Source organism: Sorangium sp. So ce204, assembly GCF_051526795.1.
Taxonomy (GTDB): Bacteria; Myxococcota_A; Polyangia; order Polyangiales; family Polyangiaceae; genus Sorangium; species Sorangium cellulosum_B.
Genome location: NZ_CP150317.1, coordinates 8,774,739 through 9,005,424, shown reverse-complemented (window position 1 = coordinate 9,005,424; position 230,686 = coordinate 8,774,739). Strand labels below are relative to the sequence as shown.

At 71.0% G+C, this 230,686-nt stretch carries 168 protein-coding genes, 2 tRNA genes, 3 pseudogenes and 2 CRISPR repeat arrays (2 of these 175 only partly in view); of the genes and pseudogenes, 88 read left to right on the top strand and 85 right to left on the bottom strand.

Annotated elements, in window-relative coordinates:
- From WMF22_RS33595 to WMF22_RS33585, 3 genes are all read right to left on the bottom strand, one after another.
- On the bottom strand, positions 1-62 hold the beginning of the coding sequence (locus WMF22_RS33595) for a cystathionine gamma-synthase (RefSeq protein WP_437294037.1). It extends 1,129 nt beyond the left edge of the window; 62 of the gene's 1,191 nt are visible here — the first part of the coding sequence; the start codon lies at positions 60-62; the stop codon falls past the left edge of the window.
- A 62-nt stretch (positions 63-124) separates the two neighbouring features.
- The gene (locus tag WMF22_RS33590) at positions 125-1,009 is read right to left on the bottom strand and encodes a protein kinase domain-containing protein (protein ID WP_437294036.1); all 885 of its coding nucleotides are present in this window, start codon (positions 1,007-1,009) and stop codon (positions 125-127) included.
- Between the two features lie 19 nt (positions 1,010-1,028).
- A complete protein-coding gene (locus WMF22_RS33585; RefSeq protein WP_438032434.1) occupies positions 1,029-1,940 on the bottom strand; it encodes a hypothetical protein in 912 nt (303 codons plus the stop codon).
- A gap of 165 nt (positions 1,941-2,105) precedes the next feature.
- Between WMF22_RS33585 and WMF22_RS33580 the strand changes: the two genes are divergently transcribed.
- The gene (locus WMF22_RS33580; RefSeq protein ID WP_437294034.1) at positions 2,106-2,771 is read left to right on the top strand and encodes a hypothetical protein; all 666 of its coding nucleotides are present in this window, start codon (positions 2,106-2,108) and stop codon (positions 2,769-2,771) included.
- Positions 2,772-2,788: 17 nt separating this feature from the next.
- Here the strand turns inward: WMF22_RS33580 and WMF22_RS33575 are convergent, their stop codons facing one another.
- Positions 2,789-3,223, bottom strand: coding sequence for a YqaA family protein (locus tag WMF22_RS33575; RefSeq protein ID WP_438032433.1), 435 nt, complete (start codon positions 3,221-3,223; stop codon positions 2,789-2,791).
- Between the two features lie 155 nt (positions 3,224-3,378).
- A complete protein-coding gene (locus WMF22_RS33570) occupies positions 3,379-3,882 on the bottom strand; it encodes a response regulator (RefSeq protein ID WP_437294032.1) in 504 nt (167 codons plus the stop codon).
- Between the two features lie 381 nt (positions 3,883-4,263).
- Here WMF22_RS33570 and WMF22_RS33565 point away from each other — a divergent pair, with 381 nt between their 5' ends.
- Positions 4,264-4,545, top strand: a complete 282-nt coding sequence (locus WMF22_RS33565; RefSeq protein WP_437294031.1) for a hypothetical protein — start codon at positions 4,264-4,266, stop codon at positions 4,543-4,545.
- A gap of 87 nt (positions 4,546-4,632) precedes the next feature.
- Here WMF22_RS33565 and WMF22_RS33560 read toward each other — a convergent pair whose 3' ends face one another.
- Complete coding sequence (locus tag WMF22_RS33560; RefSeq protein WP_438032432.1) at positions 4,633-6,018, bottom strand: hypothetical protein; 1,386 nt, start codon at positions 6,016-6,018, stop codon at positions 4,633-4,635.
- Positions 6,019-6,341: 323 nt separating this feature from the next.
- Here WMF22_RS33560 and WMF22_RS33555 point away from each other — a divergent pair, with 323 nt between their 5' ends.
- Positions 6,342-6,623 (top strand): hypothetical protein, encoded by a 282-nt coding sequence (locus WMF22_RS33555; protein WP_437294029.1) that lies wholly within the window; start codon positions 6,342-6,344, stop codon positions 6,621-6,623.
- Between the two features lie 99 nt (positions 6,624-6,722).
- On the opposite strand, the gene WMF22_RS33550 is transcribed toward WMF22_RS33555, so the two are convergent.
- Positions 6,723-6,798 (bottom strand) — tRNA-His (locus tag WMF22_RS33550).
- Positions 6,799-7,028: 230 nt separating this feature from the next.
- On the bottom strand, positions 7,029-8,129 hold the full coding sequence (locus tag WMF22_RS33545) for a histone deacetylase family protein (RefSeq protein ID WP_437294028.1): 1,101 nt from the start codon (positions 8,127-8,129) through the stop codon (positions 7,029-7,031).
- Between the two features lie 81 nt (positions 8,130-8,210).
- On the opposite strand from WMF22_RS33545, the gene WMF22_RS33540 reads away from it, so the two are divergent.
- Entirely contained in the window at positions 8,211-9,659 is a 1,449-nt protein-coding gene (locus WMF22_RS33540) for an MXAN_5187 C-terminal domain-containing protein (RefSeq protein WP_438032431.1), read from the top strand.
- Positions 9,660-9,737: 78 nt separating this feature from the next.
- Here the strand turns inward: WMF22_RS33540 and WMF22_RS33535 are convergent, their stop codons facing one another.
- Positions 9,738-10,838 carry a hypothetical protein gene (locus tag WMF22_RS33535; RefSeq protein WP_437294026.1) on the bottom strand — a complete coding sequence of 367 codons (1,101 nt, stop codon included), beginning with the start codon at positions 10,836-10,838 and terminating at the stop codon, positions 9,738-9,740.
- A 118-nt stretch (positions 10,839-10,956) separates the two neighbouring features.
- Here WMF22_RS33535 and WMF22_RS33530 point away from each other — a divergent pair, with 118 nt between their 5' ends.
- The 4 genes from WMF22_RS33530 to WMF22_RS33515 all read left to right on the top strand — a co-directional run bounded on the left by WMF22_RS33530 (position 10,957) and on the right by WMF22_RS33515 (position 16,790).
- A complete protein-coding gene (locus WMF22_RS33530; protein ID WP_438032430.1) occupies positions 10,957-11,961 on the top strand; it encodes a hypothetical protein in 1,005 nt (334 codons plus the stop codon).
- Positions 11,962-12,082: 121 nt separating this feature from the next.
- Positions 12,083-14,413 carry a transglycosylase SLT domain-containing protein gene (locus tag WMF22_RS33525; protein ID WP_437294024.1) on the top strand — a complete coding sequence of 777 codons (2,331 nt, stop codon included), beginning with the start codon at positions 12,083-12,085 and terminating at the stop codon, positions 14,411-14,413.
- A 122-nt stretch (positions 14,414-14,535) separates the two neighbouring features.
- Positions 14,536-15,858, top strand: coding sequence for a hypothetical protein (locus tag WMF22_RS33520; protein WP_438032429.1), 1,323 nt, complete (start codon positions 14,536-14,538; stop codon positions 15,856-15,858).
- A gap of 227 nt (positions 15,859-16,085) precedes the next feature.
- Positions 16,086-16,790 carry a DUF4230 domain-containing protein gene (locus WMF22_RS33515; protein WP_438032428.1) on the top strand — a complete coding sequence of 235 codons (705 nt, stop codon included), beginning with the start codon at positions 16,086-16,088 and terminating at the stop codon, positions 16,788-16,790.
- Positions 16,791-16,966: 176 nt separating this feature from the next.
- Here WMF22_RS33515 and WMF22_RS33510 read toward each other — a convergent pair whose 3' ends face one another.
- The 13 genes from WMF22_RS33510 to WMF22_RS33450 form a co-directional block, all read right to left on the bottom strand.
- Positions 16,967-17,650 (bottom strand): DUF7002 family protein, encoded by a 684-nt coding sequence (locus WMF22_RS33510; RefSeq protein ID WP_438032427.1) that lies wholly within the window; start codon positions 17,648-17,650, stop codon positions 16,967-16,969.
- Positions 17,650-19,254 (bottom strand): adenylosuccinate synthetase, encoded by a 1,605-nt coding sequence (locus WMF22_RS33505; RefSeq protein ID WP_438032426.1) that lies wholly within the window; start codon positions 19,252-19,254, stop codon positions 17,650-17,652. The genes WMF22_RS33510 and WMF22_RS33505 overlap by 1 nt, the downstream gene beginning before the upstream one ends.
- 98 nt (positions 19,255-19,352) lie before the next feature.
- Positions 19,353-20,342, bottom strand: coding sequence for a trypsin-like peptidase domain-containing protein (locus WMF22_RS33500; protein ID WP_438032425.1), 990 nt, complete (start codon positions 20,340-20,342; stop codon positions 19,353-19,355).
- A 66-nt stretch (positions 20,343-20,408) separates the two neighbouring features.
- On the bottom strand, positions 20,409-24,029 hold the full coding sequence (locus WMF22_RS33495) for an AAA family ATPase (protein WP_438032424.1): 3,621 nt from the start codon (positions 24,027-24,029) through the stop codon (positions 20,409-20,411).
- A 76-nt stretch (positions 24,030-24,105) separates the two neighbouring features.
- A complete protein-coding gene (locus WMF22_RS33490) occupies positions 24,106-27,363 on the bottom strand; it encodes a helicase HerA-like domain-containing protein (protein ID WP_438032423.1) in 3,258 nt (1,085 codons plus the stop codon).
- A 74-nt stretch (positions 27,364-27,437) separates the two neighbouring features.
- Positions 27,438-28,400, bottom strand: coding sequence for a hypothetical protein (locus WMF22_RS33485; RefSeq protein ID WP_438032422.1), 963 nt, complete (start codon positions 28,398-28,400; stop codon positions 27,438-27,440).
- Positions 28,397-29,170, bottom strand: a complete 774-nt coding sequence (locus WMF22_RS33480) for a TfuA-like protein (protein WP_438032421.1) — start codon at positions 29,168-29,170, stop codon at positions 28,397-28,399. The genes WMF22_RS33485 and WMF22_RS33480 overlap by 4 nt, the downstream gene beginning before the upstream one ends.
- On the bottom strand, positions 29,167-30,441 hold the full coding sequence (locus tag WMF22_RS33475; protein WP_438032420.1) for a YcaO-like family protein: 1,275 nt from the start codon (positions 30,439-30,441) through the stop codon (positions 29,167-29,169). The genes WMF22_RS33480 and WMF22_RS33475 overlap by 4 nt, the downstream gene beginning before the upstream one ends.
- A 19-nt stretch (positions 30,442-30,460) precedes the next feature.
- A complete protein-coding gene (locus WMF22_RS33470) occupies positions 30,461-31,111 on the bottom strand; it encodes a hypothetical protein (RefSeq protein ID WP_438032419.1) in 651 nt (216 codons plus the stop codon).
- A 126-nt stretch (positions 31,112-31,237) separates the two neighbouring features.
- On the bottom strand, positions 31,238-34,726 hold the full coding sequence (locus tag WMF22_RS33465; RefSeq protein ID WP_438032418.1) for a serine/threonine-protein kinase: 3,489 nt from the start codon (positions 34,724-34,726) through the stop codon (positions 31,238-31,240).
- A 296-nt stretch (positions 34,727-35,022) separates the two neighbouring features.
- A complete protein-coding gene (locus WMF22_RS33460; protein ID WP_438032417.1) occupies positions 35,023-36,828 on the bottom strand; it encodes a sigma 54-interacting transcriptional regulator in 1,806 nt (601 codons plus the stop codon).
- 643 nt (positions 36,829-37,471) lie between these two features.
- A complete protein-coding gene (locus WMF22_RS33455) occupies positions 37,472-37,648 on the bottom strand; it encodes a hypothetical protein (protein ID WP_437903470.1) in 177 nt (58 codons plus the stop codon).
- A gap of 574 nt (positions 37,649-38,222) precedes the next feature.
- Positions 38,223-39,320, bottom strand: a complete 1,098-nt coding sequence (locus WMF22_RS33450; RefSeq protein ID WP_438032416.1) for a transposase — start codon at positions 39,318-39,320, stop codon at positions 38,223-38,225.
- 1,016 nt (positions 39,321-40,336) lie between these two features.
- On the opposite strand from WMF22_RS33450, the pseudogene WMF22_RS33445 reads away from it, so the two are divergent.
- Positions 40,337-40,513, top strand: a pseudogene (locus tag WMF22_RS33445) (IS1 family transposase); the annotation flags it as partial.
- 89 nt (positions 40,514-40,602) lie between these two features.
- Here WMF22_RS33445 and WMF22_RS33440 read toward each other — a convergent pair.
- From WMF22_RS33440 to WMF22_RS33425, 4 genes are all read right to left on the bottom strand, one after another.
- Complete coding sequence (locus WMF22_RS33440; protein ID WP_438032415.1) at positions 40,603-41,412, bottom strand: hypothetical protein; 810 nt, start codon at positions 41,410-41,412, stop codon at positions 40,603-40,605.
- A 470-nt stretch (positions 41,413-41,882) separates the two neighbouring features.
- Entirely contained in the window at positions 41,883-42,167 is a 285-nt protein-coding gene (locus WMF22_RS33435; protein ID WP_438032414.1) for a hypothetical protein, read from the bottom strand.
- On the bottom strand, positions 42,164-42,658 hold the full coding sequence (locus tag WMF22_RS33430; RefSeq protein ID WP_438032413.1) for an RNA polymerase sigma factor: 495 nt from the start codon (positions 42,656-42,658) through the stop codon (positions 42,164-42,166). The genes WMF22_RS33435 and WMF22_RS33430 overlap by 4 nt, the downstream gene beginning before the upstream one ends.
- Positions 42,659-42,720: 62 nt before the next feature.
- Entirely contained in the window at positions 42,721-42,876 is a 156-nt protein-coding gene (locus WMF22_RS33425; protein WP_438032412.1) for a hypothetical protein, read from the bottom strand.
- A gap of 739 nt (positions 42,877-43,615) precedes the next feature.
- Here WMF22_RS33425 and WMF22_RS33420 point away from each other — a divergent pair.
- Positions 43,616-44,575, top strand: coding sequence for an ATPase (locus tag WMF22_RS33420; protein WP_438032411.1), 960 nt, complete (start codon positions 43,616-43,618; stop codon positions 44,573-44,575).
- Positions 44,576-44,584: 9 nt separating this feature from the next.
- On the opposite strand, the gene WMF22_RS33415 is transcribed toward WMF22_RS33420, so the two are convergent.
- Together WMF22_RS33415 and WMF22_RS33410 are read right to left on the bottom strand one after the other, a co-directional pair.
- Entirely contained in the window at positions 44,585-45,160 is a 576-nt protein-coding gene (locus WMF22_RS33415; protein ID WP_437294009.1) for a sigma-70 family RNA polymerase sigma factor, read from the bottom strand.
- Between the two features lie 120 nt (positions 45,161-45,280).
- The gene (locus tag WMF22_RS33410) at positions 45,281-46,390 is read right to left on the bottom strand and encodes an RNA polymerase sigma factor (protein WP_438032410.1); all 1,110 of its coding nucleotides are present in this window, start codon (positions 46,388-46,390) and stop codon (positions 45,281-45,283) included.
- 115 nt (positions 46,391-46,505) lie between these two features.
- Between WMF22_RS33410 and istA (WMF22_RS33405) the strand changes: the two genes are divergently transcribed.
- From istA (WMF22_RS33405) to WMF22_RS33385, 5 genes are all read left to right on the top strand, one after another.
- On the top strand, positions 46,506-48,092 hold the full coding sequence (gene istA, locus WMF22_RS33405) for an IS21 family transposase (protein ID WP_438032050.1): 1,587 nt from the start codon (positions 46,506-46,508) through the stop codon (positions 48,090-48,092).
- Positions 48,092-48,913, top strand: coding sequence for an ATP-binding protein (locus WMF22_RS33400; RefSeq protein WP_437296943.1), 822 nt, complete (start codon positions 48,092-48,094; stop codon positions 48,911-48,913). Before istA (WMF22_RS33405) ends, WMF22_RS33400 begins: the two co-directional genes overlap by 1 nt.
- A 602-nt stretch (positions 48,914-49,515) precedes the next feature.
- Positions 49,516-50,673 carry a hypothetical protein gene (locus WMF22_RS33395; protein WP_438032409.1) on the top strand — a complete coding sequence of 386 codons (1,158 nt, stop codon included), beginning with the start codon at positions 49,516-49,518 and terminating at the stop codon, positions 50,671-50,673.
- 20 nt (positions 50,674-50,693) lie between these two features.
- Positions 50,694-52,340 (top strand): hypothetical protein, encoded by a 1,647-nt coding sequence (locus WMF22_RS33390; protein WP_438037306.1) that lies wholly within the window; start codon positions 50,694-50,696, stop codon positions 52,338-52,340.
- A 37-nt stretch (positions 52,341-52,377) separates the two neighbouring features.
- Positions 52,378-53,934, top strand: coding sequence for a hypothetical protein (locus WMF22_RS33385; protein WP_438032408.1), 1,557 nt, complete (start codon positions 52,378-52,380; stop codon positions 53,932-53,934).
- 524 nt (positions 53,935-54,458) lie between these two features.
- Here the strand turns inward: WMF22_RS33385 and WMF22_RS33380 are convergent.
- Positions 54,459-54,605 (bottom strand): hypothetical protein, encoded by a 147-nt coding sequence (locus WMF22_RS33380; protein WP_437294005.1) that lies wholly within the window; start codon positions 54,603-54,605, stop codon positions 54,459-54,461.
- Positions 54,606-55,512: 907 nt separating this feature from the next.
- On the opposite strand from WMF22_RS33380, the gene WMF22_RS33375 reads away from it, so the two are divergent.
- Positions 55,513-56,565: a hypothetical protein gene (locus WMF22_RS33375; protein WP_438032407.1), complete on the top strand. Its 1,053-nt coding sequence runs from the start codon at positions 55,513-55,515 to the stop codon at positions 56,563-56,565.
- Between the two features lie 779 nt (positions 56,566-57,344).
- Positions 57,345-58,853 (top strand): hypothetical protein, encoded by a 1,509-nt coding sequence (locus tag WMF22_RS33370; protein ID WP_437294004.1) that lies wholly within the window; start codon positions 57,345-57,347, stop codon positions 58,851-58,853.
- 12 nt (positions 58,854-58,865) lie between these two features.
- Here the strand turns inward: WMF22_RS33370 and WMF22_RS33365 are convergent, their stop codons facing one another.
- Positions 58,866-59,957, bottom strand: a complete 1,092-nt coding sequence (locus tag WMF22_RS33365) for a peroxiredoxin-like family protein (protein ID WP_438032406.1) — start codon at positions 59,955-59,957, stop codon at positions 58,866-58,868.
- 88 nt (positions 59,958-60,045) lie between these two features.
- Between WMF22_RS33365 and WMF22_RS33360 the strand changes: the two genes are divergently transcribed.
- On the top strand, positions 60,046-60,948 hold the full coding sequence (locus WMF22_RS33360; protein WP_438032405.1) for a LysR substrate-binding domain-containing protein: 903 nt from the start codon (positions 60,046-60,048) through the stop codon (positions 60,946-60,948).
- A gap of 359 nt (positions 60,949-61,307) precedes the next feature.
- Here WMF22_RS33360 and WMF22_RS33355 read toward each other — a convergent pair whose 3' ends face one another.
- Complete coding sequence (locus tag WMF22_RS33355; protein ID WP_438032404.1) at positions 61,308-64,310, bottom strand: DUF3616 domain-containing protein; 3,003 nt, start codon at positions 64,308-64,310, stop codon at positions 61,308-61,310.
- 179 nt (positions 64,311-64,489) lie between these two features.
- A complete protein-coding gene (locus tag WMF22_RS33350) occupies positions 64,490-65,251 on the bottom strand; it encodes a hypothetical protein (protein ID WP_438032403.1) in 762 nt (253 codons plus the stop codon).
- A 480-nt stretch (positions 65,252-65,731) separates the two neighbouring features.
- Between WMF22_RS33350 and WMF22_RS33345 the strand changes: the two genes are divergently transcribed.
- The 3 genes from WMF22_RS33345 to WMF22_RS33335 all read left to right on the top strand — a co-directional run bounded on the left by WMF22_RS33345 (position 65,732) and on the right by WMF22_RS33335 (position 67,150).
- Complete coding sequence (locus tag WMF22_RS33345; protein ID WP_438032402.1) at positions 65,732-65,911, top strand: hypothetical protein; 180 nt, start codon at positions 65,732-65,734, stop codon at positions 65,909-65,911.
- A 518-nt stretch (positions 65,912-66,429) separates the two neighbouring features.
- Positions 66,430-66,512, top strand: a tRNA-Leu gene (locus WMF22_RS33340).
- A 437-nt stretch (positions 66,513-66,949) separates the two neighbouring features.
- Positions 66,950-67,150, top strand: coding sequence for a hypothetical protein (locus WMF22_RS33335; RefSeq protein ID WP_044966207.1), 201 nt, complete (start codon positions 66,950-66,952; stop codon positions 67,148-67,150).
- Positions 67,151-67,224: 74 nt separating this feature from the next.
- Here WMF22_RS33335 and WMF22_RS33330 read toward each other — a convergent pair whose 3' ends face one another.
- Positions 67,225-67,572 (bottom strand): hypothetical protein, encoded by a 348-nt coding sequence (locus WMF22_RS33330; protein ID WP_231864341.1) that lies wholly within the window; start codon positions 67,570-67,572, stop codon positions 67,225-67,227.
- A gap of 107 nt (positions 67,573-67,679) precedes the next feature.
- The gene (gene hutH, locus WMF22_RS33325; protein ID WP_438032401.1) at positions 67,680-69,224 is read right to left on the bottom strand and encodes a histidine ammonia-lyase; all 1,545 of its coding nucleotides are present in this window, start codon (positions 69,222-69,224) and stop codon (positions 67,680-67,682) included.
- Positions 69,225-69,461: 237 nt separating this feature from the next.
- Here hutH and WMF22_RS33320 point away from each other — a divergent pair, with 237 nt between their 5' ends.
- Complete coding sequence (locus WMF22_RS33320) at positions 69,462-71,243, top strand: hypothetical protein (protein WP_438032400.1); 1,782 nt, start codon at positions 69,462-69,464, stop codon at positions 71,241-71,243.
- A gap of 142 nt (positions 71,244-71,385) precedes the next feature.
- A complete protein-coding gene (locus tag WMF22_RS33315; RefSeq protein WP_438032399.1) occupies positions 71,386-72,375 on the top strand; it encodes a D-cysteine desulfhydrase family protein in 990 nt (329 codons plus the stop codon).
- A gap of 15 nt (positions 72,376-72,390) precedes the next feature.
- On the opposite strand, the gene WMF22_RS33310 is transcribed toward WMF22_RS33315, so the two are convergent.
- Positions 72,391-73,167: an NTP transferase domain-containing protein gene (locus WMF22_RS33310; protein WP_437293980.1), complete on the bottom strand. Its 777-nt coding sequence runs from the start codon at positions 73,165-73,167 to the stop codon at positions 72,391-72,393.
- A 170-nt stretch (positions 73,168-73,337) separates the two neighbouring features.
- On the opposite strand from WMF22_RS33310, the gene WMF22_RS33305 reads away from it, so the two are divergent.
- On the top strand, positions 73,338-74,111 hold the full coding sequence (locus tag WMF22_RS33305; protein WP_437293979.1) for an acyl-CoA desaturase: 774 nt from the start codon (positions 73,338-73,340) through the stop codon (positions 74,109-74,111).
- A gap of 93 nt (positions 74,112-74,204) precedes the next feature.
- Here WMF22_RS33305 and WMF22_RS33300 read toward each other — a convergent pair whose 3' ends face one another.
- On the bottom strand, positions 74,205-75,299 hold the full coding sequence (locus tag WMF22_RS33300; protein ID WP_437293978.1) for a hypothetical protein: 1,095 nt from the start codon (positions 75,297-75,299) through the stop codon (positions 74,205-74,207).
- Between the two features lie 128 nt (positions 75,300-75,427).
- Between WMF22_RS33300 and WMF22_RS33295 the strand changes: the two genes are divergently transcribed.
- A complete protein-coding gene (locus tag WMF22_RS33295) occupies positions 75,428-76,345 on the top strand; it encodes a TIGR01777 family oxidoreductase (protein WP_438032398.1) in 918 nt (305 codons plus the stop codon).
- A gap of 591 nt (positions 76,346-76,936) precedes the next feature.
- Here the strand turns inward: WMF22_RS33295 and WMF22_RS33290 are convergent.
- Positions 76,937-78,793, bottom strand: a complete 1,857-nt coding sequence (locus WMF22_RS33290) for a HEAT repeat domain-containing protein (protein ID WP_438032397.1) — start codon at positions 78,791-78,793, stop codon at positions 76,937-76,939.
- Positions 78,794-78,983: 190 nt separating this feature from the next.
- Here WMF22_RS33290 and WMF22_RS33285 point away from each other — a divergent pair, with 190 nt between their 5' ends.
- The 10 genes from WMF22_RS33285 to WMF22_RS33240 all read left to right on the top strand — a co-directional run bounded on the left by WMF22_RS33285 (position 78,984) and on the right by WMF22_RS33240 (position 95,964).
- Positions 78,984-80,234 carry a glycosyl hydrolase family 18 protein gene (locus WMF22_RS33285; RefSeq protein WP_438032396.1) on the top strand — a complete coding sequence of 417 codons (1,251 nt, stop codon included), beginning with the start codon at positions 78,984-78,986 and terminating at the stop codon, positions 80,232-80,234.
- 108 nt (positions 80,235-80,342) lie between these two features.
- Positions 80,343-80,930 (top strand): thioredoxin family protein, encoded by a 588-nt coding sequence (locus tag WMF22_RS33280; protein ID WP_437293974.1) that lies wholly within the window; start codon positions 80,343-80,345, stop codon positions 80,928-80,930.
- 435 nt (positions 80,931-81,365) lie between these two features.
- Positions 81,366-82,238, top strand: a complete 873-nt coding sequence (locus WMF22_RS33275; protein WP_438032395.1) for an STAS domain-containing protein — start codon at positions 81,366-81,368, stop codon at positions 82,236-82,238.
- Between the two features lie 30 nt (positions 82,239-82,268).
- Positions 82,269-83,027, top strand: coding sequence for an SAM-dependent methyltransferase (locus WMF22_RS33270; RefSeq protein ID WP_438032394.1), 759 nt, complete (start codon positions 82,269-82,271; stop codon positions 83,025-83,027).
- Between the two features lie 213 nt (positions 83,028-83,240).
- Positions 83,241-83,426 carry a hypothetical protein gene (locus WMF22_RS33265; RefSeq protein ID WP_438032393.1) on the top strand — a complete coding sequence of 62 codons (186 nt, stop codon included), beginning with the start codon at positions 83,241-83,243 and terminating at the stop codon, positions 83,424-83,426.
- An 81-nt stretch (positions 83,427-83,507) separates the two neighbouring features.
- Positions 83,508-83,783, top strand: coding sequence for a hypothetical protein (locus WMF22_RS33260; RefSeq protein WP_438032392.1), 276 nt, complete (start codon positions 83,508-83,510; stop codon positions 83,781-83,783).
- Positions 83,780-84,226: a type II toxin-antitoxin system RelE family toxin gene (locus tag WMF22_RS33255; protein ID WP_438032391.1), complete on the top strand. Its 447-nt coding sequence runs from the start codon at positions 83,780-83,782 to the stop codon at positions 84,224-84,226. The genes WMF22_RS33260 and WMF22_RS33255 overlap by 4 nt, the downstream gene beginning before the upstream one ends.
- A 695-nt stretch (positions 84,227-84,921) precedes the next feature.
- Positions 84,922-85,322: a CRISPR direct-repeat array (repeat unit 36 nt; unit sequence GCTTCAATGGGGCCGCCGCCTTTCAGCGGCGGAGAG).
- A gap of 182 nt (positions 85,323-85,504) precedes the next feature.
- Positions 85,505-90,901: direct repeats of the CRISPR family, unit length 36 nt; unit sequence GCTTCAATGGGGCCGCCGCCTTTCAGCGGCGGAGAG.
- Positions 90,902-92,105: 1,204 nt separating this feature from the next.
- A complete protein-coding gene (locus tag WMF22_RS33250; protein ID WP_438032390.1) occupies positions 92,106-93,545 on the top strand; it encodes an RNA polymerase sigma factor in 1,440 nt (479 codons plus the stop codon).
- A gap of 83 nt (positions 93,546-93,628) precedes the next feature.
- Positions 93,629-94,711 carry a hypothetical protein gene (locus WMF22_RS33245; protein WP_438032389.1) on the top strand — a complete coding sequence of 361 codons (1,083 nt, stop codon included), beginning with the start codon at positions 93,629-93,631 and terminating at the stop codon, positions 94,709-94,711.
- 179 nt (positions 94,712-94,890) lie between these two features.
- Positions 94,891-95,964: a hypothetical protein gene (locus WMF22_RS33240; protein WP_438037305.1), complete on the top strand. Its 1,074-nt coding sequence runs from the start codon at positions 94,891-94,893 to the stop codon at positions 95,962-95,964.
- A gap of 263 nt (positions 95,965-96,227) precedes the next feature.
- Here WMF22_RS33240 and WMF22_RS33235 read toward each other — a convergent pair whose 3' ends face one another.
- Both WMF22_RS33235 and WMF22_RS33230 read right to left on the bottom strand, forming a co-directional pair.
- Entirely contained in the window at positions 96,228-97,061 is an 834-nt protein-coding gene (locus WMF22_RS33235; RefSeq protein ID WP_438032388.1) for a hypothetical protein, read from the bottom strand.
- A 267-nt stretch (positions 97,062-97,328) separates the two neighbouring features.
- Positions 97,329-98,753, bottom strand: a complete 1,425-nt coding sequence (locus WMF22_RS33230) for a porin (RefSeq protein ID WP_438032387.1) — start codon at positions 98,751-98,753, stop codon at positions 97,329-97,331.
- A 494-nt stretch (positions 98,754-99,247) separates the two neighbouring features.
- Between WMF22_RS33230 and WMF22_RS33225 the strand changes: the two genes are divergently transcribed.
- The 6 genes from WMF22_RS33225 (at position 99,248) to WMF22_RS33200 (ending at position 107,196) form a co-directional block, all read left to right on the top strand.
- Positions 99,248-101,449 carry an SUMF1/EgtB/PvdO family nonheme iron enzyme gene (locus WMF22_RS33225; RefSeq protein WP_438032386.1) on the top strand — a complete coding sequence of 734 codons (2,202 nt, stop codon included), beginning with the start codon at positions 99,248-99,250 and terminating at the stop codon, positions 101,447-101,449.
- Between the two features lie 2 nt (positions 101,450-101,451).
- Positions 101,452-102,942, top strand: coding sequence for a hypothetical protein (locus WMF22_RS33220; protein ID WP_438032385.1), 1,491 nt, complete (start codon positions 101,452-101,454; stop codon positions 102,940-102,942).
- Positions 102,943-103,020: 78 nt separating this feature from the next.
- Positions 103,021-103,554 carry a hypothetical protein gene (locus WMF22_RS33215; protein WP_438032384.1) on the top strand — a complete coding sequence of 178 codons (534 nt, stop codon included), beginning with the start codon at positions 103,021-103,023 and terminating at the stop codon, positions 103,552-103,554.
- Positions 103,551-103,943, top strand: a complete 393-nt coding sequence (locus tag WMF22_RS33210) for a hypothetical protein (protein WP_438032383.1) — start codon at positions 103,551-103,553, stop codon at positions 103,941-103,943. Before WMF22_RS33215 ends, WMF22_RS33210 begins: the two co-directional genes overlap by 4 nt.
- A complete protein-coding gene (locus WMF22_RS33205) occupies positions 103,940-106,258 on the top strand; it encodes a P-loop ATPase, Sll1717 family (RefSeq protein ID WP_438032382.1) in 2,319 nt (772 codons plus the stop codon). Before WMF22_RS33210 ends, WMF22_RS33205 begins: the two co-directional genes overlap by 4 nt.
- Before the next feature lie 614 nt (positions 106,259-106,872).
- Positions 106,873-107,196, top strand: coding sequence for a hypothetical protein (locus WMF22_RS33200; RefSeq protein ID WP_438032381.1), 324 nt, complete (start codon positions 106,873-106,875; stop codon positions 107,194-107,196).
- A 10-nt stretch (positions 107,197-107,206) separates the two neighbouring features.
- On the opposite strand, the gene WMF22_RS33195 is transcribed toward WMF22_RS33200, so the two are convergent.
- Complete coding sequence (locus WMF22_RS33195; protein WP_438032198.1) at positions 107,207-107,353, bottom strand: hypothetical protein; 147 nt, start codon at positions 107,351-107,353, stop codon at positions 107,207-107,209.
- A 515-nt stretch (positions 107,354-107,868) separates the two neighbouring features.
- Here WMF22_RS33195 and istA (WMF22_RS33190) point away from each other — a divergent pair.
- The gene (istA, locus tag WMF22_RS33190) at positions 107,869-109,356 is read left to right on the top strand and encodes an IS21 family transposase (protein ID WP_438032199.1); all 1,488 of its coding nucleotides are present in this window, start codon (positions 107,869-107,871) and stop codon (positions 109,354-109,356) included.
- A complete protein-coding gene (locus tag WMF22_RS33185) occupies positions 109,353-110,114 on the top strand; it encodes an ATP-binding protein (protein WP_438032200.1) in 762 nt (253 codons plus the stop codon). The genes istA (WMF22_RS33190) and WMF22_RS33185 overlap by 4 nt, the downstream gene beginning before the upstream one ends.
- A gap of 44 nt (positions 110,115-110,158) precedes the next feature.
- On the opposite strand, the gene WMF22_RS33180 is transcribed toward WMF22_RS33185, so the two are convergent.
- The 4 genes from WMF22_RS33180 to WMF22_RS33165 form a co-directional block, all read right to left on the bottom strand.
- A complete protein-coding gene (locus tag WMF22_RS33180) occupies positions 110,159-110,467 on the bottom strand; it encodes a type II toxin-antitoxin system VapC family toxin (protein ID WP_438032380.1) in 309 nt (102 codons plus the stop codon).
- 117 nt (positions 110,468-110,584) lie between these two features.
- Entirely contained in the window at positions 110,585-111,535 is a 951-nt protein-coding gene (locus tag WMF22_RS33175; protein WP_438032379.1) for an epimerase, read from the bottom strand.
- A 137-nt stretch (positions 111,536-111,672) separates the two neighbouring features.
- Entirely contained in the window at positions 111,673-112,176 is a 504-nt protein-coding gene (locus tag WMF22_RS33170; protein ID WP_438032378.1) for an SRPBCC family protein, read from the bottom strand.
- A complete protein-coding gene (locus WMF22_RS33165; protein WP_438037304.1) occupies positions 112,173-112,550 on the bottom strand; it encodes an ArsR/SmtB family transcription factor in 378 nt (125 codons plus the stop codon). Before WMF22_RS33165 ends, WMF22_RS33170 begins: the two co-directional genes overlap by 4 nt.
- Positions 112,551-112,809: 259 nt before the next feature.
- Between WMF22_RS33165 and WMF22_RS33160 the strand changes: the two genes are divergently transcribed.
- Together WMF22_RS33160 and rsmG are read left to right on the top strand one after the other, a co-directional pair.
- Positions 112,810-113,268 carry a VOC family protein gene (locus WMF22_RS33160; protein ID WP_438032377.1) on the top strand — a complete coding sequence of 153 codons (459 nt, stop codon included), beginning with the start codon at positions 112,810-112,812 and terminating at the stop codon, positions 113,266-113,268.
- A 98-nt stretch (positions 113,269-113,366) separates the two neighbouring features.
- Complete coding sequence (gene rsmG, locus WMF22_RS33155) at positions 113,367-114,086, top strand: 16S rRNA (guanine(527)-N(7))-methyltransferase RsmG (RefSeq protein ID WP_437293960.1); 720 nt, start codon at positions 113,367-113,369, stop codon at positions 114,084-114,086.
- A 27-nt stretch (positions 114,087-114,113) separates the two neighbouring features.
- On the opposite strand, the gene WMF22_RS33150 is transcribed toward rsmG, so the two are convergent.
- The 7 genes from WMF22_RS33150 to WMF22_RS33120 form a co-directional block, all read right to left on the bottom strand.
- Positions 114,114-115,406, bottom strand: coding sequence for a lactonase family protein (locus tag WMF22_RS33150; protein WP_438032376.1), 1,293 nt, complete (start codon positions 115,404-115,406; stop codon positions 114,114-114,116).
- 156 nt (positions 115,407-115,562) lie between these two features.
- Positions 115,563-116,243 carry an NrsF family protein gene (locus WMF22_RS33145; protein ID WP_438032375.1) on the bottom strand — a complete coding sequence of 227 codons (681 nt, stop codon included), beginning with the start codon at positions 116,241-116,243 and terminating at the stop codon, positions 115,563-115,565.
- Positions 116,233-116,874, bottom strand: coding sequence for an RNA polymerase sigma factor (locus WMF22_RS33140; RefSeq protein ID WP_231864338.1), 642 nt, complete (start codon positions 116,872-116,874; stop codon positions 116,233-116,235). Before WMF22_RS33140 ends, WMF22_RS33145 begins: the two co-directional genes overlap by 11 nt.
- A gap of 38 nt (positions 116,875-116,912) precedes the next feature.
- Positions 116,913-117,887, bottom strand: a complete 975-nt coding sequence (locus WMF22_RS33135; RefSeq protein ID WP_438032374.1) for an HvfC/BufC N-terminal domain-containing protein — start codon at positions 117,885-117,887, stop codon at positions 116,913-116,915.
- Positions 117,884-118,774, bottom strand: coding sequence for a DUF692 domain-containing protein (locus WMF22_RS33130; protein WP_438032373.1), 891 nt, complete (start codon positions 118,772-118,774; stop codon positions 117,884-117,886). Before WMF22_RS33130 ends, WMF22_RS33135 begins: the two co-directional genes overlap by 4 nt.
- Positions 118,775-118,805: 31 nt before the next feature.
- Positions 118,806-119,219: a hypothetical protein gene (locus WMF22_RS33125; RefSeq protein WP_438032372.1), complete on the bottom strand. Its 414-nt coding sequence runs from the start codon at positions 119,217-119,219 to the stop codon at positions 118,806-118,808.
- 176 nt (positions 119,220-119,395) lie between these two features.
- Positions 119,396-120,235, bottom strand: a complete 840-nt coding sequence (locus WMF22_RS33120; protein WP_438032371.1) for a hypothetical protein — start codon at positions 120,233-120,235, stop codon at positions 119,396-119,398.
- Positions 120,236-120,547: 312 nt separating this feature from the next.
- On the opposite strand from WMF22_RS33120, the gene WMF22_RS33115 reads away from it, so the two are divergent.
- The 7 genes from WMF22_RS33115 (at position 120,548) to WMF22_RS33085 (ending at position 131,665) form a co-directional block, all read left to right on the top strand.
- Positions 120,548-121,183, top strand: coding sequence for a hypothetical protein (locus WMF22_RS33115; protein WP_438032370.1), 636 nt, complete (start codon positions 120,548-120,550; stop codon positions 121,181-121,183).
- A gap of 164 nt (positions 121,184-121,347) precedes the next feature.
- Positions 121,348-121,716: a hypothetical protein gene (locus WMF22_RS33110; protein WP_438032369.1), complete on the top strand. Its 369-nt coding sequence runs from the start codon at positions 121,348-121,350 to the stop codon at positions 121,714-121,716.
- A 252-nt stretch (positions 121,717-121,968) separates the two neighbouring features.
- The gene (locus tag WMF22_RS33105; protein WP_438032368.1) at positions 121,969-123,552 is read left to right on the top strand and encodes a serine/threonine-protein kinase; all 1,584 of its coding nucleotides are present in this window, start codon (positions 121,969-121,971) and stop codon (positions 123,550-123,552) included.
- Positions 123,553-123,585: 33 nt separating this feature from the next.
- Positions 123,586-124,605, top strand: a complete 1,020-nt coding sequence (locus tag WMF22_RS33100; protein WP_438032367.1) for a PEGA domain-containing protein — start codon at positions 123,586-123,588, stop codon at positions 124,603-124,605.
- Positions 124,602-126,467 carry a hypothetical protein gene (locus WMF22_RS33095; protein WP_438032366.1) on the top strand — a complete coding sequence of 622 codons (1,866 nt, stop codon included), beginning with the start codon at positions 124,602-124,604 and terminating at the stop codon, positions 126,465-126,467. The genes WMF22_RS33100 and WMF22_RS33095 overlap by 4 nt, the downstream gene beginning before the upstream one ends.
- Positions 126,468-126,536: 69 nt before the next feature.
- Positions 126,537-129,053, top strand: coding sequence for a Kelch repeat-containing protein (locus tag WMF22_RS33090; RefSeq protein ID WP_438032365.1), 2,517 nt, complete (start codon positions 126,537-126,539; stop codon positions 129,051-129,053).
- Between the two features lie 35 nt (positions 129,054-129,088).
- Positions 129,089-131,665, top strand: a complete 2,577-nt coding sequence (locus WMF22_RS33085; protein ID WP_438032364.1) for a kelch repeat-containing protein — start codon at positions 129,089-129,091, stop codon at positions 131,663-131,665.
- Between the two features lie 8 nt (positions 131,666-131,673).
- Here the strand turns inward: WMF22_RS33085 and WMF22_RS33080 are convergent, their stop codons facing one another.
- From WMF22_RS33080 to abc-f, 3 genes are all read right to left on the bottom strand, one after another.
- The gene (locus tag WMF22_RS33080; protein WP_438032363.1) at positions 131,674-131,931 is read right to left on the bottom strand and encodes a hypothetical protein; all 258 of its coding nucleotides are present in this window, start codon (positions 131,929-131,931) and stop codon (positions 131,674-131,676) included.
- A 98-nt stretch (positions 131,932-132,029) separates the two neighbouring features.
- Positions 132,030-134,597 (bottom strand): ATP-binding protein, encoded by a 2,568-nt coding sequence (locus tag WMF22_RS33075; RefSeq protein WP_438032362.1) that lies wholly within the window; start codon positions 134,595-134,597, stop codon positions 132,030-132,032.
- A 122-nt stretch (positions 134,598-134,719) separates the two neighbouring features.
- A complete protein-coding gene (abc-f, locus tag WMF22_RS33070; RefSeq protein WP_012238670.1) occupies positions 134,720-136,342 on the bottom strand; it encodes a ribosomal protection-like ABC-F family protein in 1,623 nt (540 codons plus the stop codon).
- A 282-nt stretch (positions 136,343-136,624) separates the two neighbouring features.
- Between abc-f and WMF22_RS33065 the strand changes: the two genes are divergently transcribed.
- The gene (locus WMF22_RS33065; RefSeq protein WP_044966189.1) at positions 136,625-136,981 is read left to right on the top strand and encodes a Spx/MgsR family RNA polymerase-binding regulatory protein; all 357 of its coding nucleotides are present in this window, start codon (positions 136,625-136,627) and stop codon (positions 136,979-136,981) included.
- A 3-nt stretch (positions 136,982-136,984) separates the two neighbouring features.
- Here the strand turns inward: WMF22_RS33065 and WMF22_RS33060 are convergent, their stop codons facing one another.
- The 4 genes from WMF22_RS33060 to WMF22_RS33045 all read right to left on the bottom strand — a co-directional run bounded on the left by WMF22_RS33060 (position 136,985) and on the right by WMF22_RS33045 (position 142,897).
- Positions 136,985-137,704, bottom strand: coding sequence for a hypothetical protein (locus tag WMF22_RS33060; RefSeq protein ID WP_437293946.1), 720 nt, complete (start codon positions 137,702-137,704; stop codon positions 136,985-136,987).
- A 46-nt stretch (positions 137,705-137,750) separates the two neighbouring features.
- Positions 137,751-138,869 (bottom strand): hypothetical protein, encoded by a 1,119-nt coding sequence (locus tag WMF22_RS33055; RefSeq protein WP_438032361.1) that lies wholly within the window; start codon positions 138,867-138,869, stop codon positions 137,751-137,753.
- A 57-nt stretch (positions 138,870-138,926) separates the two neighbouring features.
- Positions 138,927-140,471, bottom strand: a complete 1,545-nt coding sequence (locus tag WMF22_RS33050; RefSeq protein WP_438032360.1) for a serine/threonine protein kinase — start codon at positions 140,469-140,471, stop codon at positions 138,927-138,929.
- A gap of 362 nt (positions 140,472-140,833) precedes the next feature.
- Positions 140,834-142,897, bottom strand: a complete 2,064-nt coding sequence (locus tag WMF22_RS33045) for a hypothetical protein (protein ID WP_438032359.1) — start codon at positions 142,895-142,897, stop codon at positions 140,834-140,836.
- A gap of 218 nt (positions 142,898-143,115) precedes the next feature.
- Here WMF22_RS33045 and gndA point away from each other — a divergent pair, with 218 nt between their 5' ends.
- The gene (gene gndA / locus WMF22_RS33040; RefSeq protein WP_012238664.1) at positions 143,116-144,648 is read left to right on the top strand and encodes an NADP-dependent phosphogluconate dehydrogenase; all 1,533 of its coding nucleotides are present in this window, start codon (positions 143,116-143,118) and stop codon (positions 144,646-144,648) included.
- A gap of 27 nt (positions 144,649-144,675) precedes the next feature.
- Here the strand turns inward: gndA and WMF22_RS33035 are convergent, their stop codons facing one another.
- The 3 genes from WMF22_RS33035 to WMF22_RS33025 all read right to left on the bottom strand — a co-directional run bounded on the left by WMF22_RS33035 (position 144,676) and on the right by WMF22_RS33025 (position 147,864).
- Complete coding sequence (locus tag WMF22_RS33035) at positions 144,676-145,164, bottom strand: hypothetical protein (protein WP_438032358.1); 489 nt, start codon at positions 145,162-145,164, stop codon at positions 144,676-144,678.
- Positions 145,165-145,436: 272 nt separating this feature from the next.
- Positions 145,437-146,579, bottom strand: coding sequence for a hypothetical protein (locus WMF22_RS33030; RefSeq protein ID WP_437293941.1), 1,143 nt, complete (start codon positions 146,577-146,579; stop codon positions 145,437-145,439).
- Positions 146,580-146,715: 136 nt separating this feature from the next.
- Positions 146,716-147,864, bottom strand: a complete 1,149-nt coding sequence (locus WMF22_RS33025; RefSeq protein WP_437293940.1) for a hypothetical protein — start codon at positions 147,862-147,864, stop codon at positions 146,716-146,718.
- Between the two features lie 126 nt (positions 147,865-147,990).
- Here WMF22_RS33025 and WMF22_RS33020 point away from each other — a divergent pair, with 126 nt between their 5' ends.
- The gene (locus WMF22_RS33020) at positions 147,991-148,653 is read left to right on the top strand and encodes a hypothetical protein (protein ID WP_437293939.1); all 663 of its coding nucleotides are present in this window, start codon (positions 147,991-147,993) and stop codon (positions 148,651-148,653) included.
- A 224-nt stretch (positions 148,654-148,877) separates the two neighbouring features.
- On the opposite strand, the gene WMF22_RS33015 is transcribed toward WMF22_RS33020, so the two are convergent.
- On the bottom strand, positions 148,878-149,492 hold the full coding sequence (locus WMF22_RS33015) for a hypothetical protein (RefSeq protein ID WP_438032357.1): 615 nt from the start codon (positions 149,490-149,492) through the stop codon (positions 148,878-148,880).
- A 100-nt stretch (positions 149,493-149,592) separates the two neighbouring features.
- Positions 149,593-152,094: a M1 family aminopeptidase gene (locus WMF22_RS33010; RefSeq protein WP_437293937.1), complete on the bottom strand. Its 2,502-nt coding sequence runs from the start codon at positions 152,092-152,094 to the stop codon at positions 149,593-149,595.
- Positions 152,095-152,617: 523 nt separating this feature from the next.
- Between WMF22_RS33010 and WMF22_RS33005 the strand changes: the two genes are divergently transcribed.
- Together WMF22_RS33005 and WMF22_RS33000 are read left to right on the top strand one after the other, a co-directional pair.
- A complete protein-coding gene (locus tag WMF22_RS33005; protein WP_438032356.1) occupies positions 152,618-153,880 on the top strand; it encodes a hypothetical protein in 1,263 nt (420 codons plus the stop codon).
- Between the two features lie 20 nt (positions 153,881-153,900).
- Positions 153,901-155,367 (top strand): OmpA family protein, encoded by a 1,467-nt coding sequence (locus tag WMF22_RS33000; RefSeq protein ID WP_438032355.1) that lies wholly within the window; start codon positions 153,901-153,903, stop codon positions 155,365-155,367.
- Positions 155,368-155,477: 110 nt separating this feature from the next.
- Here the strand turns inward: WMF22_RS33000 and WMF22_RS32995 are convergent, their stop codons facing one another.
- From WMF22_RS32995 to WMF22_RS32975, 5 genes are all read right to left on the bottom strand, one after another.
- Positions 155,478-156,515 carry a hypothetical protein gene (locus WMF22_RS32995; RefSeq protein WP_438032354.1) on the bottom strand — a complete coding sequence of 346 codons (1,038 nt, stop codon included), beginning with the start codon at positions 156,513-156,515 and terminating at the stop codon, positions 155,478-155,480.
- Positions 156,493-158,013, bottom strand: a complete 1,521-nt coding sequence (locus tag WMF22_RS32990; RefSeq protein ID WP_438032353.1) for a protein kinase domain-containing protein — start codon at positions 158,011-158,013, stop codon at positions 156,493-156,495. The genes WMF22_RS32995 and WMF22_RS32990 overlap by 23 nt, the downstream gene beginning before the upstream one ends.
- A 111-nt stretch (positions 158,014-158,124) precedes the next feature.
- The gene (locus WMF22_RS32985) at positions 158,125-159,156 is read right to left on the bottom strand and encodes a TOMM precursor leader peptide-binding protein (protein ID WP_438032352.1); all 1,032 of its coding nucleotides are present in this window, start codon (positions 159,154-159,156) and stop codon (positions 158,125-158,127) included.
- Between the two features lie 31 nt (positions 159,157-159,187).
- Entirely contained in the window at positions 159,188-159,961 is a 774-nt protein-coding gene (locus WMF22_RS32980; RefSeq protein ID WP_437293930.1) for a SagB/ThcOx family dehydrogenase, read from the bottom strand.
- Positions 159,962-159,972: 11 nt separating this feature from the next.
- On the bottom strand, positions 159,973-162,117 hold the full coding sequence (locus tag WMF22_RS32975) for a TOMM precursor leader peptide-binding protein (protein WP_438032351.1): 2,145 nt from the start codon (positions 162,115-162,117) through the stop codon (positions 159,973-159,975).
- Between the two features lie 1,072 nt (positions 162,118-163,189).
- On the opposite strand from WMF22_RS32975, the gene WMF22_RS32970 reads away from it, so the two are divergent.
- Complete coding sequence (locus WMF22_RS32970) at positions 163,190-165,067, top strand: amidohydrolase family protein (RefSeq protein ID WP_438032350.1); 1,878 nt, start codon at positions 163,190-163,192, stop codon at positions 165,065-165,067.
- 54 nt (positions 165,068-165,121) lie between these two features.
- Here WMF22_RS32970 and WMF22_RS32965 read toward each other — a convergent pair whose 3' ends face one another.
- On the bottom strand, positions 165,122-166,210 hold the full coding sequence (locus WMF22_RS32965; protein ID WP_437293927.1) for a serine/threonine-protein kinase: 1,089 nt from the start codon (positions 166,208-166,210) through the stop codon (positions 165,122-165,124).
- Between the two features lie 880 nt (positions 166,211-167,090).
- Here WMF22_RS32965 and WMF22_RS32960 point away from each other — a divergent pair.
- The 3 genes from WMF22_RS32960 (at position 167,091) to WMF22_RS32950 (ending at position 170,503) form a co-directional block, all read left to right on the top strand.
- The gene (locus WMF22_RS32960) at positions 167,091-168,380 is read left to right on the top strand and encodes a hypothetical protein (RefSeq protein WP_438032349.1); all 1,290 of its coding nucleotides are present in this window, start codon (positions 167,091-167,093) and stop codon (positions 168,378-168,380) included.
- 173 nt (positions 168,381-168,553) lie between these two features.
- A complete protein-coding gene (locus WMF22_RS32955; protein ID WP_438032348.1) occupies positions 168,554-169,207 on the top strand; it encodes an MBL fold metallo-hydrolase in 654 nt (217 codons plus the stop codon).
- A 177-nt stretch (positions 169,208-169,384) separates the two neighbouring features.
- Entirely contained in the window at positions 169,385-170,503 is a 1,119-nt protein-coding gene (locus tag WMF22_RS32950; RefSeq protein ID WP_437293924.1) for a branched-chain amino acid aminotransferase, read from the top strand.
- Positions 170,504-170,695: 192 nt separating this feature from the next.
- Here the strand turns inward: WMF22_RS32950 and WMF22_RS32945 are convergent, their stop codons facing one another.
- From WMF22_RS32945 to WMF22_RS32915, 7 genes are all read right to left on the bottom strand, one after another.
- Positions 170,696-172,090 carry a sigma-54-dependent transcriptional regulator gene (locus WMF22_RS32945; RefSeq protein ID WP_437293923.1) on the bottom strand — a complete coding sequence of 465 codons (1,395 nt, stop codon included), beginning with the start codon at positions 172,088-172,090 and terminating at the stop codon, positions 170,696-170,698.
- Between the two features lie 173 nt (positions 172,091-172,263).
- A complete protein-coding gene (locus tag WMF22_RS32940; protein WP_437293922.1) occupies positions 172,264-172,695 on the bottom strand; it encodes a response regulator in 432 nt (143 codons plus the stop codon).
- Positions 172,696-172,768: 73 nt separating this feature from the next.
- On the bottom strand, positions 172,769-174,370 hold the full coding sequence (locus tag WMF22_RS32935; protein ID WP_437293921.1) for a protoglobin domain-containing protein: 1,602 nt from the start codon (positions 174,368-174,370) through the stop codon (positions 172,769-172,771).
- 14 nt (positions 174,371-174,384) lie between these two features.
- Positions 174,385-174,921 carry an adenylyl-sulfate kinase gene (locus WMF22_RS32930; protein WP_437293920.1) on the bottom strand — a complete coding sequence of 179 codons (537 nt, stop codon included), beginning with the start codon at positions 174,919-174,921 and terminating at the stop codon, positions 174,385-174,387.
- Positions 174,918-176,033 carry an aminoglycoside phosphotransferase family protein gene (locus WMF22_RS32925; protein WP_437293919.1) on the bottom strand — a complete coding sequence of 372 codons (1,116 nt, stop codon included), beginning with the start codon at positions 176,031-176,033 and terminating at the stop codon, positions 174,918-174,920. The genes WMF22_RS32930 and WMF22_RS32925 overlap by 4 nt, the downstream gene beginning before the upstream one ends.
- Before the next feature lie 305 nt (positions 176,034-176,338).
- Positions 176,339-177,430 carry a D-xylose ABC transporter substrate-binding protein gene (xylF, locus tag WMF22_RS32920; RefSeq protein WP_437293918.1) on the bottom strand — a complete coding sequence of 364 codons (1,092 nt, stop codon included), beginning with the start codon at positions 177,428-177,430 and terminating at the stop codon, positions 176,339-176,341.
- Positions 177,431-177,507: 77 nt separating this feature from the next.
- Positions 177,508-179,172, bottom strand: coding sequence for a glycoside hydrolase 5 family protein (locus tag WMF22_RS32915; protein ID WP_437293917.1), 1,665 nt, complete (start codon positions 179,170-179,172; stop codon positions 177,508-177,510).
- A gap of 364 nt (positions 179,173-179,536) precedes the next feature.
- Here WMF22_RS32915 and WMF22_RS32910 point away from each other — a divergent pair, with 364 nt between their 5' ends.
- Positions 179,537-180,649 (top strand): sterol desaturase family protein, encoded by a 1,113-nt coding sequence (locus tag WMF22_RS32910; RefSeq protein ID WP_438032347.1) that lies wholly within the window; start codon positions 179,537-179,539, stop codon positions 180,647-180,649.
- 37 nt (positions 180,650-180,686) lie between these two features.
- On the opposite strand, the gene WMF22_RS32905 is transcribed toward WMF22_RS32910, so the two are convergent.
- Entirely contained in the window at positions 180,687-184,640 is a 3,954-nt protein-coding gene (locus WMF22_RS32905; RefSeq protein WP_438032346.1) for a protein kinase domain-containing protein, read from the bottom strand.
- A gap of 1,508 nt (positions 184,641-186,148) precedes the next feature.
- Here WMF22_RS32905 and WMF22_RS32900 point away from each other — a divergent pair.
- The 5 genes from WMF22_RS32900 (at position 186,149) to WMF22_RS32880 (ending at position 192,231) form a co-directional block, all read left to right on the top strand.
- The gene (locus WMF22_RS32900; RefSeq protein WP_438037303.1) at positions 186,149-187,627 is read left to right on the top strand and encodes an amidase; all 1,479 of its coding nucleotides are present in this window, start codon (positions 186,149-186,151) and stop codon (positions 187,625-187,627) included.
- A 210-nt stretch (positions 187,628-187,837) separates the two neighbouring features.
- Positions 187,838-188,533, top strand: a complete 696-nt coding sequence (locus tag WMF22_RS32895; protein WP_438032345.1) for a hypothetical protein — start codon at positions 187,838-187,840, stop codon at positions 188,531-188,533.
- Between the two features lie 280 nt (positions 188,534-188,813).
- Complete coding sequence (locus WMF22_RS32890; protein WP_438032344.1) at positions 188,814-189,935, top strand: ADP-ribosylglycohydrolase family protein; 1,122 nt, start codon at positions 188,814-188,816, stop codon at positions 189,933-189,935.
- A gap of 129 nt (positions 189,936-190,064) precedes the next feature.
- On the top strand, positions 190,065-191,480 hold the full coding sequence (locus WMF22_RS32885; RefSeq protein ID WP_438032343.1) for an AAA family ATPase: 1,416 nt from the start codon (positions 190,065-190,067) through the stop codon (positions 191,478-191,480).
- 10 nt (positions 191,481-191,490) lie between these two features.
- Positions 191,491-192,231 carry an HNH endonuclease gene (locus WMF22_RS32880; protein ID WP_438032342.1) on the top strand — a complete coding sequence of 247 codons (741 nt, stop codon included), beginning with the start codon at positions 191,491-191,493 and terminating at the stop codon, positions 192,229-192,231.
- Here WMF22_RS32880 and WMF22_RS32875 read toward each other — a convergent pair.
- Complete coding sequence (locus tag WMF22_RS32875) at positions 192,149-194,569, bottom strand: NACHT domain-containing protein (protein WP_438032341.1); 2,421 nt, start codon at positions 194,567-194,569, stop codon at positions 192,149-192,151. The two genes, WMF22_RS32880 and WMF22_RS32875, sit on opposite strands and share 83 nt — an antisense overlap.
- A 131-nt stretch (positions 194,570-194,700) precedes the next feature.
- On the opposite strand from WMF22_RS32875, the gene WMF22_RS32870 reads away from it, so the two are divergent.
- Both WMF22_RS32870 and WMF22_RS32865 read left to right on the top strand, forming a co-directional pair.
- Positions 194,701-195,669: a helix-turn-helix domain-containing protein gene (locus WMF22_RS32870; RefSeq protein WP_438032340.1), complete on the top strand. Its 969-nt coding sequence runs from the start codon at positions 194,701-194,703 to the stop codon at positions 195,667-195,669.
- A 99-nt stretch (positions 195,670-195,768) separates the two neighbouring features.
- Positions 195,769-196,263 carry a VOC family protein gene (locus WMF22_RS32865; RefSeq protein ID WP_438032339.1) on the top strand — a complete coding sequence of 165 codons (495 nt, stop codon included), beginning with the start codon at positions 195,769-195,771 and terminating at the stop codon, positions 196,261-196,263.
- Positions 196,264-196,325: 62 nt separating this feature from the next.
- On the opposite strand, the gene WMF22_RS32860 is transcribed toward WMF22_RS32865, so the two are convergent.
- Positions 196,326-196,934: a response regulator gene (locus WMF22_RS32860; RefSeq protein WP_438037302.1), complete on the bottom strand. Its 609-nt coding sequence runs from the start codon at positions 196,932-196,934 to the stop codon at positions 196,326-196,328.
- Positions 196,935-197,985: 1,051 nt separating this feature from the next.
- Here WMF22_RS32860 and WMF22_RS32855 point away from each other — a divergent pair.
- Together WMF22_RS32855 and WMF22_RS32850 are read left to right on the top strand one after the other, a co-directional pair.
- On the top strand, positions 197,986-199,548 hold the full coding sequence (locus tag WMF22_RS32855; protein ID WP_438032338.1) for a sigma 54-interacting transcriptional regulator: 1,563 nt from the start codon (positions 197,986-197,988) through the stop codon (positions 199,546-199,548).
- A 289-nt stretch (positions 199,549-199,837) separates the two neighbouring features.
- Entirely contained in the window at positions 199,838-200,782 is a 945-nt protein-coding gene (locus WMF22_RS32850) for a hypothetical protein (protein ID WP_438032337.1), read from the top strand.
- A 63-nt stretch (positions 200,783-200,845) separates the two neighbouring features.
- Here WMF22_RS32850 and WMF22_RS32845 read toward each other — a convergent pair whose 3' ends face one another.
- Entirely contained in the window at positions 200,846-205,240 is a 4,395-nt protein-coding gene (locus WMF22_RS32845; RefSeq protein ID WP_438032336.1) for an nSTAND1 domain-containing NTPase, read from the bottom strand.
- Between the two features lie 376 nt (positions 205,241-205,616).
- Positions 205,617-206,432: a hypothetical protein gene (locus WMF22_RS32840; protein ID WP_438032335.1), complete on the bottom strand. Its 816-nt coding sequence runs from the start codon at positions 206,430-206,432 to the stop codon at positions 205,617-205,619.
- A 578-nt stretch (positions 206,433-207,010) separates the two neighbouring features.
- Between WMF22_RS32840 and WMF22_RS32835 the strand changes: the two genes are divergently transcribed.
- From WMF22_RS32835 to WMF22_RS32795, 9 genes and pseudogenes are all read left to right on the top strand, one after another.
- Positions 207,011-208,471, top strand: a complete 1,461-nt coding sequence (locus WMF22_RS32835) for a hypothetical protein (RefSeq protein WP_438032334.1) — start codon at positions 207,011-207,013, stop codon at positions 208,469-208,471.
- Positions 208,468-210,675: a hypothetical protein gene (locus tag WMF22_RS32830; protein ID WP_438032333.1), complete on the top strand. Its 2,208-nt coding sequence runs from the start codon at positions 208,468-208,470 to the stop codon at positions 210,673-210,675. The genes WMF22_RS32835 and WMF22_RS32830 overlap by 4 nt, the downstream gene beginning before the upstream one ends.
- A 110-nt stretch (positions 210,676-210,785) precedes the next feature.
- Entirely contained in the window at positions 210,786-211,730 is a 945-nt protein-coding gene (locus WMF22_RS32825) for a hypothetical protein (RefSeq protein WP_438032332.1), read from the top strand.
- A 30-nt stretch (positions 211,731-211,760) separates the two neighbouring features.
- The gene (locus WMF22_RS32820) at positions 211,761-212,831 is read left to right on the top strand and encodes a hypothetical protein (protein ID WP_438032331.1); all 1,071 of its coding nucleotides are present in this window, start codon (positions 211,761-211,763) and stop codon (positions 212,829-212,831) included.
- A gap of 263 nt (positions 212,832-213,094) precedes the next feature.
- Positions 213,095-214,387 (top strand): hypothetical protein, encoded by a 1,293-nt coding sequence (locus WMF22_RS32815; RefSeq protein WP_438032330.1) that lies wholly within the window; start codon positions 213,095-213,097, stop codon positions 214,385-214,387.
- A 239-nt stretch (positions 214,388-214,626) separates the two neighbouring features.
- Positions 214,627-215,442, top strand: a complete 816-nt coding sequence (locus WMF22_RS32810; protein WP_438032329.1) for a hypothetical protein — start codon at positions 214,627-214,629, stop codon at positions 215,440-215,442.
- A 31-nt stretch (positions 215,443-215,473) separates the two neighbouring features.
- The gene (locus WMF22_RS32805) at positions 215,474-216,544 is read left to right on the top strand and encodes a hypothetical protein (RefSeq protein ID WP_438032328.1); all 1,071 of its coding nucleotides are present in this window, start codon (positions 215,474-215,476) and stop codon (positions 216,542-216,544) included.
- An 8-nt stretch (positions 216,545-216,552) separates the two neighbouring features.
- Positions 216,553-216,990 (top strand): annotated as a pseudogene (locus WMF22_RS32800) (hypothetical protein); the annotation flags it as partial.
- A gap of 162 nt (positions 216,991-217,152) precedes the next feature.
- A complete protein-coding gene (locus tag WMF22_RS32795) occupies positions 217,153-218,187 on the top strand; it encodes a hypothetical protein (protein ID WP_438032327.1) in 1,035 nt (344 codons plus the stop codon).
- Positions 218,188-218,315: 128 nt separating this feature from the next.
- On the opposite strand, the gene WMF22_RS32790 is transcribed toward WMF22_RS32795, so the two are convergent.
- Positions 218,316-219,584: a hypothetical protein gene (locus WMF22_RS32790; protein ID WP_438032326.1), complete on the bottom strand. Its 1,269-nt coding sequence runs from the start codon at positions 219,582-219,584 to the stop codon at positions 218,316-218,318.
- A 439-nt stretch (positions 219,585-220,023) separates the two neighbouring features.
- Between WMF22_RS32790 and WMF22_RS32785 the strand changes: the two genes are divergently transcribed.
- Together WMF22_RS32785 and WMF22_RS32780 are read left to right on the top strand one after the other, a co-directional pair.
- Positions 220,024-221,451, top strand: a complete 1,428-nt coding sequence (locus WMF22_RS32785; RefSeq protein WP_438032325.1) for a sigma-70 family RNA polymerase sigma factor — start codon at positions 220,024-220,026, stop codon at positions 221,449-221,451.
- Positions 221,452-221,868: 417 nt separating this feature from the next.
- Positions 221,869-222,426 carry an RNA polymerase sigma factor gene (locus WMF22_RS32780; protein ID WP_438032324.1) on the top strand — a complete coding sequence of 186 codons (558 nt, stop codon included), beginning with the start codon at positions 221,869-221,871 and terminating at the stop codon, positions 222,424-222,426.
- 50 nt (positions 222,427-222,476) lie between these two features.
- Here WMF22_RS32780 and WMF22_RS32775 read toward each other — a convergent pair whose 3' ends face one another.
- Both WMF22_RS32775 and WMF22_RS32770 read right to left on the bottom strand, forming a co-directional pair.
- Positions 222,477-222,674: a hypothetical protein gene (locus WMF22_RS32775; RefSeq protein ID WP_438032323.1), complete on the bottom strand. Its 198-nt coding sequence runs from the start codon at positions 222,672-222,674 to the stop codon at positions 222,477-222,479.
- Positions 222,658-223,245, bottom strand: a pseudogene (locus WMF22_RS32770) (AAA family ATPase); the annotation flags it as partial. The pseudogene WMF22_RS32770 and the gene WMF22_RS32775, both read right to left, overlap by 17 nt.
- A gap of 375 nt (positions 223,246-223,620) precedes the next feature.
- Here WMF22_RS32770 and WMF22_RS32765 point away from each other — a divergent pair.
- The 3 genes from WMF22_RS32765 (at position 223,621) to WMF22_RS32755 (ending at position 225,678) form a co-directional block, all read left to right on the top strand.
- Positions 223,621-224,544, top strand: a complete 924-nt coding sequence (locus WMF22_RS32765; RefSeq protein ID WP_438032322.1) for an undecaprenyl-diphosphate phosphatase — start codon at positions 223,621-223,623, stop codon at positions 224,542-224,544.
- Positions 224,545-224,961: 417 nt separating this feature from the next.
- Positions 224,962-225,384 carry an RNA recognition motif domain-containing protein gene (locus WMF22_RS32760; protein ID WP_437543126.1) on the top strand — a complete coding sequence of 141 codons (423 nt, stop codon included), beginning with the start codon at positions 224,962-224,964 and terminating at the stop codon, positions 225,382-225,384.
- 108 nt (positions 225,385-225,492) lie between these two features.
- Positions 225,493-225,678, top strand: a complete 186-nt coding sequence (locus WMF22_RS32755) for a hypothetical protein (protein WP_437293905.1) — start codon at positions 225,493-225,495, stop codon at positions 225,676-225,678.
- An 82-nt stretch (positions 225,679-225,760) separates the two neighbouring features.
- Here WMF22_RS32755 and WMF22_RS32750 read toward each other — a convergent pair whose 3' ends face one another.
- Complete coding sequence (locus WMF22_RS32750) at positions 225,761-225,949, bottom strand: hypothetical protein (protein ID WP_438032321.1); 189 nt, start codon at positions 225,947-225,949, stop codon at positions 225,761-225,763.
- A 12-nt stretch (positions 225,950-225,961) separates the two neighbouring features.
- Here WMF22_RS32750 and WMF22_RS32745 point away from each other — a divergent pair, with 12 nt between their 5' ends.
- The 3 genes from WMF22_RS32745 to WMF22_RS32735 form a co-directional block, all read left to right on the top strand.
- Entirely contained in the window at positions 225,962-226,156 is a 195-nt protein-coding gene (locus tag WMF22_RS32745; RefSeq protein WP_438032320.1) for a hypothetical protein, read from the top strand.
- Positions 226,157-226,510: 354 nt separating this feature from the next.
- On the top strand, positions 226,511-227,620 hold the full coding sequence (locus WMF22_RS32740) for a DUF72 domain-containing protein (RefSeq protein ID WP_438032319.1): 1,110 nt from the start codon (positions 226,511-226,513) through the stop codon (positions 227,618-227,620).
- Between the two features lie 11 nt (positions 227,621-227,631).
- A protein-coding gene (locus tag WMF22_RS32735; RefSeq protein ID WP_438032318.1) for a hypothetical protein crosses the window boundary here: on the top strand, positions 227,632-230,686 show its 5' portion. It continues 176 nt past the right edge of the window; 3,055 of the gene's 3,231 nt are visible here — the first part of the coding sequence; it begins with the start codon at positions 227,632-227,634; the stop codon falls past the right edge of the window.

Sequence of the window (230,686 nt, the reverse complement as noted above, 5' to 3'; positions counted from 1 at the left end):
TGTCCGGCGTGGATCGCGAGCGTGTCGAGGCCGAGCTTGTCGTGACCTAGGTGGGGCTTCATGCGGGCGAGACTTATCTCATGGGCCGCTTGCGTCCACGGTTTTGGCGCGCAGGAGGGCCGGGTCAGCGCGCTGACCCGGCGCCGCCCTCGGCCCGCGCAGCGGCCGCGTCGAACGCGTCGAGCAGCGCCCGCGCCGTCCCGACGCGGCGCTCCGGATCGCGATCGAGCGCGCGAGCGAGCGCTCGGCGCTGCCCCGGCGAGAGCGCGTCCGTGACGGAGAGCGGGTCGAGGCAGAGGCCGGATTCGCTGATCTCGACGAGCGCCGCGGCCTGCTCTCGCGCGCGCGTCAGGCTCGCGCCGGTCGCGAAGGAGACGAGGGTCGCCGCCATGGAGTAGACGTCGCCGCGCTGGGTCGGCGGGGATTCGCCGCGGGCGATCTCGGGGGCGACGAAGGGAACCGTGCCCCGGTCGGCTGTCTCGAGGTCCGGATCCATGCCGCGGAACCGCGCGGCGCCGAGGTCGACGAGGCCGATGTCGCCGAGCGGGCCCAGCAGCACGTGATCAGGGCCGAGATCGCCGTGAACGAAGCGGACCGGGCCTCCGGCGTCCTCGATCTCCTGGAGCTCGGCGAGCGTCTCGATCGCGCTCCTGACGACGTGGGTGATGAGCGACGCGGGCGGCGGCCGGCCGAGGCCGCGCCATCCGTCGAGCACGTCGCGGAGGGAGGTGCCCTCGCGCCGGCTCTCGAGGAGGAATGGGCCGTGGCGATCGGCGCCGACGCGCGCGAGCGCGGGCAGGGCGGGGTGGCGAACGAAGGAGAGGACCTTTGCCTCGCGGACCATGGCGGCCCGCCCCGCGTGCTCGTGGAGGACGCCGGGGACGAGGCGCTTGCACACCAGCGTGGGGCCGGGCTGCGAGCCTCCGAGCCGCACCAGCGCGACGTCGAACGTGGCGCCGGCGCCGAGGTGCTCGATCAGCCGGGTGCCGTCGGGAGCGGGGTAGGGCATGCCGGCCGCCTGTGGCCTCTCACGCGTCCGCGCGCTGCGCGGCGCAGAGCTCGTCGCACGCGCGAAGCCACGCCTGCGCCTCCTCCGCGCCGGCGCCGCCGCGCAGGGCGAGCGGCCACCGCGCGTCGCGCCAGCGCGCCGCAAACTCGGCCCAGCGCGCCGGCGCCTCCCGGCGCCCGGCCAGGGCGGCGCCCCTGTCATCGATGCTCTGGAACGGAAACACCGGCTTGCCGAGCCCGAACCGCGCCTGCACCCAGTGGACCACGCCGATGCGGAGCCCGTACCGGCAGCGGCGGCGCTCCTCGTCGACGCCCACCACCGGCGAGCTCCAGTCGAGGTGAATGTCGTCGAGCTCCGGCGGCCGCGGTTCGTGCTTGCCGACGCAGAGGTGGACCGCCTCGTGCTCCGGCCGGTGCACCTCGCGCCAGCTGTCCGCGTCGAGCGGCTCGCCGCCCCTGAAGAGCTCCGTCATGCTCGCCGCGAGCGAGCCGAGCAGCGCGCCGCGCTGGTGCTCGATCCCGCCGAGGATCGTGTCGCGCGCCACGCGGCGGCCGCCCGCTCCCGCGAAGTGGCGGTCGAGGCGCTCGCGCATGGCCGCCGGCTCCACGTAGACCGCTTTGAATCCGGCGCTCCCGCCGCACCAGACGTTGCGCAGATACCTGATCTGCATCCACAGGCCGAGCGTCGGGTCGATGCCGCGGATACGCTCGAAGATGCGCACAACGACGTTGACGCACGTCGGGCCGAGCCGGGTGAGCGCCTCGCCGAGGTCGCGCGGCTCGGGGGCGCCCCAGAACGCGTTGTCCAGGTTGAGCTCCGCCCCGGGGCAGCGCGCGAGCCGGTCGGCGAGGCTCCTCTCCAGCGCCTCGCGCAGCGGGCCCGGGAGCCCATCCAGGTGCGGGCCGGCCCCGGCGTCGAGTGAACCGGTCATGCGGACATCCTATCACGCCTGCCCGCGCGGCTCCGAGCGCGGCCACGGCCGCCTGTGGGATGACGGCGCACCTGCACGGGAGGAGGGCGGCGGCCAACTTTTCTCCGCATCCTGCGGCACATCACTGCGTTCAGCGCGAACGTGATAGAAGTCGTGGGCACCGGCATGGATCCCAAGATCTTGGAGATGCTCTTCATCGCCGTCAGCAACGGCGTCGCCCTCTTCATCGGCGCTTACCTGGCGCGGAGATCGGCGGATCTCAGCGCGGAGCGGCGGGCCGAGCACGAGGAGAGAGCGGAGCTCCAGAGACAGCGGCGAGAAGCGCTCTTGGAGCGACTGGCGCTCCAGCGGCGCGCGCTCGACGACTACGCGCGGATGATCGTCCGGTGGTCGTCGGTGCCCCCGTCCGGAGCGCCGCGGACGAAGGAGGAGGACCTCGCGGCGGACCAGGAGTCCATCGCGATGTACGCGCAGATGGCCAACGCGTACGGGAGTCGCCAGTTCGCCGAGCAGGCCGCCGCGACGCTGCACGCCGTGCGCGCCGGCCGGGGCAACGTCCAGGTGTTCCCGTTCGCCGTGCAGATCGCCTCCGCCTGCTACCAGGAGATGATCCGGGCGATCTCCGAGCTCGAGAAGGAGATCGGCCTGCCGGCGCCGCGGTCGCCCGCGCGGCCGTTCCTCCCGGACGAGGAGCTCGCGAAGGAGGCGACTCGGCTGTTCTCCAGGAACGTCGTGGAGCAGCGCTCCGGGATCGATCTCGGCATGGTCGACCAGATCCTGGAGCGCGTCAGGGTGAACCCGTCGCCCGAGGAGACGGACAGCCCCAGGTAGCGCTCACGCCGCCGGCTTCACTGGCTCCATCCCGCCCGGATGAGCGCGTAGAAGAGGAGGAGCCGGGGCACCCGGAACAGCACCATGGTCAGGAAGTAGCGCAGCGGGATCCGGTACAGCCCGGACAGGTAGCAGAGCATCGAGAAGGGGATCGGCGAGATGCTCCCGATCGCGATCGCCCAGTAGCCGTAACGCTCGAAGAGCCGGTCTATCCTGGGTCGCGTCCGCTCGATGCGCGCCGCGAAGAGGCGGATCTGCGCGAGGCGGCCGGCGAGGCGGTAACCCGTGCAGCCGCCGACGAGCGAGGCGGTCGAGATGGCGATCAGGGGCGCGACCTGCGAGCCACCCGAGGTGATCGCGGTCAGCATGTAGAACTGCGGCGGGATCGGGAACGAGAACGCGTCGGCGAGGAAGGTGCCGACGAACATCCCGGCGAGGCCGAAGCGGTCCACGAACCCGCGGCCGAGCGCGTCGAGCTGCTCGCGGGCGAGGTGCGCCGCGAGCGCGATCCCCGCGAAGAGCGCGGACAGGCTGAGCGCCAGCTGGGCGAGCGTGCGCCACAGATCTCGCCGGTCGCCGCGCGGGCGCGGCTCGCCCTGCCGAGGCGTCAGACCGCCTCCAGCCGGCGGCGCTGCAGCCGCTCGATGATCCGCCTGCTGCGGAGGGTGCTTTGAAATATCCGCGTCGCCTTCTCGAGGGCGTCGAGGAGCTTTTGCTCCGCGCCGTGCTTGTCGACATAGGCGAAGGGCCGGTGCGCGTTGATGACCTCGAACGAGTCCTTCTCGTCGTGATGCGCCGAATAGAAGATCACGGGCACTTCCGGCTGCACCTTGCGGATCTGGTCGCAGACCCAGAATCCCTCCAGCCCTGACATCCGCACATCGACGATCACCGCGCACGTGTCCTCGGTGAAGGCGGCGACCCCGTCCACGGCCGAGGAGCACACGACGAGGCGATATCGCTTCGAGAGGAGGGCGCCGAGCGGCTGCCAGATGCTCCTGTCCCCGTCGACCAGGAGCACGAGAGGGAGCCGCGTGGACTCGGGCTTCTCGCGATCCGGTCGCTCGGCTGGATCGGCCTCGAGCAGGGTGTCGGATTCCTTGGAGGGCATTCGTCGTCGATCGTGGAGGGCGCGTCAGGGCGCGCGATGACGCAATGTACCACGCCCGGCGCATCGAGCCAGCGCGGGGGTGCGGCAGCGGGAACGGGGATGACGAGATGACGTCGGCGCGGGGCCGAGGTCTTCGCGTCATCTCCGTCATCTCGTCATCCCCGTTCCCGCTGCCGCCGCGCGGTGGGCGGCGGCCAGGGATTCGTCTATGCTCTGCGCGGAGGCGTGGCCTCGTGGTGAGGCGCGCTGGCCTTCTGCAAAGCGCTGCTACCGTGCCGGGTCGCGCGCTCGCCTTCTTCTCGTGCGCTGGCGCGGGCTGCCGGTCGGCAGCGGGTCGCTCGCCGGGGAGAGTCTCCGTTCCACAACCGAGGTGAGCTGCCCATGAAGAACGCAGAACTCCGATCGATCCCGCTCGTCATCGCCGCCGTCCTCGGCCTCTTCGCCGCGGTGGCCGCGGGGTGCAAAGACGAAGAGATCCTGAACGCATGCAGCGAGCTCTGCAAGCACCGCATCCTCTGCGCGGAGGAGAACGACGCTCCGCCGCCGAGCAAGACCAGCTGCGAGACCGCGTGCCTCGGCCTCGAGGGGAATGACCTCGTGGAGCGAACCGAGGAGTGCGTGAGCGAGGCGTCCTGTGATTACGTCGCGTGCGCGGACCCTTGAGCGCGGCGCCTTCCCTTCCCGCGCGCGGGAAGGGAAGGCGAGGGCGCCTCGCCTCCCGGACGGAGGGCGCGATGAGGCGCGGCGCGATCAGGGCGCCGCGTCGCACTCGGGCGCGTCGCGGAGCGGGCCCGAGGCGCGCGGTCCGTCGAAGCGCAGGAGCTCGAGATCGACGAGATCGAGGCGCTTGAGCGTCAGATCCAGCGGGCCGACCGACACGCCCGCCACCGCCTCTGCGTAGGCCCGCACGCCGCCGTCGACCCGCGCGTCGTACGCGCAGTAGGGCGGCGCGGTCTCCGCCGTGACGCGCGCGTACGCCTGGACTCCGACGTTCGGGCCGACGATGCCGTACAGGCGCGCCCGGAGCTCCGCGCCGGCGCTCACCTTGCCGGACGCCGTGATCGGGCCGGGCGCGCCGATGAAGGCCGAGCCCGAGGCCGAGCCGGAGGGCTCCCAGATCGTGCTCCACGTGCCGTTCCTGTAGTCGACCCCGGCCTCGATCTCGGCGGTCGCCTGCGCCACGGCCTCCACCTCGGCGGCCGTGAAGGACAGCCCCAGATCCGCCTTCGCCCTCGGCACGACGTCCGTCGTGACGACGACGGGGACGGGGCCCACCCAGAAGGTCAGCGCCGGCAGCGGCAGGCTCGGGACGCCCCCGGCGAGCTCCAGGAGATCGACCGAGCAGCTCCCCGTGACCGTTCCGGTGCCCTGGAGCCTGGCGCTCACGTCGAGCTGGCCCGACGCGACGAGGCGGAGCTGCTTCAGCTCCGGCACCGGGTTGAGCTTGCCCCTCGGGCCGATGTGGACCTCGAGGTCGAGCGCCGGCGAGAGCTCGGCCGTGACGTCGAGCGCCGCCGTCCCGTGCGCGGTGACCCCGCACGACGCCGGGAGCGAGGCCGAGGAGAGATCGAGGAGCTTCATGGAGGCGCCGGACGAGATCTTCAGGGCCTCCGCCGCGCTCGCGATCTGCTCGCCGTCCTCCACGCCGAGATCGCGGGCGCGCGCGACGTGATCGTCGATGGCGCGCGCGTACTCGCGCGCGTCGTAGTGGACGTGGAAATGGCCCTCGGTGATGAACTCCGTCAGAGGAGCGGGCGTCGTCGCGAGCGCCACCCGCGTCGCGTCGATCGTGCGTACGCTCACGACGCGGGCGAGGTAGCCGCCTCCCTGCGTGCCGCCGAGCACGTCGCCCGCGGCGAAGGGCGTCATGCTGCCGTCATGGGTGATGACGAGCTCGTGGTCCCCGAGCGCCGCGGCGACGAACCCCGGCTCCTTCTCGGGCACACGAGCGCGCTCGGAGAGCGTGAGCGGGCGGACGACATCGACGGCGCCGGGGGCCGGCAACTCGGCAGGATCCGCGGCATCGCTCGAAGGATCCGCGGCGCACGCCGCGAGCTGAGGCGCGCTGATCGCGATGAACACGGCGGAGATGAGGCGCGCCGCCGACGCGCGGCTCCCGGGGAGAGTGGTCTTCATGCGCGCGGACGCTACGCGGGGATTGTGGCGAGTTGGTTACAAGAATGAGACTTGCTGTCTCCGGGAGAATGGGTAACGGCCCACCGCGGTGGATGGATATCCATGAATCGATGGCTCCGAGGCGCGAAGGGCGCTTGTCGAAGCGAGCGATTCGCGACGCCGCGCGAGCTCGTCCATGATGGGGTGTCCGAGCGCGCTCGTCCCTGCTCCTCACCGCCTTGCCTCGCCGCGCGCCCCCGGGCAGGCTTCGCCCTGGGCCAGCCCGCCGGGAAGCAGCGTCGCGCGACGTACGCCGACCTCGACGCCGTCCCGCGCCGAACAAGGTGGCGGAGCTCATCGGGGGCGTGCTCCACGTCATGCCCCGGCCGTCGCCGCGGCACGCGAACGCCGAGGGAGCCCTGCAAGGTGAGCTGTTCGGCCCATTCCACCGCGGTCGCGGCGGCCCGGGCGGGTGGTGGATCCTCCCCGAGCCCGAGCTGCACTTCCCCGACCCGGACGCGCCGGGCGAGATCGACGCGGCGGTCGTCCACCGCGACGCCGCGCGTGTCCGGGTCGCGCCCTTCGACGCCATCGAAATCGAGCTCGCCGTGCTCTGGGCAAGGTAGCCGGCAGCCCTCGCCAGCGGACCCAAGCCCCCCCCGGCTTCGTCCACCCGTCCAGCCCTCGGGTCGCCGCTTTCGCCAACGATTTCGGGCTGTTCTACCTGGGGTGAGTAACGGGAATCGAACCCGCGACAACTGGAGCCACAATCCAGTGCTCTACCAACTGAGCTATACCCACCGTTCTTCGCGGCCCGTTGGGCTGCGAAGGCCTGGCAGAATACTCAGCTCCGCGCAGAGTGCAATCACGGAAACGCACAGCGTGTCGCTCTTCGATGATCCCCGCCCCGGCTTCCCGCCCTGACCCCCCTCTAAGGAGGCGCCGGCCTCCTCCAGGCAGAGGACCCGGCGGCCCCGTTCACGCCTCGGCCCCCGTTGGTTTCCCGGCGCGCGCGCCGCCGGTCGCCTCGCTCAGAGCGTCGTCCACCGGCGCAGCGCGGCCCGGCGCGCCCGGTCCAGGTCCGCGCGGTGGCGGGTCGAGATCGGCGCGCGCTGCGCGGGCGGCGCCGGCGGCACCGACCCTCCAGCCGGGTCGTCCGCTGCCTCGCAGCCGGACGCCGCGAGCAGCGCCGCCGTGAGCGAGCTCTCGAGCGCGGTCAGGTCGTAGCCGCCCTCCAGGAAGATGGCGAGCCGCCCCCCCGCCTTCGCGGTCGCCATCGCCGCGAGCCGGCGGCCCATCGCCGCGTACGCGGCGCGCGACAGCTTCATCGCCGCCATCGGATCGCGCTCGTGCGCGTCGAACCCCGCCGAGACAAGGATCAGCTCGGGCGCATACTCGTCGAGCACCGGAAGGAGGAGCTCGTCGAACGCGGCCTCGTAGACCGCGTCCGTCGCGCCGTCGGACAGCGGCACGTTCACCGTGTAGCCGGCGCCGTCGCCTCCGCCGAGCTCGCTGGCGGCGCCGGTGCCGGGGTAGAACGGCCACTGGTGCAGCGAGCAGAACAGCACCCGCGGATCGTCCCAGAAGATGTCCTGCGTGCCGTTGCCGTGGTGCACGTCGAAGTCGACCACCGCGACCCGCGAGAGCCCGCTGCTCAGCGCCGCCCGCGCCGCCACGGCGACGTTGTTCAGGAGACAGAAGCCCATGCCGGCGTCGCGCGTGGCGTGGTGGCCGGGCGGACGGAGCAGCGCGACCCCGAGCCGGCCAGGGCCGGCGAGCACCGCGTCGACGAGCGCCACCGCGGCGCCCGCGCCGCGCCGCGCCGCCTCGACCGAGCGCGGGACCACGTACGTGTCGGGGTCGAGCGCCGCATAGTGGCCGCTGAGCCGGCCGAGCGACTCCAGGTACCGCGGGGCGTGCACCCGGGCGAGCTCTTCGTCGGTGGCGTCGCGCGACGCCACGTGCTCGAGCGCGAGGCCGGCCGCGGCGCAGCGCTCGATGGCGCGGCGGGCGGCTTCGAGGCGCTCCGGGCGCTCCGGGTGCGCGCCTCGCGAGCGATGTTGCTCGAACAGCGCGTCGTCGACGACGTAGAGGCGCGGGGCTTCGGAGTGCGGCTGATTCAAGTGCACCATGAGCTGGGTGGAGAGTTGTAGCAGCGCCGCAGCGGATGGTAGCTTGCCCTGAGCCCCGGAAAGAAGGAGTGGAGACGCAGGATGCGCGGAAAGATCATCGCAGTCTTCGCCGTGATTGTCCTCATGGTCGGAGGGCTTTTTTACGCCCTCACGCGCGCCTCCCTCGCGGAGATCGGGCGCCCCGGCGAGGCGCCGCGCGCGCTCGCGGCCGCCATGGCGCAGCTCCAGGTGGACGGGCTCGTGCTGGAGCGGTGGCTCGACTCCCACGCGAGCGACCCGAAGCTGCGCGAGCCGTTCAACGCAGGCACCGCCCCGGCCCGCGCCGAGGCGGCCACCAGCGCCGCCAACGCCATCCGGGAGGCGGTCGTCGCCTCGCCCGAGCTGGCCAGGACCCCGCCCTCCCTCGTGGTCCTGGTGGACACCAAGGGCGTGGTGCTCGGACGGAACGCCTCCGCGCTCATGCGCGGAGACGACCTCGGCGCCGTCTACCCGTCGCTCAAGCTCGCCATCGAGCAGGGGGTGACCGGCTCGGACGTGTGGGTCAGCCGGGCGCGCAACGAGCAGCTGCTCGCGTCCTACGCGCCCATCCGCAGCGACGCCGGGCAGATCATCGGCGCCGTCGCGGTGGGCACCGCGCTGAACGACGAGCGGCTGACCAACGCGAGCGAGCGCACGAGCGGGCGCGTCCTCGTCGTCGCGATGCAGTCGGGCGACGGGCTCGACGTGGTGGCGAAGTCGCGCGACGCCTCCCCGCAGCTGGTCGCGGCGCTCACGGCGTCGCCGGCGAAGGACGGCGCGTTGAAGGCGCTGCGCTCCGGTCAGACGGTCGACATCGGCGGGCTGTCCGGCGAGTACAGCGCCGTCGGGCACGCGCTCGACGGCTACGGCGACGGGCGGCGCGCGGTGCTGCTCAGCATCGCGCAGCTCCGGACGCCGGGGCTCGCGAGCGCGCTGCTCTGGCCGCTCCTCGGCGTCACCGCGCTCGGGCTCGTGCTCGTCGTGATCGCCGCGTATTTCCTGGACGCGTACATCTCGCAGCCGGTCTCCGAGATCGAGGACGGCCTGCTCGCGATCATGAACGGCCGGACCGACCTCCGGTTCCAGATCGAGCACGCCGAGCTCGGCGGGCTCGTGTTCCGCCTGAACTCGCTCCTGAACCAGCTGCTCGGGGTGCAGGAGGACGAGACCGACGCCGAGGGGCGCCCGTCGCGCGCGCCGACGTCGGCGTCCTTCCGGGACGCCCTCGAGGTCGACGAGCGGATGGCCGCGCTGTCCGCGGGCGAGATCCCGGCCGACGCCAAGGCGCTCCTCGAGGAGCCGGAGGACGCCTACTACGCGCGCATCTTCGCCGAGTACATCGCCGCGAAGAAGTCGCTCGGCGATCCGGTGGACCACATCACCCGCGACGCGTTCGTCGCCCGCCTCAAGGCGAGCGAGCAGGAGCTCGGGCGGAAGCACGGCAAGCCCATGCGCTACAAGATCGAGGTCCGCGGCAAGGAGGTCGTGCTCCTCGCCGTGCCGCTCGTCTGACGCGCGCGGCGCGAGAGCGCGCGAGCGGAGGGAGGCGCGGCGCCGCCCGCCGCTCGGCGGCACGCCGCGCCGCGTGTTTCAGTGCAGCACGGCGTCCGGGCCCTCGTGCAGCTCGACGCGCCCCGACGAGGGCTCGCGGCGAAGCGCGATCACGTCGGAGAGCTCGCAGCCCAGCGCGATCGCCGGCGAGGAGGTCGTGACGATCCACTGCACGTTGGGCAGCGCGGCGCGCAGGCGCGCGGCGAGCGATCGCTGGCGGTGCGCCGGCTGCTGCGCCTCGATGTCGTCGATCAGCACGACGCCCTCGGCGAGGCGCGGATCGCCGCCCGGGTGCGCGGACGCGAGCGCGCGGAGCGCGAGCGCGCCGAACGCGATGGTGTGCCGCGCGCTCCGCCCGAGATCGTCGAAGTCGACGCGCTGGCCGTCCGCGCGCTCGAAGATCGGCTCGAGCCGGAGCGGGTCGACGCCGGCGTACGTCACGCCGTGGCCGTCGAGCAGCGCCTCGAGCACCTCCTTGAGCGCGCGATCGAGCGCGCCGAGCCGCTCTGCCTGGGCGCCCGGCTGGCCGTCCGGCTGCGCGTCGGAGAGCGCCTCCGGCCGGCTCTTCCGGCCGTCGCGCGCGAGCGCCGCCGCGATCGGGACGAACGAGAGCACCTGCTTCGTCTCGCGGGTGAGGTCGGTGCGCGTCGCGTCGTCGAAGCTCGCGGCCGCGCGCACGTCGTAGCGGAGGATGCTGCGCTCGGGCGTCGTCAGCACGATCGCGCTGCGGGAGAACCAGCGCGCCCCCGAGAGCGCGACCAGGACGAAGCCCCCCTCGGCCGCGCGCCGCTCGAACAGCGACTGCTCCCTCCGCCGCAAGATCGCCGCGTCCTCGGGCTCGTCGAGGCGCGCGTTCGGGCTCGTGACCCGCAGCGGGTGCGCGCGCGCCGGGTCGTCCGTGCCGAGCATCCAGTCGGCGACGACGAGCGGCTGCGAGCCGTCGTCTCCGCGCGGCCTCGGCTGCGCGACCGCGTACCCGGGCCGGGTCGACGCGATCGCCGACAGGATCGAGGTCTTGCCCACGCCGTCGCCGCCGAAGAGGACCACGAGCCGGCGCGGCGCGCCGGCGGCGTCCTCGAGCGAGAGCGAGAGGTCCTCGAACGGGCCGAGATGGACGAGGCGGACGCGGGAGAGCAGCACGGCCCGCGAAGCTACCACCGCGCAGCGCGCGTGGAACGCCGCGATCGGCGTGGTGCGCGCGGGCGCTCCGGCGCACCCGGTGGCGCGTGGTGGCGCGTGGTGGCGCGGCGGCCTAGATTTGTCGTCCGGGGTCGTCACCGTGCTGCGCAAGCTGCCTCCGCCGGATTTCCGCTACGTGTGGCTCCACCCGGAGCCCGGCTCGACCAGCGCGCTCGCCGCGGCCGGGACCGCGGGGCTCGCGGGCGCCTCCGCGGCCGTCTGGAGCGCCGGGAGCCACGCGCTCTCGCTGGGGCTCATCGCGGTGGGGAGCGCGCTCGGCTTGCTCGCGCTGGTCCGGGCCGATCACCGCCCCCCGATCCAGCGCGGCGCCCGCGAGGTGACGATGGCCATCGTGCCCTGGGGGATCGTCGTCGACCCGGACACGGAGCCGCGGGTGCTGCGGTGGCCCGCCGTCAAGCAGGTGAGCGTGGACGTGTCGCACACGATGCGCGGAGGGACGCCGGCCATCGTGTCGAGCCTCGTGACGGTGCACACCGAGCGCGAGGTGCTGGCGGGCCGCGCCGCGGGCGCGGTGGACCTGGAGCGGCTCCTCGCCAACCTCGAGGGGTATGCGCAGGAGGCGTCGCGGCCCGTCGCCGCCGACGTCGAGGGGCAGACGGCGCTCGGCGACGGCGTGACCGAGCCGATCGCCGCGGCGCTGCTGCAAGCGGCGGACGGCATCTGCGCGACGAGCCGCGGCGACGCGCAGCTCGCGCTGCCGGTGGGCGGCTACCGCACGGCGGCGGCGCGCGCGGCGGCGCCCGAGACGATCGCGGCGCTGCGCTCGGCGCTGTCGTGGAGCTACGACTGCCCCGCCGATCCGCGGCCGCTGGCGGCGATCCTCGCGGGCGCGTTCGGGGCGGTGGAGCTCGTACCCGAGCTCCTGCGGCTCGCGAGCTCGCCGCACCCGGTGGTCGCCGCGTTCGGCAAGGCCGGCGCGCTCCGTCTGGGTGCGCCGCCGAACCGCGCTGGGTCGCTCGACGAGGTCGCGGCCTTCCTGTTCGAGGAGGACGTGGAGATCGGGAAGCGGTGGATCGCGTCGGGCCCGACACTTTGTTTGCGACCTTGGGCCCAGGCTTGCTAGCTAAAGGGGTCGGCAGCGCGTGCGCTGCGGTTCGAGCGGCCTGCGCGCGGAGGCCGTCGTTCCGCGGGGCTCCGTCCTCAGGGCGCGCTGCCGGCGGGTCGTCCAACGCGCCGGGTCGGCTATGAAACGGGCTCCGTCGCCACCGAAGCCGTCTTCAGAGGGAGCGCGCCGCCGGCTGGCCGTCGCGTGGGTCCTCGGCCTCTCGCTCGCCGCGTGCGCGGAGCACCACGCGGCCGGGCCGCCCCCGTCGCAGAGCACCGCGCGCGCCGCGCCGGCCGCGGCGCCGCCCGCGGGTCTCGCCCTCGTGCCGCCCGCGGGTCTCGCCCTCGCGCTGCCCGCGCCGCCCATGGTGGACGGCGCCTGGGTCGAGTCGGTGCGGCTCGAGCGCTGGGCCGAGGCGGCGGAGCGGCTCGACGCCCTGCCCATGGAGCAGCGCGCGCTGCCGCCGATGAAGTACGCGCGGGCGCGCGTCGCGTTCGAGCTCGGGGATCACGGCAAGGCGGTGGAGCTGCTGCATGGCCTGGAGCAGGGGCTGCCGCTCCTCTCCCGCGAGGTGGCGCGCTACCGGGCGGAGGCGGCGTTCGTGGTGGGGCCGTTCCTCGAGGCGGCGGCGTACTTCGAGCGCTCGGGCAGCGCGACCGGCCTCGCGCGCGCCGCGCTCGCCACCATGAAGGGCGGCGATCTCAAGCAGGCGCGCGCGCTCGCCGATCGGGCCGTGGCCGCGGCGCAGCGCGCGCGCAGGTCGCGCGACGAGGCCGCGGCGCGGATGGCGCGGGCGCGCGTCCAGCTCGGCGTGCGCGACGCCGCCGAGCGCCCGGGGGAGAAGGCGGCCGCGGCGGCGCTCGCGCAGGCCGACCTCCGGTGGATCGTGAAGAGCGCGCCGTCGTCGCCCGACGGGCGCGAGGCCGCGGCGCTCCTCGCCGCCTTGCCGGGGCAGCTCTCGAAGGAGGAGCGGCTCCAGAAGGTCGACGCCATGGTCGCCGGGGGCAGCGCGGCGGAGGCGATCGCCGAGCTCGACAAGATGTCGGGCGTGCCGGCGTCGGAGCTCCACCACCGCAGGGCCACGGCGCTCTACCGGGCGCGCGACTACGAGGCCGCGGCCGCGGCGTTCCTCAAGGTCGCCGCCGCGCCGTCGGCGCGCCAGGCCGAGCAGCTGCACCTCGCGGCGCGCTCGCTCTCGCGGCTCCGGCGCGAGGCGGAGGCGATCGAGCGGCACCTCGCCGTCGCGCGCAGGTTCCGGAAGACCCGCTGGGGGGAGCTCTCGAGCCTGCTCGCCGCGCGGCTCCTCATGCAGGTCGGGCGCTACGCGGAGGCCGTCGCGCAGTACGGCCGGTTCCTCGAGGCCTATCCGCGGAGCGATCGGCGCGGCGACGCGGCCTACGAGCGGGCGCTCGCGACGCTGTCGACGGGCGGCGCCGCGCGCGCGCGGCGGCCGCTGGAGCAGCTCGCGCGCGACGCGAGGCCGGCCGACGCGGCGCGGCTGCGCGAGCTCGCCGGGCTCGCGGCGCTGCGCGGCGGCGACCGTGACGGCGCGGTGCGGCTCTGGACGCAGGTGATGCGGGAGCAGCCGCTCTCGTGGGGCGCGCTGCTCTCGCGCTCGCGCCTCGCGGCGGTGGGCGCGCCCATGCCGCCGCTGCTCACCCCGGCGTCGCTCGGGGACGCCCGGGCGGTGGAGGTGAAGCTGCCGCCGGCCGCGGCGCTGCTCGCGTCGATGGGGCTCGACGGCGACGCGGAGAGCTACCTCGCCGAGAACGAGCGCGAGGTGACCGCGGCCTATGCGGGGCAGGAGAGCGAGGCGCTCTGCCGGATGTACGGCATGCTCTCGCCCGCGAAGCGCCGCTACCGCGTCGGCACGCAGGCGGTCTCCGCCGCGGCGCTCCAGCGCGCGCCCTCGCAGGCCGATCGCTGGACGTGGGAGTGCGTGTATCCGGAGCCGTACGCCGGCGAGGTGCGCGCGCTCGAGGCCCAGCACGGGCTGCCGAGGGGCCTCGTTCACGCGCTGATGCGCCAGGAGAGCGCGTTCGATCCTGTCGTGGTGAGCCCCGCGAGCGCGGTCGGGCTGATGCAGCTCATGCCGTCGACGGCCCAGAAGGCCGCGAGCGAGCTCTCGCTCGGCTTCGACCTCGGGCAGCTCAAGAGCGCGCCGCTCAACCTGCGCCTCGGCGGCTTCTACATCGGCAAGCTGCTCCGGACGTTCGAGGGCAGCCTGCCGCTCGCGACGGCGGCGTACAACGCCGGTCCGAAGGCCGTGTCGCACTGGCTCGGTGGGGGCATCGACCGGGACACCGACGTGTGGGTGGCGCGGATCCCCTACGAGGAGACGCGCACCTATGTGGGCCGCGTCCTCTCGAACCTGGCGCGGTATCAGTGGCTGGCCGGCGGGGATGCGGCCGTGGAGATGCTCCCGCTCACGCTCCCCGCGGACGCGCGCGCCCCGGCGGACGCGTACTGAGCGCGGTCGCCGGGGACGGCAGCGCAGGGGTTCCTCCTGCGCTGAAATTGCGCTGTGCGCTTGAACTCGCAGGCGGGTGCCTTCACCGTGGTGGGGTGGCAGGGACCGCTGGAAGCGACGGCGTGTTCAAGCGGTGTGGGGTCCTCATCCAGCCCTACGCCGACGCGCGATTCATCGGCCGGCTGCTCTCGTCGGCGCTCGCGTGGCTGCTCGTCGTCTTCTCGGTCGCGTCGCTCGTGGAGCCGATCGCGGGCCCGATCGTGGCGGCCGTCATGGTGCCTTTCGCGCTGCTCGGGTCGTTGCTCGCGCTGCTCTGCCTGGCGTGCCTGCTCTACACGCCGATCGCCTGGCTCTGGGCGGCGGTGGGCTCGTCCGGCGCGGCGGTCGTCCGGGTGAGCAACGCGCTGTGGATCGAGCGCCCTGGCGATCGGCGCGCGTTCCCGCTCCTCTCGCTCACGCGCGCGCGGCTCTCGAGCTCCGGCGGCGAGGTCGCCTTGAAGACCGACGACGGCGATGTCATCCGGGTGCGCGTCGACGATCCGGGCGACGCGGAGCGGCTGCTCGGCGTGATCGCCGCCGGGCGGGCGCGGGGCACGTGGAGCGCGCGGCTCTACGACGACGCGCCGTCGCTGCCGCGGCGCCGCCTGTTCGTCGGGGTCGCGGCGCTCATGTCGCTGCTCTGCTGGTCGGTGCTCGATTTCGACGTGGCGCTCTCGCTCGGCGTCGTCACGGGCGCCTCGGCGTGGGTGCTGGCGGCGCTGCTCAGGGAGAGCTCTGCGCGCCGCGTGCTGGTGGCGGGCAGCGACGGGCTCTCGCTCCGGGACGACGCCGGCGAGCGCTTCATCTCCTTCGGCAGCATCGAGCGGGTCGAGGAGACGGCGCTCGGGGTGGAGCTCGCGCTCGCCGGGGGCGAGGAGCTCTCGCTCACCCTCGTGCCGCCGCAGCTGCTGCGCGATCCCAGCGAGACGGGGCTCAGCATGGTGCTCGCCGAGCGGCGCCGCGAGCACCTGCTCGCGCTGCTGCGGGAGCGGAGCGGGCGAGGCGCCCACGACGCGGGGCGCGCGGTGGCGCTGCTCGGGCGCCGCGGCCTGCCTGCGCCCGCCTGGCGGGCGGCGCTGCGCCGCCTCGTGGGCGAGGCCGGCGCCGACTACCGGACGGCGAAGCTCACGCGGGAGCAGGCGTTCACGGTGCTCGAGGACGGCGGCGCGCCGGCCGAGCTCCGCATCGGGGCCGCGCTCGCGCTCGCGGGCTCGCGCGACGGCCAGACCGAGGAGCGGCTGCGGATCGCGGCCGAGGGCTGCGCGAACCGGGACGTGCGGCTCGCCCTGGAGCACGCGGCCGAGGGCGACGTCGACGACTGGATGCTCGAGCAGGCGCTCTCGTCCTCGGAGGCGGAGCAGGCGGCGGCGCCGCCGCGGTCTGCGTCTGCGGCGCGGGCGGCGTGAGGCGGGTCGCGGCGGCATAGCCGCTGGCGCGCTGTGCGGGCGGGCGGAAGGGCGGGCGGGCAGGGGGCTGGCAGGCGGGCAGGGGGGCTGGTCGATTCTTCTCGCCCTCGGGCCTTCCAGTTCTGGGTACTCTCCGTGGAGGACGCGCGGCTCCTCGGGTCGGCGTCCAGCCGAGCCGCCGCGGGCGCCTGCTGCGCGCCCGTGGTCCTCCAAGGTAGACCCCCCCGATGGAAGGCCCGCTCCAGGACCCCTACGCTTCGGCCGCAGTTCACGCGCCGCGCCCCCGCGCGCAGGCGGGCCGCGCCGCGCGGATCGCGCTGCTCGTCGTGGCGCTCTTCGCGTCGGTCGGCTTCGGCGCGCTCGTGGTGGCGCCGCGCCTCGGCGGTCCCGCGCCCGCGCCCTCGAGCGTCGTGGTCGCGCGGCCGTCTCCTGCGCTCCTCGTCGCGATCCGCGACCTGTCGCGGCTCGAGACCACGGAGGTGCACGTCGAGAAGGTCGTGGATCTGGCCGACCGGCAGAATCGCCTGTTCGGTCTGGTGCAGGCCACCGACGCCCTTCTGCTCGTCGCGGTCGGCCACGTCACGATCGGCGTCGATCTCGCGCGGATCGGCGAGGGCGACATCGCGATGGATCCGGAGACCGGGGTCGCGCGGCTCACGCTGCCCGCGCCCGAGGTCTTCTCGACCCGGCTCGACGAGGACGAGACGTACGTCTACACGCGGTCGACGAGCCTGCTCGCGCGGCGCAACGAGCAGCTGGAGGGGCGGGCCCGGAAGGAGGCGACGGCGGCGATCGAGAAGGCCGCGCTCGAGGGGAACGTGATGGCGCGCGCGAAGGCGCAGGCCGAGCGGCAGATCACGGCGCTCGCGACGCAGCTCGGCGCGAAGCGGGTGGAGATCCGCTGGCGCGAGGTCGGCGGCGGAGGGGGCTGACGCGGGCGGGCGCATGGCTTGCGCCGTCACGCCGCGGGAGAGCCGTGCGCCCGGGCCTTCCAGCCCCGATAACGGCCAGTGTGCGCCATAACCTCGACGTGCGCATCTGTTTGCAACGCGCCCGCGGTGCCTCCATGCGCCGAGTCGTTCCACTTGCTCCTCGCCACGCGCGCTCGTCATCGGCTACTCTTCGCTGCTGCCATCCACAGCACCGACGCGGGACGTCCGCCGCCAGTCTCCTCGACGCTCAAGATGAGGTCACGGATGTCCGGGACCGAGTATTCTACGGTGAGCTCGACCACGGCTTCGAGGCGGCGAGCCTTTCTAGACTCGAAGGGATACTGCGAGAGCGGAAGGAAGGTGTCGCGTCCACGAGGGTGAGGATAGGGCCTGGTGTTCCCGCTGTTCATAGGCGAGAGCCGCACGCGGTGCCCGTGACGTTCGAGAAGCCGCGCGGTATCGATCGTGAGCACTGTTTGTCGTCTATCACGATACTCTACGGCTTCGAGCAGGCGCTTGAGCCTCTTCTCGGTCAGCCAGAAAAAGACCATTGCATTCAAAATCCGGTACCACTCGGCCGGTGAAAGGCTGCCCCCGAGGGCGCGCCTGAGCATCTTGTCGCTCATGGGCTTCTGGTCACGTATGACCGCCGCCCCGTGGACCGGGTGCGTGATCGTGAGCGATCCAGGTCGGTGAGCGGACTCGATGGCGTCTCGCTTCGGTCCATGGACCTCAAAGAGATCTAGGAGCGCGCTTGTGCTCAGCAGCCCGTGGCGCATGATTCCAGGCCAGCTTCCGGCCTCAGCCATGTGATAGAGGCGAGGGTAGTGCATCGCAAGGGTTTCGCCGGTTACTCCCATCACCACCTCCTCCGGTCGACGATGCTGCGCAAGTGGAACCTGGTTGTGATGAGGGATACGGGAGCTGACGTCACGCGCTCAACCTCGTCGATGAAGCGGATGGTCTCCGGTGTGAGTTGCTCGAAGCGGCGGGCGTTCTTGTTCGCGATATGAATGTAATCGACGAAAGTAAGCGCGACGTCGGTCGGTCCGTTAAGGCTCGCGGCGCTCCGCAGGAGGGCCCAGTCGAACTCGCCCACGCGCCGGTTGCGCTTCGTCGTCGAGGTCTTCTCTGCCTTTCGCAACTCCTCTGCGTCGATGCCGGAGCGCCTCGCGATCTCGTCCCAGTCAAGCTCGCCTGCCAGCGTTCCGGATGTCCCGCCGCTCGGATTCTGTACCCGGATGGGATAGGTTCGGCAGACCATGATCGTCTTGCGTACCCGGCTCGGAGCGATGCCAGCCTCGGCGAGGCAGCCGCTCACCGTCGTATCACGTGAGGTGACGAATGGGTACTGGCCGTGGTGCAGGCTCAGGCCCGTGCCCTGGGTTCCTTCAAGCAGTATCCGACTAGCCGAAGAGAATGCGTCGTCCAGGATCTCCCGCGTCGGCCGGATGTAAGGTGCAAGCTCCGGCATGTCGAGAGCACGACGGACCGGTGGGGCAGCCGCCGTCCGCAGGATCTTGCGCGATGTTGCCGCTCCCACGCCTCGTCCGGTCGAGCCGATCGAGCCCGTGAGCTTCTCTGCCTCGAACGTCATGTCGGCCGCCTCGATGACCATGGCCTGAGGATCGATGAAGAGCCGGCCCTGTGGCACCCGGCAGTCCGCAATCTCCTTGCGCAGCGTATCCACGTCGAGTGTGGCGCCGGGACCGAGCACGAGCTTCGCCTCGGAGCGCCGGGTGCCCGAGGGGAGGAGGTGGAAGGTATACGGCTCCGGCTCCTCGTACACTGTGTGCCCCGCGTTCGGCCCGCCGACACGAACGAGGAGATCGTACTCGGGCGCGAGATACGACGCGATGTGCCCCTTGCCCTCGCTGCCGTACTGACCGCCCACGATCACGTCGACGACCTGCTCGACGCCCCGGCCGTAGAGCCCGAGGTGGCTCGCGACCCGGACGAAGACGTCCTCAGGAGAGCTCCGCGCGGTGTCGATCACGACATCGGCGATATCTTTGAGCTTCTCGATCCCGCTCTCTGTCGCGTTGGCGCGCACCTTGGCGTATGATGAGAACTCTTGCACCGCACGGTTTCGGTCCCGGTACCGCTGCGCGAGAACGCCGTCGGAGGCCGTGAGGTGCACGTGCGTTGTACGGAGGCCGAACGCCCTCCGGATTGCGTCAACTTGAGCCTCGATGCGTACTGCATCGACGACCACCGTCTCGTCGTCCCCGAGCTGCGAAACCGACCTCGTCAGCGCCCCGGCGACCCACAGCCCGCCAGTCTCGCGATCCAGCCGCTCTCCGGCCTCCTGGAGCGCCCCCCGCTCCGCCGCCGTCCCCGCCATCGCGTGGATTAGGTCGCGGGTCTTGAGTCGCTTAAACCGGTACCGGTTCACTAGCGCATCGCTGAGCGTCGTCTTGCCGGACGCTACAGGCCCCGAGAGAAGGATGACTCGATTCACCATCGTGCACCTCCGAAAGACGGAACGCTTGCGAGATTTGTTGGATATCGTCCCTTGACGACCCCCTCTGGCCTGGATCGACAGGTGATGAGCTCCGTGCCTCAACGGCACCTGCGGCGCACATCCACCACCCGATCGACATGGATCCCTTCGTTGCGGAAAAAGCGATCCTTGGTTCCTGGCTCGAGGAGCCATCCGCCGCTGTGATGCAGCGCGACGAGCTCCCAGTGCTTGTTGAAGACGGGCGAGCCCGATGAGCCAGGCAACGTGTCGGTCAGGTACTGCACGCGGCCCTCGCCCACGTAAACAACCAGGTTGTGGAAGAACGAGAGCTGCTTCTGATCGCCGCCGGGGTGCTGGATGATGTTGACCCGTTCGCCGAGTTCGACCCGGGACCGCTGGAGCGCGATCGTCCCCCAGCGCGCGGAGGGCCCGCCCGCGACCTTGACGATCGTGCAGTCGTCGTCGCTGGAGGTAACGAAGAAGGCGTCGGGGTCGAAGCGCAACTCCTCCGGTTCCGCGTCGCGGCCCTCGACCGTCTTCTGGTAGTTGAACTGAACGGTTGCAGCGGCAGCGGCGTCTCGGTCACCGAGGACGTGGTGATTGGTGACCAGGAGGTCACCGGGGATGAGAAAGCCCGTTCCGAGCGAGCCGTCGGAGACCTGAATTCGCGCGACCGCCTGAGCGCGGCGAATGCCGATCTCGAGGTAGCTCACGGGGACGAGCGAGCTCTGAGTACCGAGGATCTTCTCGAGCGGCGGACCGCCGCTGCCCCGCCACGGGAGCGAGGTAATGCTCGGCCCTTCAGCGTAGCGTACCGCGGCACCCTCGCGCAAGCGCCTGAGGATCTCGTCCTCTGGGTACTCCTCGATGGCGCGGTCGAGCACCGCGTATACCCACCGCGCGCCCCGCTTCTGCGCCTCGTCGAGGACGCTGTGCCAGGTGAGGTCCGCTCGGTTGTGGAAAGCGATGCGGGTTGCGTCGAGCTTGATGTCAAAGAGGAATCGGCGCACCTCGGCGTCGGACGGGTACTTCCACGAAAGAGCCTCTCGTAAGGTGCGTATCCCTTCGCGGGAAAGAGCCTGGTTCATCGTCTCCTCGTTCTCCGGTTGAGCACGCCGGCGTCGTCGCCGCGCGCAGGCCGCGACGTGCGTCTCTCAGAGCTTCTGTGCAAGCTCTAAGAGATTGTCGTTGTCGCGGTATTCTCCCAGCGCGCGATGCACAATATCGGCGAGGCAATGCTGTTTTCTGGCCTCCTCGAGGATGGCGTCCCAGATGTCGATGATGCTCCCGGAGATCTTGACCAACAGCAGGCCGATCCCCGCTTCCCTGGCGATGCGCCGTGCGACCTGCTCAGTGTCGTAGAGCACAGCAAGAGTGTTTCGTAGGCGGACTGTGTCGCTGTCGGACAGCGTGGGTCTCCGCCTAGTGCTCCTCTTCGCGCGGGGGTCGGCAGCGGCCAAACCTTCGACGATCATCCAGAGGTTGCCTTCCTCGTCCCCGGCGCAGAGCAACCCGGAGCACGCTGCGACGCATCGGAACCACGAGGTCCCGACCAGGGTTCCCAGAGGCCTCCCCGTCTCCAGGCTGAAGGCCCGCACCGTCTCGTCCTCGGATGCAGTGAACACGCGCGCGCCGTCGGGCGAGACGGCGCAGCCGAACACGCGCCGGGTATGACCGGGAATCTGGCGGACATAGCGAAAGCTCGGCAGCTCGCGCACCTCGATCTGGCCATCGACGCGGGCGAGCACCACGCGCCCGCCGTCCGGCGTTATCGCTGCGGCGAGGAGTCCGCCCGTGAGGCGGATCGACGAGGGGGCACGTGAGGCGTCGGTGAGGTGCCAGAGCTTCACCGCGCCGTCTCGAGAGAACGACAACAGGCGCTTCCCGTCGGGGGTCAGCGCGATGCCGTTGATTTGCCCCTCGTGCACGCCGAGCTGCGAGGGCTCGTCGAGCGTCGCCTCGGAGCGGATCCAGAGCGTGCCGTCTCGGGAGGCCGTGATCATCCGTCCGTCGGGCAGGAACGCGCAGCCACTCACCAGCTTCTGGTGCGCTTTGGCGGTCTCTACGCGCACCGCGGTAAGCTCGAGATCCAGGTGGAACAGCAGCACGCCGCCGTCCCGCGCACCGGCGAGGACGCGGCGCCCATCGGAGGAGATTGCGCAGGCAGTCACCAGGTCGGCGTGCCCCGTCAGCGTGGCGCGGCACACGCCGGCCGCGGTGTCCCAGAACTTGAGCAGCCGGTCCTCCGATGCTGAGACCGCGAACCGGCCATCGAGGGTCACCGCGGCCGCGGTGACCGGCGCAGCGTGCCCGTCCTGGGCCATGAGGCTCTCCGGACCTCCGAGTTCCCACAGCCTGGCCGAGCGGTCGTGCGACGCGGAGAGCATCCGGCGGCCGTCCGACGTCGCGGCGCACGCGGACACCGCGTTCGCGTGCGCCGCGATGCGCAGGATGCGGCGCTCGGCGGCGAGATTCCAGACGGCGATCGCGCCGTCTGCCATCCCGCAGAGCAGGTGGCCACCCCATGGGAGGATCGCGAGCGCGTCCACGCGGCCCTGTCCCGCACCGACGCGCTGGATGCATTGGCCGAGGGCGAGTTCCCAGCGCGAGAGCGTGCCGTCTCCGCTCGCGGCGAGCACCTGCTCGCCGCCCGGCATGAGGGCGAGCGCCGTGATCCAACCCTCCTCCGAGGCTACCGGCGAGGGCGAGCGCACCTCACCCCCCGGCGAGAGCTCGTACAGGCACTCTCGGGACGCGAGGTCCCAGACGCGGACCGAGGCGTCCCGCGAGCCGGAGATGAGCTGACCCCCGGGGGTCGTGATGCACACCGTCACGTAATCGCGGTGACCTTCCAGCGTGCCGACGATCTGGAGTGAGCTTCTATCCCAGAGGGTGAGGGTCCCGTTGTCCGAGCCGATCACGAGCGTCTGGCCGTCGTGGCTGATCGCGCAAGCGGTGGCCCAGCGACCACCGTTGTCCAGCACGCCGATGCAGCCGCCTGTCGCGAGGTCCCAGAGCCGCGCCGTCATATCGACGGACGTCGACAGCGCGAGCTTGCCGTCCGGCGTGAGCGCGCAGCCCGTGAGCTCGTCGCTATGTCCTTGCATCGTCGCGAGCTCCTCGCCGGAGACGAGCGCCCAGTAGCGCAGCACGCGATCGGCCGAGGCCGACAGGGCGCAGCGCCCGTCCGGGCTCACGACGCACGCGACGATCGCCTTCGTCGGCTCGCAGAATGTGCGCAGCGGCGTCGGTCCGAGGCGCACGCCGTGCAAAAGGCGCAGCGGGGGCAGGTTCCCCTCGAAGTGGAGCATGCGCGCGATCTCCTCGGAGGGCCATCCGGCGCAACGCAGGCGGTTGTAGAGCAGCGAAGGGAGAAGCCCCTGATCGCGGCAGGCGGACAGCCGGGTTGCCTCCGCGCGCACCGCCGCGAGCACGGCGGTGAGATCAAAGGTCGCGCCGCCTTCCGAGGCGCCGATGACCGCCTCCAGATCGCGCTCGATGGAGGTGACGTCGAGCTCGCGGCACTTCGCGTCCAGATAGCCGACGTCGACGCACAGGCGCTGCGCGCCGTCCACGTCGCCTGCCTCGATTCGGTGCATCACCGCATGCCGGAGGGCATAGCGCCGTCCAGCCGGGTCGCCCGCGTCGGGCGGCCACGCCGCGAGCCCTCTGAGCAGGTGCAGATGATGACCACGGATCACCCGCGCTCCGAGCTCGTTGACGAAGATCTCGCGCACGTGCTCGTGACGCAGCCGATAGCCGAACTGGCTGTCATCGTGCCAGTGCGCCTGCTCCTTGCGCAGCAGGTGGAACGTCGCACGCAGGAACTCGTCACCAGCAGCGGTCGCCGGATCGCTGCCGAGCAGCTCGCCGAAGACGTGCGGCGGGAGCGCCTCGCGCGCGGCGCAGGCGAGGCCGAGGCCCTTGAGGATCAGCCTGCGTCGCGCGTCGTCCAGATCACGGAGCTCGTCGAATATCTGTCGGAGAAAGGGGACGAGCCCCTGTGAGATGCGCGCAGCCGTGCGTTGCGCAGGCGGCTGACCGGCGAGCCAGTCGCATATCCCGCTGGCATACAGCATGTTTCCTCGCGCGCTGCGCACGATCACATCGATGAGCGAGGCGTCGAACGCCGAGGGGAGCGAGCGCGAGCGCTGCTCGCAGACGGCTCGGCATGCCGCCTCATTGGAGGGCGCCCACTCCTCGTCGTCGAGGTCGAGCGTGCGCGCGTTCTCGACGACGCCGGGCCAGTCGTGCCTTCGGTACATCGGCCGAGAGGCGCCGAGGAGCACGACGCCCTTCGGCGGTACGCGTGGCAAGAAGCGCGGCAAGACGCTCTTGCCGTTTCGGTCCTTCGCCGCCTCGTCGAGCCCGTCGATGACAACGACGAGCTTGCCTGCGCGAGGCACGAGATGGCGCTTTGAGACGCGCCGCAAGAGCTCCCCGAACCGGGTCTCCACGGGCTGCTCGGCGTCCGCCAGCTCCGGGAGGATCCGCTCGATCTGCGCGCAGAGATTGTGCACCACCGCGTCGGGGCGATCCCAGTCGTCGTGGTCACGCCGGATGAAATGGTGCGGCGTGTGCGGGGGAAACAGGTTCAGGAGGTGATTGACGATGGCGCTCTTGCCGGCGCCGGCGCTCCCCAGGAAGAGCACCCACCCGCCACGGGGCGCGCTGTCCTCAATCAGCCAGAGGAGCCTCTCGACCACGTTGTTGCGCCCGAGCAGCTCGCCATGCCTGGATCGTTCTTCTTCGAAATCGTTGATCGCGCCGCTCACTGTGTCACTCCTCGCGCCGATGAACACTCATGAATCCAACGATAGAAATGTGCGCCTCGCGCTCGCCCGTGCCGGGTCAACGGGCAGCCTCGCGCGGGCGGCGCCTGGCGAGCTTCAGGATCTCGCTCTCTGGCACCTGCTCGGCGCGGAGCAGCGGGACGTCCCGCTTGAAGGCCGTCACGCGTCCATCCTGGAGCAGGTGAAACTCGCCTGCTTCCTGGCCGGGGATGCGGGCGCTGACGTCCATCCGTGCGTCGCTCAGGAGCGGCTTCATCTTGTCGAGCGCCGTCTGCTGTGTCACCCGACCAACGAACCAGCTCCGGAGGTTGTCACGACACCTGTAGTCGAGGTCTCCCGGGCTCTGGGTCGCGAGCAGGACGCCGAGGCCGCCGGAGCGCGCGCGGCGCAGGAGGTTCTCCATGGGCGCCTTGGTCGCTGGTTGCGACTGCGCCGGCAGGTACATGTCGGCCTCATCGAGCAACACCGCCGCGCGCAGGTGTGGCGACGGCGCGCGGCTCACCCAGCGGCTCAGCGCGAGCAGGAGCTGCGCGACCCAGAAGAGGACACGCGCGCTGTCGCCCAGGAATTTCGTGCTGACGATGCTGAGCCGCGTCTTTCCAGGCTGCGAGTGGCGCCCGAGACCGAGGAGCAGCTCGACGTCGAGCGCCTCGCCGTCCATCGAGAGCAGGTCCGAGGTGTTCAGCTTGAGCACCTCGAGGTCGTGCACGAGGTCCTTGAACAGCCGTGTATCGAGCCGCCCGAGGGTAGCGACGAGGGCCGGATCCTCGTTCGCGATGAGCTCGATCAACGACGGGACGTCGAGCTTGCGCGTGGCGCCGTGCGCTGCGAAGAGCTGGAATGCCTGCACGAGGATGGTACGGAGACCCTTGTCCTTGCGCGTCTGCTTGTAGCCGAGCATGTCGCCGAGGGCGTGGGCCGCATAGCCGGCGGCCTGGTCGCGCTCGAGGTCCGGGAGCGCCTCGACGCCGCTCGGCATCAGTGAGAGCCCGAGCTGGCGGCCGCCGGGGTGGCCCGGCGTGAAGAGGGCGACGTCGAGCCGCTCCGCGAGCGCCCGCCGCCGGGCGTCGAGCGCCGCCTCCGGGTGCGCGCGGGTGAAGAGCGTCTGGCGCGCATAGCCGCAGAGATCCCCCTTGCGGTCGATGAGGATGACGGGAACGCCGTGGAGCAAGAGCTGCTCGATCAGGTTCAGCGCGAGCGTGGTCTTGCCGCTCCCGGTGCTGCCGAGGAACGCGGCGTGCGCCGTGAGCTGCCCGGCGTCGAGCGTGAGCTTGTGGGAGACGAGCTCCCCTGTCGTGCCGAGCGCGAGGGAGAGGGCCTCTCGCGGCGCCGCTCCGCCGGCGCTGCCTGGTGTCGCACCGTCGTGACCGGCGACCGGGGGCGAAGCGCCAGGGCTCACAGGTGACGTATCGAAGGGTGACGGTGCAGCTCCCCGCGACCGCGGTGTCGGAGCGGACGGTGGGAGTTCCAGCTCGAAGCGGTCGAGGCGGTCGAGATCCAGCGCGTGGATGAGCGGCAAGAGACGCGAGATGTGGTTCTCTTCCCTGAGCCAATCGCTGAAATGCTCGCGTCGCGCGTGGGTCTCGTGGAACCTGTGGAAAGCGGCCAGCGTGCGTTGATCGCTCTCCTCGAAGACCGCCTTGCGGCCGCCGTTCTTGAGGATCTCGGCGAGCGCCGAGTGCACCTGCGTGTTTGGATTGCGCGGGAACTCGCCGCAGCGGAGCAGCGCGAGGATCCGGCGCCCGGCGCGCTCGCGCGCATCCTCGAACTGCGCTCGGAGCCCGCCGCCCTGGGGGGCCCGGTTGCAGACCGCGACGAGGATCTCCTCGACGACGCGAGTCGCTCCTCCCGGGATCGGGACCCGGACGTCGATCTCGATCGCCTCGTCGCGCGGCCGGGCATCAAAGTGAATGCCACTCTCTATCTCCTCGGCGCAATGGTTCACCGCCCACGCGAAGAGCGCGGCGATCTCCGTCTCGTCCTCGGATGGATCGTCCTCGAATTGCGCCAGGAAGTCGTTCCACTCCTGCTCGATCTTCTCCTTGGCCGCGCGGACGTCCTGATCGGCGGAGGCCCGGGGCCGTACGCTGGGAGGAGCGCTCGTGTCCCACTGCGCCACGATCCGGCCGGCGTCGATGCACGCATCCCGGAAGATCTGGCATTCGTTGAGCGCTGCTCGGACGCTCATCCCCGAGAGCTGCGCCACGAACCCCCGGGGGATGGGATAGAGGGGATCGACCGCGCCGTCCGCCGGCGCATGCCCCGCCGTCTCATACAGGTAGCCGAGGCGCTTCTGGATGATCGGCGTGATCTCCTCTTTGCGCCTCTCCGCGACGAGGTGGACCGGCGCGGGATCGCGCTCGACGCGATCGAGCGTCGACCGGGTGAGCCGAGCGCGCATCGTCTCGTAGTAGTCCTTGAGGCAGGCGATCACGATGATGGACGAGGGCACCCGATCGGCGACCGCGCAGAGCGAGGACATCACCCGCCGGAACAGGGACTCGGCATCGTTGACGCGGTACGCGTCCTCGAACTGGTCGACGCAGAGGACCAGAGCGCGGGAGTCGCACGCCCACATCAATCGGCCGAGCTCCTCGACGACGCGCTGGGCGTCCTCGTCCTCGCGCTTCGGCGATAGACCGCCGAGGAGCTTCTGCTCTCGCTCCGAGAGCACGTCACAGCGCAGGTACTTCACGACCCGCTTCTTCAGCGCCGGATCTTGCCGCTGCAGATAGAGCAGGGCGCGGATGAGATCCAGGTCGAGATCGGCGTAGCGGGGGTGTCTGATGAGCCTGTCGGCGGCGCGCTCCACGAGGTCAACGACGTCGTCCTCGTCCAGGTCCTCGCGTTCGTTCAAGGAGCGGATGGACTCCGGATCACCACACCTCGCCGCGACCGCGTTGGAGAGCCGGAGTAGCCCCGAGCCGGTCCCCAGCGCCTCATAGTAGGTCTGGTCGAGCGAGTCGACGAGGTTGCTCACCAGGTAACGGCTGTAGCTCGTGACCGAGGTGGTCATCTGCATATACCCGACGAAGCCGAGCCCGTTGAGGTGAACGTGGTTTCGGAAAGCGCGCACGAGGTGCGTCTTTCCGCTGCCGGACTCGCCGAGGAGCAGCAGGATCCGGCCCGCGTCGAGGCCCGGCGGGGTCGTCACCTGGGTGAGCAGCCGCTGGAAGGCCGTACGGGCCTCCTCATGCACGGAATCGACGTCGAACGGATCCTCACGCCAGATCTGCCCGCGGTGCTCCACCGAGTGGAACACGTCTTTCTTCGCTGTCGACAGGAACACGTCGAGCAGGGCGTCCTGCTTCGTCATGATGCACCCCTTCTCCCTCTTGCTCGTCGACGCCGGCGGCGCGCGCGCTGCGCGCGCCGCCGGCGCTGCCCACGTCAGATGCGCACGAAATGGAACGTCGTGCTGAGATACCGTGTCTCCGAGGCGCCGACGTCGGCCGGATCCATGGCCTCGACCAGGTCGGCGCGGTTGAGCGCCAGGAGCCCACGGCGATGCGCGGAGACCAGCCGGGTCTTGAACGTGTCCGCGTCGCCGATCGCGACGCCGTCCTCCGTGAGGCGCCGAAGCACGTGCGAGATGAAGACTTTGTTGTCCCCGAACCGCCCGCTCGTCGACGCCCGTGCCGCCTCGAGCACGCGCGCGGCGAAGGCAGACTCGTCCGCGGGCAGGGGGGCTGCCTGCGGAGCGAGCAGGCCGCGCGCTCCCGTGCCGAGGGTCGACGCCTTTCTTACGAGCAGGTCGATAGCCTGCTTCAGTGTCCCCTGAGGAGGCGCGTCGGCCTGACGGCTCAGCAGCGCCCGCATGCCCGCCTCGAGGGTGAAGGGATCTGCCGTCGTGACGCCGATGGCGCTCCAGGCGATAGCCCCGAGCACACGCGAGAGCGATGGGGCCTGGCCCAGGTTGAGGTGGAAGGCGCTGGCGAGGAGCGTCGCGATACGCGTAGCCTCCGCGGCTGCCACGTCGACGGCGAGCTCCCTCCGGCCCTTCGCCGCTGATGTCTCCTCGTCGAGTATCCGGGCCGCCACTAGACTCTTCATCTCCTGCCAGCTCACGTTTTTGTGGTGCGTCAGGTGGAGGGCCATGCGGATGGTTCTTTGACCCTCGCGGGTGATCTGATAGGCAGACCTTCTCACGCGCGTGGCGAAGCCGGATTGCACGAAGTCGATGAGTTCGTTCTCGATGAGTCGGGTCGGGTCGTTTTGACCTTGCCTACCTTTGAAAAGAAACATCAGCTTTGGCGCGATTTGGCGCGCGGTGAAGCCATCGAGGTTGCAGAAGAGCCGGCCGAGGACGTAGGTGCCCAGGCCGGAGAGGGTGACCTGTTCGCTGGAGCTCATCGGCCTACCTCCATCGCCCTCGCAGTGGGCCTCGCGGCGCGGCGGTCCACTCGCTCACGGATCAGCTCCCACGCGTCGGTTGGTTCGAAGTGATAGCGCACCTGTTTTGGCTCGACGGCGCCCGTGAAGCGACCGCGCAGGACCTCCAAGAGCGCCAGTGCGTCGGAGCGCTTCTGGTCCACCCGGCCATCCCGCAGGAACTCGCGCAGCGCCGCGGTCTGCTCGCGCGGCACGCCCTCCTCCTCGGCGCGCCGCAGGAGGATCGGATAGCAGCGGTCCGGGTAGAACAGCTGCTGGCCCAGCGCCTCCAACCGTTTGCGCGTCTCGCCAGGGATCACGCTGGCTCGCTCGGCGGCGCGCAGGGTGGTGCGGATGTTCACCAGCGCCTCGCTCAGCGGGCGATAATCGTCCTCGGCGGGCGCGTGAGCCACGGCGACCTCGTCGTCGGCGTCGAGATCGCCTCGCGCGTACCCCTCGTAGATGGCGCCCACTCCTTCCATGCCGAAGAGCGAGAGCTCGGCGGCGCGGAGCGCCCCCATGCTCGACGCGCCGAAGACGTGCACCCCCTGCGCCATCGCCCAGAGGATCTCCTTGTGGGACACGGACGGAACGCGCTCGAAATAGCCGTCGATGAGGCCGATGGCGACGGGTCTCTCCAGCGCGGCACGGTAGATGTCGCCCTGGGCCGCGGGCGGCAGGAAGATGGCGTCGATCTGCTGCTGGCCCTCCGAAGCCGGGAGGGTGGGACCTGTGAAGATGCAAAGATTCATGGTCTGCGCTCCGAAAGGCGCCGCTGCGCGCGCGCGCCGGGGATGTAACCGGGGACATCGTCGAGCGGCTCGAGGCACGGGATGATCACGCGCACCACCGGGATCTCGAGCTCAGGACGGGTGAGGTCGACAGCGACGATCTGGTTGAGCCCCGCCGTGCGCAGGCGCTCGATCTCCCAGGCGACGTCGTCGTCAAAGGTTTCGCCCGCAAAATCGGGGGCGTCGTCGAAGCTGCGATGTGGCGGCTCACCCGCGTGCTCTTCGAGGAAGCGGCTCGCCGCGCGAAGATCGTCGTCGGGCCCGTTGCCGCGGGCCCGGACGTCGTCGCGCACGCCGGTGACGACGGTGAGCCGGCTCTGCGCTGCCTCGGTGATCGCTCGCCGGAGCGCCACATCGCGGGAGGGGTGGCAACCGAAGCCGAGCATCGGCGCGATGGGCCGGTGCAGGTTGGGCGCGCGATCGACGAGCGTGCAGCAGAAAGCCGGGACGCCGATATCGGATGTGATCTCCCAGACAAACGGAATGACATCGGCGCGCTCCACCTGCTCCAGGAGCGCGCGGCACCCCGGCTCGTCCACCGTGGACAGGTCGATCCGCGTCCGGCGCTGGTGTTCCGGGCCCGAGAGCCTCCAGAGCGTGGCGGCGTCCCTTTCGATGAGCTCGCAGATCGCGTGACTCACGGCCTCGAGCGGGTGGTTGCCGGAGGCGAGCCCGTTCGAGCTCATCACGAAGGCTCCGCTCGCGGCGAGCAACGGCAGCGCGTAGTCCGTGTGGACGACCTCGAACGGGACCCAGGTAGGTGCGCCCGTCACGAGATCCAGGCCAGCCACCCAGAAGAGGCGGAGATGATCATGGAAATCGACGATGGACAGGCGCGGCAGATTGTGAACGTCGAGGAGGCGGTGGCGGTGGCGGAGCTCGCTGACGGTGCCGAGCTTGAGCGGGAGCTGGATGTGCTCCGCGTGCCATTGCTCGATCGACTCCATCACGCCCGAGGCGCGCGCGGCAGCGAGGGTCGAGCCCTTGCCTTGTGAGACCGCGATCGAGCGCGCGTTGGGGCGGACGACCATGACCACCGGCACTCCGAGCGTGTCGAGGCCGGTCACGTCGGCGATCCGGGTGATGCCCATCGCCGGCAGGAGGGGCCGGACCCTCTCCACCGTTTCATCGGGAGATACGAGGCGGTGGGTGCCCGCGAGATAACGCTTGGGCGCTGCCGGCGGAGGACCCGATCGCTGCTCGGCACTGGCGCGGTTTGCGGAGGTGGTCATGGAAGCCCCGGCTCTCCGCTCAGCGCTTGAAGCGCGACAGGTTGAGGACGTAGCAGTTGATCCCGACGGGGACGGCTGTCGGCTGCGCGACGTTTGGGGGAAGCCGCTCGTCCGTAGGGTCGGGGCTCATGGAGAGGAAGTTCGTGCGGTGCAGTCCCTCGAGCAAGAGCAAGACCTCCTTGGTCGTCTCGACGAACCCGGGTCTCATGGAGGGATTCAGGACGAAGCGTCCCCACGATTGGCAGTGGACGACGTAGTAATCGCCCTCGCGAGTCTCGAAGGTTTCGCCGCTCTCTGCGCGGATCGTGCCTTTCTTGGCGCAGATGACGAGATCATAAGCGGCGAGCCTTCGCTCGCTGCTCAGCGCCGCGTAGGCCTCCTGGACGACGAGATCGTCGCCGGCCGTCTCGGGGAGGTTCTTGATGTTCTTTTCGCATATGACATAGACCCCGACGTCGCCCTGGAGAAAGTGCACGAATGCTCCGGGCTTGCCGGTCTCATGGAGAGAGGCGACCTTGTCACGGATCTCGGGCGGGACATCGCCCTCGGCCCAGCGGTTCTCTGCGCTCGCCCACGCGCTGGACTCCAGCTGGTAAACGGGGTTCGACTCGCGATCGATGGTGAAGACAATGCCTCTTCGATCGTTGCTGCACGGGATCTCGTTGGACATGGTTCGGCTCCGTTCTCGTTTTGTCATCGCAACTCCACACGTGGCCCGCGCGGACCGGGCGCGGACGGGGGCCGCGCGGCGGGCCTCGGCGCGCCGTCAAGAAGATCGGTTGAGTCGAGGCTCAGCTCACGCGTAGCCGCCGTGGCGGGCGCCGCGGAGCGCCAGCGCGAGCGGCCGGCAAGCGCGGGCCTCATGGCCTGACGCGAAGGCGCGCGCTGCCGCCTCGAGCAGCTTGGTGAGCCGACCCGGCAAGCGCTGCTGCCGCGGGTCGAGCACTGCACGTACCTGCGCGATGGCGCCCTCCAGGCGACCACGCGCGAGCTCCACCCGGCAGAGCGGCAGCCTGGCCAGCCACTGGAAGGGGTAGACGAGGGGGAGGGGCTCCCAGCAGGCGAGCGCCTCCTGGCCTGCCTCCTCGGCCCGTGCGACGTCGCCGCGCTGGAGCGCGCACCACGCGAGGGTGCCTAAGGCGGCTCCGGCGTACTCGCGCACGTTCTCTGCCCTTGCCAGCTTCAAGGTCCGCTTGGCCAGGTTCTCCGCACCCTCGACGAGATTCCGCCTGCGCTGGATGAGCGTGAGATAGGTCAGGCAGCGCGTCATGACCTCGAGGTCGCCGCTCTGCTCCGCGATCGAGAGGGCGTCGCGCATCTCGGCTTCGGCCTGGTCGGGGTCGCCGTACAGCATGCGGACGATCGCGAGGCTGCAGCGGGCGGCCAGAGCCCAGTGGCCTTCGGGCGGTGCGTCTGCGGCCTCGTACGCCGCGACGCACTCGTCGGCGAAGCTGAGCGTCTCGGCGGACGCGACGAACCGATCGCGCTGGATTCCCCACTGCGTCAGCGCGTGGAGGTAGTGGGCGCGGTGCAGCGGTGTACCTCTCTGCTCCAGCACGGGGCGGACGGCCTCGATGAGGGCATCCAGCCGGGCGAGATCGGCGAGCCAGTAATGCACGGAGATGCGATCCAGATGGATCTGGATCCACTCGTTCCACCACGCCTGGGCCTCGCCCGAGGCTCGCTCGGCCTGCTCACCGACGAGGGCGGTCTCCGCCTGCCCGTAGCACTCGAGCGCCCTGGCGTGCTGGTGGTGCATCTCCCAGGTTTTGCCGATCTTGCGGTGGAGCCGGGCATGGTCGACGCGGGAAGTCGCCGCGCCGAGTGCCGCACCGTAGGCGTCGCGGGCCTCCGCCTGACGCCCGACGAGCCCGAGCGCGTCGCCCAGCCCCTCGTGGAGCTCGGCGAGCGCTGCGGGCGCGGCGCCAGCGGTCGAGAGGGCGTCGATGGCCAGGCGGTAGAAGCGGACGGCGTCGCGGTTCGCGTAGACCTCGGCGGCTCGCTGCGCGGCTCGCGCGAAGTGCGCGCCGGCCTTACCGTGGAGGCCCGCTCTCGCGAAGTGGTGCGCCAGCATTGGCGCTTGGGCGCCGCGCGCCTCGAGCGCCTCGCCGGCGCGCCGGTGCAGCGCGGCTCGCGCTTCCGGATCGAGCTGGCTGTAGACCTTCTCGCGCAGCTTGTCGTGCACGAAGCGCAGCCGTGCTGTCTCCGACTCCTCGAGGATTCGCCGCGCCCGGAGCTCAGCAACCGCCTCGGTGGTCGCGTCTTGTCCGAGTGGGCCCGCGAAGAGGAGCTCGTCGTCGAGCTCCTGCCCCAGCACCGCCGCCCACGCCGCGAGCACCCGCGCCTCCGCGTCGAGCAGGTCGAGCCGCCGTCCGAGCAGATCGTCCAGCGTGCCCGGGATCTGGAGGGAGGCGAGCGCCGCGGCGCCGCGCCCCTTGAAAGAGAAGCCGCCGCCCTGCTCCCGCTGAAGTTCCCCTGCGTCGAGCGCCGCGCGCAGGTACTCGGCGACGAAGAACGGGTTGCCGTTCGCGTTACGGATGAGCACGTCGAGCACGGTCCTGGGCGGCATGCTTGGCGAGAGCATGCCCACGACCATGTCCTCGATGTCGCGAGCGACCAGCTTGTCGAGCCGGATCGAGGTGGCCCCCGGGGCGTGCGCGATATCCTCGAGCTCCGGGCGCGTCTCCTCCATCCGGTAGGTGCCGATGATCAGCACGCCGCCGCGCTCGTCGGGCTCGGCTCGGGCAAACGCATCGAGCAGGGCCAGGGTGAGATCATCGGCCCACTGCAGGTCGTCCAGGAGAAGACAGAGCGGCCTCGCCTCGGCAAGCGCCCGAAGGGTCTCCCGCAGCGCGGAGACGACGCGCTTGCGCGCCTGCGAAGGCGGCAGGGGCGCCGGCTCGGATAGGCTCCCGAGCGCTCGCAGCTCGGGCACGTAGGCCGCGAGCACCTCGCGGCGACCGCCGAAGAGCCGGTCTGCTTCTGCCGCGGATGCGCGCGCTTGATCGACCGCTGCCAAGAGCGCCGTACGCAGCGGTTGCAGCGGAGCGGCCATCGCCGCCATCGCACCCGCCTCACCGGCCCCAGGCGCAACGCACACGCCCGAGAACACCTGGAGAGGCAGCCCCTTCGCCGTGGCGCGGCTCACCTCCCGCACGAGCCGCGTCTTGCCCGAGCCGCTCTCCCCGTGCACTAGCGCGATCGCGTCTCGCCTCTCGGAGGCGGCGCGCTGGGCCATCGTCTGCAGCTTGCAAACGGCATCGGCGCGGCCTGCGAGTACGGGCCGGTACAGGTACACGCGTGGCGGCGGGCCCTCGTCGCGCTCGGCGGCCGCGCCCAGCGCGACGAGCTTTGTGGCGACGTCGGCGGCGTACTGGACCCGACGCTGTGGATTCTTCGCCAGGAGCGCGAGGATGAGGTCGTCGAGCGCTGCGGGGAGGCCCGTGACAAGAGCCGAAGGGCGCTGAGGTGAGGCAGTGCGGTGCTGCTCGCAAAGGGACGAGCTGTCGCCGAGGAAGGGAGGTCGTCCCGTCACGCACTCGTAGAGGATGCAGCCGAGCGCATAGAGATCGGCGCGCGCGTCGACCGGTCCCCCCTCGAGCTGCTCCGGGGCCGTGTAGGCCAAACTGCCGGCGAGCGGATCCACGTCGAGTTCCTCGCGACCGGCGCCGCCGAAGTGAACGGCGATCCCTAGGTCGACGAGGACAGGGCGTCCGTCGCCTTGGACAATGATGTTCGCGGGCTTGAGATCGCGATGTACCAGGCCCTCGCCATGCAGGTAGGCGAGCGGCGCGCAAAGGCGGCGGATCAGCGTGAGCATCGGGCCGAGCGGGCGCGCGTCCGCGCTCCTCACTGCGGGCCCGTCGGTGCGCAGGCGGACGCTGGCCGGCACGGACCCTGAGGCTCGCATGGGAATGGTGAGCGCCGCCCCTAGGCCGGCGTCCTTCGAAAAGGTAGCCGTGAGGTAATCCCGGAGCGTGCCGCCCCGGAGGAGCGGCATCGCGACCCAGGGCACCCCGCCGGTGACATCTTCATCGAGGAAGCGAACGATGCCAGGGTGGTTCAAGCGGCGGAGCACCCGCGTCTCACGGCGTACCGCGGCGAGGTGGTCGGCGTCGTTCACTCCGCGCACTGTTTTGATGGCCACTTCCTCGCCTGTCAGGACGTGTGCGGCGCGGAAGACGACGCCCATGCCGCCCCCGCCGAAGCGTTCGATGATCCGGTACGGGCCGAGCTGGCGAGGCTCGTCCGGCACGTCACTGGCTGTCCCCTTCTCGTCGATCATCGGAGGGCACAAGGCTACCGCAGCTTCGACGCCGGCCTGACCTCCTATCCTCCGGGGAGACCGAGCGGCACACGCGAGCCCCTGGAGGCGTTCCTCCTCAGGTCCCCGCTGCGGCATCGTCGTGCTGCCTTCGCTCTTCGCGCTCACGTCACGGACACTCAGCACGTTGCGTGCCGAGCTAGGCGCGTCGCGGATCCTCGCGAAAATCCGCATCGTTGCTCATCGCCTGCGCGGCGCGCGCGCCAAGGTTGGCCACGCCCCAGGCCAAGGTTGGCCCGCTGGTAGTCAACCTTGGCCTATCGCTCCGGGGGCCTGATGCCGAGCTCCTTGATCCTGCGTGAGAGCGTACGGAGTGAAAATCCAAGCCGTTTGGCGGCCTCGGGCTTCGTTTTTTCCTCCCGGAGAGCCGCCTCGATTCTTTGCCGCTCGATCCGGGCCAGCTGTGACCTGAGGTCGAGGTCCGCTGGTGGCTCCGCTTCCCTCGGCCGAGACGGGGCTTCCGTCGCATCCTCGGCGGCTGCCGCCGGCCGCTCCGCTAGATGCAGATGCGACGAGAGATCCTCGGATTGAATCAGATCTCCCTCGGCCATCGCGACTGCCCTGCGGATCTCGCGGCGGAGCTCTCGCACGTTTCCCGGCCATCGGTAAGCGCGGAGGAGGGACATCGCCTCCGGGGCAATGTCGTGCACGTTGGTCCGTTCCTGCTGGACGAAGCGATGTACGAGCCGTTCAATCTCGTCGAGGCGCTCGCGGAGAGGAGGGATGCGCAGCGAGATGTCCAGCCGGTAGTAGAGATCCTCGCGGAAGCTGCCGTCCTTGAGCATGGCGTCAATATTGCGGTTGGTTGCTGCGATGATCCGCACGTCGATCGGTATCTCCTTGGTCGAGCCCACCGGGGAGACCATGCACGTCTCGAGCACCCGGAGAAGCCTCTTCTGTGCTTCGGGCTCAAGTTCACCGATTTCGTCGAGGAACAACGTGCCCTCGTGGGCAGCCTGGAAGAATCCCTTTTTCTGTTCAATGGCGCCGGTAAAGGCCCCTCTTTCATGGCCGAAGAATGTGCTCTCGATGAGGTTGCCGGGAATGGCGCCGCAGTTCACGGGTATGAATGGCTTGCCTCGTCGTTTGCTATGGTCATGGATAAAGCGAGCGAATACCTCCTTGCCTGTGCCACTTTCTCCTAGAAGCAGTATAGAGAGATCCCTCGATGCCGCCTTCTTCGCTTCGCTGACGACCCGTTCCTGGGCCAAACCGAAGATAGGGCGATCGTCGCGCGCTGCGCTGCATGTGGACGAGGCGGCGATCACGGGGCGCTCTGGGGTCGCGATGTCCGCCGCGTTGCACGCTTCGTCGACGAGCTTCTGGGGCGAGCTTCCGTTTTCTCGATACACCGCCACGCCGACGCGGCGAATGCCGCTCTGATTGCCGCCGCCGGACGCAACCGCGTGCCCAATTTTAACGGCATCCTGCGCGTCGGCCTCGGGAACCAGGATCAGCGCGGTATCCCTCCACATACTCACGCGATCGACAGGCCGGAGATTCGCCCGCAGCTGCATGGCCCACTCCCCAGCCTTCGCGTGCGCGGCCTCCGCTTCACCGGGGTGCACTGCGAGGACTGCAAAGGTTCGGCGCAAGCACTGCGCACGCGTGCTCTCCGTATCAAGCTCTCGATGAAAGGTCGCCTCGTCCAGCACGACCGGCGTAGCGATGGGGCCGATCGCGACAACGTGAGCGCTGACGTCTCCCAGAATCGCGTCGGCGCCTGGTGCGAGCATGATAGGCGCGCTGATCCGCTCGCCGTTCACCCATGTGCCGTTGGTGGAGTTGAGGTCCTCGACGAGGACGTGGCCGCCGACGAGCGTGAACCGAGCGTGCAGGTGGGAAATTCGCTTGTCGGGGATGCATAGATCTGCGGGCGCGCGCCGGCCGGCGACCATCTCCGGCCGGCCCGGCTCGAGCCGCATCGCTTCGACACCACCGCGATGAAAGAACAAGACCGAGACGCCGCGCGGCCGCAGTCGTGCGGGAGGCCCATCACCGCCGCCCGGGAGCTTCTCGGTGCTCGTGTCGTTCCGTCCGTCGTCGTGCCGCTGGTCGTCCATGGTTCTTCCCCTCGCGAAGATTAGAGGCGCAACCCGTCCGGCGTCGATGCTCAAGATGCCCGACGGGCTCCCCGCCGCGTTCGCCTCAGGCGGTGATGCTCTGTCCGCCCTATCCGCCGTTGCAATAGGATTCCGCTCTGCTTCGACATGGAATCCGTGAACGGCACCCCCGCTCGGATCTGGCGGCGTGGGTGGACATCCCGCTGTGGGAGGCAGCAGGTTCGTCCGGCGGGCGAACCGCACGGATCTTCCGTGCGCGCTTGATCGATGTCAGCTGTTCTGGTTCCGCCTGACCATCGCTGCTGGCGACGTCGAGACGCCCCGCGTGGTCCACGAGGCAATTGGGCGACTGCTCGGCGCGCCGGCTCCCCAGGACGAGGCTGCGGCCGGCCTGGTCGACGTTGCCCGCGAACGTGATCGGAGGGCACGATGATGTCCGGCGCTCTGCTTCCGCATCTCCTCGCTCTGCCCTCCTGAGTTCGACGGCCGCTCGATCGCGAGCGGCGTGTTCTCTGGGCCGAGCGCGACCAGCACGCAGTGCGGAACGCGGCACTCCGGGGGTTCGGTCTTGATGTCACCGCGACGCGCGGCGACATGCAGCGCGCGTTCCGGGCCAGGCGACGACTGAACGCGCGCACCCGGATCAGGGACGCGATCGCGTGTGGCTCGAGCGGCGGACCGCAGCGCGTTCCCAGCGCTCCTGCGCTGCGATGGCGTCGTCGGCGGCTCGGACGCCGTCGACGAAGAGCGCCGCGTCCGCTGGATGGTTCAGGTCGAGGCCGAGCCGGAGCAGCACCGCCCGGTCGCGTGGTGGCACCATTCGGAGGATCTCGGCGGCAGAGCGGCGCACGGAGGGCATGGGGGGAAAGTAGCAGCCCGGGGGCAGCGACGGAGCGCCCCACGAACGAGGCGGCGCTGTTTCCCCCTGTTCGACCGCCTGGACGCTCGAAAGCGCCGGCGAGCGTGTCGCGTCGACGAGGATCCGGTCCCTGTTTCCAGCCCTCCCGGAGCATGGGCTTGCAGCTCAAGGAAGTGTCACCGCAGCTCCCGGTCAGAAGTGTTACCAGGGCTCCGCTCGTACATGCTGCACGGCCTCGGCGCCCTCCTGCGCAGCCCCGGCGGTCCTGCTGCGCGGTCCCGGCCGCCCTCCTGCGCGGCCTAGGCGACCTCCTGCGCGGCCTCGGCGACCTCCTGCGCAGCCCCGGCGGTCCTGCTGCGCGGTCCCGGCCGCCCTCCTGCGCAGCCCCGGCGGTCCTGCTGCGCGGCCTCGGCGACCTCCTGCGCAGCCCCGGCGGTCCTGCTGCGCGGTCCCGGCCGCCCTCCTGCGCGGGTAGTGCGGTCATTTGCCCAAATGACCGCGGCTGGCGAGCAAAAGACCGCACCCGATCACGCGCTCAGTCCTCGGTGGTGGGCGGCTCGCCGAGGTCGAACAGGTCGAGCTGGACCGGCCGTCGCGGCGGGTCAGGTGGCGGAGGTGGCGCAGCCTGAACCGGAGGCGCCGACGGCGGCGGCTCGGAACGACGCGGCGAACGCTTCAGCGCGGGCGTCGGCTCCGTCACGAGGCGCAGGAACCCGCGACCGCCCGGGAGCGGCCTCGCCGGTGCGGAGGGCTCGCGATGAGCGAGCGGCTGCGCCTCGGGAGCGGCCGTCTCGCCCTCGGTCAGGAGCGTCTCCAGTAGCTCGTCCAGCGACCACACGTGGTCGGTGATGCCGGCCTGCACTGCCGGAGTGACCCTCAGCGTCTTCACGACGTGGCAGAGGTTGTAGTAGGCGTACACCAGCGCGACCGACGCGCGGTGGTGCTCGATGCGCTTGGAGAAGGCCAGGCACAAGCGCCGCATGCGCCCGTTCTGGTGCCGCGTGGTGCCGTTCAGGCGCTCCACGTACGCGGTCGACGCCTTCTTCGCGTCCGGCGCCCCGTAGATCGTCGTCTTCGTGATGAAGGGGTCACGCGGCGGCTCGTAGCGGTGATCGTCGTCGCGACGCCCGCGGCTTCCAGAGCGGTAGTTCTTCACCGTCTGCATGTAGTCGATCGACGTGCCGAACGACCTGCCCACGGCGGGGATGTACGGGGCGAACCCGTCGGACGTCAGCTGCGGCATCACGAGCATGCGGGCGCGTAGGTCCTCGATGAAGGCGTCCGTCGTCGCCTGGTCGCGCTTGCCGACTCGGTAGGCGATCACGAGCCTGGACAGCGTGTCCATCGCGACGAAGGTGTACGCCTCGCCCACGCCGGGCGGGTCGGCCTCGGTCACGCGGGACTGCTTCTTCTGGACGTACCCCCAGATCTCGTCGACCTGGACCAGCACGCACCGGAGGTCCCGCACCAGTCGGTTGTGGAGCCGCTCCGCACCCTGCCCCAGGGCCAGCGCGAAGCGCCGGATGGTCTTCTGCTGGACGCCGGTCATGCGCTCAGTCGCGCGCACGCTGTTGCCGTCTACGAGCGCCGCGAGCACACGCAGGCGCTTCTCCGCCGGGAGTACGTTCGCCACGGGACCCTTGCCTTCCCCCAGCGGAGGGCCCACGATCCGGCCTGCCAGGACGTCGGACGGGTCGCACCGCTCGGCTTCTGCCGCCCTGCTCCCAGTTCGCAGCTGAGAGCGGGGCGCTTTCGTCTAAGGTCCTCTGATTATAGCTGTTTTCCCGGGGAAAACCGCTCGGATCGGTGCGCGGCAGATGCCAACAGGACGAGGTATGTCGCAGCCGCCGTGCGCGTTTACAGCCTGTTTACAGCGTCTTCTGCGCGATCGGTCGCGAGCGCTAGCGGGCAGCGCGGCGCGCGTGGCGGGGCCGTATAGCGGGACGGCGGTGCGTGGTGCGGATGAGCGCGGAGGCCGGGCCGATGGCGCGGTTCAGGCATCGGATCGGGCGTCAAGGCGACCGAGTGACCATTGCTCAAATTGAGCACTACCCAAAGCCAGCGGCCCAGGTGCTAGCGTGAGTTCTCTACCGCCGCAGCGCCAGCGCGAGTGATAAAGACTGGGCGACCTGGGGCCATGCCCGCTGGCCGTGTGAAGCCGTCCCCCTCCAAGGACTGCATGGTCGGCAAGATCTCATCTTCTGGAATGCCAACCTTGCGTGCGATCGGGATAAAATCCCTTGGCGAAAGCTGATTTCCGCCTGTCTGGTCGTACAAAGTACACAACGCCGCGTACCGCCACGCTTTCCGCTGCTGGATTGTCGGGGCAGGCGGGTCGATGTTTTTCAAGGCATACTCCTCTGGTTCGCTTGCGGTCGACGTGAGAGGGCGTACGCCCGTTCCCAACGGGAAGGCCGTAGCAACGCCCTCCGGAAGGCGCACCGCGTGAGCGGCAAGCGCCAACGCGCCCCGGAGGATCCGACCCCTCCGAGGCGCGCTGCTTCCGTGGCCAGAGGATGGCCAAAAGCCGCGCCTCTGTCAAGAGGCGCACGTGGCCGTCCCGCAAATATTATACGCCGAGCTGTCTGCCCAGTCAAGTTCGAAGTTGACGCGTGACCGCGGTGCGACACTGTGCGCAGACCCGGAGGGGGCAGGGGCGGCTCCGCTCCGGCGGCGCCATCTGCGCCGCAGCCGCCGCCCGTGGCCACGGCCGCGAGCACGCCGGAGCCCGAGCCCACGCCGCCGTCAGAGCCGCCGCCCGCGCCTCAGCCCCGGCGGATGGTGCAGCTGAACTTGTTCGGCGATCCACCCGGCGGAGCGGAGTAACCGAAGCCCACCGGGAGCGCGTCGCGGCACTGGTGCAGCTGGCGCACTCCCGCCGGCGAAGCCTGAGCCTGAGCAGGTGAAGCGGCTGGTCAGGGGGCCCCGCTTGCTGCCTCCACAATCGCTGCGCCGAACATCTCGGCGAACACCCGGTCGAACAGCGGGCGGTCTCGCTCTGTGTAACTGGCCACTTCACGCGAGCTCCCGTTGATGTCGCGGTGGAGCATCTTGGGCGCCTCGCCGTGCTGCGCCACGTAGGCCGCCTTCACCCGCTTGCCGAACGTACTGCTCTTCGACCTAATCGTGGCGTCAGGCAGCCCGCGCGACCGGAGGTAGCCTTGGACGTCGAGGAGTTGGCTCTCAAGCACAGGAGCCTGCCCGGTAACGAGCGCCCACGAGTGCTCAACCTTGTGGCGGATGTAGTCCTCGCTCAGGACGCCGGGCGGTGCCGCGCTCAGGAGCTCGAGCCCGAGCCTCTGGCGGAGAGCGAGCAGGCGAAGCTGGCTCTCGCGGTCGTCCTGGATGACGGACGTGGCCCGCTGCTGCGGAAGCTCGCCGCGACGGGCCAGCATGTAGACACGGATCATCTCGTCGAGGAGCGCGTCGGCAACGTCCGTATCGCTCTTCGCCGCGACCTTCAGGGCCTGCGCCTCGGTCAGCCAGCGCTCATCGATGATTTCCTCGGCGAATCCTCGACGCCCCACGGTGGGGCGTCGAAAAACCGCGGCGATTTTGCCATCGTTCTCCATCCGGTCGATCAGTTCCCTGATCTTCCGCGGCCTCTCGAACCCCAGTCGCTCCCCCAGATCGAGGTCCCTCACCAGCGGCTCGCTGTCGCCATCGCGGAACCCCACCGTCCACCCGTCCACCTCACGCAGAGCCAACTCGCCGGATCCACCCATGCCAAACCCTCCGAAGTGCCTACCGCCCACCGAACCAGACTCGCATCACCGCTGCCGACCACCGAGTCGATCGCGCCCTCCACTAACAACGGTGGTCACATTGCCCGACTAGCATCGACTTCGGGGGAGCGGGAGGGGATCCCGAATTTATCTGAGGCGATGCCAAATTGCGCTTTTAGGACGCGATGTTACGCGCCTCAGTCGACTGCACATCGCGCGATCAGCGAGGTCCACGGTCATCCACCCGCCAGTTTATTGCTTTTGTCAATAGCTGACGCAGGGCGCATTAGGTACAATGTAATACGAAATCCGACAGCCATAATTGTCAGGTTTGCCTGGTTGGCCGCAGAGCCATCTATGTCATCCGGGCCGATTGATCATCTGCGCCACCGCTTGAGCCGCAGCGTCAGCGCCTCGCGAGCGATCCGAAGCCGCCGCGCGTGCGGTCCTCGTTGCTGGCGGCGCCCGGCCTACTCCCAGGTCCGCCAGAGTCGCCGCGAGCGGCGGCGCTTCGGGCCTCTGCCGGCGGCGATGTCGGCGAGGACTTCGCCCGGGGAGCGGCGCTCGCGCATGGCGATCATGGCGATGATGCGGGTGAGCGGGACGCTGCGATCGGTTCGGGCGGGGAGCAGGCCGTCGTCTACCCACCCCGTCGCGTCGAGGTAGCGCTCGATCTGCGCGGGCGTGATCGAGCGCGTGACGGGCTTCCCGGGCACGGTCACGCGGACGCGCCGCTTCGGGTCGCGGGGCTTCATCGGCGCCACCTCCGTAGCTTCAAGGCGAGCGCTTCCCGCGCGATCCGCAACCTCGACGCCGCGGTCGACGGGTTCATCCGGCGGCGCTTGGCGTACTGGACGAGCGACTCTGGCGAGTCCACGGAGAGCAACGCGTCCCGCTGCCAGTCCGGGAGCTCCGTCATGGCGTCCAGCACTTCGCGCGCGGCGACCTGCGCCTCCAGATCGGGCCCGACGGGCTCATGCAGCAGCCCGAACGGGCTCGGATGGAGGACGGCATGACGGACCCACGCCGTTGCGAGGTACTTCGCAGCCTGCCGCCAGGCGATTCCGTGGAGCCAGCCTCGCAACGCCGCGCGCGGCTCCGCCTTCGGGTCAGGTCTGTACATCCCGCGCTTCACGGCGTGCCACGCGCCCATGAGCACCTGCTGCTCGACGTCGGCACGGTCGCGCTTCGGGATGCCGGCGAGCGTCGCCAGGATGAGGGGGCGCTCGGCGAGGATCTCTGCCATCGACGGGCGCTTCCGGGGATGTCGAGCGGCAGGCGGGCGTCCGGCCCCCTTCCGCCGGGGCTTCACCCGCTCCTCCCGCAGGTTGGGCAGCGGTCCGCCGCAGCGAGCCCGCCGAGGAGGCGATCGACGGGCACACCGGCCAGCCTCGCGGCGCGTACAGCGACGCCGTACGACGCCGGCTTGCCGCTGATGATGTGCTGGAGGTGCTTCTCGCTCATGCCGAGCATGAGGGCCAAGCAGCGGCCTGAGCCGGCCATCGAGCGCAGGGATCGGAGGGCGGCACGGAGGCGCTGCGCCTCCTCACCTTTGACGGTCAGGATGGAACGCGGGCGGGCAGAGGGCGGATCTCCGCCTTGCCTTCCGCCACCGCGGATAGGTACAACCTTCATGTCGGACTCCGGGCAATCGGGGTTCGGCCACGCAGCCCGGTCGGTTGGCGCCGACGCGGGCTGCACTTACTTGCGGCCGAACTTAGCCTCTCACGCGAGGTCCGGAGTCAAATGACCGCACCGGATCTCAAAAGACCGCACTACCCCTGCGCGGCCTAGGCGACCTCCTGCGCAGCCCCCGCGACCCTCCTGCGCATCCATTTTGGTGTCCTATCGTACGATCGCATGGCTCCTGCGCAGCCCCCGCGACCCTTCTACGCATCCATCTTGGTGTCCTATCGTACGATCACCTGGCTCCTGCGCAGCCCCAGCGCCCTCCTGCGCGCCCAGTTGGTTGCCCTGCGTTGCCATGGCTCGATGCCTGCGCGTGGCCGTCGCCGCTGCTGCGCAGCCTCGGCGTCCGTTTTCTCGGCGCCTCTGTCTCCTTGCGCCCTTGCGCCCTTGCGACGAAAGCGTCGGTATCGTGCTCTCCTGTGACCCGAAGCCTCGGTGGCGCCGATTCCCTCATTGAGCGACCGCGCCTCTGCTCGGAGGGGCGCTGACCTCGACAAGGAGACATCTCATCGCCATGGCATCGAAGGCAACCACCGCAGCTTCATCCAGGACCAAGAACGCCCAGAACACGCGCGCTTCGAGCGACGCCGGAGGCGCGCACCGCTCGTCGGGCGGTGCGCCCGAGTTCACGCTGAGCGCCGAGCGAGAGGCCGAGCTGCTCCGAGAGGCCGAGTCGCTCGGCGATAACACCTCACTCTTTCCAGGCAAGCTCGCTCGACGCGTCATCTGGGCGAGCCGCATTCAGCTCGCCGCCGAGCGCGACGCGGCGGATCTCGTGCGCACGCCGTTCCCCGACGACGAGCCCCCGCTCACGCGAGAGGAGATCCGCGGGCTTCGTGAGAAGATCGAGCTCCTGCGCGCCGTGCAATCGCGCTGGCAAGCGGCGCAGCAGCGCCAGGAGCGGGCCGTCGCGGCCTTTCAGAAGCCGGCCGCCGAGGCGGCCCAGATCAAGCAGTCGCTCCTTCGCTTCTTCGATCTCCGCTTCAAGAAGAGCCCCGAAGGTCAAAAGCGGCTCATGGCGATCCGGGCGGGCAGCGGCGACGCGGATTTGGTCCAGGACGCCTCCGATCTCCTCTTGCTCTGCTCCGAGCACGCGGAGGCGGTTCAAAAGGCGCCTCGCGGCGAGGCCGCCGCGGCGGATCGCCTCCGCGAGCTCTCGCCGGTGCTCGCGCGCATGCTCGCCGACAAAACGCTCTCTCTCGAGGCGGTGCGCTCGCGCAAGCTCCGCGACGCCGCGTACACCCTCGTCGTGAACGCCGAGCGGAGGCTGCGCGCCGCCGCGGAGTACTGGTACGCGGGCACCGACAGGATGAAGGACTATGTGCCGTTCCCCGTCTCGCGCGGCGCCTACGGCGGAGGAGAAGAGGAGGGAGAGGACGGCGGCGAGCCGGAGGAGGCCGAGCCGGAAGACGGCGAGTCGGAGGAGAGCGAGTCGGGAGACGACGAGCCGGGCGATGAGGGGCAATCGCCCTGAGCTCGCGCATCACGATCGCCAGCGCCCTCGGCCGCGCCGTCGTCCTCGGGGATCACGTTGCGGCTCGTGTCGTGCGCGAGGCGATCGGCAGTCGCGCAGCGCACCGAGGGCCTTGGTGCGTCGCTTGTAGAGCGTAGAGAGAGGTAGCCCCGCGTCTTCTGCCACCTGGGCCATCGGGATGCCATCCAGATCGTGTGCCACGAGAACAGAGCGCAGCTGCGGATCAAGCTCGTTCACCGCGTCGATGGTGCCCGTTCTGATGCTGTGGGATTCCATCGCAGCAAAGGCATCCGGCGCTGGATCGGGCACATCGATCAAATCGACGAGCTCCTCCCTGCGGTGCTGCATACGTTCGCGATAGTGCGCGGCGACGTGCACGGTGATCGCGTTCAACCAGCGTTCAGGCCTGCCGCGCTTCGGATCGAACCTGGGCCAGCTCTCCCAGGCGTTGAGCCAGACTTGGCCTGCGACGTCGGTACGATGGCACAGGGGGACCCCCAGCCTCCGCAGCCAGCGCAGCACGGCACGTAGGACCGCCGGGCAAAACAGGCGCGCGTACGCGGCGGCGCGCTCGTCTTCATTCATCGCGTTTCGTCTCCTGGACGTGAACGTCCTTGTCTGGACGCAGGGCAGATCTCGGCCTTGTGCTGTCCGACGACATCACCTGCGTCACCGCCTGCTAGCTGTCGGAGGGACGCCGAGTACTCAGCGAATTTGCGTCAGGAGCGCTTCACGCTCCGCGGCGAGCTGTCCTTGCGGGAACTCCCGTGCATGTGTCTCAAGCAAGCGGCGCGCCTCTGCCTCTGCGATCGCGTTATGCTCCTCGACGGCCCTTCGGGCCTCGTCGATGAGGCGCTGCTCGCGCTCGCTGACGGCTGGGACCACGGCGCGGGCGGGGAACGAGCTACGACGAACCGGCGCGCCTGAGGGAGCAGGCACTCGTGCGTCGCGGTCCTGCGCCGGCTGCGCGATCTCCTGGGTGGTCGGCGCGGTCGGCGCGGTCGGCGCGGCGGCCGCGCGCATGGGAAGTTGGACCGGCGGCTGCGCGAGCTCCTCCACCGCCGGTGCGGGCGCAGGAGCACGCACCACCGCTGCCCGCAGCCACGACTCCGGGCTGAACGAGTCCGGCGACGTCGCGACGACGGCGCCGGTCAGCACGACGACCGTTCCCTGCACCAGGAGCTTGATCCTCAGGCGGCCTAGCTTGCTCAACCACCCCTCGCGGCCCCGCAGATCGACGGCGATCGGGACGCATGCAGCGTCGTCCCATCCGCGCGAGCGTTGCCGCGCCTTCCGGCGTTTCACCGCCGCGTCGAGGTCCTCGAGCGCTCGGAGGAAGTGTGTACTTACCGTCTTCGGGTTGAGCCCGAGCTCGGAGGCGATCTCGATGAGCGGCACCTCCTCGAGCGCGTGCTTGATCAAGACGTCGCGGTACTTGGGGTCGACCTGGTTGATCAGGTCGTGAAGGAGCGCTTCCCGCTGCTTCCTGCGGAGCATCTCTTCCGGGGTCGGGCAGTCCGCCTGAGGCTCGTGATCGTCGAACGAGGTCAGGACCTCCCCCCGACGGCGTGCGTTCCGCACGTGGTTCCGCGCCTGGTTCCGGACGATGGTGGCACCGTAGGCGGCCCGAGCCTCCCCGAGCTCGATCCGCTGGTTCGCTTCCAGCTCCCGCAACAAGGCGTCCTGCGCGAGGTGCCAGTTCGCAGGGTCATGGGGCCACCTGACGGCGTTTTTCGCAGGGTCATGGGGCCACCCCAATCGCAGGAGGATGGGGCCACCCGCGCGGGGGCGTGACCCAGTTTTTCGCAGGGTCATGGGGCCAGCTTTCGAGGTTTTTCGCAGCCTCATGGGGCCAGCTCGGGACGCCGCGGTCGGGATCTGAGACGGGCTCCTTCCGACGACGGCGCGGGTCGCCGTCGGAAGGAGCCCGATGCCCTACCGAGAGCTGATCATGGTTGACATCAAGGAAATGCTCCGCCGTCGTGCGGCGGGGCAGAGCGCGCGTCAGGTGGCGCGCGAGACGGGGTTCGATCGCAAGACGGTCGGCAGGTACTTCGAGGCCGCGGCGACGCTGCCACTGCCGCTCGACCGCGAGCCGACGGACGAGGAGGTCCATGCGATCGCCCAACGCGTGCAGGCGCGCCCGGTGCCCGACGCGAGCGACGAGAGGAAGCAGATCGACGCGCATCGCGTGCGTATCGAGGCCTGGCTCGCTCAATCTCGCCCGCTGAAGCTGCGGAAAATCCACACGCTGCTCCAGCGCGACCACGGCGTCACGGCGAGCTACGACACGCTCTGGCGCTTCGCCAAGGAGGAGCTCGCGTGGCGCAAGAAGACGCCGACGGTTCGTGTCGCGGATACCGAGCCCGGCGAGGTCGCGCAGGTCGACTTCGGCCTCATGGGCAGGCTGTTCGATCCTGCGACGCAGCGAGTTCGCAACCTGTGGGTGCTCGTGGTGACGCTCGCGTACAGCCGCTACCAGTTCGTGTGGCCGTCGTTCGAGCAGACCACCGTGGCGGTGTGCGCGGGCCTGGATGCGGCGTGGCGCTTCTTCGATGCGATGGCGCGCGTGATCATTCCGGACAACATGAAAGCCATCGTGCTGCGCGCCGACGAGGTCGCCCCCGTGCTCGCGCCGGCCTTCCTCGACTACGCTCAGACGCGCGGGCTGTTCGTGGATGCCGCGCGTGTCAGGTCGCCGAGAGACAAGGCACGTGTCGAGAATCAGGTCGCCTACGTGCGGGAGAGCTGGTTCGACGGCGAATCGTTCACGAGCCTCGACGACGCGCGCGCGTCGGCTGAGCGGTGGTGCCGCGACGTCGCCGGCGCGCGCGTCCACGGCACGACGCGCGAGGTACCGCGCGAGGTGTTCGAGGCGCGCGAGAGGAGCGCCATGAAGCCGGCGCCGGCAGCGCCGTTCGACGTGCCGCACTGGACCGACGCGAAGGTCCACCCCGATCATCACGTGCAGGTGCTCCGGTCGCTCTACAGCGTGCCCACCCGCCACGTCGGCAGCACGGTGCGCGTCCGCGCCGACAGCGCGTCGGTGAGGATCTACGCCGGCACGGAGCTCGTGAAAGTGCACGCGCGCGTCGCGCCGGGCAAGCGTTCCACCGATCCGAGCGACTACCCCATGGGCAAGGACGTCGCGGCGGTGCGCGACGTCGCCTCGCTCATCGCGAGCGCGAAGAAGTGCGGAGTGCACGTCGGCGTCTACGCTGAGCGACTGCTCGCGGTGCCATTGCCCTGGACGCGCATGCGGCTGGTCTACGCGCTGCTGCGTCTGTGCAAGAAGTTCGGTAACGGGCGTGTCGAGGCGATCTGCCAGAGCGCGCTCGCGTTTGATGTCGTCGACGTGCAGCGCGTGGCGCGCATGCTCGAGACGGCGAAGACGCCGGCGTCACCGTCCACGGGTCAGCGCACGGTCGTTGCGCTGCCCACGCCGCGGTTCGCGCGCAGCACGGAGCACTTCGCGACGCGCATGCCGGCGGCTGCCGCGACCAAGGAGGACTCGTGATGAGCGCGAGCGAAGTCGACCCTGCGCTCATCACGGCGCTCAAGCGCCTTCGTCTCGGCCGGATCGCGGCGACGCTGCGCGAGCGTCTCCTGGTCGCCGAGAAGCAGTCGATGGGACACGAGGAGCTGTTGCTCATGCTGCTCACCGACGAGATCGCGCGTCGCGAGGCCAGCGCGACGGAGAGCCGCGTACGCGACGCCGGGCTCGACCCGGCCATGCGCCTGGAGCTCTGGGACAAGACCGCGAAGGTCAGCTTCGACAAGCGTCTGCTCGGCGGGTTCACGAGCCTACGCTTCCTCGAAGAGCACAAGCACATCGTCATCCTCGGCTCTGTCGGCGTGGGCAAGACCTACCTCGCGAACGCGCTCGGACACCTCGCGTGCCAGCACGGCTACAGCGTACGCTTCTTGCGCGCGGACGCGATGCTGCGCAGGCTGCGCCAGAGCAGACTCGACAACTCACGCGACGCCGAGATGGTCGCGCTCACGACCGTCGACCTGCTCATCCTCGACGACTTCGCGCTCGAGGCGATGAACAAGGAAGAGAGCCGCGACGTGTACCAGCTCTTCCTCGAACGTACAGGCAACGCTTCGATGATCGTCACGAGCAATCGCGACACGGCCGAGTGGCTCGCGATGTTCGACGACGTACTGCTCGCGCAGAGCGCCGTCGATCGGTTCAAGAACGCGGCGTTCGACTTCATCATCGACGGCGAGTCGTACAGACCGCGGCTCAAGCCGAAGCTCGACGAGAGCACCACGGCCGCGCCGGTGCCCGCGCGCAGCAAGCCGCCAACCCACCCACGCGGCAGGCGGCGATGACCGCTGCGGCCTCGGCGAGGACGTCGAGCCCGGGGCCGCGCCTCTGACCCCTCGCTCCGATCGGCGTGCCTCGCCCACCCTCGTCGACGGGAGCGCGGGTGTCGCTGGGGGCGGGGTGAACCTGCCTGCTCCTGAGCGTCGCGGACCCTGCCGGGATCTGCCGGGGGCCTGGGTGGCCCCATGACCCTGCGAAAAGAGAGACGTCGCCGGTCGCTGCGCGCCCGGCTCCGGGGACCTCGACACGCTTCGCGGTCTCGGGCATGGTCGAGACCGATCACGGCGTCTCCCCCCTGGCCCCATGACCCTGCGACGGGGTGGCCCCATGATCCTGCGACGTGGCAGCGAGGTCCTCCGCGTGTCGCGCAGGGACACCGAGACGCCGCGCGAGGCGCCGGAAGAACTCGAAGCCGGGAGGGGTGCTGCCTGGCTCGCCCATGACCGGTAAAACACCTGAGCCGTCCGGAGGGCTTCAAGAAAATGCAGGTCGGCTCCAGCGTCAGTCGGATAGAGTGTGACATGTAGGCGCGAGGCCTGCGACAGCACAGGCAGCGATGGTCGCATTCCCCGAACGGGCGGGATTTTCTCATCGGAACGTTCAGGCCATGCCATTTCCCGCGCTGTTGACGCGTCACGGCTGGCGTGAGTACCGTCCGGGCATGCGTTTTGTCGCGCAAACGCTCTGGATATCCTTGATGCTTGGCGTCGTTGTCGGCACTGCGCATCCGGTCCATGCGGAGGACCGGAATTCGGCCCCCGCACGAGGCGGCGATTCGATCGTAAAGGACCATCTTCGCCGCGCCCGACGAGCTCGGGCATCGGGAAAGTGGACCGAGGCACACGCCGCGTACAAGGCGGCCTTCGAGGCGATCGACTCGACATCTGTTACAGAGCGAGAAGCCGCTGAGGTCGCTGGAGAGCTGGGCCTCTGCGAGCTCAAGTTACGCAAATTTCGTGACGCAGCGGAGCACCTGGCTTGGAGCCTCGAGCGGCGCAAGGCGCTCTCTCCTGAGCAGCAAAAAGGATTCGCGGACGGGCTGGCCAAGGCCGTTCGGTTCGTCGCGACGCTCTATCTGTCGGTGGATCCGCCGGATGCCGAGGTGCTCATCGACGGCAAGCCCATCGGCCGACCCAGGCGGACCTACAGACTGTTCTTCGAGCCTGGCAAGCACATGGTGCGGGCCCGAGCACCGGGCCGCGAGGAAGGCTCCCAGACGCTGGACGCGCAGCCAGCGACCGAGCCGACCATGACGATCCAGTTGCCACGCGCGGCCGAGAGCAGCGCCAAGGACGACGCGCCCGCGGTGCCCAAGGCCGTGAGCGCATCGCCCCCTGCGCGCCCGCAAGCTCCCGGGCAGCCAGCGTCGTGGCCGACGACACTGCGCATCGCGGGGATCGCCGTCACGACGGCCTCCCTGTCCGCGGGCAGCCTGCTCATGATCCGGGCCACGAATCTCGACGGCGATCTGAGCGAACGGCGCGACGGGCTCAACGGCGGTACGGCGGCGAGCGGGTCCAGGTGCTGGCAAGCGGCGGACCGCCCGGCGTGCGCTGACCTGCTCCGCCTTCGAGACGAGCGCAACCTGTCCGCGGGCATGGGCACGGCCCTGCTCATCGCCGGCGGTGTGATCGGGGCAGCGACCGCCGCGTCCTTCTTCACGGACTTCTCCTTCCTGGGGCCCACGCCGGCTCAGGATCGGATCCATGCCTCGCCCGTGGCGAGCGGGCGAGAGATCGGCGTGATGATCGAGGGGCCGTGGTGAGGACATCGGGGGCCGAGACGATGCGCTCGAAGGAAGGCCGGCGCGTGGCGCGGGTTGCCGTCGCGCTCGCGATCTGCGTGTGCGGCGCGAGCACGCTGGCAGGGTGTCCGTACTCCGACCCTTGCTGGGAGGTGGAGGCGTGCGAACCCGATCCGGTGCCTCCGCCCGGTCCGTGCGAGGGAGAGCCCAGCACGGCGCCGGCGCTGGATGAATGCGGGGTGTTCGTCAGCCCGCTGTCGGGTGACGACAGGCACCCTGGCACGAAGGACGCGCCGGTGAAGACCTTGCAACACGCGATCGGGCTCGCCGCGCACGGTCGAGGCCACGGCGAGGCGCCGACCCGGCGCGTGTACGCGTGCGGCGGGGAGTTCGAGGAGAAGATCACGCTGCCTTCGGGGGTCGACCTCTGGGGCGGGCGCCTGTGTGACGGCGGGTATTGGTCGTACGAGGGATCATTCGGGGGGCCCGAGCACCCGACGATCATCGCTCCGCCGGGGGGGATCCCGCTGCGGGTCCTCGGGGCGGAGGGTACGGCGCTCGCGGGGGACGATACGACGTCGGTGATCGCTGGCGTGCGCGTCGTGGCGGCGGACGCCTCCGCGCCGGATGGCAAGTCGTCGATCGCGGTGATCTTGAGCACGGGGGCCACGGCGATCGTGCAGGACAGCGTGATCGTCGCGGGCGACGGCAAGGACGGGGAGCCGGGAGAGGACGCGGACGCCGAGCGGGCGCCATACGGCCTTGAGGGAAACGACGGGGTGTCCGCCTGCACCACGGACTCCCCGACGGGCGCCCTTGCGGTGGTCACCGTGTGCGGCGACGGCATCGAGTCGACGGGTGGCTACGGCGGTGACGGCGGACTCGACGTCGGCGGCGATGGCGCGCCGGGAGAGCCGGCGCCCGCGGAGGATTCCGAGCGCGACGGCCATGCAGGGCTCGGCGCAGATGTCACGAGATGCAGCGAAGGGGGCGACGGCGCAGACGGCGCCGACGCCGGTCGCGCGGATGGCGCCTTCGGTCCAGGCTTCCTCAGCGACGATGGATGGATCGGTGTCCCGGGCAAGGACGGGAAGAAGGGCGGCGTCGGCCAGGGCGGCGGTGGCGGTGGCGGCAGCAAGTCGCGTGGGGACATGGTCGCGTGTCCGGCAGGCCTGCCCCAGGGGGGCGCCGCCGGCGGCGCTGGCGGGAGCGGCGGCTGTGGCGGTCGGGGAGGCTATGGCGGCGGCTATGGCGGCGCGAGCATCGGGATCGTCGCGCTGGAGGGCACGGACCTGACCGTCGCCAACACCGACGTGCTCACTGGCAAGGGCGGCCAGGGCGGGGTCGGCGGAACGGGCCAGCCGGGCGGTGCGGGGCGCCCCGGCGGTGACGGGGGGAAAGGTTTCGCGACGAACACCGGTCAGACGTGGGCAGCCTGCCCCGGTGGCGGAGGAGGCAACGGCGGTCGCGGCGGCGATGCCGGCGGCGGGCTGGGCGGCGCATCCGTCGGCATCGCCTACGTGGTGCCCAACCTCGCCATTCGACCCGGGACCACCATTGTTCCCGGGGCGCCCGGTGCCGGTGGTCTCGCAGGGAACGCCGGTCCGGAGGACGAGGTGGGCAAAGGGGAACGCGGCCCACAAGGTCAACTGGTCGCCTTTCCCGCGGCAGGCGAGCTGATCCATTGAATCGCGCCGCGCGACACGAGACCAGTGAGGGATGCTCATGAACCTGAATTCCGCGATCCTCCTCGTCGTTGCGCTGCCGCTCGCCTCCGTCGGCTGCGGGACCGCACCGGGGGTAGACGACCCGAACGGTGCGCCGCCGTGCGACGGCCTCTCGACGTGTGGAGGCGATCCGATCCCCGAGTCCGTCTGCCTGGAGCACCTTGCGAACGGCAAGGCGGTCGATGGCTGCGGCGTGTTCGTCCACAATCCGTTCTTCGGCGGCGACGACGCGAACCCCGGCACGAAGGACAGGCCGGTTCGTTCCATCCAGCGCGGCATCGAGCTTGCGCGCACCGAACGCGGTCGCGTGTTCGCCAACAACGATGGCTTCGACGAGTCCGTCACGCTGCCCTCCGGGGTGGATATCTACGGAGGCTTCGACACGTTCGAATGGGAACGCGTGAAGGAGATTCAAACCCTGTCGCAGAGCATGAGCAAGCTCATTCCCCCCTCGGTCGGGCAGATCGCGCTGATCGTCGAGCCGGCCCGCGACGGCGACACGGGGGCAGCGGACGGGGTCTCGGTCATCGATCACATGTTCATCGGCAGCCAAATGCATATCGGGATGATCGTTCGGTCGGGCGCCGCGGTGGAGATCGTCGGAAGCTGGATCGAAAGCGATTACGGAAGGGGGGGCCACGATGGGGAGAACTGGCCGGGCCGGGCAGCGTCGGGGCCGGACGGGCAGTATGGGGGAGACGCGTGCTCCGCAGCGACGGTCCCGGGTGGGGCTCGGGCGGTGAACTCCTGCGAGGGAGGGATCCCGAGCGTCGGTGGCAAGGGGGGCGACGGCCTCGCCGACGGCGCCGGAGATGGGGAGGACGGCGAGCCCGTACCCGAGCCGAACCCACAGCACCAGGGGCTTGGAGGACGTGGCGACCGGTCAGACGGTGGCTGCAACAGCGGCACCACCGGGAAAAGCGGCATGTGGGGCGCCGCCGGCGCAGCGGGAAAGGGGCGCGGGCGGATCGATGAGACCGGATGGCACGGCGACTGGGCCGGCGACGGCGCCCGGGGGATGCCGGGTCAAGGCGGTGGCGGGGGCGGCGGGCGTCGCGGTGGGCTCGCGGTGTGCGGCGTGGCCACCCAGGGCGGCGCCGGCGGCGGCTCCGGAGGCGCGGGCGGTTGCGGGGGGCGGGGCGGCCGAGCAGGCGGGAACGCCCAGCCGAGCATCGGCATCCTGGCGCTCCACGCGAAGGTGACGGTGCGCGACAGCATCATCACCACCCGCGACGGGGGCCAAGGCGGCGACGGCGGGGAGCCGGAGGAAGGCGGCAAAGCCGGCCGAGGTGCTCCAGGAGGCGCCTTGGGGGACGGCATGTGGTCCTGTCAGGGGGGCAGCGGCGGTCTCGGAGGCCCTGGCGGCTACGGCGGCCCCGGGCGCGGTGGGGACTCGATCGGCATCGCCTACCTCGACGAGGACCAGCTCACGCTGGAGGGGGTCACCTTCGAGATCGGGCTGCCGGGCCCAGGCGGCACGAGCTGGGAATGGACCGGCGATATGATCACGGGGGAGGACGGTGTCGCCGTCGAGACGTTGCGTTTCCCTGAATAGGATCACGAGACATCGCGTGAACCCCGTAAACGATGTGAGCCGCACACCCCTCGGGCGATCCGCCATAGCGTGACCGCGGTAACTGCCGCCGCTGGCAACCGATTCAGCGATGCCTGTCATCGGCGCGCTCCAGCCGACCGCGGCGACGGCACTGCCGACCGGAAGGAGTGAGCGCTGCCTTTGCGGATGCACACCCCGAGTTGCGCGACGTCGCGCGCGAGCAAAGCCCTTCGCATGGCGACGTGAACATGGCAGGGGTGCGAGGGCGCCGACGGTGGCGCGCCTGGAGCTCTACGACGGCGCCCGCGGGCGTGATACAAGCCGCGCGGAGCTCCAGGAGCACGACTCCAGGCCGCGGCGCCGAGATCTCGCTCGCGGAACTCGCCGGCGAGGGCCCCGACCTCGACCAGGTGAATCGCGAGGGCCCCGACTCGCCGGCGTCCAGCTCGACCCGCGGCTGCTCCCCCGCCTGGCGCCGCCCCAAGTGAGCAACGCCCCCCTACGGGTGCAGGCGGCCTACCGCGTCAGCGACGGCGCCGGAGGCCGAGGACGAGCGCGGCGCCCATGCCGACGAGCACGAGCAGGGCCACGGCGACCCACACCCAATCCCGGGGATCCGAGCTGAAGGAGACGGCCACCGCGCCGCACCCGGGAGAACACGCTCTTTTCATCAGGCACCCATCCTCTCATCAACCGCCGCCTCCCGTCCGTCGGAAGGTGCGGACCTCGCCGTGGTGTTCCTTGACGCCGCGGCCCCGCTATCTGCTCCGGCGGCATGTACACCGCGCAGACGACGGGCGCCGAGCTAGCCGACGTGCGCCTCGATCTCCACGGCCGCGCCGCCGCGGCGAAGGGCCATATAGCGCTCGCGCCCGCCCTCCTCGTCGCCAGCCGTCGCTGGCGTCCGATTCGACCTCCGCGCCCCGCCGTGGGGGCTGCGCCGCGCTCACGCTCGAGAACTCCCGTCCCGGGCGTCACAACGCGCCGACCAGGCTCACTGCTCAAGGCCGTGCCGACGTGCGCCTCGACCTCCGATGGTCCGCACCGAGCTCGGCCGCGACGATGTGCAACCCGCTGCGCTCAGCTCGAGCTCGGCTTCGCATCGGGGCGAGGATTGACAAGCCGTAGCCGCAGGGACGCAATCCATGCCCTGAATCACAGTTGACGCCGCCCCTCCGCACACGCATCTGAAAAAACCTGGAGGATGAACATGCGCCACAGGCTAAAATTGAAGGCGATCCCTGTTCTAATTCCTCTCGGTCTCACGGTGTGGGCGTGCAACTACGACGTGGGCGAGTGCTATCTCAGGGGGACAGAAGGCACAGGGGCCGGAGAACCATACCCACCGGGGTCAGCAGCTGCGGGGGACCGGTTCGGGAACGGTGACGACGTGGGGAGCGGCGCCACTGAAGAGATGGCAGGGTGCACGCCCGACAAGACATGTACAGACATGTTCGTTGATTGCCAAGAGATCGGCGGCAAGTGCATCACGGGATATCCAGGCTGCGACAAATGGCGCCATACATCGTGCAGGAGTTGTCTTGAAGCCTGCCAGTCGGGCACACCATACCCACCAGCGTGCAAGTGCAGATCATGCGGATTCAGATGATGAATGATCCGATGCAGGGCGCAGTCTACGTTGCCATGGGCAGGGTTGCCGGAGCGGCTCTAGCCAAGGTGGCATCCCCCGTCGTGGTCGACGATGACGAGCTCCTGCTGGGGCCATCAAGAATCGATCCGAAACGTCATCGTGCTGCGCGCGTTAGATACTTGGGTGGAGAGCCGTCTACCGATCTCAATGAAGAGCTTGCGCGTTCTGATGGGCCGCCGATCTGCGTGGCGCTTCCGCCGACACCAGGCGGCCTGATGAGCCTCTGTCGGATCTGTGCCTCCGTCGTCGAGCGCGGGCGTACGGTGTTCGTCGTTGATCTCAGCCCAGAGACCGCCGGAACATTTCCGCAAGGGCCCGGCCCAGGCATGGCTATATCCATCTATGTCGCGGATGCTCTGCTACGCAAGCCGCCCGTGGTCCAATGGTCGAAGCTCGAGACAGCTCTCGCGGCTACGCTCTGGAAATTGTGGTGCCGCCGCTCGCCCGTTGCCTTTTCTAGGTTCTGTGCATCTGGGAGCATGTTCCACCCGCAGCTGGCCAACCTTGGGCGTTATCATGCTGGACTCTTTCCCCGACGGGCAGGCAATGGGCTATTACCGTCGCTCTTTGACGAGCTCCTCCTGCGACAGCTATCGCAAGAGTGGCTCTCGCCAGTTAAAGTGTATGCCAACGCACTCAACGCTGGATCTGAGCTCGCCGCATGGTTTCCACACACGGGAGATCTGTACATAGCCAAGCGGCTCAATGAGTGGTATCGCCATTCGCGAGGCCGCATCATCGAACGTCGGGACGCGCATCACCCGAGACCTTCCGAGATGACGAGATGGTTCTTTCGATGGCGTGCGGGGAGCGAGGAGCTCCTCGACGCGCTGCCGAGTGTGCAAGCGGCCCCACCTGTATCTATTGGCGGTGCTACCGCGTATGATCTCGACCACGTATGGGTATGCCGATTCGATGCACGAGGCACACCTTACCTGAGCCGATTTGACACCGCATCATCGGGCGACAGGCTGGAATAGGGCGTATCGGATAGCGCCTGTGACGACGCGAAGTCCTTCGCCAGTGCGTCCGTTGCTGCTGGAACGCTTCTCCCCCTGGCTGTTCGTCAACCAAAACGGTCGGCGAACGGCCAGTCACCAGAACCCGACGTGTCCCCTCGACCTCCGCGACCCACTTCGCACCCCCGGCCAGCTGGACATCGACGATGGCGGCGAGCTCGCCGGCGAGGGAAACTGACGTCGCCTGACGTCGCGTGCGAGCGCAGCCCGTCGCGCGGCGACGTGAACAGGCAGGCGCGAGCGGGCGCCGAGGGTGGCACGCCGCTCTGCATCTCCCGGAACCTGACGGCCAGCCCGCCGTGTTACGCACGGGGAAGGAGCCCGTCGATGCCGCAACGAACCCGTCTGGGCTATCCTCGGCGGGATGACGGTCCAGGAGCTCCACGTCGCGGGATACCGCTCGATCCGCGAGCTGACCCTCCCCCTCGCGCAGGTCAACGTCATCGTCGGACCGAACGGCGTCGGCAAGACCAACTGGCAGAGCGGATCCGGAAGGCGACGCCCTGCCGGCTCATCGAGCTTGACAAGAACGGTGGAGAGACGGTGCTGGCGCACGGCGCGGCGGAGAAGGAATGACGTCCGCCCCCGCGTGAGCCCTGCGAGCAGAGCCGGCGCGGGGGGACGAGATCTCTTTTCCTGGTCAAGCGGAGGGCAGCGACGTGGCCGAGCTCGATCACGTGGCCCGCGGCCGCTCCCCGTTGAACGGTCCTGTGCCCGCGGCGTAACATCGACGGAGAACCATGCGAAGCCCGAACCTTACGTACCTGTCCTCTGCGCTGTTGCTCGTCGCGGCCGGCTGCAGCGCCGCACCGCCAGCGGGCGAGCCGTCGGAGTCCTCCTGTCTCGAGCGCCTCGCCGCCGGTATTCCGGAAGTTGGCTGCGGGGTGTTCGTCGCTGGCTACACCCTGGGGGCGGATGACGAGAACCCCGGCACGAGGTCCAGGCCGGTGCAGAGCCTGGACCGCGGCATCGAGCTCGCGAGTACCGGGCGAGGACGCGTCTTCGCGTGCAACCAGGCGTTCCGTGCTCCCATCTCGCTGCCGTCCGGCGTGGACCTCGTCGGGGGATTCAACTGCACGACGTGGGAGCGTGAGAACGGCGATCCCACGCGGATTACATCGCTGAACTCGAGCTCCCGCTCCTTGACCATCATGCCGCCGGCCCCCGGAGAGACGGGAGCCGCGGACGGGGTATCGATGATCATGGACGTGCAGCTCTGGGCGGAGGGCTCGACCGCGATGCTCGTCCACTCCAAGACGGCGGCGGAGCTGATCCGGGGCCAGATTCACACCGGAGCCGGGAAGGCGGGCGAAGATGGCTACCCGTGGCCCTCGCCGAACCGGGGAAGACACGGACACGATGGGCAGGAGGGGGGAGACGCGTGCTCGGCGGCCACCGTTCCTGGCGGCGCAGCGGTGGAGAACCCGTGCTTCGAAGTCATCCCGAGCAGCGTCCCGAGCATCGGTGGCAAAGGAGGGGATGGGCTGCCCGACGCCGCTGGCGACGGCGAGCACGGGGAGCCGCGCGTGGCGGCCACCTCGACGGACGGACGGGGAGGCGCGGGGGAGGAAACGGACGCCCCTTGCGAAGCGGGTCGAGCCGGGCTCGATGGCGAGCCCGGTGCGCTGGGCACCGTCGATGGGGGCATCGGGGACATCACCCCGAGAGGGTGGGAAGGCGACAGAGCCAGCTACGGAGGTGATGGCACGCCAGGCCAGGGCGGCGGCGGGGGAGGCGGTCGTCGGGGCGGGCTCGCCGTCTGCGATGCGGCGTCCAAGGGAGGCGCCAGCGGCGGCTCCGGGGGCGCCGGCGGCTGCGCGGGCCGAGGCGGCCGAGGGGGCGAGAACGGACATCCGACGATCGGCATCATCGCGCTTCACGCCAAGCTGACCGTGCGCGATACCTCGATCTGGACAGGCGAAGCCGGTCCGGGCGGCAACGGTGGCGCCCCCGAGAAAGGCGGCCGAGGCGGCCGAGGCGGGCCGGGAGGCGCCCTGGGCGACGGCACCCGAGCCTGCGCCGGGGGCAACGGGGGCGACGGGGGCCCCGGCGGCTACGGCGGCCCCGGACGCGGCGGCGACTCGATCGGCATCGCCTACCTCGACGAGGATCGGCTCACGCTGGAGGGGCTCACGGTCGAGCACGGGACGCCGGGCAAGGGCGGTATCAGCTGGGACGTCGACGGCACGCTGGTGAGGGGACCGAGCGGCGAGGCCCACGAGACGCTTCGCTTCGCCGAAGCCGAATAGCCGCGGTCACGTTCACCGCGCGCACACCTCGGCGGCCGCGCGCACGCTCGGCGCCGCAGGCGCACGCGTCAGCGCGAGGACCTCGTCGACCGACCACTGATCGCCCGCGTGCTCGCCGTACTTGCTCGCGAGCACGCGGCCGTCGGGCGCGACGAGGAAGTCGGCCGGGAGCCCGAATCGACCGCCGGTCGGGATCAGCGCGGGCGGCCGCTCGCGTCCGCGCAGGATCGCGATCGCGCTCCGCGCCACCGAGCGGACGATGGTGGGCCACACGCGCGGATCGAACACCGAGAGGAGTGACGGCTCGGCGCCGAGCTCCGCATACAGCCGCTTCTCGGGATCGGGCACCACCGCGAAGGGGAGCCCGTCGGCGTGGAGCCGGAGCTCGTCGGCGCTCGAGTGGAACACGACCATCTCGCGGATCCCGGCCGCCGCGATCTCGTCGTGACGGACGGTGATCGAGCGGAGGTGGAGGTTGCACACCGGGCAGCCCGCGAAGCGACGGAGCTGGAGGTGCACGATCCGCGTGGGATCGGGGAGGCGGATCCGCTCGCCGTGGACGCCCACGAGCTCGCGCGCGCCGAGCACGGCCCCGGGCGCGAGCCTCGTGACACGGCGGCGCAGGTCGCCGATCAGGCCGAGGGCCGCGATCGCGGTGATCGCCGCGGGGACGATCTGCCCGACGCCGGTGATCTCGAAGAAGGCATCGCTCGGGAGCTCGTACGTGGGCGGCGGGAACATCCGGAGGAGCAGGTCGCGAGGCGCGCCCGCGAAGAAGAGGACGTTCTTCGCGACGTGGTTGTATGCGCCCTCGAAGAGCCCGGTCGAGGTCACCGGGAACGCGAGGGCGAGCGCCGCGAGCGCGCCCCCGGAGATGCGGCCGGCGCGCGTGCCCGGGCTCCGCCGGTACCCCGCGTACGCCAGCGCGATGGGGACGCCGAGCGCGAGCGCGACGGCGGCGCCGTGGAGGCGCCACGGCGTCGCGTACCGAACGCCGCCGTAGACGTGGTGGATCGCGGTCGCGGCGAGCGTCGCGATCGCTCCGAGGATGACCGCCCTGGCGCGCGGGCTGGGAGAGGTGGCGCCGACGTTCACGGTGCTCATGCAGGGCACCGTGGCTCGTGCGCGCGGCGCAAACCATCGCCGAAGGCGAACAACTTTCGTGCATGATACGCATCAATCGAGGTGCGACATGGACCGGCTCGCAGCGATCGAAGCGTTCGTCGAGGCCGCGGAGCTCGGGAGCTTCACGCTCGCCGCGCGCCGGCTGCGCGTCACGCCGTCCGCGGTCAGCCGCCGCATCACGCAGCTCGAGGGCGAGGTCGGCGTGCGGCTCTTCCACCGCACGACGCGCGCGGTGACGCTCTCCGACGAAGGGCGCGCGTTCTTCGAGCGCGCCCGCGCCGCGCTGCGCGAGCTCGACGACGCGCAGCGCGCCACCTCGGGTCTGCGCGATCGACCGGCCGGGCTCCTCCGCGTGGAGGCGCCGACGGTGATCGGCCGTCACGTGATCGTGCCGGTGCTCGCGCGCTTCGCCGAGCGCTACCCCGACGTCGACGTCGAGCTCGTGCTGCGCGACGACCCGGCCGATCTCGCGTCGGAGCGGATCGACGTCGCGGTCCGGCTGGGCGCGCTGCCGGACTCGGGGCTGATCGCACGCCCGGTCGGCCGCTCTCGGATGCTCGTCTGCGGCGCGCCCGGCTACCTGCGCGAGCACGGCCGGCCTCGCGCGGTCGACGACCTCGAGCGCCACGTGCGCCTCGGGTACGCGCTGCACGGCCGGCTCATCCCGTGGCGCCTCCGCGACGGCGCGAAGGTGCGCGAGATCGCGCCCACGCGGCGCATCGTCGTCGACGACGGCGAGGCGCTGATCGAGCTGGCGATCGAGGGCGCCGGCCTCGCGTGGCTGTGCGACTTCATGCTGGCGCGCGCGGGCAAGGCGCGGGAGCTCGTCGAGGTGCTCCCGGACACCGCGTGTGATGCGGTCGCGATCTCGGTCGTATCGCTCCCGACCCGCCACGTCCTGCCGAAGGTGCGCGCCTTCACCGAGCACCTCCGGCGCGCCCTCGCGGTCGACGGCGCGGCGAAGCGGTGAAGCGGCGCTCCACGCGATGATCCGGCGACCAGGTGAGCGGTGAGCGCGGTTCGGCGACCTGGGTCGTCTGGGTAGCAACGAACGCTGCATTCGGAGAGGAACGCTCCGCTTGCTACGCTGGGGCATGCGCTCCTGGCTCCCCCTCCTTCGTTGAGTGTTTCAGCGGCCTGCGGATCCTTGGCCATCTGCCGCGCGCTCCAGTCAGGGACGGCGCCGCCCGCGCGTTACCCGTGCTCCAGGACGATGGCCCGGCAGCGAAGCGCACGAATGCGCTCGACGCCGACAGCGAGCGGCAGCGAGCACGACGCGGACGAGCTGCCGAGAGCGCAGGCTCCCGGCAGCGTTCCTCGCGGCTCCTCTTATTGCAGCGTGATGAGCTGACTGTAGGACTTCGCGGTAGTGGTCGTGCCGTTGTACACGGTGTCTCCGCTATCGGCGACGACGCGAACCAGCGCCCCTGAGGCGAGCGGGTTCGGCGTGGTCAGGATGCCTTCCCAGACGCCGCCGGTGAGGAGGTTCGGCTGCGGCAGCTCCTGGTTGAGCACCGGAGCGTGACCAGGAACACCATCCCAGACGTAGAGCGCAAACGTGTCGTTCACGCCAGCCGTCGCGTTGTCCGGAGGTCCCGCCAAGACCAGATACTCGGCCGCGTTGTTTCGTCGAAGCTCACGAATGCTGCGGCCGGCGAGGTCGAGGAAGATCGGCGCACCGAACTTTGAACGACCCGTCTGGACCGCTCCGACGCCATCGACGAGGTCGAGGACGTTCGTGACCGGAACGATGAGCGCATGCCGGGTCCCGTTGACGTCGATCGTCGGTGCGCGGAAGCCGAGATACCCGGTCTCGCCGTCCGCCGCGAACTCGAAGCCCTCGATGTTGAAGCCGCTCGGCGCGTTCGGGATGACGCCGCTGCGCGTCGCTTCGTAGAAGCCGAGGTGGTCCGCGCCGAGGCCGTGGCCGTTCGTCCGATCCCAGGCGATGATGTCCGACCAGATCCCGCGGAGACCCACCTGCTGCTTGGGCTCGATCGCCGCGCCACCGCCGTAGCGTCCGGCAAACTCGAGCTCGACGTCGGCGCCGGTCCCGGTGATCGTCGTCGCGAAGATCACGCGCCGCCGCTCCTTGACCTCACCCTCCCGGGAATTGCCGTGCGAAGTCACCCACACGATCTTGTCCCCGATGCGAGCGGCAGCCTCGATGTCGATCTCGCTCCCGGTGAGGACGCTGTTGAGGTTCCAAACCTTCAGCGCAGGGCCGGATTGGTCCTGCTCGTGGAGGAAAATCTCGTTCGTCTCGTCGTTGCCGAGCAGCATGTAGCCGCCTCCGACGTCGATCGCCGTCGAAGCATCGGAGATGCCGTCGTGGTAGCGACCGGTGGGGTCCTGGGCAGCGCCCGAGGCGGCGTATGCGATTTTGATCGCAGCCTGGTTTCCGAGCGTGTCTTGAGCGGTGATGGTGACGGTAGCTTTGCCGACTCCCGCTGGCGCGAAGGCAGCGGTGCGTTCGATGCCAGTGCCGGAAATGGTCACCCTGGCGGCTGGAATGACGGCTTCGTCCGAGGAAGTGACGCTCACCGCGATGTCCTCCGCCGAGGTGGCACTCGGAATGAAGGTGAGCCCGATGACCGGGTTCGCCGGATCGCCCAGGGCGCCCGCCAGCTTGAACGCGCTCGGCAAGAGACCGACCGAGGTCCCTACGGCGATCTGGGGCTTCGTCAGCGCGCTGCTGCTACCGGTGCCGAGCTTACCGGAGCTGTTGGAACCCCAGCAGTACGCCGTCCCCGTGGTCGTGAGGCCGCAGGCGTTCTGGCTCCCGGCGTCCACCGCCGCCCAGGCAGTCCCCGCGGGCAACGCTGTGACGTCGACGGCAACGGGAGCTTGGTGTGTGGTCGAGTTACTCCCGCCATCTCCGACTCCACCACGACCCCAGCAGTAAGCAGCATTGTCCGTCGCCAACCCGCAGGTGACCCCGGAGCCGGCGCTGACCTGCTTCCAGGCAGTGCCCTGGTGTAGAGCCGAAGAATCGACGAGCCCGGGGCGATCGGTGTCTCCGAGCGCGCCGTTGCCCAGCATCCCGACGTTGTCCCATCCCCAGCAGTAGGCCTGCCCCGCCGTGGTCACGCCGCAGGTGGTGTAATCGCGGCCAGCGCTGATCGTCGCCCACTTCGTTTCAGGGGGGAGGTCCGTGAGGTCGACGCGCGTGGGGCTCGTCCGCGCCTCGGTGAGCGCCGGCCCGTTGCCGAGCTGACCGAGACCGTCGCTGCCCCAACAGAGCGCAGCGCCGTCGGTCGTCACACCACAGGCGTGATCGCCGCCCACGCTGATCACGGACCACGCAACGCCCGGCTTGAGCGCGCTCCGGTCGATCCGACTCGGGCTCGACTGCGCGCCGGAGACGGCGCCGTTCCCGAGGAGTCCGTTCGTATCGTCACCCCAGCAGTATCCGACGCCGTCGGTCGTGATGCCGCAGGTGGCGGCCGACCCGGCCGACAGGAGAGCCCAGCCGGCTTCCCGCGACAGGGCGCTGCGGTCGGTCGCCTTCGGCACGGGCTGTTGAACCAGAGCATCGAATCCGAGCCTGACCCCGAGCTTACCGCCCTCGTTGCGGCCCCAGCAGTAGCCGTCGCCAGAGATCGTGATGCCGCACGTGTGGCTTTCGCCGGCGGCGACGCTCTTCCATTTCGTGTCGAGACCTCCCGGCAAACCCCGTACGTCGACGAAGCTCCCCGTTCGCTGATCGTCCGCCAGATTGCCGTTTCCGAGCGCGCCGTTGCTGCTCTCGCCCCAGCAAACGAGGCGCCCGTCGGCCGGCAACACGCGACAACCGTTGCTGTCGTTGGCGGTCAGCATCGAGGCCGAAATCACCGTGCCCTCACCTGCGCCGCAGGACTCGACGGTGTAACGTTGCTCGGTTCCATTCTCACAGACGATCCGGATCGTCTTGCCATCGACGCACTCCACCGAACAGCTAGCGCCGTCCTTACCGGGCTCGCCCTTCTCGCCGGGCTCGCCCTTTTCACCGTCCAGACCGTCCGCGCCGGGCTCGCCTCGGTCACCCTTCCCCCCGGTCTCCCCGTCGGCACCGTCCTGACCATCATCGCCGGGTGCTCCGTCCTCACCGTCGGCTCCCGGTTTGCCCCTCTCTCCGTCGACGCCGTCGTCACCGTCGGCGCCCTTGTCGATGGTCACGGAAGTACCGTCGGGGCACTCGATGAGCGCGGAACCGTCTTTACTCTCCTTGACGGTACAAGAGGTCCTTTCGATGCCGGCGAGGCTACTCTTCTTGTCATCAGGTTCATCCGAGGAGCCGCAACCGGAGACGAGCGCGAGGACGCCCGCGATTCCCAAGATTCGTTTGATCATGTGTCCATTCCGAGGGTTTGGGTGAGATCGTGCAGCCACAGCGCCAGGCTTCGCTCTGGCTGCTCGGTACGCGACAGCCCTGACCCGGTCAGGTCCGGGGCCGCTCGGAGTGAAGAGCGCGACCGCCAGCGAGGACCACGTGCGCTGGCGGCCACGGGGCTCAACGCATCGACAAGAGGCTAATCACACTCGACTTCTTCGCGCCTGGCCTCGAACCAGGCATCCTGAGTGAAGAGGTTCTCTTCCTCGTCGTGCCAGCAGTTGGGTTGCCCATAGCTGCTGCAGTGGCCGTCGTTGTACACCCAGTTACCGGGGGTGATGCCCGGATCAGCTTCTAGCTTGCCGACCTCGTCGTTGCCGATGCCGGAGCTGGTCGTGTACGTGGCGCCGCTCGAAGGTTCACCGACCCAATCCTGAATCACGATCTCGGGGGTCCCGGGGATGACAATACGCCCCTTCCAGCTGTCGTTGTCCGTCTTGAAGTTGTCGCCGGCCATCGTGAGGAAGTTCGCGTCGAAGGCGTCGACCTCGATGTTGAAGTCACCACTGCAAGGATCGTAGCTCGTCGCAGGGGTGAAGTTGTCGGCGCGGATCGTGATGATCGTGCCGGCCACGAGGTCGTCCCAGATGCCCGAATTCCCCGGATCGACGAAGGTCAGACTGCCGGCGTCCGGATCGCCGTTCGCCCACTCGAATTTCACGCCGACGAGCGTGTCGATGTCGGCTACCACGACGAGCTCGATCCAATCCTTTCCGTTTCCAACCGGGCTAGCAGCGAAGGCGGGGTCCTGGTCGGCGACGCTCAAGGTCACCGCGGGGCCCACCGCGTTCCACTCGTTCAGAATGAGCTTTCCCGCCGTGGGGGCGGCTGCCGCTTGACCTGCGATGAAGAGCCCCGCCACGGGAAGCGCGGTGCACGCACGAGCGATCGTCTTCAGCATTTTGTTCATATGAATTCACTCTCGCCTTTGGTGGATGTCTTGTGATGCGCGAAGCGCGCTTCGAATCATCACAAGCGCGAGCAGGGTAGCGAGATCGATTGACGCTGGAATGAAGCGTTCGCAACAATCAAACATCAAACAATCGTCAAGCAAGCGTATTGGATCGCCTTCTGATCGTCATCGACCGATGAGCCGTCGGGCGGAGGCGCCCCGACGGACGCGAACAGCGTGGCGAGCTCGGGAGCTTCGTCGTCCGTCACATCGTAGATACGATGCGCGGGCGACGGTGTCTCGAGCACGCGAGCGACCGCCTGCGCGACGTCGACGTGGTGTGGCCCTCCGCCCCGCTCGTTTCTGGAATTCAGAGATCTGCCAGATGCAGCGGATCGCGAATCTAGTTTACGCGTTCGTCGTGCTGACCGGATTACCGGAGGTGCTGCCCGAGGCCAGGCACCGCTGGGCGCGTACAGCAGAGATGCGGTGTTTATCGCCTGGCTCGAGACGAAGCTCGACGCCGCCCCTGCGCTTGCAGCACGCGTGGCGAGCGATGCCGAGCACGTTCTCGCCGGCATGACGGCGGCGCTCCCTGAGGTTGGCCTCGCGCTCACCCCCACGCTGGCGGGCCGCCTCAGGCGTGAGCGCGACCGCGAATCGCGGTAGAACAGGACGCGCCATGCCCCGCAAGCTCACGGGATCGCCCTTTCGCGACGACGCCGGTCGGCTCTACGTCCGCGTCCTCGTCGGCGGCGAGGACCGCGGGCGCTTCCCCGTCGACCCCGAGCTGACCGAGGAGCAGACCGAGCAGCGCAAGGAGCTCGTCGCCGACCTGGCCGTTCGGCTGCGCGCCTCGGGCAACGCCACGCGCGACGCGATCGTAGCGCCGCTGGATCCTCGAGGACGCGGACGAGCGCCAGCAGGTGTGCGCCCACGACACGCGCTCAACGTTCATCCCGGTCGCCCTGGCGAACGGCCGCAGCGAGACCTGGGTGGCCGGCAGAACTGGCCATCGATCGAGCGTGATGATCCAGAGATACCGCCGAGCCACCAGGACGTTTGCAGAGCTGGGCCTTGGCGAGCTAGCTTCCCTCGCAAGGCGATCCCCTAGCTCGCGGGAAACCGCACAGGAGAGGGAGAACGCGGGTCGCCAGAAGTAAAAATCAAAGTACTATCAACAACTTGGCCCCGTGGCGAAATGGCAGACGCGGTGGATTTAAAATCCGCGGCCCTCGCGGGCGTCCCGGTTCGAGTCCGGGCGGGGCTACCTCGTACGTGCGGCGCACTGAGCTGGCGGGCGATGGCGCGGTCTGGAGCCGCGGTACCCCCATCGACCAGGATCCGCCAGCGCGATTGGGCTTCGACCCGCCCCGGCTCTCCGGCTCCCCGGCGCCTCACACCCTCCGCCTCACACCCTCCGCAGTTGCCCGAGGTTGCGCAGAGCGCCTCGTGGGGGAAGCGCCGGGGCGCCTCGGGCCCAGCGGCTCACCCGAGCTGCTCGCCGCCTCGAACGGGCCCGGGTCGCGCAGGGCGCGCACCGTGCCTCGTGGCGCCGGCGTGCCCGGAACGCCGCATGCCCGTCACGGTCTGATGGGGGAGCCTGCCACGGTCCGACGCGAACCCGACGGGAAGCGGTGAGCTGCCACCCTCGTGTCCTCTGGGCTCGACAAGCCGAGTGGATTCGAGTAATGGGAGCGCCACTCCATGGATCTGGACATCGATTGTTTGCGTGAGGCGAAGGTAGAGAACGTAGAACGTCTCGCACACGCTCTGGGCGTCAAGCTGCCCGAGCACAAGCGCCACGACAAGCGCGCTTACAACCGCGAGCTCATCCGCGTGGTGATGCAGGGCATCCGGCGCGACGCCGAGCGGTCACGCGGCCGCCGGTTCTTCGGTCGCAGCTGACGATTCCGGCCCTACAGCAGGCCGCCGAGGGGGCTGGCCGCCTACCGCCACCTCCCATCGCCTACCGCCACCACCTACCGCCCCTGCGGCTTGCTCCGCAGCGTCAACCGGCTCCCCGTGACCCGGCTCCGGGCCGCCATCAGCAGCGGCGCCGCCGGTGTGAGCGGATCCACCAGGTCGTTCACCTGGAGCATCGCCCTGTCCGCCACCTTCCACGCCGCCGACAGCCCCGACGCCCCCTGCTGGGGCGACCCCGCCAGATCCAGCGCCCGGCTCAGCTCCTTGCCCACCTGCGCGATGCGAGCGAGCTCCTCCCGCGACGAGCCCCCCTCCTTCGCCGCCGCGTAGATCGTCCGCACAACCCCGAGCAGATCCCGCACGGCATCGAAGGGAAACGGCGGGACGCTGACCGGAATCGGCACTGAGCCAATGTACAGCAACTCGCCCCGCGATGGACCGATCGCATTCCCTTATCTCGCGTAAGATTTCCTCTAAATCGTCTCAGATGTAACTTTAATAACAGAAATAATCAGTTGAGCGGCCCCACCGCCTCCTCCACCGCGGCGAGGAGCGCCCCGCTCTGGATGAGCTCCGCGGCCGCCGCGATGTCGCGGTAGAGGGGGCGGTCCTCGGTGAGCCGGGGCACCACGCGGCGGATGGCGGCATGGGCGGCGGCGACGCCCGCGCTGGGGCGGAGCGGGAGCCGCTGGTCCACGCCCTGGGCTGCCGTGATGAGCTCGATCGCCAGCGAGCTCCGGACGTTCTCGATCACCTGCGCGAGCTTCCGGGCGCTGATGCTGCCCATGCTCACGTGGTCCTCGCGGCCGGCGCTCGACGGGATCGAGTCGACGCTCGCCGGGTGGCAGAGCACCTTGTTCTCGCTCACCAGCGAGGCGCTCGCCACCTGGGCGATCATGAACCCCGAGTGCAGCCCGCTGTGCGGCGCCAGGAACGGCGTGAGCCCGGTCGAGAGCGCGGGGTTGACCAGCTGCTCGACCCGCCGCTCGCTGATGTTCGCGAGCTCCGCCGCCGCCATCGCGGCGAGATCCAGGGCGAGCGCGACCGGCTGCCCGTGGAAGTTGCCGCCCGAGATCAGCTCGGCGACGCCATCCGGCCCGTCCCCGAGGAACACCGTGGGGTTGTCCGTGACGCTGTTGACCTCGCGGGTCAGCACCTCGGCGGCCCAGGCGACCGCGTCGCGCGTCGCGCCGTGGACCTGGGGCATGCAGCGGAGCGAGTAGGCGTCCTGCACCCTGGGGCAGTCCGCGTGGCTCTGCATGATCTCGCTGCCCGCGAGCAGCGCGCGCAGGTTGCCGGCCGTGCCGGCCTGGCCCGGGTGCGGGCGGACGCGCATCAGCCGCTCGTCGAACGGGCGCTTCGAGCCCATCAGCGCCTCGAGGCTCACCGCGCCGGCGATGTCCGCGACCGTGCAGAGCGCGGCCGCGTCCCGCAGCGCCAGCGCGCCGAGCGCGGTCATGTACTGGGTCCCGTTGATCAGCGCGAGCCCCTCCTTCGCCGCGAGCTCGATCGGCGCGAGGCCGGCCTTCGCGAGCGCCACCGCGCTCGGCAGGAGCTGCCCCTCGAAGCGCGCCTCGCCCTCGCCGATGAGCGTCAGCGCGAGGTGCGCGAGCGGCGCCAGATCGCCCGACGCGCCGACCGAGCCCTGCGCCGGGATGCGCGGGCTCACGCGGCGCTCGAGCAGGGCGGCGAGCAGATCGAGCACCTCGGTGCGCACCCCCGAGTGCCCCAGCGCGATCACCTGCGCGCGCAGGACGATCATGGCGCGCACCTCGGCCTCGCCGAGCTCCGGCCCGACCCCGCAGGCGTGGCTCCGCACGAGGTTGCGCTGGAGCGCCCGGATGTCGTGATCCGCGATGCGCGTCTCCGCGAGCGCGCCGAATCCGGTGTTGATCCCGTACACCGCCGGCGCGGCGTCGCCCGCCGCCGCGATCGCGTCGATCGCCCGGCGCGAGGCCGCCGCCCGCTCGCGCGCCTCGGCGCAGATCGCCACCGGACGACCGCGCCGCGCGATCCCCTCGAGATCCGCGAGCGAGAGCGGGCGGCCGAGGAGCAACGGACGTGACGGACGTGACGGATCCGACGGAGGTGACGAAGGCGGCGAAGAAGGAGAACCAGCGGCGTCGCTCGGCGTGGAAAGGGTCACGAAGGCGCACGCTAGAGCGGCGGATGCCCCGCGAAAAGCCAGCTGCTCGCCGTTGGCGGAAGAATCCAGTGCCCCGCGGGGATCGATCCGCCTATCCTTCGGGCGCGCGTTCCCGGCCGGGCGCTGGTGAGCGGCTGCTTGCTTCCGATGCGCTTCGCCTTCGTCCCCCTCGCCCCCCTTGCGTTTGCTGTCGCGCTCGCCTCGCCGAGCGCCGCTCAGCCCGTCGAAGGAGCGAGCTCCGACCAAGGCTCGCCGAGCGCCGCTCAGCCCGCCGAGGGGGCGAGCTCCGGACAAGGCTCTCCGCCAGCCGCTCCGGCCGGGCCGGCCGCTCCGGCCATCGACGACTTCGAGGAGCGGCTCGTGCTCGACACCGGCCGCAAGCCGCCGCCCCCGCCGGATCCCACCCGGTCGACGTTCTCGCTGCAGGGCGAGTACCAGCTCCGCTACCGCGCCATGAGCGATCTGCCGCTCCGGGCGCCGCCCCTGTCGGCGCCGGGCGCGGCGACGCTCGGGCAGAGCCAGTACATCGCCCACTGGCTGCGCCTCTCGCCGCGCTTCCACTTCAAGGACAAGGCCTCGATCGTGGCGCAGATCGACGTCGTCCGGGGGCTCATCGCCGGGGACACCACGCGTGACGTCGAGCAGGTGCGCGACGCGCGCGCCGCCCTCGCGTGGTACGAGATGCACCCGCGCACCCTCTACCTGGAGCTGCCGTGGGCGCTCGGCGTCGTCCGGGTGGGCCAGCAGAGCGCGCACTGGGGGATGGGGCTCGTCGTCAACGACGGCGAGCGCGCGAGCGTCTTCGGCGATTACGAGCGCGGATCGCTCATGGAACGCGTCCTCTTCGCGGCCACGCCGATGGGGAAGGGGGGGCCGCTCCACGTGACCGTCGCGGCCGACCTCGTGTTCGAGGACAACGCGGCCGACCTGCTCGGAAACGACGTCGAGGGGCAGGACGAAGGCGAGGGCGATCGCGCCGTCCAGGCGGTCGTGTCCGCGCTCTGGCGAGAGCGGTACGGCGAGATCGGGATCTACGGCGCCATGCGGCGGCAGGCGCGCGAGCGCCGCGCGAAGACGAGCTCGGCCCGGTTCAACGAGGTGCTCACGGCCGGCATCCTCGACGTGGCAGGCAAATTCAACGCGCCCGTGCCGGGGGGCGGCGCCCACGTCTACGGCGAGCTCGAGGCCGCGGTGATCCTCGGCGCGGCGTCGTTCGCCCCGAGCGGGCCCCCGCCGCCTTCCGGCCACGGGTTCGGGCGCTCGCCCGTGGTGGTGCGCTCGGTCGGCGGCGCGGCGACGCTCGGCGCGGTGCACGTCGCGGGCCGCGGAGGGCGGCCAGGCGGGCGGTGGGGGCGCGTCGTCACCGAGATCGAGGCCGGCTACGCCTCGGGCGACGACGACCCGACGGACGGCGTCTCGCGGCGCTTCACCTTCGACCCGAGCCACAACGTCGGGCTCCTCCTGTTCGACGAGGTGCTCGCCTGGAAGACCGCGCGCGCGGCCACGATCGCGGAGCGGGAGCTCTTCGCCGCGTCCCCCGAGCCAGGCATCAGGTCGCTGCCGTCCAAGGGAGGCGTGCCCGGCGCCGCCTACGTGAACCCGCGCATCCTCGTGCGGCCGGCGCGCTGGCTCGACCTCAAGGCGGGCGCGGTCATCGCCGAGGCGACCTCGGATCTCGTCGATCCTTACGGCGCCCCGCGGGCGGGCGGCAGCCTGGCCAACTACGACGGCGGCGACAGCCGCCGCCGCGATCTCGGCGTCGAGCTGGACCTCGGCGTCGACGCGCGCATCGCGATGGGCAGGCTCGTCACCCTCCAGTTCGGCACCGAGGCCGGGGTCCTGTTCCCGGGCGGCGCCTTCGACGACGCCGCGGGCGCCGAGCTCCCCGATCAGTACCTGCTCACGCTCAAGCTGGGCGTGATCCACTGAGCCGGCCAGGGCGCGCCGGGCCCTCGGTCGAGCTCGCGCGCGACACAGCAGACGAGGGCCGCCCAGGGTGCTAGAGGGCGGTTGGGAGGGCCGCCCGCCCGCGCGCAGCAGCGGGCGCCCCTGGCAGACAGAGGGAGAAACGATGCGCAAACGACTCGCGCTGAGCCACCTTCCGACACCGATCCAGCGCCCGCAGCGGCTCGCCGAGGCGCTCGGCGTCGACCTCTACGTGAAGCGCGACGACATGACGGCGGGCGCGGAGGCCGGCAACAAGATCCGCAAGCTCGAGTACCTGCTCGCCGCCGCGCGGGAGGAGGGCGCCGATCGCGTGATCACCTGCGGCGGCCTCCAGTCGAACCACGCGCGCGCGACAGCGCTGGTGAGCGCCTCGCTCGGCCTGCGCTCGGTGCTGTTCCTGCGCACGAGCGATCCGACGGCGGCCGCGCCGCTCGAGGGCAACGTGCTGCTCGACCGGCTCGCCGGCGCGGAGATCCGGCTGATCTCGCCCGATGCGTACAGGGAACGCGGCGCCCTGATGGCCGAGGCGGCCGCCGAGATCCGCGCGGCGGGCGGCCGGCCGTACGTGATCCCCGAGGGCGGCTCGAACGGCCTCGGCGCGCTCGGCTACGTGCGCGCGATGGAGGAGATCCGGAAGCAGCTCGATCTCGGCCTCGCGGGGGGCAAGCCGTTCGACGTCATCGTGCACGCGTGCGGCTCCGGCGGGACGGCGGCGGGCACGGCGCTCGGCGCGGCCCGCTACGAGGTCGCCGGCGAGGTGCGCGCGATGGCGGTCTGCGAGGACAGGGCGACCTTCGCGCGGATCGTCGTCGGGATCATGGACGACGCGCGCGCGCTCGAGCCGCGCCTCGGCTCGCCCGCCCACCTCGTGATCGACGACGCGGCGAAGGGCCCCGCCTACGGGGTGTCCACGCCGGAGCAGCGCGCGCGGATCCTCCAGGTGGCGCGGCTGTCGGGCCTCGTCCTCGACCCCGTGTACACGGGCAAGGCGTTCTCCGGGCTCTGGGACCTGGCCGAGCGAGGCGAGCTCTCGGGCAAGCGGGTGCTGTTCCTGCACACAGGCGGTCTCCCCGGGCTCCTCGCCCAGGGGGCGACCTTCGCCGACGTCCTCTAGAACGGATCAGAACCTTCAGGGCGCGCCGCGCCACCACGCGTCGGCCATCGACGCGTCTTCCAGGGTGTCGATCTCCATGTAGCCGCCGTGGGTGTCGAGCTTGCGGAGGTCGGCGCCGGACTCGATCATGTGCTCTAGCAGATCGATGAGGTAGGCCCGCTGGAACGAGCGGCCCTCGCGGAACTCCGGCCGCTCCGAGAAGGCGTCGCGCGCGGCGTCGAAGGCGGCCAGGAACTGCCCGGCGCCCCGCGCCGAGAGCTTCATCACCCCGATGAACTCGCCGGTCGCGGCCTCCGGAGGGATGCGGCGCGAGATCTGGAGGACGCGATCCCCCCCGGCGCCGCCGGCGCGGAGCTTCTCGGCGTCGGTCTCGGGGTGCTGCGAGCGGCCCACGTAGCGGCGCCGCCAGTCCGTGTCGCAGGCGAGCGCGATGTCGTGCGGAGAGCGGACCAGCCCCGCCACGATCTCGGGCCGGTAGACGATGTCGGCGTACGTCGAGACGAAGCCGCCCTCGAGGTGCTCGCGCGCGCAGAGGAGCGAGAGAAGGATGTTGTTCTGCTCCCAGTCGCGGTTCTCGACGTACGTCAGATCCGGGTAGGCGGCCCGGATGACGTCGGCCTTGTAGCCGCAGACGAACACGATATCCGACCGCCGGAAGCCGCCCGCGGCGAGCGCCTCGAGGATGCCGTCCAGCATCGGGCGCCCGAGGATCGGGACCAGCGTCTTCGGCAGCTCTTCGGTCAGGTGACGCAGCCGGCTGCCCCGGCCCGCACCGATGATCACGGCCTTCACGACACCGCTGTTACCATGAACGGACTCGGTTTATCACGGACAATCACGGGGATTCCCGCGGAATCTCGCGAAGATAGAGGCGCCCAGAGGCCGCGCGGACCCGGGGCCCGTTACGGAATCGTGACCGTGAGCTGACCCCCTGCCGCGCGGCCCCGGGTTAGGAAGCGAACATGGAGATCGCGATCGTTCTCATCGCCCACTCTACGCTCTCGGTCTTTTTCCAGACCTTCTTCCTGCACCGGTACGCCTCGCATCGGATGTTCACGATGTCGAAGCCATGGGAGCGGATTTTCCACTTCCTCACGTACCTCACGCAGGGCTCGTCGTACCTCGTGCCCTGGGTTTACGCGATCTTGCACCGCATGCACCACGCGTACAGCGACACGCCGAAGGATCCGCACTCGCCGCGGTACTACTCGAATGTCGTCCGGATGATGCTGGACACAGCGCACCGCTACGACGCGATCTACGACCGCACGGCCGACGTGGAGCCGCGCTTCCTCGGCGGCTACCCCGAGTGGCCCACGCTCGATCGCATCGGCAACGCGTGGATCGGCCGGCTCGCGTGGGGCACCGGCTACGTGCTCTTCTACGTGGCCTTCGCCTCGCACTGGTGGCAGTTCCTGTTCCTCCCGCTCCACTGGACCATGGGCCCGCTGCACGGGGCGATCGTGAACTGGTGCGGCCACCGCTACGGCTACCGCAACTTCAACAGCGACGACGACTCCCGCAACACGCTGGCCCTCGATCTCGTGACGCTCGGCGAGCTCTTCCAGAACAACCACCACAAGTACGCGATGAGCCCGAACTTCGCGGTGCGGTGGTACGAGATCGACCCGGCGTATCAGGTCATCCGCGTGCTTGCCTGGGTCGGGATCATCCGGATGTCCGACAAGGTGCAGGTCGCCCGGCTCGAGCCCGAGGTCGCGCGGGCTGAAGGCTGAAGGGTAGAGCGGTCCGCCGGCCGCGCGCGCAGCGCGGCCGGCGGTGAAGCGCGGAAGCGCGGCGCGCGGAGCCGAGGCCCCGCGCGCGAGGGCTCACGCGAACAGCTGCCGGAACGCGCCGGGGACGTCCTTCGGACCGATCTGCTCCTTGCGCTTGTTGAACTCCGGCAGACACGCCTGGTAGGCCGCGTCCACCCGCAGATCGCTCCCGTCCCAGCTCGGACGCCAGATCTCCATCGTCTCGCCCGCGAGATCGATGACGTCCTTGAACTGCCCGCGCTCCTTCAAGATCTGCGTGCTGAGCCCGTACATCAGCAGCCCGCCGGGGATCGCCCCGAGCGCCGTCGTGGCCAGGGCCGGATAGCAGATGCGCGCCGTCTTCGCCCCGAAGCGCTCCCGGATCTCCGCCATCGTCTTGCGCTGGAGGATCTTCGCGCCGGCGAGCGGGCCCATCGCGTAGACGGGATCGTCGCTCGGGTAGTCGTAGTCGCAGAAGGACACCACGCTCTCGCCCTTCGCGATGAGCCCCGCCGCGGCGAGCGGCTCGACCCACAGGAGCGACGACGTGCCCATGAACTTGTTGGTCCGCTCGATGTCCGCCTCGTTCGCGACGTCCACCTCGACGAGGCCGAGCTTGCGGATGTTCTCCGGGCGCGAGAAATCAGGGATCTGGAGCACCGGATCGAACGCGACGTCGAGGTCCTTCACCTTGGTCGGCCCGTGCTCCGCGTACCGCTTCATCGCGCCGGCCGCGATGCCGTTCACGAGGTGCACCGCCCGATACCGCTCCTTCAGCGCGGCGACGACCTCGTCGATCACCTGCGGCCTCGTGGCGTCGTTGTTCCAGAAGCGCGCGGTGAGCCCCTCGGCCGCCGCCGCGTCCGAGATCGCCTTCACGTGGTGCGGGCCGATCTGCATCTTCTCGCTGTCGAAGTGCACGGCGAAGACCGCGGCGCGCTCCCCGAAGAGCAGCTGCAGGGCGAGCGCCCGGGTCATGCCGTTCGAGCCGCCCAGGATCAGCACCGCCGTGTCCGGGGCGATGCGCGCGCCCGCCGGGCGGATACGGGCGCGGTGCGCCGCGAGCTGCTCGGTCGCCACGCGCGCGCCGTGCTCGGCCAGCGAGCCCACGAGCGCGCGGCGATCGAGGCCGCCGAGAGGAAGCTTCTTGAAGGTCTCTAGGTCATCCATCACGTCCCGCGTCTTACCGTCTCCAGCGCTCGGCGTCACGACTGGACAGCTGCAGGCCGTCCGAGCGCTCCCCGGGCGGCGCTCGAAGGGGAGCCCCGCCTCCGTCCGAGCCGTGATAGATAGATCGCGTGAAGACGGTTCTTGTCACTGGCGGCAGCGGGTTTATCGGGCGCGGTCTCGTGAAGGATCTGCTCGCGCGGGGTGATCGGGTGACGGTGCTGACGCGCGACGTGGCGCGGACGCAGGCGGCGCTGCCCGGGGCGCGCGTCGTGTCGTGGAGCTCGGACGCCCCGGGGCCGTGGTTCGAGGAGGTCGACGGGGTGGACGCGGTCGTCCACCTCGCGGGCGAGACCATCGTCAAGCGATGGACCGAGGAGGCGCGGCGCGAGATCCTGAGGAGCCGCGTCGACACGACCCGCCTCATGGGCGAGGCGATCGGCAAGGCCAGGCGCAAGCCCAGCGCGTTCCTCTGCGCGTCCGCCGTGGGCTACTACGGCCCGCAGCCGGGCGACAAGGTGCTCGACGAGGACGCGGCGCCCGGCGAGGGCTTCCTCGCCGACGTCGTCGTCCGCTGGGAAGAGGCGGCCCGCGCCGTCGAGGAGCAGCACGGCGTCCGCTCGGTGCAGCTGCGCATCGGCGTCGTGATCGGCGAGGGCGGCGGCGCGCTCGACAAGATGATCGCCCCCTTCCGGTTCTTTCTGGGCGGGCCCGTCGGCGACGGCAAGCAGGTCATCTCGTGGATCCACCGCGACGACGTCGTGGGGATGACCCTGCTCGCCCTGGACAACGACGCGGTGCGCGGCCCCTTCAACATGACCGCGCCGTACGCGCAGACCGGCGACGAGGTCGCGCAGGCGATCGGCGCGGTGCTCCACCGGCCGTCGTGGCTCCGCGTGCCCGAGGCCGTGGTGAAGCTGGGCATGGGCGACGCCGCCGAGATCGTCACCACCGGGCAGCGCGTCTATCCCAGGCGGGCGGAAGAGCTCGGATACACGTTCCGCTACGCCCGCATCGTGCCCGCGCTCGAGTCGATCCTCCGCGGCTGAGCGCCCGCGCGCGGCCGAGCGCTGGCTGCCCTGCGCCGGGGCGCGGCCGCGCTTCAGTCGCCGCGCCGCCGCGCCGCCGCCGGAGCGGCGCGCGCTGGAGGCGGGCAGCTGGGCGCCGCGCCACGGCGCCCAGCTGCTGCCTACACGAGACAAGAGCCGCCGGTGGCGCGCTGAGAAGTCGACCTCTGTCGAGCAGCGCACCATCGGGAGCCCGGACGGCGGTTTCCCAGCGCTCCCCCAAGCGCTCCGTCCGCTTCCATGCTTACGTCATCGCGCTCCGAGAATCTCTCGGGATGAGTTGGATTGGCGCGTGCAGGGTATCCCGACTGGATGTCGACGTGCACCCTCCAGAAGCGCCGCGACAACCAAACTCGTTAGGGGAATCCCTTTGCCGCAGCGCACAATCGCGGGGTTGCTCGTCCTCCTCGCGTGAGGCTCGTCCGAGGCGCGGTTTCTGGCGCGTGAGAGAGGGGAGGAGCCAGGCGCAGTCTGCGCTCGCTGCCCGGACAGCGGATCACCCCCGAGCAGCTCCGTTGTGGTTCGTCGTGGAGCCCCGGCGCGGCGGGCGGGCGCGTGGTCGTGCAGGCGCGCTCAGGGGCTGAGGCCACGGCTCTGGAGGATCTCTCGCACAACCGCCTGCGCGGAGCCTGTCAGCTCGGAGAGCGAGCCGCGGGCGAGCTCCACGAACTTCATGCCGCGCACGCGCTTGAGCGCCTCGACGGCCACGGCGCGCTCCTCGGCGCCCTCGTGCTGGAGGATGCCGAGGAGCATCTCGCCGGCCTCGAGGGTGTCGATCTTCGCGATCGCCCGCACGGCGCTGGCGCGCACGGCGGGGGCCTGCGACTCGCGGTAGATGCGGGCGAGCGGATCGAAGGCGTGGGCGAAGCGCAGCTCTTCCAGCGCCCGGGCGGCCTCGTGGACGACGGTGGGATCGGGATCCACGAGCGCGTCGCGGATGGTGATGAACGTGCGCTTGTAGAGGAAGTGGGACAGCGCGCGGACGACGGCCACCCGGATCTTCGGCTCGGCGCGGCGGAACAGGCGCTCGAGGGGCGAGAGGATCGTGTAGAGCTCGACCGTCGCGAGCTGCTCCGCGAGGCTGATGAGCTGCTGCGCGGGGGCGGCCTCGGGCGTCGCGCCCTCGACGGCGAGCGCGGTGAGCCGGGCGAGCATGGCGCGGCGGCGGGTGACCTCGGACCACTGCGCCGGGTCGAGCACGATGTCGCCGCACGCCTGGGCGGCGCTGCCGGCTTGCTCCCACTCGACGAGGTCGATGTGCCAGACGTCGGGGAAGCCGAGCTCGTGGCGGAGGTGCGCCGGCAGCGGCGCGGCGTCGATCGGCAGGTCCTGCGCGTTCACGTAGCGGCGGCCGGCGCGGGCGTAGTGCTTCTTCCGGGTCTCCTCGAGCGGCAGCTGCGTGAGCGCGCGGTAGACGCCGCCCACCTTGCTGTACTGCCCTGCCTCGCCGAGCGCGATCACGGCGGCGAGCAGCGCGTTCTCGGCGATCTCGGGCGGGGCGGCGCGCTTCTGCGAGACGGCGGACACCTCTTGCCAGAGGCGGGCCTGCGCGAGCACGGCGAAGTTGGCGACGGCGGCGAGCCCCTCTTTCCGGGCGTACGCGGCCATCTCGCGGGCGAGCGTGGCGGCGGCGGAGATCTCGCCTTGCTTCTCGGCCGCGGCGACGGCCTCCTCGTAGGACTGGAGCGCGTAGTAGCGCAGGTGGTCCTCGCGCAGGATGCGGATGACGTTCACGTAGCCCTCGAGGACGTGCTCGAAGGCGCGGCTCTCGCGCCCGACGGCGATGAGGACCTGGTAGCAGTCGAAGGCGCGCTCGCGCTGGCCGATGGTCTCGTACCTGTCGGCGGCCTCCTCGAGCAGGTGGACGGAGGCGAAGACGGCCTCGCGCGCCGCCGCGGCGTCGCCCGTGCGCAGCGAGGTGCGGGCGAGGTTGAAGCGGGCGAGGCCGGCGGCGTAGAGGTCGCTGCCCGACGAGGAGAGCAGCTGGGCGAGGCGCGACCAGAGGGCGCGGGCGCGGGCGAAGTCCTGGCCGCGCTCGCGGGCGATGGCGGCCTGCGCGACGAGGCCGGCGGCCTCGTACTCGTCGGCGGCGCGGCCGTAGAGCCGCTTCTGCCGCTCGGGGTCCTGCTCGCGCTCGGCCCAGGCGAGCACGGTGCGCGCGCGGTCGATGGGCGGGACCTTGGCGATGAGCGGGCGCTGGCTCTGCTCGTTGCCGCCGTACCAGGAGACGGTGAGCGCGCTCCGCGCGTCGCCCAGCCGGACCAGCACGTCGCGGAGCTCGTCGGTCATGGCGACGTACTCCTCCTCGCGGGCGATGGTGTGCTGGAGGGCGCTGAAGAGCGCGTCGCGCGCGCGCGTGAGATCGCTCCTGGCCAGCGCGGAGCGGGCCTCGTCGCGGAGCTCGTGCAGGGGGCGGACGCCTTGGGTCATGCCGGGGGCGAGCGTAGTACACCGGCCCTGGCCGAGGGAGCGGCGGGCGGCTGCAAAATGAGGGGGTTCCTCAGGGCGCGGGGATGGAGCAGCCGTCAAACGGCGCATCGCGGGCGCTGCGTGAGGCGGCCCGCGGAAGCGTGAGAACCGGGCTGTCGGCGCGGCGGCGGGCTGCTAGAGCGCGGCCGATATGAAGCTGTTTCACCAGACTCTGATGCTCGCCTTCTCCGCCGCGTTCTCCATCTCTTGCGGTGGCGCGGCCGAGCGCGCGCTGCTGCTCGACGAGGTGGGGAGCGCCGAGCTCTCGGCGTCGACCGCGCCCGGTGCGCAGCGCGCGAGCCAGGCGACGCGCGCGCCGGGCGAGGAGGCGCCGGGCGATCACCGCTTCTGCGGGTGGCTGCACGAGTTCCTCGGAGATCCCGAGTCGACGGAGCTCGGATACGACACCTTCGCGGCCCACGCGGGGGCGTTCGACGCCGTGCACCCGAAGTGGTGGCGCGTCGCCTCGCCGACCCGCTTCGAGAACCACCCGCGCGGCCGGGAGGCGCCGTTCGCCGGTTTTCACGACCCGCGCGTCCTCGACCGCACGACGGCCGGCGGCGCGCGGACCCGGCTCATCCCCCTCATCGCCGCCATCGACCGGCCCGACGTCGTCGCGGTGCACGCCATGCTCCACGATCCTGCGCTCCGGGCGAGGCACGTGGAGGGCGTCGTCGCGCTCGTGGTGGAGAACGGTTATGACGGGATCGACATCGATTACGAGCACCTCTCGTCCGTCCTCGGGCCGGGCGAGACCGTCCGGGCCGAGCGGGCGGCCTTCTCGGCGTTCATCGACGAGCTCGCGCGCGCCCTCCACGCGCGTGGAAAGGAGCTCTCGCTCGCGGTGCCGGCGGTCGCGTCCGCGAACGGCGTATTCGACTACGAGGCGCTGAGCGCGTCGGCGGATCACGTGCACGTGATGGGCTACGACTACCACTGGCACGGCGGAGCGCACGTGGGCCCGGTCGCGCCGCTCGGCTGGCTGCAGGAGACCGTCTCGTACATCGGGTCGCTCGACGGCGGCGCGCGCCGCGAGAAGTTCATCTTCGGGCTGCCGAACTACGGTCTTCTCGGGCCGGAGGCGCCGGGGAGCGGGGGCGCCGTGGTGGGGTGTGAGCCGCTCAGCAAGTGCCTGGAGCTCGCGGGCGACGGCTACGAGACGAGCACCGAGCACATGAGCCGGTGCCCGGACGACGAGGGCGGGCGGCTCGCGGCGGGGAGATCGCCGAACCGGCTCCTCGCGAGCGGCGAGCGCCTCTTCTTCGAGGACCTCGCGTCGCTCGAGGAGAAGGTCGCCGTCGCCGAGCAGGGTGGGCTCGGCGGGGTGACGTACTGGAGCATCGGCGGCGAGCCGGGCGGGGCGGCGTTCTTCTCGATGATCGAGCGTCACTTCCCGAGGTGATCGCCGCGCCCTCGGGCCGCCTCGGCCGCGAAGGCGGGGGAGGTGGTCAGCGGCGGGGGCCGCGGCGTGGTAGGGTGCGCGCCGTCACAGCGAGAGGAGAATCCTGTCATGGCACGCACCCCGTCCACGATGCTTGAGCTGGGCACCCCGGCGCCCGACTTCAGGCTGCCCGACTTCACAGGAAAGCAGGTCGCGCTGTCGGATTTCAAAGCGCAGCGGGCGCTCCTCGTGATGTTCATCTGCAATCATTGTCCGTTCGTCAAGCACATCCGCCACGAGCTCGCCCGGCTGAGGCGCGATTATGGCGCTGACGACGTGGCCATCGTGGCCATCAACTCGAACGATATCGTCGCGTATCCAGCGGACAACGCCGAGGCGATGGCCAGAGAGGCGCGCGAGGTCGGCTACACGTTCCCTTATCTCCTCGACGAGGCCCAGCAGGTCGCCAGGGCGTACCGGGCCGCCTGCACGCCGGATTTCTACCTCTTCGGCCCCGATCGCCGGCTGGTCTACCGCGGTCAGCTCGACGACAGCCGTCCTGGCAACGACGTCCCCGTGACGGGCCGCGATCTCCGCGCCGCCATCGACGCGGTGCTCTCCTCGGCGCCCGTCCCCTCGGAGCAGCGCCCGAGCATCGGTTGCAACATCAAGTGGAAGCCCGGCAATGAGCCGGGGTATTACGGCAGAACTCCGTAACGATCCCTGGAAGTACGCGCCTGACCGGACCCGGCGGAAGCGCACGCTTCACGCCGGCAACGTGGTGCCGGGTGCGGGTTCAGGCGACATGGACGTGCTGGAGCCGGTCGGCGGCAGGCCCAGGAGCGCCGAGGCGCGGGCCACCCCTCGTGCGGTGGTCGCGCCGCAGCTGCGCGCTGCTGTCGTCATGGAACATGGACAGTCAGGACACTGATCCTGTAGGTTCACAGTACGGGGAGTGAGACCTCGTCTCGGGGGCGCGTTCCTCGCGAAGCCATACATTCGCCTGCATGGTGAGTGGGTTGAGGCATGAGGCCGAGGTCCACTCCAGTCTGGATCTCGGAACGACGAGCGCGATCCGAAGGCGGCCTACTCTCCCACTTCGTGAGCGCCCATGCGACACAACACGGTCAAGGCCAAGGAAGGGGACCTCCTATGCAGAGCTGGATCGGCCCGGAGCGCCAGGCGCTGGCGAAGAGCGCGGCGAAGGTGCTCAAGGACAACGCCCTACACAACCGCAGCGGTCTCCCGCCATTTCGATTGCCGCAGGTCGCGCAGCAGATCCTCGACGAGCTGTTCCATTTCTCCTCCACCGTCGACGCGGCGCCCGTCATGTCGCTCGGGCAGAAGCTCGGGCAGCAGGGGCTCGGGCTGCGAGCCCTCCTTGGACTGAGCCGCTTCCTCGTGCGCGAGGTGCTGGCGCGCCTGCCCGGAAGTACGCCCGAAGCGCTGGAGGCGGCGGCGCTGGTGAACGACTACCTGACGCTGCTCGTGGACGCGGTGGCAGAGCAAGAGAAGCGCGAGGTCGGCGTCCAGCGCGACGAGATGCAGCTCGCGCTCGAGCGCGCCATCCATAACCGCGAGCGCGAGCTGCGCCGGGTGATCATCGAGCTCTCGACGCCGATCATGCCCGTGTACGATCATATCTTGGTGCTGCCGCTCATTGGAAAGCTCGATACCGAGCGAGCGGGGAGGATCACCGAGTGCCTGTTGCGAGAGGTGGTGGACCGGCAAGCGCGCACCGCGATCATCGATGTGACCGGCGTGCCGGCGATGGACGCGGAGGCCGTCGACGCGCTCGTGCGCACCGCGCGCGCGCTCGACCTCCTCGGCACCCACCCGGTGCTGGTCGGCATCCGCCCCGAGGCGGCCCGCGTGCTGAGCGATCAGGACGCCCACCTCGCGGGCATCGTGGTGCTGGCCAATCTGCAGAGCGGTATCCTCTATGCGCTGCGGCGGGAAGGGCTCGAGGTGCGTGGCGGTCCGCGTCCGCAGCGAGGAGCTGCTGGCTCGTATCGCGGCCGTTGATGAGCGCAGTGAACTCACTCCAGGGAGGAAATGATGGAAATTGACACGACCAAGCCGCACGTCGGTCGGGTGTACGACTACGTTCTCGGAGGACACCACAACTACGAGGTGGATCGCGCCGCCGCCGCGGCGATCATGAAGCTCGTACCCACCTATCCGAAGGTCGCGAAGCTCAACCGCTGGTTCATCCAGCTCGTGGGGCAGCGATGGTCCGAGGCGGGTATCACGAACGTGCTCGATCTCGCCTCGGGGCTACCGACGCAGGGCCATCTCAACGATTACCTGCCTGATGCGCGCATCCTGTTTTCGGACGTCGACCCGGTGAGCGTGATCTACGGCGAGCAGATCCTGGCTGACAAGCCGAACATGCGCTACATCCAGGCCGACGTGCGAGACCCATCGCCGTTGCTCGCGGCGGCGGCGCAGTTCTTCGGCGCAGAGCGCCGCATCGCGGTTGGCGGCATCGGCATCCTCTACATGATGGACGATGAGAGCTCGCGTGACATCCTGCGGAAGCTGCACGCGTTCTGTGCCCCTGGCAGCGTGCTGGCGCTCAGCTTCATCATGTCGCGCGGCGCCGCGGCGGCGGGCCAGCTGAGCAGCGCCGGCTCCCTCGCCGGGGTCAAGGTCTACCCGCGCACGCCCGAGGAGATCGCGGCGCTCGTGGCCCCATGGAAGGCGGATGAATGCCGGCCTCTGGCGGAGTGGCTCGGCATCGACGATTTCATCACCGAGGAGGAGTACCAGGTGAACCCGTTCGAGATGCGGGGTTTGATCGCGCATCACTGAACGAGAGGCCGCGCCCCATCTCCCCATCCATTTCGGTAAGAGCGCCGAACTACACGGAGCTGCGCACTGCCATGGGGCAGAACTGCGACGGGCGGATGGCCGAGCGGGTCGACTTCGGCGACGACGCGGCCTGTCCGCTCTGGGATGCCCGCAGGGGAACGCCAGCATCCTTGGGCGGGGCTGTCGGATGACGTCCGTGGCAGGCTCGCGCCGGTGCCTCGCTGCCGCTCCGCCGCGGAGATCCTCTGCACGGTCCCGCCGCGCGACCGTGCGGTGCTGCTCCGGCTCGGCCTGGACCTGGACGACCACGAGGTCGCCGAGCTCTTCGTCGAGGGCGTCCGCGCTGCGGACACGTCCATCGCCGAGCAGGAACGCTGGGAGCGGGAGCGGCTCTGCTGACGCCGTGCATTGCCGTCGCGGTCTATATTTTCCACATCCTGCACCGTCGATCCGTCGAGGGGCCGGTAGTAGACTCCAGGCATGAGCCCCCGACGAGACAGCGCTGCGCCCGCCATGGCTCCCGACCTCGACGAGGAGGACCCGGTCCTGCGGGCGTTCCGCCTCGCACCCGTGGTCTACGACGAGCAGATCTCGGACGAGGAGCGCGAGGCGGTCGCGGCCGGCGCGGCGGGGCCCTTCATCCCGCACGAGGAGGTGATGGCCGAGATCCGGCGGCGAGCGGAAGCCGAGGGCGCCTTGGCGGAGTACGAGGAGATCATGCGGGCCCGCGGGCGCACGGCCTCTCGTCCTCGATGACGTGGCTCGTCGACTGGACCCCGCCCGGACGCGCCGCGCTGGAGCGCCTCCCGTGGACCGACGCCGCCCGGATCGATGAGGCCGTCGAGCGCTTCGCCAAGACGGGCGAGGGCGACTTCTACCGGCTGCCGGAGGACGACGCCGTGACGCTGCGCCTGCGCGTCGGGTCGTACCGCGTGCGGCTGACGCGTGACGCCCGAGAGCGAGTGCTGCGGTCTGGTGGGTGTACCGGGTGTAGGGGCCGTGCGCCGAGCGCGCCGGGCGCGGATCGTAGCGATACCGATCGGCCGCGCGGCTACTGGCAGGCGCAGACACCGCCATGTCGCGAGCAGCAGCCGCGGTGGACGGTCGTGCAGCTCGGCGAAACCGTTCCGTCGCAGCAGCAGACCCGACCGACCTCGCTCTCGGCTGGCGCTGCTCGCTCGCGGGCGCTGGCGGCCTGACGCTGTCGTTCCCTCGCCGGCTCGGACGCGGTGTACTCCATCGCCGTGATCACGTTCCGCAGCGACGCCGCCTCGATCGGGGTGTCCGCTGCTGCGATGATCAGGCGCTTCAGCTCGGGGTTGCACCGTCCGCCCGGGCAGGCGTTTCGCAGCGCCTTCTCACGAGCCGCGGGGCCGATCGCCCGATAGTGCTGCCAGCGCGGGTCGGACCGCTCTGGCGACGCCTCCTCTGGAGCGGGGCCGATGCCGATCCGACCGTTGCCAGGCTTCGCGCTGGTCGTCGCCGTCGCCGTCGCGATGACCTGCGCCGCCTGCGGCTGCACGTCGGGGCGCGGCTTTGGACGAGCGCCGGGGCGCAAGAGTAGCGAAGCGGTGCACGACCCCACGGTGGCCGTCACGAGCATGGCGATGACCGCGCACCCCTTCCCGACCGCGCGATCCCTGTGCCCCATGCGAGCCAGCGTACGCGGAGCAGTGCGCGCTGTCTGCTGAACGCTGGCGATCACGGTGCCGCGCTCTTCACCGATCGGACGCGGGACGCGATGCTCACCGACAGCGCGCGAAGTCCGACTTCGATCTCGCGATCGCCAGCATCGCCCTCGTGCACGGCGCCACGCTGATCACGCACGACGCCGCTCTACTCGACGGGTCGCTCATCGGGAGCTGACCGCGCCGTCGTGGGAGTACGATGACCGGCTTCAATGGGGCCGCCGCCTTTCAGCGGCGGAGAGCCGTTCGCGCGGCGGCGGCCGTCGCGTTCGCACCGATGCTTCAATGGGGCCGCCGCCTTTCAGCGGCGGAGAGGCCGAAGGCGGAGCCCGTGTTGATGCGGCGGTACAGGCTTCAATGGGGCCGCCGCCTTTCAGCGGCGGAGAGGGTCATCCTTGGGGCCAGCGAGGGGGTCAGCCTGTGGCTTCAATGGGGCCGCCGCCTTTCAGCGGCGGAGAGCAGAGGCGTTACATGCAGTGTCTTTTCTTTTGACACAGCTTCAATGGGGCCGCCGCCTTTCAGCGGCGGAGAGAGCCTTCCGCACGTGGCTGAAGGACGGCACTAGGCCCGCGCTTCAATGGGGCCGCCGCCTTTCAGCGGCGGAGAGTGTCTAGAACGACAAACGGGTTGAAACCGCCAGAAAAGAGCAGAATTCGAACCGCCAAGGCGCCAAGGACGCCAAGAAAATCACAAAAATCTTGGCGTCTTATGGCGCCTTGGCGGTTCACTTCTCGCTCGATCAACGTGATCGGTTTTCTAGCGCCACGTTGAGCGGGCGCGCAGGGTCCAGGCTTCAATGGGGCCGCCGCCTTTCAGCGGCGGAGAGCCCGCCAGCGCGGCGCGCGGGCACGGCGTGAGCGCGCTTCAATGGGGCCGCCGCCTTTCAGCGGCGAAGAGCGACTCCTGCGCCGCGTGCCTGGGACAGCGCGCCAGCGCTTCAATGGGGCCGCCGCCTTTCAGCGGCGGAGAGTTGCGGCCATCTGTCAAGGTCGATGCACGCCCGCCGGGCTTCAATGGGGCCGCCGCCTTTCAGCGGCGGAGAGAGCACCATCTCGTCGGTGGGCGTCGGCCGGTACGCCACGCTTCAATGGGGCCGCCGCCTTTCAGCGGCGGAGAGAAGGAGTGGAGAATGGCTCTCGATTTCGATGAAGGTATCAGCTTCAATGGGGCCGCCGCCTTTCAGCGGCGGAGAGGCTCGACGAGCGCATCCTCAAGCTCCTCGCCCTGAAGCTTCAATGGGGCCGCCGCCTTTCAGCGGCGGAGAGCTCCTGCTGTTGATGCAATCGGCTCGCGTCTTCGCCAGCTTCAATGGGGCCGCCGCCTTTCAGCGGCGGAGAGAGGCGGCCGCGAATTCCGGCGGCTTCGGCATCCTGGCCAGGCTTCAATGGGGCCGCCGCCTTTCAGCGGCGGAGAGCCGGATACGCCGGGCTCACGTATTGCTGGTTGCGGCCGCTTCAATGGGGCCGCCGCCTTTCAGCGGCGGAGAGTCGCCACCAGCAGTTCGTGCTGGAGACGCACTTCATGCTTCAATGGGGCCGCCGCCTTTCAGCGGCGGAGAGAAGGCGTCGTACGAGGACACGACGATCGCCGTGAAGTCGCTTCAATGGGGCCGCCGCCTTTCAGCGGCGGAGAGCTCCAGGATCTTGCCGTGCGCCTCCCGCTCGACGAAGACGCTTCAATGGGGCCGCCGCCTTTCAGCGGCGGAGAGTACCCGGCCAGCGTGACCGTGTGCCTCGACTGGCCGCTTCAATGGGGCCGCCGCCTTTCAGCGGCGGAGAGTCCGATGCATCCGGCCCCGTCGCATCTCCGCGCATGACGTCGCTTCAATGGGGCCGCCGCCTTTCAGCGGCGGAGAGATCCAAGTAGGCGTTGATCTGTTCGAGCGTCAGGCCGCTTCAATGGGGCCGCCGCCTTTCAGCGGCGGAGAGCACCGCTCCTATCGTGGCGCCATCGAAAGAAAGACCAGGCTTCAATGGGGCCGCCGCCTTTCAGCGGCGGAGAGCGCATGGGGAGCCGTAGGTGGGTATAGTCCCCGGTCGCTTCAATGGGGCCGCCGCCTTTCAGCGGCGGAGAGCAGCTGGCGCAGCGGTTGGCCGGGGAGGCTCCGGCGACGGCTTCAATGGGGCCGCCGCCTTTCAGCGGCGGAGAGGGGACTCATCCGGTTCGATACCGCATCGCGGCGGTGGGTGCTTCAATGGGGCCGCCGCCTTTCAGCGGCGGAGAGCGGCCCGGCTTGATGTGCCCTTTGCCCTCGACCACCAGGGCTTCAATGGGGCCGCCGCCTTTCAGCGGCGGAGAGGGAACAAGGTGTGATTCTCATCTCCATCCGAGATGACGAGGCTTCAATGGGGCCGCCGCCTTTCAGCGGCGGAGAGAGGCACATCATCAAGGGCCGCGGCGAGCACCGCGGGGCTTCAATGGGGCCGCCGCCTTTCAGCGGCGGAGAGGGGCGCATGTCGAAACTGGAGCCCCTCGACATCGGTAAGCTTCAATGGGGCCGCCGCCTTTCAGCGGCGGAGAGTCTGGGACTGCACCATGACCGTCGCCGAGGCGGGCTAGCTTCAATGGGGCCGCCGCCTTTCAGCGGCGGAGAGCCTTCCACACGTCACACGGCTGAGCATGTCCAGCCAAGATGCTTCAATGGGGCCGCCGCCTTTCAGCGGCGGAGAGGCTGCATGGCCCGCCAAGCCGGTGAGGACGAGGAGCTGCTTCAATGGGGCCGCCGCCTTTCAGCGGCGGAGAGGAGATCGAGGCCGACACAGCGCCCGAGACGGAACGGCTTCAATGGGGCCGCCGCCTTTCAGCGGCGGAGAGGGGCAACGAAACCTCCACCATCGGCTACGCGGCGGTGCTTCAATGGGGCCGCCGCCTTTCAGCGGCGGAGAGGAAGCGGCGCGCGCGTCGCTGAGCAGCGTGGACCTAGCGGTGCTTCAATGGGGCCGCCGCCTTTCAGCGGCGGAGAGCGACGCGAGGAACTCTCTTGTCGCGAGCGCGCTTGCGGCTTCAATGGGGCCGCCGCCTTTCAGCGGCGGAGAGGCCGCCGAGCTCCGCTACGACGCCCGCGGCGGCATGACGGCTTCAATGGGCCGCCGCCTTTCAGCGGCGGAGAGACTGTCCACCGCGACTCTGCCAAGGTGGGAGCATGGGGCTTCAATGGGGCCGTCGCCTTTCAGCGGCGGAGAGCCGGACGACGCTCCAGCCGGCCGCCCGAGACGAGCTGCTTCAATGGGGCCGCCGCCTTTCAGCGGCGGAGAGGGGCGGCCGTGGGCCGCGTCTACCGCCTGCTGGACGCCGCTTCAATGGGGCCGCCGCCTTTCAGCGGCGGAGAGGCCTCTATGCGCCTGTCACGCTCCGATGGGCCGACGTCGGCTTCAATGGGGCCGCCGCCTTTCAGCGGCGGAGAGTCGCGGGCTCGACGTGAGTAGTTGCGCGATCCGCAAGCTTCAATGGGGCCGCCGCCTTTCAGCGGCGGAGAGACAGCGGCGCCTTGCACCACCATCACGCGCAGGTTGCCGCTTCAATGGGGCCGCCGCCTTTCAGCGGCGGAGAGCGTTCGGGCTGCTCTTCGCGGTGTTCTCGCGGGATGGCGCTTCAATGGGGCCGCCGCCTTTCAGCGGCGGAGAGCTGGGCCCCAAGGGCGCGTTCTGCGTACAGGGCGTGCTTCAATGGGGCCGCCGCCTTTCAGCGGCGGAGAGGCAGCGCGTGGCTCGCGAATGTGCCGGCGCTCCGGATGCTTCAATGGGGCCGCCGCCTTTCAGCGGCGGAGAGGACGATGCTCAAGGACAAAGCGACGGGGCGGACGGTGCTTCAATGGGGCCGCCGCCTTTCAGCGGCGGAGAGACGCGAAGGACGCCGGTGAGTGGTGGTGGCCGGTGCCGCTTCAATGGGGCCGCCGCCTTTCAGCGGCGGAGAGCGATCTGCCCACGCACCATCCGGTCGGGCATCTCGTCGCTTCAATGGGGCCGCCGCCTTTCAGCGGCGGAGAGCACGCTCCCCGCTTTCGCGCAACTACGACCGCGGTGCTTCAATGGGGCCGCCGCCTTTCAGCGGCGGAGAGCCTCGTCAAGGCGACCGGAAGCCCGGGGCCCCACAGATTGCTTCAATGGGGCCGCCGCCTTTCAGCGGCGGAGAGCTGCTCGTGGCGATGTTCTGCGGCGGCTATCTCGCCAGGCTTCAATGGGGCCGCCGCCTTTCAGCGGCGGAGAGCTGCCGCCGGCCGTTGTATCCCTCTGGTACCGCCGCGGGGCTTCAATGGGGCCGCCGCCTTTCAGCGGCGGAGAGGCCTCGGGCATCGACGACATGATCTTCGAGGCCTCGGCTTCAATGGGGCCGCCGCCTTTCAGCGGCGGAGAGGCCCAGAGCTCGCGCTTCTCATGGTGGCTGTCGTAGCTTCAATGGGGCCGCCGCCTTTCAGCGGCGGAGAGGAGGACGGAGGCCGCGAGCCGCCTTCTGAAGCTCTACGTGCTTCAATGGGGCCGCCGCCTTTCAGCGGCGGAGAGTCTGCATCTTGAGGAAGGGACGACCACGGCCGCCGTTGCTTCAATGGGGCCGCCGCCTTTCAGCGGCGGAGAGGACGGACAGCACCACGCTCGACGCGTTCGCGCGCACCGTGCTTCAATGGGGCCGCCGCCTTTCAGCGGCGGAGAGTGACGGCTGCCGGCGGTCCGCTCGGCGCGCTGCTCGGGCTTCAATGGGGCCGCCGCCTTTCAGCGGCGGAGAGCGCGGGCTCGAGGTCAACGCCGCTCACCATCCCCGGCCTCAATGGGGCCGCCGCCTTTCAGCGGCGGAGAGTCCCTGGACGCGTTGTAAACGCTTTCAAGGGGTGATCTGCTTCAATGGGGCCGCCGCCTTTCAGCGGCGGAGAGGGGAAGGTCTGCCCATCGACGAGCGTCACCGAGCCGCTGCTTCAATGGGGCCGCCGCCTTTCAGCGGCGGAGAGGTGCTCGCGATCGGAGAGTGCGACCCGGCCGAGGTTGGGTCTGCTTCAATGGGGCCGCCGCCTTTCAGCGGCGGAGAGGGTCAGCTTCTAACTTGGGGTGGAACCGGTACACCTTCGCTTCAATGGGGCCGCCGCCTTTCAGCGGCGGAGAGGATGCACGCGCTTTTCACCTTCATCGCGAAGGTGTGGCTTCAATGGGGCCGCCGCCTTTCAGCGGCGGAGAGGTCGCGTCGATGCGCTGCACCGTCTCGCCCCAGAGGCTTCAATGGGGCCGCCGCCTTTCAGCGGCGGAGAGGTGGTCTCGGTTCGCCATGATGGCGCCGAACGCCCCGAGCTTCAATGGGGCCGCCGCCTTTCAGCGGCGGAGAGAGGATCGGCGCCTCGCGTGGCTCACGATCCTGCTGGAGCTTCAATGGGGCCGCCGCCTTTCAGCGGCGGAGAGCGTCAGCATCGCCGACGACTTCGCCAACAACATGATGCTTCAATGGGGCCGCCGCCTTTCAGCGGCGGAGAGGAGGGCGGCCAAGCCCGCCAAGAGGGCGGTGGTCAAGCTTCAATGGGGCCGCCGCCTTTCAGCGGCGGAGAGCGACGTGGGGATCTTAGCGAAGCTGCCCGGATTGCCGCCCGCTTCAATGGGGCCGCCGCCTTTCAGCGGCGGAGAGCAAGTTGGGCGTCCTGTGCGCGGCGGCTCCGGCTGAGCTTCAATGGGGCCGCCGCCTTTCAGCGGCGGAGAGTCCACCGCGCAGCGCCTGGCCGAGACCGAAAGCGTCCCCGCTTCAATGGGGCCGCCGCCTTTCAGCGGCGGAGAGGCGCTACCTCGATCACGGCCTCCGCGCTGGCGTACTTGCTTCAATGGGGCCGCCGCCTTTCAGCGGCGGAGAGCGCTGTGCGACGCCTGCGCCCTGCGCGCTGGAGCGGCGCTTCAATGGGGCCGCCGCCTTTCAGCGGCGGAGAGGCGGTGGGCGCCGATCTACCTGCGCCAGATCATCCCCGCTTCAATGGGGCCGCCGCCTTTCAGCGGCGGAGAGGTGGATTGGAGCGGCTACGCTTTCGGCACGATCTCCGCTTCAATGGGGCCGCCGCCTTTCAGCGGCGGAGAGCAAGCTCACACGCTCACAGACGATGGCGGCCGCCTGGCTTCAATGGGGCCGCCGCCTTTCAGCGGCGGAGAGGGTCATCGCTGCTGGACTCGGCGGAACGAATTGGGACACGCTTCAATGGGGCCGCCGCCTTTCAGCGGCGGAGAGAGGCCTCCCAGACGTACCTGACATTTCGCGTACTTGCAAGCCGGTTTGCGAGAGGTTCCCGTTCGACCCCCCTCTGCCGGCTCGCGGGGACCCTCCGGAGGCCCTCCTCGCACTCGAAAACCATCGTTATTTCAAACACCTACCGGCGTTGCGAGCGCCTCCCGGGATTTTCGCGTCACTCCACCGCTCGCAGCGGGCCCGTCCCCCCTCTTCTACCACACCCCCGCCTCCCGGGAGCCTGCCTTTCGTCCTTGCTGGCAGCGGTGCCGCTCCGGCCCTGCCTCTTCCGGTCGTCCACCCGCCTTGCCCAGGGCGCGGCCGCCCCTGCCGCTCGCGCTGCCGAGCTGCTCGCCCTCGCTCGCCCTCGGTGGATTTCACGACGTGGAGCTGAGATGGCTGCGGCCCTTGGTAGCACCCAACCCACCTCTGCTCGCACTTCCGGCGTACTGCCGTCGTTCGTCGTGATTCCCCGGCGGGTCGCCGCCGTCCCTCGCGGCCGCCGTCCCTCGCGGAAGACGCGCTCCCTCGGAGCCGGCGCTCGTTACTTCCTCATGTCATCCGGTTCGGGGCCGGAGGGACGGCCTGCCGCCCCCATTACAACGGCGATGGAGTCGATTTGCAGGCACGAAGACGCCGTTCCCGAGCGCGCTCGCCTCCGACCACAGCGCGACCTGGTCCCCTCCCGAGCGCGCTCGCCTCCGACCACAGCGCGACCTGGTCCCCTCCCGAGCGCGCTCGCCTCCGACCACAGCGCGACCTGGCCCCCTTCCGAGCGCGCTCGCCTCCGACCACAGCGCGACCTGGTCCCCTCCCGAGCGCGCTCGCCTCCGACCACAGCGCGACCTGGTCCCCTCCCGAGCGCGCTCGCCTCCGACCACAGCGCGACCTGGTCCCCTCCCGAGCGCGCTTGCCCGCGACCACAACGCATCGTGGTCGGGCAGATCTGTACCCCAGGAAGATCACTCCACTTTTCTGGTCGACGTGAGCTGCATCACGCATCTGGGTGCCGCACGCTCGATCGGCCGGCGAGCAGATCCCCTCCCCGGTCCCGGTCCTGGCGCCGTCTCCGGGCCCGGCGGGCGTCTCTGGCCGGGAGATGCTGCGGATTCCGATCGCCCCAGCCGCCCCTTCCGCCACCGCCCCGGCTCGCTCCGGCCCGGCACGATTCCGGGACGGTCCCGAGAAACGCCACGTAATTCTGAGCATGAGCTCTTCTCATCCTCCGACCGCCCCGGTCCAGCACGGCACCTGGACCTCCATGCACGCAACGGCCGTTCACGTCCTCCCAGGCATACTCCGCTTCCTCGGCGTCGCCGAGGGCGACCTCGACGACGTGTGCCAGGACGTCCTCCTGAACGCCTACCGCAGCTTCCCCCGGTACGACCCCATGCGCTCCGGCGGCGCGCCCTGCGCAGCCCTGCTCGATTCGCCAGACGCCCCGGGATCCGCCCCGGCGCCCGCGCAGCCCGCCGTCGCCGCCGACAGCGCGCCGAGCGACACACGTCCTCGCCCGCATGACGCTCCCGCGGGCGCGCCCAGGCCATCTCGACCAGCGCACCTCGGCGAGCACTGGAGGGCGGAGGCGTCATGGCTCTTCGGGATCGCCTGGCGGAAGGTCCGCCATCACCTGGAGCGCGCCTACCGGCGCCGTGAAGTCCCGGTAGGCCTTGCCGACGCCTCCTGTTTCCAGCGGGCAGACGCCGCGGTGAGCAGCGAGCGCCACATCGCCGCGGAGGAGCGGATCGCGCTCGCGATCCGCCTCCTGTCGGCGGTCGCGCCCGAGCGCCGCGCCATCCTCGTCCTCGCCGACGCGTACGACGTCCCGGTGCGCGAGATCGCGCGCGCCCTCGGGCTCAACGAGAACACCGCCGCCAGCCGGCTGCGCCGCGCGCGCCGGGACTACCGCGCCGCCGAGAAGCGGCTGCGCCCCGAGGAGAGACAGGCGCTCCGGTCCAGCCTCCTCGTGCTCCTGCTGTTCTCCGAGACCTCGTTGCGGTCGCTCCGCGACGCGCTCCTGCCCGCGAGCGACCCGGCCGCGCCGAGCGCCCGAGCTCGCGTCGTCGGCACGAGGTGGCGAGCACGTCTTGCGCGTCTCGCGCGCCCGCTCGCCCGGACCGCTCGCCCGGCGCTCGGGTGGGGAGCGGCAGGCATCGCCGGAGGCTTGCTCCTGGCCACCGAGCTCGCTCGAGCTCCGGTGGACTGGGCGCGCCACCTCGGTCCCTTCGCCTTACCCCTCCTCCTCGCACAGGGCACGAACCTGGCCCCGGCGCCGCGACCCCGAGGCGTCTTCGAAGGGGCGCCGCGCCCCGGCGGCTCCACGCCCTCCGACGACATCCCGGGCCTCCGAGCGCCCGCGGCACGGGCGACCGAGGCCCAAGGCCAGCGCCAGCCCGCCGGGTCGAGGCGCGCCCCGGCGCTCGCAGCCGAGAGCCAGGATCCGCTCGGCGAGGAGCTCGCGCTGCTCGACGCGGCCAGGGCGGCGCTGTCGCGCGGCGAGCGCGCCGCCGCCCTCGAGCACCTCGACGCGCACGCGCGGCGTTTTCCACCGAGCCGGCTGACGTTGGTGCGCGAGCGGCTCCGGTCGAGGGCCGAGGCGCTGCCGGTGACAGCGACCGGCGGCACGGCGGGGGACGCGCAGCGATGAGCGAAAGTCCACCGCGTCACGGGCGCGTCGCGTCGCGCGCCCCGCGATGGGGAGAGCGGGCTCGGCACACGGCGTTCGCTTCGATGGTCGCGGCCCTCGTCGCGCTGCGCGCGGCGGCGCCGAGCCGGGCCGACACCGGACCGCCCCGGGCCCGCGTGCGGATCGAGCTCACGCGCGGCCCAGGCACCGAGCGCTGCCCCGACGGGCGGTTCCTGCGCGCAGCGATCGCCCGGCGCATGGGCTTCGATCCCTTCGACGCGGAGGCTCCGCTCCTGATGGAGGCGTCGATAGAAGGAGACCGAGGGGAGCTCATCGCGTCGATCTACCTCCGCGATCGCCGCGGCGTGGTGCTCTGGACCGACGGCCACAGGACCCGCGGCGACTGCAAGACGCTGGTCTCGACGGCGGCCCTCTTGATCGCCGTGCAGCTCGACGACATGGGCGAGCTCCCGCCGCCGCAACCGGCGCCGGCCCCGCAGAACGAGCGCGCGACGCAGGCGGAGGCGCCGTGCTCCCCCGAGCGCCCGTGCGCGGGCCGGCCGGCGCCGCCGCCGAACGAGGCGCCGCGCTCACCTCCGCCGCCGAGCAAGGCGCCGCCCGCGCGCGAGCGGCCGCCCTTGCGGGCGCCGCCCCCGGGCAGCGCGGGGCAAGCCGCGGCGGAGCGCTTCCACTGGACCGTCGACGCCGGCGCCGCGATGGCGCTGGGGCTGACGCCCGGCGTCGCGGTGGGTCCGACGTTGTCGGTCGCCGGCCGCTGGCCGGCATGGTCGGTCGCGCTGGAAGCGCGCGGGCTCTCGTCGCTGTCGACCAACGTGGACGACGTGCGTGTCGCGACATCGGCGTTCACCGCGAACGCCGCCTTGTGCCTTCACCGGCATGCTCTCTTCGCGTGCGGGGTCGGAGAGCTGGGTGTGCTCCGTGCCGTGCCCGAAGCTCCAAGGCTGGCGAGAACCGTGCTGACTCTTCGTGCCGGGCTCGGCGCGCGAGCCGGCGTCCGGTGGCCGATCTCGGAGGGCCTCTCTGGGTACGGAACTGCCGAGCCGGTCTGGCGCACGGTCGACGCGTCGCTCCTCCGCCGTCGAGGCATCGCCGGAACGGATCGCGCGGCCTGGAGCGCTCCCGCGCTCGGTGTGGCGTTCGGGATCGGTTTACAGCTGAACTTATGATGGGGTCCGGCGGCAGAAATATCCGCCCTCCCCCCCGAGGTAAAAGAATGAGAAATTTTCCTCGATTCAGTGAATGCTCAATGCGCACGAGGCCCGGTGGGAAACCGTCTCCTTGCGCGGAGGACCATCGTTCAGATAAGTTGCGACGCATGCGCGTGCCGGGCTTTGCCCTTGCCGGAGTGCTGTTGGCTGCCAGCTGCAGCCAGGATCCGATCATCATAGAAGGCCCATGTTCGGAGGAAGAGCTCCTCCACTATCCTGAGTGGTGCTCGGAAGACCTCGGTGAGGGCGGCGCCGGCGGTGAGGGCGGCGCTGGCGGTGAGGGCGGCGCCGGCGGTGAGGAGCACAGCGCCCTGTGCTCCGGCCAGTGCGTCCCTCCCGCACCGCTCGGCTGGTCTGGCCCGGCGCTCCTCTGGTTCGGCCCGCCGGAGGCCACCCCCGATTGCCCCGCCGACGCGCCGACGATCGGGTACGAGGGCTTCGCCGATCTCCAGCAGGTGCCGACGACGTGCCCGACCTGCGCGTGCGACCCGCCCGAGGTGTCGTGTGCGCTCCCGACCGCGTGGGCCGCGTCGTCGTCCTCGTGCCGAGGCGATGAGCCCGACGCCATCGCGACGCCGTTCGCCGCGCCCGACGCATGGGATGGCGCCTGCACCGCCGAGAGCGCGATCCCCGCCGATCAGGACTGCGACGGCGAGCCCTGCGTGCAGTCGCTGGCGATCGCGGCACCCTCGAGCACGGCTGGCGGGTGTACGCCGCGCATCGAAGTCCCGCAGCCGATCCCCCAGAGCCCGCTCTGGTGGGCGACGGGCGCATTGGCCTGCGTCGCCGGGGCGCACACGGCGTGCGCCGACGCGACGACGTGCGCGCCGGCAGCGCCGCCCGCGTTCCTGACGTGCGTCTACCACGAGGGCGACGCCGCCTGTCCGGACGGCTACGCCCAGAAGCACGTCTTCTACAAGGACGTGCTCGACGGCCGCGACTGCACGTCTTGCAGCTGCGGCGAGCCAACCGGCGCCTCGTGCACGATCATGGCGTCCGTGTACCGGGACGCGGCGTGCACCGACATGGTCGCGTCGACCCTCGTCGACTCGAGCGTCCCGTTCTGCGGGGTGACGCCGCCCGGCGTCGGCCTGGGGAGCAAGTCGGCCGCGGTCGTGGCGGTGGAGCCGGGCGCGTGTGTACCGCAGGGCGGCGAGCCCGTCGGCGAGCTTCAGCCGGCCGAGCCGTCCACGTTCTGCTGCATCGCCTGAGCGTGCCGGCGCCGGCCGGCGGCCGATGTCTGGCACTGCCTTGGAATTAGCGAGAGGAGTGCTTGAATCTCCGTGGCCGGTGGTGCGCCGCTGCAGAGTCAGACGCGCCCGCCTGACCCCACCCATCGGTCATCAACGTGAACGTTTACGTCGTCGTTCACGGCCGAACGTTGACGACCACGACCACATCAACGTTCGAATGTAGCAAAGCGCGGCGCGGAGCTTGGTTAACGCCTATGCGCCGCTCCCCCCGGAGGCGCCGCTCACGCCGGATCGCCCGGCGGCTCCTCGTCCACCGCCTCCACCGCCTCCACCGCCTCCACCGGCGCCGCAGGCGCCTCCTCGGCGTCACTGGCCTCGCTGCTCGATCCAGCCGGCCGCGACTCCCACGCAGCGAGCGGCGCGAGCAGCGCAGCGCTGATCTCCTCGCTGCCGGGCACGTCCGGGTCCGCGTGCGCGGCGACCCGGGCCGCATAGTCGCGGAGGGCGGCGAGCGTCGCAAGGAACGCGGCGCGCACGTCGCCCGTCGGAGCGCTCTCGGGCTTCGGCGCGGTGATGTGCAGGGCGCGGCCATAGGCCTCGTGCGCCTCCTCCAGGTGAGCGAGGTAGCCCTCGCCGCCCAGCTTCTTGAACGTCCGGTCGTGCCGCGCGCTCCGGATCGCGTCGAGGCGCGCCTTCGACTCCTTCCATTCGAGCTTGTACGGGAGCCGGGTGAAGGAGAGGCCGTCCGGGTAAAGGATCTTGAAGAGATCCTTCGCCTCGTCGAGGTGCGGGTTTTGCTCCAGCGGGAGCTTGCACCAGCCTCCGAGCCAATCGAACGTCGCGCTCCACGCGTTGTCGAGCATGCGGTCGGCCTTCGGCTTGGTCTTCGTCTCGACCGGATCGCCCCCCTGCGGCCGGGTGAGCGCCTCGAGCGCGGCGACCGCAGCGACGAGCCGTCCCTTCGACCGCCCGATCGCCTCGGGGAGCTTCTTCGGCTTGAGCCGCTTCTCCCTCGCGTCAGCCACCGTGATGAGCTCCGTGGCGAGCACGACCGACTCGGCGGCGTTGAGGCGCGGGAGAGCGACGAGATCCTGGGAGGTGAATGAACGAGCCATGGTGAACTCCTTCCCTGAAACGGCACAATCGGTTGCGCCGGGGACGAACGCCATGGCAAGAACGGGGCCGCGCGGCCCCCCGGGGTTTCGCGCTCTCGAGCGCGCTGCACATGCTGCTGGGTGGGCCTGACGCAGGCCTGGCGTGGCCGGCCAGTCGTGCCTTGGCCGGCCACGCCGCGCGCCGGAGCGGAGGTCGTCATCAGAGCGCCGCGCGGCGCTCTCCGCATCCATCTGGAGAGCGCGCTCCCCTGGCGCGCCCCCTCCCCGTCAGAACGTGGCGTCGAGCTGGAGCCGACCGACGTGGCGGGCGTCGGCGGTGTCCTTGCCGAAGATGTAGAAATAGTCGCCCTGGATCTTCAGGGCATACCCGTTCACATAATAATTGAGCCCGCCGCCGACCTGCTTTCCCTGCGTGTCGACGAGATTGACGAGCTTCGGATCGGTGCCGCGCTCCGCGAAGATCTGGTCCCAGCGCGCGGCGACCTCGACCCGCTCGGTCAGCAGGAAGCCCGACTGGACGAAGTAGCCGTAACCCGACCGGGTCCACTCCCGCACGGGCGCGCCGTCGACCTCGCCCTCGAAGGAATCCCGCTCGGCGTGGCGCACCACGGCCTCGGCCGAGAGCGAGAAGCCGGCATATTTGAAGACGAGATCCGCCGCGCCATGCAGGTAGTCGGCCGCGCCGTGCGCGAGCGTCGCGCCATACGTGCTGCTCTGGCGGCTCGTCTGGTGGTTGTAGGCGCCCGCGACGCCCACCGCGAGCCGGGGCCGCGCCTCGCGAGAGAGGTCGCCCTCCTGGTCGTCGTCGAACGGGCCGAACGGGCGGACCGCGAGCCGCGCCACCGCGAGCGGGCCGTGCTTCTGGCCGCCGAAGCGGTTGCGCCCCTCGCCGCCGCCCACGAAGAGGTTGTACGACAGCTTGCCTCCCAGGCCGAAGAGATCGGGCGAGGAGAGCATCAGGCCGACGTCGCGATCGAGCGTGAGCTCGCGGACGGCGATCTGGCGATCGACCAGCTGGAGGGTGAACTCGCGCGTGGTCCGCGCCCGGTCGAACGGGACGAAGAACTGGCCGACACGCACGTTGAGATCGCGGATCCCGGTGTACTCGACGAAGGCGTCGAAGACGGGAGAGGCGCTGTCCTTCTCGAAGTCGTTGCCGCCGAAGGCGAGCTGCACGTTGTACTTGAGATCGGGCGAGAGGACATGCCCGCTCGTCGTGAGGCGCACCGTCTTCACGTTGATCTCGTTCGTGTCGTCCTCTGCCGTGTGCGTGATGGTCTCGCGGAGCTGCACGCGGGCCCGGATCGTGGACGAGAACTTGTCGTCCGCCGTCTTGACGGTGAAGCCCTTTCCAGGAGCCGCCGTCACCTTGACGGCGCTGCCCTTGTCCTTCGCCGCGCTGGCCCGCTCCTCGGCGGCCGCCTTGCGCTCGGCCTCGAGGCGCTCGATCAGCGCGCGCTGCTGCTGCTCGAGCTCCGCGACCCGGCGGCTCAGCGGCTCGACGCCGTCCGCCGCCCCGGTCTCCTGCGGCGCCGGGGCCGGAAGCGGCGCCTGGGCCTGGGGCGGCGCCGGGGCCTGGGGCGGCGCCGCGGGCTGCTGAGCGGACGCCTGGGAGGGGAGCGCGGCGGCGACGAGCCAGAGCGCCGCTGCCGCGCGGACCGTGTGCGACTTCTTTCCGTTGATCGATTTCAAGCGCGTTGTTCCTCGAATCAAACCAGCTACTGACGGCGCACGGCGCACGGCGCTCTACGCGCGGCGCGCACGGCCAACACCGGCCGCCGGCGCAAAGGCACACGACGCCCTCGCAGGCAGCGGACCATCGCTCCCCGGCCTGCGCTCGACGTCCCACGCACGACGCGCAGACGAGAGGCCGCGGTCAGGAGCACCCGGCTGGGCAGCAGCGACGCCAGCAGGGAACCACCGAAGGTGTCATCCAATATAACGGACGAAGATCTCTGTCAAGAGATGGATCGCGCCCACAATGATCCATGAATGCGGGCTCCCCCACCATCCAACGGGCCTTGGAACATCCGCCATATCGGACGCCCGGTGCGGGCGGCGCCTCCGGCCCGGGGAGGGCGCCGGATCGCGCGAAAGGGTTCCAACCGACGGCGAGGCAACTAAGATGGCCCCGACGCACGCACGAGGCGCCGATCGGGGGCCCCGCCGCGGTGCGTAGGGATCTCATGAGCCAGAACCCGGACCGCAGCGATCCGCTCAACATCGCCGGCAGCCTGATCGCCGACAAGTACAGGATCGATCACGCCGTGGGCGAGGGCGGCTTCAGCGTCGTCTACAGGGCCGAGCACGTCATCTGGAAGCAGCCCGTCGCCGTCAAGTGCTTCACCCTCCTCGGGGGAGCGCCGGCCGAGCAGCGGGAGCAGCTGCTCCAGGCGTTCATCCAGGAGGGCAAGCTCATGACCGAGCTGTCCAGCCGCTCGGCCGCCATCGTCCAGGCCCGCGACATCGGCACGTTCAACGCGCCGGACGGGCAGTGGCTGCCCTACATGGTCCTCGAGTGGCTCGACGGCAGGCCGCTCGATCGGGTCCTCTTCGACGAGACGACCGACGGCGCGCCGGCGCGCGACCTGCGCGCGACGATGGCGCTGCTCGAGTCGGCCGCGATCGCGCTCGATCTCGTGCACTCGCGGAACATCGCGCACCGCGACATCAAGCCGGCGAACCTGTTCGTCATCGGCCAGCCGCGCGACGCCTCGACGTTCGTGAAGGTGCTCGATTTCGGCATCGCCAAGGTGATGGCCGATCACGCGGCGGCGGCGACGGCGCTCGCCCAGACCGGCAAGGACATCACCGCGTTCACGCCGAGCTACGGCGCCCCCGAGCAGTTCAGCCGCACCCACGGCGCGACCGGGCCCTGGACCGACGTCTTCGCGATGGCGCTCATCATGATCGAGGTGATGCTCGGCGGAGCGCCGGCGCTGCAAGGCGACGACTACCTCCAGCTCGCTGTCGCGAGCCGCGATCCGTCGCGCCGGCCGACGCCGCGGACGCTCGGCCTCACGGTCAGCGACGAGGTCGAGGCGGTCTTCGCGAAGGCGCTCGCCGTCGCGCCGGCGGACCGCTTCCCCACCATGGGCCGCTTCTGGTCGGCGCTGCACCGGGCGGTCTTCCCCGAGGACCCGACCTGGGCGCTCTCCGCGGGCGGCGGCTCGCTCGCGCCCCCGTCCGGCGCGCCGTCGCCCCGCACGTCCGCGCCGCGGCTCGCGTCCTCGCCGCGGATCTCGCTGCAGGCGCAGACCGCGCCGACGATGGCGGCGCCCTCCACGGCCCCGGGGCCGCCGCCCGCGCTGACGTCGCAGCCGGTCTCCGTGGCCGGATCGAGCGCCGCGGGCGGCGCGGCGGCGCCGAGGTCGAAGGGCCCGCTGCTCTTCGGCGGCGTCGCGCTCGCGCTCGCGGCCGGCGGCGCGATCACCTGGAGCCTGCTGCGCGGCGCGCCGCCCGCGGGAGACGCGTCGCGGAGCGCGCCGGTCGCCACAGCGTCCGCCACCGCGGCGGCGCCGACGGCGAGCGCCACGGCCGCGGCGGCCGCGCTCCCCGAGCGGCGGACCGAGTGCCCTGCAGGCATGGTGCTCGTCCCGGGCGGCAAGTTCTTCATGGGCTCCGACGAGCCGGAGTTCAAGCTGTGGCAGCCCGCGCACAAGGTGACGATCGACACGTTCTGCATCGACGTCCACGAGGTGACCGCGGGCGACTACAAGGCGTGCTCGGACAAGGGAGAGTGCAAGCGGCCCCCGGCCGCGCCCGACTTCCCGAACACGAGCGGCGCGCCCGCCGCCGCGCACAAGAAGACGCTGGCGGCCCTCGCCGAGCAGTGCACCTTCGGCAAGCCCGAGCTCGCGAAGCACCCGATCAACTGCTTGCCGTGGAGCCTCGCGAACGCCTACTGCGAGGTCCACGGCAAGCGCCTGCCGACCGAGGCGGAGTGGGAGTACGCGGCGCGCGGCTCCGACGGGCGCAAGTTCCCCTGGGGCGACAAGCCCGGCGACCAGACCTTCATGAACGCGTGCGGCACCGAGTGCACGGCGTGGGAGAAGGCGCGCGGGCTCACGCCGAGCGAGCGCATGTACGAGGCCGACGACGGCTTCTCCGGCACGGCGCCGGTCGGCTCGTTCCCGAACGGCAGGACGAGGTTCGGGGCCGACGACGTGGTCGGCAACGTGTGGGAGTGGACCGCGGACTGGTTCGAGACCTACAAGGACGAGGAGCAGGTGAACCCGAAGGGGGCGCCTGCCGGCGATCGCAAGGCGATCCGGGGCGGCGCCTACAACGGCGGCTTCGCGCTCTGGCTCAACCCGGCGTTCCGCTACCACCAGCTGGCGACGGCGAGCGCGCCGGGCATCGGCTTCCGCTGCGCCGCGCGCCTGTAGCCGTGCCGGTCCCGACGTCGCAGCTCGCGAACCCCGCCATCGCCGGCCCGCTCGGCACGCTGGCGTTCTCGCAGGTGCGCCCGCTGAGCTCGTCGCTCGCGCTGCGCGCGATCCGGTGGCACCAGAGCCTGGAGCGGCTCGGGGTGGTCCTGCCCTTCGCGCTGGTGCACGACGCGGGCCTGCTCTTCTCGACGCCGCGCGAGCAGCTGGAGCTCGGGCCGCGCTGCGACCCGAAGGAGCTCGCGGGCCGGCTCCGGGACGCGGAGCGCGTCGTGGAGGGGTACCGGGCGGTGCTCCGGGAGCTCGCCGAGAGCGAGGCCGCGCGGTGCGCGGCGCAGCTCCGGATGAGCGACGATCTGGTCACGGTCGTGCTGTCGCGCCTCTTCGGCGCGGTCGCGGCGCGGACCCACACGCCGCCGGCCTACCGCGCGATGCTGCCCGCGGACGCGGCGCTCTTCGACGGGATCGAGCCGCAGCTCCGCGGGCTGTTCCTGTCGGCGCGGCGCGAGTTCGAGCAGCGGGCGCTGGAGGCGCTCGACGTCTCCCGGCTGTACGTGCTCACGATGTCGGACGCGCTCGACATCGAGACGCTGCGCCTGTTCGGCATGCTGGGCTCGGAGGCGTCGGCCGGGGCGCTCGCCCAGGTCGATCTGCTCGCGGCGCTCTCGTCGCCCGAGGCGAACGACATCGTGAATTTCTCGCTGGAGATCCTGCCGAGCGTGCTCGAGACGAAGACGCGCCCGGCCGCGGGCACGACGGCGGCGCACGGCTACTCGGGGCTGGGCACGCGCGGCTCGATCGACAGCATGGTGCTGACGGAGCTCGCGTGGGACGACATGGAGCTGGCGCGCCGCATCGCGGACAACGAGGTGCTGTACTTCGCGCGCGAGCAGAGCCGGGACGAGCAGCGGCGCATCCACTACCTGCTCATCGACGCGTCGGCGTCGATGCGCGGCGATCGGCAGACGTTCGCCCGGGGGATGGCGATCGCGACGGGCAAGCGGCTCTTGCTGGAGGGCGAGGACGTGGCGTTCCGCTTCTTCGACGCGCGGCTGTACGAGCTCTACCGGGCGAAGAACGGGCAGCTGCCGACGGCGCACCTCCTGTCGTTCAAGGGGGAGCGGGGCAGGAACCCGGCGCGCGTGTTCGCGGAGCTCGCCACGGATCTGGATCTGACGCGGCACCACGATCCGCGCACGCCGGTGGTGCACCTCTTCACGCACGCGGCGCTCTACATCCCGCGGGAGATGGTGCAGGCGGTGCAGAGCCACGCGCACATCTCGGCGGTGTTCATGCTGCCATCGGGGGGGGAGCTGGACCTCGACTACCTGGATCTGCTGGACGCGCACTGGGTTGTCGACCACGCGACGGTGGCGAGCGGGGCGGCTCGGGCCAGCGCGGCGAAGGCGATCCTCGGGGAGAAAGACCGACAGGACCGGCCCGAGGAGGGAGGTTCTGCCGCACGGCGCCTGGGGGCCCCGCCCCATGGGTAAATAGGGGGCGGCCTTGGTGGCCGCCACGGACGAACCGCGATCGACATCGGGGCACACCTCGCTATAAACTCCCGGCGCATGAACGAGGACACCGTCGCGCTCGACGTCGAAGCGTTCGCAGCCCTCCATCCCGCGATGGATCCTAGCCTGGCGATATTCGCACGAGCAGCGCTCACCCGTCATGGAAGATCGCCAAGAGCGTTCAGAGCGTTGCAGGACGGTGCCTCGCAATCGGCAACGATCTCCTTCGCGCAGCCTGACGGGAGAACGGAGGCGACTTACGAGCGAGAGAGAATCGTCGAGTTCGGCGCTGTCGTGCTCGCGGGTCTGGTGCTCAGCACATGGCGAGGCAAGCGAATCACTCGCGTGTGTAAGCGGGGTTCGCGCGTGGACTACTTCGTCGGCGAGACGCCGGATGATCAGCGTTGGGTCCTGGAGGTGGGCGGAACGGACGAGAGTAGCCATCAGGCGAAGCGAACGGAAAAGCGCCAGCAACTGGAAGAGAGCCCCTACCTACGCGCGCCCTTCAAAAAAGGCGGCTTCGTCGGTGCGACACGCTTCGCCGAGCCGAGCATCACGTCGCTGGACGCCATCGCCGGAGAGGCATCATGAATGACCCGCGGGCCAACGAAGCGCAACAGCTCTTCTGGCAGGTCGAGATACTGCGAAGCTTGGGGGCACCTCACAAGGCGATCGCCTTGAAGCTGCACCGAATGGCATCGCTCCACGAGGAGCGCGCGAGAGAGTTGCTGAGCCGGCTGGATGCCGACGGCTGGACGGATCTATTCGCCGCCATCACAGCCTGGGGCGAGGCTGGGAGTGAGCCCTCCGCTCGCCGGCTTCTGCGTTTCGGCGAACACGTCGCGAAGAGCTTCGACGGTCAAGATCTGTTGCTCTCCGAGCTCGATCGTTTGAAAACCTGGCTTGAGGGACTCCAGGTCCTGCCCGCCCTCGAGGACTTCGCCAGGCGCCTGCCACCTTTCAGGCGGGAGGCAGCGTGAAGGCGGAAATATCGCTCCCACGAGTGATAGCGTTCTATGCATACAAGGGAGGGACCGGGCGCACGACAGCGCTCATCCATACCGCATGGGCGCTTGCGCGCCAAGGTCGGCGTGTCGTCATGTTGGACCTCGACTTGGCGGCACCGAGCCTCTGGCAACTCGTATTCCCGGAAGACGAGCCAGCGGAGGGATTCGTAGAATATTTCACAAAGGCCACAAAGTCACCGGCAGTCCAGGCCGTGGACTTTCTGCGCGATGTGAAGCTCGATGACGATGCCAAGGGAGCGCTCCGGCTGTTCGGCGCCGGACGCATGGACTCAGGATACCTTCGCGAGTTGGCGGCGCTCGACTGGCAGCGTCTCCTGGCTCCTGGACGATGGCTCGACGCACGCGGACAGGTGACATTCGGCAATCAAAGCCTGTTTGAGCAGCTTTGCGAGAACCTGGCGCCCGTCGCCGACGCCATCCTGATCGACGCACCAACCGGCCTGAACGACACGGCAAATGTGTGTCTTCGCAGGCTGGCTGATGTAGTCGTCGCGCTCTTCGCGCCGAGCCGCATCCAGATGGAAGGCGTGGGCCGCGTGGTCTCGCTGCTCGCCGAGGAACAGGCTGCTCGTAGCAAGCCGGATGTCCTCTGTGTGGCCTCCACCCTTCACGCCCATCGGATGACCTTCGAGCAGATGAAGCGCGTAGAGCACGCCTTCAAGTATCTAGAACGGATCCGGTACGAAGCATTTGGTCGGCCGTCGCTCGAAGATAATCCAGAAAAAATCGATGAGATAGAACAACCACGCGTCCACGTCCCGTACGAAGCAGCGCTCGCCGACGTGGATGACTTTTGCATCCAGCGTGCCCCGGACAAGGATGAGTTCAGGCTCTATGAGGGGCTCATACGCCTGCTCGACGACGCGATTCCGCGGCCACCGCTGGTGGCCTCACCCCTCGTAGCAGCGTTCGAACCGAAGGCTAAACGCGATGTCGTCGACGACCTGCTCGTCCAATTCCCACCGCCAGTCGCGGAGCAAGAGACCGACGTTCAGGCTTTCCTACGCACCGAACACGTCCGTGCCGTGCGGGATCCCACGACGGTACTAATCCTAGGAGGCAAGGGCTCCGGCAAGACAGCATTGTTCAGATACTGTCAGCAACACCCGTTTTCATCGGCCGCACGCCACGTCGCGGTGCATGGGCCGGGAGCACAGCAACTCGGCATGGACGTATTGAGCGACATGGTCGAGGCCGGCCTTGAGCTCAACATCGTATGGCGCGTCTACGCGCTTGCCCGACTCCCGTCCCTGCCCGGCGAAGTGCCACAGCGAGCGCGCGCTGCCGCCGATGAGGTCGGGCGTATCGCACGGCGGGAAATCAGCTTTGATCGCTCCTCCACGCTGCTAGGGGAATCTGGACTAGGCACGGAGATCGACGGTGCATGGCAGGCCATCGAGAATGACCTAACCACCCGTGGAGAGCAACTCGTTCTCTTCCTCGACGGGCTCGATACCCCGTTCAAGGGCAACCTGGAGCGCCGCCGCGACGGGCTCTCACAACTCTTCATCGCGTGGCGAGCGACGTTCGAGCGACTTCGCCACGTGCAACTGAAGGTGTTTCTCCGGACGGACCTGTGGCACGAGCTCTCCTTTCCCGAAAAATCGCACGTCAACGCCAGGTCTATCGAGCTACGATGGAAACCGCACTTGCTCTGGCAGATGCTACTCAAGCGCGCGCTCCGCTCGAACCAGTTTGCGCGCTCGTGTGAGGAGCGCGGGGTCCTTCCCGCCTTGAGCTGGGAAAACGTCGAGGAAGCAGCGGAACCGGAGCTGTTGCCTTTCTTGGACGCGCTGCTCGAGCAGCGCATCTGGACGAAGAAGACCGCGCTGTCTCGCAACTGGATCACCCGACGACTGAGAGATGCACGGGATATTCTCTATCCGCGCGACGCACTCTGGTTGATCCGGAGCGCGTTGGACAGTGAGGTCGATCGATTGCGCAATAGACGCCGCACGTCGACGGATGCCGCGATCTCGCGCGAGGCGCTCGCAGCCGCGCTCGTTCCGACCTCGGATCAGCGCGTTCAGGCTGTGCGGGAGGAGTCACCCGAGCTGGTTGACGTACTAGAGTGGCTCAACGGCGTCAGCGCCAAGGGACAACTCGACGACCTTCGCGCGACTCTCGCAAAACGCTCCGGCTCCAACCCTGCGGAGGATCTGGAGAGACTTCAGCGAACGGGAGTTCTCAGTGTGACAGAAGGCGAGTATTCCGTTCCGGATCTCTATGTACCGGGGCTAAAGATGAAACGCCCAGGGCCGAAGTAGACGTCGTGCAAACCTGACAACCAGCCCTTACCTGCCCTGTTCACGCATCCATCCGATGGTGGTGCCCCGCGAGGCGAGAAAGACACCCTCTCGGCGATTCGTGCCGTAGCGCGTCAGGGGGAGATCATATCCCTCATGCTTCGAGGCGCTTACGAGCCCCGGCCGTGATACCCCGGCTCATTGCCGGGCTACGGACACGCAATCTACTGAGAAACACCTACAAAATGTCCTGGGAATTGGGAGCGGTGATGCGCGTTCCGGCGCCGCTAAGTGTCCGGAACCTGGTACTCGGGCAGAATTCGGGCAGAATTCCCACGCTCCTCCCCTGCCCCTCAAAGATGCTTCCAGAGACCCGGAGGCCGCGGCAGCGCTCGCGCTGGTAGGGCGGCAGGTCCTCGCGTCCTCGCTGGTGTGGGACGCGCTCGAGGCCGAGCTCGACGCGCTCGCCCCGGAGAGCGGGGGACGGCGATGAAGGCTGCATCCTTAACGGCCGCGGCGCCCAAGCTTCTGCCGCTCGACCTCGGTGTGTGCCCCGCGTGAGCCCAACCGCGGCGCGTACGTGCACCGATACTCCCGAACCGAGGATGCGCCGCCGGCCCGCTCGGGTCGACGCCATGGAGGTCGCTCGGGAGCGCGCGGCGAACCTCGCCCTGGCGATCGCTGGCGTCGTGAGGAAGCTCCAGGCAGGCCGCGGCACGCGCGAGGAGCTTCGCCAGCAGGGTCAGCGCGACCTCCAGGAACTCGAGGCGCTGCTGGGCATGGCGGACGTCGTGCTGCCAGCCTCGGCCCCCGAGCGGGGCTCGCTAGGGCGCCGGGCCTGGGAGGGCTTCGCGCCGCCGGCGAGCGCCATCGAGGACGCCTGCGCGCTCGCCGTCTGGGCCGCGTTGTCGGTGAGCATCGCGTCCCGCGTCCGATCGGTGAAGACCGCGGCCCCATGATCGGCGGCGTTCACCGTTCACCGCCGGTCCCCACGCCGATCTGGGCCACGCTCGCCTCCGCGGCGTAGACGTTACGCCCGCCGAAAAGTCGAAGGCCCGAGGGCTGCCACCCTCGGGCCTTCTGGAGCTCCGCGTTGCCGGAGTCCCCCACCTTCATCACAAGCCGGGCTCCAGGTCCAGAAAGCGGCGTCATGGAGCCCGTTGCCTTCGTCCGCCTACCGCCTCGCCCACTGCGCCCGCTGCCGCGTCCAGCTTCGCCTCTGCCGTCGCTGCGATCGCGGCCAGCGCCTCTGCCCCGACTGCCGCCCGCTCCAGCGTCGTGAGTCGCTCCGCCGCGCCGGCGCGGCCTACCAGACGCAGCTTCGCGCTCGCCGCCTCCATGCCGCTCGCCAGGCCCGGTATCGGGACCGGCAGCGGGACAAGTTCTCCGCGCAGAAAGTGACGCATCACAGGGTGACACAAGCCGCGGCCGCGTCGATGTCCCAGCTCGCGCCGGAGATCACCCCCGGCCGAAAGGACAACAATGACGATTGGATCCGAGATGTCGGCCGCTGCTCGCTCTGCGGAGCGCGGCTTCCGCCCTGGGCCCTGCGCGAGCGGCGCGCTCGGTCAGCTGTTCACCGACGCGCTCCCCGCGTCCCACGAAGCCCTCCGCGGTGACGGGAGGCGGCGGTGATCGCGAAAGAGAAGGAGGCCGAGGTGCTGCGCCTCTACCACGGTGAGAAGTGGCCCGTGGGCACCATTGCCGCTCAGCTCGGGCTGCACCACACCACCGTTCAGCGCGTGCTCGGGCAAGCGGGCGTCGACCCGAAGGTCGTCGCGCCGCGCCCGTCGATGGTCGACCCGTTCGTGCCCTTCATCGTCGAGCAGCTCGGCAAGTATCCCTCGCTGCGCTCGAGTCGCCTCTTCGGCATGCTCAAGGAGCGCGGCTATCCGGGCGGTCCCGATCATCTGCGCCGAGTGATCGGTCGTCTCCGCCCCAAGAAGCCGGCAGAGGCATTCCAGCGGCTGCGCACGCTGCCCGGCGAGCAAGCGCAGGTCGACTGGGCGCACTTCGGCAAGCTGGCTGTCGGCCGGGCGCTGCGCCCGCTCTGGGCGTTCGTCATGGTGCTCAGCTACTCGCGGCGGATCTTCCTGCGCTTCTTCCCCAGCGCAGCGATGCCCTTCTTCGTTCGCGGGCACGTCGAGGCGTTCGCCGACATCGACGGCGTCCCGCGCGTGCTGCTCTACGACAACCTCAAGAGCGCTGTCGTGGAGCGTCACGGCGACGCGATCCGGTTCCACCCCATGCTCCTGGCTCTGTCGGCGCACTACCGCTTCGAGCCGCGCCCCGTCGCCGTCGCTCGCGGCAACGAGAAGGGCCGCGTCGAGCGCGCCATCCGCTACGTCCGCGAGGCATTCTTCGAGGCCCGGACCTATACCGATCTCGACGACCTCAACCGACAAGCGACCGAGTGGACCAGCTCCGCAGCGCTCGATCGCTCCTGGGTCGAGGACCGCGCCCGCACCGTGCGGCAGGCCTTCGACGACGAGAGCCGTGTGCTGCTCGGGCACCCCGACACGCCGTTTCCAGCCCATGAGCGCGTCGAGGTCGAGATCGGAAAGACCCCCTACGCGCGTTTCGATCTCAACGACTATTCTGTTCCCCACGACCGGACGAGCCGCACGCTCGTCGTCCTCGCCGACCTCGAACAGGTGCGCATCGCTGACGGCAACGAGATCGTCGCGACCCATGTCCGCTCGTGGGACCGCGGCCAGCAGATCGAGCAACCCGAGCACATCCAGCGCCTGGTCGACGAGAAGCGCCGCGCCCGCGAGCATCGCGGCCTCGATCGCCTCGCCCGCGCCGCCCGCAGCAGCCAGGCATTCCTGCGCATCCTCGCCGAGCGCGGAGACAACGTCGGCAGCGCCATCGCCCGGCTTCTGCACCTGCTCGACGCCGTCGGCGCCGCCGAGCTCGAAGAGGCGCTCGTCGAGGTGCTCGAGCGCGACACCATTCACGTCGGCGCCGTGCGCCAGGTGATCGACCGCCGGCGCTCCGAGCGCCACCTGCCGCCTCCAGTCTCGATCCCCGTCACGCGCGGCCAGCACGCCGCCCTCGTCGTCACGCCGCATTCGCTCGCCACCTACGACGCCCTGAAGAAGGACCCGACGCCATGACCGATCTAACGCCCACCGAGACCAAGGCCCGCCTGAAAAGCCTCGGCCTGTTTGGTCTGCTGGCCTGCTGGGAGGAGCTCGCCGAAAAGCCCTGGCTTCGCGAGGTGCTCGCCATTGAGGAGCGCGAGCGCCAAAAACGCAGCCTCGATCGCCGCCTCAAAAACTCCCGCGTAGCCGCCTTCAAGCCCATGGCGGACTTCGACTGGTCCTGGCCCAAGAAAATCGACCGCGAGGCCGTCGACGACCTCTTCGCTCCCGGCTTCCTCGCCACCGGCCACAACGCCGTGCTCGTCGGCCCCAACGGCGTCGGCAAGACCATGATCCTCAAGAACGTCGCCCACCAGGCCGTCGTCCGCGGTCACACGGTCCGCTTCTCGACCGCGAGCGACATGCTTGCCGACCTCGCCGCGCAGGAGTCCTCGGCCGCGCTCGCGCGCCGGCTGCACCGCTACACGGTTCCAGCCCTTCTTTGCATCGATGAAGTCGGCTATCTCTCCTACGATGGCCGCTACGCCGACCTGCTATTCGAGGTCGTCACCCGTCGCTACGACGCGCAGAAGCCGATCCTGCTCAGTACGAACAAGGCCTTCTCCGACTGGGGCCAGGTCTTTCCGCACGCCGCCTGCGTCGTTACGCTCGTCGACCGGCTCGTGCACCGGGCCGAGGTGATCGAGATCGAGGCCGAGAGCTACCGGCTCAAGGAAGCCAAGGAGCTGAGTGCCATCCGCACCAAGCAGCGCCGCACCAAAAAGCACTGAGCGGCCTCTTCACCGGTGAACTTCACCGGCGTCGGGTGCGGGTTTCACCGGCACCGGGCGCGGATTTCACCGGTGAACTTCACCGAATCTCCGCGGATTGCCGCGATCATCAACACGCGCCCCGTCTTCCGCAAGTCGGCCTTGATCTCGGCGAACCGGCGCGCCGCCGCTTCGTCGAACGGATGCAGACGAAAGAAAGTGAGAAGCCGATCCACCCGCGCGACGTTCTCACGCACACGGAGTGAGGCGCGAGCCCCGAAGTAGAGCTCGGCGATCACCGGTGCCGGGAGAAGGATATCGGCCGCATCGACGGCAGCAAGCCGTACCTCCGGCTCTCGGTAGCGTCCGAGCACCGGTTCCAGAGGCGTCCGTCCAGCTATCATTCGATTCGTCAACCGGAGCCGGCCGACCAGGTCTGAGAACTCGGCTCGGAAGAGCTCGCGAGGGTACAGCGGGAGCGCGTCAGGTCCTCAGCTCTCGGCGCGCCATCGCGCCACGAGGTCGCGCGCCGCCGACGACCACTCGGTGAAGGCGAACGTGAACCCTGCCTCGCGCAGGCGCCCGGGGACGACGCGCCGGCTCTTCAGCACGAGCTCGGTGTCCGTGCGCATCACGAGCGCGCCGACCTCCAGCATCCATCTCGTCGCGGGCAACCCGAAGCCGATACCCCAGGCCTCGCGCAGCGCGCGCATGAAATCGCCGTAGGGGATCGGCCCCGGCGAGGCGAGGTTGACCGGCCCGGAGAGGTCGTCCCGCTCGATCAAGAACCTCGTCGCTCGCACGAAGTCGCGATCGTGGATCCATGACACGAACTGCTGCCCTCCGCCGGCCGGACCGCCGAGGCCCCGCCGGGTGAGCCCGAGCAGCACGTCGAAGATGCCGCCGCGATCAGGGCTCATCACCATGGAAGCGCGGATCGCGAGCTTGCGCGTGCGCGGCGTCCTGGCCTCGTCCAGCGCCTGCTCCCACGCCCGGGCGATCTCGACGCTGTTGCGCCAAGTCGAGGGGACGTCCGGCTCGTCGCCGCCGAGGAGCCCGGTCGCCTCGTCGTTGGGCGCGTCGTGGCGGTGCGCGTAGATCGTGGCCGTGCTCATCTGCAGCCATACGCGCGGCGGTCGCGAGGCGGCGGCGATCGCCTCGCCGACGGCGCGCGTCGAGTCCACACGAGAGCTCCTCATCGCGCGGAGGTTCTCGTCCGTATAACGGCAGTTCACGCTCCGGCCAGCGAGGTTGAACACCACGTCGGCGCCGTCGAGCTCGCCCGCCCATGGGCCGAGCGTGCGTCCATCCCACGGCACGACCCGCCCCGCGGGCACGCTCGCGCTGCGGCACAGGACGATCACCTCATGTCCGTCGGCCGCGAAGGCGCGCGCAAGGATCTGACCTACCTGTCCGCTCCCGCCCGGAAGGACGATCTTCATGCCGCGAGCCTATCCCGGGCCGCCGCGAATGCACAGCCCGCTCCTTCTCCTCGTCCAGGGCTGGAGCGCCGCGAAGGAGATGGAGAAATCATGATCTCTTCGGCCGAGCGCCCGCGCGCGTTACGCCTGAGTACGCGCTACGCCTGCGTGCGCGCGTCGCCAAGGTAATAGTCGCGCTGCGCCGGATAGTAGTCGGCGAAGCTGGGCAGCGGCTCGCCGAGCCTGGAGGCGACGAGCATGTCGAGGTAATACTCCCAGCCCGGCCCGACATCGCCGGCGAGCGCTGGATCGGCGAGGCGCTGGATGAAGGTGAGCTCGGTGATCTCACCCTTCGCCGCGAGCGACAGCTCGAGCCGCCACTCGCCGTGATCGTCCCTGGCCGAGAGCGCGAGGTGATGCGGCGGCTCGCACGTGTCGATCGAGAAGTCACACCACGGCGCCCCCTGCTCGAACGCCATCTGGAGGCGCACCGTCTTGCCGGGCCCCGCTTCGCCCTCCCACGGGCCGATCCAGCGCGCCGTGCTCTCGGACGCGGTGACGCTCTGCCAGACATCCTCGATGGGGGCGCGAAAGCTGCGCGTGATGACGAGATCGGCGCCTGTCGCCGTGCTCCGGACGCGGCCTGTGGGTCGGGGGCTCATGCGGTCTCCTTCCTTCGTTTCGCTTCGTTGCGGGACGGGGGGGCGGTCGCCATGCGCCGCTGCCGGTCGACGCGGTGCACCTCGGTCTCGAGGGCGTCGAACCGGCGGTGCCACGGGCTCGGCGCGTGCAGCTCGCGCAGGAACGCCTCGAGCTCGGCGAGCGCACCGAGCTCGAGGCGGTACTCGCGCTCGCGACCGCACTGGACGTCGCGCACCAGGCCCGCCTCGCGCAGCACGCGCAGGTGCCGGCTGACCGCCGGGCGGCTGACCGGAAACGCGCCGGCGATGGCGCCCGCGGTGGCGGTGCGATCGCGCAGCATCCGCAGGATCTCCCGCCGGATCGGATCCGCCAGCGCCTGGGCAACGGCGTCCATCGGCATGATGCGTAACATGTATGTTACGCGTTCGTCAAGCCGCGCGGCCGAGCGCGCAGGTGAATTTCTTCCAATACGCGCTCGGCGCGATGCTCCAGGATGAGCGCCGACCCGGATCGCCGAGGCGACGGGCGCCAGGAGAGGCTCGCCTTCCTCCTGGCGCACGGGCGCGCGAGGAGCGCCGCTCGACCGTCGAGGCGACTCCCGCCGTTGCCCCGGGAAATGCCATGATCCGATACGAGCACGAAGGAGCGCGACGATGACGAAGAGCAAGGTCCACCCCGTCCCGGATGGTCAGACGTGCTTCCCCTACCTGAGCGCGCGGAGCGCCGCGGAAGCCATCGAGTTCTACAAGCGCGCGTTCGGCGCGCGCGAGGACTCGCGCATCCCGATGCCCGACGGGCGGATCGGCCACGCCGAGCTGTCCATCGGCCGCGCCCGGTTCTTCCTGTCGGACGAGTATCCCGAGCTCGGCGCCGTCAGCCCCGAGACGCTGGGAGGCAGCAGCCCGGCCGTCGTCGTCTACGTGGAGGACGTGGACGCGCTCGTCGCGCAGGCGGCGGCGGCAGGCGCGACCATCGATCGCCCGCCGCAGGACAAGCCGTTCGGAGACCGGACGGCCTGGCTCCGCGATCCGTTCGGCCATCGCTGGTCCTTCGCGAGCCGGATCGAGGACGTCTCTCCCGAAGAGCTGCAGAGGCGCCTCTCGGCGATGTAGCGACCCGTCACAAGGGCGGCCCCGGAGCGGGCGGGGAGGGCGAGCGCGAGAATTGCGGCGCTTCACGCGGGGGAGCTTGCTAGGGTGCGCGGACGTCCATGCCCCCTGACGAACGCGCTCCCCTCCCGCTGCCGGCTCCCGCTCCGCTCACGCCTCCGGAGGGCTTCGCGGAGCGCCTCGCGGCGATCGGCGTCACCCTCGACGCCGCGGTGATCGCCAAGCTCGGCGATTACCTCGCGCGCCTGCTCGCGATGAACGAGCTGATGAACCTCACCTCGATCACGGATCCGGTCGAGGTCTGGGAGAAACACATCCTCGACTCGCTCACGCTCGTGCCCCTCCTGGAGGAGCTGAGCGCGGGGGCGCGCCTCGCCGACATCGGCTCGGGCGGGGGCCTCCCCGGCCTTCCGCTCGCCATCGCCCGGCCCGATCTGAAGGTGACGCTGGTGGAGGCGACGCAGAAGAAGGCTTCGTTCCTCACCGCGGTGGCCGCGGGCCTCGGGCTCACCAACGTGTCGGTGCGCGCCGAGCGCGCCGAGCAGCTCGGCAAGGGCGATCTCCGCGGCGCGTTCGACGCGGTGACGGCGCGCGCGGTGGGGCGCCTGGTCATGCTGATCCCCCTGACGGTGCCCTTCCTGCGGCCGAGCGGGATCGTGCTGCTGGTGAAGGGCCAGCGCGCCGAGGAGGAGCTCGCCGAGGCGAGCTGGGTCCTCGGGCGACAGCGGGCCACCTTCGTGAAGACCGTGGCGACGCCGACGGGGAAGATCGTGATGCTGCGAAAGTCGGGGGAGGAGCCGAAGCGCCATCCCGGGCGGTGATCCACGGCGGTGTTCGGTTCGCCCCGCTCAGCGGTCAGGCAGGGCCACGATCCCGACATAGGTGGGCTCGGGGACCTCGGTGACGCGGCCTGTCGGCTCGAGGGCGCCCGTCGCCTCGTCCACGCGAAACGCGACGATGTTGCTCGAGTCCTGGTTCGCGACGAGCATCAGCTTGCCTGTCGGCGCGATCTGGAAATGGCGCGGCGTCATGCCCTGCGTCGAGGCATGGCCGGCGGGCGTGAGCGTGCCCCGCTCGGGATCGACAGCGAAGATGGCGATGCTGTCGTGGCCGCGGTTCGAGCCGTACACGAACTTGCCCGACGGGGACACCTGGACCTCGGCGGCGCTGTTTCCCTTGGTGCTAACGCCGTCGGGCAAGGTCGAGACGGTGGCCAGGGTGGTGAACGTCCCGCGCGACGCATCGTAGCTCAGGGTGGTGATCGAGCCGGCAGACTCGTTGATCACATAGGCGAACCGGCCGTTCGGGTGGAACTCGAGGTGTCGAGGCGTCGTGTCCGCGGGGAGCGAGAGGGCTCCCGGGTCGCTCGGCTCCATCTGGCCCGTGTCCGCGTCGAAGGTGAGCTGCGCTATCTCGTCGAGCCCGAGGTTGGTGACGAACGCAAACCGGTTCGCCGGATCGGTCATGGCGTGGTGCGGCCTCGTCCGGCGACCGAAGGACACGTCGAAGGCCGCCTGGCCGAGCGCGCCGTCCTGGCCCACGGGGAGCACCGCCGCTGTCCCACCGCCGTAGTTGGCGACGAGGACGAAGCGCCCGGAGCGATCCGTGGACAGGTGGGCTGGGCCCGCGCCCTTCGAAGAAGCCCTGTTGATGAGCTCGAGCGTCCCGCCCTGGGGATCGATCCGGAACGCGCTGACGGCGCCGGACAGCTCCCCGTCCACCTCGTTCAGCTCGTTCGCCGCGAAGAGGCGCTGGTGCGCGGGGTCGACGGCGAGGAAGGTCGGGTTCATCTCGGCGTCGAGCGGGCCCTGCAGGGCCGAGAGCGCGCCGTCGGCGCCGTCCAGGCGGAAGACGAAGAGCCCCTCGTGACCGCCGACATAGACCACGAACGCGCGTTCGGCCTGCGAGCCGCCGCCCGCGCCGTTGCCGCCCGCGCCGCCGCTGCCGCTCGCGCTGGTGCCGCCTGCGCCGCCGCCGGCCGTGTCGCCGCCGCTCGCGCTGGTGCCGCTCGCGCCGTCGCCCTGGCTCGCGCCGTCACCGCCGCCGGCGGTCACGCCCGTCGTGGCGCCGTTGTTCGCGGCTCCGGAGCTGCTGCATCCGAGCCACAGTCCTGCCGCCAGAAAGAGGAGCGCGCGCTGCATCGACCTGGTTTCTCCTGCCTCCCGCGTTAGGCCTGGCCAGCGCCGCGGCGCAAGCGTCACGGCGCGATCCACCTCGCGGCGCGCTGCGGCAGGTTCGCGGCGTTCACGCCGCCTCGTGGTGAAGGCCGGGGAGGATGCGCGACGCGGCGCGGCGCCTCAGGCTCGCCCGCGCAGCGACCCGGCGGCGGCGCCGAGGAGCGCGCCGAACGCGATCGGGAGGCCGTGGGCGAACGCGATGTGGAGGAGATCGTCGATGTCGCAGTGCGTCCCGATGCCGACCACCACCCCGAGGCCGCACAGGGCCCCGATCGCGGCGCCACGCCACGCCGGCGCCGACAGAAACGAGCGGCGCAGCACGAGCGCCGCCAGCGCGAACGGCAGGACCGCCGTGCCGACGGCGCTGGCGACGCACCGGAGGTGCTGATCCAGCGGCACCGGCGGATCGGCCACAGGCGAAGTCGCGACGGCCGCGGCCAGGAACCCGGCCGGCACCGCGACGACGAGCGTTTGGATCGCCCTCACACCGGCCGGCAGGCCCCGGGCGCGCGGGCTCAGCGCGAGCAGCAGGCCGAGACCGGAGAGCACCGCCATGACGGCGAGCGGCACGGCGACCCGGAGAGAGGGGAGGTCGTCGCGGAAGCCTTCCCACCAGCTCACGAGCAGGATCCAGCCGAGCCCGGCCAGGAGCGCGCTCCAGGAGCGGCGCTCACGCGTCGGGCGCGTCAGCGACGGCTCGGCCGGCGCCTCGGCCACGACGGGCGGCGGGCGGGCGGCGAGGTGGGCCGCGAAATCGGGGATGTCCTTCAGCCCGCTCGGCAAGTCGCGCTCATTCGACATTGGCACCTCCCCGGACGCTCCCCTGGCCCTTGCCCCGGCGGCGCTCCTCCGCGCCTCCTGGTTCCGCCTCGGGCCGCCGCTTGAGATCGTCGAGCGCCGCCCGCAGCGCCTCGTAGGCGCGGAACGCGCGGAGCTTCACCGCGCTCGTTGTCGTCCCGAGGACCGCCGCGGCGTCCTGCACGCTGAGCCCCTCGTACCGGATGAGGATGAACGCCTCGCGCTGCGACGCCGGCAGGCCCGCCAGCGTCCGCTCCACCGCCCGCGCCGTCTCGGAGGCGATCGCGACCGCCTCGGCGTCCGCGCCGCGCGCGTCGGGCGGCTCCGCGCCCGGATCGCTCGGGAGGCGCTCGGTGCCGCGGTGCTTCTGGGCGCGCGCGTGATCCAGGTAGACGTTGCGCGCGATGGCGTAGGCCCACGGCGCGACGGCGCCGCCGCGGGCGAAGCTCGACCGGGCGCGGTGCATCCGCAGGAACGTCTCCTGCGTCAGGTCGCCCGCGAGCGTCTCCGAGCCGCTCATCCGGGTGAGGTACGCGAGGAGGCGCGCCGCGAGCGCGCGGTGCAGCTCCGGAAACGCGCGCGCGTCGCCGCACGCGTACCGGTCCATCGCTTCGTTCAGGGCGAGCTCATCCATGGCGGTCTTGACGGCATACACCGTCTGCGCGCCGGCGATCATCGCGACGGCCCGAGGAGCGCCCCGCGCTCGGAGAGGTCGCTCAGCAGGGCGGCGGTGCTCTCCAGCACCGGCCCGTCGACCGGGTGTCCCAGCGCGGCGCAGCCCGCGACGACGGCCTCCCCGAGCGCGGCGCCCGCGAGGAGGCGGCCCAGGATCTCGGCCGCGAGCGGCGTGAGCTCGAGGAAGCGCACGTCGTGCGCGGCGTCGCGGTACACGAGCAGGCGGGTGGGCTCGCGGGCCGGCACGTCGCGCGCCGACGCGTCGCCCTGCAGCCTGTGGACCGCGTGCTCGTAGCGCACGAGCGCGGCGGCCCGCTGGAAGCGCGCCCCCCGGTCGAGCGACAGCGCCTCGCCGAGGGGCCCCGGCGCCTCGTCGCCCGGTGTCGCCGGCGCCTCGTCGCCCGGTGTTGCCGGCGCGTCATCGCCGAGCGGCCCTGACGCCCCGCCCGCGCCGGCCTCCTCGTCCTGCTCGGCGCACGCCGCCGCGAAGGCGGCCAGCTCGTGGCGCGCGAGATCCGCGAGGTACGCGGGGACCTCCGCATCCCCGGCCCAGCGCGGCGCCGCGAAGCCCACGAACTCGAACGCGACGTCGCGGAGGTAGCGCGACCGGGGCGGCTCCGCTTCGATGAAGCGCGCGACGTCCGCCTCGAACCGCGCGCCGAGCCGCGCCGCGGTCCGCGGGATCCCGGCGCGGATCGCGCCCGTCAGCCCGCGGCGGATGAGGCTCCGGTAGAGCAGCAGCCGCTTCGGCGGGAGCGCCGCCATCGCCTCGAGGTCCGGCCCCTCGAGCCCGGCGCGGGCGAGCCACGCGCGGGGATCGGCCGCGATCGCCTCGCCGTCCGGCGCGATCACGCTCCGCTGGAGCGCCCGCTCCAGCGCCGCGAGCTCCGGCGGCGGCGTGTTCGACGCCTCGCCCGCCTCGCAGGTCTCGCGCGCCTCGCCCGCCTCCCGCACCTCGCGCGCCCCGCTCACGCTCCCGCCTCCCGCGCGGCGAGCCCGCGCCGGTACGCCGCGTCGACCTCGGCGAGCTCGGCGAGCAGCGCGCCGAGCGGGGGCACGTCGTTGTCCCGCTCGAGCACGACCGGCACCGGCCCGGTCCGCGCGACCGCGCGGGCGAGCAGGTCGAGCACCGGGGCGATGGCCGGCGCGCCGTGCGTGTCGACGAGGATCTCCGCGTCGTCGCGCCATTCGTGCCCCGCGACGTGCATCGCGGCCACGCGCTCGGGAGGGATCTTCTCCAGGAACGCGACCGGGTCGAAGCCGTGGTTCCGGGCGTTGACGTAGACGTTGTTCACGTCGAGCAGGAGCCGGCAGCCGGCGCGCTCGAGCACCTCGACGAGGAAGTCGGCCTCGTCGAGCGAGGCGCGGCCCGGGACCAGGTAGTAGGTGATGTTCTCGATCGCCATCGGGCGCTCGAGCCGCTGCTCCGCCTCGCGGATGCGGGCCGCGGCGTGGGCGGCGGCCGCGGACGTGTGCGGGAGCGGCAGCAGGTCGTGGAGGAACGCGCCGTCGACCCCGGAGAAGCAGAGGTGGTCGCTGTGGAAGGGGGGATCGAGCCGCTCCAGGAACCCCCCGAGCGCGCGCAGGTAGCCGGCGTCGAGCGGATCGAGCCCGCCGACGGACAGGGTGAGCCCGTGCGTCAGGATCGGGCGGTGCTCCCGGACGCGCTCGATGGCGGCGGGGAAGTAGCCGCCGCGCCGCATGTAGTTCTCGGGGGAGAGCTCGAAGAAGGGGACGGGCAGCGCCGCGTCGCGCGCGTAGCGATCGGGCGCATCGGGCGCGTCGAGCGCCGCGAGCACCTCGTCGAGGAACTCCCATCGGAGCCCGAGGCCGACGCCGGTGAGCGCGCTGCCGGTCATGGGGGTACGGGGAGGGCGCGGGAGGCCGCGATCAGCCGCAGGTGCCCTGGCCGCAGCCCGCGTGGCCGGGCTTCTTCGCGGCGGCGCCCGCCTTCTTGGCGGCGGGCTTGGCCGGGGCCGCGGTGGGCGGCGCGGGCGGCGCGGCCGTGGCCGCCGGGGTGGCCGTGGGGGCGACCTGCGGCGAGGTCGCGGCGGACTGCGCGTCGCTCGGCGGCGCGGGCTCGGCCGGGGCGGCGGGGACGTTCGCGCCCGCGGCGGCGTCGCCGGAGGCGGCCTCGGTCGGCGCGGGCGCCGGCGCGGGCTCGGCCGGGGCGGCGGGGGCGGCCTGCTCGGCGGGGACCTCGCTCGCGTTGACCGGCGCCTGCGCGCCGGCGCAGCCGCTCATCACCATGGCGCCGGCGCTCAGCGCGGCGAGGGTCTCGTAAATGCTCTTCTTCGACAGCATCGTGTGGCTCCTCTGGTTCTCGTCACGTCGGGCCTGCGCCCTGCGTTGTCGTCACGTCGGGCCTGCGCCCTCCGGCGGGCGAGGCGTCATCCGGCTTCCGGCGGCTTCCGGACCGCCGTGTCATCTCAGAGCCGCTGCGTCGCCGCAACGGCCGACTTGCGGGCGGCGCCCCGCGCTCACCGCGCGCCGCCGTCCGCTGCCGCCGCCGGCGCCGTGGGGGCCGCGCCGGCGGTCGCTGTCAGCTCGAGCGTCACCATGGCCTCCTTGGCGACCTTGGGCGAGAGCACCTCGAGCGTCTTCTGGGCGAGCTTGCCGAACGCCTCCCGCGGGCGGACGTCGTGCTCGGCGAGCCCCACCGGGAACGGCTTCGCCGTCTTCACGGTGACGCTCGCGGGCCTGTCGCCCTCGTACCTGAACGTGGCGACGAGCTCCACGGTCCTCGGGGACTGCCGCTGGTGCAGCAGCAGGTCGCCCGACGCCGTGACGGTCACCGTCCGCTCCGCGCCGGACAGCTTCGAGAGGTCCTTCTCGCCGGAGGTCGAGATCGACCGGATCGCGAACTGGGCCTTCTCGTTCTTCGCGCGGACGTCGTCGGGCGTGTCCTTCGAGATCTCGAGCCAGGTGCGCGCGTGCTGGTTCTGCAGGTCGCTCTTCTTCTCCTCGCCGGGCTTGCCGTCGTCGCCCACGGCGGTCTGGAAGAGCTCGATCGTGGAGAGGTCGACCGTGATGAGGCCCGTCGTCCTCGTGACGTCGGCGGGGTCGACCTGGAGCGTCCCCGCGGCGGCGCCCGCGATCCGCCCGCGGATCTTCTCCTGCGGCGCATCCATCACGAGCTCGACCTTGCTGCCCGCGCGATCGATCGCGAAGGCCGCCGCGGCGGGCGCCTTCGGCTCCGGCGGCTTGAGCTCGGTCGCGGCGGGCGCGAGGCTCGGCTGCTCCCCCTGGCACGCGGCCGCGCCCAGGCCGGCGGCCGCGAGCGCGAGGAGGAGCAAGGTCCCTGTCCGGATCGTCTTCACGCTCGCCTCCTGGATCTCTCGGGTTGCTGCGCGCCCGCGCGCGAGGGCGCGCGGCGGTCTCCACTTGAACAGGAAGGCCAGCGTCCGGGAAGGGAGATCGAGGTCATCGCCCTCGCTCGCCCGCCCGCTCGGCGTCTCGGTTCCATGAGTTCCATGTCCGAGCTACGGGCGAGCGGCGCCGCGGTTTCGGCGGCGGCCGGCTGCGCGGCGCAAGGCGGAGCCCGCCGGGCCTGGGCTGCACAGCCGCGTGTGGCCTGCGGTGTGCACGAGGCGGTCGTCGAAGACGGAACGAGCCAACCGGAGACAACTGCAATGAGCACGCGACGACTCGCGGCGGCCGCCATGACCGCCGCCGGAATGATGGCGCTCGCCGGCGCGGCGGAGGCGCAGGGCGCGGCGGGCCGGGATCCGCAAGCCCGGCCGACAGGCAACCTCCCTCCGGCGGATCAACCGCTCATCCGGCGCATCCCGGAGCCCACCGTCGCGGTGGAGGGCGGCCTTGGCGTCCTGGGCTTCCTGGGCGGCGCCGCGGGCGTCGGGCCGAGCTGGAACGTCCGGGTGACCGGGAGCATGTCGCCGCGCGTGGCCGTCGAGGCCAACTACACCGGCTCGGTGAACGAGCGCGCGATCGTGGGGAAGTCGCTGGTGATGACCTCGCTCGACGCGGGGCTGCGCTACAACATCCTGCGCGCCGACGAGGCGATCGTGCAGCCGTTCGTCGTCGGGGGCGTTGGCTACGTGGGCTGGGCGGGCCGCGGCGGCGACGCGTTCGCGCTGTCGGTGCCGCTCACCGCGGGCGTGGAGCGGCTCGTCACGCGCAACGTCAAGCTGGGCGCTCGGTTCAACTTCCGCCCTGCGTTCTTCGACGATCTGAGCCTCGGCGGCTCGAGGAGCCAGACGGGCGGCGACACGTGGGCGCTGCTCGCGCACGGCGGCGGCGCGTTTTGACCTGGCCATCGGGTCTCGACCTGGGCCGCGCCTGCGGGATGGGGCGAGCGCGGGCCGGGACCCTGTCGTCCCGTGGACGTGGAGTGGAGTACGCTGCCGCCCGCTCGGGCGGCGACCCGCCTTCGGGGTCCCGCGGCCGGGCTTGATCCACGGAGAACGACGGCATGAACACGCGCAGCCACTCGCCCCGCCGGGGCCTGAGCCTCTTCTTCACGGGGCTCGCGCTCGTCTCGAGCGCCGCTTGTTCCAGCAAGCAGCCGGCGACCCAGGGGACGTCGACGGTCGCGGCGGGCGAGCGGCGGGAGGACGACTGTTCGACTGGGCCGCTCCTCGAGTGCCCCGAGGGCCAGCTCGACGGCTGCGCCAACGGGACCACCACGGAGCATCGATGTGTGGACGCGGGGCGGGGGAGGTGCCTCGATATCCGGGCTGCGCTCGTGAAGTGCCTGGACGGCGAGATCCTGACGCACGACGGCTGCCCCGAGCCGGCCTACATGCAGCGGTGCGCGCCCAGGTCCGCGCAGCTGCCTTGAGGTGGCGGACGGGGGGCGCCACTCGAACAGCGTCGCAGTCGCTGACGCAAGGGAGCCGTCACGCAGCGCCGGGATGTGGCGTCGCTCGCGCGGGTGCGACGGGAGCACCCGCTCGACGCGGTGCGTACAACGGGAGCGCGGCGATCATGGAAGAATGAGGGGGCGCTCGCCACATCGCTGGTCGCCGGGTGGTGGCATGCAGTACGATGTGCGGATGAGGCCGCCGCTCGGCGGCGGACGCACAACGGCATCATGCTGCTCACGTTGAACGCAGGCGACGTGCTCGCGGGGAAGTACCGCGTCGAGCGGGTTCTCGGCCAGGGAGGCATGGGCCTCGTCGTCGCCGCAAGGCACGCTCACCTCCGCCAGCTCGTGGCGATCAAGGTGCTGCTGTCCAGCGCGACGCCGGAGGTCGTCGAGCGCTTCCTGCGGGAGGGGCGCGCCAGCGTCCGGATGAAGAGCGAGCACGCAGCGCGGATCCACGACGTGGACACCCTGCCGAGCGGCGCTCCCTACATGGTGATGGAATACCTCGATGGCCGCGATCTCTCTGCGGTGATCGAGGCGGAGGGCCCGCTGCCGATCGAGCGCGCGGTCGGCTACGTCCTGGAGGCGTGCGAGGCCATCGCCGAGGCGCACGCGCACGGGATTGTCCACCGCGACGTCAAGCCGGCGAACCTCTTTCTCGCGAAGGCGGCGGACGGCTCGGAGATCGTCAAGGTGCTCGATTTCGGCATCTCGAAGGCGATGACCGACGAGGCCGGCGGGCCTGGGCTCGCGCTCACGAAGAGCACCGCGGTCCTCGGCTCTCCACTCTACATGTCCCCCGAGCAGATGCGCGCCTCGCACCGCGTCGACGCGCGCTCCGACATCTGGTCGATGGGCGTGGTCCTGTATCAGCTGCTCACCGCGCGCATCCCCTTTCCAGCGGACACGTTCGGCGAGCTCGTCCTCAAGGTCAACACCGAGCCGCCGGACCCGATCACACCGACGCGCGTCGATCTGCCGCGCGGGCTCGAGGGGGCCATCCACCGGTGCCTCGAGAAGGACGCCGCGCGCAGGTTCGCGAATATGGCCGAGCTCGCGCGGGCGATCGCCCCGTTCGGGCCGCCGCTGCAGGCGTCGATCTCGCCGCAGCGGATCGAGCGCGTGCTCGGCGTGCAGGCGACGTCGCCGGCCAGCGCCGAGGGAAGGAGCTCGCAGCCGTACATCGAGGGAAGGAGCTCGCAGCCATCTCAGCCGCCGTCGTCGCTGCAGCTGTCAGCGACCGAGCCGGCCGCGGGTCTTGCGCCGACCCCCGTGACGCACAGCTCCTGGGCTACAGGCGCGACCAAGGTGCAAGGAACACCCCGCGCTGCCTGGTTGGGCGCGGGTGTGGCGCTCGCGCTCGCCGTGGGTGCAATGGTGTACTACGCGCGTTTCGTCGCGACCGAGCCACAGGCGCTCGATCCAGCTGGCCAAGACGCTGCCGCACGCGGTGGGGTCGCCGACGCCGCCCACTCCGCAAACGCGGCTGTTCCAGCGGACTCCGTGCCGCTTCACGAGGTGACTGCGCCGGCACCCGCCGCGCCGGCACCCGCCGCGCCCACGCCCGCGGCGCCCACGCCCGCGGCGCCCACGCCCGCGGCGCTCACGCCCGCAGCGCCCACGCCCGCGGCGCCGCCGGAAGCCGCGCCGGTGAGGGCGAAGGAGCCGCGCAAGCCGGCTGTCCTGGGAAACCCGCGCCCGCCCGCTCCGGCGCGCCCGCCGCTGCCCGCGCCCGCGCCCGCGCGGAGCGTCCGTCAAGCGCCGACGGTCGAGCCCGCCAAGAGCGTCCTCGACATGCCTTTGCTGTGATCACGCCGTCACCGCCCTGACCCGAGGGAATTCGTGCGATCCGGTAACCATCTTTCTCGTTTCCCGTACGCCCTGGCGGGCACATTGATCCTGTTCGGCGGGCCGGCGCTCGCGGAGCCTCCGCCGGGCCAGCCCGCCCCGGCCACGCGCCCCTCGCGGGTTCCCCTGGCTCAGGCGCTCACCGGTGCGGCCAAGGACGATTACGAGACAGGCAGGCTCCTCTACAGCGATGGTGATTTCAGGGGCGCACGATTCAAGTTCCAGCACGCTCACGAGCTCTCGGGCGATCCGCGGCTGATCTGGAACATCGCGGCTTGCGAGAAGAAGCTGCGCCGTTATGCGAGCGTGCTGCTGCTGCTCGAGCGGTACGAGCGCGACGCCGGCCCCCTGCTCACGGACGTGGAGCGGCAGGCCACGACCTCGCTCATCGGCGAGGTGAAGAAGCTCGTCAGTCGTCTGGCTGTGACGGTCGATCAGGACGGCGCGGAGATCTTCGTCGACGACGAGGCGATCGGGACATCGCCGCTACCCGGCCCCGTGCTCGTCGATATCGGCACGCGGAGGATCCGGGTCACGAAGCCCGGGTTCAAGGAGTACGTGCGCACCGAGCAGGTCGCCGGGGCGACGGAGGTCAGCGTCGCGGCCTCGCTGGAGGAGCTCTCGCGCAGCGGGTGGCTCGTCGTCGAGGCCGGCGCCGGCGATACGATCGCGGTCGACGGGCGCGTGGTCGGCCGAAGGCGGTGGAGCGGAGCGCTGGCGCGCGGCCCTCACGGGCTCCGCGTCACGGCCCCAGGGAGAGTCGCCTACCAGGCTGACGTCTTCATCGAAGAGGAGAGGACGCACAGGCTGGCGGTTACCCTGAGTCCGGTCGTGCAGCCCGGTGGCCTCGGCACGACATGGCTCTGGATCGGCGGCGGCGCGCTCGTCGCGGGGGCGGCTGTGGGCAGCTACTTTCTGTTCAGGCCGAAGGACCCGACAACGCTACGGGGCATCATGGGGACCGTGACCCTCTCGTCGGATCTCTCGGGGGTTCGCATCGAGGTGAGCCCGTGAGCGCGACGGCCATCCCGCGCCGGGTCGCCGCGCTGCTGCTCGCCGGCTCGGCCGCGGCGTGCGCGTCGGCGGATGCGCCGGGCGAGATCATGGTGGTCGTCCAGACGGACATGTCGGTTCCGAAGGACATCGACTGGCTCCGCGTCGAGGTGAAGTCCGGGGACGAGGTCCGCTTCCACAAGGAGTACGACCTCGCGGACCCCACGCAGGGATTGAAGCTGCCGTCGACGCTTGCCCTCGTGGCGGGCGCCGATGCGGCGCAGCCCGCGATGATCCAGGTCACGGCGTGGAAGGGCTCATGGCCGCGGGTGGTGCGGGAGGTGGCCACGACGGTGCCCGGCGACCGCGTGGCGATGCTCCGGCTCCCGGTGCAATGGCTTTGCAGCAACGATCGCGCGCAGGGCGAGGAGGCGATGCACAATTGCGAGCCCGGCAAGACCTGCATCAACGGCGAGTGCGTGACGGTCGCGCCGGTCGCGCCAGAGTCCCTGGACGACTATGCGCCCGAGCGCGTCTTCGGCGGGAACGCGAGCCCCGCGCACGGCCGCTGCTTCGACGTCGCGGAGTGCTTCGAGCGGAGCGAACCGCGGGCCGTCGATCTGGGCACCTGTACCCTCACCGCGGAAGACGCCGTGAACATCGCGCTCTCCACCGAGACCGACGGGATCTGCGGCCCGTCCGGCTGCTTCGTCGCGCTCGACGCGGAGAGCGCGCTCGGCTGGCAGTGGGCGGACGAGCCGGCGGGGAAGCGCCGCCTGCCGAAGGCCGCGTGCGACCGCATCTTGGGCGGCGAGAGCCTCGCGTTCGCGGTCGCGGCGATCACGGACGCGTGCCCCCTCAAGACGGCGTCGCTGCCGGTGTGCGGCACGTGGTCCTCCGTGGGCTCGCCGGGGGCGCGGCCCGAGACCCCCAAGCCGGTCGTTGTCGCGGCCATGCAGCGCCGCCCCTTCAGCTTGGCCGCCGACAGCGAGCGGATCTACTGGACGAACCACGGCTCCGGGGACCGGGCCGACGGCGAGCTCCGTGCGGCACCGAAGGGCGGCGGATCGCGCATCACCCTGGCGTCGGCGCAGGCGAGGCCGCGTGACGTCGCGCTCGGCGGGGGCGCGATCTTCTGGACCGAGGGAGGGCTCGACCCCGGCCGCGTCCGGCGGCTCGACCTGTCAGCGTCGGGGGAATTGCCCACCGTGCTTGCGTCCGAGCAGGGCGTTCCCGAGGGGCTCGTGTGGAGAGAGGGCGAGGTCTTCTTCACCTCCTGGGATGGCGGCACGGTCTCCCGCATCCCCGACGTTCCCGCCGAACCGGACGTGCTGGCCTCGCAGCAGGCCCATCCCTACCGGATCGTGGCCGACAAGGAGTACCTGTACTGGACCAACCAGGGTCACACGAGCCAGGGTGGCGAGGATGACGCCGCCACGGGTGCCATCATGGTGCTGCGGCGAGGCGCGGCCGAGCCGAAGCAGCTCGCGACGGACCTGGTGGGGCCGAACCACCTCGCGCTCGACCTCGGAGAGAACGGCATTGCGATCGCCGTCTACTGGACGAGCATGGCGCACTCGGGCGATGTGATGAGGCTCTCCCTCAAGGACGGGGAGCATGTTGGCGACCCGCAGAAGATCGCGACAGGGCAAAATTTCCCGAACGGCATAGCGGTCGACAGCACGCGCGTGTATTGGACCAGCCGCAACGATGGGACCGTGAAATGGCTGCTGAAGACGGCCGAGCCGCATGACAACCCCACCGAGCTTGCGAAATGTGGTTGCCAGGCGGGGGCGCTCCTCGTCGACGCGGACAACGTGTTCTGGCTCAACGAAGGCGGGGGCGACTCGACGGGATCCGTCCTGCGGATCGCGAAGCCCTGAGCCAGGTTGCGCCCCGCGAGCCGCCAGCGGGCCGTGGCACCGGCGCTTCGGCGCGCCGGAGGAGATGCGATGAGAAGCGTAGGTACGACGACGAGCAGGGGCGCGCGCTGCGCCCTCCACCGCGGTTCCGCTGCCGGGGCACTGGCGTTCCTCCTCCTCGCCGGATGCGCGGGGGACGCCGGCTCCGCGCCCGGTCCGGAGCAGCTCGGCGTCCTGTTCTCCGAGCACGCCGCGGTCGTCCTCGGCGGGGCCGCGCGCTTTGCGCGTGACGCCGGTGGTCACGGGTTCGTGGCGCGCACGCAGGGCGGCTTCGAGGCGTCGCTGCCGGCTCTCGGCGAGCACGCCATCGCCCTGCGCCTCCCGGGGGGGCTCGCGCTCACGGTGCGTGAGCCCGGCCTCTCCGGCAGCCCCGCGGTGCACGGGCAGGCGGTGGCGTATGCCCGCCCCGGTGGCACCGCGTTCTGGACGGCCAGCACCACCGGTTACGAGGAGTGGCTGCTGCTCGACGGGGAGGTCGCGCGCCGCGACGGGCCGGTTGCGACCTGGGAGGTCGAGGGCGCTACCCTGCGCGCCCGCGACGGCGTTGTGGACTGCCTCGACGGCGGCGGCGCGATCGCGCTGACGGTGAGCGCCGGCGAGGCCTACCAGGAGGACGGCGCGCCCGTCGAAGCGCGGCTCGAGGCCCGCGGACAGTCGATCGAGCTCTGGCTCGGCGCGAGCTCCGGCGCGGTGCTCGTGGATCCGGCCTGGATCCCGACAGGGAACCTGGTGACGGCGCGCGCCGCCCATACGGCCACCCTGCTCCGGGACGGGCGTGTTCTCCTGACGGGCGGCACCGGCTCGTCCGGCGTGCTCAACTCAGCCGAGCTCTACGACAGCGACACGAACACCTTCGTGCCGGCGCCCTCGATGGGCCCCGCGCGCGCCTGGCATACCGCCACGCTGCTGACCACCGGCGAGGTGCTCGTCGTCGCGGGCGGCGGGAACGTGAATTCCTTGCTCGGTTCGTCGGCGCTCTATGATCCCGTGGCGAACCTCTGGTCGACCGGCCCCTCGCTCTCGCAGCTACGCCGCTACCATACGGCCACCGGGCTCCCGGATGGCAGGGTGCTCGTCACGGGCGGCATCGACTCCCTCATCGAGCGCATCCAGAGCGCCGAGCTGTACACACCAGACGGCGGTTGGTCGAGCGCCGGCAACATGGTGTACGCCCGCGACTTCCACGCGGCCACGCTGCTCCAGGATGGCGCGGTGCTCGTCGTGGGCAGCACCGGCCCGTACGCCGACCTCTACTTTCCGGACGCCGGCACGTGGGTTGCGACGCCGCCCATGCTGTCGGAGCATACCGGGCCGACGTTGACGCGGCTGCAGGACGGCAGGGTGCTCGTCGTCGGCGACGGTAAGGCGGTCGATCTCTACAATCCGGAATTGAACAAGTGGGAGGAAGTGCCGCCGATGCGCGTCTCGCGCGTCGGCCACACGGCCACGTTGCTCGCGAGCGGGGAGGTGCTCGTCGCTGGCGGCCGCACGGCGAGCGTCGAGCTCTATAACCCGTGGACGAAGACCTGGACCGAGCAGCCGCCGCTCAGCGTGGCCCGCATGGATCATACGGCGACCCTGCTGCTCAACGGCCTCGTGCTCATCGCGGGGGGGGCGGCCTCCGGGGGGGAGCTCGCGAGCGCCGAGCTCTACGGTATCGGCGCCGGCCTCGGCGCGCCATGCACGGGAGCTGCCGCGTGCGTGAGCGGCCACTGCGTCGACGGGGTCTGCTGCGACACGGCGTGCGCGGGCGGGTGCGGCGCGTGCACCGCGGCGCGCGGGGCGGTCGCCGACGGCACCTGCACGCCGCTGTCCGGCACGCCCTGCGACGACGGCGATGCATGCACGGCAGGCGACACCTGCGACTCGGGGATGTGCGCACCAGGCGAGCCGGTGACCTGCGAGCCACCAGGCCCGTGCCAAGAGCCTGCGACATGCGAGAAGAGCAAGGGCTGCGTCTATCCCGAGTTGCCCGACGAGACGCCCTGCGATGATCTCGACGCTTGCACGCGGGTCGACAGCTGCCAAGGCGGCGTGTGCGTCGGCGCCGATCCGGTCCTCTGCGAGTCGGACGGCTGTCGGCTCGACGCGAAGTGCGATCCGGTGCAGGGGGTCTGCACGTTCACCGCCGCGCCCGACGGCACCAGCTGCGACGACGGCAATGCATGCACGCGGTCGGATCAATGCCGCGCGACGATGTGCGAGGGCACGGACGTGCGCTGTCGTGTCGGCGGCCCCTGCGTGAGCGAGAGCACCTGCGAGCCAGCCACGGGCAAGTGTTCCGAGCTCGAATGGCTGCCCAACGGCACGTCGTGCCCGGGCGGAGAGTGCCGGTCCGGGCAGTGCCTTCCTCTTTTCGAGGGCTCGGCCGCGAGCACCGGCACCGGCGCCGGCGCCGGTCTCGTCGATGACCCCCCGGACCGCGGATGCGGCTGCCGATTGGGGCAAAACCAGGGGCCCCACGGCGTCGTGGCCGCTCTGGGGATGCTCTTGATCTCCGCGCGCCGCCGCAGCAACCGGCGTGAACGCCGGCGCTCGATGTGTTGAACATGGCTGGTGAAGGAAGGGCGTTTGGAGGAGCGATGAGACGACGCGGCCTTGAGCTTGTCGTGGGGGCATGCTTGGTTATCGGCGCGTTCGGCTGCTCGGCCGGTGACGAGGCCGCGCGCGGGTCCGATGAGGGCGCGCTGCGCCTCCACTTTCCCGAGCAAGCGGCGCTCGTGACCGAGGCTGGCCACGGCTTCGCGGAGATCTCGGGCGGTTTTGTCCCGGGCGCGGTTCGGATGGGGGCACACCCTGGCGCGCTCGGCGCCGTCCTGCCTCGCCGGATCGGCGAAGAGACGATTCGCCTGGACCTGCCGGAGGGGCCTGCCCTCCAGCTTCGCGAGGCCGGCCTCCATGGCGAGGGGGTGCGTGCGGGGGCCGCTGTCCGCTACCCGCGCGACGGCGGCGCGTCGTTCTGGGTCGCAACGGGCGCTGGCGTCGAGGAGTGGCTCCTCGTCGAGCCGGGTGTCGCATCGCCGGGGCGGCCGATCGCTTCGTGGGAGGTCGACGGTGCGTGGCCCCGGCAGGAGGGCGAGTTCATCGTGTGGGACGACGCGTCGGGTGCGCCGCGGTTGATCATGAGCGCGCCGGCCGCCTTCGCGTCGTCCGGCCGTCCTGTGCGTGTCGCGCTGCGCGCCCAGGGGCGGGCGGTGGAGCTCTTCGCCGATGCCGGCGACGCAGGTGAGGCGCTGCTCATCGACCCGGTATGGGTGCCTGCGCAGTCCATGAACTACCCGCGAGAGGGGCACACAGCGACGCTGCTGCAGGATGGCAGCGTCCTGGTCACCGGCGGTTTCATCGGCGAATATGAGTATCAACGCACCGCACAGAACAGCGCCGAGCGCTTCTACCCTGCGTCCGGAATCTGGCAGCTGACAGCGGCGATGAAGGTCGCCCGGGCCGAGCATACGGCCACGTTGCTCCGGAACGGCGACGTGCTCGTGCTGGGCGGGGCGACCGCGGAGATCTACCACCCGGGCACGCAGACCTGGAGCGACGCCGCGTCGCCGCCCGAGAGCGTCGCCGGAGCCACGGTGACCTTGCTCGAGGACGATACGGTCTTCGTGACGGGCGGCACGGTCGGAGGCTCCCCGGTGGCGACCACCGCGCGCTACGACCCGGGCTCGAACACCTGGACCCCCCAGGCCTCGATGGATCTCGCGCGGAGCGGCCACGCCGCCGTGCGCCTGCTCGACGGGCGCGTGCTCGTCGTGGGGGAGAGCTCCGCGGAGGTCTACGATCCGTCCAAGGACACCTGGTCGCAGGCGGGGGGGCTGCTGGCGTCGTTCCACGACAAGCACACGGCCACCCTGCTTCCGGACGGCAACGTCTTGCTGGTCGGTGGCACGCAAGTGAGCGAGGGCGCCGGCAAACCGCGCGACGTTGCCGTGGAGATCTATGTTCCCGGGACGGACGAATGGACATCGAATATGTCATTGTTTCGAGGGCTCGCAGATCACACCGCGACCCTGCTCCCCGATGGCAACGTCCTTCTGGCGGGTGGATATCACATCCAGCTGACTCAGGAAATGCCTTCTCAAGAACGGACATGGAAGCTCTATGACCCGACGAGGAACACGATAACGCTAATAGACGATAGCGTGATCGCAGATCGCGCAAATCACGCGGCGACATTGCTCCTGGATCAGCGGGTCCTCGTAACGGGCGGCTGTAGGCCCTCACGGCGACAGGGCGCCGTCGCGACGACGGCGATGTTCGGCGTGGCGCTCGGGGCCGCGTGCGCGTCGGGCTCCGACTGCACGACGGGGTACTGCGTCGATGGCGTGTGCTGCGATGCGGCCTGCTCCGGCGGGCCGTGCGACGCGTGCTCGATGCGCGCGGGCGCATCGCAGGACGGCCATTGCGAGGCGCTGAGCGGCCCGGCGTGCGATGACGGCCAGGCCTGCACGCGCGCTGACGTGTGTCAGGCAGGTGTGTGCGTCGGCGCTCCCGTGGTCTGCGTCGCGCCCGACGCATGCCAGGAGGCGGCGTGCGAGGCGGAGACGGGGGAGTGCGTCACGGCGCCGCGGCCGGACGGCGTGGCGTGTGATGACGGCGACGGCTGCACCGAGGGCGATACGTGTGAGGTCGGCGCGTGTGTCCCGGGGGCGCCGGTCGAATGCCCGCCGCCGCCGGAGTGTCACGCGCGGGGCGAATGTAACGCAGCGACAGGCCGGTGCGACAACCTGCCGCTGCCGGACGGGGAGGGGTGCGAGGATGGCGACGCGTGCACGCGGGGGGACGTGTGCCGCGGCGGCGTGTGCGAGGGTGGCGACCTGGACTCGTGCCCCGAGATCGACTGCCGCTATGCGGGGTCGTGCAATTCGACGACAGGAGCGTGCGAGCGCGAAAAGAAGCCCGACGGCACGCGATGTGGGGGAGGCACCTGCGTCGGAGGCGAGTGCAGGAGCGGCCCCGGCGGCCCCGGCGGCCCCGGCGACGGGGCAGGCGGGTCGAGCGGGTCGGTCGGCGGAGGTGGCCCGGATTCGTCCAGCGGCGGCGGGTGCAGGTGCGTCGTCGGCGCGCCGCGCTCGGCACCCGCGCCCTGGGCCGCGCTGCTCCTGCTGCTCTCGATGGCGCGGCGCGCGCGCCCGCGACCGGGCTGCCGGCGTTGAGCGCATCCCTACGCCGGCGTGCGCCACGACCTCCACGCAGCGAGCCTCGTATTCGAGATGATCGGCCCCCCCGCGTACGAGCCGGCGCCGCCTTCGCTGCCCCAGCTATCGACCTCGTCGGGCGGAGTGTCCTCGAGCTCGCCGGAGGGCGTGATCGGCCCGCGGACGCCCGGGACATCCGCCTGCGGAACAGGCCGCTTCTCCTCGCTGACCTCGTGCGCGAGGCGCGGGTCGTCCGGCGGATCGTGCGTCGTATCGACTCCCATGTCTCCTCCTTCCCGAGGGCTCCTGGGACCGGCGCGCTCGATCGTCCACTCCTCCCCTGCGGCGGGCGGCGGCTGTCCCGTCTGCCCGCCGCCCCGGCTCATCCCTCGTCGATGACGGGGATCGTGAACCTGAACGTCGTCCCCGCCCCCACGCGGCTCTCCACGTGGATCGTCCCCCCGTGCGCCGCCACGAGCTCCCGGGCGATGGCCAGCCCGAGCCCGGTGCCCTTGTAGCCGTTCCGCTGGCCGCGCCAGAACCGCTCGAAGAGGTGGGGCACCTCGTCCTCCGGGATCCCCGGCCCCGTGTCGGCCACCGAGAAGACGACGTGCTCCTCCCCGCGCTCGCACCGCAGCGTGATCGCCCCCTGGGCGCCCGTCACCTGGAGCGCGTTGCTCAGGAGGTTGGTGAGCACCTGGAGCACCCGATCGCGATCACACGTGACGAGCGGGACGTCGTCGGCCGCCACGACCCCCAGCTGGACCCCCTTCTCCTGGGCCTGCGACTCGAACGTCTCCACCGCCTCCCTGCCGATCTCCCGCGGATCCTGCGGCTGCCGGCGCAGCGCCAGCCGGCCGGCGCGCAGGCTCGCGAAGTCGAGCAGGTCATGGATCAGCCGATCCATCCGGTGCGCGGAGCGCTGGATCGCCTGGATCGCCTTCGTGTCGCCCTTCTCTCCCCGCGTCGCCGCGCGCTTCGTCATCACGGCGGCCGCCGTGAGGATCGCGCTCAGGGGGTTCCTGAGGTCGTGGGACACCGTGGCGAGCACGTTGTCCCGGAGCTCGATCGCGCGCTGCGCCGCCTCGTACAGGCGGGCGTTGTCCGCCGCGAGCGCCGCCCGCTGCGCCAGGTCGTGCGCCACCGCGAGGTCCGCCTCGTCGTAGACCCGGCCGGACCCCGCCGTCGCCAGCGTGATGCAGCCGAAGGTGCGGCCCCGCGCGACGAGCGGGACCACAAGGGCCGACGTGATCCCGAGCGCCCGGACGAACCGCCGGAAGGCGCCGTTCCCGTCGAGCGAGCCGACCAGCGGGTGCGACAGATCCCCGATGAGCTCCGGGCGCTCGCTGCAGAGGGCCCGCTCCAGCAGCGCCACCAGCGGCGGCGGGGGATCCAGCTCGCGGAAGAGCGCCCGCGCCCGCTGGAGCTCCTCCGGGCGCGCGTGGGTCACCGTGATCCCGCGCGACTGCTCGAGGTCCGGGAGCGTCTGGATGACGCACCAGTCCGCCAGCTCGGGGACCGTCAGGTGCCCCACCCGGTCGAGCGTGCCCTGGAAGTCGAGGGTGTCGCTGAGGGCGGCGCTCGCTGCGGCCAGGAAGCGCTCCCCCCGCTCGGCGCGCGTCCGCTCCGTGATGTCGAAGAAGGTCACGACGGCCGCCATCACGCGCCCGACCGGATCCCGGACCGGCGCCGAGCGCACGAGGATCCGCCCCTGCGCGCCGTCGTCGCGGACGATGTCGATCTCCTCGTCGATCACGACCTCGCCGGTCGTGATCGTCCGCGCGAGAGGCCAATCCTGGGCCTCGTACGGCCTGCCCGACCGAGGGTCGGAGCCCCGGCAGACGGCGTATCCATCGATGTTGCGGATGTCGAGGAGCGGCAGCCCGAAGATCGCCCCGGCCTGGGGGTTCGAGAGGAGGATGCGCCCCGTCGGCGGCTCGGCGATGACGAGCCCCGCCGGCATCTGCTCGACCACGGTCGCGAGCAGGGCGCGGGCGTCGTCCGCCTGGCGCCGCGCCGCGCGCTCCTTCGCGACGAGCTGCGCCTGCACGATGATGCCGGTCGCCCGGCTGGTCATCGTGCGCAGCATCAGCGCGTCGTCCTCGGAGAACTCCTCGGCGTTGCGGGAGCCGAGGATCGCGACGCCGATGGAGTGCCCCTCGTGGATCAGCGGCACGCCGTAGACGGCGCGCAGCCCCCTCGCCCGGATCTCCCGCGCGGTCACGGGCAAGCCGCCGGCCGCGGCGTCGAGCGACGTGGGCCCGCGCAGCGCGAGGACCGCGCGGGCGAACTCCCGCGCCGCCTCGAGCGGGGGCCCGGGCAGCGGCCCGTCGTCGATGCCCGCGGTCGCGTGGACCTCGAGGGCGTCACCGTCCCCGAGCAGGACGAGCGCCACGTCCACGGCGGCCGCCGCCTCCCGGGTGGCGCGGAGGAGCGCCTTCAGGAAGGTGTCCAGATCGCTGCTTCCGAGCGCGGCCGTCGAGATGGCGTCGAGCGCCTGGAGCAGGCGCACGCGCGCCGCCTGGTAACGGGACACCGCGTCGGCGATCGCCTCGTCGATCGTCCCGTTCAGCTGGATGAGCTCACGCCCCCCGTCGCCGCCGTCCCGCTCCCAGAGCTCCAGGATCACGGCGCGGAGCGCCGCGTACTCCATCACGACGTCGGCGAGATCGTACCCGTGGGCGAGCCGGCTCAACGCGTGGAGCCCAGGGAGCCCCCGGTGCTTCCGGTCGACCGCCGCCGCCGTGCCCGCGCCGCGCGTGCCCTCGGCGATGTAGGCGAGGATGTCCGGCAGGTGCTCGGTCGGCCTCGGCGCCGGCAGCCGCCGCGCCGGGCTGAGCGCCTGGACTCGGTACTTCCAGGCATCCAGGAGCGCGTCGTGGTGGCGCTGGATGAAGTCGGAGAGCCGCTTTGGGTTCGGTCTACCGAGCAGATCCATCGGGGACCTCACGATAGCGCGAATCCTTGAGCGCGTGTTCACCTAGCACCGACTCGAATCGACGAAATCGACGAGAGAGCGCCGCTCCCGGGCGGAGCTTGCTCGCCGCGCGCGACGCGCGACGTCGGCGCGGGTCAGCTCCGGATGCCTGGCGCCTCGTGTCCGCTCTGGGCGACATACTCCAGGTATCCCCCGCCATACACGCGCGGCCCGTCGGGCAGGAGCTCCAGGACGCGGTTGGACAGCGCGGCCAGGAAGCGGCGATCGTGCGAGACGAAAAGCATGGTGCCCTCGAACGAGGAGAGCGCCTCGACGAGCATCTCCTTGGTCGCCATGTCGAGGTGGTTCGTCGGCTCGTCGAGCACGAGGAAGTTCGGCGGATCATAGAGCATGATCGCGAGCACGAGGCGCGCCTTCTCGCCGCCGGACAGGATGCGACAGGGCTTGTCGATGTCGTCGCCGGAGAAGCCGAACGCGCCGGCGAGCGTGCGGAGCGAGCCGATCGAGGCCTGGGGGAAGCTCGCCACGATGGACTCCCAGACGGAGCGGGTCGGGTCGAGGAGCTCCATCGCGTGCTGCGCGAAATACCCCAGCTTCACGCTCGCGCCGACGTTCACGCCGCCTGCGTCCGGGGCGGAGGCCCCCGCGACGAGCTTGAGGAGGGTGGATTTGCCGGCGCCGTTGACGCCCATCACACACCAGCGCTCGCGGCGTCGGATCAGGAGGTCGAATCCGTCGTAGATGGAGCGCCCTCCGTACGACTTCTTCACCCCGCTGAGCCGCGCCACGTCGTCGCCCGAGCGCGGCGCGGGCTTGAACTCGAAGCGGATCGTCCTCCTGCGCTTCGGCGGCTCGACCTTGTCGATCTTCTCCAGCTTCTTCACGCGCGACTGGACCTGCGCCGCCTTGGCGGCCTGGGCCTTGAAGCGCTCGATGAAGCGCATCTCCTTCGCGAGCATCGCCTGCTGGCGCTCGTACTGCGCCTCGGCCTGCTGCTCGTTGATGGCGCGCTGCTGCTCGTAGAACTCGTAGTTGCCGGAGTAGCTGGTGAGCTCGCCGCCGTCGATCTCGATGATCTTGGTGACGATGCGGTTCATGAACTCTCGGTCGTGCGAGGTCATGACGAGCGCCCCTGCATACTGCTTCAGGTACCCTTCGAGCCAGATGATCGACTCGATGTCGAGGTGGTTGGTCGGCTCGTCGAGCAGGAGCGCGTCGGGCCTCATGAGGAGGATGCGGGCGAGCGCGACGCGCATCTTCCACCCGCCCGAGAGGGCGCCCACGTCGCCGTCCATCATGGCCTGGCTGAAGCCGAGCCCGGCGAGGATCTCGCGCGCCTTGGCGTCGAGCGCGTAGCCGCCGAGCTCTTCGTAGCGGGCCTGGGCCTGCCCGAAGCGCTCGATCAAGCTCTCCATCTCATCCATCCGCTCGGGGTCGGCGAGCGCGGCCTCGAGCTCGCGGAGCTCCGCGGCGACGTCGGAGACCGGGCCGGCGCCGTCCATGGTCTCGGCGACGGCGCTCCTGCCCTTCATCTCGCCGACGTCCTGGCTGAAGTAGCCGACGGTGACGCCGCGATCGATGGCGACCTGGCCGCCGTCGGGCGCCTCCTCCTTGGTGATCATCCGGAAGATGGTCGTCTTGCCCGAGCCGTTGGGCCCCACCAGGCCGACCTTCTCGCCGCGGTTCACCGCGGCGGAGGCCTCGAGGAAGAGGATCTGCTTGCCGTGCTGCTTGCTGATGGAGTCGAGACGGATCACGAGGCGCGCTGCCGCTGGGGGCGGCTCCTTTCCGCGCCCCCTATACCAGACGGCCCGTCGCGCGATGCGGCATTTCGTCCGCCGCCGTCGGCGCCGGCGCGCGCCATGCACCGACCGCGGTCAATCGGTGAATTGCTCGTCTCCGGGCGCATTCCAGGCGCATTCCGGGCGCATTGCACAGGAGCCCCTTTTTTTCTCTCCTGCTATGCGCGCGCTTTCCATCTCCTTTTTCATGCTCATCCGGGCTTGATGTCGCGCGGTCGAGGGGGCAGAAGGCGCGGCATGAGCAAGGTCCAGATCCTCTCTTATGCCGGCTGCAGCACCTGCAAGCGAGCGCTGAAGTGGCTCGGCGAGCGCGGCGTCGACGTCGCCGTGCGCCCCATCGTCGATGAGCCGCCGACGGCTGCAGAGCTCGCCCGGTGGGTCCCAGCGAGCGGGCTCTCGGTGCGCCGGTGGCTCAACACGAGCGGGCAGAGCTACCGCGCGCTCGGCAAGGCGCGGGTGGACGCCGCGAGCGACGACGACGTCACGCGGTGGCTCACCGAGGACGGGAAGCTCGTGAAGCGGCCTGTGCTGGTGAAGGGAAACCGGGTGCTCGTGGGCTTCCGCGAGGACGACTACGCCGCGCTGTTCGGCTGAGCCTCAGGGGGCCGAGGTGAAGCGGCCTCCCCGGACCTGGCTCAGCTCGAACGAGCTCTCCGGGTCCAGGTTGTTGTCCGTCGTGCCGTTGCGCGAGCGGCGGATCACGACGTCCACGTCGCAGCTCTCGGGCTCCCGCGAGCTGGTCGCCTCCAGCTCGCCCGCGTCGATGGTGTACGTCCCCGGGTCGCCCCCCACATCGAACGTCTTGGAGAAGATGCAGTCGCCCTTCACGTCGATCACCATGTCGTCCCCGGACGCGCTCGGCGCCCAGGCGATCGTGAGGTCCTCGCCGCGCGGGACTGGCTCTCTGGGCAGCGCCTCGAGGTCGAACGGCTCGGGGAGCGTCCCCACGTTGTTCGTCGCGTCGTCGTCGCCCTCGTCGTCGCGGTCCAGGAGCACCTTGATCTCGGTGCCTCCCGCGCCGACGTTGACGGCGGCCTCGTAGACGCCATCGCTCTCGGCGGACATCGCGACCGCCTCGCCGTCCACGGTCGCCGAGATCCGATCTCCCGCGCTCAGGATGATGTACGTGTTGCTCTCGTCGCCGCCGGCCTTGAGGGTGGCCCGCAGGGTCGTGGACGACGCGCTCTCGGCGATCGCCTCCAGGGTCGCCGAGATCCCCCCGGTCTTGATCTGCTGCGAGTCGAGCGTCTCCGTGCAGCCTGCGAGCAGACCGGAGGCTGCGACCGCGAACATGGCCATCGTGGTCTTCGTGATCATGAGTTGCCCTTTCCTCCCCGCCTCACCCGCCAGGGCGCGGGCTGGTTCACCACTGGCTGCGCACCACGACGCCGCCGCCGGTCGGTCCCGCGAGCAGCGACCAGCTCACCGCGCCTGCGGGGTGGCGGGGCGCGGCGCCGGCCTGCGCGCCGGTGGTCGCGCTGGCCTGCGAACCGGACGAGGAGGGCTCCGTCAGGAAGAGCACGAGCGCCGTGCCGGCCAGCGCCGCCCCGGCGCCGAAGCCGATCGTGCTCACGAGCCCCAGGTCCTTCGCGCGCTTTCCAGCGGCCTTCCCTTCGGCGGTCTTGCATACCGCCCTGCCGGAGCCGACGTCGTCGCAGTCCTCCTCCGCGAGGCGGCTCTCGCTGAGCGCCATCGCTCCCGTCACGCCCCCGGCGATCAGCCCGCCCAGGCCGAGCCCGCCCGCCACGTACGCCAGCACGCGCCGGCCGCTGGTCCCGGCCGGCGCCGGCGTCCGCGACGCGCCCTCGTCGCGCTGCGACGGCGGCAGGGCGGACTGATGGGTGGGCGGCTGATCCGCCGGCGTCGCGGGCGGCGCCTCGGGGAGCTTCACCTCGAGCTCGATCGTCTTCTGCTCCGACTTCTCGATCGTGAACCGCACCTCGTGCGTGGGCCCGCCGGGCGCCCTCGTCGTCACGACGTGCTCGCCCGGGTTGACGGGGAGCGCGATCCCGAGCGAAGGCCCCTCCAGCGTGATGCCGTCGCGCTGGACCAGCGTCCCGGCGGGCGCGTCGGCCGGCAGCGACAGCGTGAGCTGTGGCACGAGCGGCACGAGCGCGTCGCGCTGCTCGAGCACGAGCTTGTAGCGATCGTACTGCTTGAGCTGCTCGGACTCGGACAGGCGGGAGTAGAACGAAAGGAAGTCGTTGTAGCGCGCGACCGCTGTCGCGGTGCGCCCCCACTTGGCCTCGCACTCGGCGAGCGTGAACAGCCGCCCTGCGCGAGGATCGAGCCGGTAGCTCTCGGTGAGGGCAGGGCAGCCGGTCTGGTACTTCCCCGCCAGCATGTCCGCGAGGCCGCGGTTGAAGAGCGACTCGGCCACGGCCACGGCGTCAGGCTGCGCGTTCGCCGGCGCGGTGACAGCAATGCACAGGAGTCCGATCAAGACGGACCCGGGCCAGAAGGTTCGCATCGGAGGTAACATGAGATACCTCCTTTGGGACCGCCCCAGGCAAAAAATCAGCGCGTTGTGGGGCCGCGCTCAGTCTGCCCCGTAGAGCGACTCCCGGGGCTTCGCCGTGGGGGCGGCGGGGGAGGAGGCGGCCGGCGCGATCTTGCGCCAGGCGCCGGGCGGCGGCGCCGGGGTGCGCGGCGGCGCCGGGGCGCGCGGCGCCGGCGAGGCCTTTGCGTTCGCCAGCACTTCGGGATCGATGGCCAGGCCGCCGTCCGCGGGCGGCGCGGAGGCGGAGCTCGCGGGCGGCGCGGAGGCGGAGCTCGCTGGCGGCGCGGAGGCGGAGCTCGCTGGCGCCGCGAGGTCGGTCGAGCTGGGCGTGCCGGCCGCCTCGGGACGGGCGGCGCCCGGAGCGGCATCCGGCGGCGTGGAGGGCGGCGCGACGGCCGCCGCCTGCGCCGCCTGCGCGTGCTCGGCGGGGCCGGGGGCCGGGGACCCGCCCCTGCTGAACGCGGCGAGGGCGATGGCGCTGCCGCCGACCAGCGCGATGGCCGCGACGGCCAGCGCGGATCGGCTCCGCGGCCCCGCGGTGGTGCCGGCGCCGGTGCCGGTGCCGACCCGGGTCTCCACGCCCGTGCTGGACGACTGGGCGGCCACGGGCATCGACGACGCGGGCCCCTGGCTGGCAGGGCTCATCCGCGGGAACGGCGTCTCCAGCACGGCCAGGCGCGACGACCTGACCGTCATGGGGGCGATGTCGAAGACCTCGGCGAGCGCCTCCACCGTGGACGAAGCGGTCGGGAAGCGCGTCCCGGGGTCGCGCGCCGTCGCCTTCGCGAACCACGCGTCGAAGCCCGGGGGCAGCTTCACCCCCTCCTTCTCCGCGCGCACGGAAGGGGGCTCCTGCGGGCCGTGCATCGCGATCACCGCGAACGCCAGCGAGTTACTGTACTCGCGCATGTCGTTCAGCCAGTAGGCCTTGCCGACGAGGGTCGTGTACGCGATCATGCCGAGCGCGAAGAGATCGACCGCCCGCGTGATCGTCTCGCCGCTGAACTGCTCGGGCGCCATGTAGAGCGGCGTCCCGAGGGCGGCGGTGTTCGCCCCTTCGACCGCCGTCTCGGCGACCAGCTTTGCGATGCCGAAGTCAAGCACCTTGATCCGGATCTCGTCGTCGTCGTCGCTCGCCGCGAGGAAGAGGTTCGCGGGCTTCAGATCGCGGTGGACCACGCCGGCCGCGTGCGTTTTGTCCAGGGCGTGCGCCGTCTGGCGCAGGTAGGCGATGGCGTTCTCCGGCGGCAGGCGCCCGCCGCGGCGGATGCGCTTGCTGAGCTCCTCGCCGCGGAGCAGCTCCATCACGAGGAACGGCATGCCGGTGTCCAGGTCGATCCCGGCGTCGAACACCTCGACGATGTGCTCGGTCGCTATGCGCGCGGCGATGCGCGCCTCGAGCTTGAACCGCGCGTGGAACTCGGGGTTCTCGGCGAGGTGCGGGTGCATGACCTTGAGCGCCCGCCGCCGATCCGTCTCGACGTGGACGACCTCGTAGACCGCCCCCATCGCACCCGTCGCGATGCTGCGCACGACGCGGTACCTACCAGCGAACAGCATCCCCTCGTTGAAGTTCAGCGACATAGTCTCACCCGCGTCGAACGAGGTTACACCACCTGGTCGGACGACCGCACTCGTTAACTTGCAGACCTTACAAACTTGTGGGCCGTAAGACTCCCCACATGAAACTCCCCGATGTAGGGCGCGTTCGTTAGGTCTGCGCACCAGGTATGTGCCCTGCGCTGATTGGCGCCGTTCGCGCGGGGCCCCGACCGTCGTCGCAGGTCGTCGCGAGAAGATCCCGTGATTCCGTGGCTTACGGGGCTCTGCAGCGGTGAAGCGGCGGATGAGGCGGATGCGGCGCCCGTCCGTTCTGATCGTTTTTCACGACAGACACATCGACATCGTCCGATGCACGGGCGGAGCGCGGGGCGCCGCCTGTCCCGTCAGAGCACGAGCACCGCGAGCAGCCGGGGCCCGTGGAACACGTCGAACCCGCCGATATCGAGCTTGCGACCGATCGTGTAGATCGTCTCGTCTCCGCGTCTGGTCGCGCGGATGCTGGATATGATACCCTGGCCGATCGCCTCCACGTTGTAGGACAGCTCGGTGAGCAGGCGGAGCCGGCTGAGGTACGAAGTCAAGCGGAGCCGGAGCCCCACCGACACGTTGCCGGAGAGCGCGATCATCGTCGCCTCGTCGACCTCGCGCGGGGCGCCGGGGACCGCGGGATCCGCGGAGAAGGCGTAGCGCACCGGGCCGGCGCCGCCGTAGAGGCCGAGATCGCCGAACGGCGCGAGCCGCGGCCACTCGCCGTTGCCCATCCGCACGCTGAAGCCGCCCTGGTAGAACCGCGACGTCACGCTCTGGGCGGGGCTTTGCCGCTCGAAGACGTAGACGTCGCCCTCGCCCGGGTCCCGCTCGCGGAGCGCATAGAAGATGCGCGGGAGCTTGTAGTCGATGTACCTGAAGCCCGCGAGCAGCTCCTCGAGGTAGAGGTCGTCCGCGGCCTCCGGGAAGAGCTTCGTCACGTCGAAGCCGACGTCGATCTGGCGGAGCAAGAGCTGGAAGGGCGCGCTGGCGACGGCGCCGGCGTCGCGGTCGGTCGCCGGATCGACGGCGAGCTCGGTCACGTTCCCTGCGGTGAAGCGCGCGATCTTGAGGCTCGTGCTCACGCCGGCGAGGTCGGCGCCGATGTCGAAGACGTCGCTCGCGAGGCCGTTCAGCCCGAGGAGCCTGCCGAGCGAGCCGTCGTACTGGATGTCGCCGCCCGACGAGAACAGCCGGTCGGTCTTGAAGCCGGCGTTGAGGCGCGCGGCGTCGCGCGCGTGGTCGAAGTCGTACGTGAGCAGCGCCCGGCCGCCGACCATGAACACCGGATCGACGTCGTAGGCGAGCCGCCGCGTCCTGCCCCGGTAATCGTTGACGCCGCCGGAGGAGCCCGCGCTCGCGAGCTGGTGGAAGAACAGGAGCTCGACGTCGCCCTTCAGCTTCAGGTGGACGGCGTCGAGGCTGATCGCCCGGCCCTGCTCGAGAAAGCCCTCCTGCGCCTCGAAGCCCGCCGTGTCCTCGAGCGGCGTCTGCGCCGGCGCGGAGAGCGCCTCGGCGCAGGCGGAGAGCGCCGCGCGCTGCTCCTCGAGCACCCTGGCGATCGCCTCCGCGCGCGCCACGGCGGCCCTGTAGCCGGGCTCGTCCCGCGCCACCCGCCGGGCTTGCTTCACGACGTACGGCGCCACGGCGAGCGACTCGATGTGCATCCGCAGGACGAACGACAGCACATGGAGGGCGTCGCGCGCGATCGTCCGGGCGGGCTCCTGCCCCGCGCTCGCCGCGCGGAGCGCGGCGGCGGCGAGCGCGACGTCCCGCTGCGCTCCGGCGAGCGCCCGCCGCCGCGCGCCGGCCCTCGCCTTCGCGGCGGCGATCTCGGGCGTGTCGGGGGCGCCGAGGGGCCTCCCGGCCGAGAGCCGCTCGACGTTCCGCTCCTCGGCGGCGAGCGCCCGCGCGTGCTCGGCGAGCGCCTGCCACGCGGCCGGCAGGCGGCTCACGGCGCTCGCCTCGCGCGACGGCGCCGCGAGCGCCGCGAGCGCGTCGAAGAGGCGCTCGAACGCGGGCGGCGCGCCGCGCTCGCCGCGCGCGCGTCGTCGAAGAGGCGCGCGGGCGAGCGCCTCGTCGAGCTTCGCGCGGTAGAGCTTGGCGAGCGGCACCTCGTGCTCTCCGTCGTAGGGGGGCGTCTTCTCGAGGCGCGCGCGGAGCCGCTCGCCCTCGTCGTCGTCGAGGCGGAGCGCCGCGATCCACGCGTCCCCCGGGGAGTACGGGGTGCTCGAGAGGACCTCGTCGGCGAGCCAGGCCGCTCGCTCCAGATCCGCGGCGCGATCGTCGATGATGGCGCGGCGGGCGTCCTCGTTCGCGAAGGCGCGGGCGGCGCGGGCGTTGTACGTGGCGGGCCCGCAGGCCGAGGCTGCTGCGGAGGCGAGGAGCAGGAGGCCTGCGAGCGCCGGGCCCGGTCGCATCGGCGAGAGCCTACCATGGCGTGCGAGCGCACTGGACGCCGCGCCGCCGGCCTGCTCAGAATGCGCGCCCGTGGCTCCCAGCCGACCCAGCGAGATCGACGGAGCGCGGGCCTGCGGCCTGCGATTCGCGGCTCGCGGCTTGCTGACCCGCCGTCCTGGCCGCGCAGCACAGCGGTCGCTGGCGGCGAACGAGCCACGTGTGAAGGAGAAGAACCGGGATGAATGATGCCACATCCAGCTGCGACATCGGCATGATCGGGCTGGCCGTCATGGGCGAGAACGTCGCGCTCAACATGGCCGACCACGGGTTCAAGGTGGCCGTGTACAACCGCACGGTGCAGGTCGCGAAGGACTTCGTCGCGAGGAACCCGAGCACGCCCGGCGGCCTGGTCTGCTGCGAGACGCTGAAGGACTTCGTCCGCGCGCTGAAGAAGCCGCGCAAGGCGGTGATCCTGGTCAAGGCCGGTCCGCCGGTGGACATGGTGGTCAAGCAGCTCATCGAGGCGGGCGTGGAGCCGGACGATATCGTCGTCGATCTGGGCAACTCGCTCTGGACCGACACGATCCGCCGGGAGCAGGAGTACGCGAAGCAGTGCAAGTTCTTCGGCTCGGGCGTCTCCGGCGGCGAGGTGGGGGCGCGCTTCGGCCCCTCGCTGATGCCCGGCGGCGATCCCGCGTCCTGGCAGCACCTGGAGCCGATCTGGCGCGCGATCGCCGCCAAGGTCGATCCGGCGACCGGCAAGCCGATCGAGGGCGCGTCCCCCGGCAAGCCGGTGGAGGGCGGGGTCCCCTGCACGGCGTACATCGGGCCGAACGGCGCGGGCCACTACGTGAAGATGGTCCACAACGGCATCGAGTACATCGACATGCAGCTCATCTGCGAGGCGTACACGCTCCTCGACGGGCTGCTCGGGATGTCGAAGGACGAGATGTCCCGGGTCTTCTCCGAGTGGAACAGCGGAGATCTCGACTCGTACCTCATCCAGATCACCGCCGATATCCTCCAGCAGAAGGACCCTGTCCAGAAGGACAAGCCGTTCGTCGATTTCGTCCTCGACACGGCGGGGCAGAAGGGCACGGGCAAGTGGACGAGCAGCAACGCGCTCGACATGGGAATCCCTGCGAACGCCATCGCGGAGGCGGTGTTCGCGCGTTGCCTCTCTGCGCTGAAGGACGAGCGCGTCGAGGCCTCGAAGCACCTCTCTGGCCCGACCCCGACCCCGGTCGCGGACCGGCAGGGGACGATCACGGCGATCCGCGACGCGCTGTATTGCTCGAAGATCTGCGCCTACGCGCAGGGCTTCCAGCTCATGGCGGCGGCGCAGGCGGAGTACAAGTGGACGCTTGATTTCGGCACGATCGCGAGCATCTGGCGCGGCGGCTGCATCATCCGCGCGCGCTTCCTCCAGAAGATCACGGAGGCGTACACGCGCAATCCTGGCCTGACGAACCTGCTGCTCGATCCGTACTTCAACGATCAGATCAAGCAGGGGCAGGCGAACTGGCGCAAGGTGGTGTCGATCGCGGCGCAGAACGGCGTCTGGGCGCCTGCGTTCATGTCGGCCCTGTCGTATTACGATGGGTACCGTGCGGCTCACCTGCCTGCAAACCTGTTGCAGGCGCAGCGAGACTACTTCGGGGCGCACACCTACGAGCGCACGGATCAGCCGCGCGGCAAGTTCTTCCACCTCGACTGGCCGCACCCCTCCCGTCCTCAGCTGGACATCAAGGGCACCGGCGGTGGGCACTGACGCCCCGCGCGACTCCCGTCCCTCGTCTCAGGTGAGGCTGATCCGCGGCCGCAGGTTCTGCTCGCGCAGGAACGGCTCGATGTCGTCGACGATGTCGAGCTGCACCCCCGCCAGGCTCATCGCCGCCGCGATCGTCTGGATCCCCATGCGCCCGAGCTTGTTCATCTCCGGGGGCGGGCGGACGACGATGTGCTCGATCTTGTCGCGCACGTTGAGACCCCACTGGGTCAGGATCATGCGCGCCTCGCTCTCGTACCGCACCATGAGCGTCATGTCGTAGATGAAGAACGCCCGCTCCCCCGGGCGCATGACGCCCACGAGCTTCTGGTACGCGTCGACCGAGATGAACCGCGCGGCCTCACCGGTCGCCACCGTCTCCCGCAAGAGCTGGACGACCATGCCCGCCGGCTGCGTGATCCACACGCCGACGCTCCCGGTGTCGTCGAGCAGGTGAGGCTGCCTGCGGAACGCGAGTCTGCGGTTCGACGGGAGCATCTCTCTAAAGACAATAGCCATTCCGGCCACCGGGGCCCGCCCGCGACGACCGGAAGCGCCCCACCCGCCCGACCGGTCCGGTCGAGCCGAAGCGCGCTGTTGTTTCACACATCACCGGACGAGCTCCTCCCATGGGGTCAACGCTGCGTCATGGTGGTCGCAAAAAACGGATTCGGCCAGAAATGTGTGATCCTGCCGCCTCGGACCCCCCACGGGGACGCTGCACGGCCAGGCGGACGCCGGCGCCCCCGGCGCGGCGCAGCGAGCGGCGAGGGGAAGCGGCGCGCGGCAGCTCAGGCGAACAGCGCGGCGCAGGCCGACCCGATGAGGTTGACGTGCTCGAGCCGGGCGATCCGGGGCTCGACCTGGGAGCCGACGAGGGCGCGCAGCGTCTCCTGCACCCGCGGCGCATAGCGGGGATCGCCCCAGAAGAGGCTGCCCTCCGCGAGGATGCCGACCCCAGGAGGGCTGTCGAGCACGTCGGTGACGGCCGCGAGCCCCGCCGCCACGAGGTCGGCCGAGCGCTGGAGCAGGTCGCCAGCCACCCGCCGCGCCTCGTCCGTGCCCTCGTCGCGGAGCCGCACGAGATCCGCGGAGCTCGTCAGCGGAGCATGGTCCGGACACAGCCGCCCGAAGAGCCGGGGCAGGTAGGCCCCGGACACCGCCTTCTCGAACCGCTGCGCGCCGGGGTTCTCGGAGCTCGCGTCGAGCTCCGCGTCGAACGGCTGGAGGTGCGGAGGGTTGAAGTTTCCGTTCTCGAGGTTGACCGCCATCGGCGCGACGAAGTGACCCGTCTTGAGCTTCGGGATCCGGCCGGCGGGGAGGAACGTGGCCATGTTGGTCCCCGTCCCCACGATGAGCCCGATGAACGCCGCGGGCTGCGACCCGCCGTGCGCGAAGGCACCCCCGAGCAGGCTCGCCACCGTGTCGTTCAGCACCCGGACCGGACCGGGCCGGAGCCTCCGCGCGCCGAGCGCCCGGCCGAGCCGCTCGCCCACGCTGGTGCCCTCGACCCCGGCGACCTGGACGCCCTTGGTCCAGCGGAGCAGCCGCGCGTCGAGCGACGGCAGCGTCTCCGACGGATACGAGAAGCAGTACCCCACCGGCAGGCCGTGCACGGCGCCCAGGCGCTCGACCAGCTCCGCCTGCACGTCGAAGAAGGCGTCGCCCGTGATCTCCGGCCCGCCCGGGAACTTCGCAGGCACGGGCCCGGCGACGATGCGCGACTGGCCTCCCGGCAAGAGCTCCACGATGGCGGCGCGCAGGTTCGTGCCGCCGGCGTCGACCACCACGGCGCGGCCCATCATCCCTCCCGGCGGCGGCGCGAGATAGGCAGGGAGCGCGGCGATCTCGGTGCCGGGCGTGGAGAGGCCGAAGACGACGCGCGCCGCGAGCGTGCGGCGGATGTCCTGGAGCTCGGTGAGCGAGAGCTTCATCGGCGGAATGCTTACCCTCAGGCCCCTGAGAAGGAAATAACTTTGCAAGCGGCGCAAGTGAGGCTGAGCGTGCTTGGCGTCGGCCTCGCCCGGACGGCAAGCGGCCAGCGCCTCGCCGCCGCGATTGCGCTCTGCGTCACCTGGAGGAGGTCGCTGGAGAGCGGTTGTCGTCCACACCGAAGACGACGGGATAGACCACCGTGGCAACGCTCTTGCGGTCTGCGGCGGAGGGGAATCGGAGGCCGCGGAAGACGTCGAGCACGCAGCCGACGACCTTGGCGTCGCGGAGCGGGGGAGCGGGCGACGACGGCGGCGTCGCGCCGGGCGAGGGCAGCGCAATGAGGAGCGGCGCGTCCTCGGGCGGGCGGTCGGCGTCACCCGCGTAGGTGACCTTCCCTTCGCCATCGACGACGAGGTGTACGGGCAGGCGCCCTTGGAGCTTGGGGTTCAGGCGAAGGCCCTTTTCAAAGCAAGCGCGCATCTCGCCGAAGCGCTCCTGGACGACGCTCCGCACGACGTGAGGCGGGATGTGGGCTTTGCCCTTGATCGGGTCATAGGGGTTGCTCTTGCAACGGGCGGCGATGCCCCTCACGGCCTTGGCGTCCTGGTCGAGCTCCCTCTCCAGGCCGGCGCGGGCGACACCTGCCTTCTTGCGGTCGTGAGCGCCGAGCGACGCCTGGAGCTTGCGGGCCGCGGCGCCGGTCCGGGCGAAGCTCTCCCGGATGTCCTTGGCGCCCTGGGCGAGCTCCGGATCGGAGGCCTGGACCGCGGCCGCGCGGGCCCAGAGGTCGAGCCGATCCGCGATCCTTCCGAGCACGTCGGGCGGCGTGTTCAGGTCGGATTGCCGGAGCACCTCGATCATCCGCGAGGCTTTCTGGACCTCCGGGCCGAGCGCCTTGCAGTCGGCCTCGATCGAGCGCGCGGCGCTGCCTTTCCCGGGCAGCGGGATCGGGGCGCGCTCCTTCACGGGCGGTCGGGCGTTCCCAGCGGAGCGGACAGGCGTGCTCGCCTTGTCGGACAGCGGGATCGGGGCGCGCGGCTTGGGGGCCTCGGGCGCGGTGTCGCGGGCGCGCGTGCTCCTGGGCGGGCGCAGGGCGGCGCGCTCCTTCTCCTCGGGCGAGCGCAGGGTGGCGCGCGCCTCGCGGGTCGAGCCCTCCGGGACGGCGCTCGGGGCGGCGACCCTGGCGTGCGTGGGGTCGGCGTCGGCGGCAGGCTCTCTCCGCGGCGCAGCCCCGCAGCCCAGCAGGGCATGAACTCCGACGAGGACGAGCCACGCGCTTCGCATCCGTTCCTCCGAGGTGCGTCCGACGTACGGGCCGCCGTTTTGATACAGTACACCGGTCCGAACATCGCTTGCAGGCGAAACGGCGGGGCCTCCCAGGAGGTGGACAGGCAGCGCAGGGAGTGTGACGTGAACAAGCGCGAGAAGAACGGCCGTGGGGGCGGGAAGGACGATCACGGCAAGGGCGGGGGCGAGCTCGCGGAAGCGGCGCATGCGCTCGAGCGCGAGCTCGTCCGCTTCGAGGAGCTCGCGGAGTCGGCGCGGCGGCTTTCTCTCGACACCCGCAAGGGGATCGAGCGCGCGGCGAAGTCGACGACCGAGGCGGCCGAGGCGCAGCAGCGGGTGAGCATGGCGCTCGGGTCGCTCATCGCGGCGATCGCGGCGGCGCGGGATCGCCACGAGGCGACCGCCACGGCGCTCGCGGCGCGCGGCGAGGAGATCAAGCGGCGGGCGGAGCAGCTCGGGGAGCTGTTCCAGCGCTTCGCGGCGCTCGGGGAGGAGGGGCGGAGCATCAACCAGCTGGTTCAGGAGACCGCGGCGCGCCAGCGGGAGGCGACGACGCCGGAGCAGATCCACGAGGTGGTGGCGGCGATGGACGAGGTGGAAGGGCGCATGGGGCGCCTCGCCGACGAGGCGCGCGCCCTCGCCCAGGCGGCGACGGCCGCGGGGATCGTCGACCTCGCGGAGCAGGCGGACGGGATGCGGCAACAGGTGACCGCGATGCGGAACAAGGTGGGGCTCCTGCGAAAGGGGATGCTGGCGCGGCTGGGCGGGGGGCCCCAGCCAAACTAGGGGGCGAGGCGTCCTCGGTGGGGAAAGGGGGCGAATTACGATTGGAGAGGAACGGCTAGCGCGACAAACGGGTTGAAGCCGCACGCAAACAGCGAGAAGTTGGGACGCCAGAAGACGCCAAAACACGCCAGAAGACGCCAGAATTTATTGTTTTCTTGGCGTCTTCTGGCGTGTTTTGGCGTCTTCTGGCGTCCCATTTTATGCTTGCCAAGCTGATCGGCGTTCTACGCGGACGGCGAGCGGCAGAGCGTGAAGTAATGGTCGAGCGAACGCTCGCCCTTGAACGCCGCGCCGATGGACACGTCCTTCGAGACCCGACGCATGAAATCACGGGTTCCGTTGTAGACGAAGAACTGGAGTCCTTTGCTGTTGGGGACGACCCGGGGCCAGCCGTCAGGTACAGGGCCGTCAGGGACCTGGAAGTAGTCGATCACGATGGCGCCACGCTCCTGCCACGCAGGATTGCCGGCCGTCGGGACCGCGACGAAGAAACCCGGGCCAATCCAGGGACGCGTGGAACCCTCGTTGTAACCGAAGAGCCGCGCGCTGCCGTCCTCGGGCAAGGCAAAACGCTTCTCGAAGAAACGGAATGTGGACGGGAGAGGAAGGCTGTTCCTGCCCTCGTGACGAACCGCCACGCGGCGCGGGGTGCCGTCCGGGACGAAGAAGTCGAGCGTGAGCGGGGGGGCGTGGCTCGCGGCGGCATAGAGCGCCCGCTGATCCGCGCGCGTCGTGGTCGACAGGGCGCTGCGGCGCTCCTCGTGCGTCAGGCCATCGAGGTGCTCGGCGATGCGAGCTATCGGGGCGTTCTGGCGAAGAAGTTGGACGAGCTCCGACATGGGCAGCGGAGCATAGCAGCGTTCGGTTACCGCGCAGAGGGCCGGCCTCGCCACGGAGCGAGGCCGGCGGGGGGAGATGGGATGTCGTGGCGAGCGCGCGTCAGAGGCAATGGACGGGAGAGCGCAGCAGATCGGCGGTGGTGTCCGTCACGCCGGCGCCCTCGATCCCCGCGGCGAAGCGGCGGAAAGCCTGCTCGTCACCCCTCGTCAACGTGAACGCCGCGCAGACGGCGGCGGGGTGGGCCGAGCGGGCCGCGGGCGAGCGGAGCACCCGGGCGAGGCCGTCCAGGGCTCCCTGGTTGCCGGCCGCCGTGGGCGCGGCGGAGGCCACCACGGCGCGGAGATCCGCGGCGAGGACGTCGGCGACATCGGTCGCGCCGAGCACGCCGGCGAAGAAGGCGCGAAAGTCCGAGAGGGCAGCCGGGTCGAGCCCGTCCACGTACGTCGCGAGGTGCCGGATCGCGAGCACGCGCGCGCGCACCGAGCTCGCCATCGTCGCGACCCTGCCCCACGCGCGGAGCGCCGCCTCGGGCGGCAGCTTGAACTTGGACAGGTACTGGAGCCGCACGTCGGAGACGCCGCCCGAGGCGAGCCCGGTCTCGAGCGCGGACCAGTCCTCGGCGAACAGCGCTTCGGGGGACACGACGGCGCTGCACGACGCGTAGCTTCCGACGTAGTCGAGGCCGTAGCTGTAAGGCGCTCCAGCGAGGAGGCCGGTGAGCACGCTCGACCACGCGCCGCGGACGCCGGCGTCGAGGCCCGGCGCGCACGCGACGTCGCACGCCGCGGCGAGCGATACCGCCCGGGCCGCCTCGCCGTCGAGGCCCTCGACGAACGCCTCGAACTCCTCGGGCGCGAGCCCCTCGGGCAGGCCGTCCTGGAGCGCGGCGAGCTGGTGCGCGCCGCCCACGTCGAGGAAGCGCGAGACGCCCTCGGGGCCCGCGGGGACGCGGCGCGGGGCGAGCGTCGCGGCGTAGGCCTCGAGATCGCGGTCGGTGCTCAGGAAGACCCACTCGGGGTGGCGGTCCTGCGGATCGACGACGAGCAGCTCGCCCGGGCGCGCGGGCGCGACCTCGACGCGCTCGCCGGGCGTGAGCGTCTGCACGCGGGCCGGGCCGTCGCCGGCCACCCACGCGAGCTCCAGGGGCGCGACGAGCGCGCCCTCCGGGTCGTGCACCGTCACGAACGCCCCGCCGGAGGGCGCGGGGTCGACCGTGAGCCACGGGAGCGCCTTGGCCACGACCGCGCGCCGCGCGCGCGCGGCCGCCTCCGGGCCGAGCGCCGGCGCGAAGGCGTCGAGGAACGCGTCCGTGCCGATGGTCCCGAACCGGCGCTCCTCGAGCACCCCGCGGAGCGCCGACCAGAACGCCTCCTCGCCGGCGAGGCTGCGGATCTGGGTGAGCAGCCAGGCGGCGCGGCCGTAAGGGCCGCTCGTGTACTTCTCGCCCGGCGCGAGCGACGGATCGCGGACGGCGTCGCCGTCCCGGGGGCCGAGCTCGTCGCCGTTCAGCGTCCCCGCGCCGCTCTCGTCCGTGTAGACGCGGACACCCTCCTGCTCGAGCAACGTCGCCATGCCCTCCTTGATCCAGAGGTCGTCCCAGGTCTCCACCGTCACGAGGTCGCCGAACCACTGGTGCGAGAGCTCGTGCGTCGTCAGCAGGAGATCCGAGGCGAGCGCGGGCTGCGTGCTCCGCTCCTCGCGCTGGAAGCTGATGCTCGCGTGCTCGATCCCGCCCACGGAGAAGTCCGGCAGGAGCACGAGCGCGTATTTCTCGAAGGGGTACGGCCCGAGCAGCTCCTCGAAGCGGCCGATGGCGCGCGCGAGCTCGTCCACCATCCTGCCGTGATCGCCCGGCAACCCGCGGCGATGCCACACAGCGATGGGGAGATCGCCCTTCGTCCCGCGCTCGACCTCGAAGTCGCCGATCGCGAACGCCATGAGGTAGGGCGGCAGCGTGTAGGCGGTCTCGTACCGGACGAGGCGGCCCGACGCCCCGAGATCCTCGTCGCCGACGAGATCGCCGTTGGCGATCAGCGCCTCGCCGCCGTCGACGCGCATCGCGATCGAGAAGATGGCCCGGTCCGAGGGCGCGTTGTGGCAAGGCATCCACCGCGACGCGCCGAGCGGCTCCGACACCGTGTAGACGGCGCGCACGGCGACCGGATCGCCCATGCGCGCCGGCACCGCGCGGAGGGCGTCGCCGGAGAGCGCCTCGTAGTCGATCTCGAGCGCGATCGGCGCGCCGCTCATCGCCTCGGGCTCGCTCGAGAGGTCGATCGCGAGCGCCTGGCGCTGCGGATCGAGCGCGTGCGGGAGCGCCCCGCCGCCCTTCCGCCGGACCTCCTTCACCTCGGCGACGGCGCTGTCGAGGACCACCGTCCTCGGGCCGTCTCCGGTGAGCGACAGCGTGAGGCCCAGCGTCGCCACGAGGCGGCTCCGCTCCCAGTCGAACTCGCCCCGGAGGTCGTAACGCTCGACGTCGAACGCGCTCCCCTCGAGCGGCGCCGGGCCCTCGCCCGAGCACGCGGCGGCGAGCGACCCAAGCAGCAGGCAAGCCACACGGAGCGCTCCGGGGCGGTGTTTCTGGAGTGTGCAGTGCATCGCGGTTCCTTCGATCGGAAGAGGGATTCATCTCGCGCGGCCAGGCGCCAGCGCTCGGACCCCCCGAGCCCACGGCGGCGCAGCGACGCGTAACTGACCGCGGGACAGTTACAGAACCCGGGCGCGTGGCCAAGCCAGGTGATCGCGCCGGAGGCCCCGGCGAGCCGCTCGGTGATGAAAAGAAGGGGCGCTCGGTCGCCCGCGTCACGGCCGCTCGTCGCTCCGGGCCGCCGCGCGTGGAGGCCGCGCCTCCGGCGCGCGCGATCGCGCTCTACCGTGCTCTGCCGTGCTCTCCGCGCTTCGTGCGCGCGGGCAGGGAGGAGCGATGATCAGCTGCCCAGTCGGCACGGAGGGTGAGCGCATCGACATCGCATCGACGGTGAGCGCTTCTCCCCCGTCCCGCTCGCGCGCGAACGACGGTGGGGATGCATGGTATTGCAGGCGCGCACCCTTGCGCACTCTGGGCGCGAATCGCCTTTCATTTGTAAGGGTTGCGGCGACCTGTGCGAGGATGCTCCCCGCCATGGCACAACACAAAGATGGGTGCGCGCGGGGGCGCTCGTGGGTCGCGCCCCTGGCTTTGGGCGCGGCGCTCGGCGTCGCGCTCCTTCCGAGGAGCTCGTCCGCTCAGACGTGGACGGGCGGGCGGACGACGCCGGTGCTCGACGAGATCGTCGCGATCGACAGGACCGGGGAGCCGAGGTGGCCCTACGGCGAGGAGGACGTCGCGGGCGACGGCGAGGCCTTCGACGCGCCGGAGCGATCGATCGACTTCCGGTCCGCGTACGCGGTCGCCGCCGCCGGGCGGTTCTGGGTGCGCGGGTACGTGTCGGAGACGACCGCGATCAGCGGGGAGGCGACGCTCTTCGTGTTCATCGACACCGACAGGAACCGGCAGACCGGCGGCACCGCCGCGACGGCGGGGATCGACGACCGGTTCACGAACGACGGGTCGCCGGGCGGCTACGAGGTCGTGCTCGGCGTGAAGGGCGACGGCACGCTCGTGAGGGTCTGGTCCTTCTCCGGGGCGTCGGGGCGGTACGAGCCCGTCGACGTGACGGACGCGCAGGTCGCGACCGAGGCAGGGACGGACATGGACCCCCTGCTGATCAACGACGCGACGCGGGGGTACGCGCAGGCATCCATCGCGCTCGACCTCGTGGGCGTCGGCGTGGCGTGCGAGGCGAACCTGTACTTCCGGTCGGTGAACGACGCGGCGGCGCTCGGGCCGGGCGATCTCGACATCGGCCTCTCCGCGCCGTGCGTGGCCGGCGACGCGGACGGCGACCGCGTGCCCGACGTGATCGTCCCGCCCTCCGGCTGCACGCGCGACGCGGACTGCGCCGGCGGGGGCATCTGCGTGGACGGCGACTGCATCCTGCCGGTGTCGTGCGTCGACGATGTCGACTGCGACGCGGACGAGGACTGCTCCGCGGATTACCGGTGCGTCCCCACGCCCGGGGATACCTGCACGTCGAACGCCCAGTGCGGCGATCTCGTGTGTGCCAGCGGGCAGTGCGGCCCGTGCTCGCCGGGCTCGTCCGAGTGCGGCGCGGGCCTGCGCTGCGCGCCGACCGGGCGCTGCGTCGACGGCGGGGCGTCGAGCGGCGCGGGCGGCCCGGGCGAACCGGATCTCCTGCCGGGTGATGCGGTCCAGGGCGGCGCCTGCGCCTGCGCGGCGGGGCCCGCGCCGTACGGAGGGGGAGCCCTGTCGCTGCTCGCCGCCGGCGGGCTCGCGCTCCGGTTGCGGAGGCGCCCGCGCCGCGGACCCGGAGCCGGCCGATGAAGCCGATGAAGAGGAGAACCATGCGCGCACCGATCCTCGCCGCCATCACCTGCGCCGCCTGCGCGGTCCTCGCCGCCGCGACGCCCGCGTCGGCGCAGAGCACGGACATCGACGTCGAGCGCTTCAAGCCGGCCGTCACCCACGACGCCTTCGTCGTCACGGAGGGCTCCGGCGTCCGCGAGCCCGGCGATCCATGGGCGTTCGGGCTGTTCCTGAACTACGCGCGCAACCCGCTGATCGTCGCGACGGGCGACGGCGAGGTGCGCAGCCAGATCGTGAGCGGCCGCCTGGGCGCCGATCTCATGGCGTCGGTCACGATCGCCGAGCCGTTCGCGATCGGCCTCGACATCCCGTTCTTCCTCGCGCAGTCGGGCGAGGGCTCTCCGTCGTTCGCGGGCCTCGGCGACATCCGGCTCGTGCCGAAGCTGCGCCTGCTCGACGACCGCGACTCCATCGGCCTCGGCCTCGTGGCCGAGCTGCGCGTCCCGACGCACACCGGAGACTTCGCGGGCGGCGCGCGCAACGTCGTGTTCTGGCCGCGCATCGTGCTCGATCACCGGTTCGCGCCCGGCCTCAGGTTCGGCGTCAACGCGGGCGTCGCGATCCGCGAGGGGACGACGTACGCGAACGTCGAGGCGGCGAGCGAGCTGACGTACGCCGCGGCGCTCGGCTACCGCTTCGGCGGCATCGACGGGAAGGTCGAGATCGGCGCCGAGGCGAACGGCGGCATCGGCATCGCCGCGGACGACCTGAACGAGGAGGAGACGCCGCTCGAGGCGCTCGGCTACGTGAAGATCAACCCGAGCGAGGAGTGGGAGATCACCGCGGGCCCGGGGATCGGCGCGCTGGCCGGCTACGGCGTGCCGATCTTCCGCGTGTTCGCGGGCGTGAAGTACACGCCGACCTCGCACGACAGGGACCACGACGGCGTCGACGACGAGCGCGATCAGTGCCCCGACGTCCCGGAGGATCGCGACGCCGACTACGACAGCGACGGCTGCCCCGAGGAGGACGCCGACGATGATCACGACGGCGTGCCGAACGCGGACGACGAGTGCCCGGACGAGAAGGAGACGATCAACGGCGTCGAGGACGACGACGGCTGCCCCGACGAGGGCGAGCCGCGGGTCGCGTACGAGGAGGGCCAGTTTGTGATCCGGGACACCATCCGCTTCCGGACCGGTTCGGCCGAGCTCGAGCAGGACTCGTACAGGACCCTGGATCAGGTGGCGCTCGTCATGAAGGCGAACCCCGAGATCGAGCGGCTGCGGGTGGAGGGGCACACCGACGAGACCGGCACGCCCGAGCTGAACCAGGAGCTGAGCGAGCAGCGCGCCGAGACGGTCCGGAAGTACCTGATCCGGAAGGGCGTCAGCCCGGGCCGGCTCACGGCCGAGGGCTTCGGGTCGGACAGGCCGGTGGCCGAGGGCACCGACCCGGCGAGCCTGGCGAAGAACCGCCGCGTGGAGTTCGTGATCGACGAGTGAGGCGCGCTCGCCCGGGAGCGGCGCGTCGCGCCCTCCCGGGCACGGCGGCTGGCCCGTATCGGGGCCGGCCGCCGCCCGCGGCGCGCCGCGGCGCCGGGCGCTGCCAGGCGTCAGAAGCGGCCGTGAATCGCCAGCTCGCCGCCGGCCGTGCCGACGGCAGGCGCGACAACGATCCTCGCCGCCGCGGGCTCCGTGTCGCCGAGCGACGTCACGAACAGCGCGACGCCGGCCGCGAGCCCGACCCCGCCGACGATGAAGCCGGCGGTGGACAGCTTCGCGGCGCTCTTGGCGTCCTCGACCAGCGCCACGCCGCGGGCGTCGCAGAGCGTCTCGGTCCGGCAGTGCTCGTCCTGGGCCCGGTTCCACCGCGAGCTGGCGAGCAGCCCGAAGACCGAGCCGGTCACGACGCCGGCGACGCCGACGCCGCCTGCCACGAAGGCGAGGGTGCGGCGGGTGCCCGCGCCGCTGTCTCCGTCGCCGCCAGCGGCCGGCTGGAGCGGCGCGGCGAGCGGCCCGGGCTGCGCGCCGGGCGGCGGGGTCGCCGCTGTCGCCGCGGGGTCGTCCTCGAGCGGCGGGACCTCCACGGTGACGACCTGGCCGGGGCCGGCGGTCTGCGCCTCGACCGAGAACGGCCTCTTGCCTGGCGCGGTCGCCTCGACGCGGTGCTTGCCCGGATCGACAGGGAGCGGCGCGCCCCACGCGCCGGCGTCGAGGACCGCGCCGTTGCGCTTCACGACGAGGCCGTCCGCCGGCGTGGTCACCGTGATGGCGAGGCGCTCGAGCTTCTTCTCCAGATCGGCCGCGCGGCGGGTCGCCTTCGCCTCGCGGTCCGCCTGGCCGGCCCGGCTCGCCATGTCCGCCGCCTCGCGGAACGCCGCCCAGGCGCTCGCGCTGCGGCCGATCTGCTCGAGGCAGTCCGCCAGGTTCCACTGGGTGCCGTAGCCCGGGTCCAGCCGCTGGCTCGCCGCGAACTTGGGGCACGCCTCGGCGAGCTTGCCCTGCGCGACGAGATCGCGCCCCTCGCGGAAGAGCGCCTCGGCCGCGGCCGCCTGATCCGCGGACGGCTCCGCGCGGGCGACACCCGCGGAGAGCGACAGGAGCGCGGCGACACACCACGCGACGCGGCTATTTCCTCGATGTCTCGTCATCGTCATTCCTCGGGGGCCTCTGGGGCGGCGGCCTGGCCGCAGGCGGCCTCGGCGCGGGCGGTCGAGCGACGGCGCTCGCCGGCGCCGACGCGGCGGCGCGTCCGGTCGCCGCGGCGGAGGGCGGCGCCGCGGGCGTCGACGAGGCCGCGGCCGGCGGATCCACGGGCGTGTCGGCGCGCGGCGGCTCGGCGCTGGCGGACGGCGTCGGCCTGGCCTCGACGCCGGCGGACGGAGGCGGCGGCTCGGTCTCGGCGCGCGCTGGCGGGGCCGGCTCGGCCGAGGGCGTGGGCGCGGCCGGCGGCGCGCTGCGCACAGCGAGGTAGACGCCCGCGCCGCCAGCGAGCGCGGCGGCCAGCACGCCGCCGGCGATCAGGGCGACGGGCGGGCGCGACGCCGGACGCTCGGGGCGGCTCGACAGCCGCACGCTCGTGGCGGGCGCCGTGGCCGACAGCGCATACGGTCCGGATTGCCCGCCCGGCGGGCGCCCCGCGGCCTCGAAGGGCGCGGCCGACGCGCGCGGCGGGGTCAGCGCAGCGCCGAACGGCGCGCTCGAGGCGTGCTGGGGGGCCGAGATGGCGCCGAACGACGCGCGCGACGCGCGCGTGGCGGCGTCGAGCGGCACGAGCATCGCCTCGACGATCGCCTCGCCGCCCGGCAGGAACGCGCGCAGCGCCGCCGCGAGCTCGCCGGCGCTCGCGGTGCGGCCCGCCGGATCGATCACCAGCGCCCGGTGCACCACGCGGGCGATCTCCAGCGGCACCCAGGGCGCGATCTCCTGGATCCAGCGCACCGGGGTCGTGCAGATGGCCAGGACGAGCTCTCCGAGGCCGGTCAGGTGCTCGTTGGGCCGATGGCCCGAGAGGGCGTGGTACAGGCTGATGCCGAGCGACCAGACGTCCGAGCGCGCGTCGATGGCGCCGTTGCCGCGCGCCTGCTCGGGCGACATGTAGAGGGGAGAGCCGAGGAGCGCGCCGCTCTTCGTCATCCCGCCGTTGCCGAGGCTGTTGTCCGTCACCTTGGCGACGCCGAAGTCGAGCACCTTGATCACGCGCTGGCCGCCCTGCTTTTTCGCGAGGAACAGGTTGGCCGGCTTGATGTCGCGGTGGACGATGCCGGCCTCGTGCGCGCGCTCGAGCCCCAGGCACGCCTGCAGCCCGATGCGGAGCGCGAGATCGACAGGGAGCGGGCCGAGCCGCTCGATGAGGGCCTGCACGTCCTCGCCCTCGAGGAACTCCATCGCGATGTACGGCGCGCCGGTCTCGCGGTCGCGCCCGGTGTCGAACACCTGCGCGATGTGCTCCGACTCGACCGCGCCGACCGCGCGCGCCTCGCGCTGGAAGCGGCGGACGAGCTCGTCGTCCGCCGCCTGGCCGAGGATGACCTTCACCGCGACGCGGCGGCCGGTGCCCGCGTGCCGGGCCTCGTAGACGGCGCCCATCCCGCCCTGGCCGAGCAGCCGGAGCATCGTGTAGCGGTCGTCGAGGGTCCGACCGATCATGGCGCGAGGCCCGGGCCATGGGCGCCGGCGGCGGGCGCGTCGGCGATGCGGGAGGCGGCTGGAAGGGGAGGCCTCTTCACGGCCGCAGGCTAGAGCACCCAGAGCCCCGCGTCATCCCTCGCCGCACACCTTGCACCAGGGCAACCTCACGAGCGTGTGGTGCGATGTCTCGAGCGTCGCGAGGTCCTGGATCAGGAACCTGCCCCCGAGCCTGGAGGGCGTGTACGCCGAGAGCACCTTGAGGGCCTCCATCGCCACGAGGTGGCCGAGCAGCTGACCCATCGTGCCGGCGTGCGGCGCGGGATCGGCCAGGGAGCGCGCCGCGAGCGAGGGGCTCAGCGCCTCGGTCGTCGCGCAGATCCGGCACGCCGTCTTCCCCGGGAAGACGAGCGGGCCCAGGACGGCCGTCGTCCCCGCGAGGTGCGAGAAGAGCGTGGCGATCCCTGTGCGATGGCCGAACCGCGCGACGCGCTCCAGCAGCTCCGCGTCGTCGCCGCGCACCGCCGCGACGAGGAGGTGAGGGCGCCCCTCCGGCGAGAGGAGGCCGTCCCCCTCCAGCGCGGCGGAGGAGCTCTCGTCCACCCGGCAGAGCGGCGCGTGCTCGCGGATCAGCGCGGCCACGGCGCCGCGGCGGGGCGCGCCGAGCGCCGCCTCCCCCCGCGCGCGGACCACCGCGACGTCGCGCGTGCCGACGGCGCCGCCGTCGATCAGGCGGAGCGCGGAGACGCCCGCCCCCGCGAGCGCCAGGGCGGCCGAGGCCCCCCAGGGCTCGAGGCCCACCACGAGCACGCGCGCGTTCGCGATCCGCTGCGCCGCCTGCTCCGGGGCCGACGACCACTTGCGGAGGAACTCGCGCTGCCCGTGCAGGCGCTCGCCGGACGGCGCCCCCGCGGGCACCGGCTCGACCAGCCCGCGCGCCTCGAGCAGGTCGAGGAACGCCGTCACGCTCTGCCGCGAGTAGTCCGCGAGCGCCTCGACGAGCGCCTCCCGGTCGCGCGACCCGTCGAGCAGCGGCACCATCCGCTCGACGAACGCGCTCACGTCCAGGCCGGTGAGCTGGAAGGTGCCGAGATCGGAGCGGAGGATGACGCCCACGTCGGTGGGCGTGATGCTGGCCGAGCGGCTGAGTCGAATGCTGGGCATGGTGCTCTCCGACGCTTCTGGTTCAGGCGCGCTAAGGCCCGCTCCGGCCCCCGGCCGGCGCGGGCTGACCGACGCAGACGATGTACATCGTGTCTTCCTCGGCCGGCAGCGCCAGGAAGGCCTTGAGCTCCTCATCGTAAAATCCGCCGATCGCCACCGGGCCGAGGCCCATGGCCGTCGCGACGAGATAGAGGTTCTGGCCCAGGTGCCCTGCGTCCAGCCACAGGAATCGATATCCGCGCTGGCCGTATTTCCACATCGTGCGGAACGGCACCGCGGTGATGATGACCACGACATTGGTGTTCAGGATCATGTCCTGACCCACCGTGAGATCCACGAGCGTTGCGTGCGCGAGGCCTGTCCGGCGGAGCTCGAGCTCGTGCGCCTGGGCGTCGTAGTGGTACAGGCCGTCGGGGACCCCCTCGACGGCCTGCGTCGCGACGTAGATCTCGAGCGGATACCGGCCGCCGGCCGAGGGCGCGGGGCGATCGCAGGTCCACGCTCCGTCGACATTTCGCGCGCCGCGGACGCCGTAGCTCGCGTGAAGGAGCCGCCCGAGCGTCTCGATGGACATCGGCCCGAGAGAGAACTCCCGGTGTGACCGCCGCTGCTCCAGCACCCCGCCGAGCGGGGCGTCGATCGCGAAATCGCGCCCGGGCAGCGGCGTGCGCGCCGCGCCGACGTAGGTCCGGAAGCGGAGCGGCTGGAGATCCCCGTCGAACGGCGGCTCCAGCGGCCGCGACCTCACGTGGGAGGACTGGAGATGATAGAGCCGCGCAACGTCCGCCTCTTTGCTCCTTGCCATGGTGTCCTCTCTCAGGCCATCGGGTGAGGGTCAGGGTTGATCCCGTGGGGGGCCATCGAGCGGAGGCGCGGATTGCCGAGCCGCGCGAGCTTGTGGCCGAAATAAATCTGCTGGAAATCGGGCCCGAGGGCCCGGGCGACACGGAACGGGGTCGCCGCGAGGTCGGGCGACGTCACGTCCACGATCGCGATGCGCAGCCCAGCGGCTTGCACGCGCCGGGTGAGCTCGGAAAGCGAGACCTCGTCGGGCTCCTCGAGCTCGGCGGCGGTGACCGTGCCTCCTTCGCGGAGGAAGGCGAAGGCCGCGGCGCGGCGCGCGGGGACGTAGTAGACGGCGTGATCCTCGAGCGTGCGCACGTCCTCCGGCCGCTCCGGGATCACGACCTCCTCGCCCGTCATCATGCGGAAGACGTAATTGCCAATCTGGCCTTGCTCCAGGATCGCCTTCCTGATCGCGGTGATGGGGCTCAGGTGGGCGGAGATCGACACCACCGCGCCAGGCCAGCGCTTGCCGTCGCCGTAACCCACGCACATCACCACGGGGACCGAGACGCCCGCGTCGAGGAGATACAGCTCGACCCGGGCGCCGCGCTCCTCGAGCTGCCTCGCTACCTCGTGCAGCTCGGGGTCGAGCGAGTCGTCGGGCAAGATCCGCCGCCCGGGCCGGCGAGCGAGCCACGAGATCATGAAGGCGTCGCGCTCGATGAGCTCGAGCGCGGCCCCCATCGACGCGCCCTCGAGCGTCGCGCCCGCGGCGAGCCCGTTCGAGGTCACCTGGCAGAAGTGCGCGTCGTGCCCTGCGCAATAGCCGTAGTAGGTCGGGAGCGCCGGCACGTAGACGGGCGCGCCGGTGTCCATCCAGCGCCCGAGGGCCCAGTCGATGGGCGCGGTCGGGTCGACCCGCGCGTAGGGGAAACCAGGCGCTGCGTACTGCTCCTCGCTGTAGAGGCAGAGGCGCTCCGGAGCGATGAAGTCGCTCTTCATCCCTGCGACCGAGGAGCGAAGGAGCTCCTTCCGGTTGACGAGCGCGGCGGAGTAGCGCTCGACGGCCTCGCCGGTCGCCCTGATCAGGGCCTCGACGGCCGTGACGCCCTTTCCGGTGCCGACCTGCGGCTCGCTCGAGCGGCGGCGCGGTGAGCCATCGGTGTAGTCGCTGAGGAACGCCGTGGCCGTGACGCACGCCTCGGGGGCGAGCGCCGGGCTCGTCGCGTCCAGCGTGAGGCGATGGACGATGCCGGCGCGCGTGTCGACGATGCCGGCGAGCATCTGCCGGAGCGCCGCGGGGTCGCGCGCGTCGTCGAGGCGCGCGCCCGAGCTCCGGACCGCGCTCTCCGAGCTCCGGGCCTCGGCGGCGCCGCCGCAGACCGGGCACCAGGGCATCCGCAGGGCGGCGTGGAGCGACGCCTCCGGGTCGACCAGGCTCTGGATCATGAAGCGGCCCGCGAGCCGCGACGCGGCTCGGTTCACCAGCAGATCGACGGCCGCCAGCGTGACGGCGTGGCCCAGGAACGCCGGCGTCGGCGCGAGGTAAGTGCGCGCGCGGCGCTCGGGGCGCGCGGCGAGGAGCGACGCGTGGAGCGCGTGATCCGCCTCCGGCTGATCGCTGAGAGCGAGCCTCCTCAGGCGGCAGCAGTTCCAGCACGCGGTCTCGCCTGGCACGACGGCCGGCCCGATCACCGCGTCGAGCCCCTCGATGTGCGCGCTGAGCGACAGGACGGAAGCCGCGTGAGCGAAGCGGGCGACGCCCTGAAGGACGAGGAGATCATCGCCGGAGACGCAGGCGAGGATCAGGTCCCAGCCGGTGTCCTCCTGGACGATCGGGCGCTCCGCGGCGGCGAGCAGCGTCCCGGGCGTGACCGCGCAGCCGGGGGCGAGCCGCGACAGCGCGATGGAGAGCGAGCGCGCGCGATCCTTGCCGAGATCCGCCTCGGAGAAGGGGCCGAGATCGTCCGCCGTGACCTCCCTGTCGTCGAGGACGTGAAGCGCGCCGACGCCCAGCGACGCGAGCTCCATGGCGGCGACGGCGCCCCACGGTTCGAGCCCGACCACGAGGACGCGTGATCGCGCGAGCTCCTCGCGCGCTTCCGCCGGCGCAGGCGTGGCGGTCCCCTCGAGCGAGGGAGCGGTGATCGCTGAGCTGGGCAGTTGGGTGGCCACGCGAGATCTCCAGGAAAGCGCAGCGCGGCGCCGCCTCGACGAGCGCCGTCCTGCACTTTCGGTAAAGAGGTTCAATTCTGGTGCTCGGGAGCGGTGCTCCGACAAGCACAGGAGAGAAGAAACTCGCAAGCTCGCCACGAACGCGCGACGTCGCCCGTTCGTGGCGAGCAGGGGAAGACGGGAAGGTGCCTTTCTCGATCCCCCGCGCTCCTCGTCCCCCTCCAGAGCGCTATCGCTTGGCCTCGACGGCCTCAGGGCTAGCTACAGTGACAACTGCCGCAGCCGCAACCGCCGCAGCCGCAGCCGCACCTGCCGCAGCCGCACCTGCCGCAGCCGCCGCACCTGCCGCAGCCGCAGCGGTTGTTGGCCGGAGTCGCTATTGCCATCTCGTCCAGCCTGGCCGACAAATCGTCGATGGCGTTGCGCAGCTCCTTCACCGTCACATCCAGATCCTTCGGAGAATTGTTTCCGTTGTTCGAGTCACTCATCGCAGAGCCTCCCACGAGTAGGTGAGGCACGCAAAGGGTCTTCGTCAATACGGTGGCTCGTCGCCGGACGACGGAAGCTCGAGCTGATTATCTGTCATTCCAGTGCGACCCGAGCCGTGGACGGCGCGAGAGGCTTGGCCCGAAGTGGGCTATCCGCGAGCTCCCTTCTCTCGCTCGTCCCACACCGGCGGCTCTCCCGGGCGGCTCCGATCGCCGCCGGAGGAGCCGAAAAGGCCGGAACAACATCGAGGGCGTCTCCCTGCGATCCCACCGTGTGCCTGGGCGGCTGCGCTTCCGGGATAGGCCTGTTTGTCAAGCTCGCCTGCGATCTGGCGCGGTCACCGGCTCGGGCCGGAGAGCCGGATGGGGCGTTGGGGACGGAGCGCTTCCTCGCATCCCCCGCGTCGACGCGAACAATCCTGGATAACGCGGCACGCTGCGGGCGCGCGTGCACCGCATCGTGCGCGCCGCCTCATTCAATTGCTTTTCGGCGCTGCCTCCGGTACCCGGTCCGCCTCTTCTCGGGTGCCCAATGCGCCCGTTAACAACGGAATGTCATGCGTCGTACTTCGCTCGGATTGGCGATGGGTCGTCTCGCTTTGTGTGTCTTCGCCGCGTCAACGTGGCTCATCGGCTGTGGTGTCCAGGAGAACCCCTCGACGCCCAGCGCGACCGAGGTGGGGTGTGCGGGCTGCACCGTGCTGAAGGGCGGCGTGGTGTTCGACGGCTCGCGCGCGGCCAGGGCAACCGTGGTGATCGAGGGCGACAGGGTGAAGCAGGTCGTCTTCGGTGACGCCGAGCTCGGCGTGGAGGCCGGGGGCGGCGAGGTCGTGGACGTCTCCGGCAAGACGGTCCTCCCCGGGCTGATCGATCTCCACGTCCACTCGCTGAACGTCGCCGGGCCCTATGCTTTTTACGACGGCGACCTCCACCTCGAGGATCACACGAAGGCGATGCTCCGGGCGGGCGTGACCTCGTACCTCGATCTCGGCTCGTCCCAGCACGTCATCTTCGAGCAGCGAGCGCGCATCCACGCTGGCGAACTCCTCGCTCCGCAGCTCTTCGCCGCCGGGCCGCTGCTCACGCCGACCGGAGGGCACCCCTGCTATCACGGCAACCCACCCGGCGATTTCTGCATCTTCATCGACTCTCCGGCTGACGTCGACGGGGCCTTCGAGGCGCTCCTCCCGCGGGCACCCGACTTCGTGAAGATCGTGCTCGAGTCGGGCGGAGCACAGCGGCTCCCGCACCTCGCGCGCCCGTCCGTGGAGGCTATCAACGAGGCTGCTGCGTCCGCGGGCGTCCGGGTCATCGCTCACGTCGCGGAGGCCGCCGACATCGAGATGGCGCTCGACGCCGGCGTGACGCTCTTCGCGCATATCCCGGACGAGGACCCGATCTCGCCCGAGCTCGCGGCGAGGATGGCCGCCGCCGGGGCCGTCGTCGTCCCCACGCTCTCGATGAAGGATGGCCTGTACCGCACGGTGAACGGCACGCTCACCGAGCTCGACGACCCCGCCCTCGCCGACGACGTGCCGGCCGGCGTGATCGCCGCCCTGCGCGACCCGTCCATGCTCGAGGAGCTCAGGACGGCGCGGTACCGGGCGCTCGTGAAGGCGTGGCGCGAGCAGGGGATCGCGAACCTCGTCACCTGCTACCAGGCCGGGGTCACCATCGCCGCCGGCTCCGACGCCGGCAACCCGGGCGTCTTTCACGGGCTGAGCCTGCGCCGCGAGGTCGCGCTCCTCGTCGAGGCCGGGATGCCGCCCCTCGCGGCGCTCGCCGCCGCCACGCGCGCCGCCGCGGACGTGCTCGGGCGGCCCGATCTCGGGCGCCTCGAGCGAGGAGCGCTCGCGGACGTGCTCGTGGTCGACGGCGATCCGCTCGCCGATGTCCGCGCGCTCGAGCGCGTGTCGCGCGTCTACAAGTCGGGCGTCCTGCTCGATCGCGAGGCGCTCGCGTTGCCGCGCAAGACGAGCCTCGCGCGGGAGCCCAGGACGGGCGCCGGCCCCGGCGAGGCGTGCCTCGCCGCGTCGGAGTGCGCGCCCGCGCAGTCGTGCAACCCGGCCCAGGTCTGCGCCGCGACCTGCAGCGCCGCCTCGGACTGCGCGCCGGGGAGCGCGTGTTTCCTCGATGGCGGCTCGTTCACAGGGGGGGCCTGCATCGACGGCGACGGCTGCGATCTCTTCGCGCAGGACTGCGACAACGGCGCCGCCTGCGTGTTCTGGGGCAACGGCTCGACGTCGTGCTGGAACGCGGGCGCGGGCTCGGACGGGCAGCCGTGCGACGCGTCGTTCGCGTGCGCGCCCGGCAGCATCTGCGACCCCTCGAACACCTGCAGAGCGCTCTGCGATCCGCGCGGCGAGCGCGCCGCGCCGTGCCCGGGCGGCGAGCGGTGCGTCGATCACACCGCGCTCGCAGGGCTCCCCGTGGGGACCTGCGAGCCGGCCGGGCGCCGCTGAGCGCGCGACGACGTCAAGCGCCGCTGAGCGCGCGCGCGACGACGCCGCGCGCGCTCAGCGCGACGCGAGCAGCCAGGCGATCACGCTCCCGATCGTGAAGAACACGATGCCCGCGCCGGCGATCACGGCCCGCGACGTCCGCCGCTCGATGAAGCTGGCCGCGGCCCGGAGGCTGGACGGGGCGGCGAGGGCGATGCCGCTCTCGGGCGCGCTCATCTTCTGGATGGCGGCGTCGAGCGCCACGAGCACGGCGCGCGCGTGGGGGAAGCGGTCGTCCGGGTCCTTGGCGAGCAGGCGCATCACGACCGCCTCCAGCGCGGGCGGGACGACGACGCCAGGGGAGCGCTCGGCGATCGGCGGCGGCACGGCCGACCGGTGCTGCGCGAACAGCGCCGACGGCTCGACCGCCGTGAAGGGGTGCTTGCCCGCGAGCATCTCGTAGAGGATGACCCCGAGCGCGTAGAGGTCGGCCCGCCGGTCGACAGAGCGCATGCCGAGCGCCGCCTCGGGCGCCATGTACGCCACCGTGCCGAGCAGCACGCCGGCGTTCGTCAGCGAGCGGCGCGAGCCGTCGTCGGTGATGGAGAACTGCTCGATCGGCACCTTGGCGAGGCCGAAGTCGATGAGCAGGACGCGCTCCTCCGGCCCGTCGAGGACCATGACGTTGAGCGGCTTCACGTCCCTGTGCACGATCCCGAAGTCGTGCGCCGCGTTGAGCGCGCTCGCGAGCTGGCGCGCGATGTTCGCCGCGCGCAGCGGGGGGACGGGGCCCTGGTCGATGAGCTTCCGCAGCGTGATGCCGCGGATGAACTCCATCACCATGAACCACGCGCCGTCGTCGAGCTGGTTGATCTCGTAGACCGCCGCGACGTTCGGGTGGAAGATGTGGCGACCGGCGAGCGCCTCGCGCTCGAAGCGCTCGATGAGCTCCGGCAGCTCCTCGGCGTCCGGGTGGAGCACCTTGACGGCCACGTCCTCGCCGGTCGCGAGCTTCTTTGCCCTGAAGACGGCGGCGATGCCGCCCATCGCGACGAGCTCCTCGAGGCGATAGCGGTGGACGAGCGTGCGCCCGACGAACGTCATCGCGCGCTCTCGCGCCGCGGAGCTCGCCTGGCCTCCCGCGATGAACACGGACTCGCTCATGCGTTCGCGCCTCCAGGCCGAGCCCCGCGCGCGGCGTCGAGGAGGAGGAGGAGGCCGCGGCGCAGGGCACGCACTGCCGCGCCGCACGCTCCCCCGTGACCGCGCGCCGCGCGGCGGAACAGCGGATCCACCCTGGATGACATCGTACGTTCACACACGCGGCGTCCGGAGGGTAGCGCCCCTCCGCGTCCAGCGCCATCTTCCCGGTTGGGCGCGGGGGCGAGGCGCTCGCGAGGGAGCGGGCGGGCGGCGCCGAGGCTGGAGCTCACGAAGCGCGCGTGAGCCAGGCCTCCCGAGCGGCCTTCGGGAGCTCGCGCCCACCGCCGCGGCCGCACGCGCGCGCTCTCTCTCTCGAGATTCCACCGCTCCGCCGTGATCGTGAGTCGCCGGCCTGCGCCGTCTCCTGCGCTGATGGCGCTGCCTCATCGTGTCTCCGGCCGGGGCGTGCGGAGACCCCTCATCGCCTGTGCCTCACGGCCGCGCGGCGTGGAGCGCCGGCCGCGCGAGGTGCGGAGTCGCGCCCGCGGCCCCGGCGTGGCGAGAGCCCGTTGCGCGCTGGGCGGGGCTCGCCCGTCGCCGGCGGAGCGCGACCACTTGTCGGTAGATCCAGCGACATTGCCGGAGCTCCAGCCGCGCGCGCCCGCAGCCGCGCCCGCCCGCGCGGGGCGGCTGAACCAGCACGACCACATGCCCGCGCGCGCCGGGGTCGAGCCTGCTGTCCTGCCACGCGCGCCCTCGCCCGCCGCATCGCCGTCATTTGCCCCCGGATCCGCACGAGGCATGCCCGCGCGTGCGCGGACGAATTAGGTTTGAAAACACATCAAGTTCACAGATGCGTTTTTTCGGCAGGCTCGTGTAGCCTGTATGGGTGGAGGTTTCCATGCACAGCACAATGCGTCGCACCGTTCTCCTCGGGCTCGTTTCCGGACTCGCCGTAGCAGCTTGCTCCACGCCTGACGCGTCGAACCTCTTCACTCCCGGCGGGTCCGGTCCGGGGACCACGGCTTCCGCGGGAGGAGGCGAGGGCGGCGCGCCGGGCACGGGGGGCGCGGCGGGCGTGGGCGGCCAGGGGACCGGGGGCGAGCCGGGCGTGGGCGGAGCGACCGCGGGGAGCGGCGGGAGCGGGGGCGTGGGGCCCATCATCGACGAGCCGCCGGTCTGCGGGGACGTTTACGTCGATTGCGACGCGGATGCCGAGAACAGCTGTGAGGTCAACGTGACGAACGACGCCCTCCATTGCGGCACTTGCCCCGTCGACTGCGATGGCACCTGCCGGGACGGCACGTGCATCCGCACCTCGATCCACATCTCGGGCCAGCGGGATCCGCTGTTCCTCGCCGTCGCCAACGGCGTCGTGTTCTGGACCAACGGCGAGCAGGGCATGGTCAGGCAGTGGACGCAGGGCGAAGCCGTCGCGATCAACATCGCCACCGCGCAGGTCCAGCCGGCCGATATCAAGGCCGACGCCACCCACGTCTTCTGGGCCAACCAGGGCGTGGCCGGCGAGAGCGACGGTCAGGTGATGAGGGCGCGGGTCGGCGGCCAGGAGGCGCCGGTGGCGATCGCCGCGGGGCAGCCCGATCCGTTCGGCATCGCGATCGACGAGGAGTTCGTCTACTGGACGAACCGCGAGCGCGGCGGCTCCGTGGTCCGCGCGCGGAAGGACTCGGACGGCAACGGGCCGTTCACCGTCATCTCGGACCGGGGCGGGACGACCCACGCCCTCGCGGTCGACGCGACGCACGTTTACTGGACCGTGCGCGACGAGCGGGGCATGGTGATGTCCGCGCCCAAGGACTCCACGGGCGAAGGCCCGTTCACCACGCTGGCGGCCGATCAAGGCCAGGTGCGCGAGATCGCCGTCGACGCGACGCACGTCTACTGGACGACCAGCAGGACCGGCAACGTGATGCGGGTGGCCAAGACCGGCGGAGAGCCGACGGTGATCGCGAGCGGCCGGGAGAACCCGAGGGGCATCGCCGCCGACGCGACGGGCGTTTACTGGACGGACCCCAACTCACCGAACGTCATGAGGATGCTGCCGAACGGCATCATCGGGGCGGTGGCGGCCGGCGAGCCGTCGCCCTACGGCATCGCCCTCGACGCGACCCGCGTCTACTGGACCAACGGACTCGGAACGAACGGCACCATCGTGAGCGCCCCGAAGTAGCGGCCGCGGGAGCGCGCGCGGGATCGAGCGCCCGAGGTCCGCGAGGATCCGAGGTCTCCGCGCGTCCTTCTGCGCCGCGGCGCCGCGCGCTCCGGGCGGCGCGCGGCGGTGGTCGATCGGCGCTCGCGGCGCCGCCTCGGCGACGATGTCGCGCGTGGAGGTCGGGGCTCCGCGTGCTACAAGCTCGCCCTGTGCTGCTCGAGACGTTCTCCGTCGGTCCGCTGGGGTGCAACTGCTCGATCCTCGTCGACCCTGTGAGCAAGGGCGCCGTGGTCATCGACCCCGGGGGCGATTTCGACACGATCCGCGCGCGCGTCGAGCAGGCCGGGGCGAAGGTCGCGGCCATCGTGCACACGCACACCCATATCGATCACGTGGGCGCCACGGCGCCGCTCCAGCGCTGGTCCGGCGCCGCGGCCCGCATTCACGAGGCCGACCGCTTCCTCTACGACATGCTCCCCGTCCAGGCGGCGATGCTCGGCATTGCGCTGCCGGAGCGGTGCGAGGTCGACGGCGATCTGAACGACGGCGCGGTCGTGAAGGCGGGCGGGCTCGATCTGCACGTGCTCCACACGCCGGGGCACACGCCGGGCAGCGTCTCGTTCCTGGTGCTCGCGGAGACGGGCGCCGTCGCGTTCACGGGGGACACCCTGTTCCGGCGCAGCATCGGCCGGACCGATCTGTGGGGCGGCGACTCGCGGGCGATCGTCTCATCCATCCGGGGCAAGCTGCTCACGCTCGATCCGTCGACCCGGGTCGTCACAGGACACGGCCCCTCCACGACGATCGGCGAGGAGCGCGACAGAAATCCCTTTTTGCGGTCGTGACGCGCCGCCCGCTCGCACGCTCGCTTGCGCGCTTGCTTCACCACGTCGCCGCGGTGCTTTCTCGCGAGAAAGTGCTTGCATCCCGCCAGGATTCTTTCGAAAAATGCCGCGCGACGATGACGCGCGTCGGCCCACTCGAGCCGGGTCGACCGCTGTCCGCCGCGGAAGTCGAGCACGATGAGCACTGAAAGCGCGCCTGCCACGAAGGTCGATCTCGAGATCCTAGCCACGCCGCATCCCCTCGGCGACGCGGAGCGCGCGCAGCGCATGCAGAACCCTGGCTTCGGGCGCGTGTTCACGGAGCACATGGTCGTGATCCCGTACGCGGCGGACAGGGGCTGGCTCCGGGGGCAGATCCGGCCGTACGCGCCGATCACGCTCGATCCTGCGGCGATGGTGCTGCATTACGGTCAGGCGATCTTCGAGGGCTTCAAGGCCTATCGGCAGCCGGACGGGCGCATCAAGACGTTCCGGCCGGAGGCGAACGCGCGGCGCTTCAATAGCTCTGCCCGCCGATTGGCGATGCCGGAGATGCCGGTCGATCTGTTCGTCGGCGCGGTCGACGCCCTGATCCGCCAGGATCGCGCATGGGTCCCCTCGCCCGTGGGCGAGAGCCTGTATGTCCGACCGTTGATGTTCGCCACCGAGGCGGCGCTCGGGGTGAGGGCGTCGCGCGACTACGATTTCCTGGTGATCGCGTCGCCTGCGGCCGCGTATTTCCCTCAGGGCGTGAAGCCGGTGACGGTCTGGATCTCGGAGGATTTCGTCCGGGCGGCGCCGGGCGGCACGGGCGCGGCCAAGTTTGCGGGCAACTACGCCGCGAGCCTGCTCGCGCAGATGAACGCCGCTGCCGAGGGCTGCGCGCAGGTGGTCTGGCTCGATGCCGTCCAGCGCAGCGTCGTCGAGGAGATGGGGGGAATGAACATCTTCTTCGTCTACGAGGAGCGGGGGCGCCCCGTGATCGTGACCCCCGAGCTGACAGGCACGCTCCTGCCGGGCATCACCCGCGACAGCATCATCCAGCTCGCCCGGGATTTCGGCTATGCCGCGGAGGAGCGCAGGGTCACCTTCGACGAGTGGCGCGCGGCGGTGCGCGAGGGCCGCATGACCGAGGCGTTCGCGTGCGGGACGGCCGCGGTCATCACGCCCATCGGCGCCGTGAAGTCCCGCGAGGGGACCTTCTCCATCCACAACAACGAGACGGGCCCCGTGGCGGCGCGCTTCCGCGAGGCGCTGCTCGACATCCAGCACGGCCTCGCCCCCGATCGCCACGGCTGGATGCACGACGTGGTCTGAGCCGCTTCGGAGACGGGCCCACCTCGGCGTTTTCGGTGCTCAGCGCACAGGAGTGCGCTTGCGCGCCGAAAACGCCGATCTGGGCCCGTCTCCTGTGCGGGAGACCGCCGCTCTGCTCGGCAGGGTGCAGAGGGAGACCGCCGCTCTGCTGCCGCTCTGCTCTGGATGGTGCAGAGCAGAGCGGAAGCCGCTCTACTCTGCCGCCGGCGGGCGCTTGGACTTCGCCGTCAGGCCGTATTCGTGCAGGCGGTACTGGATGGTGCGTATGCTGATGTCCAGGAGCTCGGCCGCGCGCGTCGTCGAGCCGTTCGTCGCCTCGAGCGTCGACAGGATGGCATAGCGCTCTATCTCCGCCATGGTGGCGCCCGGGATCCGCAGGGCCCCCTTGGCGACCGGCGCCGCGTCGATGGGGAGGTGCTCCGCGTCGATGCGCGCGTCGTCGCACAGGACGACCGCCCGCTCGATCGCGTTCTCGAGCTCCCGCACGTTCCCCGGCCACCGGTGCGCGATGAGCTTCGCCCGGGCCTCGTCGGTGAACCCCTCGATCTTGCGGTGGTTCTCCGCCGCGAACCGGTGCAGGAAGTGGTTCGCCAGCAGCAGCACGTCGGTGTCGCGGATGCGCAGCGGCGGCATGTCGATGTGGACGACGTTGAGCCGGTAGTAGAGGTCCTCCCGGAAGTGGCCCTCCTGCACCGCCGCCGCGAGATCGCGGTTCGTCGCCGCGATGAGCCGCACGTCGACGGTCACGGCGTCGTTCCCGCCGACGCGCTCGAACGTCCTCTCCTGGAGGACGCGGAGCAGCTTCACCTGCGTCGAGGGGGCGATCTCGCCGACCTCGTCGAGGAAGAGCGTCCCGCCGTGCGCCTGCTCGAACCGCCCGATGCGCCGCTTGTCGGCGCCGGTGAACGCGCCGCGCTCGTGGCCGAACAGCTCGCTCTCGAGCAGGGACTCCGCGAGCGCCGCGCAGTGCAGGGTCACGAAGGGCCCCTTGGCGCGCGAGCCCTTCGCGTGGATCGCGCGCGCGAGCTCGCCCTTGCCCGTGCCGCTCTCGCCGGTGATGAGCACCGTCGCCCGCGCGCCGGCCACCTGCCGGGCCATCCGGTAGACCTTCTGCATCGCCGGGCTCGTCCCGATGAGCCCCTCCACGCCCTCGCCCTGGCGCTCTCGCAGCTGCCGGCGGAGGTTCTCCGCCTCGACCCGGAGCGCGCTCCGCTCGAGGGCGCGCTCCAGCGTGAGGAGGAGCGCGTCGAAGTCGACCGGCTTCGTCAGGTAATCCTCGGCCCCCGCCCGCATCGCCAGCACCGCCGAGGTCACGTCCCCGAACGCGGTGACGACGATCACCGGCAGCGCCGGATCCTGCTCGCGCAGCTTCCCGAGCAGCGCCACCCCATCCATCCTCGGCATCTTCAGATCCGTGATGACGACGTCCGGCGGCCGCTCCGCCGCGACCTCGACCGCCTCGACGCCGTCCGCCGCCGCGTCGACGGTATACCCCTCCTGGCGCAGCAGCTTCTCCAGCCCCGAGCGCGCGCTCGCCTCGTCGTCCACGACGAGCACCCTCGAGCTCTGCCTCTTCTCAGCGTTCATATCGTTCCTTCCGAACATACCGTGTCCGCGAGGCGCTGCGACACTCGTTCGGCGGCGGCGCGGCCGCGCGGCTCGAGGGCGCCGGCGGGGAGGGCCGCGCCGGGGCAGCCGACGGGCGCCGCAGCCGTTGCACGCGGGCGCAAGGCGTTCGCCAGGCCTGGCGCGCCCCCTGCTCAGGCCGGGGAGGGGAAGGGGGAGCTCGGCCGGGTCGCGCTGGCGAGCGCGGCGTCCGCGGTGGCGCGGAGCTCGTCGCTCAGGGCGATGTAGTCGATCGGCTTCGTGTGTACAACCGCCGCGGGCTCCAGCCCTCGCCCGAGGCGCGCCACGAGGTCGGGATACCCGGTGAAGAAGAACAGCGGGAGATCGGGCCGGAGCGATCTCGCGTAGCGCGCGACCGCGATTCCATCGGCGTGGGGCATCCGGAAATCGGTCACCAGGATGTCCGGGATCGGACGGCGGGCCAGCCGCGCGATGGCGAGCGCGCCGTCGGTCGCCAGCTCCACCCGGAAGCCGTCCTCTTCGAGCAGGCGCTCGAGGAGGCGAGCGCTCTGCACGTCGTCGTCCACGAGCAGGATCAGCGGTTGTTCGGTGCTGCGCGGTTCCACGCCCGGATCTCTACCAAGTTGCGTGCCAGCCCTCGGGCCGCAGCCGCGCGCGGCCACAGGAGAGCGGCGGAGGTCAGCCGGAGCGGCGCAGCGGGAGCGTCACGCGGAAGAGCGTCTTCCCCGGGCGGCTCTGGAACTCGATGGTCCCCTCGTGATCGGTGACGATGCGGTGGGCGATCGCCAGCCCGAGCCCGGTGCCGTTCGGCTTCGTCGAGAAGAAGGGATCGAAGATCGGCGCGTCCGGGCTCGCGATCCCGGGGCCGTCGTCCTCCACCTCGACGACGGCGTGGCGCGGCTGCCGCCGCGCGCGGAGGGTCACCGTGCCGCCTCCGGCCGCGTCCACCGCCTCGATCGCGTTGCGGAGCAGGTTCAAGAGGACCTGCTCGATCTTCGCGGGATCGAGGTCGAGCACGATGTCGGTCGAGGGCAAGTCGACCTTCACCGCGGCCTGCGCGCCGGCGCCGTCCGCCGACGCCGCGACGCGCGCCGCCCGCTCGCAGAGCGGGACGACGGGCGTCGGCCGGAGGTGCAGCGGCTGCGGCCGGGCGAAGTCCAAAAACTCGCTGACGAGCGCCGAGAGGCGGCGGATCTCGTCGCGGACGACCTGGATCGCCTCGAGCGTGTCCGGGTCCTTCAGGCCGGCGCGCGCGAGCCCCCGCTCGAGGAAGGTCACGTGGAGCTGCGCGCCGTTCAGCGGGTTCCTGATCTCGTGCGCGAGGCCGGCCGCGAGGGTCCCCACCGCGGCGAGCTTCTCGCTCTGGCGCACGCGCGCGGCGAGCGCGTTCTCGTCGGTCGTGTCCTGCCCGATCGCGAACAGCACCACCTCGTCGTCGGCCGCGGAAGGGGCGTACGCGAGCTGCCAGCGCAGATCGCGGATCTTGCCGGAGCGCGTGCGCACGATGCTCTCCAGCAGATCGACGCTGGGGCGGCGGCCCGCGGCGACGTCCTCCACGAGCGCGCCGTGATCCGCGCGGATCTCCTCGGGGAGGAGCGCCTCGACGAACGGCGCCCCGAGCACGTCCTCGCGCGCGAGCCCCGTGATCCGCTCCGCTTCCCGGTTGAAGAGCCGCACGATCGCCTGCGCGTCGAGGCCCACGACGAGGACGCGGGCCAGCTCGACCGCGCTCTTGTACCGGTGCTCCGTGCGCGCGAGCGTGCGGCCGACCTCCTCGCGGTCCAGGCGCTCGGTGCGCTGCGCGCGCGCGAGGAAGTCGTCGCGGTACGTCTCGAGCATGATGGCGAGCTCGAGATCGAGCACCTTGCTCACCGCCGCCCTGACCGGGATCACCTCCGCGCCGAGCGCGCCCTGGGCGATCTCGTGGAACGCGAGCCGGATGAGCGTCATCGCCGTGAACATGTACCGCTGGGGGAGGCCGACCCGGACGTGGATCCGCCCGATCTTCGCGCTCTCGTCGAAGTACGCGCCGTCGTAGGGCCCCGTGCAGATGCGCGTCATCCAGCGGACGAGCGATCGCTTGAGCCGCTCCACCTGCTCCTCGCCGGTGAAGACGTCGTGCGCGCCCTCGTGCTCGCGGATGCGATCGTAGAACTCGTCGGCGATGCGGGGGAAGTGCGGCTCCGCGTGCGCGCGGAGCGCGGCGAGCCAGCGCTCGTCCTCCTCGCTGAAGCGGACGTACCGCTTGATCTCGTCGAAGAGCGTCTCCTGCGCGGGCATGGTGACCGTGTCTATCACGGCCCCGCCCCCGCCCCCGCCGAGGCGGACCAGGATCTCGCGCGCTCGAGCAGCGCCGCGAGCGCCGCCTCGTCCTCGCCGCCGCGCGCGACGAGCTCCGGCGCGAGCGGCGCCTCGTAGTCGGCGCCCGCGCCCGGGAGCGCGCCGATCTCCCCGGCGCCGGCCGCGCGGTAGAGCCCCTTCGGGTCGCGCTCCCTGCAGGTCGCCGGCGCGACGTCCACGTAGACCTCGATGAGCCGCGGCGCGAGCGCGCGGGCGCGCTCCCGGTAGGCGCGGCGGTGCGCCGTCGCCGCGACGATCACGATCGGCCCCTGGCGCGCGAGCAGCGCCGCGAGGCGCGCGAGCGTCTCGTAGAAATCGTCGCGAGCGCGCGGGTCGTAGCCGGGCCGCGGGACCAGGGCGTCGCGCACCTCGTCCCCGTCGAGGACGCAGCTCGCCCGCCCCTCGCCGAGCAGCGCCCGGTGCGCCCGCGCGGCCAGCGTGGATTTGCCCGACGACGGGAGCCCCGTGATCCAGACGACCCCGCCGCTCACGCGAAGAGCCCCTCGGCGTCGTCCGGATCGAAGCGCGGGGCGTCGAGGGCGCGCTCCACGAAGGAGAGCAGCGCGTCCCTCGCCCGCGCCGTGACCGCGGGGTACCAAGCTGGGTTCGCCAGCACGAGCGCGCGCCACGCGAGGAACGGCGCCGCCACGTCGAGCAGCCCCGCGGCGCCGCTCGATCCGAGGTAGACCTCCCAGAGCCGCCGCCACAGCGCGCGGAAGCCGCCCTCCCACGCGCCAGGCGCGTCCAGCGCGAAGAAGACGTAGTTGATGGCGAGGCAGGTGACGTCGTCCGCGGGATCGCCCTGCGATCCGCGGCTCGTGTCGAGCAGCGCGAGCCGCGACGACCCGTCGAACACGATGTTGAACGGGTGGAAGTCGCCGTGCGTGCGGGCCAGCCGGTGATCCCGGCCGCGGAGCTTCCATCGCCACGCGACGCAGCGCCGCTCGATGGCCTGGAGCCGCTCGGGCGGCGCGCCGGGCACGTCGTCCGGATAGCCGTCGATGATGCCGAAGATGCCTTCACCGAGGCCCACGAGATCGCGCACCGCGCGGCGGTAGCTGCCCGGCTGGGCGCCGGGCGCCGCGTGGAGCGCGACGAGGTACCTGGCGAGCGCCTCGCAGCGCGCCAGATCCTCGGGGCCCGCGCGGCGCTCGCCGGCGATCCGGCGCAGATCCGTCGCGTAGACCTGCCCTTCCGCGTACGTGGTCAGGAGATAGAACTCGCCGGCGTCGCGCAGCGACACCAGGCGATGGTCGTGGGTCAGCGCGCCGACGTCGACGACCTCGACGTGCGCCGGGATCGATCCCGCGGTGTCGAAGGCGAGCAGCGCCTCCGCCGCCCGATCCGATCGCCGGTCGTGTCCGAACGGGTCCGCCGTCGACGTGTGCAGGACCAGCCGCTGCGTCGAGCCATCCGGCCTCATCACCGTGATCCGGCGGGGGACGCCGTAGCCGGCGGACTTCTCGGTCCGATCGTGGTTCGAGCCGGCATCCGGCCCCAGCGTGGCGATCTCGACGACCTGCGCGCCCGGCACGACGGCCTCGACGAGCTGGCGTATCGGGCGCGAGAGATCGGTCTCGGACAGGGCTGCCTGCGCGCGCATGGTCTCCTCGAGGGGGCGGGGTGAGATCCCGACGGGGTCGCCGGAACCGCGAGAGCGGCAAGAAGCAGGCCGCCCCGCCGATGCGCCGGGCCCTACAGCGCGGGGCCATGGCCGGCGCGCTGCGTCGGCCGGGGCCGGCGGCGGTGGGCGCGGGCAGCGCCGGGCGGGCTCGCAGGACGTGCGTCACCGCGCGAGGCGTGCGCCGTCCCGTGTCGATCGTCGGTGGGTGGAGCGGCGTGGTCTCCCGGCGAGCGACGTGTTCCTGGTGGGGTCGCTCGCCGGGGCTCGGATGTCCCGATGGAGGCCTACTTGGCCGCCGGCCACTGGTCCTTGGGGAGGTCCTTGTAGACGTCCTCGACCTTGTGGAAGCCGTCCGCGATCACCGTCGCGGCGAGGTTGTCCTTGTCCACGGCGACCGGCGTGATGAGCACGCTCGGGACGTCCTTCTTGCCGTTGTTGACCGTCTGCGTCTTCTCGCCGACGGGCTCCTTCTTCGCCAGCTTGACGGCGAGCTCGGCGGCCTTCTCGGCGAGCAGCTTGAGCGGCTTGTAGACGGTCATGCTCTGGGTGCCGGCCGCGATCCGCTGGCAGGCGGCGAGCTCGGCGTCCTGTCCCGAGACGCCGACCTTGCCGGCGAGCTTCTGCTCGCCGAGGGCCTGGACGGCCGCGCCCGCGAGCCCGTCGTTCGACGCGACGACCGCGGTGACGTTGTTGTTGTTCTTGGTGAGGGCGTTCTCGGTGATCTTGAGCCCCTCGACCGGCTGCCAGTCCTTGGCCCACTGGTCCGCCACCGTCTTGATCTCGCCCTTGTCGATGAGCGGCTTCAGGATGTTCATCTGCCCTTCGCGGAAGAGCTTCGCGTTGTTGTCGGTCGGGGAGCCGCCGATGAGGATGTAGTTCCCCTTCGGGAACTTCTTCACGAGGGCATCGGCCTGGAGCTCGCCCACCTTGACGTTGTCGAAGGACACGTAGAGGTCCAGGTCGGAGTCGAGGATCAGCCGGTCGTACGCGATGACGGGCACCTTCTGCTTGTGCGCCGACTCGACGATGGTGGCGGTCGTCTTGGCGTTGTGGGGCACGACCACGAGCACGTCGACGCCCTGCGTGAGCAGGTTCTCCGCCTGCGAGTTCTGGAGGGCGTCGTCGCTGTTCGCGGACTGCACGAGCACCTGGGCGCCGAGCGCCTCGGCCTTCGCCTTGAACAGGTCGCGGTCGCGCTGCCACCGCTCCTCCTTCAGGGTATCCATGGAGAAGCCGATCGTGATCTTGTCTTTCTTCTTCTCCGGGCCCTTGGCTTCCGCACCCTTGGCGGCCGTTGCCTCGGGCTTGTTCGCGCTCGCGCCGCCTTCATCCGGCTTCGAGCAGCCGGCCGAGAACGCGAGCGAGAACAACGCCATGAGAAAGGTGGAGCGACGAATCAAGGTGACCTCCGCGTGAGATGAATGGGATAGGGGCTCTGTGTTGGCCGCCGGCGCTACTGCGTCGAGTTGAGCTGGTCGGCGTAGCTCATGATAAGATTCAAGGTTTCCGTGTCGTCATCGTACACCGAGTACCACCCCTGGAGCTCATGGGGCGGATCGCCGATGTAGTCGTTCCCGAGGAGCCAGTAGTCGTTGCCGTCGTCCGACGGCCTCCCGACCCCGGCCCAGGCCCAGAAGTTGACGCCGGCGAGCTCCGGGTTCTCGACGACGGCGTCGAAGATGGAAGCGTAATACTCGTTCCGCTTGGCGACGGGCGACGAGACCGGCTCGGACTTGTCGTCCCGGGCGAGCCCGAACTCCTCCACGACGATCGGCTTGTTCAGCTCCCTGGCGTGCGCGAGCTGCGCGTCGATGTACCCGTTGCTCTTGGTGATGGCGGCCAGGAGCCCCTTGTCGGCGGCGCTGTCCATCGGCAGCGACGGGTCGTACCACTCCCAGTTCTCGGGCCACACGTGGAAGGTGAGGTAATCGATGCCGGGCACGTCGTGGAACGCCCTGTAATCGCTGTTGGCGTAGTCGCCCCAGTTATAGGACAGGTCGCCCTCCGAGCCGATGGAGACGAGGTGGTTCGGGTCGATGTCCTTGATGAACTTCGCGTTCCTCTCGACCCAGAGCTTGAAGAGCGGGCCCCAGCCCTTGAACGAGCGCGGCTCGTTCCCGAGCTGCCACGCCATGATCCCCGGATGATCCTTGAGCTTCTCGATCAGGACCTTGGCCCGGCTGAAGTAGAACTCCTGGGCCTTCTTGTTGCAGAAGAACAGCGACGAGAGATCCATCTGGTCGGGCCACGGGTTCGTGCTCGGATCGAGCGTGCCCGAGTGAGGGACGGCCCACGCGCCGATGGCCACGGCCTGGCAGTCCTGGCCTGTGCCCTCCTGGAACCGTATCGAGCCGGCGAACGGCACGTGGTGGTCCGCCGCGAGCAGGGCAGCGCCCGTCGTGGGGTGGGTCAGGCCGACCTGGTACGCGCTGAAGTCCTCTCCGCAGGAGAGGGTCGGCTGCTCGTGAGCCCACTTCATGTACTGGGGCATACCGCCGGACCAGTGCCAGAAGTCGTTCAGGGTCATCACCGCCTTCATCCCGCGGCTGTGCATCTCGTCGAGCACCGTCACCAGGTTGTCGGCGAACGCCTCGAGCTGCGCATCGGCGCACGGTTTGTCGGACGATGCCGGAAAGATCCGTTGTGGGCCGTACTGCTGATCGTTCTGCTGCGCCGCGGGGATGTCGCCCTCGCTGAGCGCCATGATCCTGAGGTTCAGGGCGCCGTGGGCCTCGAGGATGTCGAGCTCGGTGCGCAGGCGCTCGCGGCTGATGTAAGGAGCCGACCAGAAGTTCGTGCCCATATACCTGTACGGTTTCCCGTCGAGCGTGAGCTTACTACCTTCGGCGCGGACGTAGCACTTTTCCGGTTGCTGGGCGCAGTCGAGCTCCTGGCCGCCGCCGGTTCCGTCCCCGCCGCCGCCGGTGGCGTCGCTTCCGCCTGTGGCGCCGCTTCCGCCGCCGCCGGTGGCGTCGCTCCCGCCTGTGGCGCCGCTTCCACCGCCGCCGGTGTTGCCGGACCCGCCCGTGCCGCCGGAGGGCGCGGGGTCCGCCGGGTCGGAGGAGGAGCACGCGGCGAGGGAGAGCAAACCCAAAGCGAGCAAGAAGGTCTTCTTCATGGTCGGTTCCTTATGTGGTTCGAGTGTCGTTCCTCACGGATGGCCGAGCCCTGCCGCCCGGAGCGCGCGTCCGGTTCGCAGGGATCTGCCGAGCTGCTGCGCCACCGTCGCGGGGTGGCATCGCCGGCGGCACCGGTGAGCTCCCCCTGATTCCGCGACGATACAAATCTCCGCTCCGGGTGGTCGCTCGCGCGCCGGCGTGGCTCGTGGCAGACCACTTAAACGGTTCAGCGTCAACAGGGAAGAGGTCGGCTGGTGTGGCGCCTCTCGCGTGGTGCGTCTCCGGGCGCGGCGCGGGGGTTCCAGGCTAGACTGGGCGGGCGTGAGCCGAGCCGCCGCGCGGCGGCTCCATGGAGGACGGGGGATGTCGCCGAGCTTGATCCTGTTCGCGGTGCCGGCCTTCTTCGCGCTCATCGGCGTCGAGCTCTGGCTCTGTCGCCGCCGCGGGCGCCGCGACTACCGCTTCTCCGACGCGCTCGCCAACCTCTCGTGCGGGGTCGGGCAGCAGGTCATCGTCTCCGTCGTGAGCGGCGGAGTCCTCGTCCATCTCTTCCTGTTCGAGCGCGCCGCGCTCGCGCGGCTGCCGGAGGGCGCCTTGTGGAGCTGGGCGGCCTGCTTCGTCGCGGTCGACTTCTGCTACTACTGGGCGCACCGCGCGAGCCATCGGGTGAACTTCATGTGGGCCGCGCACGCGGTCCACCACCAGAGCGAGGACTACAACCTCTCGGTCGCGCTGCGCCAGAGCTGGCTTCAGCGGGCCTTGTACTGGCCGTTCTTCTGGCCGCTCGCCGTGCTCGGCTTCCCCACGGGGATGGTCGTCACGACGTATACGCTGAACATCCTCTATCAGTTCTGGATTCACACGCAGCTCGTCGGCCGCCTCGGTCCGCTGGAGTGGGTGCTGAACACGCCATCTCATCACCGCGTGCACCACGGCGTCGACTCCGCGTATCTCGACAGGAACCACGGCGGCGTGCTCATCGTCTGGGATCGGCTGTTCGGCACCTTCTGCGCCGAGGGGGCGGCCCCGCGGTACGGCGTGGTCCAGCCGCTGGCCAGCTTCAGCGCGCTGCGCGCCAACGTCGACCCGTGGCGGAGGCTCGCGCGCATGGCGGCGGCGGAGCCGCGCCTCTCCGGCAAGCTGCTTGTCTGGCTCCGGCCGCCGGAGTGGCGGTCCACCGCGACTGCGCCCGACGGCGGCCCGCTGCGCACCGACCCGGATTACGTCCTTCACGACGTGGCGCGCCCCCGCCGGGCGCGCGCGCTCGCCGCGGCGCTCTTCCTCGCAGCGCTGCTCGGCGCGATCGCGTACCTCCACGCGTCGCCGGCCATGGCCGCGGGCCCCCTGTGGGCGGGGGCGGCCGTCCTCCTCGCGGCGCTCGCGGAGGTCGGAGCGCTGCTCGACGGGCCGAGCCTGCCGGCGCAGGGCGCGGCGGCCGCGAGCTCTCCGAAGGAACTGCCGATCTCGCCGGCGTGAGCCGCCTGTGTACCTCCGTCGTGAAGAGCGACAGACGCTAGACGCCTCGTCGTCCCGTGGAGCCCCCCTCGTCGACCCACGCGCGCGCTAGCTCGAGCGTGCGTGCGTTCTCCTCGACGCGCTGGAGGAACTGCTCGCGCCGCGCGGCGTCGTCGAGCTGGGCGGCGGCATCGAGGAGCCTCGTCCGGGCGTGCGCGATGGCGGTCCGGGCCGCCGGGAGGTCGCCCGCCGCGAACAGCGCCTCGGCGTGGACAAGGCGGGTGAACGCCTCGCCCTCCTCGACCATGCCCAGCCGATCGAGCAGCGCGACCGCCGCGCGCGCCTCGGCGAGCGCCTCGGAGGCCTCGCCGCGCGCGAGCAGGACGGCCGAAAGCGTCGCCCGCGCCAGCACGACGACCGGACCTATCCTCTCCAGCTGCGCCACGGCCCGCCGGGCCTCGGCCTCGGCGCCGGCGAGATCGCCCGCGCGCATCAGGCACCCGGCGAGGTAGGTGCGCGACGCGCCCGCGAGCCGGCGATCCCCCTGCGCCTCCAGGAACGCGATGGCCTTCCTCAGGGCCTCGCGCGCCTCGTCGAGCGCCCCCAGGCGGCAGAGGGGCGCGCCGAGGGTGCTCCACGCGACCGCCATGCAGCCGTCGAGCCCCATGCGCTCGGCGTCCGCGAGCGCGGCGCGGAGGATGGTCTCCGCCTCGGCGTACGCGCCGAGCTGGTGCTCCTGGAAGCCGAGATCGAGCCTGCAGAAGCAGGCCAGGCGCAGGTTCCCCGCGCGCTCGTGGGAGGCGATCGAGCGCGCGAACAGCGCCCGGCCCGAGCCGTGCCGGCCCGCGTACAGCTCGCGCCAGCCGCGCTCGCGGAGGACGACCCCGCTCACGGCCGGGTCGTCGCAGAAGCGCTCGGCCGCGGCGTCGATGAGCGCCTGGAGCGGCGTGGCGTGCGCGTAGAGGCCGCTGATCGTCAGGTAGAGCGCCGTCCCCGCGGACGCCGCGAGGAGCGGGCCGGTCGCGCCCTCTCCGGTCCAGGCGTCCACGAGATCGCCGCTGAGGCTGGCGAGGCGATCGTGCTGCCCCAGCCGGGCCAGCACGACCGCGGCCTCGCGCACGGCGGCGTACCAGGGCGCGCTGCGCCGGGGCAGCTCCTCCACCGCCATCGCCGCCCAGCGCGCGGCCTCGACGAGCTCGCCGCGCCAGTGGTGCGCCTCGGCCCGGTGCAGGAGGACCTCGCCGCGCGCCTCGCCGCTGATGCCGAGCTCGATGGCGCGCCCGGTCGACGAGAGCACCACGACGAGGTCGTTCGCGGCGAGCGCCTGCGCCGCGGCCTGGTGATAGAACGCGGCGGCGCGCAGCGGCTCGCCGCCCCGATCGAAGTGCTCCGCGATCACCGCGGCCGAGGGCTCGCCCGCGCGCTGGAGCCACTCGCCGGCGAGCCGGTGGCCGAGCGCGCGATCCTGGTCGGTGAGCATCCCGTAAGCCGCCTCGCGCACGAGCGCGTGGCGGAAGACGAGCTCCCGCTCCCCCTCGAACCTCGCCTCGTCGCGCGCGCCGATCCATTCCAGCCGCTCGAGGCGATCGAGGTGATCCGGGAGCCCGGAGACGCCGCCAGGGCCGCCGAGCAGCGCCTCCACCGCGCCTCGCCAGAACACCCGCCCGAAGATGCTCGCCGCGCGCAGCACCTGCCGCGCCGCGCTGTCGAGGCGCTCCAGCCGCGATTGCACCATCGCCAGCACCGTCTCCGGAAGCGCGCCCTGGCTCCCCTCGGACGTCGCCCGGATGAGCTCCTCCAGGTAAAACGCGTTGCCGTCGGCCTGCGCCACGAGCTGCGCCACGGTCTCGGCGCTCACCCCGTCGCCGAGGACCTGCCGCACGAGCCGCGCGCCCGCCCGGGAGCTCAGCTCCTTGAGCCGGAGCTCCTGGAGATCCCTGTGGGCCCAGAGCCCGGGGAACAGCGTGTACACCTCGGGCCGCGCCAGGGCGAGCACCAGGAGGGGCTGGTCCACGAGCCGGCGCAGGGCGTCGTTGATGAACTGGACGGTGGGCAGGTCGCCCCAGTGCAGGTCCTCCAGCACGAGGAGGAGCGGCTGCGCGGCGCAGGCGGCGGAGGCGAAATCGAGCCAGGCCCTGCGCATCTGATCGCCCATCAGCGGGGCGTCCTTGCGGGCGGCGCGGAGGGGCGCGCTGTCCTCGTCGGGGAACGGCGTGCCCAGGAGCTCGCCGAGGAACTCCGCCACGCGCTGCGCGTCGGCCGCGCGGACGCGCTCGGTCACCCGCGCGAGCAGCTTCTCCCGGCGCGCCTCGATCGGCTCTCGGTCGCGGATCCCGCACGCGCCCTGGAGGGCCTGCCGCAGCATCCCGAACGGGGCGCCCTTGCGGAGCGGGTCGCCGCGGCCGATCCAGACAGCGACGGGCTCGTCGCGCTGCCGGACGCGGCGGATGATCTCGTAGGCGAGGCGCGACTTGCCGAGCCCCGCCGGCGCGGTGACGAGCACGGCGCGCGCCCGCGACTCCTCGATGCACCCGGCGAGGAGGGCCTCGAGGGTGGCCACCTCCCAGTCGCGCCCGACGCAGGCCGTGGGCTTGCCGAGGAGCATGCGCGCGCCGCGGGCGAGCGGCTCTTCTCCCCGGAGCCACAGGCCCGCCTCGGTCTCGACGACCTCGAAGCGGGCGTCGAGCAGCGCGGCGGTCACCTCGTCGATGGCGATGGGCGCGATGGGCGTCCCGCGTCCTGCCGCCGGCGCGCCCGGGAGCGCCGCCGTGGGCTGCGCCAGCATCCGGACGGCGCGGTCGATCACGTCGCCGACGGGCCGGCCGCCCGTGACCTCCACGCGGCCGGTCGTGAGGACCACCGGCCTGTCCCCGCCGGCGGCGCGGAGCAGGAGCGCGCAGCGGGCCGCCTGCGCTGCCTGATCCGTCGCCACGCCCGCTCCCAGGAGGATCACCAGGATCGACCCGTCCGCCAGGAGCTCCAGGCACGCGCCGAGCGCCTCGATCTCCCGGCGCAGCTCCGGCGACACGACGGCGACCACCGTCTCGGAGTCGGCCCGCCCCGGGGAAGCGGCGAGCTTCGGCCCGGGTCCCATCAGCGCCACCGAGAGCACGCGCCGCTCCTTGTGGGTCAGCGAGGACTGGCGGCGCTGGTTCGAAGGCGGCGGCTGCGACGGCGCGCGCGCCAGCGGCGAGACGCCCATGGCCTCGAGCGCCGCGGCGATCTCCGCGCCGTCGCGGGGGCGGTCGTCCGGGTTCTTGGCGAGCATCCGGGCGCAGAGCGCGTCGAGGGCGGGGGGGACGCCGGGGCAGAGGGAGCTTATCCGCGGCACCTCATCGAGGAGGATCTTCGCGAGGACGGCCATCAGGTGAGCCCCGCAGAAGGCCGGCTGGCCGGTGAGGCACTCGAACAGCACGCAGCCGAGCGCGAAGACGTCGGCGCGCGTGTCGACGTCCTGCCCGCTCCGGGCCTGCTCTGGCGCCATGTACGCCGGGGTCCCGAGGAAGGCGCCTGTCCGCGTGAGCCGCGTGGCGTCGGGGATCCCGGCGATGCCGAAGTCGAGCAGCTTCACGCGCGCGGCGTCGCCGTTCACCAGGAACAGGTTGCTCGGCTTGAGATCGCGGTGAACGATGCCGCGCGCGTGGACCGCCGCGAGCGCGGCGGCGGCGCCCACCGTGAGCGCGATCGCCTCGTCCACGGTGAGCACCCGGCGCTGGAGCCGCTGCTCGAGATCCTCGCCGTCGAGCCACTCCATGGCGAGCCACGGCGCGCCCGAGGCGCCGAGCCCGTGCGCGACGTAGCGCACGATACCTGGGCAGGAGAGCTCCGCGAGCACCCTGGACTCGCGAGAGAGGCGCGATTCGTCGCCGGATTTCTGTTCGTCGAGGCACACCTTGACGGCCACGACCTCGCCCGAGCGCCGATCGACCGCCTGGAAGACAGCCCCCATGCCGCCGGCGCACGCCCGGCCCACGATCTCGAAGCGGCCTCCGAGCACTTCCCCTGGTTGCATCCCCTCGAGTATCGGCGTCCTGGGCCGTGAAAGTCCACGGCGAGCGCCGGGGCTCGCCGCCGAGGCCGACATTGGAGCAGGCGCGCAGCGTCGCCCCCGTGTCCGTGGCCAGCCCCACCGCCGTCGGTCCAGCAGAGGGCGAGGAGCCATGGGACGATTTCTTGTGAAGGATTCTGAGTCCTCTCTCCCCTCAAGGACTGACTCCGTTCCCCGAGACCGGTGTTCCGATCGTCGCAAGCGGCCCAGATCAAGTGACGACTTCCCTGACATGGGGGGACGACGTGTGCCGGTGCGCGCCGCGCGGAGCTTGGCTCTGCAGCATCGCCCCGCCGGGGGCGAAGCCGGGCCGACGTGGACGAGCGTCCGCAGGCTGTGGAGTACGTATAAGGAGGAGGCCCCTTCGATGGGTGCGTGAGCTGCTGATTGGGTGTCGCTTTCCAAGGGGAGCGGAACCCATGGTTCTAAAGAACGCGCTCCCACCCCGGGGGCAGGCCTCCGCTGACCGTCGGCTGGCCGAAGCGCCTTGAACGACGCGTGCCCGCCCCGGGCAGCGGCCGCCTCGACGAGCGTGCCCCTCCGCGCATCGCTGGGCCGCTGGGCGACGCGCAACGCCCCGTGTCAGATGGACGGGACCGACGTCGCCCCGCCCCCGGCGACACCCGCACGCGCCCCGAGCGGTTTGCGCCATGATGATGATGACTGCCGGTCACAAGGCTGCTCCGTCGCTGCCGGCGAGGCGCCGCCCCGACGGCTGCACGCTGCACGGTGCGTGCCAGCAAGCCGCGGTGCAGCGGCCAGCGGGGCCAGCGCGGCCAGCGTGGCTAGAGCCAGACGTGGAGCACAAGGGAGGCAGCGAGAATCCCAAACTATTCAAAAAATTCGAACATCAACTTGCCACCGAACCCCGACTTGCTATATCTTACATGAAGTATGATGCGCCTAGCTCTCGCATATTCTTCATCTTTGTAGGAGAGCGACCGCATTCGAGGCGCGTTACTTCTGTCTCTGTGTCACCTGCTTGGCTGGTAAAAAGCCACGAAGAATCTTCTGCTCAAGGCCGCTGAACATTCTAGCTAAATTGGCTCTCGACGAACCGTCGAGAGGGTGCGAGCCAGTTGGTTCGCTGGACGGGTTGGTGTTGTCATTGTCACGGGTTGGCGGTTCGTCCGGAGCGACGGGCGCCATCACATGGCCTTGAACGAGCGGAGCGCGACGATTCCATGCCTCGTCGAGCTCTGGTCCGCTGTACTCGTGTGACTCGAGCTCGAGGCTCCGAATCGGCACCCGACGGCGGAGGTTCATCCGGCATAGGGTCGATATCCTGAAGTGAGAGGGAGCAGTCCATCGTGAACAAGAACATTCTGTCTGGCGCTGCCTTGGTAGCAGCCATTTTCGTTGGTATTGCCGCAGGGGCTCCCAGCACCACCTATGGTGCGACCGCCCCCGTCGGCGTTCCCGCTATCGACGTATCTGAGCTGACGATCTCGAAGGTGCAGCTGGCGTACGTGATGCGCCGTTACACGGCGGAGGCGCTGACGAACGCCTATCTCGCGAGGATCGCGCAGTACGAGTCGTCCTACAACGCGTTCACCTCGATGAACCCGAACGCCGTCGCGCAGGCGCGCGAGATCGACAGGAAGCGGAGGATCGGCGTGCCCCTCGGCCCCCTGGCCGGGATCCCCGTTGTCATCAAGGAGTCGATGGATCACGTCGGCTTGCCGTCGACGGCGGGCTGGGCTCCGCTCAGCTCGCAGGTCGCCGGCGGCGTCGATCTGCTCCCCATCAAGAACTCGGTCGTCGTCGATCGGTTGATCGCCGCCGGGGCCATCATCCTCGGGAAGACGAACATCCCGGCCTTCAGCGACGACGGCACCCGGGCGAACAGCAGCTGGGCGGGGCCCACCTACAACGCCGTGGACCCGACCCTGGTGCCCGGGGCGAGCAGCAGCGGCACAGCCACGGCGGTGGCCGGCAACTTCGCCGTGCTCGGCCTCGCGGAGGAGACGGGGGGATCCATCCAGAACCCTGCGGCCGCGCAGAGCCTCGTCGGCATCAAGCCGACGTTCGCGCTCGTCCCCACGGCCGGCGTCGTGCCCCTGGCCGCCAGCACGAGAGACGTGGTGGGCCCCATCGCGCGGACTGTCCGCGACGCCGCCATGGTGATGGATATCCTCGCGGGCTATTCCCCGGAGGACCCCAAGACGAGCCTGTCCAACGGACACCTTCCCGCGGGGGGCTACACGAGCCAGCTGAGCAAGACCGCCCTCTGCGGAAAGCGAATCGGCCTGTACGGCTCGGGGTGGCGCAACGGCGGCCTGTCTCCCGAGACGCAAGCGCTGTACGAGCAAACGATCGAGGAGCTGGAGGACGAAGGCGCGATCGTCGTCGCAGATCCCTTCGCCGGGAGCGGCTTCGCCGATCTGGCCTTGCCCGGTGAGCCCTACGACATGCGAGGGACGGAGTCTGTGGCCTACGACTTCCAGCGCTACCTCAAGGGGGTCAAGGTCGGCGGGAATATCGTCGGCTCGATCGACGGACTGGCGGCCCTCACGGGGATATCTCCGTTCGATCCCGTCGGCGGGCCGCTGTCCTGGTACGTCGACGAGCTCCCCGTGCTGGCCGCCTCGCTGCTCTTCCCCGAGGACGCGCCCGATCTGTCTGGCTTCTGGGCCCTGCGGGACCAGTACGTGAACGTCTTCAATTCCGTGATGGCGACGCACGATCTGGACGGCCTCGCGTTTCCGCAGACCTATGACACGGTGCCGGAGCTGTCAGGCTCGGACACGTATCCCGCGACGACGGAGTCCGCGATCAACATCGCGGGCTTGCCCGGGGTGGTCGTGCCCGCTGGTCAATACAGCGACGGGGCTCCCTTCAGCCTGATCTTCGTCGGCCCTCACTGGAGCGAGGCCGAGCTGCTCGGGTTCGCCTACGATTACGAGCAGGCGACTCAACACAGGATCGAAGCTCAGCTGACCTCGTGGTGAGCTCGCGCCTCGCACCTCCGGCGCTGCCGGGGGTGCGAGGGACGATGCCCCCCAGGGACGCCAGGAAGCCGGCGGCACAAGCGGAGGACGGTGCCAGGGCGCCAAGGCGCACGCTGGCACACCCGCGGCACAGGTTGCGTGTTGCACCGTCGTTTTGCCGCGGTTTGGGTCTGCCATCCGGTTGGCGCTGGTCGTGCAATGGTGGACGCCATGACGACGAAGAACGCTTCCATGCTGTTGATCCTGGCGCCCCTCCTGCTGGCCGCCTGTGACGTGAGCTTCATCGAGGGCGCGATGAACGACGGCGGCGCGAGCGACCCCGCCGATCCGCCGGGCGAGAGCGGCTCGAACGACCCCGCCGATCCGCCGGGCGAGAGCGGCTCGATCGACACCGCGGGCAGCGGCAGCTCCGGGGGCGACGCCGAGCCAGGTGATGCGTTGCCGGCTGTCGCCTTGACGCGCGCTCAGATGGAGGTGCTCTGGGACCGGTACTGGGAGAGCCAGGGTGACGTCGGCGGCAGCAGCGGGTCGGGCGGCGGCCCCGCGCTCGATCCCGATGACCTCTTCCTTCGTGCATCGGATCTCGGTGTCTCGTGCGGCTCCCCGACCACGCATCTCACCTGCGGCGGGCACTGGGCGCTGAGCATCGTGCTGCCCAGCGCCTACCAGCAGGTCGGCGTCTACGATCTCGAGGATCCCGCGCTCGTCAGCTATAGCCACATGAGCGAGACGGGCGAGCCCTACTCTCCGCGGCCGGACGACTGCGCGTGGGGCGGTGGGTCGTTTGGACCGGGCACGCTCGAGATCCTCTCCATCGACGAGGCCGAAGTGCGCTTCCGCCTCAGCGTGGGCTCGCTCTGGGAAACCGATCCCAGCGGCGAGTACACAGCTCCACGCTGCCCCTGAGGCGCAGGCGTCCCGGGGGGGAGGCGCCGCTGCGTTCGCCGCGCTCGCGGGCCTCGCGCTCGCGCGGCGGCGCCGGCGGGCGTAGCCAGCCACGCGCGCGGAGCGCCGAAGGCGCCGAGGAGGGCCTGTTCCGGAGCGGGTTGCCGCGGCTCTCGCGACACGGTGTCGATCCGCCTGTCGAGGGACTGCCAACCTGGCGAGCCGCCACCCTGGCCAGGGCGGGTGGAAGCGCGGCTCTCCGCCGCGCTCTGCGGGCACGGAACGTGAAATACGTGTTCGCATGGCCATCGAGACGATACCCATCGATCGCGAGGACCGCCTCGCCGGCGTCCTCCTCGGGACGGCGGTCGGCGACGCGCTCGGCCTGCCCAGAGAGGGCCTGTCGCGCCGTCGCGCCGCTCGCCTCTTCGGCGCGTCGCCGATCGAGCACCGCTTCGTGCTCGGCCGCGGGATGATCAGCGACGACGCCGAGCACGCGTGCATGACGGCCCAGGCGCTCCTGGCCGCGCCGGGGGACGCGGCGCGGTTCGCGCGCGCGCTCGCGTGGCAGCTCCGCGGCTGGCTCGCCTCGCTGCCGGCGGGCGTCGGTTACGCCACCTTGCGGGCGATCCTCAAGCTGTGGCTCGGGTTCTCTCCGGAGCGGAGCGGCGTCTTCTCGGCGGGCAACGGCGCCGCGATGCGCGCGCCGATCCTGGGCGCGGCCCTCGCGCTCACGCCTTCGCGCATCGATTCCATGGTGCGCGCGTCCACGCGCCTCACGCACACCGATCCACGCGCCGAGGAGGGCGCGCGGATCATCGCGCTCGCGGCCGCGTATGCCGCGGTGCGCGCGCCCGAGCAGGTGAGCCCGGCCGAGCTGCTCGCGCTGCTCCGCGAGCGCGTCGCGGACGAGGAGCTCCGCCGCAGGCTCGAGCGCGCGGCGGAGCTGCTCGGCCGGCGCGCCTCGGCGGAGGACTTCGCCGCGGCGATAGGCCTCCATCAGGGCGTGAGCGGCTTCATCGTGGACACCGTTCCAGCGGCCCTGTTCTGCTGGCTCGCGCACCCGGGCGACTTCCGCCGCGCGGTGGAGGACGTGATCCTGCTCGGCGGCGACGCCGACAGCACGGGCGCGATCGTCGGCGGCCTCGCGGGCGCGACGGTGGGGGCGCGCGGGATCCCGCGAGCGTGGCTCGACGGGATCGCCGAATTCCCGCGGTCGATCGCGTGGATGCGGCGGCTCGGCGCGCGGCTCGCGCGGGTGTTCCGGGGTGAACACGGGGAGGGCACCGCGGCGGGGGAGGAGCGAACCGCTCGAGGGGAAGGGCCACTCGGCCTCTTCTGGCCGGTATTGCCGTTGCGCAACTTGATCTTCCTGGCGCTGGCGCTGGGCCACGGATTCCGGAGGATGCTGCCGCCTTACTGACGCGGGAAGAAGGCCGTGCCGGTAATGCACGCTCGACGCGCCTTCGGGCAGATGCGCCTGGGCGCCCCGGCTTATTGAAGCTACGCCAGGAAGCGCGCTCTTTGCGATGCTTCTGGCTATAGTTGGCGGGTGACGACACGTCGCAAGCAGAGCAAGTCACCGCACGCGCCCACGGCGGGAGCGGGCATCGCCGGTGGATCTCGGCTCGTGCTCGAGAACGTCCGGTGCTTCGTGCGCAGCGAGGTGCCGCTCGGGGCGCAGGTCACGGTCATCATCGGGCAGAACGGCTCCGGCAAGACGAGCATTGTCGAGGCGCTCGCCTCGCTCGCGCTCGGCGATGGCGAGGGGCTCGATCAGTTTCCGCTGCGCCGCGGCGGGTCGGCCGGGTCGATCGCGCTCTACGGTGCTGACCCCGAGCCGATGGCGCGCTGGACCCATGGGGCAGGGCTCTCCTTGCGCATGCGGCTCCCGCGCGGGCACCACGTCTTCGGGTATGGGCAGTATCGCGCCCTGCGCCCGCCGGTCAGGCCGCGCCAGGCGACCGGGCCCGCGCTCCTCGGTCCGGAGTGGGAGCCGGCGCTCGTCCGGCCGCTTCCGACGCACCTCGAAGACGCGCTGCGCCGCCCGGCCACGCGCACGCTCGTCGATTTCGACGAGTACCTCTTCCGGGACCTCGCCGCCTACGTCGCGCTCCTGGAGGAGCGGGGCGAGTACGATCCCGCTGCTCGGGCGGTCTGGACGCGGCTCCACGAGTGGCTCGTGGGGCTCGACAGGCGCATCGAAGACGTGGAGATCGTCGAGCAGGAAGGGCGCCGGGTGGCGGCGTTCCGTCGCTCGGGCGTCTCGCTCTCGATCATCGAGCTCTCCGACGGATACCGCGCCATGCTTTCCGTCGTGCTGGATCTCGCGATCCGCTATGCGCAGACGTTCTCTGCGCTCGACGATCCGCTCGCTGGCGAGGCCTTGGTGGCCATCGACGAGGTCGACCTCAACCTCCACCCTCGCTGGCAGCGGCGGATCATCGACCGGCTCACGAGCTTGTTTCCGGGCACGCGCTTCGTGCTGACCACGCACTCGCCCGCGGTGGTGCAGGCCGCCATCGACGACAAGGAGCGCGCGATCGCGGTCCTCGTGCTGGATGAGAAGCCGGGCCAGGGCACGACGGTGCGGCAGTTGACCGAGGGGGACCTGGAGAGGCTCGATGGCGCCGAGGTCGACTCCGTGATGGTCGATGACGCCATCTTCGATGTGCCCTCGCGCCTCTCGCCGACGTATGAGGCCCTGGAAGTCGAAGCTGCCGTGCTCCGTCAGAAGGTCGAGGACGGCACGGCGACGGTACGCGACCGGCAGACGTTGCTGAAGAAGCTCGACGAGCTCCAAGGCCTGCTCGCGCGCGAGGAGGAGCGGGAGGGCAAGGGGCCGCTCCTGTCCGAGATCGCGCGGACGCAGATCGCGCTGCTCAGGCGGCTGGATTCGCAGCTGACTGGAAAGGGAGGGGGACGGCGTGATCCGGCTCCGGCGAAGAAACGTAAAGCCACACGATGACTGGCAAGAGATGGTGGACGCGGCGTTTCCCGACGCAGCGGCGTTCTGGAAGAAGGCGAGGGCCTTCGAGAAGCTGGCCGAGCAAGGGACGAAGCGGAAGAAGGGCTTCGCGACCTACGCGCCGGAGGTGCTGCCGTCCGATAAGAAGGGGAATCCAGCGTTTCCGCAAGTCTGGCGCGCCGATGCGCGGGTCCGGCGGGCGATCGCCGGGATGTCGTACGGCTTCTGCGCGTACTGCCAGTCTCCCGTGAGCTCGACGCACCCCGGGACGAAGGGGGAGGATAGGCCGCCGGGGCAGGTCGAGCACTTCCGGCCCAAGGCGCGCTTTCCCGTGCAGGCGTACGCGTGGGACAACTACTTCCTGGCCTGCATGGGGTGCAACGGCGCCAAGCACGACAAGTGGCCGGCCGGAGGGTATGTGCGGCCCGACGAGGGCAACCCGGGCAGCCGCTTCGTGTTCACGGAGGATGGCGCGATGAAGGGCCGCAAAGGGGACGACCAAGCGGAACGCACGGTCAAGGATCTTCAACTGAACCGTCCCTGGCTCAGCTACCATCGCGGGAGGACCATCCAGACCCATCTCGTCTTCGTGCGTCGTATGATAGCTCATTCCGAGATGCCGATTGAGAATCTACTTGTCGAGCCGCCGGCCGCGTTCTCCGAAGCGATCAACCAGAACGTGCGACGCGCCTGGGTGAGCGGGCGGCGGAAGAAGAAGCCTTCTCGGGTACAGCCTCGGCGCGCGCGATGAGCGCTTCGAGCTTGGCTCGCTGTCGGGGGTCCTTCTCACTGCTTCTGAAGGCTTCTAGAATCCGAATGGCGCTTGGATCCGCCGACGGCATAGCGTCGAGGAAGGCGGAGAAAGCTGTGTCTGAAACCTCGATCATGCTCTTCACGAACATGGCGGCGCACTGAGCAATGGTATGGGACAGATCGTTCATCTTGCTAAAGCTGGCGAACGGGCGACCCGTCCGACTAGGGTCCTTGAGTAGCTTCAGGATTGCCCTCGTCGCTGGCTCATAGCGGATAAAGCCAAGCACCCTGAGGATAGACGCCTTCCCTTCCGTGCTCGCCTTGTCCAGGGAGCGAAGGAGCACCGGTCCAGCCACCTCACCAAGATCGTAAAGCGTCCGGAACTCTCTGGGGCTCGCCGGCGGCACCAACTGTGCCACGCGTTTCTCGATCTCCTTCCGCAGCGCTTGCCTGACCTCGATGGCGGTCTCGGCACATTGCGCCGCGAGCATCGTCCCTTCAGCGACGTCATCGCCGTCCTTGTCGAGCAGCCCGCGGATGATCCGGTCGGCGTGCGCCCCTGGGAACCCGGCGGAGAGCACGATGACCTCGTGCCACCACTTGTCCTTGTGGTTGCGCAGCAGCTCGCCATAGGCGCGCGCGTTCACCAGCTCCATTGCGGCGAGGTACTCCTGGAACGTGAGGTGCGAGAACCCGAACGATCCCGGCGCCCGCTCCACGAGCACGCCATTGCGGTCGCGGATCTCGGCCACGATCGCTGCCGCCTCCTCTTCCGGGCGACCTAGATCCGGCAGGTGCGCCGCGAGCCGCTTCACGACTTCGTCGGCGGGCAACTCCGCCACGCGCGCCCTGTGCATCGAGAGCGCGAGCCGAGCGAGCAGGGCGCGCTTCGCGTGGGCGTCGAGCTTGCCGATGGCGGCGCCTTCGGCGAACTTGGCTCGGTCCCACTCGTAGAGCAGGACGTTGGTGATCGCCTCGTAGAGGGCAACACGTCGCTCAGGGATTCGCTGCCCGAGGAACCGGTGGACGACGCAGATGACGGAGCAGAGGAGGGGAGTTTGCGCGAGCTTCTCGATCGCCCGGCTCGCCCGCAGCCGCTCTTTCAGGTCATCCGCGGCGGTGCGCGCGTCGATCTCAGCCTGTCCGCGCGGCTTGTTGAGGCTCAGCTCCGCGGCCAGGCACCATCGGTCGATGAAGACACCGACCTCGTCGCGCGTCATCGGCAAGAGGCGTGCGTGGGCGAAGCCCCTGGGCGCCACCTCGTCCTGGCCAGGCGCGGCGACCGGCCTCGTCGTGACGACCACCGAGGTCCCCGGGTGCGCGTCGAGCGTCGACGTGAGGGCCGGGAGCAACTTCCCCGCCACCTGCGCGAGGGCTTCATCCAGGCCATCGACAAGGAGCAGCGCTCGACCGCGCCGGAGCGCTGCTTCCACGAACCATGGCTCCGCGCCGGCGGCGTCAGCAATCCCCTCCGGGCTCGCTGCGGCTTCTTGAAGCGCTCGCACCGGCACGAGGAAGGGAATTGACCCCGGTTCGGATCCTTGGATCGAGCGCGGCAGCTCGCCCCGGGCTGCGCGCGTGGCCAGGTACGCGAGGAGCGTCGATTTGCCGCTGCCCGGCTCGCCGACGATCAGCAGTCGAGGGTGGCTGACCAGCGCGTCCGTCGCGAGCACCCGCGGCCGCTCCAGCCCGCGCAACATGGCGCTGGCCGCCTTGGCTTCGATCGTCGCTGCCTCGACCTTCGGCTTCTTGGCACCCGCTTTCTTGGGCTTTGCCGAGCGCAGCTCCTCGGATGGTTCCTCGACGTGCAGTGGCACATAAGCGATCTCGAGATCTTGCCGGACGCGCGCACTGAGCTGCAGCCCGCGGATCTCGATCTGCCCGTATCTCACCTCGACCTCACGCCGGTAGGCTCGCTCCGCGGCTGCGAATCGCGCCTCCTCGTCGCCGCGCGCCGCCGCATCGAGCACGGCGCGCTCCTCCGCGCACCGGATCTCGAAGAGATCCGCCTCCGGAAACGCATCCTCGAATCCCTTTTGCCCCCACCGCTCCACGAGCGTGCGCAGCTCGCCGCGCAGCCCCTCCGGAACGGGGTAAGGTCCCCGCGCCTCGAACGCGTCACTCAACCGTTGCCTCGCCCGCGCGCGCCGGTTCTTCCCGACCACCTTGGGCAGACCGCCGCTCGCTTGCGGTGTATCCGGAACCGCGGCGAACACTCTGTCGAGCAGCGCCCCCGGCGACTCCGCTGCCGCGCGCTCCACATCGGCCTGGGCCTCGGGCAGCGCGGCTTTGGCTCGCCGGGCCCTCGTCTTCGTCTGTCGCGCGACCGCCGTCACGAGCCCGCATCCTAGAGATCGCGCTCGTCACCGTCCAGCCGCCCAGCACCCACCGTGTCCTCGCAGCCCTCCCGAGGCACGGCTCGCCCGGAGCGGCCTCCTCGCTGTCCGTCCTCCGTTCATCTCGTGGCATGCTGCCTCTCCCGGGCCGTTCCATGCGCTTCATCACCTACACCCCGCCTCCCCCCCTTGGCCGCTTCGTCCGCCTGCTCTGGTACTACGCCGCCCCCGAGCTCCCCGACCTGCTCGAGCGTGTGCTCCCCAGCGGCGCCATGAGCCTCCTCATCAACCTCGCCGAGGACGAGCTGCGCTGGTACGACGGCCCTGCCGAGCACGGTGCTGCCGAGCACGGCCCTGCCGAGCACGTCGCTGCCGAGCACGGCGCTGCCGAGGACGGCGCTGCCGAGCACGTCGCTGCCGACGGCGGCGCACCCGGCCCCCGCGCCCCAGCCCGCTGCCACCGCCTCTCCGGCATCGCCGTCTGCGGCGCCCACGCCGAGCACTTCGCGATCGACGCGGCGGAGCAGCGCGCGATCGTGGGCGCGGAGCTCTCCCCGGGCGGCGCGGCCCCGTTCTTCGGCCCGGACGCCGCGGCGCTCGGCGGCGCCCACGTCTCGCTCGACGCGCTGTGGGGCCGCGAGGCCGCCCTCGTCCGCGAGCGCGTCCTCGAGGCGAAGACCCCCGAGGAGAGGCTCCGCGCCCTCGAGTCCGCGCTCGCGTCGCGCCTCGTCCGCCCGCGCGGGCCGCTCGAGCGCGATCCCGCGGTCGACTTCGCGCTCGGCGCGTTCGTCGATCCCTCCCGCGCGTGGACCGTGGCCGACGTGACAGGGCAGCTCGGGATGAGCTCGAAGCGGTTCATCCAGAGCTTCACCGAGCGGGTCGGCCTCACCCCGAAGCGTTATTGCCGCGTTCAGCGCTTCCAGCAGGCGCTCTCCGCGATCGAGCGCGGCGAGCGCGTCTCCTGGGCGGGCGTCGCGGCCGCGTGCGGCTATTACGACCAGGCGCACTTCATCCACGACTTCCGCGCGTTCGCCGGCCTCACGCCCACCGAGTACGTGACCAGGCGCCGCGAGCGGAACCATGTCCCGCTCGACGGCTGACCGCCTGCGCTGGCCGAGCCGGCGCTGCCAGCTCGGCCGGCTCGGCAGGCCGGCACGTTTTTACAATACCCGCTCCGGCCGCGTGGGCATCCTTCGCCCATGACCCAGCGACCGAACCCCATCGCCCCGCCCCCGTACCACGCCGTCGTGCCGCACGTCGTCGTCGCCGGCGCGCCCGACGCCATCGCCTTCTACAAGAAGGTGTTCGGCGCGACCGAGAAGCTGCGCCTCGCCGACCCGAAGCTCGGCGGCGCCATCGTCTGCGCCGAGCTCGTGATCGGCGACTCCGTCATCAGCGTCGCCGACGAGGCCCCCCAGTGGAACGCGCGCGGCCCGAAGGCGCTCGGCGGCTCGCCGATCGTCCTCACGCTGAACGTCGAGGACCCCGACGCGGTCGCCGCGCGCGCCGTCGAGGCGGGGGCCAAGATCATCTACCCGATCGCGGACCAGTTCTACGGCCGGCGAGAGGGCAGGATCGAGGACCCGTTCGGGCACCAGTGGATCCTGTCGGCCGTCATCGAGGACGTCTCGGTCGAGGAGATGCAGGTGCGCATGGCGAAGTGGTGGGAAGAGCAGGGCCCGAGCGGCGCCTGACCCGCGCCGCGACGGCCGCGCCGCCGCGCCTCCGCCCACGACGCGGCGGCGCGGCCGCAGGCTCACCGGGCCCATCGCTTCCGGGCGCGGGGCGCGGACGCGGCGGCCCTCGACGGCTCCGGCTCGTGCGGCAGATCGTGCGGCGTGGCGCCGCACGTCACGCAGGCCTCCAGCCTCGTGGATCTCGGCGCGTGCGACGACTCCGGCGCCATGCCGGCGTCGGGCCAGCCGCACGACACGAGCTCGCTCCCGGCGTCCGTCGGCGTGAGCGAGTCCGCCATCGAGTGGACCGAGCGCTTCATCTCGGTGAGGCGCGCCAGCTGAAGGACGAGCGCCGCGAGCCGGGCCGGATTGAACGGCTTGAGCAGGACGTGGTGATACACGGCCTCCTTCGAGCGCGTGTACTCCTCGGCGCCGGTGATGAGGAGACAGCTCGTGTACACGGGCATGTTCGCCACCCTCCGGAGCAGCTCGTCCCCTTGCATCCCAGGCATCACCACGTCGGAGCAGACCAGGTGAAACTCCCTGGTCTCGAGCAAGACGAGCGCCTGCTCCGCCGACGTACATTCCACGACGTCGACGTCCCCGGAGAGGACCGCGGAAATGGACCTCAGCGCCCTTTCGTCGTCGTCGACGACGAGGACGCAATACTTTCGTCGGGAAGACGAGATCGTGGCGTCCCTGTGCTGACCCTGCGAAGAGGTGCGATGGACTCTTACGGTCGATGACACGGTGGCTGCCTCCCTGCGACGATCGCGGGCCCGCATCTCCTGCCGCTGTGCCGCGGAAGTGCGCGAGCGCGCTTGCGTGGTGTCGATGGCCTGCACGGCGGCACCCCCCGGCGCCGACGGCCTCTTCTATCGAGGTGTACACGACGATGTTTGTTCGAGTCAACCGCGCAACATGCCCTCTCGACAGACCAGCACGAAGATCTCGAGTTCCGTTCGACCTGCTTGGACGGTGTCGCGGAGGCGCTCGGGACGTCGAGGATGCAACGCGAACGGCCCAGTTCAGCGCGGCTGCGGGCGCCCGCCGCGGGTCACGATCGCGATGCACGGTGGAAACAAATGTGCATTGTTCGAATCTTCACATGGTTATTGTGTGAGTTGCGGTACTCGCGGTGCTCTTTATCTATCCTCCGCTCGGCCGGCCCCTCCGAACGATCGGGACTTCCCTGTTCGCGTCGGGACTTCCCCTGTCCTGCGGCCCTGTTCCTGTCGGGGTGTCGTTTTTGTGCTCGTGGCGTGCGCGGCGATCCGTACGAGCGCCGGCGCTCCTCACGGGGGGACGTACCTCACCTGCTCCGATTTTGCGAATCTGGTTCGCTCGGGTGTCCTTCCGCGACCTTCACGTCCGTGCCGTGTCCTCAGGCTCCCTGACAGCTTCGCTGGGACCACCTCTCCTGCGAGCGACGATGGCGACGTCAACAGCGCATATCCGCTCGTGGATCCGGGGACGGGCTCGCGGGGACCGTGGTCGCCGATCACGCCGACGTCATCGGGCACCACGATCGTTGGGAGCTGCGCGCCGCCGCCGGCGGCGGCGAGGTCGCCTGGTCGCGGTTCAAGCGCGGGCTTTTCCGCAGCGGGTCGCGGTTCCGGGATGAGCAGCTCGTCCAGCTCTACGGGGCTATCGCCGACGAACTGATCGGCCAGCTCCACGGCGCGTGGACACAGGCGGATTCCATTGTAGGTCTCGCTACTTTTCCACTATATCCGAGAAATGTCGTCCCTCTCCCCCGACAGCTCCGTACCGTCGGCGCGCGTCGAGAAAGAACGGGATTTCTACCGCATGCTCCTGGAGCTCGGTCAGGCCGACGAGATCGATCCGTTCCTCTCGGACGCGCTCGCGCTGATCGTCGAGATCAGCGGGGCTCTCCGGGGGTACATCGAGCTGATGTTCGCTCCCGACGACCGAGAGCCCGCGTTCTGGGTCGCGCACGGGTGCGAGGACCAGGACATCGCGAAGATCCGCGCGGCGTTCTCGCGGGGGGTCATGGCCGAGGCGATCGCAACTGGGCGCACGATCAGCACGGTATCTGCGCTCCTCGACCCTCGCTTTCGCTCGAGCAAGAGCGTCCAGCAGAACCGTATCGAGGCGCTGATCTGCGCGCCGGTCGGCTCGGCTCCGCCGGTGGGGGTAGTCTACCTGCAGGACCGTGCGCAGAAGGGGCCGTTCTCCGAGGAAGCCCGGCGGCACGTCGAGGTCTTCGCGCGGCACATCACTCCGTTCGCCGATCGGCTGCTGCTCCGGAGGCGCCGGTCGGACGAGGCGGACTCGACTCGTCTTCCCCGCCGTACGCTGCGGGCGGACGACATCGTCGGCAGGAGCCGCGCCCTCGCGGAGATGCTCGCGCAGGTCGCGGCGGCGGCTCCGCTGGACGTCGCGGTCCTGCTCACGGGGGCCTCCGGCACAGGCAAGACGCAGCTCGCCCGCGTGATCCACGAGAGCAGCCCGCGGGCTCACGGGCCGTTCGTTGAGCTGAACTGCGCGGCGCTCCCGGAGGGGCTCCTCGAGAGCGAGCTGTTCGGCGCGCTGCCAGGCGCGCACTCGACGGCGGCGAGGAAGATCGAGGGCAAGGTGGCCGCCGCGGAGCGTGGCACTTTGTTTCTCGACGAGATTGGGGAGCTGAAGCCCTACGGACAGGCCAAGCTGCTCCAGCTGCTCCAGTCCAAGGAGTATTACCCGCTGGGCGGGGCGCGGCCTGTTCGGGCCGATGTGCGCGTGATCGCCGCAACGAACATCGATCTCAAGGTGGCAGTCCAGCGCAAGGAGTTCCGTGAGGATCTGCTGTACCGGCTCCAGGTGTTGCCGATCCGGCTCCCGTCGCTCACCGAGCGAAGGGAGGATGTCGCGCTCCTCTCGGAGCATTTCTGCGCGAAGACGTGCAAGGCCCATGGCTTTTCCCGTCTCCAGCTCAGCGTGGACGCGCTCTGCGCGGTGGAGGCGGCGGAGTGGAGCGGCAACGTGCGCGAGCTCGGGCACGCCGTGGAGGCCGCCGCCATCCGCGCGGCGGCGGAGGGGGTCGCGCAGATCGAGCGGCGGCACCTGTTCCCGGCGGCGGCGGGGGCGAGCCGACCGGAGAAGGGCGCCGTCGCTCCGGTCGAGGTTGGGCCGTACAGGGGGCTGACCTTCCAGGAGGCGACTCGCCGGTTCCAGGCTGCGCTGCTCCGCGACGCGCTGGAGGAGAACGGCTGGAACGTGACCGAGGCCGCGGCGAAGCTCGATCTCGCCCGCTCCCACGCGTACAGGCTGGTCCGCGCTTTCGACCTCTCGCGGCGGTGATGGGGCGTCTCTTCCAGGGGATCCCGTGGAGGGGACGGGCGTCCCTTCCAGGGGACGCGTGCCCTCTCCCAGGGATCGCCCGCCCAGCTGAACGCGCCTGACGGACCGCCTTTCGCAGCCTCGAGCCTGGCGGCGCGCTCATGGCATATCCAATGCAAACAATGCCAACAACGCAAAAAAAGGTGCACCCGAGGGGGTCGGCAGCTGCGCGCGCCCGCTGGGATAGATCCGCACGCCGCCCAGTTTGCGCGAACGACGACGCACCGATCTCCGAGAGGAATCGACGCACATGAATATCACAGGCAGGCTGTTCACGGTCACCAATCTGGAGACATTCGTCGCCAGCTACGTGAAGACCAACGGCAGGCCGACCGAAGGCTTCGCGCCCCTCGGCAAGACGCGCGTTCACCTCGCGACCGACCTGCCGAACGGCCAGTTCTCCGGCAGCTTCATCCCGTCGATGTCGTTCAGTATAGATTCGAATGACCTGGGTGAGTTTTCATTCGCGATCCCAAGTTCGCTCGCGAGTTCCCGCGGTCAGCTCATCGCATTCCGGACGACCATGATGCCACACCCGGTCCCGGGGTTCCCCCCGATCCGGATACTGGATCCGCTCTATCGCTCCAAGCCGTTCAGGTTCAGCGACGTTTCCACGCAGGAGCAGCAGACGGTCCAGAAGATCTTCATCGCCCAGCTGACCACGCCGGACGACCAGGGGATCTCCCAGACGAAGCTCAACCTGACGCTGGCGCCCATCCGCAAAAACCTGGAGCTGGACAGCCTGAAGGCCACCATCCTGAGCAGCCGGGTGAACGTGCATGCGACCAAGCGCGGCGGCGACCTGAAGTTCTCTGCGTTCGTGCGCGGTTCCACCTCGGACGACCTGGGGTGCGTCATCGACGTCAAGGCCGGGGAGATCGATATCGATCTGCCGGGACCGGACTGCATCGTCGGCCTGTGTGTGGACGAGGGGCAGATCGAGGAGCGGATCCGGAAAGGCCTGTCTCGGCTTTCCAGCGAGCTCAGCCAGGACCTGCGTACGGCGGTCAAGAAGCGACTGCCGGGAGTCGGCGATTTGGCCAGCATCTCGGTCTGGAGGTGTCGATTCGTCCAAACAGGGACCCGGACCATCAAGCTCCCCATCACGAGCCAGGCCTTCGAGTTGCCGATGATGTCGGTCGTGCCCGATATCGCCATCGGCGTCCTGGAGAGCTTCCGGGCGGACCTGTACTGAGCGGCGCGACGTCCCATGGACCGTGGGTCAAGACCGTGCATCGCGGCGGCCGGATCGTCGGTTCTACGGGACCGACTGCTCCACACGGCGCTGACAGGCCTGCCAGTCGGCGCGGGCCGCGGCCTCGGATATGTTCAGCAGCTCGACCCTGCGCTCGATGGACAGGCAATCGCGGGTCGCCAACCACAGCTTCGGGTCGTCAGGGCCCCGGGGCACCTCGAGGTCCGTCCACACCCGCGCGGTCCCATCGGCGGACGCCGTGATGACGCGCCGGCCGTCGGGGCTCCACTCGGCGGAGTAGACCGGTTCGGCGTGACCGCGCAGTATCAGCGGTTCGCCCTTGCCGTCCGCGCTCCAGATACGCGCGGTGCCATCCCGAGATGCGGTCAGGATGCGCTTGCCGTCGGCGCTCCACACCGCCCGAAGGACGTCGTTGTCGTGTCCGGCGAGGATCACGGGCTCGCCGCTCCCATCCACGTTCCACACCCGCGCGGTCTTGTCCGTGGACACGGTCACGACGCGCTTCCCGTCGGGGCTCCATTCCGCTGCGGAGAGGAAGGCCTCGTGCCGGGCGATGACGACCGGTTGGCCCGTCCCGTCGGCGTTCCACACGCGGGCGGTGTTGTCGTACGACGCTGTGACGACGCGCCGGCTGTCGGGGCTCCAGGAAGCGTACTTGACGAGGAGCTCATGGCCGCGCAGGACCAGCGGTTCGCCCGTTCCGTCGGCATTCCAGATGCGCGCCGTCAAATCGTCCGAGGCGCTGACGATGCGCCGGCCATCGGGGCTCCACGCCGCGAAGTTCACCCTCTCGTGGTGGCCGCGCAGGATGAGGGGGGTCCCCGTGCCGTCCGCGCTCCACACACGTACGGTGTAGTCCTCCGAGGTGGTGACGATGTGCTTTCCATCGGGGCTCCACGTCGCGGAGAAGATCCTGCCCTCGTGGCCGCGCAGGATGAGGGGTGTCCCCGTGCCGTCCGCGCTCCACACCCGTGCTGTTCCGTCCCACGACCCGCTGGCGATGTGCCTTCCGTCGGGGCTCCACGCCGCCACGAACACCACGTTCTGGTGCCCGTGGAGGACCACGGGGTCGCCCGTCCCGTCTGCGTTCCACAGCCACACCTTCTTGTCCCAGTCCGTCGCCAGGATGCGCCTCCCATCGGGGCTGAAGGTCGTGGACAGCAGGTAGCTCGTGGACAGCCGCCGGAGCCCATGCGGGCTCAGGACGATGGGCTCGCCCGTGCCGTCAGCGTTCCATATGCGCGCCCTCCCGTCCTCCGAGGCGGTCACGATTCGCTTCCCATCGGGGCTCCACGCCGCCCAGTAGACGTCGCCCCCTAGCTCGATGTTGAAAACGATGGGCTCGCCCGTGCCATCGGCGTTCCACACGCGCGCGGTGTTGTCCCAGGATGCGGTAACGATGTGCCTTCCATCGGGGCTCCACGCCCCAGCGCCCACCCAGCCCCGGTGACCTCGGAGGACGATGGGCTCGCCCGTGCCATCGGCGTTCCACACACGTGCCGTCTCGTCACGAGATGCGGTCAGAATACGCCGGCTATCGGGACTGTACGCCACGAGCTGGATGACGTCCCTGTGACCTCGGAGGACGATGGGCTCACCCGTGCCGTCGGCGTTCCACACGCGCGCGGTCTTGTCCGAGGACGCGGTGGCGATGTGCTTTCCATCGGGGCTCCACGTCACCGAGTACACGGTCTCGTCGTGACCGCGGAGCACGAGCGGTTCGCCCGTTCCATCGGCGCGCCACACGCGGGCAGCGCGGTCGTCGCACGCGGTGGCGATGCGCGCGCCGTCCGGGCTCCACGCGACGGACGAAATCCTGCTCGAATGGCGGAGGACGACGCTGCTGATGCTGCCGTGGAGCGCGCCGAACACCAGATCGGACCAGCCCCGCGGCGCGCCCGGCGGCTCGACCTCGCGCAGGAGGGCGAGCGCGGTCGTAGGGTCGCTCCGCTCCAGCTCGCGCGCCGCCGCCATGCGCGTGGCGTTGCGCGCCTGCCTGGCCTCCTCCTGCGCGAGCGTCGCCTCCCGGTCGGCGCGCGCAGCCTCGTTCTGCGCCCGGACCGCGAGGAGCGACACGGCGATGGCGATCGCGGAGAGCGCGGCGATGACACCCGCCGCCATCCGCCATCGCAGGCGCCGCGCGCGATCGGCGAGGGCGACGACCGCGCGCAGATACCGCTCCTCCCCGCGGTCGATACCCAGCTCCGCGCCCGCGCCGCGCTCCGCCTGCCGGCGCGACAGCCACGCTCGGGCCTCGTCGGCCGCGCGGTCCCGCCAGAGGAGCCCCTCGGCCTCCGCGCCGGCCTTCCATTGCTGTGCCGCCACGCGGAGCCGGGCCAGGAACTGGGCGTCCTGCGCGCTCTCGTCGAGCCATTGCCGGAGCTTCGCCCATGCGTCGATCAAGGACTCGTGCACGAGCTCCACCGTCGCGCCGTCCCGCTCGGCAGACGCCTCGATCAGGAGGAGCCTTGCGTCGGCAAGATGATGGACCACCCGCTGAAGGGTGCCGCCCCCCTCCGCGAGCCCGGTCAGCTCGGCGATGCCCACCACCGCGCGCGTGCGCTCGGGCGTGCAGAGGCGCAAGAACACCGCCCGACAGAGCTGCTGATCGGCCGGCGAGAGCGCCCCGAGGACGGTGTCCGCGTGGGTGGACAGCGCGCCCGCGACCCCGCCGAGCCTCTCGTAGCTGTCGCGCGTCAGCAGGCGGCGCTCGCTGTCCCGCGCCTCCCACAGCCTGGTGGCCGTGAATTGCAAGAGCGGCAGCGGGCTCCGCGTCTTCTCGAGCGCGTCGAGCATCGCCTCGATCATGCCCTCCTGCTCGAAGCGAATGTCGGCCGCCCCCAGCGGTCGGGTCAGCACCTCGCGCAGGCCGGCGCGCCCCATGGGCGGGAGCAGCACGAGCCCCCGTGTCACCTCGGTCGTCAGCCATCGATCCTCGGCCACGCGGTCGAGGAAATCCGAGCGGAGGGAGAGGATCACGCGCAGCGGGGAGGACGCGTCGTCGGCCGCGCCCGCGAGGCACGCGATGAACGCGGTCCGCTCGGCTGGATCTGCGCTCAGCGTATACAGCTCTTCGAGCTGATCGACGAACAGCAGGACGTGCTGTGGGCCTTCCGGCCGCCGGCACCGCGCGCGCAGCGCGGCGCCGAGCAGGCCGGGCCGGGCGCGGAGGATCGGGATCAGCGCCTCGGGGTCGGTCAGCTCGATCGGACCGGGCGCGGCGCTCTCCAGGCTCGCGCCCCCGGCCTGGGCGAGCACATCGGCGAGCGCGGCGCACGGCCGGAGGCCAGGGCGGAGGGTGAAGGCCTCCCAGCGCTCCCCGGACCGCTTCAAGGCCGGGATCACGCCCGCGCGCACGAACGACGATTTGCCCGCGCCCGAGGCGCCGGCCACGGCCACGACCGGCTGGTTGCGCAGCCGCTCCAGGAGGCTCGCGATCTCGCGCTCGCGACCGAAGAAGCGCCCCGCGTCGGCCTCCTGGAACGCCGAGAGGCCGGCGAACGGGCTCCCGTCCTCACCCAGCGAGGGTGTCTGTCGGCGGGTCGCGAGCAGCTCGAGCGCGGCGCACAGCTCCTCGGCCGAGCCGAAGCGCTCTTCCCTGCGCTTCTTCAGGCAACGATCGATGATATGGCCGAGCGGCCCCACGTCGGGCCGTCTCTCCCTCGCCCCGGGCATCGGCAGAGCGGGATCCGCCGTCTCGGCCAGCCGCTGCGCGATCTGCGGCGCGAACGGGTGCGCGCCGGTGCACAGCTCGAACAGGAGGAGCCCCACGGCCCAGAGATCGCAGCGAGGATCGATCTCCTCGCACCTCCATTGCTCGGGCGACATGTACGGGAACGTGCCGACGAGCGTCGCCTCGTCGGTCACGGCGGTCGTGCTGGGTAGCGCGCTGGTGGCGCCCGTGACCCGCGAGATCTCCTCCTGCCCGAGCCGCGCGGCGATGCCGAAGTCGAGGACCTTGATGGGCCCGGCGTCGGTCAGGACGATGTTCTCCGGCTTGAGGTCGCGGTGCACGATCCCGAGCCGATGGGCGCAGCCGAGCGCGCGCACCACGGGAATCATCAGCTCGGCCGCGAGGCCGGGCGGCACCGGGGCGGGCCCGCGATCATTCAGCCATTCGCGCAGCGTGCGGCCTTCGAGGTATTCGAGCACCATGAACGCGGTGCCGTCGATCTCGTCCACCTCGTGGATGACGACGATGTTCTCGTGCTCGCAGCGGGCCGTGGCCCTCGCCTCGACCAGGAAGCGCTCCGCGCCGCGGCCCCCGTGCTCCAGCAACATCTTGATGGCGACCCGGCGGCCGAGCCGGGGGTCGCGCGCCAGGAACACGGCGCCCATGCCCCCCTGACCCAGCTTGCGGATGATCTCGTAGTGCTTGACGGTGGAGCCGATCGGCCACAGCGCGCGCTCGACGGTGGACGGAGCGGAGTCCCCCATCGCTCCCCGAGATCGTTCGGAGATCATTCGACCGTCCCCAGCGGCCAGGGCAGCCGTTCGGGGCGGGGGCGCTCGGCGGGATCACGCACCCGGATCTCGTGTCGTGATGGGGCCGGCGATCGAGCGGCATCGCTGGCGAGAATCGCGGCCACGGCCACGCCGGCGAATACGCCGCCGATCGACACGACGATCCACGAGGGGGGACCTCTGGGGGAAGATCGCTGTGGGTCATGTCGCGGCTGCGGCGCTTGCGCGCGCATCGGGGCGGGTTGCATCCGGTGGCATGCTATACCCACATTCCGGAGCGGCGCGACGGCACGGAACGCGCCGGGTCGGGGCCCGCAGTCGTCAGCCCGGCGCGCCCAGCGCGCCGTCGTCAGCCCGGCGCGCCCAGCGCGCCGTCGTCGGCCCCCGTCTCGGTCGCCGGCGGGGCGGCCGGCGCGCTGTTCGTCGCCTCGCCCTTGGCGCCGCCCTGCCCCCGTCGGGCGCCGGCCTCGCGGTGCGCGTCGAGCGGGCGGAGGGCCTTCCGGACGGCTTCGATGGTCTCGGGCTCGTCCTCGTCGACCATGCCGGCGATCTTGGTCGCGTAGTTGACGATGGCGGACTGGATGGAGCGCACGTACGTCGCGAGGTTCGATGTCGCGGCGGCCTCTTTCTGCAGCTTGTCTTTCACCATCGCGTCGTAGCGCGGCAGGACGTTGCCGATCTGCTCGAGGAACTCGGGCCCGGCGATCGCGTCGATCTCCGGCTTCAGGCCCGCTTCCTCGATGTGCGCGAGGATGGAGGCCATCACCGTGTTCTGCGCGGAGTACTCGGCGGTGAGGAACGACAGGCCGTCATCGCCGAACAGCTCCTGGACGAGCTCTCCGGCGCGCCGGGCGTGCGGGAAGCGCGCCTCGGGCAGCATCGAGGTCGCGACGAGGCGCATGCGCAGCGCGCCGAAGCTCGTGTCGGCCTCCCGGTCGAGCACGCGCACGTCGTCCTCGGACAGGGCGCCGTTCTCCCGGCGACGCGCGGTGAGCGCCTTCTGGCCTGCCTCCCCGGCGGCCTTCAGCTTCGTACACGCCTTGGCGACGTTCTCCGGCGCCGCCTCCGGACAGGCTGCGACCAGCGCGCTGGCGAGGGTCACGCCATTGGCAATGTTGATGATGGGCGCGCGAACGTAGATCGAAGCATCGAACGTTTGGTCCATCGTGTACCGATATGAACGCTGATATCCCAGGTCAATCCCTCCGGTCGTCGTTAACGTGCTATGGACTGCGTCTCCTTGCCTCTCCTTGCCTCTCCTTGCCTCTCCTTGCCTCTCCTTGCCTCTCCTTGCCTCTCCTTGCCTCGACGGGTCGCCGGCATGTCGGAGATGCCGCGGGGGGCCTCGACGGGTCGCCGGCATGCTCGGAGATCCCCGGGGGGTTCCCGGAACGGGTCGGCGTCGTGCTGGCGCAGGCCGATCGGGTTCTCTCCAGAGGTCGTCGACCTGCTGGACAGGCCCGGAGGCCTCCCGGAACGGGTGATCGACCCGTCCGGCAGACCTCGAGGCCTCCGGCGCCGGCCTCGACCCCGCGGCCGGTCCGCAGGCCGTGGCGGCACGCACCCCCAAGCACACCTCTCCGGTTCCGCGGCTGTCCGCGCATCGAGGACGGACAACCTGGCGCTCGGGGCGCCATCCGGGGCCGAGCAATGTCCTAGCGCTCCGGTGGGGACGCTTGCTTCTGGAGAATGTGCGGGCGAGCGTGCGCGGGCGAGAAAATTCGCGGGGTGGAGGCAATGAGCATGGGCGAACGATCCAGGCCGGCGCGACGGAGGGCGATCCTTGCGGTCGCCGTGGCCGCCATGGCGTTCGGCGCGACGGCGGCCGGGTGCTTGTGGAAGTTCGGGGACGACACGTTCGGGAGCTTCTGCGCGGCGGCGGTGGGCGGCGAGGAGCACTGCGTGGGCGAGAATCAGGGGCCGGGCGCCGCGTGGGCCCAGGCCGAGAAGGACGGCGCGCTGCCCATCGAGGTGTGGGCCACATGGCCGAACAACAAGACGCCGGAGGAGATCGTCGCGAGCGATCACTCGCTCGGCGTCTGGTTCGGCCACATCGACGAGGCGATCGCGTACGTGCGCGACGACGCGAGGAACGCCGAGTCGCTGCGGGCGACGCTCGCGGGCAAGCTCGCGCGGCTGCTCGACGAGGCGAGGGACCGCCAGAGGGTGCTGCTCGCGGAGGCGCCGGTCGACGCCCCGGGCAACTTCAAGAAAGCAATGATCGACAAGGCCAGCGCCGAGAGGGAGCCGCTCGCCGCCGCGCTCGCGGCCGACCGGCAGGCGATGGCGGCCGTGCAGGTGATCTTCGACCAGGCCCGGGACGAGGCCGCCCCGCTGCGATCGAAATACGCGGACGTCGCGGCGCGCTTCGCCGCGTACCGCGCGACCGAGGCGGCGGAGACGGCGGCGTACGCGGCGCTCTCGGCGCAGGCGTCGCTGTCGGACATCGACGGTCTCGACGGCGTGGAGCAGGCCGTGCTCGCGGCGGCGCGCGAGGCGGGCCGCGCGCCCGGCGAGCTCACCGCGGAGATCCTGAGGTGGTCGGCGACGCTCCAGGTCTTCGCGGCCTCCTTCGATGAGGCGATGGCGCCGCACAGGGAGCTGCTCGCCACGCACGGCGCGGTGCTGCCCGACATGACGTCGGACGCGCTGCGCTCGCTGAACGCGATGCTGGGTTACGTGAAGGGTCGCGTCGCCCGGAGCGACGCGACCGCGGCGGCGCTGCTCGGCGGCATCGCGCTGCGCCGGCAGGCGCTCCGCGTGCTGCAGATGGACGAGGCGGCGCGCGAGGCCGTCGCAGGGGCGCGGACGCGCAAGGCGTCGGACGCCTTCGAGCAGCGTGCGCGCGCGCAGGTCGCGGCGCTGTCGGCGGCGCCGCCGGTGAGCGAGAAGCTCGGGCTGCCGCTCTTGGCCGAGCGGTGCGGGGAGCTCCTGGCGCTGGCGCAGCTGCGACCGCTCTGCGATGCGGCGGGGTCGTCCTGGCGCGAGGCCGGGTGCGCCGAGCTTCGAGGAAGGTTCGACGCCGCGGAGGCCGAGCTCAGGACGGGGGTGCCGCAGAAGATCGCGGCGGGTCTCGCGGCGCTGCGGGAGAAGGGCATGGCCGCGGCGGAGCTCGACGCGGCTCAGGCGAGGCTCGACGCGGGGGACGTGAAGGGCGCCGCGATCGCGTATGACGCCGCCGTGCGCGGCGCGGAGGGGACATGAGAGGCTTCAAGGACGTTGCGCTGCGCGGCCGGAGCGCCGCGGTGTTCCAGAGGCTCGTCGCGCTGGTCACGGCGCTGGCGGTGCTGGCGCCGTCGTTCGCGTGGGCCGGCACGCCGTACAGGCTGGACTGGGTTAGCACGGAATCCAGCGCGTCGTGCGAGGCCCCTTTCCTCGCTCACAACGGAGGGACGTACTTCCATGTGAACGACACGCCGCTCCCCACCTACGAGGTTCCGGACACGCTGGTGACCCACGATGACGGCTCGCAGAGCCACCAGGCGGAGGCGGAGTTCGACTCGGTGCTGCTCCGGTTCGGAGCGAACGACTTCCACTTCGGTGTGCGGAACGCTGGCGGTGACGACTGGTGCACCGACGCGCACGAGCTTGTTAGCCTCGTCTCGGAGCCGCTCGGCCTGAACAAGCCGCTCTTCCATGTGCGGCGCAGCGGGACGGCGTTCTCCGGCGCCACGACCCTCGACCTGAGCCTCGCGGAGGTCAACCCGGCGCTGGCGCGCGACATCGAGATCCTGCTGGCCGAGATCGCCAAGGAGCGCGCAGCGCTCGTGGCAAACGCACGGGCGGTGGGCCTGCTCGCGGAGAAGATGGACCTGCTCCAGCAGCTCGACACCGAGCTCAAGGACCTTGTCGGCCGGCCGCTGGACGAGATCTCGCGGACTGACCTCGAGGCGATCCTGGACCGGTACAAGGACGCGGTCGCGCCGGAGACGCGCGCGGCGATGGAGCAGCTCGTCGACGACCTGAAGAAGAGCGTCAGCGACCTCGAGGACGAGCTCGCGCGGCTGATGGACGAGTTCGGCGCGCAGGCCGACGAGGTGGCGGACCTGGCGACGGAAGACGCGCGCGCCGAGGGCTGGGATCCGGACGACCCGCAGGCGTACGCGCTCGGGGAGAGCGAGGTGCCGTGGGTGGAGGTGCCGGACATCGCGGAGGTGGAGGGGGCGTTCGACGACGGGAGGGATCCCTATGCCGCGTACGCGGACGCGGTGCTCGCGGCGCTGGAGGCGGACGTCAGCGGCCGGGTGGTGGTCCTCCGGGCGGACTTCGTGGCGAACGTGCGGGCGTGGCGGGCCAACAGCGCGGCGCTGGAGATCGCGCTGCGCGACCGGATGGGCGTGTCGCTCGCGGAGACCAACGCATTCCTGAAGGCGCAGAACCGGATCACCGCGTTCGTGCGGCAGTTCATGGATGCGTCGGACTGGTTCATCGAAACGCCGATCCCGCCGGATCTGCGGGTGCAGGTGGACACGGTGCTGAAGCCGCGGTTCGACGCGCTCGCGGACCAGATGAAGGACAACCTCAACCTGTGGACAGGGGACGGGTTCGATCTGGAGCAGACGCAGCTCTATCAGACGATCAGCGCGTTCGCGGGGGCGATGTCGACCGTCGCCGAGGGGTTCGGGGCGTACGCGGAGGTGATGCAGACGCTGGTGCACGCGACGACGCGCATCGGGGTGGGGTTCGTGCCGGTGGTGGGGCCGGCGCTCGACCTGTGCGAGGCCGTGACGGGCAAGGCGTGGTGCTTGCCGTCGGGGGAGGAGCTGAGCGACGAGGAGCGGATCTTCTCGGGGATAGGGTTCGGGGTCGCGGCGATCGGGCCGATGTGGCGGGTGATCAAGACCGCCGGGGGGCTCAGGCCGTCCGCGATCCGGGTGGCCGGCGAGATCGCTGAGATCGAGGAGGTTTTCGCCAAGATCGTGAAGACGAACCGCGTCCGGGGGTACAAGACGCTCACGGGGGCGATCACGAAGTTCGATGTGGACATCTTCGAGAAGAAGGCGGCCAAGTTCCTGGTGGACGACGGAAGATCGCTCATCGGGGTCGGTGACGACGGCGTGCGCGACGTGCTCAAGATTCCGAGGGAATCAAGCACTGGGGGCAGCGAAGGGGCAGCGCCCGACTTCTTGTCGATATCCAGCGGGCACAAGCTGATCGTGAGCGAGGCAAAGGGGGGCGGAAAAATCCCCTTCTTCAAGGTGCGCGATCAGCTTTTGAACGCGATGGAGGCGTTGAAGAAGAGGAGGCTCGATGGAGACGTGGCGCGGGTCGAGATCATCATCGAGCAGGGGGCGAAGTTCGATCCGAACAAGTTTACCGTGAAGGACGGCTACCTGTTCGATTGGGATGCTGGCGAGACCGTTATCCTCGAGGGTTTCAACAAACCCATCATGGTGATCCGGCTATGAGCTATTCAGGACCTCAATTCGTCGCCTGGTGCGACGAGCCAGAACGGATCGATGCGTTCGCGGCAGCGCTGTCCGCGCTGGTCATCCCAGGGTATATGATCAGCTTGGGGATGAGTGCGAGCCTAACGCGCCAGACGTGCTCCATCGACGAGGTGCTCGCCATGGTGCGCGCCCACTTCGGAGGTTTGAAGAGCGCTCACGTGGGTTCGAGCGTGAGGCCGAGCGATTCCAAGCGCGTCATGAGGTTCGACCTCGCGTGCTACCCCGAGGAAAGCGAACGTCGCCATCCTTACGGCCCCCTCCGGGTGGATGCGGGCGAGCGCAAGCGGGACTTCTACCCCTACGAGCTCGCGGTGAGCAGAGGCCCCCGCTCCGCGGAGGCCGAGGCCGCGGCCGCCTGCCACATGGTCCAGGGCGACGTCGAGGATCTCCTGCTCCGCCTCTGCGCGCCGGACGCGAGCGGGCGCGTGCCGACCGGCGCCTGCACGGACAAGGAGGACTGGCTCGCCCCGGTCGAGATGTGCGCGACCTACAACGCCAATGCCGCGGAGCTCGCGCGCGACCTCGCCCTGTCATGGGTGAGCCTCTACGACAAGGAGAGCGTCTCCCGCATCGCAGGCACGCCGCTGGAGACGCTCCGCGCGCGGGTGGAAGCCGCGCCGCGCGGCGCGCGCGTACCCATGAAAACCACGAGCCAGCTCACGGGCTCGCTCTCGCGCGAGACCGTGCTCAAGGCGCTCGCGACGCCGCCGGCCACGCTGCTCGAAGCGCTCGAGGCCGCGGCGGTGCCCGACGACGCGTGGCGCGCGGCCGAGCCCCAGGCGCGCGAGCTCCTGGAGCTACGCCGCCAGCTCGAGGACGAGGACGCGGGGGAGGTCCCTCCCGCCTTCTGGGTCAATATCACGACGCGCGAGCACACCCGCTTCCTCGAAGAGCACGCCCCCGTCCACGTCCGGCGGCTCCCGAGCGGCGGCATGGTGCTGGCGACCCACCCCTACCGCACCCTCTGGCCGCTCTGGGCCGACGCGCTTTTCGTGCTCGGTCTCATGTCCTGACGCAGGCTATCTCACGAGGATGATCGATCGATGAGAGAAGGTCCGTTTTTCTTCGCCTGGTGTGACGAGGCACAGCGGGTCGATGCGTTCGGCGCGGCACTGTCGGCCCTCATCAAGGAGCCACAGTACAGCATGCGCGCGATCATGGACCGCGACACGGAATGCCATACGATCTCCGTGGATGAAGTGGTCACGATGCTCCGAGCCCACTTCGGACGCACCGACGCGGAGACCTACTTCGTCGCATCGTTGAGCCAGGAGCACTTCGTCCATTGCATCCTCCGCGGCTTCACCGACAAGAGCGAGCGCCTCGAGCCGAAGGGCCCCATCCACATGCACGCCCGCGAAATCGAGGACTTTTCCCCCATGCAGATGGACCTCGCCCTGGGGAGGGGCCCGCGCTCCGTGCAGGCCGAGGCCGTGCTCGCGTGGCACATGGCGCTGCAAGACATCGAGGACGTCCTGCTCAGCCTCTGCGCGCCGGACGCGAGCGGGCGCGTCCCGACCGGCGGCTGCACGACGGCGCGCACCTGGCTCGCGCCGGTCGCCCTGTGCGCGACGTACAACGCGGACGCTCGTGACCTCGCGCGCGATCTCGCCCTCTCGTGGATCTGCCTCCACGACAAGGACAGGGTGTCGCGCGCCGCAGGCCTGTCGCTGGATGTGCTCCGCGCGCGGGTGGAAGCCGCGCCGCCCGGCGCGTGCGTCGCGCTACGACATGCGGGTGCGCATTCGGGCTCGCTCTCCCGCGAAACCGTCCTCAAGGCGATGGCAACTCCCCCCTCCGCCCTGCTCGAAGCGCTCGAAGCCGCGGCGGAGACACCAGACGGCGCGTGGCGCGCCGCGGAGCCGCGCGCGCGCGAGATCCACGAGCGGACGCTCCAGTGCAGGGAGAGCGACGGACAAGGCTCGGAGACAGGCATCGGCTCGGCCCTGTCGGAGGTCGAGATCACCCTCGAGCACTTCGAGTTCCTTGTCGACCACGCCCGGTTCTACGTCCGGCGCCTCCCGAGCGGCGGCGTGGTGCTGGCGACCCACCCCTACCGCTCGCTCTGGCCGCTCTGGTCCGACGCCCTCTTCGCGCTCGGCCTCATGTCCTGACGCAGGTCGTGCACGTTCTCCCATCTCCGGACTTCGCACTCGGGGAGTCCTTGCCAGACGGCGTGCCCCTCCCTGAGCGCGCGGAGCGCGCGATTAGGGAGGGGCGGACCGCGCGCAGGCGCGGAGCGCCGAGCACGGGCCGGGGGTGGGCATCCGCCCTCTCTCGGCCGTCGTTCGCTCCTTCAGAACGTTCCTCATACACGACTAACACCGAAGGCTGGGATCCGGACGACCCGCAGGCGTACGCGCTCGGGGAGAGCGAGGTGCCGTGGGTGGAGGTGCCGGACATCGCGGAGGTGGAGGGGGCGTTCGACGACGGGAGGGATCCCTATGCCGCGTACGCGGACGCGGTGCTCGCGGCGCTGGAGGCGGACGTCAGCGGCCGGGTGGTGGTCCTCCGGGCGGACTTCGTGGCGAACGTGCGGGCGTGGCGGGCCAACAGCGCGGCGCTGGAGATCGCGCTGCGCGACCGGATGGGCGTGTCGCTCGCGGAGACCAACGCATTCCTGAAGGCGCAGAACCGGATCACCGCGTTCGTGCGGCAGTTCATGGATGCGTCGGACTGGTTCATCGAAACGCCGATCCCGCCGGATCTGCGGGTGCAGGTGGACACGGTGCTGAAGCCGCGGTTCGACGCGCTCGCGGACCAGATGAAGGACAACCTCAACCTGTGGACAGGGGACGGGTTCGATCTGGAGCAGACGCAGCTCTATCAGACGATCAGCGCGTTCGCGGGGGCGATGTCGACCGTCGCCGAGGGGTTCGGGGCGTACGCGGAGGTGATGCAGACGCTGGTGCACGCGACGACGCGCATCGGGGTGGGGTTCGTGCCGGTGGTGGGGCCGGCGCTCGACCTGTGCGAGGCGGTCACCGGGAAGGCGTTCTGCCTGCCTGGAGGGCAGGAGCTCAGCGACGAGGAGCGGATCTTCTCGGGGCTGGGGTTCGGGCTCGGGGCGGTCGGGCCGATGTGGCGCGCGGTCAAGACCAGCAGCGGGCTGCGGCCGGCCGCGATCCGGGTGGCCGGGGAGATCGCCGAGATCGAGGAGTTTTTCGCCAAGATCGTGAAAACGAACCGCGTCCGGGGGTACAAGAACCTCCGCGGGGCGGTCACCAAGCAGAAAAAAATAGACATTTTCGAGAAGAAAGCGGCCAAGTTCCTGGTGGACGACGGCCGATCGCTCGTCGGGGTCGGCGACGACGGGGTGCGCACGGTGCTCGACATTCCGCGGGAGTCACGGACGGGTACCATCGAGGGGAAGGCGCCCGACTTCCTCTCGGTGTCCAGCGGGCACAACCTCATCCTGAGCGAGGCGAAGGGCGGCGGAACGATCGACGCCTTTGACGTGCGCGATCAGCTCTTGAATGCGATGAGGGCGCTGAAGGACAAGTGGGGGCTCGCTGGAGACGTACAGCGGGTCGAGCTCATCATGGAGCAGGGTGCGAAGTTCAAGCCGAAGAAGTTCACCGTCAAGGACGGCTACCTGTTCGATTCGGACGCTGGCAAGCCCCTTACCCTCGATGGCTTCAATAAACCCATCATGGTGATCCGGCTATGAGCTATTCAGGACCTCAATTCTTCGCCTGGTGCGACGAGCCAGAACGGATCGATGCGCTCGCGGCGTCATTGTCTGCGCTGATGATTCCGGGGGATCTCATCAGCCTGGGTATGAGCGCGACCATAACGTGCAGGACACGCTCCGCCGAAGACGTCCTTGCCACGGTTCGCGCCAACTTCGGAGGACGGAATAGCGCTCACGTATCATCCGGCGTGATACTGCGGGAATCAGAGCGCGTCATGGTGTTCAGCCTCGCTTGCTACCCCGAAGACAGCGAAGATGACCATCCTTTCGGCCCTCTTGAGGCCAAGGCGGGCGAACGCAAGTGGGATTTTTACCCCTACGAGCTCGCTGTGGGCAGAGGCCCCCGCTCCGTGGAGGCCGAGGCCGCAGCGGCCTACCACGTGGTCCAGGGCGACGTCGAAGATCTACTGCTCCGCCTCTGCGCGCCGGACGCGAGCGGGCGCGTGCCGACCGGCGCCTGCACGGGCGAGGAGGACTGGATCGCCCCGGTCGAGATGTGCGCGACCTACAACGCGAAGGCCGCGGAGCTCGCGCGCGACCTCGCCCTGTCGTGGGTGAGCCTGCACGACAAGGTCAGCGTCTCGCGCATCGCGGGTACGCAGCTCTCGACGCTCCACGCGCGGGTCGAAGCCGCGCCGCGCGGCGCGCGCGTGCCCATGAAAGGCACGAGCGAGCTCACGGGCTCGCTCTCGCGCGAGACCGTGCTCAAGGCGCTCGCGACACCGCCGGCCACGCTGCTCGAAGCGCTCGAGGCGGCGGCGGTGCCCGATGACGCGTGGCGCGCGGCCGAGCCCAAGGCGCGCGAGCTCGTGGAGCTGCGCCGCCAGCTCGACGACGAAGACGCGGGGGAGGTCCCCCCCGCCTTCTGGGTGGACGTCACGACGCGCGAGCACACCCGCTTCCTCGAAGAGCACGCCCCCTTCCACGTCCGCCGCCTCCCAAGCGGCGGCGTAATGCTGGCGACCCACCCGTACCGCACGCTCTGGCCGCTCTGGGCCGATGCGCTCTTCGTGCTCGGCCTGATCTCCTGACAAGAGGCTACCTCATGAGGATGATGAAGCGATGAGAGAAGGGCCGTTCTTCTTCGCTTGGTGCGACGAGGCACAGCGGGTCGATGCGTTCGGCGCGGCGCTGTCGGCCCTCATCAGGGAGCCCCAGTACTTTATCCGCGCGATCATGGACCGCGACACGGAGTGCAACACGACCTCCGTGGACGAGGTGGTCGCGATGGTCCGCGCCCACTTCGGACGCACCGACGCCGAAGCCTACTTCGTGGCATCGTTGAGCTACGAGTGCTTCGCTCATTGCATCCTTCGCTGCTTCACCGACAGGAGCGAACGTCTCAAGCCGAGGGGCCCCATCCACATGCACGCCCGCGAGATCGAGGACTTTTCCCCCATGCACATGGACCTCGCCCTGGGGAGGGGCCCGCGCTCCGTGCAGGCCGAGGCCGTGCTCGCGTGGCACATGGCGCTGGAAGACATCGAGGACGTCCTGCTCCGCCTCTGCGCGCCGGACGCGAGCGGGCGCGTCCCGACCGGCGCGTGCACGACGGCGCGGACCTGGCTCGCGCCGGTCGCCCTGTGCGCCACATACAACGCGGACGCGCGGGACATCGCGCGCGATCTCGCCCTGTCGTGGCTGTGCCTTCATGACAAGGAGAGGGTGTCGCGCATCGCGGGACTGCCGCTGGAAGCGCTCCGCGCGCGGGTGGAAGCCGCGCCGCCTGGCGCGCGCGTCGCGTTGCGACACGCCTGTGCGCATCCGAGCTCGCTCTGCCGTGAGACCGTGCTCAAGGCGCTGGCGACGCCGCCCTCGGCCCTGCTCGAGGCGCTCGAAGCGGCGGCCGAGGTGCCCGACGGCGCGTGGCGCGCCGCAGAGCCGCGCGCGCGCGAGATCTACGAGCGGACGCTCCCGTTCCGGGGGCGCGACGGACAGGGCACGGAGACAGGCGACGGCTCGCCCCTCACGCAGGTCGAGATCACCCTCGAGCACTTCGAGTTCCTGGTCGATCACGCCCGGTTCTACGTCCGGCGCCTCCCGAGCGGCGGCGTGGTGCTGGCGACCCACCCCTACCGCTCGCTCTGGCCGCTCTGGTCCGACGCCCTCTTCGCGCTCGGCCTCATGTCCTGACGCAGGTCGTGCACGTTCTCCCATCTCCGGACTTCGCACTCGGGGAGTCCTTGCCAGACGGCGTACCCCTCCCTGAGCGCGCGGAGCGCGCGATTTGGGAGGGGCGGACCGCGCGGAGGCGCGGAGCGCCGAGCACGGGCCGGGGGTGGGCATCCGCTCTCTCTCGGCCGTCGTTCGCTCCTTCAGAACGTTCCTCATACACGACTAACACCGAAGGCTGGGATCCGGACGACCCGCTGGCGTACGCGCTCGGGGAGAGCGAGGTGCCGTGGGTCGAGGTGCCGGACATCGCGGAGGTGGAGGGGGCGTTCGACGACGGGAGGGATCCCTATGCCGCGTACGCGGACGCGGTGCTCGCGGCGCCGGAGGCGGACGTGAGCGGCCGGGTGGTGGTCCTCCGGGCGGACTTCGTGGCGAACGCGCGGGCGTGGCGAGCCGCAGCGGCCCGGAAAAATCCGTTGCCGGGCGCCGGTCGTGGTCCGTAATTGCACTCGGTGCAGGTCGCAGCCGGTCGTGGCTTCTCGGCGCTGCCCTGTCCCCCTTGTCTGACGATCGAGCGGAGTCCCTTGCGCCAACCACGTCTGAACGCCATCGGGTGGAGTCTTGCCGTGTCCCTGGTGCTGGCCGCGCCGGCGGCCTCCGGTCAGGTCCCAGCGGGCGGCGCGCGGCTGTCCTATACGCGTGGCCCGGGCGCGGAGGGGTGTCCCGAGGAGCAGGCGCTCCGGGACGTCGTCGCCGCGCAGCTCGGTGGGATCGACCCGTTCGTGGGCGGCGGCGGCGGCCGGCGGGTCGAGGTGGCCGTCGGGCGCAAGGGGCGGCATTTCCTGGGGGAGATCGCGCTGTTCGACAGCGACGGGCGGCGGCTCGGCGGCCAGGAGCTCACGGGCGCGGCCTGCGGGGCGCTCATGGAGGACGTCGGCACCGCCCTCGCCATCGTGCTGCGCCCGGTGCGATCGGCGCGGGGGCCGTCGCCGTCGCCGCCGGCGCCGTCACCTCCGGCGCCGGGGGAGGCGGCCACCGCGCCGGAGCCGCCGGAGACGGCTTCCCCGGGAGGGGCGCCGGCGGGGCCCCCGCGCGCGCCGGCCGCGGGGCCGTTGCCGCCGTGCCAGCCCGCCGCGCCTGCGGGGCCCGGGGAGCGCCGTGGCCCCTCGCCGGCGTGGCCGCGGCTTCAGGTCGGGGCGGGGGCGCTGATCTCCGAGGGAGTCGCGCCGGCCCCGGCGGTCGGGTTCTCGGGGTTCGTGGGGGCCCGGTGGGAGGCGTTCTCGCTCTCGCTGGAGGGACGCGTCGACCTGCCGGTCGCCACAGAGCAGTATCGGGGCAGGCTCTACGGCGTGTCCCGGGGCGGCGTCTCTGTCGTCCCTTGCGGGCACGTGGCCTGGTTCTCCGGCTGCGGCCTCGTCACGGCAGGCCGCGTGCGGCATTTCCGGATGGTCAACGCTCTGGGGGAGGCGTTGTCGCCCTACGCCGGGCTCGGGCTGCGCGGCGGCGTGGAGGTGCCGCTCTCGTATTCCCTTGCCGCTCGGCTCACCGGCGAGCTCGTGGCCAACCTCGTGCGCCCCGAGCTTCGTCTCCCTGGTGGCGCACTTTGGTCCGCGGCCGAGACATCCAGGGCGGGAGCTTTGCACCTCGTCGCTTCATTCTGATCTGGGCTCGATGGTTCGCCGATCGGAGCGCGCGCGCCGGGAGCATCCGGCGTGCTGGAAGGCCCTTGCGGAAGGCTCTGGATGAGGCTCTGCGTGGGGTGCGGCCGTGAGAACCTGGTCCGCCTGTCTCAGGCAGGTACCGGATCAGAAATCGGCTCAGGGCGGCAGCAGAACGTCGCTGCTCCGAGCAACGCGACGCTGCCGGTCGGCTCGCCGCCCGTCGGCTCGCAGGCACCCGGATCGAAGCTCACAACGCCCGCGGATTTGCTCCCGAGCGCCGTCCCGGGAACGATGCCGGTGCAGATCGGAGCCTCGGAGCTCACCACCACGCCGACGGCGAACTGTGAGCACGCAGCGTCGCTGAACGCTGACGCGAGGACGCTGCAGCTGCCCCCGGTGGGTTGGGCGCAGCCGCAGGGGGCGCAGCCGCGCGTGTCTTCGGTGCCGGCGTAGAAGACGTGCCGGTCCGGGTAGGTCGCCGGACAGTCCTGCTCTCCCTCATGATAGACGCACGTCAGGAACCTCTCGGGCGGCGCGGCATCGCTGGTCGGCGGCGCCGGGGTGCAGGTCATCCCCGGATCGGCGCACGGCGCGAACGCGGTGCCGGTGCACGCCCGTGCGAAGAGCGCGAAGCTCCCGGCGCCTTCGGGTTCCTCCGGCCCCTCGGGGCTCTCCGCGGTCCTGGGCACGCAGCTCCCCGGAAGCACGCGGGGGGCCGGGATCTCGAGCGACTGCGCGCAGGGGGCGCCATCACACATCTGTCCGGTGGCGATCGCGCTGGCCGATGTGCAGGAGCCGTCCCAACCTTCGGGAGCAGCGAACGGCGTCTCGGCGGCGCCGGGGACGTCGCAGGGAAAGCTGGCGTAAGCGCTCCACGCCGCCGGTAGCTCGCACGAGGCGTCCGGCGGATCGCACTGGCATGCCGGGCATGAGGGCGGCGCCGCCGCCGTGAAGTCCGCATGGCCCTCGTAGCCGACGCTCGGCGCGGCGGCGGGGCAGTCGGGCGCGCGATCCGGAGGGCCGATCCAGACGAGCGCCGGCTCGGACCAGCCGAGCGGTTCCCGCGGCACGCACTGCCCGGTGCATGTCTCCCGCAGGGTGGGATCGAACCCGGGGACCGTCGCGCTGTCGAAATCGGCGCCGGCGTCCGCGTCCGAGCAGGCGTCGCCTGCATCAGGGCCGGCATCGCCGCACGCGTCGGCGCCGTCGCCACCATCCACGGGCTCCTCCATCACAAGACAAGGACTCTCCTTGAATCCAGGCTCGGGATCCCAGGGGCAATCCCAGATCGGGGTCGTCCCGCAGCCCCCAACCCAGGCCCCCAGCACGACGGCCGTGGCGCACGACGCCAGCACTATCCCCCGCTTCTCCCCGCGAGCCCGTCTCCACATCGTCATCGTCTCACCTCTTCATTCACGGCAGCTGCCGAGCGCGCGGTGCTGTCGCGCGGGCGCGTCGGGAGGTAAGCACGGGAAGAACGACGCGAGAAGCCCCCGTCTTCATGGACGCTCACGCGTCCACATGGCGTCAGTCATCCGGTTCTTCACGGAACGATCTGCGCAAAAAGCGCGCGCCCAACGCGTGCCCGCCGAGCGAACCCCCACCGCACCGAGCTCAGGTCGTGCCGGGAGATGGTGACAGGCTCGTCGACGGCCGCTCGCCGATGCATCTGGTGATTTCGGAGCGGAACGCGGAGCCACCCTGTAATGCCACAGAACCGCGGCGGTCATCGATGCGGCTGCGGGCGCGGCCGCGTCTGGGCCACCGAGCCCCGATTTTTTCTGCCCCGCGTACGATTTCGCCACGATCCGGCCCGGCTCGCGGGAACAAGTAGCGATGACGGAGTCGCAATCCCCCCGGCCTCCGCCGGCCCCCACCCATGACGCCGACCCCGGACCGGCGGCCAACGCCGGCTCGGCACCGCCGGCCGAGCCGTGCCCGCGCCCCACCTTCGAGGAGGTCTACACGGGCCTGCTCCGGTACGTCCTCCGGGTGCTCTGGCGGATGGGGGTCCCGGCGCGGCACCTGCGCGACGTGGCCCAGGAGGTGTTCCTGGTCGTCCACCGCCGCTTCGGGGACTACGACCCCCGCTTCTCCATGAAGGCGTGGGTGGCGAGCATCGCGTCGAACCTCGCCCTGCGGCACCTGCGGCTCTCCAGGAACCGGCGGGAGCTGCTCGCGCGCTCCGAGGGCGAGCGCGTCGACGTCGCGGACCCGGGGTACGACGCGGAGCAGCGGTTCGCGCAGGCCGAGACGCAGCGGATCGTCCGCGAGCTCGTCCAGCGCATCGAGGGCGACCGGCGCGTCGTGTTCCTCCTGTACGAGCTCGAGGGCATCGAGATGCGGGAGATCGCCGCCGCGCTCCAGATCTCGGAGAACACCGCGTGGGACCGGCTGCGGCGGGCACGCAGGGAGTTCGCGGCCGCGGTCAAGCGGCTGGGCGCGAGCGACCGCGACGCGCTCGGCGTGTACGGCGCGCGCTTCGCGCTGGCGCCGCTCGCCCTGGCTCACGCGCCGCAGCTGCTCGATCTCGGGGACGCTCGGCTCGACCTGCCGGAAGACCTCGGCGAGGTCCTCTGGGCGCGGCTTCAGGCGCTGCTCTCCCCCGGGGAGGGCGACGGGGGCGCGCCGGCCGGCCAGGCTGCGCGAGCCCTCCCGCCCGGCGAGGGCGCGGCGGAGGCCGTCCCCGCGTGGGACGCGCGCCGCGCCCCGGCGAACCTCGCGCGGGGTGGCATCGAGATCACGCGGGCGAAGCTGGTGGCGGCAGGCGCGGCCCTGTTCTTGGGCGGGGCCGGCGCCGGCGCCAGCACGCTCTACGCGGCGCTGGCGCGCACCGCCCCGCCGGAGATCGCCCTCATTCGTGGCGACACGCTCGCGGCGGTCCCGGTCGGCTCGGGCGCGACAGCAGCGCTCGCCGACGTCCCGACGGCGCCGGCACCGGCGCCGCCTGCGCCGGCACCGCCCGCCTCGACCGGCGCGAAGGCGGCCGTCTCGCCGATGGACACCGACTTGACCCTGCTCCAGCGCGCGATCGCCGCGCTTGGAGCGGGAAGAGCGAGCGAGGCGCTCGGCGCGCTCGATCGCCATGCGCGGAGCTACCCGCGCAGCCCGAGAGCGCAGCAACGGGAGACCCTGGCGATCCAGGCCCTCGAGCAGGCCGGTCGGCGCGCCGAGGCCAGGGCGCGAGCCGCCCGGTTCCGTAAGGCGTTCCCCGGCAGCGCATACCTGCCTGCCATCGAGGACGCGTTGAACGGCTCTCCGTGAATCTCCGCGAAGACGAGCCCCCACCCGCTCCCCTCGACCGGGACAGAGAGCCATCAAGCCACCGTGAACACCAGGAGAGCTGCTTTGTGCTGGCGTCCATAGCGCCTTGAACCATTCGAGCCCTCTCTCTGGCTCCTTCTGCGGGAGATCGCGCCCGACCCGCCACCACGCCGGCGCAAACGCCGCGTCCGAATCACGGGCGTGTTCATGAGCGTGCTTGCTCGATTTCGCAGCGAATCGCGAGGCCTTCGGGGAACTCGCGCGCATGGATGCATCATTTGACGAGCAGCGCCGGCTCACCCCAGGACGCCGCGTCGCCGTGCTCCGGCCTCCCGCCGGGTTCTCCGCTAGCCATGACAAGGAGCATCCTCGCAGCCATCGGCCGGCCGACCGGACGCCGACGCGCCGGAGAGCCCGGTGAGCCATCGCAAGCGCTGCGCCCCGCCTGCGCCGCCGCGGGCTGCGGTCCTTCCATCCCTCGACGTGCTCGTCGCGGAGCGGCCCATGATCGCGGCCAGGCTCATCGCGAGCGGCATCCCCGCGCGCGATTGCGAGGACCTTGTCCAGATCGTGCTCGTCGCCGCCTGGAAAGCCGTCCAGTCTGGCAGGTACCGCCCCGATCCGCAGACCGAGCCGCGCCGGGCGATACAGGCGTGGCTGCACGGCATCACGTGGCGGCAGGCAGGCCATTATCTTGAGCGCGCCTGCGTTCGCCGCGAGGTTCCGGTCGGCGAGCCGCGCGCGTTCATCGATGAGGGCAGCGTCGACCCGGGAGGTCGGCTCCTCGCCCGCGCCGCGCTCCGCGCGCTCGCGGAGCTGCCCGCCCGCCATCGCGATCTCCTCCTCGCCGCAGCTGGTCCCGGGAGCCTCGCCGCCTACGCCAGGGCACACGGTCTGAGACCAGCCACCGCTGCCAGCAGGCTGCGGATCGCCAGAAGGGAGCTCGCCCGCCGGATCGCGCAGCGGCTCTGGTGAGTCCGGGAGCTGAGCGGTGGAAGCTGGTCTGTTCCGGACGACCTCGCACCTCAGCGCGACGTCGCTGCAATCCCATCGCTCTTGACCTCCGAGCTGATCTGGAACTGGACGCCGCTCTCGGGCGGGACGCTGCGCGTCCCCATGGCGCAGAAGACGAGCAGGTTCTCGAGAAAGTGGAACAGGGTCCAGTCGAGCTCGTCCTTCTTGGCCGCGAAGAGGTCGCGCGGCGTCCTACTCTTCCTCGCCACTGGCCTTGCTACCCTTCATGTCGATCGCGAAGAACTTCTGCTGGAGCTCGACGGAGACGTCGCTCAGCGTATCCCAGCGGACGCCGTAGTCCGGGTCCTTGAGCGAGCGGAGCTCACCCCCCTGCATCTCGTAGGCGCTGATCTTGCTCATCGGCAGGAACGCCCGCTCATCGCCGAGGTAGAGCGCCGGGGCCTGGGCCTTGAGCCTGCGCGGGTGCTCGAAGTCGCCGTGCACGAGGTTGTTGAGGTGCGCCATGACGTACGGGCTGTGTGTGGTGACGAGGACGCGCACGCCCAGGTTGACGAGCATGGCGAGCGCCTCGATGACGCGAGCCTGGGACTCCGGGTGCAAGCCCATCTCGGGCTCGTCGATGATGAGGAAATCGTTCGGTGCGGCGCGGAAGCGGAGATAGAGGAGGAGAGGGGTGAGCTGCTTGATCGATGAAGATGCGTTGTAGAGGTCGATGCTGAGGCCGCGCTTCACGTCGACCATGATCTCTTGGCCGCCGAGGAGCGTCGGCTTGAAGCGGGTCCTGTTCCCACGCTGGATCTTCTGCTCGATCGCGTCGGCATCTGTATAATGCCTCCTCGCAAGACGGCGTCTGGGACGGTGTCGGAAGACGTGGGGAAGGCCTTCCAAGACGATCCGGGAATGTCAAGCGCGAGGGCGGCTCACCTCGACCCGGGTTGTCGAGGAGCCGGACCACCGACTGCATCTGTCGCGCAGAGCCATCCATGCGCTTGGCCCGCAGGGACCACGCGGTGGCTCTCGCAGGGCGGGGCCTCCGGCTCCGGCGCCACCCTCGCGACGGCCGGCGCTCTCCGTCGCGGTCGCGCCGCGCCCGCGCCGCGCCCGCGCCGCGCCCGCGCCCCGATCCCGCCACGCAGCCCGATCCCGTGCGCGCTCTCGAGCACCTCTCGCCCGCGTGAGGGTAGACTCGGCGCAATGTTCTGGTTCGATGCCGTCCTGCTCGGGGTCCTCGAGGGCCTGACCGAGTTCCTTCCCGTCTCGTCCACCGGTCATCTCATCCTGCTCGGCGCGTGGCTCGGTCACCAGAGCGAGGCGGCGAAGACGCTCGATATCGTGATCCAGCTCGGCGCGGTGCTCGCCGTCGTCGTCTATTTCCGCGAGCGCCTCTCGACCACCGTGCGCGGCATGGTCCGGCGGGATCCGGACAGCCTCCGCCTCGCGCTCGCCCTCGCGTTCGCGTTTCTCCCCGCCGCCGTGGTCGGCCTGCTCTTCCACAAGGCCATCAAGGCGCACCTGTTCGGCCCGGGGCCCGTCGCGGCCGCGCTCATCGTGGGCGGCTTCCTGATGATCGGCGTCGAGTCGGTCCGCCGCCGCCGGCCGGATCAGGGCGCCCCGCGCGTCGAGGACGTCACGCTCCAGCGCGCGCTCGCGATCGGCTTCGCGCAGTGCTTCTCGCTCTGGCCCGGCGCGTCGCGCTCGATGACCACCATCGTCGGCGGGCAGCTCTCCGGCCTCAGCACCGCCGCGGCCGCCGAGTTCTCGTTCCTCCTCGCCATCCCCACGCTCGGCGCCGCGACCGTCTTCGATCTCGTCAAGAACGGCCGCGCCTTGCTCGACGCCCCAGGCGGGATCGTGGCGCTCGTGGTCGGGCTCGCCGTCTCGTTCGCCGTCGCCCTGCTCGTGATCGCGATCTTCCTGCGCTACCTGAAGCGTTATGGCCTCGCGCCGTTCGGCTGGTACCGCGTCGCGCTCGGCGCCCTCGTCCTCTGGCTCTGGATCGCCAGCCGCTCCGCCCCCGCCGAGGCCGGCGCCGCCTCGGCCTCACCCGCGCCGCGGGGGGACGTCGCGGCGGCAGCGGACGGCCTCGCCCGTACCGGCGATCACCCGAGCCGTCCGTAACCATCCAGCCAGCTGGCGCGGCGAGGCGGCGAGGCGGCGAGGCGAGCAAGAGGCCGCGTGGAGCCGGCGCGCCCGCGCGAGGTGCGAGGTGCGAGGCGCGAGGCGCGAGGCGCGAAAACGCGAACACGCGAACACAGACCCGCGGTGGTCTCGACCACGGACGGCCCGCTTGCGAAGGACGGCGCATCGGGCTAGGATGCTTCTTCTCACGAACGTCCCTGGCCCTCGATACGACGCTTTCCTGTTTCCCTCTCGTGAGGGAGCCTGCAGCTCGCTCGGACGACTGGACGACGCACCGTGTGACCGCGCGGGAGTTCCGCGCGGCACGTCTCCGTTCGATCCGTTACGGCTTCGTCGGATGGCAGGCCGAGAGCGCCGCAGTGGCGCACCAGAAAGCCGTAAAAAAAGCAGGATGGCATGGGAAATCGTCTCTACGTAGGAAACCTTTCGTTCAGCACCACCCGCGAGACCCTCGAGTCCGCGTTCGCCGCAGCCGGCGAGGTCCGTGAGATCGCGATGCCGACCGACCGCGAGACGGGGCAGCCGCGCGGCTTCGCGTTCGTGACCATGGGCTCGGCCCAGGCCGCGAACAGCGCGATCTCGCAGCTGAACGGCGCGGTCCTCGACGGCCGCGCGCTCAAGGTCAACGAAGCGCAGGAGCGCCCGGCGCGCGGCTTCGGCGGCGGCGGTGGAGGCGGCTTCGGCGGCGGCGGCGGTGGGGGCGGCTTCGGCGGCGGCGGCGGCGGCTTCGGTGGCGGCGGCTACGGCGGCGGCGGCGGCGGTGGCCGCGGCGGTCGCGGTGGCTCCGGCGGCCGCGGCGGTCGCGGCGACCGGTACTGATCGCGGGCGCGGCGCGGCGCCGCTCGTGCGCCGCGCCTGCGCCTTCAGGACGCACCGCGAGGTGCTGAAGAACGCGCCGCCCGGAGGCGCGGAAAGGCCTGGCTCCCTATGCAGCAGAAACAGGCAGCAATGAAGCGGCAAAAAGAACGCGCCCGGCAGGAAAAGCAGCGCGAGAAAGACGCGAACCGTCTCGCGCGCCGCAAGGAAAAGGGCCCCGGCGACGGCGGGGCACCGGGGGAGGATCCGGACATCGCCGGGATCGTCCCGGGGCCACAGCCTCCCATCACCGAGTGAAGCGCGGAGCGTGAGCCGAGGCGCGGACAGCGCCTCGGCCGCCGCTCGCGGCGTACGCCGTCCCGGGCGATGAGCGCCCGCCCTACGCCTCGGGGCTACGGTACGTGGCCGTGGCGACGTAGCGGAGGACCCGGGAGCAGCACTCGCCACCACAGCTCCCTCGACAGGCGCATTCCCCCTCGAACCGCGGCGTGCGCGAGGCGAGGCCGCGCAGGATCTCCTGCGTCACGTCGTAGCCGCCGTTGTCACACGACGAGTACGAGCACGGCATTTCGAACAGCGCATGCGCATGCTCGACAACGACGCGGCGAATGTACTGCGTCTCATTCATGGCCGAATTGGGCCGGGTCTCGCGAATTTCCAGATTCAGGCTCGTGAGCTGCGGCACCTTCTGAAGGAGCTTGCCGGCCGCCTGCTCTCGCTTCTCGCGGAGCAGCATGCGCTCCTCCCGCTCGATATTCCGGCGACGATTCGCTGAATACATCGATCACCTCTGTCCTGCCGGGCAGGAATATAACAATCCCCCTGGCCCCTGTTCAGTATAGCGCAGGCGACCGGTCGGCGCATGCACAATCTGGGCTCTCCACGTTGTCGGCGTTCTGTATTCGTGGCCTCATCCACGGCGAAAGGGCGTGACGAGAGCGTGACGGAAGACCGCCTGGAGCAGGATCTGGCAATCCGGGAGCTCGTCGAGCGGGCGGGAGCGTACGCGCACGACCCGCAGTTGCGCACGACGGGAGAGAGGACCTTCGTGAGAGGCAATGAGCACTTGCCGCCGTATCTCCGGGCGCGCGGTTCCATCGCCGCAAAGAGGCCTTAGGTTGCCCCCGATATGCACGAAGAAGCCCTGCGCGACCCGCAGCGGTCGCCTTCAGAGGAGGCTCCACACCAGCAGGAGCAGCGGCTCGCGCGCGCCTCGGCGCTCGCGGCGTGCGCGCCTGTGCCCGCCCGCATCGGCAACGCCCTTGCCGGGACCGCCGGGTGGACGGACCCGACCCTGGTGAAGAGCCACCGATTCTACCCGAAGGGCGTGTCGAGCCCGGCACAACGGCTGAAGTTCTACGCGTCCCAGTTCCCCGTGGTCGAGGTCAACTCGAGCTATTACGCCCTCCCGGGTCCGGGGACGGTGGCGCAGTGGGTCGAGCGGACTCCGCCTGATTTCGTGTTCAACATGAAGGCGTTCGCGCCGCTCACCCAGCACCCCGTGGAGCCCGTCCGCCTCCCCCCGGACGTCCAGGGCGCGCTGCCAGCCTCGCTCTTCGACCGGCGGCGCCTCTACCCGGCAGACCTGCCGGCCGAGGTCAGAGACGCGCTCTGGGAGCGCTTCCGGCTGGCGCTCGATCCGCTGCGCCAGGCGGGCAAGCTGGGGTATGTGCTCTTCCAGTTCCCTCCTTGGTTCACGGCGACGCGCGGCAACGTGCGTGTCATCGAGGATTGCCGGCGGCGCATGGACGGGCTTCCGTTCGCCGTCGAGCTCCGGCACGGGTCATGGGGCATGCCTGGACGCATCGAGCGCGTCGCGGATCTCCTCCGAGATCTCGGCGCGTTCTACGTCATCGTCGATGAGCCGCAGGGCAAGGACAACAGCATGCCTCCCACCGCCCTCGTCGCCGATCCTCGCCTCGCCGTGGTGCGCTTCCACGGCCGGCGCGAGGAGACCTGGGACGCGCCCGTCGGCGTGAACGAGAAGTTCAGGTACGTCTACGATCCCGTGGAGCTCGCTCCCTGGGCGGAGACCGTCGCGCGGCTCTCCCAGGAGGCAGAGCAGGTCCACGCGATCTTCAACAACTGCGTGTCCGACCATGCCGTGGTCGGCGCCAGGGGGCTCATGGCCCTCCTCGCCCGCAGGGCAGCCGCGCTGGCAGACGAGAGCGCCCCGTCGCGGCAGGCCCGGCCGTCCACTGAGCCTCGCTGCGCCGCGGCGGCCAGTGAATCACGGTAGTCTCAGCCCTGATGATGCAGTCCAGAGCGGCGGGCGCTCCCCGCCTCGCAGCGCCACCGCGCCCGTCGCGGCGCGCGGCCGCGCTCCTCGCTGCGCTCGCGCTCGCCCGCTGCGGCGGGGCGCCGGCCCGACCCGCGCCGCAAGAGCGCGGCGCGCCCGCGGCGGCGCGCCCCCCGCCGCCCGCGCCCACGCCCGCCCGCTGGGTCGACGCGAGCGGCGCGACAGCGATCGGGCCCCGGGTCGCCGGCGGCACGCTCGCGCTCGTCGGCGGCCAGCGCGTCCTCGTCGGGGCCGACGGCGCGGCGCGGCCGGAGACCGCGGCGTGCCCCGAGCCGCTGATCGAGCTCGCGCTGGTTCCGTCCGCGACCGGCCCGCGGCTCGTCGGGCGCGGAGTCCACGGTGTCTACCGGTTCGATGACCCGCTCGGCGCGCCCGCGGTCCTCGCCCGGTCCGAGACGGACCTCCAGCGCATCGGCGGCGGGCCCGCCGTCGTCGCGGTCTGGGACGCCATCGCCGACTCCCCGATCTTCCTCGACGTCGAGACGGGACAGCCGCGCACGCTGCCGGGCTTGCCCGCACTGCCGCTGCGCGCCCTCGCGTTCCGCGACGCGCGGCACGGCGCCGGGCTCTTCGAGGCGGCGGGGCTCGCGGTCACGGCCGACGGCGGCGCGTCGTGGCGCCCCGTCGCGCCGTCGCCGGGCGGGGACGGAGCGGACGGCGACCCCGCCGCGCTGCTCCGCGTCGCCGACGTCCGTCTGCGCGACGGCGAGCTGATCGCCGTGACGCAGGGCAGGGCCTCGTCGCCCGGGCAGCGCGAGGCGCGGATCCTGGTCGCCGAGGCGCGGCTCGGGCCCGCGCCCGCGCCCGCGCCCGCGCCCGACGACGACGCGCCCGAGCCCGGCCCAGGCGCGCCCCTGCTCCGCTGGATCCGCGCGACGGGGCGCCACCCGCTCGAGGCGGCGATCTCGAGCGGCGCGGCGTGGACGTCCGCCGCGATCACGGCGAGCCACGGCGTCCTCGCCCGCGTGGATCTCGCCACCGGCGCGCTCCACGAGGTCGCCCCCTTCGGCCGCGGCGACTGGCTGAACGTCTGCGGCGTCGGCCGCGCGGGGCGCGCGGCGTGGGTGGCCTGCGCGCTCGGCGAGGGCGGGACGGACGGCCGCCACGATCCGTTCGGCGTGCTCCAGGTCAAGGCCGGCCGCCCTCTCGGCAGCGAGCCCCCCGTCCTCGTGCGGAGCGGCGAGGCCGAGCTCCGCGTGTCCCCGAGCGGCGGCGCCCTGCTGCTCGCGCCGTGCGACGCGGAGGACGAGGGCAGCGTGTGCGTGCGCCAGCCGAGCGGCCGGTGGAGCACGGTCCGCCCTGGCGCGGACGTCCGCTGGCGCGGCGCCGGCGCGCTCGCCGACGGCCGGATCGCGATCCTGCGCGGGCTCTGGGACAGCGACGTCGCGCCCCGCGACGAGCCCGCGCCGCGCGGCGACGGCCGCGAGGGCGCCTCGCCCGGCGCCCATGTCGCGGTGATCGACGCCGGCGGCAGGGAGGCTCCGCTGCTCCCGCTCGGCTGGCTGCGCGGCGCGGGCGACGACGTCAACGTGGTCAGCCCGATCGAGGAGGGGCAGGACGGCGCGCTGTCGTTCGTGGTGGCCGACGAGGCCGGAGAGCTCACCGCCGTCGTCCTTTCCCCCGGCGGCGAGGCCTCGCGGGCTCGCCTCGCCGGGGCCGCGCACGCCGTGGTCCACGCCGGCCGCGGGATCGCCGTCGGGGAAGGGAAGGTGCTCGCGTCGGATGACGCCGGCCGCACGTGGTCGCCGATCGAGGTCCCACCCCAGGCCGCGGCGGAGATCGCCCGGAGTGGCGACCTGCTCGCCGAGCCCGGGATGCTGGCCGTGAACGAGGCCGGCCTGAGGATCTCGACCCACCTCCGCGTCGGCTGGGGGCCGCCGCTGCCCGCGCAGGGAGCGCCGCCCCGCGGCCCTGCGCTCGGGGCCGCGCCGCTCCTGCCGCTCCGCCCGCCGCCGTCCCCGGCGCTGCCGGAGCGCGCGCTCGCCTGCACGACACAGCCGGGGCCGCCGCTCTCGCCTGCGGGCGTGCCGCCGCCGCGCAGCACCCAGGAGGCGCTCGCGCTGCTCACCCGCGACATGAAGCCCGGAGCGGACGGCCAGCGGCGCGTCTCGTCGGTGAGCGACAGGCGCTGGGGCCAGCTCTCCACCGTCGCCGCGCTCGATGTGCGCTCGCCCGACGGCGCTGCTGCCAGAAGCGCCGGCGCCGATCTCCAGGCGCGCGGCGCCTCCGCCGCGCCGCGGGCGACGTGGACGCTGCGCTGGCTCGACCCGACCGAGCTCCAGGCCAGGGTCCGCTCGTGGACGGGCCCGGCGCCCGAGGGCGTCGGCCGGGACGCGATCCTCGCCCGGTTCGCGGCGTCCGGGGGCCGGATCCTGTTCGGGGTGCGCGCCTCGGGCCGCGACGTGCTGATCCAGGTGAGGCCGGGCCGCGGCGCCGAGGTCGCCGAGGTGCCGCTGGAGCTGATGCCCGAGGCGGAGGTCGCCTTCAGCGAGGCGCCGGATGGCCCCGTCGCGTGGCTCCGCGGGGCGTCGCTCGTCGCGTGGTCCTCCGGCGAGGCCCCGCGGCCGATCGCCTCGCTCGCGAACCTCGGCGAGCCCGCGCTGGGGCAGCCGACGAGCGCCGGGGTGCCGCTCTTGCTCAGCTTCCACGGCCTGACGCTCGGCCGGACGGTGCCGATCCCGCCTGCCGCGACGACGGCGCGAGGTGCGACAGCGAAGGCCCCGCCGCTCCTGCCGCTCGACGGCTGGGAGATCGTCCCGAATGTCCGCACCGAGCTCACCCGCATGCCGGCGTGCGCCGCGCGCCCGCGCGGCGCGCGCTTCCTGCTCGATCGGGCGAGCGCGTTCGCGACGATCGATGGCCGCCGCGCGCCCGCGAGCACGGCTGTCTATGACGTCCGTGTGTCGGGTCGTGACGTTTGCGTGGCGAAGATCGCCGCGCTGATGGATCTGGAGCGGCGGACCGACGGCCAGCCCAGCGCTGGCCCGCTCGCGTTCGTTCGCGCCG

What these genes read in the sequence shown, in the direction of transcription:
- WMF22_RS33170 (WP_438032378.1), bottom strand. Translation starts at nt 112,176, where the DNA reads ATGAGCCCCCGACCCACAGGCCGCGTCCGGAGCACGGCGACAGGCGCC.
- WMF22_RS32895 (WP_438032345.1), top strand. Translation starts at nt 187,838, where the DNA reads ATGACGACGAAGAACGCTTCCATGCTGTTGATCCTGGCGCCCCTCCTG.
- WMF22_RS33055 (WP_438032361.1), bottom strand. Translation starts at nt 138,869, where the DNA reads ATGTTACCTCCGATGCGAACCTTCTGGCCCGGGTCCGTCTTGATCGGA.
- WMF22_RS32755 (WP_437293905.1), top strand. Translation starts at nt 225,493, where the DNA reads ATGCAGCAGAAACAGGCAGCAATGAAGCGGCAAAAAGAACGCGCCCGG.
- WMF22_RS33315 (WP_438032399.1), top strand. Translation starts at nt 71,386, where the DNA reads ATGCGCAAACGACTCGCGCTGAGCCACCTTCCGACACCGATCCAGCGC.
- WMF22_RS33500 (WP_438032425.1), bottom strand. Translation starts at nt 20,342, where the DNA reads ATGAACCAGGCTCTTTCCCGCGAAGGGATACGCACCTTACGAGAGGCT.
- WMF22_RS33065 (WP_044966189.1), top strand. Translation starts at nt 136,625, where the DNA reads ATGAGCAAGGTCCAGATCCTCTCTTATGCCGGCTGCAGCACCTGCAAG.
- WMF22_RS33525 (WP_437294024.1), top strand. Translation starts at nt 12,083, where the DNA reads ATGAAACGGGCTCCGTCGCCACCGAAGCCGTCTTCAGAGGGAGCGCGC.
- WMF22_RS33355 (WP_438032404.1), bottom strand. Translation starts at nt 64,310, where the DNA reads ATGATCAAACGAATCTTGGGAATCGCGGGCGTCCTCGCGCTCGTCTCC.
- WMF22_RS33255 (WP_438032391.1), top strand. Translation starts at nt 83,780, where the DNA reads ATGACGTGGCTCGTCGACTGGACCCCGCCCGGACGCGCCGCGCTGGAG.
- WMF22_RS33540 (WP_438032431.1), top strand. Translation starts at nt 8,211, where the DNA reads ATGCGCGGAAAGATCATCGCAGTCTTCGCCGTGATTGTCCTCATGGTC.
- WMF22_RS32905 (WP_438032346.1), bottom strand. Translation starts at nt 184,640, where the DNA reads ATGCAACCAGGGGAAGTGCTCGGAGGCCGCTTCGAGATCGTGGGCCGG.
- WMF22_RS32960 (WP_438032349.1), top strand. Translation starts at nt 167,091, where the DNA reads ATGCACAGCACAATGCGTCGCACCGTTCTCCTCGGGCTCGTTTCCGGA.
- WMF22_RS33585 (WP_438032434.1), bottom strand. Translation starts at nt 1,940, where the DNA reads ATGACCGGTTCACTCGACGCCGGGGCCGGCCCGCACCTGGATGGGCTC.
- WMF22_RS33245 (WP_438032389.1), top strand. Translation starts at nt 93,629, where the DNA reads ATGGTCGCGGCCCTCGTCGCGCTGCGCGCGGCGGCGCCGAGCCGGGCC.
- WMF22_RS33090 (WP_438032365.1), top strand. Translation starts at nt 126,537, where the DNA reads ATGAGAAGCGTAGGTACGACGACGAGCAGGGGCGCGCGCTGCGCCCTC.
- WMF22_RS32850 (WP_438032337.1), top strand. Translation starts at nt 199,838, where the DNA reads ATGAATATCACAGGCAGGCTGTTCACGGTCACCAATCTGGAGACATTC.
- WMF22_RS32855 (WP_438032338.1), top strand. Translation starts at nt 197,986, where the DNA reads ATGTCGTCCCTCTCCCCCGACAGCTCCGTACCGTCGGCGCGCGTCGAG.
- gndA (WP_012238664.1), top strand. Translation starts at nt 143,116, where the DNA reads ATGAATGATGCCACATCCAGCTGCGACATCGGCATGATCGGGCTGGCC.
- WMF22_RS33085 (WP_438032364.1), top strand. Translation starts at nt 129,089, where the DNA reads ATGAGACGACGCGGCCTTGAGCTTGTCGTGGGGGCATGCTTGGTTATC.
- WMF22_RS33210 (WP_438032383.1), top strand. Translation starts at nt 103,551, where the DNA reads ATGAATGACCCGCGGGCCAACGAAGCGCAACAGCTCTTCTGGCAGGTC.
- WMF22_RS33060 (WP_437293946.1), bottom strand. Translation starts at nt 137,704, where the DNA reads ATGATCACGAAGACCACGATGGCCATGTTCGCGGTCGCAGCCTCCGGT.
- WMF22_RS33145 (WP_438032375.1), bottom strand. Translation starts at nt 116,243, where the DNA reads ATGTCGAATGAGCGCGACTTGCCGAGCGGGCTGAAGGACATCCCCGAT.
- WMF22_RS33480 (WP_438032421.1), bottom strand. Translation starts at nt 29,170, where the DNA reads ATGAATCTTTGCATCTTCACAGGTCCCACCCTCCCGGCTTCGGAGGGC.
- WMF22_RS33335 (WP_044966207.1), top strand. Translation starts at nt 66,950, where the DNA reads ATGGATCTGGACATCGATTGTTTGCGTGAGGCGAAGGTAGAGAACGTA.
- WMF22_RS33025 (WP_437293940.1), bottom strand. Translation starts at nt 147,864, where the DNA reads ATGCGAAGCGCGTGGCTCGTCCTCGTCGGAGTTCATGCCCTGCTGGGC.
- WMF22_RS32805 (WP_438032328.1), top strand. Translation starts at nt 215,474, where the DNA reads ATGAGAGAAGGGCCGTTCTTCTTCGCTTGGTGCGACGAGGCACAGCGG.
- WMF22_RS32790 (WP_438032326.1), bottom strand. Translation starts at nt 219,584, where the DNA reads ATGACGATGTGGAGACGGGCTCGCGGGGAGAAGCGGGGGATAGTGCTG.
- WMF22_RS33275 (WP_438032395.1), top strand. Translation starts at nt 81,366, where the DNA reads ATGCAGAGCTGGATCGGCCCGGAGCGCCAGGCGCTGGCGAAGAGCGCG.
- WMF22_RS33490 (WP_438032423.1), bottom strand. Translation starts at nt 27,363, where the DNA reads ATGACGAAGCAGGACGCCCTGCTCGACGTGTTCCTGTCGACAGCGAAG.
- WMF22_RS33475 (WP_438032420.1), bottom strand. Translation starts at nt 30,441, where the DNA reads ATGACCACCTCCGCAAACCGCGCCAGTGCCGAGCAGCGATCGGGTCCT.
- WMF22_RS32785 (WP_438032325.1), top strand. Translation starts at nt 220,024, where the DNA reads ATGACGGAGTCGCAATCCCCCCGGCCTCCGCCGGCCCCCACCCATGAC.
- WMF22_RS32925 (WP_437293919.1), bottom strand. Translation starts at nt 176,033, where the DNA reads ATGCGCGCGCAGGCAGCCCTGTCCGAGACCGATCTCTCGCGCCCGATA.
- WMF22_RS33215 (WP_438032384.1), top strand. Translation starts at nt 103,021, where the DNA reads ATGAACGAGGACACCGTCGCGCTCGACGTCGAAGCGTTCGCAGCCCTC.
- WMF22_RS33580 (WP_437294034.1), top strand. Translation starts at nt 2,106, where the DNA reads ATGGATCCCAAGATCTTGGAGATGCTCTTCATCGCCGTCAGCAACGGC.
- WMF22_RS33005 (WP_438032356.1), top strand. Translation starts at nt 152,618, where the DNA reads ATGGCACAACACAAAGATGGGTGCGCGCGGGGGCGCTCGTGGGTCGCG.
- WMF22_RS33270 (WP_438032394.1), top strand. Translation starts at nt 82,269, where the DNA reads ATGATGGAAATTGACACGACCAAGCCGCACGTCGGTCGGGTGTACGAC.
- WMF22_RS32995 (WP_438032354.1), bottom strand. Translation starts at nt 156,515, where the DNA reads ATGACGAGACATCGAGGAAATAGCCGCGTCGCGTGGTGTGTCGCCGCG.
- WMF22_RS32745 (WP_438032320.1), top strand. Translation starts at nt 225,962, where the DNA reads ATGCGCATGCTCGACAACGACGCGGCGAATGTACTGCGTCTCATTCAT.
- WMF22_RS33045 (WP_438032359.1), bottom strand. Translation starts at nt 142,897, where the DNA reads ATGCGACCGGGCCCGGCGCTCGCAGGCCTCCTGCTCCTCGCCTCCGCA.
- WMF22_RS33280 (WP_437293974.1), top strand. Translation starts at nt 80,343, where the DNA reads ATGGCACGCACCCCGTCCACGATGCTTGAGCTGGGCACCCCGGCGCCC.
- WMF22_RS33560 (WP_438032432.1), bottom strand. Translation starts at nt 6,018, where the DNA reads ATGAAGACCACTCTCCCCGGGAGCCGCGCGTCGGCGGCGCGCCTCATC.
- WMF22_RS33320 (WP_438032400.1), top strand. Translation starts at nt 69,462, where the DNA reads ATGCGCTTCGCCTTCGTCCCCCTCGCCCCCCTTGCGTTTGCTGTCGCG.
- WMF22_RS33410 (WP_438032410.1), bottom strand. Translation starts at nt 46,390, where the DNA reads ATGACCCTGCGAAAAACTGGGTCACGCCCCCGCGCGGGTGGCCCCATC.
- WMF22_RS33110 (WP_438032369.1), top strand. Translation starts at nt 121,348, where the DNA reads ATGAACACGCGCAGCCACTCGCCCCGCCGGGGCCTGAGCCTCTTCTTC.
- WMF22_RS33370 (WP_437294004.1), top strand. Translation starts at nt 57,345, where the DNA reads ATGCGAAGCCCGAACCTTACGTACCTGTCCTCTGCGCTGTTGCTCGTC.
- WMF22_RS33305 (WP_437293979.1), top strand. Translation starts at nt 73,338, where the DNA reads ATGGAGATCGCGATCGTTCTCATCGCCCACTCTACGCTCTCGGTCTTT.
- WMF22_RS33455 (WP_437903470.1), bottom strand. Translation starts at nt 37,648, where the DNA reads ATGGTGCCACCACGCGACCGGGCGGTGCTGCTCCGGCTCGGCCTCGAC.
- WMF22_RS33505 (WP_438032426.1), bottom strand. Translation starts at nt 19,254, where the DNA reads ATGGTGAATCGAGTCATCCTTCTCTCGGGGCCTGTAGCGTCCGGCAAG.
- WMF22_RS32810 (WP_438032329.1), top strand. Translation starts at nt 214,627, where the DNA reads ATGGTGTTCAGCCTCGCTTGCTACCCCGAAGACAGCGAAGATGACCAT.
- WMF22_RS33200 (WP_438032381.1), top strand. Translation starts at nt 106,873, where the DNA reads ATGGAGGTCGCTCGGGAGCGCGCGGCGAACCTCGCCCTGGCGATCGCT.
- WMF22_RS33510 (WP_438032427.1), bottom strand. Translation starts at nt 17,650, where the DNA reads ATGGGAGTAACCGGCGAAACCCTTGCGATGCACTACCCTCGCCTCTAT.
- WMF22_RS33125 (WP_438032372.1), bottom strand. Translation starts at nt 119,219, where the DNA reads ATGCTGTCGAAGAAGAGCATTTACGAGACCCTCGCCGCGCTGAGCGCC.
- WMF22_RS33160 (WP_438032377.1), top strand. Translation starts at nt 112,810, where the DNA reads ATGACGAAGAGCAAGGTCCACCCCGTCCCGGATGGTCAGACGTGCTTC.
- WMF22_RS33380 (WP_437294005.1), bottom strand. Translation starts at nt 54,605, where the DNA reads ATGAAAAGAGCGTGTTCTCCCGGGTGCGGCGCGGTGGCCGTCTCCTTC.
- WMF22_RS32900 (WP_438037303.1), top strand. Translation starts at nt 186,149, where the DNA reads ATGCGCCGTTACACGGCGGAGGCGCTGACGAACGCCTATCTCGCGAGG.
- WMF22_RS33225 (WP_438032386.1), top strand. Translation starts at nt 99,248, where the DNA reads ATGAGCCAGAACCCGGACCGCAGCGATCCGCTCAACATCGCCGGCAGC.
- WMF22_RS32825 (WP_438032332.1), top strand. Translation starts at nt 210,786, where the DNA reads ATGAGTGCGAGCCTAACGCGCCAGACGTGCTCCATCGACGAGGTGCTC.
- WMF22_RS32890 (WP_438032344.1), top strand. Translation starts at nt 188,814, where the DNA reads ATGGCCATCGAGACGATACCCATCGATCGCGAGGACCGCCTCGCCGGC.
- WMF22_RS33175 (WP_438032379.1), bottom strand. Translation starts at nt 111,535, where the DNA reads ATGAAGATCGTCCTTCCGGGCGGGAGCGGACAGGTAGGTCAGATCCTT.
- WMF22_RS32835 (WP_438032334.1), top strand. Translation starts at nt 207,011, where the DNA reads ATGGGCGAACGATCCAGGCCGGCGCGACGGAGGGCGATCCTTGCGGTC.
- WMF22_RS33570 (WP_437294032.1), bottom strand. Translation starts at nt 3,882, where the DNA reads ATGCCCTCCAAGGAATCCGACACCCTGCTCGAGGCCGATCCAGCCGAG.
- WMF22_RS33260 (WP_438032392.1), top strand. Translation starts at nt 83,508, where the DNA reads ATGAGCCCCCGACGAGACAGCGCTGCGCCCGCCATGGCTCCCGACCTC.
- WMF22_RS32970 (WP_438032350.1), top strand. Translation starts at nt 163,190, where the DNA reads ATGGGTCGTCTCGCTTTGTGTGTCTTCGCCGCGTCAACGTGGCTCATC.
- WMF22_RS33140 (WP_231864338.1), bottom strand. Translation starts at nt 116,874, where the DNA reads ATGGATGAGCTCGCCCTGAACGAAGCGATGGACCGGTACGCGTGCGGC.
- WMF22_RS33390 (WP_438037306.1), top strand. Translation starts at nt 50,694, where the DNA reads ATGCGCTCGAAGGAAGGCCGGCGCGTGGCGCGGGTTGCCGTCGCGCTC.
- WMF22_RS33150 (WP_438032376.1), bottom strand. Translation starts at nt 115,406, where the DNA reads ATGCAGCGCGCGCTCCTCTTTCTGGCGGCAGGACTGTGGCTCGGATGC.
- WMF22_RS33165 (WP_438037304.1), bottom strand. Translation starts at nt 112,550, where the DNA reads ATGGACGCCGTTGCCCAGGCGCTGGCGGATCCGATCCGGCGGGAGATC.
- WMF22_RS33365 (WP_438032406.1), bottom strand. Translation starts at nt 59,957, where the DNA reads ATGAGCACCGTGAACGTCGGCGCCACCTCTCCCAGCCCGCGCGCCAGG.
- WMF22_RS33035 (WP_438032358.1), bottom strand. Translation starts at nt 145,164, where the DNA reads ATGGCTATTGTCTTTAGAGAGATGCTCCCGTCGAACCGCAGACTCGCG.
- WMF22_RS32935 (WP_437293921.1), bottom strand. Translation starts at nt 174,370, where the DNA reads ATGCCCGCGCAGGAGACGCTCTTCGACGAGATCAAGCGGTACGTCCGC.
- WMF22_RS32830 (WP_438032333.1), top strand. Translation starts at nt 208,468, where the DNA reads ATGAGAGGCTTCAAGGACGTTGCGCTGCGCGGCCGGAGCGCCGCGGTG.
- WMF22_RS33235 (WP_438032388.1), bottom strand. Translation starts at nt 97,061, where the DNA reads ATGGCTCGTTCATTCACCTCCCAGGATCTCGTCGCTCTCCCGCGCCTC.
- WMF22_RS33105 (WP_438032368.1), top strand. Translation starts at nt 121,969, where the DNA reads ATGCTGCTCACGTTGAACGCAGGCGACGTGCTCGCGGGGAAGTACCGC.
- WMF22_RS33590 (WP_437294036.1), bottom strand. Translation starts at nt 1,009, where the DNA reads ATGCCCTACCCCGCTCCCGACGGCACCCGGCTGATCGAGCACCTCGGC.
- WMF22_RS33195 (WP_438032198.1), bottom strand. Translation starts at nt 107,353, where the DNA reads ATGAAGGTGGGGGACTCCGGCAACGCGGAGCTCCAGAAGGCCCGAGGG.
- WMF22_RS33485 (WP_438032422.1), bottom strand. Translation starts at nt 28,400, where the DNA reads ATGAGCTCCAGCGAACAGGTCACCCTCTCCGGCCTGGGCACCTACGTC.
- WMF22_RS33465 (WP_438032418.1), bottom strand. Translation starts at nt 34,726, where the DNA reads ATGATCGACGAGAAGGGGACAGCCAGTGACGTGCCGGACGAGCCTCGC.
- WMF22_RS33515 (WP_438032428.1), top strand. Translation starts at nt 16,086, where the DNA reads ATGGAAGGCCCGCTCCAGGACCCCTACGCTTCGGCCGCAGTTCACGCG.
- WMF22_RS32845 (WP_438032336.1), bottom strand. Translation starts at nt 205,240, where the DNA reads ATGGGGGACTCCGCTCCGTCCACCGTCGAGCGCGCGCTGTGGCCGATC.
- WMF22_RS33290 (WP_438032397.1), bottom strand. Translation starts at nt 78,793, where the DNA reads ATGACCCAAGGCGTCCGCCCCCTGCACGAGCTCCGCGACGAGGCCCGC.
- WMF22_RS32865 (WP_438032339.1), top strand. Translation starts at nt 195,769, where the DNA reads ATGACCCAGCGACCGAACCCCATCGCCCCGCCCCCGTACCACGCCGTC.
- WMF22_RS33130 (WP_438032373.1), bottom strand. Translation starts at nt 118,774, where the DNA reads ATGACCGGCAGCGCGCTCACCGGCGTCGGCCTCGGGCTCCGATGGGAG.
- WMF22_RS33050 (WP_438032360.1), bottom strand. Translation starts at nt 140,471, where the DNA reads ATGTCGCTGAACTTCAACGAGGGGATGCTGTTCGCTGGTAGGTACCGC.
- WMF22_RS32840 (WP_438032335.1), bottom strand. Translation starts at nt 206,432, where the DNA reads ATGGACCAAACGTTCGATGCTTCGATCTACGTTCGCGCGCCCATCATC.
- WMF22_RS33030 (WP_437293941.1), bottom strand. Translation starts at nt 146,579, where the DNA reads ATGAAGCTCTCGCTCACCGAGCTCCAGGACATCCGCCGCACGCTCGCG.
- WMF22_RS32765 (WP_438032322.1), top strand. Translation starts at nt 223,621, where the DNA reads ATGTTCTGGTTCGATGCCGTCCTGCTCGGGGTCCTCGAGGGCCTGACC.
- WMF22_RS33425 (WP_438032412.1), bottom strand. Translation starts at nt 42,876, where the DNA reads ATGAGCGAGAAGCACCTCCAGCACATCATCAGCGGCAAGCCGGCGTCG.
- WMF22_RS33435 (WP_438032414.1), bottom strand. Translation starts at nt 42,167, where the DNA reads ATGAAGCCCCGCGACCCGAAGCGGCGCGTCCGCGTGACCGTGCCCGGG.
- WMF22_RS32915 (WP_437293917.1), bottom strand. Translation starts at nt 179,172, where the DNA reads ATGAAGAAGACCTTCTTGCTCGCTTTGGGTTTGCTCTCCCTCGCCGCG.
- WMF22_RS32945 (WP_437293923.1), bottom strand. Translation starts at nt 172,090, where the DNA reads ATGAACGCTGAGAAGAGGCAGAGCTCGAGGGTGCTCGTCGTGGACGAC.
- WMF22_RS33300 (WP_437293978.1), bottom strand. Translation starts at nt 75,299, where the DNA reads ATGGATGACCTAGAGACCTTCAAGAAGCTTCCTCTCGGCGGCCTCGAT.
- WMF22_RS33385 (WP_438032408.1), top strand. Translation starts at nt 52,378, where the DNA reads ATGAACCTGAATTCCGCGATCCTCCTCGTCGTTGCGCTGCCGCTCGCC.
- WMF22_RS32740 (WP_438032319.1), top strand. Translation starts at nt 226,511, where the DNA reads ATGCACGAAGAAGCCCTGCGCGACCCGCAGCGGTCGCCTTCAGAGGAG.
- WMF22_RS33360 (WP_438032405.1), top strand. Translation starts at nt 60,046, where the DNA reads ATGGACCGGCTCGCAGCGATCGAAGCGTTCGTCGAGGCCGCGGAGCTC.
- WMF22_RS32985 (WP_438032352.1), bottom strand. Translation starts at nt 159,156, where the DNA reads ATGCCCAGCATTCGACTCAGCCGCTCGGCCAGCATCACGCCCACCGAC.
- WMF22_RS32870 (WP_438032340.1), top strand. Translation starts at nt 194,701, where the DNA reads ATGCTGCCTCTCCCGGGCCGTTCCATGCGCTTCATCACCTACACCCCG.
- WMF22_RS33350 (WP_438032403.1), bottom strand. Translation starts at nt 65,251, where the DNA reads ATGCTGAAGACGATCGCTCGTGCGTGCACCGCGCTTCCCGTGGCGGGG.
- WMF22_RS33185 (WP_438032200.1), top strand. Translation starts at nt 109,353, where the DNA reads ATGACCGATCTAACGCCCACCGAGACCAAGGCCCGCCTGAAAAGCCTC.
- WMF22_RS33000 (WP_438032355.1), top strand. Translation starts at nt 153,901, where the DNA reads ATGCGCGCACCGATCCTCGCCGCCATCACCTGCGCCGCCTGCGCGGTC.
- WMF22_RS33395 (WP_438032409.1), top strand. Translation starts at nt 49,516, where the DNA reads ATGCCATTTCCCGCGCTGTTGACGCGTCACGGCTGGCGTGAGTACCGT.
- WMF22_RS33440 (WP_438032415.1), bottom strand. Translation starts at nt 41,412, where the DNA reads ATGGGTGGATCCGGCGAGTTGGCTCTGCGTGAGGTGGACGGGTGGACG.
- WMF22_RS32990 (WP_438032353.1), bottom strand. Translation starts at nt 158,013, where the DNA reads ATGATCGGTCGGACCCTCGACGACCGCTACACGATGCTCCGGCTGCTC.
- WMF22_RS33115 (WP_438032370.1), top strand. Translation starts at nt 120,548, where the DNA reads ATGAGCACGCGACGACTCGCGGCGGCCGCCATGACCGCCGCCGGAATG.
- WMF22_RS32880 (WP_438032342.1), top strand. Translation starts at nt 191,491, where the DNA reads ATGGTGGACGCGGCGTTTCCCGACGCAGCGGCGTTCTGGAAGAAGGCG.
- WMF22_RS32950 (WP_437293924.1), top strand. Translation starts at nt 169,385, where the DNA reads ATGAGCACTGAAAGCGCGCCTGCCACGAAGGTCGATCTCGAGATCCTA.
- WMF22_RS32910 (WP_438032347.1), top strand. Translation starts at nt 179,537, where the DNA reads ATGTCGCCGAGCTTGATCCTGTTCGCGGTGCCGGCCTTCTTCGCGCTC.
- WMF22_RS33460 (WP_438032417.1), bottom strand. Translation starts at nt 36,828, where the DNA reads ATGGACGACCAGCGGCACGACGACGGACGGAACGACACGAGCACCGAG.
- WMF22_RS32760 (WP_437543126.1), top strand. Translation starts at nt 224,962, where the DNA reads ATGGGAAATCGTCTCTACGTAGGAAACCTTTCGTTCAGCACCACCCGC.
- WMF22_RS32980 (WP_437293930.1), bottom strand. Translation starts at nt 159,961, where the DNA reads ATGGCAAGGAGCAAAGAGGCGGACGTTGCGCGGCTCTATCATCTCCAG.
- WMF22_RS33420 (WP_438032411.1), top strand. Translation starts at nt 43,616, where the DNA reads ATGGCATCGAAGGCAACCACCGCAGCTTCATCCAGGACCAAGAACGCC.
- WMF22_RS33415 (WP_437294009.1), bottom strand. Translation starts at nt 45,160, where the DNA reads ATGAATGAAGACGAGCGCGCCGCCGCGTACGCGCGCCTGTTTTGCCCG.
- WMF22_RS33545 (WP_437294028.1), bottom strand. Translation starts at nt 8,129, where the DNA reads ATGGTGCACTTGAATCAGCCGCACTCCGAAGCCCCGCGCCTCTACGTC.
- WMF22_RS32820 (WP_438032331.1), top strand. Translation starts at nt 211,761, where the DNA reads ATGAGAGAAGGTCCGTTTTTCTTCGCCTGGTGTGACGAGGCACAGCGG.
- WMF22_RS32750 (WP_438032321.1), bottom strand. Translation starts at nt 225,949, where the DNA reads ATGCCGTGCTCGTACTCGTCGTGTGACAACGGCGGCTACGACGTGACG.
- WMF22_RS33010 (WP_437293937.1), bottom strand. Translation starts at nt 152,094, where the DNA reads ATGCACTGCACACTCCAGAAACACCGCCCCGGAGCGCTCCGTGTGGCT.
- WMF22_RS33080 (WP_438032363.1), bottom strand. Translation starts at nt 131,931, where the DNA reads ATGGGAGTCGATACGACGCACGATCCGCCGGACGACCCGCGCCTCGCG.
- WMF22_RS33430 (WP_438032413.1), bottom strand. Translation starts at nt 42,658, where the DNA reads ATGGCAGAGATCCTCGCCGAGCGCCCCCTCATCCTGGCGACGCTCGCC.
- WMF22_RS33285 (WP_438032396.1), top strand. Translation starts at nt 78,984, where the DNA reads ATGAAGCTGTTTCACCAGACTCTGATGCTCGCCTTCTCCGCCGCGTTC.
- WMF22_RS33470 (WP_438032419.1), bottom strand. Translation starts at nt 31,111, where the DNA reads ATGTCCAACGAGATCCCGTGCAGCAACGATCGAAGAGGCATTGTCTTC.
- xylF (WP_437293918.1), bottom strand. Translation starts at nt 177,430, where the DNA reads ATGGCGTTGTTCTCGCTCGCGTTCTCGGCCGGCTGCTCGAAGCCGGAT.
- rsmG (WP_437293960.1), top strand. Translation starts at nt 113,367, where the DNA reads ATGCCCCCTGACGAACGCGCTCCCCTCCCGCTGCCGGCTCCCGCTCCG.
- istA (WP_438032050.1), top strand. Translation starts at nt 46,506, where the DNA reads ATGCCCTACCGAGAGCTGATCATGGTTGACATCAAGGAAATGCTCCGC.
- WMF22_RS33015 (WP_438032357.1), bottom strand. Translation starts at nt 149,492, where the DNA reads ATGTCGGAGCTCGTCCAACTTCTTCGCCAGAACGCCCCGATAGCTCGC.
- WMF22_RS33400 (WP_437296943.1), top strand. Translation starts at nt 48,092, where the DNA reads ATGAGCGCGAGCGAAGTCGACCCTGCGCTCATCACGGCGCTCAAGCGC.
- WMF22_RS32965 (WP_437293927.1), bottom strand. Translation starts at nt 166,210, where the DNA reads ATGAGCGAGTCCGTGTTCATCGCGGGAGGCCAGGCGAGCTCCGCGGCG.
- WMF22_RS33250 (WP_438032390.1), top strand. Translation starts at nt 92,106, where the DNA reads ATGAGCTCTTCTCATCCTCCGACCGCCCCGGTCCAGCACGGCACCTGG.
- WMF22_RS33565 (WP_437294031.1), top strand. Translation starts at nt 4,264, where the DNA reads ATGAAGAACGCAGAACTCCGATCGATCCCGCTCGTCATCGCCGCCGTC.